At 60.0% G+C, this 230,686-nt stretch carries 185 protein-coding genes and 1 pseudogene (2 of these 186 only partly in view); 128 read left to right on the forward strand and 58 right to left on the reverse strand.

Going from position 1 to position 230,686, the window contains the following annotated elements; all coding sequences use genetic code 11:
• Both ACSEXS_RS02180 and ACSEXS_RS02185 read left to right on the forward strand, forming a co-directional pair.
• Positions 1-1,572, forward strand: the 3' portion of a protein-coding gene (locus tag ACSEXS_RS02180; RefSeq protein ID WP_438431544.1) for a class I adenylate-forming enzyme family protein. Its footprint begins 201 nt before the window's first position; the window shows 1,572 of its 1,773 coding nt (coding positions 202-1,773); its start codon lies beyond the left edge, outside the window; it ends in the stop codon at positions 1,570-1,572.
• The gene (locus ACSEXS_RS02185; protein ID WP_438431545.1) at positions 1,565-2,704 is read left to right on the forward strand and encodes an acyltransferase family protein; all 1,140 of its coding nucleotides are present in this window, start codon (positions 1,565-1,567) and stop codon (positions 2,702-2,704) included. The genes ACSEXS_RS02180 and ACSEXS_RS02185 overlap by 8 nt, the downstream gene beginning before the upstream one ends.
• 93 nt (positions 2,705-2,797) lie before the next feature.
• Here ACSEXS_RS02185 and ACSEXS_RS02190 read toward each other — a convergent pair whose 3' ends face one another.
• Positions 2,798-3,301 carry a DUF5412 family protein gene (locus ACSEXS_RS02190; RefSeq protein ID WP_438431546.1) on the reverse strand — a complete coding sequence of 168 codons (504 nt, stop codon included), beginning with the start codon at positions 3,299-3,301 and terminating at the stop codon, positions 2,798-2,800.
• Positions 3,302-3,371: 70 nt separating this feature from the next.
• The gene (locus ACSEXS_RS02195) at positions 3,372-4,289 is read right to left on the reverse strand and encodes a LysR family transcriptional regulator (RefSeq protein WP_438431547.1); all 918 of its coding nucleotides are present in this window, start codon (positions 4,287-4,289) and stop codon (positions 3,372-3,374) included.
• A gap of 147 nt (positions 4,290-4,436) precedes the next feature.
• On the opposite strand from ACSEXS_RS02195, the gene ACSEXS_RS02200 reads away from it, so the two are divergent.
• The 13 genes from ACSEXS_RS02200 to ACSEXS_RS02260 all read left to right on the forward strand — a co-directional run bounded on the left by ACSEXS_RS02200 (position 4,437) and on the right by ACSEXS_RS02260 (position 17,546).
• Complete coding sequence (locus tag ACSEXS_RS02200) at positions 4,437-6,206, forward strand: ABC transporter ATP-binding protein (RefSeq protein WP_438431548.1); 1,770 nt, start codon at positions 4,437-4,439, stop codon at positions 6,204-6,206.
• The gene (locus ACSEXS_RS02205; protein WP_438431549.1) at positions 6,203-7,948 is read left to right on the forward strand and encodes an ABC transporter ATP-binding protein; all 1,746 of its coding nucleotides are present in this window, start codon (positions 6,203-6,205) and stop codon (positions 7,946-7,948) included. Before ACSEXS_RS02200 ends, ACSEXS_RS02205 begins: the two co-directional genes overlap by 4 nt.
• 83 nt (positions 7,949-8,031) lie before the next feature.
• The gene (locus ACSEXS_RS02210) at positions 8,032-8,487 is read left to right on the forward strand and encodes a hypothetical protein (RefSeq protein ID WP_438431550.1); all 456 of its coding nucleotides are present in this window, start codon (positions 8,032-8,034) and stop codon (positions 8,485-8,487) included.
• Positions 8,488-8,591: 104 nt separating this feature from the next.
• The gene (locus ACSEXS_RS02215; RefSeq protein WP_438431551.1) at positions 8,592-9,230 is read left to right on the forward strand and encodes a nitroreductase family protein; all 639 of its coding nucleotides are present in this window, start codon (positions 8,592-8,594) and stop codon (positions 9,228-9,230) included.
• 99 nt (positions 9,231-9,329) lie between these two features.
• A complete protein-coding gene (locus tag ACSEXS_RS02220) occupies positions 9,330-10,949 on the forward strand; it encodes a carboxylesterase/lipase family protein (protein WP_438431552.1) in 1,620 nt (539 codons plus the stop codon).
• A gap of 217 nt (positions 10,950-11,166) precedes the next feature.
• Positions 11,167-11,481: an autorepressor SdpR family transcription factor gene (locus ACSEXS_RS02225; protein ID WP_438431553.1), complete on the forward strand. Its 315-nt coding sequence runs from the start codon at positions 11,167-11,169 to the stop codon at positions 11,479-11,481.
• Complete coding sequence (locus ACSEXS_RS02230; protein WP_438431554.1) at positions 11,456-12,229, forward strand: SdpI family protein; 774 nt, start codon at positions 11,456-11,458, stop codon at positions 12,227-12,229. Before ACSEXS_RS02225 ends, ACSEXS_RS02230 begins: the two co-directional genes overlap by 26 nt.
• A 105-nt stretch (positions 12,230-12,334) precedes the next feature.
• Positions 12,335-13,690: a dipeptidase gene (locus ACSEXS_RS02235; protein ID WP_438431555.1), complete on the forward strand. Its 1,356-nt coding sequence runs from the start codon at positions 12,335-12,337 to the stop codon at positions 13,688-13,690.
• Positions 13,691-13,918: 228 nt separating this feature from the next.
• Complete coding sequence (locus ACSEXS_RS02240) at positions 13,919-14,887, forward strand: ABC transporter ATP-binding protein (RefSeq protein WP_438431556.1); 969 nt, start codon at positions 13,919-13,921, stop codon at positions 14,885-14,887.
• Positions 14,880-15,623 carry an ABC transporter permease gene (locus ACSEXS_RS02245; protein ID WP_438431557.1) on the forward strand — a complete coding sequence of 248 codons (744 nt, stop codon included), beginning with the start codon at positions 14,880-14,882 and terminating at the stop codon, positions 15,621-15,623. The genes ACSEXS_RS02240 and ACSEXS_RS02245 overlap by 8 nt, the downstream gene beginning before the upstream one ends.
• A 35-nt stretch (positions 15,624-15,658) precedes the next feature.
• Complete coding sequence (locus ACSEXS_RS02250) at positions 15,659-16,063, forward strand: GntR family transcriptional regulator (RefSeq protein WP_438431558.1); 405 nt, start codon at positions 15,659-15,661, stop codon at positions 16,061-16,063.
• Positions 16,060-16,758, forward strand: coding sequence for an ABC transporter ATP-binding protein (locus ACSEXS_RS02255; RefSeq protein ID WP_438431559.1), 699 nt, complete (start codon positions 16,060-16,062; stop codon positions 16,756-16,758). The genes ACSEXS_RS02250 and ACSEXS_RS02255 overlap by 4 nt, the downstream gene beginning before the upstream one ends.
• Positions 16,755-17,546: a hypothetical protein gene (locus ACSEXS_RS02260; protein WP_438431560.1), complete on the forward strand. Its 792-nt coding sequence runs from the start codon at positions 16,755-16,757 to the stop codon at positions 17,544-17,546. The genes ACSEXS_RS02255 and ACSEXS_RS02260 overlap by 4 nt, the downstream gene beginning before the upstream one ends.
• Before the next feature lie 106 nt (positions 17,547-17,652).
• Here ACSEXS_RS02260 and ACSEXS_RS02265 read toward each other — a convergent pair whose 3' ends face one another.
• Both ACSEXS_RS02265 and ACSEXS_RS02270 read right to left on the reverse strand, forming a co-directional pair.
• The gene (locus tag ACSEXS_RS02265) at positions 17,653-18,252 is read right to left on the reverse strand and encodes a GNAT family N-acetyltransferase (RefSeq protein ID WP_438431561.1); all 600 of its coding nucleotides are present in this window, start codon (positions 18,250-18,252) and stop codon (positions 17,653-17,655) included.
• Positions 18,253-18,309: 57 nt separating this feature from the next.
• Entirely contained in the window at positions 18,310-19,077 is a 768-nt protein-coding gene (locus ACSEXS_RS02270; RefSeq protein WP_438431562.1) for a hypothetical protein, read from the reverse strand.
• 197 nt (positions 19,078-19,274) lie between these two features.
• On the opposite strand from ACSEXS_RS02270, the gene ACSEXS_RS02275 reads away from it, so the two are divergent.
• The gene (locus ACSEXS_RS02275; protein WP_438431563.1) at positions 19,275-21,056 is read left to right on the forward strand and encodes an MptA/MptB family glycosyltransferase; all 1,782 of its coding nucleotides are present in this window, start codon (positions 19,275-19,277) and stop codon (positions 21,054-21,056) included.
• A gap of 142 nt (positions 21,057-21,198) precedes the next feature.
• Here ACSEXS_RS02275 and ACSEXS_RS02280 read toward each other — a convergent pair whose 3' ends face one another.
• Together ACSEXS_RS02280 and ACSEXS_RS02285 are read right to left on the reverse strand one after the other, a co-directional pair.
• Positions 21,199-21,804: a pentapeptide repeat-containing protein gene (locus tag ACSEXS_RS02280; RefSeq protein ID WP_438431564.1), complete on the reverse strand. Its 606-nt coding sequence runs from the start codon at positions 21,802-21,804 to the stop codon at positions 21,199-21,201.
• Positions 21,805-21,823: 19 nt separating this feature from the next.
• Positions 21,824-22,039, reverse strand: a complete 216-nt coding sequence (locus tag ACSEXS_RS02285) for a hypothetical protein (protein ID WP_438431565.1) — start codon at positions 22,037-22,039, stop codon at positions 21,824-21,826.
• A 52-nt stretch (positions 22,040-22,091) separates the two neighbouring features.
• Here ACSEXS_RS02285 and ACSEXS_RS02290 point away from each other — a divergent pair, with 52 nt between their 5' ends.
• On the forward strand, positions 22,092-22,748 hold the full coding sequence (locus tag ACSEXS_RS02290) for a 2'-5' RNA ligase family protein (RefSeq protein WP_438431566.1): 657 nt from the start codon (positions 22,092-22,094) through the stop codon (positions 22,746-22,748).
• A 21-nt stretch (positions 22,749-22,769) separates the two neighbouring features.
• On the opposite strand, the gene ACSEXS_RS02295 is transcribed toward ACSEXS_RS02290, so the two are convergent.
• From ACSEXS_RS02295 to ACSEXS_RS02310, 4 genes are all read right to left on the reverse strand, one after another.
• Positions 22,770-24,056: an MFS transporter gene (locus tag ACSEXS_RS02295; RefSeq protein WP_438431567.1), complete on the reverse strand. Its 1,287-nt coding sequence runs from the start codon at positions 24,054-24,056 to the stop codon at positions 22,770-22,772.
• Between the two features lie 28 nt (positions 24,057-24,084).
• Entirely contained in the window at positions 24,085-25,143 is a 1,059-nt protein-coding gene (gene hemH / locus ACSEXS_RS02300; protein ID WP_438431568.1) for a ferrochelatase, read from the reverse strand.
• A gap of 241 nt (positions 25,144-25,384) precedes the next feature.
• Positions 25,385-25,771, reverse strand: a complete 387-nt coding sequence (locus ACSEXS_RS02305; RefSeq protein ID WP_438431569.1) for a GIY-YIG nuclease family protein — start codon at positions 25,769-25,771, stop codon at positions 25,385-25,387.
• A gap of 3 nt (positions 25,772-25,774) precedes the next feature.
• Positions 25,775-26,254, reverse strand: a complete 480-nt coding sequence (locus tag ACSEXS_RS02310; protein ID WP_438431570.1) for a DUF6530 family protein — start codon at positions 26,252-26,254, stop codon at positions 25,775-25,777.
• Between the two features lie 280 nt (positions 26,255-26,534).
• Between ACSEXS_RS02310 and ACSEXS_RS02315 the strand changes: the two genes are divergently transcribed.
• The 3 genes from ACSEXS_RS02315 (at position 26,535) to ACSEXS_RS02325 (ending at position 31,509) form a co-directional block, all read left to right on the forward strand.
• A complete protein-coding gene (locus tag ACSEXS_RS02315; protein WP_438431571.1) occupies positions 26,535-27,146 on the forward strand; it encodes a hypothetical protein in 612 nt (203 codons plus the stop codon).
• Positions 27,147-27,531: 385 nt separating this feature from the next.
• Complete coding sequence (gene ileS, locus ACSEXS_RS02320) at positions 27,532-30,621, forward strand: isoleucine--tRNA ligase (RefSeq protein WP_438431572.1); 3,090 nt, start codon at positions 27,532-27,534, stop codon at positions 30,619-30,621.
• A gap of 246 nt (positions 30,622-30,867) precedes the next feature.
• The gene (locus ACSEXS_RS02325; RefSeq protein ID WP_438431573.1) at positions 30,868-31,509 is read left to right on the forward strand and encodes a DedA family protein; all 642 of its coding nucleotides are present in this window, start codon (positions 30,868-30,870) and stop codon (positions 31,507-31,509) included.
• Positions 31,510-31,590: 81 nt separating this feature from the next.
• On the opposite strand, the gene ACSEXS_RS02330 is transcribed toward ACSEXS_RS02325, so the two are convergent.
• Positions 31,591-32,325, reverse strand: coding sequence for a GNAT family N-acetyltransferase (locus ACSEXS_RS02330; protein WP_438431574.1), 735 nt, complete (start codon positions 32,323-32,325; stop codon positions 31,591-31,593).
• A gap of 375 nt (positions 32,326-32,700) precedes the next feature.
• On the opposite strand from ACSEXS_RS02330, the gene ACSEXS_RS02335 reads away from it, so the two are divergent.
• From ACSEXS_RS02335 to ACSEXS_RS02345, 3 genes are all read left to right on the forward strand, one after another.
• Positions 32,701-32,970 (forward strand): CD3324 family protein, encoded by a 270-nt coding sequence (locus tag ACSEXS_RS02335; protein ID WP_438431575.1) that lies wholly within the window; start codon positions 32,701-32,703, stop codon positions 32,968-32,970.
• Positions 32,971-33,111: 141 nt separating this feature from the next.
• Positions 33,112-34,026, forward strand: coding sequence for a GNAT family N-acetyltransferase (locus ACSEXS_RS02340; RefSeq protein ID WP_438431576.1), 915 nt, complete (start codon positions 33,112-33,114; stop codon positions 34,024-34,026).
• Positions 34,010-34,732 carry a TrmH family RNA methyltransferase gene (locus tag ACSEXS_RS02345; protein WP_438431577.1) on the forward strand — a complete coding sequence of 241 codons (723 nt, stop codon included), beginning with the start codon at positions 34,010-34,012 and terminating at the stop codon, positions 34,730-34,732. The genes ACSEXS_RS02340 and ACSEXS_RS02345 overlap by 17 nt, the downstream gene beginning before the upstream one ends.
• Positions 34,733-34,893: 161 nt before the next feature.
• Here the strand turns inward: ACSEXS_RS02345 and ACSEXS_RS02350 are convergent, their stop codons facing one another.
• The 8 genes from ACSEXS_RS02350 to ACSEXS_RS02385 form a co-directional block, all read right to left on the reverse strand.
• Entirely contained in the window at positions 34,894-36,147 is a 1,254-nt protein-coding gene (locus ACSEXS_RS02350) for a hypothetical protein (protein ID WP_438431578.1), read from the reverse strand.
• A complete protein-coding gene (locus ACSEXS_RS02355; RefSeq protein WP_438431579.1) occupies positions 36,144-37,055 on the reverse strand; it encodes an ABC transporter ATP-binding protein in 912 nt (303 codons plus the stop codon). The genes ACSEXS_RS02350 and ACSEXS_RS02355 overlap by 4 nt, the downstream gene beginning before the upstream one ends.
• Positions 37,056-37,069: 14 nt before the next feature.
• The gene (locus ACSEXS_RS02360) at positions 37,070-37,873 is read right to left on the reverse strand and encodes a hypothetical protein (protein ID WP_438431580.1); all 804 of its coding nucleotides are present in this window, start codon (positions 37,871-37,873) and stop codon (positions 37,070-37,072) included.
• On the reverse strand, positions 37,809-38,405 hold the full coding sequence (locus tag ACSEXS_RS02365) for an RNA polymerase sigma factor (protein WP_438431581.1): 597 nt from the start codon (positions 38,403-38,405) through the stop codon (positions 37,809-37,811). The genes ACSEXS_RS02360 and ACSEXS_RS02365 overlap by 65 nt, the downstream gene beginning before the upstream one ends.
• A gap of 174 nt (positions 38,406-38,579) precedes the next feature.
• Entirely contained in the window at positions 38,580-38,771 is a 192-nt protein-coding gene (locus ACSEXS_RS02370) for a hypothetical protein (RefSeq protein WP_438431582.1), read from the reverse strand.
• Between the two features lie 55 nt (positions 38,772-38,826).
• The gene (locus ACSEXS_RS02375; protein WP_438431583.1) at positions 38,827-40,032 is read right to left on the reverse strand and encodes a hypothetical protein; all 1,206 of its coding nucleotides are present in this window, start codon (positions 40,030-40,032) and stop codon (positions 38,827-38,829) included.
• 1 nt (position 40,033) lies between these two features.
• Positions 40,034-40,498 (reverse strand): RNA polymerase sigma factor, encoded by a 465-nt coding sequence (locus ACSEXS_RS02380; protein WP_438431584.1) that lies wholly within the window; start codon positions 40,496-40,498, stop codon positions 40,034-40,036.
• 284 nt (positions 40,499-40,782) lie between these two features.
• A complete protein-coding gene (locus ACSEXS_RS02385) occupies positions 40,783-41,700 on the reverse strand; it encodes a serine hydrolase domain-containing protein (protein ID WP_438431585.1) in 918 nt (305 codons plus the stop codon).
• Positions 41,701-42,343: 643 nt separating this feature from the next.
• Here ACSEXS_RS02385 and ACSEXS_RS02390 point away from each other — a divergent pair.
• From ACSEXS_RS02390 to wsfD, 8 genes are all read left to right on the forward strand, one after another.
• Complete coding sequence (locus ACSEXS_RS02390) at positions 42,344-43,297, forward strand: ABC transporter permease (protein WP_438431586.1); 954 nt, start codon at positions 42,344-42,346, stop codon at positions 43,295-43,297.
• Between the two features lie 21 nt (positions 43,298-43,318).
• On the forward strand, positions 43,319-44,218 hold the full coding sequence (locus ACSEXS_RS02395) for a carbohydrate ABC transporter permease (protein WP_438431587.1): 900 nt from the start codon (positions 43,319-43,321) through the stop codon (positions 44,216-44,218).
• 69 nt (positions 44,219-44,287) lie between these two features.
• Positions 44,288-45,883, forward strand: a complete 1,596-nt coding sequence (locus tag ACSEXS_RS02400; protein ID WP_438431588.1) for a type 2 periplasmic-binding domain-containing protein — start codon at positions 44,288-44,290, stop codon at positions 45,881-45,883.
• Positions 45,884-46,033: 150 nt separating this feature from the next.
• On the forward strand, positions 46,034-48,214 hold the full coding sequence (locus ACSEXS_RS02405) for a glycoside hydrolase family 3 N-terminal domain-containing protein (protein WP_438431589.1): 2,181 nt from the start codon (positions 46,034-46,036) through the stop codon (positions 48,212-48,214).
• 99 nt (positions 48,215-48,313) lie between these two features.
• Positions 48,314-51,766, forward strand: a complete 3,453-nt coding sequence (locus ACSEXS_RS02410) for a GH36-type glycosyl hydrolase domain-containing protein (protein WP_438431590.1) — start codon at positions 48,314-48,316, stop codon at positions 51,764-51,766.
• Positions 51,767-51,828: 62 nt separating this feature from the next.
• The gene (locus ACSEXS_RS02415; RefSeq protein WP_438431591.1) at positions 51,829-52,791 is read left to right on the forward strand and encodes a LacI family DNA-binding transcriptional regulator; all 963 of its coding nucleotides are present in this window, start codon (positions 51,829-51,831) and stop codon (positions 52,789-52,791) included.
• Positions 52,792-52,921: 130 nt separating this feature from the next.
• The gene (locus tag ACSEXS_RS02420) at positions 52,922-53,710 is read left to right on the forward strand and encodes an endonuclease/exonuclease/phosphatase family protein (RefSeq protein ID WP_438431592.1); all 789 of its coding nucleotides are present in this window, start codon (positions 52,922-52,924) and stop codon (positions 53,708-53,710) included.
• A 269-nt stretch (positions 53,711-53,979) separates the two neighbouring features.
• Positions 53,980-56,052 carry a glycan biosynthesis hexose transferase WsfD gene (gene wsfD, locus ACSEXS_RS02425; protein ID WP_438431593.1) on the forward strand — a complete coding sequence of 691 codons (2,073 nt, stop codon included), beginning with the start codon at positions 53,980-53,982 and terminating at the stop codon, positions 56,050-56,052.
• 137 nt (positions 56,053-56,189) lie between these two features.
• Here the strand turns inward: wsfD and ACSEXS_RS02430 are convergent, their stop codons facing one another.
• Entirely contained in the window at positions 56,190-56,402 is a 213-nt protein-coding gene (locus ACSEXS_RS02430) for a hypothetical protein (protein ID WP_438431594.1), read from the reverse strand.
• A gap of 185 nt (positions 56,403-56,587) precedes the next feature.
• On the opposite strand from ACSEXS_RS02430, the gene ACSEXS_RS02435 reads away from it, so the two are divergent.
• Positions 56,588-56,857 (forward strand): helix-turn-helix domain-containing protein, encoded by a 270-nt coding sequence (locus ACSEXS_RS02435; RefSeq protein WP_438431595.1) that lies wholly within the window; start codon positions 56,588-56,590, stop codon positions 56,855-56,857.
• Between the two features lie 221 nt (positions 56,858-57,078).
• On the opposite strand, the gene ACSEXS_RS02440 is transcribed toward ACSEXS_RS02435, so the two are convergent.
• Positions 57,079-57,609 carry a dihydrofolate reductase family protein gene (locus ACSEXS_RS02440; protein ID WP_438431596.1) on the reverse strand — a complete coding sequence of 177 codons (531 nt, stop codon included), beginning with the start codon at positions 57,607-57,609 and terminating at the stop codon, positions 57,079-57,081.
• Between the two features lie 314 nt (positions 57,610-57,923).
• Here ACSEXS_RS02440 and ACSEXS_RS02445 point away from each other — a divergent pair, with 314 nt between their 5' ends.
• The 18 genes from ACSEXS_RS02445 to ACSEXS_RS02530 all read left to right on the forward strand — a co-directional run bounded on the left by ACSEXS_RS02445 (position 57,924) and on the right by ACSEXS_RS02530 (position 73,078).
• Positions 57,924-58,802, forward strand: a complete 879-nt coding sequence (locus tag ACSEXS_RS02445) for a MerR family transcriptional regulator (protein ID WP_438431597.1) — start codon at positions 57,924-57,926, stop codon at positions 58,800-58,802.
• 50 nt (positions 58,803-58,852) lie between these two features.
• Positions 58,853-59,407: a GNAT family N-acetyltransferase gene (locus tag ACSEXS_RS02450; protein ID WP_438431598.1), complete on the forward strand. Its 555-nt coding sequence runs from the start codon at positions 58,853-58,855 to the stop codon at positions 59,405-59,407.
• A gap of 292 nt (positions 59,408-59,699) precedes the next feature.
• Positions 59,700-61,319 carry a glycoside hydrolase family 5 protein gene (locus ACSEXS_RS02455; RefSeq protein ID WP_438431599.1) on the forward strand — a complete coding sequence of 540 codons (1,620 nt, stop codon included), beginning with the start codon at positions 59,700-59,702 and terminating at the stop codon, positions 61,317-61,319.
• Positions 61,320-61,559: 240 nt separating this feature from the next.
• Positions 61,560-62,075: a hypothetical protein gene (locus tag ACSEXS_RS02460; protein ID WP_438431600.1), complete on the forward strand. Its 516-nt coding sequence runs from the start codon at positions 61,560-61,562 to the stop codon at positions 62,073-62,075.
• A gap of 57 nt (positions 62,076-62,132) precedes the next feature.
• The gene (locus ACSEXS_RS02465; RefSeq protein WP_438431601.1) at positions 62,133-62,255 is read left to right on the forward strand and encodes a hypothetical protein; all 123 of its coding nucleotides are present in this window, start codon (positions 62,133-62,135) and stop codon (positions 62,253-62,255) included.
• Positions 62,256-62,305: 50 nt separating this feature from the next.
• Complete coding sequence (locus tag ACSEXS_RS02470; protein WP_438431602.1) at positions 62,306-63,217, forward strand: phosphotransferase family protein; 912 nt, start codon at positions 62,306-62,308, stop codon at positions 63,215-63,217.
• Positions 63,218-63,255: 38 nt separating this feature from the next.
• Positions 63,256-63,729, forward strand: coding sequence for a GNAT family N-acetyltransferase (locus ACSEXS_RS02475; RefSeq protein WP_438431603.1), 474 nt, complete (start codon positions 63,256-63,258; stop codon positions 63,727-63,729).
• Between the two features lie 34 nt (positions 63,730-63,763).
• A complete protein-coding gene (locus ACSEXS_RS02480; protein ID WP_438431604.1) occupies positions 63,764-64,597 on the forward strand; it encodes an alpha/beta hydrolase in 834 nt (277 codons plus the stop codon).
• A 149-nt stretch (positions 64,598-64,746) separates the two neighbouring features.
• The gene (locus tag ACSEXS_RS02485; protein WP_438431605.1) at positions 64,747-65,211 is read left to right on the forward strand and encodes a hypothetical protein; all 465 of its coding nucleotides are present in this window, start codon (positions 64,747-64,749) and stop codon (positions 65,209-65,211) included.
• Between the two features lie 112 nt (positions 65,212-65,323).
• Positions 65,324-66,061: a hypothetical protein gene (locus ACSEXS_RS02490; RefSeq protein WP_438431606.1), complete on the forward strand. Its 738-nt coding sequence runs from the start codon at positions 65,324-65,326 to the stop codon at positions 66,059-66,061.
• A 16-nt stretch (positions 66,062-66,077) separates the two neighbouring features.
• Positions 66,078-66,572: a hypothetical protein gene (locus ACSEXS_RS02495; protein WP_438431607.1), complete on the forward strand. Its 495-nt coding sequence runs from the start codon at positions 66,078-66,080 to the stop codon at positions 66,570-66,572.
• A 30-nt stretch (positions 66,573-66,602) separates the two neighbouring features.
• Positions 66,603-67,199 (forward strand): GNAT family N-acetyltransferase, encoded by a 597-nt coding sequence (locus tag ACSEXS_RS02500; RefSeq protein ID WP_438431608.1) that lies wholly within the window; start codon positions 66,603-66,605, stop codon positions 67,197-67,199.
• Complete coding sequence (locus ACSEXS_RS02505; RefSeq protein ID WP_438431609.1) at positions 67,160-67,879, forward strand: peptidase MA family metallohydrolase; 720 nt, start codon at positions 67,160-67,162, stop codon at positions 67,877-67,879. The genes ACSEXS_RS02500 and ACSEXS_RS02505 overlap by 40 nt, the downstream gene beginning before the upstream one ends.
• Positions 67,880-68,122: 243 nt before the next feature.
• Positions 68,123-68,779, forward strand: coding sequence for a FusB/FusC family EF-G-binding protein (locus tag ACSEXS_RS02510; protein WP_438431610.1), 657 nt, complete (start codon positions 68,123-68,125; stop codon positions 68,777-68,779).
• Positions 68,780-69,202: 423 nt separating this feature from the next.
• Positions 69,203-69,463 (forward strand): hypothetical protein, encoded by a 261-nt coding sequence (locus tag ACSEXS_RS02515; protein ID WP_438431611.1) that lies wholly within the window; start codon positions 69,203-69,205, stop codon positions 69,461-69,463.
• Positions 69,464-69,487: 24 nt separating this feature from the next.
• Complete coding sequence (locus ACSEXS_RS02520; protein ID WP_438431612.1) at positions 69,488-70,285, forward strand: hypothetical protein; 798 nt, start codon at positions 69,488-69,490, stop codon at positions 70,283-70,285.
• 121 nt (positions 70,286-70,406) lie between these two features.
• Positions 70,407-72,101 carry a M3 family oligoendopeptidase gene (locus ACSEXS_RS02525; RefSeq protein ID WP_438431613.1) on the forward strand — a complete coding sequence of 565 codons (1,695 nt, stop codon included), beginning with the start codon at positions 70,407-70,409 and terminating at the stop codon, positions 72,099-72,101.
• A gap of 50 nt (positions 72,102-72,151) precedes the next feature.
• A complete protein-coding gene (locus ACSEXS_RS02530) occupies positions 72,152-73,078 on the forward strand; it encodes a serine hydrolase domain-containing protein (protein WP_438431614.1) in 927 nt (308 codons plus the stop codon).
• Between the two features lie 141 nt (positions 73,079-73,219).
• Here the strand turns inward: ACSEXS_RS02530 and ACSEXS_RS02535 are convergent, their stop codons facing one another.
• Together ACSEXS_RS02535 and ACSEXS_RS02540 are read right to left on the reverse strand one after the other, a co-directional pair.
• Complete coding sequence (locus tag ACSEXS_RS02535) at positions 73,220-73,696, reverse strand: VOC family protein (RefSeq protein WP_438431615.1); 477 nt, start codon at positions 73,694-73,696, stop codon at positions 73,220-73,222.
• A 111-nt stretch (positions 73,697-73,807) separates the two neighbouring features.
• Entirely contained in the window at positions 73,808-74,152 is a 345-nt protein-coding gene (locus ACSEXS_RS02540) for a VOC family protein (protein WP_438431616.1), read from the reverse strand.
• Positions 74,153-74,449: 297 nt separating this feature from the next.
• Here ACSEXS_RS02540 and ACSEXS_RS02545 point away from each other — a divergent pair, with 297 nt between their 5' ends.
• The 6 genes from ACSEXS_RS02545 (at position 74,450) to ACSEXS_RS02570 (ending at position 81,862) form a co-directional block, all read left to right on the forward strand.
• Positions 74,450-75,148: a response regulator transcription factor gene (locus ACSEXS_RS02545; RefSeq protein ID WP_438431617.1), complete on the forward strand. Its 699-nt coding sequence runs from the start codon at positions 74,450-74,452 to the stop codon at positions 75,146-75,148.
• Positions 75,149-75,151: 3 nt separating this feature from the next.
• Entirely contained in the window at positions 75,152-76,162 is a 1,011-nt protein-coding gene (locus ACSEXS_RS02550; RefSeq protein ID WP_438431618.1) for a sensor histidine kinase, read from the forward strand.
• Between the two features lie 80 nt (positions 76,163-76,242).
• Positions 76,243-76,926 (forward strand): ABC transporter ATP-binding protein, encoded by a 684-nt coding sequence (locus tag ACSEXS_RS02555; protein ID WP_438431619.1) that lies wholly within the window; start codon positions 76,243-76,245, stop codon positions 76,924-76,926.
• Positions 76,923-79,592: an ABC transporter permease gene (locus tag ACSEXS_RS02560; RefSeq protein ID WP_438431620.1), complete on the forward strand. Its 2,670-nt coding sequence runs from the start codon at positions 76,923-76,925 to the stop codon at positions 79,590-79,592. The genes ACSEXS_RS02555 and ACSEXS_RS02560 overlap by 4 nt, the downstream gene beginning before the upstream one ends.
• A 194-nt stretch (positions 79,593-79,786) precedes the next feature.
• Complete coding sequence (gene pfkB / locus ACSEXS_RS02565; protein WP_438431621.1) at positions 79,787-80,725, forward strand: 1-phosphofructokinase; 939 nt, start codon at positions 79,787-79,789, stop codon at positions 80,723-80,725.
• 114 nt (positions 80,726-80,839) lie between these two features.
• A complete protein-coding gene (locus ACSEXS_RS02570; protein WP_438431622.1) occupies positions 80,840-81,862 on the forward strand; it encodes a DUF7309 domain-containing protein in 1,023 nt (340 codons plus the stop codon).
• A 258-nt stretch (positions 81,863-82,120) separates the two neighbouring features.
• Here the strand turns inward: ACSEXS_RS02570 and ACSEXS_RS02575 are convergent, their stop codons facing one another.
• The 4 genes from ACSEXS_RS02575 to ACSEXS_RS02590 all read right to left on the reverse strand — a co-directional run bounded on the left by ACSEXS_RS02575 (position 82,121) and on the right by ACSEXS_RS02590 (position 87,681).
• Positions 82,121-83,101: a galactose ABC transporter substrate-binding protein gene (locus tag ACSEXS_RS02575; RefSeq protein WP_438433063.1), complete on the reverse strand. Its 981-nt coding sequence runs from the start codon at positions 83,099-83,101 to the stop codon at positions 82,121-82,123.
• A gap of 94 nt (positions 83,102-83,195) precedes the next feature.
• Positions 83,196-84,260, reverse strand: coding sequence for a substrate-binding domain-containing protein (locus tag ACSEXS_RS02580; protein ID WP_438431623.1), 1,065 nt, complete (start codon positions 84,258-84,260; stop codon positions 83,196-83,198).
• Positions 84,257-86,044 carry a cache domain-containing sensor histidine kinase gene (locus ACSEXS_RS02585; RefSeq protein ID WP_438431624.1) on the reverse strand — a complete coding sequence of 596 codons (1,788 nt, stop codon included), beginning with the start codon at positions 86,042-86,044 and terminating at the stop codon, positions 84,257-84,259. The genes ACSEXS_RS02580 and ACSEXS_RS02585 overlap by 4 nt, the downstream gene beginning before the upstream one ends.
• Complete coding sequence (locus tag ACSEXS_RS02590) at positions 86,041-87,681, reverse strand: response regulator (protein ID WP_438431625.1); 1,641 nt, start codon at positions 87,679-87,681, stop codon at positions 86,041-86,043. The genes ACSEXS_RS02585 and ACSEXS_RS02590 overlap by 4 nt, the downstream gene beginning before the upstream one ends.
• A gap of 242 nt (positions 87,682-87,923) precedes the next feature.
• On the opposite strand from ACSEXS_RS02590, the pseudogene ACSEXS_RS02595 reads away from it, so the two are divergent.
• The 3 genes and pseudogenes from ACSEXS_RS02595 to pepF form a co-directional block, all read left to right on the forward strand.
• Positions 87,924-88,262: pseudogene (locus ACSEXS_RS02595) on the forward strand (serine dehydratase beta chain); the annotation flags it as partial.
• Between the two features lie 714 nt (positions 88,263-88,976).
• On the forward strand, positions 88,977-89,858 hold the full coding sequence (gene sdaAA / locus ACSEXS_RS02600) for an L-serine ammonia-lyase, iron-sulfur-dependent, subunit alpha (protein WP_438431626.1): 882 nt from the start codon (positions 88,977-88,979) through the stop codon (positions 89,856-89,858).
• Between the two features lie 103 nt (positions 89,859-89,961).
• On the forward strand, positions 89,962-91,764 hold the full coding sequence (gene pepF / locus ACSEXS_RS02605; RefSeq protein ID WP_438431627.1) for an oligoendopeptidase F: 1,803 nt from the start codon (positions 89,962-89,964) through the stop codon (positions 91,762-91,764).
• 15 nt (positions 91,765-91,779) lie between these two features.
• On the opposite strand, the gene ACSEXS_RS02610 is transcribed toward pepF, so the two are convergent.
• From ACSEXS_RS02610 to ACSEXS_RS02625, 4 genes are all read right to left on the reverse strand, one after another.
• A complete protein-coding gene (locus ACSEXS_RS02610; RefSeq protein WP_438431628.1) occupies positions 91,780-92,058 on the reverse strand; it encodes a hypothetical protein in 279 nt (92 codons plus the stop codon).
• Positions 92,059-92,164: 106 nt separating this feature from the next.
• Positions 92,165-93,562 carry a sugar phosphate nucleotidyltransferase gene (locus tag ACSEXS_RS02615; RefSeq protein ID WP_438431629.1) on the reverse strand — a complete coding sequence of 466 codons (1,398 nt, stop codon included), beginning with the start codon at positions 93,560-93,562 and terminating at the stop codon, positions 92,165-92,167.
• A gap of 181 nt (positions 93,563-93,743) precedes the next feature.
• The gene (locus ACSEXS_RS02620) at positions 93,744-94,871 is read right to left on the reverse strand and encodes a glycosyltransferase (RefSeq protein WP_438431630.1); all 1,128 of its coding nucleotides are present in this window, start codon (positions 94,869-94,871) and stop codon (positions 93,744-93,746) included.
• A complete protein-coding gene (locus ACSEXS_RS02625) occupies positions 94,868-95,677 on the reverse strand; it encodes a DUF6492 family protein (RefSeq protein WP_438431631.1) in 810 nt (269 codons plus the stop codon). The genes ACSEXS_RS02620 and ACSEXS_RS02625 overlap by 4 nt, the downstream gene beginning before the upstream one ends.
• A gap of 274 nt (positions 95,678-95,951) precedes the next feature.
• On the opposite strand from ACSEXS_RS02625, the gene ACSEXS_RS02630 reads away from it, so the two are divergent.
• Positions 95,952-96,647: an MBL fold metallo-hydrolase gene (locus ACSEXS_RS02630; RefSeq protein WP_438431632.1), complete on the forward strand. Its 696-nt coding sequence runs from the start codon at positions 95,952-95,954 to the stop codon at positions 96,645-96,647.
• Between the two features lie 192 nt (positions 96,648-96,839).
• Here the strand turns inward: ACSEXS_RS02630 and ACSEXS_RS02635 are convergent, their stop codons facing one another.
• The gene (locus tag ACSEXS_RS02635) at positions 96,840-98,006 is read right to left on the reverse strand and encodes a 5-methyltetrahydropteroyltriglutamate--homocysteine S-methyltransferase (RefSeq protein ID WP_438431633.1); all 1,167 of its coding nucleotides are present in this window, start codon (positions 98,004-98,006) and stop codon (positions 96,840-96,842) included.
• 104 nt (positions 98,007-98,110) lie between these two features.
• Positions 98,111-99,031 (reverse strand): LysR family transcriptional regulator, encoded by a 921-nt coding sequence (locus tag ACSEXS_RS02640; protein ID WP_438431634.1) that lies wholly within the window; start codon positions 99,029-99,031, stop codon positions 98,111-98,113.
• Positions 99,032-99,187: 156 nt separating this feature from the next.
• Between ACSEXS_RS02640 and ACSEXS_RS02645 the strand changes: the two genes are divergently transcribed.
• Both ACSEXS_RS02645 and ACSEXS_RS02650 read left to right on the forward strand, forming a co-directional pair.
• Positions 99,188-101,254 (forward strand): glycoside hydrolase family 31 protein, encoded by a 2,067-nt coding sequence (locus ACSEXS_RS02645; protein WP_438431635.1) that lies wholly within the window; start codon positions 99,188-99,190, stop codon positions 101,252-101,254.
• Between the two features lie 24 nt (positions 101,255-101,278).
• Positions 101,279-103,687: a hypothetical protein gene (locus ACSEXS_RS02650; protein WP_438431636.1), complete on the forward strand. Its 2,409-nt coding sequence runs from the start codon at positions 101,279-101,281 to the stop codon at positions 103,685-103,687.
• 273 nt (positions 103,688-103,960) lie between these two features.
• Here the strand turns inward: ACSEXS_RS02650 and ACSEXS_RS02655 are convergent, their stop codons facing one another.
• The 5 genes from ACSEXS_RS02655 to qoxA form a co-directional block, all read right to left on the reverse strand.
• Positions 103,961-104,299, reverse strand: a complete 339-nt coding sequence (locus ACSEXS_RS02655) for a DUF3243 domain-containing protein (RefSeq protein WP_438431637.1) — start codon at positions 104,297-104,299, stop codon at positions 103,961-103,963.
• Positions 104,300-104,691: 392 nt separating this feature from the next.
• A complete protein-coding gene (gene qoxD, locus ACSEXS_RS02660) occupies positions 104,692-104,979 on the reverse strand; it encodes a cytochrome aa3 quinol oxidase subunit IV (RefSeq protein ID WP_438431638.1) in 288 nt (95 codons plus the stop codon).
• Between the two features lies 1 nt (position 104,980).
• A complete protein-coding gene (gene qoxC / locus ACSEXS_RS02665; RefSeq protein WP_438431639.1) occupies positions 104,981-105,577 on the reverse strand; it encodes a cytochrome aa3 quinol oxidase subunit III in 597 nt (198 codons plus the stop codon).
• Positions 105,574-107,520, reverse strand: coding sequence for a cytochrome aa3 quinol oxidase subunit I (gene qoxB / locus ACSEXS_RS02670; protein WP_438431640.1), 1,947 nt, complete (start codon positions 107,518-107,520; stop codon positions 105,574-105,576). The genes qoxC and qoxB overlap by 4 nt, the downstream gene beginning before the upstream one ends.
• Positions 107,521-107,549: 29 nt before the next feature.
• Complete coding sequence (gene qoxA, locus ACSEXS_RS02675; RefSeq protein WP_438431641.1) at positions 107,550-108,530, reverse strand: cytochrome aa3 quinol oxidase subunit II; 981 nt, start codon at positions 108,528-108,530, stop codon at positions 107,550-107,552.
• Positions 108,531-109,005: 475 nt separating this feature from the next.
• On the opposite strand from qoxA, the gene ACSEXS_RS02680 reads away from it, so the two are divergent.
• From ACSEXS_RS02680 to ACSEXS_RS02735, 12 genes are all read left to right on the forward strand, one after another.
• Complete coding sequence (locus tag ACSEXS_RS02680; protein ID WP_438431642.1) at positions 109,006-110,016, forward strand: substrate-binding domain-containing protein; 1,011 nt, start codon at positions 109,006-109,008, stop codon at positions 110,014-110,016.
• 282 nt (positions 110,017-110,298) lie between these two features.
• Positions 110,299-111,318: a glycoside hydrolase family 130 protein gene (locus tag ACSEXS_RS02685; RefSeq protein ID WP_438431643.1), complete on the forward strand. Its 1,020-nt coding sequence runs from the start codon at positions 110,299-110,301 to the stop codon at positions 111,316-111,318.
• An 82-nt stretch (positions 111,319-111,400) separates the two neighbouring features.
• Positions 111,401-112,615, forward strand: a complete 1,215-nt coding sequence (locus tag ACSEXS_RS02690) for a glycoside hydrolase family 130 protein (RefSeq protein ID WP_438431644.1) — start codon at positions 111,401-111,403, stop codon at positions 112,613-112,615.
• 126 nt (positions 112,616-112,741) lie between these two features.
• Positions 112,742-113,737 (forward strand): class I SAM-dependent methyltransferase, encoded by a 996-nt coding sequence (locus tag ACSEXS_RS02695; RefSeq protein WP_438431645.1) that lies wholly within the window; start codon positions 112,742-112,744, stop codon positions 113,735-113,737.
• A 121-nt stretch (positions 113,738-113,858) separates the two neighbouring features.
• Positions 113,859-116,267: a glycoside hydrolase family 95 protein gene (locus ACSEXS_RS02700; protein ID WP_438433064.1), complete on the forward strand. Its 2,409-nt coding sequence runs from the start codon at positions 113,859-113,861 to the stop codon at positions 116,265-116,267.
• Between the two features lie 218 nt (positions 116,268-116,485).
• Positions 116,486-118,282: a sensor histidine kinase gene (locus ACSEXS_RS02705; RefSeq protein ID WP_438431646.1), complete on the forward strand. Its 1,797-nt coding sequence runs from the start codon at positions 116,486-116,488 to the stop codon at positions 118,280-118,282.
• 6 nt (positions 118,283-118,288) lie between these two features.
• Positions 118,289-119,884 (forward strand): response regulator, encoded by a 1,596-nt coding sequence (locus ACSEXS_RS02710; RefSeq protein WP_438431647.1) that lies wholly within the window; start codon positions 118,289-118,291, stop codon positions 119,882-119,884.
• A 156-nt stretch (positions 119,885-120,040) separates the two neighbouring features.
• Entirely contained in the window at positions 120,041-121,003 is a 963-nt protein-coding gene (locus ACSEXS_RS02715; RefSeq protein ID WP_438431648.1) for an ABC transporter permease, read from the forward strand.
• A 13-nt stretch (positions 121,004-121,016) separates the two neighbouring features.
• Positions 121,017-121,913 (forward strand): carbohydrate ABC transporter permease, encoded by an 897-nt coding sequence (locus ACSEXS_RS02720; RefSeq protein WP_438431649.1) that lies wholly within the window; start codon positions 121,017-121,019, stop codon positions 121,911-121,913.
• A gap of 127 nt (positions 121,914-122,040) precedes the next feature.
• On the forward strand, positions 122,041-123,756 hold the full coding sequence (locus tag ACSEXS_RS02725) for an ABC transporter substrate-binding protein (RefSeq protein ID WP_438431650.1): 1,716 nt from the start codon (positions 122,041-122,043) through the stop codon (positions 123,754-123,756).
• Between the two features lie 115 nt (positions 123,757-123,871).
• Positions 123,872-125,902, forward strand: coding sequence for a beta-galactosidase (locus tag ACSEXS_RS02730; protein WP_438431651.1), 2,031 nt, complete (start codon positions 123,872-123,874; stop codon positions 125,900-125,902).
• 123 nt (positions 125,903-126,025) lie between these two features.
• Positions 126,026-127,276 carry an MFS transporter gene (locus ACSEXS_RS02735; protein WP_438431652.1) on the forward strand — a complete coding sequence of 417 codons (1,251 nt, stop codon included), beginning with the start codon at positions 126,026-126,028 and terminating at the stop codon, positions 127,274-127,276.
• Here the strand turns inward: ACSEXS_RS02735 and ACSEXS_RS02740 are convergent.
• Positions 127,273-128,112: an SDR family oxidoreductase gene (locus ACSEXS_RS02740; protein WP_438433065.1), complete on the reverse strand. Its 840-nt coding sequence runs from the start codon at positions 128,110-128,112 to the stop codon at positions 127,273-127,275. The two genes, ACSEXS_RS02735 and ACSEXS_RS02740, sit on opposite strands and share 4 nt — an antisense overlap.
• A gap of 392 nt (positions 128,113-128,504) precedes the next feature.
• Here ACSEXS_RS02740 and abc-f point away from each other — a divergent pair, with 392 nt between their 5' ends.
• The 6 genes from abc-f (at position 128,505) to ACSEXS_RS02770 (ending at position 136,169) form a co-directional block, all read left to right on the forward strand.
• Complete coding sequence (abc-f, locus tag ACSEXS_RS02745; protein ID WP_438431653.1) at positions 128,505-130,469, forward strand: ribosomal protection-like ABC-F family protein; 1,965 nt, start codon at positions 128,505-128,507, stop codon at positions 130,467-130,469.
• A gap of 114 nt (positions 130,470-130,583) precedes the next feature.
• Positions 130,584-131,492: an ATP-grasp domain-containing protein gene (locus tag ACSEXS_RS02750; protein ID WP_438431654.1), complete on the forward strand. Its 909-nt coding sequence runs from the start codon at positions 130,584-130,586 to the stop codon at positions 131,490-131,492.
• Positions 131,485-132,366 carry an ATP-grasp domain-containing protein gene (locus ACSEXS_RS02755; protein WP_438431655.1) on the forward strand — a complete coding sequence of 294 codons (882 nt, stop codon included), beginning with the start codon at positions 131,485-131,487 and terminating at the stop codon, positions 132,364-132,366. Before ACSEXS_RS02750 ends, ACSEXS_RS02755 begins: the two co-directional genes overlap by 8 nt.
• Before the next feature lie 45 nt (positions 132,367-132,411).
• Positions 132,412-133,116, forward strand: a complete 705-nt coding sequence (locus ACSEXS_RS02760) for an ABC transporter ATP-binding protein (protein ID WP_438431656.1) — start codon at positions 132,412-132,414, stop codon at positions 133,114-133,116.
• On the forward strand, positions 133,113-134,696 hold the full coding sequence (locus tag ACSEXS_RS02765; RefSeq protein WP_438431657.1) for a putative ABC exporter domain-containing protein: 1,584 nt from the start codon (positions 133,113-133,115) through the stop codon (positions 134,694-134,696). The genes ACSEXS_RS02760 and ACSEXS_RS02765 overlap by 4 nt, the downstream gene beginning before the upstream one ends.
• Positions 134,697-134,867: 171 nt before the next feature.
• Positions 134,868-136,169 (forward strand): MFS transporter, encoded by a 1,302-nt coding sequence (locus ACSEXS_RS02770; protein ID WP_438431658.1) that lies wholly within the window; start codon positions 134,868-134,870, stop codon positions 136,167-136,169.
• Between the two features lie 81 nt (positions 136,170-136,250).
• Here ACSEXS_RS02770 and ACSEXS_RS02775 read toward each other — a convergent pair whose 3' ends face one another.
• A complete protein-coding gene (locus tag ACSEXS_RS02775; RefSeq protein WP_438431659.1) occupies positions 136,251-136,841 on the reverse strand; it encodes a TetR/AcrR family transcriptional regulator in 591 nt (196 codons plus the stop codon).
• A 169-nt stretch (positions 136,842-137,010) separates the two neighbouring features.
• On the opposite strand from ACSEXS_RS02775, the gene ACSEXS_RS02780 reads away from it, so the two are divergent.
• The 4 genes from ACSEXS_RS02780 to trhA all read left to right on the forward strand — a co-directional run bounded on the left by ACSEXS_RS02780 (position 137,011) and on the right by trhA (position 139,408).
• A complete protein-coding gene (locus tag ACSEXS_RS02780) occupies positions 137,011-137,664 on the forward strand; it encodes a nitroreductase family protein (protein WP_438431660.1) in 654 nt (217 codons plus the stop codon).
• Between the two features lie 227 nt (positions 137,665-137,891).
• Positions 137,892-138,158, forward strand: coding sequence for a hypothetical protein (locus ACSEXS_RS02785; protein WP_438431661.1), 267 nt, complete (start codon positions 137,892-137,894; stop codon positions 138,156-138,158).
• A 52-nt stretch (positions 138,159-138,210) separates the two neighbouring features.
• Entirely contained in the window at positions 138,211-138,741 is a 531-nt protein-coding gene (locus tag ACSEXS_RS02790) for a DinB family protein (protein WP_438431662.1), read from the forward strand.
• Between the two features lie 22 nt (positions 138,742-138,763).
• Entirely contained in the window at positions 138,764-139,408 is a 645-nt protein-coding gene (gene trhA / locus ACSEXS_RS02795; RefSeq protein WP_438431663.1) for a PAQR family membrane homeostasis protein TrhA, read from the forward strand.
• 127 nt (positions 139,409-139,535) lie between these two features.
• On the opposite strand, the gene ACSEXS_RS02800 is transcribed toward trhA, so the two are convergent.
• The 8 genes from ACSEXS_RS02800 to ACSEXS_RS02835 form a co-directional block, all read right to left on the reverse strand.
• Positions 139,536-142,559, reverse strand: a complete 3,024-nt coding sequence (locus ACSEXS_RS02800; protein ID WP_438431664.1) for a VWA domain-containing protein — start codon at positions 142,557-142,559, stop codon at positions 139,536-139,538.
• The gene (locus ACSEXS_RS02805; RefSeq protein ID WP_438431665.1) at positions 142,543-144,567 is read right to left on the reverse strand and encodes a vWA domain-containing protein; all 2,025 of its coding nucleotides are present in this window, start codon (positions 144,565-144,567) and stop codon (positions 142,543-142,545) included. The genes ACSEXS_RS02800 and ACSEXS_RS02805 overlap by 17 nt, the downstream gene beginning before the upstream one ends.
• A 25-nt stretch (positions 144,568-144,592) precedes the next feature.
• Positions 144,593-145,678, reverse strand: a complete 1,086-nt coding sequence (locus ACSEXS_RS02810) for a DUF58 domain-containing protein (RefSeq protein WP_438431666.1) — start codon at positions 145,676-145,678, stop codon at positions 144,593-144,595.
• A complete protein-coding gene (locus tag ACSEXS_RS02815) occupies positions 145,675-146,664 on the reverse strand; it encodes an AAA family ATPase (protein WP_438431667.1) in 990 nt (329 codons plus the stop codon). The genes ACSEXS_RS02810 and ACSEXS_RS02815 overlap by 4 nt, the downstream gene beginning before the upstream one ends.
• A 12-nt stretch (positions 146,665-146,676) precedes the next feature.
• Complete coding sequence (locus tag ACSEXS_RS02820) at positions 146,677-148,515, reverse strand: DUF8809 domain-containing protein (RefSeq protein ID WP_438431668.1); 1,839 nt, start codon at positions 148,513-148,515, stop codon at positions 146,677-146,679.
• 70 nt (positions 148,516-148,585) lie between these two features.
• Positions 148,586-149,491, reverse strand: a complete 906-nt coding sequence (locus ACSEXS_RS02825; RefSeq protein WP_438431669.1) for an ABC transporter permease — start codon at positions 149,489-149,491, stop codon at positions 148,586-148,588.
• Positions 149,488-150,417, reverse strand: a complete 930-nt coding sequence (locus ACSEXS_RS02830; RefSeq protein WP_438431670.1) for an ABC transporter ATP-binding protein — start codon at positions 150,415-150,417, stop codon at positions 149,488-149,490. Before ACSEXS_RS02830 ends, ACSEXS_RS02825 begins: the two co-directional genes overlap by 4 nt.
• On the reverse strand, positions 150,414-152,786 hold the full coding sequence (locus ACSEXS_RS02835) for a DUF8725 domain-containing protein (protein WP_438431671.1): 2,373 nt from the start codon (positions 152,784-152,786) through the stop codon (positions 150,414-150,416). The genes ACSEXS_RS02830 and ACSEXS_RS02835 overlap by 4 nt, the downstream gene beginning before the upstream one ends.
• 214 nt (positions 152,787-153,000) lie before the next feature.
• Here ACSEXS_RS02835 and fumC point away from each other — a divergent pair, with 214 nt between their 5' ends.
• Positions 153,001-154,389: a class II fumarate hydratase gene (fumC, locus tag ACSEXS_RS02840; RefSeq protein ID WP_438431672.1), complete on the forward strand. Its 1,389-nt coding sequence runs from the start codon at positions 153,001-153,003 to the stop codon at positions 154,387-154,389.
• A gap of 21 nt (positions 154,390-154,410) precedes the next feature.
• Here fumC and ACSEXS_RS02845 read toward each other — a convergent pair whose 3' ends face one another.
• Positions 154,411-154,722 (reverse strand): AzlD domain-containing protein, encoded by a 312-nt coding sequence (locus ACSEXS_RS02845; RefSeq protein WP_438431673.1) that lies wholly within the window; start codon positions 154,720-154,722, stop codon positions 154,411-154,413.
• A complete protein-coding gene (locus ACSEXS_RS02850) occupies positions 154,719-155,480 on the reverse strand; it encodes an AzlC family ABC transporter permease (protein WP_438431674.1) in 762 nt (253 codons plus the stop codon). The genes ACSEXS_RS02845 and ACSEXS_RS02850 overlap by 4 nt, the downstream gene beginning before the upstream one ends.
• 196 nt (positions 155,481-155,676) lie before the next feature.
• Between ACSEXS_RS02850 and ACSEXS_RS02855 the strand changes: the two genes are divergently transcribed.
• The 5 genes from ACSEXS_RS02855 (at position 155,677) to ACSEXS_RS02875 (ending at position 158,572) form a co-directional block, all read left to right on the forward strand.
• A complete protein-coding gene (locus tag ACSEXS_RS02855) occupies positions 155,677-155,868 on the forward strand; it encodes a hypothetical protein (RefSeq protein ID WP_438431675.1) in 192 nt (63 codons plus the stop codon).
• 142 nt (positions 155,869-156,010) lie between these two features.
• A complete protein-coding gene (gene yyaC / locus ACSEXS_RS02860; protein WP_438431676.1) occupies positions 156,011-156,556 on the forward strand; it encodes a spore protease YyaC in 546 nt (181 codons plus the stop codon).
• Between the two features lie 100 nt (positions 156,557-156,656).
• The gene (locus tag ACSEXS_RS02865; protein ID WP_438431677.1) at positions 156,657-156,956 is read left to right on the forward strand and encodes a hypothetical protein; all 300 of its coding nucleotides are present in this window, start codon (positions 156,657-156,659) and stop codon (positions 156,954-156,956) included.
• Positions 156,957-157,193: 237 nt separating this feature from the next.
• Positions 157,194-157,361, forward strand: a complete 168-nt coding sequence (locus ACSEXS_RS02870) for a hypothetical protein (RefSeq protein WP_438431678.1) — start codon at positions 157,194-157,196, stop codon at positions 157,359-157,361.
• Between the two features lie 290 nt (positions 157,362-157,651).
• On the forward strand, positions 157,652-158,572 hold the full coding sequence (locus tag ACSEXS_RS02875; protein ID WP_438431679.1) for a prenyltransferase: 921 nt from the start codon (positions 157,652-157,654) through the stop codon (positions 158,570-158,572).
• 102 nt (positions 158,573-158,674) lie between these two features.
• Here the strand turns inward: ACSEXS_RS02875 and ACSEXS_RS02880 are convergent, their stop codons facing one another.
• From ACSEXS_RS02880 to ACSEXS_RS02895, 4 genes are all read right to left on the reverse strand, one after another.
• Positions 158,675-160,498 carry an LPXTG cell wall anchor domain-containing protein gene (locus ACSEXS_RS02880; protein WP_438431680.1) on the reverse strand — a complete coding sequence of 608 codons (1,824 nt, stop codon included), beginning with the start codon at positions 160,496-160,498 and terminating at the stop codon, positions 158,675-158,677.
• Positions 160,499-160,977: 479 nt separating this feature from the next.
• Positions 160,978-161,400: a DUF4183 domain-containing protein gene (locus ACSEXS_RS02885; protein ID WP_438431681.1), complete on the reverse strand. Its 423-nt coding sequence runs from the start codon at positions 161,398-161,400 to the stop codon at positions 160,978-160,980.
• Positions 161,401-161,505: 105 nt separating this feature from the next.
• A complete protein-coding gene (locus ACSEXS_RS02890; protein WP_438431682.1) occupies positions 161,506-161,847 on the reverse strand; it encodes a DUF4183 domain-containing protein in 342 nt (113 codons plus the stop codon).
• Positions 161,848-162,227: 380 nt separating this feature from the next.
• Positions 162,228-163,769 carry an NAD(P)H-hydrate dehydratase gene (locus ACSEXS_RS02895; protein ID WP_438431683.1) on the reverse strand — a complete coding sequence of 514 codons (1,542 nt, stop codon included), beginning with the start codon at positions 163,767-163,769 and terminating at the stop codon, positions 162,228-162,230.
• 219 nt (positions 163,770-163,988) lie between these two features.
• On the opposite strand from ACSEXS_RS02895, the gene map reads away from it, so the two are divergent.
• A complete protein-coding gene (gene map / locus ACSEXS_RS02900; RefSeq protein WP_438431684.1) occupies positions 163,989-164,747 on the forward strand; it encodes a type I methionyl aminopeptidase in 759 nt (252 codons plus the stop codon).
• 86 nt (positions 164,748-164,833) lie between these two features.
• On the opposite strand, the gene ACSEXS_RS02905 is transcribed toward map, so the two are convergent.
• Positions 164,834-165,145: a dehydrogenase gene (locus tag ACSEXS_RS02905; protein WP_438431685.1), complete on the reverse strand. Its 312-nt coding sequence runs from the start codon at positions 165,143-165,145 to the stop codon at positions 164,834-164,836.
• Positions 165,146-165,387: 242 nt separating this feature from the next.
• Positions 165,388-165,855 carry a cupredoxin domain-containing protein gene (locus ACSEXS_RS02910; protein ID WP_438431686.1) on the reverse strand — a complete coding sequence of 156 codons (468 nt, stop codon included), beginning with the start codon at positions 165,853-165,855 and terminating at the stop codon, positions 165,388-165,390.
• A gap of 194 nt (positions 165,856-166,049) precedes the next feature.
• Here ACSEXS_RS02910 and ACSEXS_RS02915 point away from each other — a divergent pair, with 194 nt between their 5' ends.
• The 7 genes from ACSEXS_RS02915 to ACSEXS_RS02945 all read left to right on the forward strand — a co-directional run bounded on the left by ACSEXS_RS02915 (position 166,050) and on the right by ACSEXS_RS02945 (position 171,975).
• Complete coding sequence (locus ACSEXS_RS02915) at positions 166,050-167,012, forward strand: aldolase catalytic domain-containing protein (RefSeq protein ID WP_438431687.1); 963 nt, start codon at positions 166,050-166,052, stop codon at positions 167,010-167,012.
• Between the two features lie 296 nt (positions 167,013-167,308).
• The gene (gene uptA, locus ACSEXS_RS02920) at positions 167,309-167,923 is read left to right on the forward strand and encodes an undecaprenyl phosphate transporter UptA (RefSeq protein WP_438431688.1); all 615 of its coding nucleotides are present in this window, start codon (positions 167,309-167,311) and stop codon (positions 167,921-167,923) included.
• Between the two features lie 18 nt (positions 167,924-167,941).
• Positions 167,942-168,508, forward strand: a complete 567-nt coding sequence (locus tag ACSEXS_RS02925; protein WP_438431689.1) for a thioredoxin family protein — start codon at positions 167,942-167,944, stop codon at positions 168,506-168,508.
• A gap of 25 nt (positions 168,509-168,533) precedes the next feature.
• Positions 168,534-169,160: an MBL fold metallo-hydrolase gene (locus tag ACSEXS_RS02930; protein WP_438431690.1), complete on the forward strand. Its 627-nt coding sequence runs from the start codon at positions 168,534-168,536 to the stop codon at positions 169,158-169,160.
• Between the two features lie 102 nt (positions 169,161-169,262).
• A complete protein-coding gene (locus tag ACSEXS_RS02935) occupies positions 169,263-169,643 on the forward strand; it encodes an ATPase (protein ID WP_438431691.1) in 381 nt (126 codons plus the stop codon).
• 237 nt (positions 169,644-169,880) lie between these two features.
• Complete coding sequence (locus ACSEXS_RS02940) at positions 169,881-170,396, forward strand: sigma-70 family RNA polymerase sigma factor (RefSeq protein WP_438431692.1); 516 nt, start codon at positions 169,881-169,883, stop codon at positions 170,394-170,396.
• The gene (locus ACSEXS_RS02945) at positions 170,389-171,975 is read left to right on the forward strand and encodes a DUF4179 domain-containing protein (RefSeq protein ID WP_438431693.1); all 1,587 of its coding nucleotides are present in this window, start codon (positions 170,389-170,391) and stop codon (positions 171,973-171,975) included. The genes ACSEXS_RS02940 and ACSEXS_RS02945 overlap by 8 nt, the downstream gene beginning before the upstream one ends.
• A 41-nt stretch (positions 171,976-172,016) precedes the next feature.
• Here ACSEXS_RS02945 and ACSEXS_RS02950 read toward each other — a convergent pair whose 3' ends face one another.
• Together ACSEXS_RS02950 and ACSEXS_RS02955 are read right to left on the reverse strand one after the other, a co-directional pair.
• A complete protein-coding gene (locus tag ACSEXS_RS02950) occupies positions 172,017-172,253 on the reverse strand; it encodes a hypothetical protein (protein WP_438431694.1) in 237 nt (78 codons plus the stop codon).
• Between the two features lie 151 nt (positions 172,254-172,404).
• A complete protein-coding gene (locus ACSEXS_RS02955) occupies positions 172,405-173,337 on the reverse strand; it encodes an aldo/keto reductase (protein ID WP_438433066.1) in 933 nt (310 codons plus the stop codon).
• A 279-nt stretch (positions 173,338-173,616) separates the two neighbouring features.
• Here ACSEXS_RS02955 and ACSEXS_RS02960 point away from each other — a divergent pair, with 279 nt between their 5' ends.
• From ACSEXS_RS02960 to ACSEXS_RS03105, 30 genes are all read left to right on the forward strand, one after another.
• Positions 173,617-175,893: a hypothetical protein gene (locus tag ACSEXS_RS02960; protein ID WP_438431695.1), complete on the forward strand. Its 2,277-nt coding sequence runs from the start codon at positions 173,617-173,619 to the stop codon at positions 175,891-175,893.
• Entirely contained in the window at positions 175,886-176,755 is an 870-nt protein-coding gene (locus ACSEXS_RS02965; RefSeq protein WP_438431696.1) for a carbohydrate ABC transporter permease, read from the forward strand. Before ACSEXS_RS02960 ends, ACSEXS_RS02965 begins: the two co-directional genes overlap by 8 nt.
• Before the next feature lie 9 nt (positions 176,756-176,764).
• On the forward strand, positions 176,765-177,637 hold the full coding sequence (locus ACSEXS_RS02970; RefSeq protein ID WP_438431697.1) for a carbohydrate ABC transporter permease: 873 nt from the start codon (positions 176,765-176,767) through the stop codon (positions 177,635-177,637).
• On the forward strand, positions 177,634-178,080 hold the full coding sequence (locus ACSEXS_RS02975) for a hypothetical protein (RefSeq protein ID WP_438431698.1): 447 nt from the start codon (positions 177,634-177,636) through the stop codon (positions 178,078-178,080). The genes ACSEXS_RS02970 and ACSEXS_RS02975 overlap by 4 nt, the downstream gene beginning before the upstream one ends.
• 109 nt (positions 178,081-178,189) lie before the next feature.
• Complete coding sequence (locus ACSEXS_RS02980; protein WP_438431699.1) at positions 178,190-178,462, forward strand: DUF1294 domain-containing protein; 273 nt, start codon at positions 178,190-178,192, stop codon at positions 178,460-178,462.
• Positions 178,463-178,509: 47 nt separating this feature from the next.
• Positions 178,510-178,704 carry a hypothetical protein gene (locus ACSEXS_RS02985; protein ID WP_438431700.1) on the forward strand — a complete coding sequence of 65 codons (195 nt, stop codon included), beginning with the start codon at positions 178,510-178,512 and terminating at the stop codon, positions 178,702-178,704.
• A 466-nt stretch (positions 178,705-179,170) separates the two neighbouring features.
• On the forward strand, positions 179,171-180,202 hold the full coding sequence (gene pheS / locus ACSEXS_RS02990; protein WP_438431701.1) for a phenylalanine--tRNA ligase subunit alpha: 1,032 nt from the start codon (positions 179,171-179,173) through the stop codon (positions 180,200-180,202).
• 93 nt (positions 180,203-180,295) lie between these two features.
• A complete protein-coding gene (pheT, locus tag ACSEXS_RS02995; RefSeq protein ID WP_438431702.1) occupies positions 180,296-182,734 on the forward strand; it encodes a phenylalanine--tRNA ligase subunit beta in 2,439 nt (812 codons plus the stop codon).
• 60 nt (positions 182,735-182,794) lie between these two features.
• On the forward strand, positions 182,795-185,698 hold the full coding sequence (gene zapA / locus ACSEXS_RS03000) for a cell division protein ZapA (RefSeq protein WP_438431703.1): 2,904 nt from the start codon (positions 182,795-182,797) through the stop codon (positions 185,696-185,698).
• A gap of 6 nt (positions 185,699-185,704) precedes the next feature.
• Positions 185,705-186,259, forward strand: a complete 555-nt coding sequence (locus ACSEXS_RS03005; protein ID WP_438431704.1) for a CvpA family protein — start codon at positions 185,705-185,707, stop codon at positions 186,257-186,259.
• A complete protein-coding gene (gene rpiA, locus ACSEXS_RS03010) occupies positions 186,249-186,923 on the forward strand; it encodes a ribose-5-phosphate isomerase RpiA (RefSeq protein ID WP_438431705.1) in 675 nt (224 codons plus the stop codon). Before ACSEXS_RS03005 ends, rpiA begins: the two co-directional genes overlap by 11 nt.
• A gap of 1,028 nt (positions 186,924-187,951) precedes the next feature.
• Positions 187,952-188,614, forward strand: a complete 663-nt coding sequence (locus tag ACSEXS_RS03015) for a 4'-phosphopantetheinyl transferase family protein (protein WP_438433067.1) — start codon at positions 187,952-187,954, stop codon at positions 188,612-188,614.
• A gap of 19 nt (positions 188,615-188,633) precedes the next feature.
• Positions 188,634-189,209 carry a nitroreductase family protein gene (locus ACSEXS_RS03020; RefSeq protein ID WP_438431706.1) on the forward strand — a complete coding sequence of 192 codons (576 nt, stop codon included), beginning with the start codon at positions 188,634-188,636 and terminating at the stop codon, positions 189,207-189,209.
• A gap of 47 nt (positions 189,210-189,256) precedes the next feature.
• Positions 189,257-189,544, forward strand: coding sequence for an acyl carrier protein (locus ACSEXS_RS03025; RefSeq protein ID WP_438431707.1), 288 nt, complete (start codon positions 189,257-189,259; stop codon positions 189,542-189,544).
• Positions 189,544-190,776, forward strand: coding sequence for a beta-ketoacyl-[acyl-carrier-protein] synthase family protein (locus ACSEXS_RS03030; protein ID WP_438431708.1), 1,233 nt, complete (start codon positions 189,544-189,546; stop codon positions 190,774-190,776). The genes ACSEXS_RS03025 and ACSEXS_RS03030 overlap by 1 nt, the downstream gene beginning before the upstream one ends.
• Positions 190,769-191,194: a 3-hydroxyacyl-ACP dehydratase FabZ gene (gene fabZ / locus ACSEXS_RS03035; protein WP_438431709.1), complete on the forward strand. Its 426-nt coding sequence runs from the start codon at positions 190,769-190,771 to the stop codon at positions 191,192-191,194. Before ACSEXS_RS03030 ends, fabZ begins: the two co-directional genes overlap by 8 nt.
• A gap of 25 nt (positions 191,195-191,219) precedes the next feature.
• Positions 191,220-192,392 carry a beta-ketoacyl-[acyl-carrier-protein] synthase family protein gene (locus tag ACSEXS_RS03040; protein WP_438431710.1) on the forward strand — a complete coding sequence of 391 codons (1,173 nt, stop codon included), beginning with the start codon at positions 191,220-191,222 and terminating at the stop codon, positions 192,390-192,392.
• Between the two features lie 4 nt (positions 192,393-192,396).
• On the forward strand, positions 192,397-193,137 hold the full coding sequence (gene fabG / locus ACSEXS_RS03045) for a 3-oxoacyl-[acyl-carrier-protein] reductase (RefSeq protein WP_438431711.1): 741 nt from the start codon (positions 192,397-192,399) through the stop codon (positions 193,135-193,137).
• A gap of 1 nt (position 193,138) precedes the next feature.
• On the forward strand, positions 193,139-193,423 hold the full coding sequence (locus ACSEXS_RS03050; protein WP_438431712.1) for an acyl carrier protein: 285 nt from the start codon (positions 193,139-193,141) through the stop codon (positions 193,421-193,423).
• A gap of 38 nt (positions 193,424-193,461) precedes the next feature.
• Positions 193,462-195,246 (forward strand): ABC transporter ATP-binding protein, encoded by a 1,785-nt coding sequence (locus ACSEXS_RS03055; protein WP_438431713.1) that lies wholly within the window; start codon positions 193,462-193,464, stop codon positions 195,244-195,246.
• 2 nt (positions 195,247-195,248) lie between these two features.
• Positions 195,249-197,039, forward strand: coding sequence for an ABC transporter ATP-binding protein (locus ACSEXS_RS03060; protein ID WP_438431714.1), 1,791 nt, complete (start codon positions 195,249-195,251; stop codon positions 197,037-197,039).
• Between the two features lie 112 nt (positions 197,040-197,151).
• Positions 197,152-198,693 (forward strand): radical SAM protein, encoded by a 1,542-nt coding sequence (locus ACSEXS_RS03065; RefSeq protein WP_438431715.1) that lies wholly within the window; start codon positions 197,152-197,154, stop codon positions 198,691-198,693.
• Between the two features lie 18 nt (positions 198,694-198,711).
• A complete protein-coding gene (locus ACSEXS_RS03070; RefSeq protein WP_438431716.1) occupies positions 198,712-200,703 on the forward strand; it encodes a carbamoyltransferase family protein in 1,992 nt (663 codons plus the stop codon).
• A 119-nt stretch (positions 200,704-200,822) separates the two neighbouring features.
• The gene (locus ACSEXS_RS03075; RefSeq protein ID WP_438431717.1) at positions 200,823-202,784 is read left to right on the forward strand and encodes a carbamoyltransferase family protein; all 1,962 of its coding nucleotides are present in this window, start codon (positions 200,823-200,825) and stop codon (positions 202,782-202,784) included.
• A 15-nt stretch (positions 202,785-202,799) separates the two neighbouring features.
• Complete coding sequence (locus tag ACSEXS_RS03080) at positions 202,800-203,504, forward strand: thioesterase II family protein (protein WP_438431718.1); 705 nt, start codon at positions 202,800-202,802, stop codon at positions 203,502-203,504.
• Positions 203,505-203,528: 24 nt separating this feature from the next.
• Positions 203,529-206,117, forward strand: a complete 2,589-nt coding sequence (locus ACSEXS_RS03085) for a non-ribosomal peptide synthetase (protein ID WP_438431719.1) — start codon at positions 203,529-203,531, stop codon at positions 206,115-206,117.
• Positions 206,118-206,126: 9 nt separating this feature from the next.
• Positions 206,127-213,815, forward strand: coding sequence for an SDR family NAD(P)-dependent oxidoreductase (locus tag ACSEXS_RS03090; protein ID WP_438431720.1), 7,689 nt, complete (start codon positions 206,127-206,129; stop codon positions 213,813-213,815).
• Positions 213,816-213,827: 12 nt separating this feature from the next.
• A complete protein-coding gene (locus tag ACSEXS_RS03095) occupies positions 213,828-217,835 on the forward strand; it encodes an SDR family NAD(P)-dependent oxidoreductase (protein ID WP_438431721.1) in 4,008 nt (1,335 codons plus the stop codon).
• A 14-nt stretch (positions 217,836-217,849) separates the two neighbouring features.
• Entirely contained in the window at positions 217,850-225,691 is a 7,842-nt protein-coding gene (locus ACSEXS_RS03100; protein WP_438431722.1) for an SDR family NAD(P)-dependent oxidoreductase, read from the forward strand.
• A 41-nt stretch (positions 225,692-225,732) separates the two neighbouring features.
• On the forward strand, positions 225,733-230,686 hold the 5' portion of the coding sequence (locus ACSEXS_RS03105; RefSeq protein ID WP_438431723.1) for an SDR family NAD(P)-dependent oxidoreductase. The gene runs 239 nt beyond the window's last position; only the first 4,954 of its 5,193 coding nucleotides appear in the window; the start codon lies at positions 225,733-225,735; its stop codon lies off the right edge, out of view.

Below are 230,686 nucleotides of genomic sequence, written 5' to 3' on the forward strand. Positions count from 1 at the left end.
ATTGCGATTTTGATGCAGGGCAGGCTGGAGCTGATTGTGACGCTGTTCGCCGCCATGTCGCTCGGAGCTGTCGCCGTGCCGGTAAACGCGTATTCCAAGAAGGATGAATTCGCCGCATGCCTGCGCGACGCGCGGCCAAAAGCGCTGGTGCTCGGCTCCGAAGGGCATCATCTGCAGTACCCGGCTTTAATGAAGGAAATCCTGAGCGACGCGGGTGCGGAAGGACGGGAATCCGGCTGGCTGCCGGACTATGTCTTCGTAACCGACAAGCCGGAGGCGATAGAGCCCCCCTTCCTTCCTTACGCCAGTCTTGCTCTGCTCGGCGCTTCGACGAGCGACCGTACGTTCGTGGAGGCCTGCCAGCAGGTGGAAATCCAAGATCCCGCTGTCCTGCTGTACACCTCGGCTACGCTGGGGCAGCCGAAGGGCGTCCTGCGCACGCTTGCCTCGTTTCTGCCGAAGGGCAGCGGACTCAAGCAGCCGTCAAGCGGCAAGGAGGCGCTTCTCCGCCTCGCGGACCGGATTGCCCGCCGGTTCTCGCTGATGAACCTGCTTCCGCTCTATCATCTCGGCGGCTTCGCCGTGCTGATTACCAACCTGAAATCCGTCAACGTCCGGGTCGTCCTGCTGACCCGCTTCAACCCCGTTCACGCGCTGCAGGCGGTCGAGCGGGAACGCTGCCGCATTCTGACCGGAACGCCGTTCATGATCCAGCACATGCTGGCGGCGAACCGGGAGCACCGGCGGGACCTGTCGAGTCTGCTCGGCGTTGCCTTCACCTCCGCTGCGGTCAACAATCGGATTCTGCAGCGGGTGATGAACGAGCTCGACCTGCTGTTCTTCCTGGTGAGCTACGGGTCGTCGGAAGCGGGCTCGGTGGCGAACGGCACCTGCTTCCTGGAGCGCAGGAACAGCCAGGTCTTGCGGCTCCTGTACCGACTGCTGGAAGGGAGCGGGCTGCTCAGCGGAACCGTCCGCCGCTCCGACTTCGAGAATACCGCTTACAGCTTGGCGGGCAAGATCGACAAGGGAGTACGAGTCAAGGTGGCCGATCCGGATTCCGGCGAGGAGCTTCCGCAAGGGCAGCAAGGAGAGATCCTGATCAAGAGCCATCGGGTCATGCGGTATACCCGGGAGCATCCCGGACGGGCCTGTTATACCCGAGAAGGCTGGTTTCGTTCCGGCGACCTGGGCTATTTCGATGAGCGAGGCTATCTGACCATCACCGGCCGGATGAACCGGCTGATCTCGCGCGGCGGGGAAAAAATCTCGCCGGCGGAAATCGAGCATGCGCTGCTCGCCCATCCCGGCGTGGAAGAGGCGATGGTGCTGGGCATCCCGGACGACCTGTACGGGGAGCAGATCTGCGCCTGCGTCGTCGCCCGTCCGGGAGCGGAACTGTCCCCGGAGAAGCTCGGCCTGGACTTGGAACGCCGGCTGTCCGCCTTTAAGCTGCCGCGCTATTATGTGTTCCTGCCGCAGCTCCCGCTGTCGGCCACGGGCAAGAATTCGGTGGCCGAGATCCGGGAGCTGGCGCTCGGCGACATCGGGGGGCTCAGGAAGAATGCGTAACTATTACCCCGGCATTACCGTCTTCAAGCTGGCCGGCGCGCTTGCCGTGCTGCTGGCGCATGTGCTGTTCTTCCGCTATGCGTCCGCCCTGCCGACCGAGTGGAGCGGCCTGCAATTCTTGTTCCTCCTGCTGAGGGTGATCGTGCCCTGTTTCTATATGGTGTCGGGCTTTCTCACCTATCAAGGCTGGACGCATGCGTCCGACTCCGGCGCCTACGTAAGGCGCTACCTTAAGCGGATCGGTCTCGTCTACGGCTTCTTCGTGCTCTTGTTCATCGGGCAGCATACGGTCCCCGATCTGCTGCGCCAGGGCGTCAGCCCGGGAAATGCGCTCCTGCAAGCGAAAATCCTGTTCATGGCCGTGTTCCTGAACGGGCCGTTCCTGCAGCTCTGGTTCATTCCGCCGCTTCTCGCTGCGGTGGCCGCCGTTTACGCGTTTGCCCGAAAGGAGAGGCTGAAGCAGGCGGTATGGCTCGCGGCGGCGGGCTTCGCGCTGTGTCAATTCGTCACCGGAACGCTCCGCCCCCTTTGGGGAGAAGGGATGGGAGCGGGCTTATTGAACGCCGACCAGCGGGAGTACGCGGAGCTGTTCCTCACCCGCTACCTGGGCTTCGGCTTCATCTTCGTACTCGCCGGCGTGCTGGTCGCCCGGCACGAGGCCGCCTTCCGCGCTGTTCGGCTGCGGACGCTCGCGCTGCCGGCCCTCGCGGTTAGCGCCGTGGAGCTGGCGCTCCTGCTTAGGTACGAGCAGTGGACGCTCGATTACAAGCTCGCCTTCAGCCTGCTGCCGAACACGGTGCTGCTGTTCTATGGCGTGCTCCGGATTCGAAGCGTCAAGATCAGAGCCCATCACCGGACGATCAACCGCTTCAGCATCGTCACCTTCTGCGGGCATATTCCGTTCATGCAGCTCAATCTGCTGCTGTTCGGCTGGCGGGAGGCGTCGATGGGCAGGGCGCAGGATCTGATCTATCTGGGCTTGACCTTCCTCGAATGCGCGGCGGTGACCGCTCTATTCGGACTGGGCAAGCGCGGGGAGAAGTCCGCATCCGACCGCTTTGCTCCGGTTCCCGATGCGGGGCTGCGGCTTGCGGCGGAGAGCGGGCTTCCGACCGAACGGGTGAGCGGCTGAGAAGGAGGCGGTTCGCTTCGGCGCGTCCAACAGGCATGACCCAAACCTAAAACGGCCGCTCGTCCAGACGAGCGGCCGTTTTTGCCGTGGCTTTCAAGGGTTCTGGTCGGGAAGCACGGTCGATTCGCCGGATTTTCGATAATCGAAGGTTTCACCTTTGGCCAAATTCAAGGTCACCCTGCCGATCCTCACCCGGCTCTCGTCCATCCATTCGACCTTGGGGCTGTAGTCCTTGGCATTGTAATAGACGGTCTTTCGCTTGCCGGACTTGTTGTCGACCAGCACGGCTTTCGCTTTATCGTACCAATAACCGGTATAGTGATACGTTCGAATCGTCAACGACCGATCGGGAGAGCGGTAGGCATGGTTCAGGATTCCGGCGGGGAGGTTGACCAGCGTGAGAGCGTAGCTCAACACGAAGCAGGCCGATACCAGCAGCGGGACAAAGGACACGAGGGCGAGCAGGACCGGGAATCTCCGGTCATTTCGTTTCTTGCGCTTCACAATCTGTGCGAGCAGGAAGGGGAGACAGATTAAGCCGAGCAGCGCCAAGGCATAGGAGAACAGCAAGCCAATGGCAAACCGGCTCTCGTTCATACGGCTCTCTTCCTTTCATCCAAAATATTAATCAATTCCCATATTAGGGTACTATTTGAGCAGAAAATGGTCAATCGATTTTGTCGGCTTCCTCCTGCTCCTTGAAGGAAGCGCTCGGCGGCAGCTTGCCGAAGCTTTCCAGGAACCGGGCGGCGGGGGCGGACAGGTACTTGTCCTTCATCCAGATGGCGGCGATCCGCGTCTTCAGAACGTCGCTCGATATCTCCCGGACCAAGAGGCCGCCGCTTCCGGCGATCCGGATCGCCGACTCCGGCACCAGCCCGATGCCGAGCCCGGCCTTGGCCCACTGGAGCGTGGTGCGGGCGTCGTCGTTCAGGCAGAACACCTCCGGCTCGAAGCCGGCGAGACCGCAGGCCTCGCGGATCAACGACTCGAAGCGGCGGTAGAGAATGAGCGGCCGACCGGCGAGCGAGCCGACCGGCAGCGGCGAGACGTCGTCCGGCCCGGCGAGCCCCGGGGCCATGACGGCGACCATCGGTTCGGAATCCACGTACAAGCACTCCAAGGAAGCGGTCGGGAAGGGCGTCCGCACGATCCCGACCTCGACGATCCCTTTGCGCAGCATGTCGAGCACGGCAAAGGTGTTTCCTTCGTGCAGCTCGAATTTCACCCCCGCATAAGCCTGGTGAAAATCGGAAAGCCTCTCTTCAAGAAGGGCCGCGCCTGAAGACGAGACGGTCCCGATCGTCAGCGTCCCGGTCAATCCTTTGGCGTAATCCTCAATCTCCCGGATAGCGGAATCGGTAAGGCTGATGATCTGCCGCGCACGGTCGCGGAGCAGCTCTCCGGCTCCGGTCAGCCGGATGCTTCGCGCTCCCCGCTCCACCAGCTTGACGCCAAGCTCCTCCTCGAGGAGGCGCAATTGCTGGCTGAGCGGAGGCTGGGCCATCCGGAGCCGCTTGGCGGCCGCCGTGATCTGCCCCACCTCGGCGATGGCGAGGAAATAAGTCAATTGCCGAATGTCCATTTCCGGGCACCTGCTTCTGCTTGAAATTCCATATGAAATCGATATGGGACGGATATCGAACCGATAGTTTTCATATGCGAGGGAATATGCCATAATCATAACCGATAGAAGGAGAACGTCAACACTACAGCCGAGGTGTGAACGCAATTGCGCGAGTTAACGGGATATTTGAAGCCTTTTCGCAAGGAATGCATCATCGGGCCGCTCTTCAAGCTGCTGGAAGCGATTCTGGAGCTGCTCCTGCCGACGGTGGTCGCCCTCATCATCAACAACGGAGTGGCCCGCCACGATTCGAGCTATGTGCTCCGAATGGGCGGGGTCATGCTGCTCATGGCGCTCTGCGGCTATTTGAGCGCCCTTGTCTGCCAATATTACGCCGCGAGGGCTTCGCAGGGCTTCGGGACGCTGCTGCGCAACGCCCTGTTTCGCCGCATCTCTTCTTATTCCTACGCCGAGCTTGACCGCTTCGGCACGTCCACGCTGACCAACCGGCTCACGAACGATGTCAATCAGCTGCAATTCGCCGTGGCGATGCTGATCCGGCTCGTCATTCGGGCCCCGTTCATCTGCATCGGGGCGATCGTCATGGCGATGATCCTCGATCTGCCGCTTTCGCTCGTGGTTCTGGCGACGGCTCCGGTGTTCGCCGTGCTGCTGTATTGGGTCATCCGCCGCACGTCGCCTCTGTACCGCAGCTACCAGCGCAAGCTGGACGGACTGGCCGTCGTGCTGAGCGAGAACCTGACGGGCGTTCGCGTCATCCGCGCCTTTGCCAAAGCGCGCCGGGAGAAGGCCCGGTTCCGCGACACCTCCGACGACCTGACCGCCACCGCCATTCGGGTCGGACGGCTGTCTGCGCTGATGAATCCCTTCACCACGCTGGTCGTCAACGCGGGCATCATCGCCATTCTCTGGGTCGGCGGCGGCCGGATCGACAGCGGCAAGCTGTCCCAGGGCGAAATCATCGCCTTCATCAATTACGTCACGCAGATTCTGCTGGCGCTGATCGTCGTGTCGAACCTGGTGATCATCTTCACCAAGGCGTTCTCGTCCTCGGCGCGGGTCAGCGAAGTGCTGGCGGCAGAGCCGTCGGTGCAGGACGGTGCAGTGGTCGCCGGGGCCGCCAACCCCGAGTCCGCGGGCGTTGGCCGCGGACCGGCCGATGCGTCGACGCCCGCCATCGAATTCTCCGGCGTGTCGTTCGGCTACAGCGCCACCGGCGACACCGCCTTGTCCGACGTAACCGTGTCGATCGGCCGGGGCGAGACGGTCGGCCTGATCGGCGGAACCGGCTCCGGTAAATCGACGTTCGTTCACCTCATCCCCCGCTTCTACGATGCGACGGCGGGCGAGGTGAGGGTGAACGGCATTCCGGTTGGCGATTATCCGCTCCTGGAGCTGCGCCGCAAGATCGGTTTGGTTCCGCAGAAGGCTGTGCTGTTCACCGGAACGATTGCGGACAACATCCGCTGGGGCAAGGAGGACGCGCCGGACGAGGAAGTGGTTCGGGCCGCCCGGATCGCCCAGGCGGACGACTTCATCCGCCGGCTGCCGAAGGGCTACGATACGCCGGTGTCCCGCGGCGGGCTGAATCTGTCCGGCGGGCAGAAGCAGCGCCTCACGATCGCCCGCGCCGTCGTGGCCCGGCCGGAGATTCTGATCCTGGACGATTCGTCGAGCGCGCTCGACTTCGCCACGGACGCCGCGCTGCGGCGGGCGATCCGCGAGACGAGCGGGGGCGCGACGGTGCTTCTCGTCTCCCAGCGGGTGAGCTCGATCCAGCATGCGGATAAGATTCTGGTGTTCGAGGAAGGCCGCCTGGCCGGAATCGGCACACACGACGAGCTGATGCAGACGAACGAGGTTTACCGCGAGATCGCGTTATCGCAGCTCGACAAGGAGGAGGCCGCCCGATGAACTCTTCGACAAGCTGGGATGTATGGAAACGGCTGGTGGTCTACGCCGAGAACAACCGGCGTCTCGCCTGGGGCTCGGTGGCGGCGGCCCTGATCAGCGTCGCCGCGAGCGTGGCGGGTCCGCTCCTGATCGGCCGGGCGATTGACCGGATGCTCGGACCGGGCTCGGTGGATTTTCGCTCGATCGGCGGGATTCTGCTGGCGCTGGCTGTGGTGTATGCGATAGGCAGCTTTTTCGCCTGGCTGCTGACCTACTTGACGAATAAAATCTCCTACCAGACGGTCAACCGCATGCGCGACGACCTGTTCGACCGGCTGAACCGGCTGCCTCTGCGATTTCACGACAATACCCCGCACGGGGACACGATCAGCCGGTTCGTCAATGACATGGATGCGGTCTCGGACGGGATGCTTCAGGGCTTCTCTACGTTTCTAACCGGGATCTTCACGATCCTCGGCGCCATCGGCTTCATGCTGTACATCAGCCCGCTGATGACCCTCGTCGTGCTGGTGTCGGCTCCCGTCTCCTATTACGTCGCCCGGTTCATCACCACCCGCTCCCAGAAGCTGTTCCGCGAGCAGGCGAAATTCCTCGGGAGCCTGAACGGCTACGCCGAGGAAATCATCGGCGGGCAGCGGATCGTGCAGGCGTTTCATTACGAGGTGCATACCCGGGGAGAGTTCGAGCGCCGCAACGAGGAGCTGAAGCAGGTCGGGATTAAATCGCAGTTTTACGGATCGCTTGCGAACCCGACCACCCGGATCGTCAACAACTTTACTTTTTCCATCGTCGCCGTTATCGGCAGCCTGGACATCATCTACGGCGGGATTTCCGTCGGAGACCTGTCCAGCTTCCTGATCTATTCCAATCTGTTCGCGAAGCCGTTCAACGAGGTGACCGGCGTACTGACGCAAATTCAGGCGGCCACCGCTTCGCTTCAACGGATCTTTGCCGTGCTGGACCAGGAGCCGGAAATCCCGGATGCGCCGGACGCCCGCGTGCTTCCGGCGGTTCAGAGCACGATCGTCTTTGACCGGGTGAGCTTCCGCTATACCCCCGACCGGCCGCTTATCTCCGATTTTTCCCTGGAGGTTCCGCCGGGGACGCGGGTGGCGATCGTCGGCCAGACCGGGGCGGGCAAGACTACGCTGGTGAACCTGCTGATGCGGTTCTACGACGTGGACAGCGGCAGCATCCGGGTGGACGGCACCGATATCCGTCACCTGACGCGGGACAGCCTGAGGAACAGCTTCGGCATGGTCCTCCAGGACACCTGGCTGTTCGGCGGCAGCATCCGCGACAACATCGCCTACGGCAAGCCGGACGCCACACTCGAAGAGGTGAAGGCGGCGGCCAAGGCGGCCCATGCGCACGGCTTCATCATGCGGCTGCCGGAAGGGTACGACACCCTGCTGTCGGCGTCCGGCGACAATCTCTCCCAAGGGCAAAAGCAGCTGCTGACCATCGCCCGCGTCATGCTGGCCGATCCGCCCATGCTCATTCTGGACGAAGCGACCAGCAGCATCGACACCCGCACCGAGCAGCGCATTCAGCAGGCCTTCCTCAAGCTGATGGAAGGACGGACCAGCTTCGTCATCGCCCACCGGCTGTCGACGATTCGCGAGTCCGACCTGATCCTGTTCATGCGGGACGGCAACATCGTCGAGAAGGGGACGCACGAGGAGCTGCTGGCGCTGAAGGGCGGCTATGCGGCGCTCTATAACAGCCAGTTCGCCGTCTGACGGCGGCTTCCCGAAACCGCTGCGCCGGACCCGACGTAGTATGGAGCAAGGAACGCGCTGGATGCGAAGGAGGAGAACGCGGCATGGACTTTCTGAAAAAAGCCGGACACTACGCCGGCAAAATGACCGGACTCGTGATCGGCGGCAGCGTCCGGGTGGTCGGCGAGCTTGCCGGAAGCCCGTTTATCAAGGAGATCGGCGACAGCGTCGAGCAAGTCACGGTCAAGACCGGGGATACGCTCGGCAGGGCGGCGAGCGGTGTTTGGGACACCGGAGCGGGTCTGATCGCGGATGATGCCGCCAAGCGGGACGCGGGGCTGGCCGAGCTCGGCGGAGCCGCCCGCAGCGTCGCCCGGGGAACGGTTCAGGGGGCGGAATACGTCTACCGCAACGGCAAGGACGCGGTGAACGGTCTCCGGGAAAAGGACGGCGAGCAGGTAAAGGGCGCGGCCAAGAATTTGGTCAAGGCCGCGGCCATCGGCGTGCTGGCCGTAGGCGTAATCGACCTGGCGGACGGCCCGGACGGGATTGAGGGGTAACTTTTTAAAAGGTAACGCTTACCCCTGCATATTATTTGTAAGCGACTTATGCTCCGTGTATAATGATTCCCAAACTAATCTATAAGGTTTGGGAGGCCATGCGCATGAATATCGTATCGACCGAAGCCAAGTTCATGGACGTGATCCGGGAACGTCATTCCGTTCGCTATTATGATCCTTCCTTCAAGATTTCCGAGGAGGAGCTGAGGCAGATGCTGGAGGAGGCGACGCTCGCTCCCTCCTCGTCGAACCTGCAGCCCTGGCGCTTTCTCGTGATTACCGATCCGACCGACAAGGAACGGCTGAAGCCGATCGCCTACGGCCAGCAGCAGGTGGCGGACGCGTCCGCCGTCATCGCCGTATTCGGCGACCTGGATTCGTGGCAGCAGACGGAGAAGATCTACGACCGCAACGTCGAGATCGGCGCGATGGACGAAGCGACCCGGAACCGGATGGTTCCCCGCAACATCGAGACGTACAAGAACCTTCCGCCCGAGGTGGCCCGCGGCATCGTGCTCGTGGACGGCGGACTGGTGGCGATGCAGCTTATGCTCGTGGCGAAGGCTCACGGCTACGATACGGTTCCCATGGGCGGCTACGACGCGGCCCAATTCAAGGAAGCATTCAATGTGCCGGACCGGTATGTCCAAGTGATGCTCATCGCGGTGGGCAAGGCAGCCCGGGAAGCACATAAAACATCAAGGCTGACCGTGGATGAGATCACGGCCTGGAACCGGTTCTGAGCCGGCGATTCGTCGTCGTCGGCGGAGAACGGGATGCGCGAGTCGCGCTTTCCGGCGACCGGCAGCTGCGGAAGGCCGAGGACGACGGAGGCGCTGACCATGATTGTGATTAGCCATGCAGGCAAATGGAGAGGGGCCGCGGACGGCCCTTTTCTGCGTTTTCAAGGCATTCCCTACGCGCTCCCTCCCGTGGGGGAGCGCCGGTTTCTGCCGCCCGAGCCGTTTCCGCCTCTGACGGAGGTCTGGGACGCCGCGCAACCGGGGGCGATCGCTCCCCAAGCTTCGACGGAGGAAGCGAGTGCGATGGGACTTCGGCAGGACGAGAACTGCCTGACCTTGAACATCACGGCGCCCAAGGGCGGCAAGGGACTGCCGGTTCTGGTGTTTGTGCACGGCGGCGGTTTTGTGTCGGGCTCCGGCATTCAGAGCGGAGACGGCGCCGCCTTCGCCGAGAAGGGCATCGTCTACGTGTCGGTCAATTACCGGCTCGGCAGCCTGGGCTTCCTCTACTTGGGCGAGCTGTTGGGCGGCAAGTACGCCCAATCGGGCAACGCCGGGTTATTGGATGCGGCGCTTGCGCTGCGGTGGGTTCGGGCGAATATTGAGGCCTTCGGCGGCGACCCCGAGCGGGTGACGGTGATGGGGCATTCCGCCGGAGCCAAGCTGGTCTCCGGCCTGCTGGCCACGCCGGGCGCGGACGGGCTCTGCCGCCAGGCGGCGCTGCAGAGCGGGGCGGCCCAGTCGGTGCGCTCGCTGGCGACGGCAGCGGCCATCGCCCGGGAGCTGCTGGACCGGCTCGGCCTGCGGCCCGACCAGGCCGGCGAACTGCTGCGGCTGCCCGCCGAGCGCTTGATCGAGGCCCAGGGCCGGCTGTTCGACGGCCGGAACACGCTCCACGCCTTCGGGCCGGTGGTGGATGGCATCACCCTGCCGCAGCCGGCGCTGGACGCGATCGCGGCGGGCTCCGCCGCCGGAATCCGCGTGCTGATCGGCACCTGCCGCAACGAGTCGATCTTCTACGCGAGCGAGGAGAATCCCTGGAGCCCGACCCTGCGGGCGGCGCTGTTCGGCCGTCAGGCGGAAGCGGTGGGCCGGGCGTATGAACGGGAGCAAGCGGTGGCGGGCCATGAGCGGCAGAGGGCGGCAGAGGGCGCGCGGCAGGCGGCGGCAGCGAACTGCGGGCGGCAGACGGCGGCAGCGAACTGTAGGCGGCAGGCGGAGGAAGCAGAGGGCGAGCGGCAGGAGGTCGGAAGGGCGTCCGGCAGCTTCGGGTTCGACCCCGTTGCGGGCAAGGTGCTGACGGAGTATCTCTACGGCATCGCCTCTTACCGGCTGGCGTCCGCTCTGGCTTCGGCTCCGTCGGCGTCGCCGGTGTACCGGTACCGGTTCGACTGCGACCGGGACGAAGCCCGCGCCTCGCACGGCGCCGAGATGGCGTACGTCTGGAAGACGGATGCGGAGCGCGCCGCCGATCCTCATACCCGCGGGCTGTCGCGGTTGATGAACGAGGCGTGGGTCGGCTTTATCCGGCAAGGCGTTCCCGCAGCCCAGGGACTGCCCGAATGGCCTCCGTTTGCTCCCCAAGACGCCGAGGGAGAGGGGAAGGGCGAGATCATGGTGTTCGACCGGGACGGCCGGGTGGAGCGAGAGACTCCGCCGCGGATCGAAGAGGGCTTCGGCCCTCAAGTTCTGGTGCTAGGAGCGGAGGATGGAGAGTAAGGGGTAGTTTGGCGGAGCGGAGCCATTCGGCGTCGAGAGGCGCCCGCCCCTTGAGCTCCGCGCGAATGGATAGCCTTCATCGATTCGAGTGGGACCGACGCGGAGCAAGCGCCGGTATTTGGGTTGGCTGATCTTGACAATCGAACGGCATCCTCGTATGGTTTATTTAGAAAATAATCGAATTGATAAAATTCGAAATGAAGGGGGCAGCCGTGGAATGAGCCTCAAGCTGACCTTTAAGGCTCTATCCGACGAGTATCGCAGGGAAATGCTCGAAATGCTGCGGGCGGGTAAAATGACGGCGGGAGAAATCTCCGCCCGGTTCGCCATGACCCAGGCTACGGTATCGCATCACCTGGCGATTCTGAAGGAGGCGGAGCTGGTCCGCACCGAACGGCAGGGGAAATACATCGTGTACGAGCTCAACACCAGCGTCTTCGAGGAAATCATGAAGTGGCTGGCCGCCTTCGGCAGACCCTCCGGCCTGGAGAAGGGAGAGACTCGAGATGAACTCGACCGGAAAAGGGGGTAGCCGCCACCGTGAGGCCCATCCCCACGGCAGCGGCCCGTCGGCCGGCGCTCTTTGGCGGGAGCGCCAAACCCGCTGGGCGCGCCGGGATCGCGGAAATCGCGCGATCTCCCGGCTCATCTGGCTCGCGGCGGCGCTGCCGCTCCTTGCGCTCGCGCTCGTCTATCCGCATCTGCCGGAGAGGGTGCCCGTGCACTACGACGCCGCTTGGCGGGCGGACCGCTATGCGGACAAGACGCTCGCCGCGCTGCTGCCGTTCGGCTTCATCGGTTTCCTCGGACCGCTGCTCATGAAGCCGATCGCGTATGTCTCCCTCCGCGCTCAAGCGTCCAAGGGAAACGGGAGTCCCGCCCTGGTCCGGTTTATGAATGCCTCGGCGCTGCTCGTGACGCTGATCTTTGCCGCGCTGGGCGTCTTCTCCTTGACCTCTATGCTAAGTAAGCCGCTCTGGAGCGGCATCTCCCTGCCGCGCGTCCTGCTGTTCCTGCTCGGCGCCACTCTGCTCTATACCGGCAATTTCCTGCCGAAGCTGAAGCGGGGCGTCGTGTCGGGCTTCCGAACGCCGCGCACGCTGCGAAGCGACGAGGCTTGGGCGCGTGCCCAGCGGCTCGCCGGCCGGATCTGGACCGCGGGCGGCCTTGCTGTGGCGGTCTGTGCCTTTTTGCCGGGGAGGCTGGTCTATCTGGCTGCGCCCGTTATGCTCGCGATGATCGCGCTGCCGCTCGCGTTAAGCCGAAGGATGACGGACTGAGCGGCTGCCGCTGCCCCCTTTGACCGGAAATCCCGCTTTCGCTCGTATTAACCGGGCGGCTTGTAGTAAAATAAAGGAATCCCACATCTTTTCAGGAGGAACCGCATGGACTATCAAACGTATTTTGAACAGCACCGCGAGCAGCACCTGAACGAGCTTCAGGAATGGCTGCGCATCCCCAGCATCTCCGCCCTGTCCGTACATAAACCCGATATGCAAAAGGCCGCCGAATGGCTGGCCGCGAAGCTCACCGCCGCCGGCATGGAGCATGTCGAGATTCATCAGACCGCCGGGCATCCGATCCTGTACGCCGATCATCTTCACGCGCCGGGCAAGCCGACCATCCTGATCTACGGCCATTACGACGTGCAGCCGGTGGACCCGCTGAATCTGTGGCAATCCCCGCCGTTCGAGCCGGAAATCCGCGACAACAAGCTGTACGCCCGCGGCGCGACCGACGACAAGGGACAGCTGTTCCTGCATGTGAAGGCGGTCGAAGCGATCCTGAAGCAGGAGGGCAAGCTGCCGGTCAACGTCAAGTTCTGCATCGAAGGCGAAGAGGAGATCACTAGCCCGAGCCTCTATGGCTTCCTCGACGAGAATGCCGATAAGCTCGCGGCGGACGCCGTGCTCATCTCCGACACCGAGCTGCTCGGTCCGGATAAACCGGCGATCTGCACGGGCCTGCGCGGTCTCTGCTCTTTGGACGTGGACGTGGCGACGGCGAACACGGACCTGCACTCCGGCACCTTCGGCGGCGGCGTCCCGAACGCCCTGCACGCGCTCGTCGAGCTGCTGGCTTCGCTGCACACCGCGGATGGCCGCGTGAATGTTGCGGGCTTCTACGACGGCGCGCCGGACCTGACGCCGGAGATCCGCAAGGAACTGGCGCGCAAGGAGTTCGACGAAGAAGCGCTGAAGAAGGAGCTCGAGCTCGACGACCTGTTCGGCGAAGCGGGCTATTCGTACGTGGAGCGCACGGGCGCCCGTCCGACGCTGGAGCTGAACGGCGTCTGGGGCGGCTTCCAGGGCGAAGGCACCAAGACGGTCATTCCCCGCGAAGCTCACGCCAAGATCACCTGCCGCCTCGTCGACCGGCAGGACCCGCAGGACATCCTGAACAAGCTCGAGCGCCATATCGCGGAGCATAAGCCCGTCGGCGCCAAGGTGACGGTCACCCAGCGGGAGAAGGGCAACCCCTTCACCATCGACCCTTCCCTGCCGATCCTGCAGAAGGCGGCCGACGCCTTCGAGCACGTGTACGGCAAGCGCCCGGTGTTTACCAAGGACGGCGGCTCCATCCCCATCGTGGAGAACATGGCCCGCGTCCTGGAGGTGCCGGTCGTGCTGATGGGCTTCGGACTGCCGGATGAGAATCTGCATGCGCCCAACGAGCACTTCCACCTGGAGAATTTCGACAAAGGGCTGCTGACGCTGGTCCGCTTTCTGGACTCGCTGTAAGCCGTCCGGTCGGAGCCGGAACAGCTCCATCCAGACTGCACGGACCTCTCGGTTCCTTCGGGAGCCTCCTTCGCCAAGCCCGACGGGCTTGGCTTTTTTGCGTCCATTCCGAGTTGGGAGGAAATTCAAGAAAAGGGCTTGCGTTTTCGATGTTATAGTGTATTATTTAACTATGACACTGATACAAACGATGAAGACGGAACAAGAAACTAAAGGAGGCATTAGCCCATGGAGAATAGCGCAGCAAGGGAACGCGGAGCGGCCCCCGTCCTTCGCTTGAACGGAGTGACGAAGAGCATCGGCGGCAAGCGGATCGTGGACGGCTTGACGTTCGAGATCGGGTCGGGAGAGGTGGTTGGCCTGCTCGGCCCGAACGGGGCGGGGAAGACGACGACCATCCGGATGATCGTCGGCCTGATCGCCATGACCGAGGGAGATGTCTTCGTCGGCGGGCACAGCATCCGGCAAGCGCGAGCCGAAGCGATGAAGCAGGTTGGCGGGATTATCGAGAATCCCGAGTTCTATCCTTACCTGAGCGGCTATGACAACATGCGCCAGTATCGGCGGATGACGCCGGAGGTAAGCGACGAGCGGATTCTCGAGGTGATCCGGCTCGTCGGTTTGACCGACGCGCTGGGCAAGAAGGTGAAGACCTATTCGCTCGGAATGAGGCAGCGGCTCGGCATCGCTCAGGCCCTCCTGCACCGGCCGAGGCTGCTCATCCTCGATGAGCCGACCAACGGCCTCGATCCGGCCGGCATCCGCGAGATGCGCGAGTACCTGAAGAAGATCGCCGGCGAAGAAGGCATCTCGGTGCTGGTCTCGAGCCACCTCTTGTCCGAGATCGAGCAGATGTGCAACCGGGTGGTGGTGATTCAGGAAGGCAAGCTGGTGACGATCCGGGGGCTCGGCGAAACGGCTGCCGAAGCGGGCGATACGGAGAAAGAGCGGGTGACGGTGGCCCTGAAGGTGGGAGACGGGCAAGAAGCGAAGGCCCGGGGATTGATTGAATCGATGCGCGGGATTGAAGTGCTGGACGCGTCGGACCGGCTCGTGCTGCGGCTGGCCGAGAAGGAAGTGCCGGAGCTCGTGAGCCGGCTGGCTGCGGAGCAAATTCGCATTCACCGGATCGAGGAGCAGAGGACCACGCTCGAAGACGAATTCCTGAAATGGACGGGAGGAAACCGCATTGCGTAACTTCGGATTGCTCGTATGGAACGAATGCTTGAAGGTCTACAAGAAGCCGGGGGCGTTCGTCTCCTATCTGCTGATTCTGCTCTTGGCCGTGGGAAGTGCGCTGATTATTCACAACGTCGCTCCGGAGCTATTCTCCTCGGCATCGGCCTTTACCGAGGGCATGCTCGATAAGACAGGCACCGGCAAGTTGCTGCTGATTCTGGCCATTTCCAACACCGCGCGCATTGTCACGCAGGAATTCCGCCTCGGCACGGTGAAGTTTCTCTTGATCCGGCCGCACGGCCGGGCCGCCATCCTGGCGTCGAAGCTGGCTGTGGTCCTGCTGTACTCGGTCAGCGTTACCGCGGCGGCCACTCTGCTGTTCTACGCGGCGGGAAGCGTCGCCTTCGGTACCTCCGGCGGGGAAGGCTGGCTGCATCTGCTGCAATTCGCCTTTTACCAATGGGTGTACATGACCATCTTCGTCCTGTTCGCCTTCTTCCTCGGGACGGTATCCCGCTCCAGCGGAGCGGCCATCGGCGCAGGGATCTTCGCCGCGATGCTGAGCGAGCTCGTCATCCCGAAGCCGTTCTTTAAATATGTGCTGTTTCCGAATGCCGATCTGTCCGTGTACGCCGCCGGACATCCGCCGCTTGCGGGAATGTCGCTCGGGTTCTCGGCGGCCGTGCTGATCGTTTATGCCGCACTCTTCGTGCTGATTGCCTTTCTCTCCTTTTGCAAGAGAGACGTGGTTTAAGATGAAGGGGCGGATGGAAAGGGGGCTTGCGAACCGTGCCCATCGAATTTGACAACAACCTGCCGATCTATCTGCAGATCATGACGCACCTCAAGCGGCAGATCGTAACCGGCCTGCTGCAGCCGGGCGATAAAGTGCCCGCCGTGCGGGAGCTGGCGGCGGAGCTGACGATCAATCCCAATACGGTCCAACGGGCCCTCTCGGAATTGGAGCGCGAGGGTACGGTGGAGAGCCGGCGCGGTCTGGGCCGGTATGTGACCAGCGAGGAAGGGAAGATTATGGCGATCAAGAAGGAAATGGCCGGAGAGCTGCTGGAGCGCTTCATCGGCGGTATGCGGGAGCTGGGGTTTCAGGGCAGCGATATCGCTGCCATCGTAGCGGATGCGGTCCGAACGGATGCCCGGACCGAGACCTTGACGAAAGGGGAGGCGAAGGCATGAGCTTCGTTCTCGAGCTGGAGCATGTCGCCAAGCGCTACCGCAACGGGCGGGGGCTGAACGAAGCCACCCTGCGGCTTGGTCCCGGTAAAATCGTCGGCCTGCTCGGTCCCAACGGCAGCGGCAAGACGACGCTGATGAAGCTGATCGCCGGTCTCAGCCATCCGCAGTCGGGAACGGTGCGGGTGCAGGGAATCCCGGTGGGCCTTGAGACGAAGCGGCTGGTGTCCTTCATGCCCGATCAGCCGCTCACCGAATCCTGGATGAAGGTGAGCGATGCCATCGCGTTCTATGCCGACTTCTATCCGGATTTCGACCGCCGCAAAGCGGAGGAGCTGCTCGCCTTCATGAAGCTCGCGTCCGGCGACCGGATCGCGTCGCTGTCCAAGGGCATGAGCGAGCGCCTGCAGCTTACGCTCGCGCTCTCCCGCAGCGTTCCGCTCTATCTGCTCGACGAGCCGATCGGCGGAGTGGACCCGGTGGCCCGCGGCAAGATTCTCGACGCGATTGTGGAGCAGTACAGCGAGAACAGCACCTTGGTCGTGTCAACCCATCTGGTGCGGGACATCGAACGGATTTTTGACGAAGTGATTTTTCTCAAGGAAGGCCGAACCCTCCTGCATCAGGAAGTCGAGGAGCTGCGAATCCAGACCGGGAAAAGCATCGACGACTATTTCAAGGAGGTATTCGCGGAATGATCAAGCTGCTGAAATACGACGTAAAACGAACCGCAGGGGCGCTGCTGGCTGCGCTTGCGGTCCTCGTGATCGTAGAGATCTGCGCCTCCTTCATCTGGTCGTTCCAGCCTCCGGTCGATCCGGCGGATACGTCTTCGCTCAAGACTGCAGGCGTTATTCCCCTGATCGTCAGCCTGACGGCTTACGGCGCAGCTTGCGTCTATGTTTATGTGCAGAGCATCAAGAGCTTTGTCATCAATCTGCGATCGGTGTCCCGCCGTCTCCTGCCCTTGAAGCCGCTCGCTTTCGTGCTATCGCCGATTCTTTACTGCACGGCCGGGTTTGCGGTTATCGGCCTGCTTGCACTGATGCACATAGCCATTATACGGGCTCTGCCCCAGAACCCGCTCCACTCGCTGCTCATACCCTTCCGCTTGCAGGATGGAATCGCGACCTGGCTAATCGGAGTGTGGACGACCCTCGTCATGCTCCTGGGGATTTTCCTGCTGATCGCTCTGTTGATGAGCTTTCGCTTCCGTGGCCGGGTATTCGTCGGGATCGTGCTGTTCACCCTCTTTGAAAATACGATTTCCATGCTCGAGGCGAAGTGGTTTCCCGAGGTTCGATCGGAATTTTCTTCTTTTCTGAATATTAAGCTGTACGAAAGCGACAATACCGGCCGGCTGGCCGTTCCGACGGCAATCCCGTTCGGCGAGTGGGCATCGGGCCAGTTCTTGTTCGAGCTTGCGGTCGCAGCAGCGGTGCTCGTTGCGACGGTGTGGGTGATCAAGCACAAGCTGGAGAGCTAGGAGAGGCGGACCGATAGAAACAGGAGACCGGCGGGCGGTCTCCGAATGCCGACAATGGCTTCTTGATTCGCTCAGGATCAAGAAGCTGTTTGCTTTTTCAGGGGAATCAACCACCACATTCCGGACCGGTTTGGCCTCCGCTCTTCGCCACGACGTTGCGGTTATACTTGCGGAATATAGAGGAGGACGCGCCGCTTTCGCCGTTGTCCGCATCAAGACCGCCTTTCTGTCCTTCCATGAGCGTGAATCCGCTTTTTTGCGCGGTTCGGAAGGAGGCCGGATTATCACTGGCAACCTCAGCCGTAATGAATTCCAGCGACAACGCTTCAAGGAAATAATCCGACGCTGCCGTCCCCGCTTCCGCTGCGTATCCCTGACCGGTGTATTGGCTTTTCAAATACCAGCCCATATGCCATTCATCGGAATGCGGGACGGGATGAAGGCTTATGACACCGATGACGTCTGCGGAATCCTGCAAGCAGATGCCAGACAAATGGCCGCGTTCGGGATACCGGTCGTCGATGATCCGGCCTTTGCGTTTCACGCTTTGAAAGAAGGCAATCATGTTTGTAATAAACTCAATGGTTTCATCCCCTTGAAAAAAGGGATGTTTCCTGACCTGCTCGTCGTTTTTAATCTCGAACAGCGCCTCTGCATCCTGCTCCACGAGGTCGCGCAGACGCAGTCTCTGTGTTGCCAAGTCCATCTCATCACCTCAAGTTGAGCATCCGATTCGTGAAAATGATAGCATACTCACCTTCTCCTAGGGATAGACGCGCTTGATCTCGGTTCGCCCGAGGGTCCATTCGGTTCCGCGCTCTTCGGCAAAATCGGCTTTCACCGCCTGCGAGTTGGGATCGTAATAGACGGCTGCTGCTCCCATGGCGGCATTCAAATCGGTTGTCTCGGCGGCTCCGTCCTGCCCGAACACATAAAGCGAGGATAGCGGCGCCGGCGTGCCCATGGTGGCCAGCACGGCATAATCGCCGTTCGGAAGCGGCAGCTCAACGGTACCGGCCTCCAGGGTATACACCCTTCGGGCCGCGGGGTCCACATAATAGACGATCGGCGCGCCGGCGCCAAGCACACCGGATAGTTTGACGACCGGGCTCTTTGCCAACGTCGCCGATTCAACCCCGTAGAGGGAACCGTCGAGAAAAGGAGGATACCCGATCGGACCGAGCCGGTAATACGCTTCTCCCTCCCGGACCGAAGCATAGTAGATGTCGGCCGACGCTTCCGTGGAATACAGCTCGACGGTTACGCCGCCGATGGAACGGGAGACGAGAACGGTGCGTCCGGACTCCTCCTCCCCGGCCGTGAGCGGCGCGGCGATTTGGACGGATTGGAAGCGGAGCGGGAAGGAGTCCGGTTGCTCAGCCTTTGGCGGGTGATCCGAGACTTGGGCAGCGGGAGAAGCCGCTGCCAGAGGTGAGGGAGCTGTAGCGTCCTTGGGCGAAGCGCACCCGGGCAGGCTTAAGGTCCCGGCGGCGAGAGCCAGGACGCATAGGAGGGAGGACAGGCGTGTCAATGGCGCACCCGCTTTCGAGATAAGATTCTCCGCCGTGAGGGGGATACTCAATAGACGAGAATGCACGGAGAATCGTTGCGGGAGGGATGGGCCAGAGACTGAACCCGGTTTAAGGGTTAAGGTTTAAGGTAGGCTTAAGCTTCGCCGTGCATACTGGGAGGAACGACAGCCGACGCGGCTGGGGGAGGCGGTTCCTAATGAAACGGCGAAACGGCAGAGCGCTGCGGGCCAGTCTGATTGTCATCTTGATCGTCGCGATGGGCACAGCGCTCTATTCGCTTTGGTCCTTCCACGGCAGCGCCGGCTATTCGAATGCCAAGACCGTCGGCTCGGGCTCCTTCACACCGGGCGGCGGGTACATGGGCGGTCAGCGCGGGAGCGGCGGAATCCGCGGCGAGACCGGAGGCGTCCGCGGCGGAGACGACGGAGCCCGCATGCCGGGAATGCGCGGCCAAGGCAGCGGCGGCTTTATGGGCGGAGACCGTGGCGGCAACAGCGGCAGCGGCGGTTTCGGAGGAGCGGATCGAGGCTTCGGCGGCGGAATCGGCCGCGGCTTTGGCGGAGCTGGCCGAAGCTTTGGCGGATCTGGAGCGGGCGGCTCGGAAGAAACCCCGCTCATCCTGTATGCCGCCGGTTATGCGGTGCTGTTCGGCGCGGGCGCCGTACTTCTGCGGAAACGGGGAAGCCTGCAACTCCCGCGACGCGACCGGCTGCTGCTTGCCGGAACCGTGTTCGGTACGGGCTTCCTGCTGCGGGTTGCCGTTGCACCGTGGACGGCCGGACACTATGACCTCACGCTGTTCCGCAATTGGGCCCTCGCAGCGGCGCAGGGGCTGCAGAACGTCTACACGCAGGCGAATGCGGATTACCCGCCCTTCTACCTGTATCTCCTGTACCTGATCGGCAAGGCGATGTCGGCCTTTAGCCTGAGCGGCTATTCGGCGCTGCTGCTCAAGCTGCCTTCGATCGCCGCCGACGTTCTTACCGCAACGCTCCTCTACCGATTTGCCGCCAAGCGGTTCTCCGACGGAACGAGCCTGCTCGTCGCCGCCTTCTATGTGCTGAACCCGGCGGTGTTCCTCAATTCCACGGTCTGGGGGCAGGTGGATTCCTTCTTCACGCTGCTCATCGTGCTCGCCCTAACCGCCGTCGCCGACAAGAAGCCGGTCTGGGCGGCGGCGGCATTCGCCGTGGCGGTGATGATGAAGCCGCAGGGGATCATCTTCCTGCCGGTGCTGTTCTTCGAGCTGGTGCGCCGGCGGAGCCTGAAGACCTGTCTGGCGGCGGCCGTTGCGGGACTCGGATCGGCGGCTCTGATCGCGTTGCCGTTTGCCGTCCATCGCGATCCGCTGTGGATCGTCGATCTGTTCCGCGGCACCGTTGGGGAATACCCTTACGCCTCGGTCAACGCCTATAATTTCTTCAGCCTGATCGGCGCGAACTATACGAACAGCTCCGAGGTCGGATTCCTGCTCAGCTACCACACTTGGGGCTTGGCGTTCATCTCCGTCACCACCTTGTTCTCTTGGGCCGTCTACCTGCGGGGCCGCAGTCCGGCCTTTGCCATGCTCGCCGGGCTGATCCAGATCGCCGGCGTCTTCACCTTCTCCACCAGCATGCATGAGCGCTACCTGTTCCCGGCGGTGGCGCTCGCGCTCGCCGCATACATCGAGTTGCGCGACAAGCGGCTGCTTGCGTTCGCCGCCGCTTTTACCGGGACGGTCTACGTCAATACGCACGAGATCCTGTTCTCGCGGTCGGCGGGGATGAACGGCGCGACGGCCAGCTTCTCCTCGCTGGCGATCGCCCTGTTGAACGTGATTCTCTGCTTCCTTCTGGCCAAGGTTGCCTGGGAGCTGTCGGGCCGGGCGCGTTCGCAGCCTTCGGCCGGGGCCGGGCATGAGCAGGCGCCGCTGGCTCTCTCCGATGCGGGCAGTCCCTTGTCTGCCGCCCATCCGCCCGCTTCCCTGCCGGAGTGACTCCGGCAGGCAACTGCCTCCGGTAGGGAACCGGCTGGCCGATGTCTCGGCTTCCTCACACAGCAAAGCCCCCTTTCCTTCCCATTTCGGGAAGAGGAGAGGGGGCTTTGCTTTATCGTGCAGTAGCGACGCTTGAATTCCGTTACTCTACCTTTGCGCCGAACGCGCGCAGGAAGGAGACTGCCTGCGCGATATCCATGCGCGCGCCCTTGACGAGCATCGACGGGAAATCGACGCCGTCCAGCTTGGCTCCGCGCAGGTCGGCTCCGGCGAGCTTGGCCTTCGCCAGGATGGCACGGGTCAGATCGGCCTCGCGCAGATCGGCCTTCTCCAAGCTGCATTCCCGGAGATCGGCCTCGCAGAGGCGAATGCCGCGCAGGTTCTGGCGGGACAGGTTGGCATGGCGCAGGTTGGTATACGACCAGTCTCCGCCGATCACGGTAAAGCCGTCCAACTGGCTTTCCGTCAGGTCGGAGCCGGTCAGCTTGCATTCCTCGAACCGGGAAGCGAACAGGTTGGTTCCCTGCATCCGGCAGTTCGTGAACGCGGTGTTCCGGTGCACCGAGCCGTTCAGGAGGGCGCCGGTCAAGTCGCATTCCGCGAACCGGCAGCTTTCCGTGAGAATCTCCTCCATGCGGGCTCCCCGGAACCGGCAGCGCAGGAAGACGCACTGCTTCCACGTCGTGTCCCGAAGCTCCTCGCCGGAAAAATCCCGGTCTGTCCATTCTTCGTCTATGTGTATACTCATGGGCGGTTCCTCCTCGGGATCAGCGCTTCCGTAAGGCAAAAAACTCGCATTCCGACCGCGGGTAATACGCTACGTCGCCCACGCCGGCCTGAATGACGGCGAGCTCGGAGGTGAAGCGGACGAGAACGCCGCCTCCTTCGACCAGATGATCGTCGCGGAACACGCGGACGAGGAGCTGTTTATCCTCCGCCTCGGCAAAGTCGGCGTCGGTGATAAGCTTGCGGGCAGCGGCCATGATAGCGGCCTCCTCTTTTAATAGATTGACGGTCTTTGGATAAGAGCACAGCATGAAAAAAGCTTGTTATCCTGTATGGATAAGACATAATGAGCGTAACAGAGCCAAGGTGTTAGGGTTGGGCTGCAGCGGTATCGACATCGCCAAGCGCAACCAGGCTATACGAAGTTATATCAGCAATAAAGAAGGAAGGGAGATCAAAATGGAAGAACCGCGCATTTACCTGATCGCACAATTTGATAAGAGTACCAATCAAAAGCTGGCCGATATTTACGATGTGCTTGCTCAAACCGGATTGATTGGCGAACAAACGCAGGGCATTCCTTATCATTTCACGTTGGGAAGCTTTGCTCTTGAATGCAGAGATCAAGTTTTAGAACGTGTGCAATCCGTTTCTCTCCATTCAAAGGCTTTTGATATCCATCTCAATCATATCGGCTTGTTCGGGCTGAAGGTTCTATTTATTGCACCTTCCATGAATATGGAACTGCTCCATCTTTATAAGGATTTAGTCCCAAGCGAGCCGATAAGCGGTTATCACCATTGGGTTGCCCACGCTACCATTCTCATCGATGACCCTGAGAGAATGAGGACCGCTATCCCCATTGTGGCTCAGTCTTTTTCACCTTTCGCTGCAAGAATTGAAAGTATCGGGGTATATGAGTTCTTTCCGGAAAAGTTTATTGCGGAGTACCCATTAGTCCCTTGACTGATTATAGCTACTCTTTAATTAATTCCCGTCGCTGCCCGCTGCCAATTGGCCGGAGGAAGACTGCAGCCGGGAATGGACCGCGTAGAACGAGGCGGACAACCCGGCGGTGACCACGGCGAGCCAGGCGACCGGCGAGAGCCCGCCGGCGTCAAACAGCGTGCCCATGACAAATGGCCCGAACACCCGTCCGACGGAACCGATCCCGCCGGTGAGGCCGATGTAGAACGGGGCGTGGCGGCCCCCGCTTTCCGCGAGGTAGGCGGGAACGGCCGGGGCGATCAGCATCTCGCCGATGGTGGCGAATACCATCCCGGCGATCATGCCGGGGTAGCTTGGCCAGACCAGGATGCAGGCGTAGCCGGCCAGGTAGAACAGGCTGCTGGCCGTCATCTGGGCGGTGACGGTGCGGGCAACAAACCGGCGGAGCAGGACGGTGACGGGTTGGGCGGCAAAGATCAGGATGCCGTTCAGGGTCCAGAGGAAGCCGTAGGCTTTTTTCTCCATGCCGCTTGCGATGATGGACGGCGAGACGCCGGCATTCCAGATCGAATTGCCGACCTGCAGGAGCAGACCGCCCAGCGCCAGGAACAGGTACAGCCGGATGTTGCCGAGCAGCGCCCAAGTCCCGCCGGTTTTCTTCAAGGAGCGGCCGCTGGAAGCGGAAGCCGAATCCTCGGCCGAATCGCGATCGCCCGTTCGGTCCTTCCAGCCGGCGCGCGAGCCCCGTTCCAAGCCTGCTTCGTCTACCTTGTGCAGGTAAACCAGGAAGAAGGCGGCGAACAGAAGGTTCGTTGCGCCGTTGGCGATGAAGCTGAGGTTGTAGGAGATATCGGCCAGGAATCCGCTGCCCGCCGTGCCGACCGCGACGCCGATGTTATTGGCCACATAGATCACGTTGAACAGCTCGGCCCGGCGTTCGGCGAACCGGAAGCCGACAAATGCCTGGATGGCGGGCATGGAGACGGCATTGAAGAGGCCGACGAGCCCCATGGCGACGAGGAAAAGCGGCCAGGATTCCCGAACGACGGGAAGCAGGAAGAGGCTGGCTGCGTTCAGCACAAGCGATCCGACGATCAGGCGCTTGACGCCGACCTTGTGATAGAAGGAACCGCCGATCAGCTGGCCGACGATTCCGCCGACGGATTGAATGAGAATGACGAGACCGGCGTCCGCCATGCTGCGGCCCAGCTCGTCAAAGACGAACATGCTGACGAGCGGCCACATCAGGGAACTGCCGATCGCGCTGATCAGGCTCGCGGCAAGGAACACGTTCACTTCCCGCGGATAAGCTTTGAGAGGATTCATATCGGACTCCTAAGGGTGAGTGGATCGGTTAGCTGCGCAGGATGCGGGTGAGCGCAAGAGGATGGTCGTCCGGTTCCTCCCATCCGAGCGAATGGGCGCGAACCAGCTCCGCCAGAAAGTCCAGCCAGTCCGGATGGTCGTTCAGGCAGGGACAGAGTACGAATCCGGCAGAGTCGCCGCCATGCCCGGCGTATTCCCCGCGGGCTTCGATCCCTAATTCGTGCAGGGTTTCCAGGCAGTCCGTCACCAGACCGGGCGAGAAGACCAACGGCCGGCGGATGCCCTCGCCGGCAAGCCGTTCCAGCACCTCGGTGACGGAAGGGCCGAGCCAGGTCTCCGGGCCGAAGCGGGATTGGTACGCCAGCGTCCATTCCTCCGGCTCCCAGCCCATCTCGGAAGCGAGCAGGCGGGAGGTCTCCTCGCATTCCCCGGGGTAGGGATCGCCGGTCATGGCATACCGGGCCGGAATGCCGTGGTAGGTCAGCACGTAGTGATCCGGCTTCTGCGGCAGCCGGTCCAGCATCTCACTGAGCAAGCCGCACATGGCCCGAATGTAGCCGTATCGGTTGTGGTAGCTGCCGATCAGCCGCAGCTCCGGCACGAAGCGCTTGGGTGCCGGGCCGTTCGCGCGGCTGCGGCCGAGGGCGGCAAAGCAGGCCTTATCGTACATGACCGCCGTCGTCGTCGAGGAATACTGCGGAAACAGCGGCAGCACGACGATCCGGCGGATGCCCGCTTCCTCCAGACGCTGGATGGCGGAAGCGATGCCCGGCTCGCTGTAGGCGAGGCCGAGCTCCACCCGGAAGCCTTCGCCGAGCCGTTCCTGGAGACCGTCTCGCTGCTTCGCGGAAATCCGCATCAGCGGCGAACCTTGCTCCGTCCAAATTTCCCGGTAGAGCGCCGCCGACCGCTTGGGACGTACGCGAAGGATGATGCCGTGGAGCAGGAGCTTCCAGAGATAGGCCGGATAATCGATAATTCTCCGATCCGACAAAAACTTGGCCAGATAAGGCCGAACTGCCCGGGCCTCCGGGGCTTCCGGCGTGCCGATCTGGGCCAGCACCACGCCGATCTGTTGGGATTCCATCCGTTCATCACCGTTCCTTGAACGATAAAAACAATGGCTCTATCGTACCTTTTGCCCGCAGGGGTGTCAATGAAGGAACGCGCACGGGCTCGGCTGGGAACCTTGTCCTTTTTGGGTTGCAAAAAATCCCCTCCAGTGTAAACGGGGCTGGGGCGCTTCGTATCCGTGCCTTTCGCGCTGTCTACCTAAAGGGGATTCTCGTGATTTGCTATCAAATTACTTATTATAGACGCTCCGCCCGTCACTTTGGCCGCTTATGGTACCCGGCATCTCCATACGGCTGCAGCTTCTCGATCCACAGCTCCAGCAGCGCCTCGACCTCGTCCTTGTACTGCGCCTGCTCGGCCGCATCTCCCGGCTGCTCCTCCCGGGGCTTGATCTCGTCCAGCTCTTCATAGACGAAGCTTTCTCCGCCCAGACGGGTCCAATCGGCCCGCAGCTCGGCGAAGGCGGGGGTGTTCATCTGTAGCATGAAGGCGAAGCGGTTGCGCGCCCCGTCCAGGTCCATCGCGGAGCGAAGGAGGAGCTTGCCGTTCTCCGCGTTGCGGATCTGATAGACGCCCATGCGCCGGAACGACGATTTGTACGCATCGGCCCGTTCCTTCTTTTGCTGTTTGTCGAGCGACATGCCTCAATACCCCATTTCCTTTAAAATGCGAGCCAACGTCTGCAGCCGTTCGCCGATCAGCTCGTCGTCCTGGCTCAGGACTTGCCGGAACAACTGAATGTCTTCGTCGATCCGGTCGTTGGCAGTGCAGACGGCGATTGTCATCGCGTCGCCCTGGAGTCCGATCCGGTCGATCTCCGGCTTCTCGGGATCGTAGAGCTCTTCGTGCCGGTAAGCTTCGCGGAAATGCTCCAGGCTGCGGGCCACCAGAATGGCCAGATCGATGACGCGGTGCAGCGGCAGCTCTTCGGATTGGCGCGACCATTTTTCCCCGGTATACCGCCAGACCTTGGCGGAGATATCGAGCTTGCCCCGTTCGTTCCATTGGGCCAGGCCGAGCGAGAGCCCTTTGGCGTCGCTGTGGCCGGCGTTGCGGCCGTCCACCTGCTCGTAATTCTCGGAGACGATGACCGGCTTGTGCTTCAAGGTAGTGGGAATGGACATGGTCCAACCTTCTTTCGTTTATTATTTTAGTAAATTAGTAATTTAGTAGATAAGTAATGGCAAGCTCAGTATAGAGGATGGCGAACCTTCGGTCAACCCATCAAACAAATGGGATAACCGTTTATCTCCTTGTCGTGCAACGAATGGATAATCTTGCAGCGTCCCTCTTTGCAGGATGATTTTATTCGCTATAATGGAAAAAGGTGGATCGTATGGCGGGCCGTCCTGCCGTGCTTGCTCGATCGCCTCTTGAATCGGTTATTAAAAGGAGAACGCTTTTATGGAGGAATATGTCCTCAAACCGGATGGCTTAAAACAGATTTACAAAACGCTGCTCCCGATTTCCCTGTTGACCGTCTGTCTTCCCGCTTTTCTTATGGCCAGCTTTGGACTGTCCTTCCCGGTTCACGAAATGAAGCTCTTCATGTGGGGACTCGCCGGACTTGTCCTGGTCTTCGGACTGCTGCGCGAGGGGAGGAAGCTGTACAAGATCCGGCGGGACTGGCTGAGCTTTCGCATTGAATTCAGCGACACCGGTATCCGTAAAACCCAGCGGGGGCAACCGGAGGTTCAGGTGACCGCGGCGGAGCTGAGCCGGGTCGTCAAGGCATCCGGGGGCGTCTTGCTGCAGGGCGCGGACCCGCAGACATCGATTTTCGTGCCGGACAGTCTGGGCCGTTATGACGAGTTGCTGGTTGGGCTGTCCCGACTGCGTCCGGTGGAGGAAAGCCCGGTCACGTCCGTATCCGTTTCGCCGCAGTATGCGCTTCTCCAGCACCGCCCGCGCAAATCGTTCGCCATGCAGCTGCTGAAGGGAATCGGGCTGTTTTTCGGCGGCATCCTGCTATTTTTTCTGTTGGTCATCGGCCTCCTTTACTTCCTCTCCAGTTGACTTTTTGCCGCCGATGATGTAAAAAGATAGGAAGACCATATCCGCCGAAACTTCATGGACGGGAATCCCGTCGCCGGTCCCTTGCATCCCCAGAGAGTTGGCCCTCGCGCTGAAAGCCAACGTTCAAGCCCGGTCGATGATCCTCCCCGAGAAGGCGAGCCGAACTTCAGTAAGCTGGCCCGGTCCCCCGCCGTTATTCGGGGCGCGCATGCTGGTGCGCGGACAAGGAGCCGTTTCACGCCCGCTTCAAGCGGGACGGACGGAAGCAGGGTGGTAACGCGGGAACAATCCCGTCCCTTTCGAGGGGCGGGTTTTTTGCATTTTCCGGCGGAGCCGGGGAGCAGGACGGATAAGGACAGTCGAGGACAGGAAAGGAAGGAACCCCATGCAAAAGGTGGACGTCAAAGAAAAGGCGCGGGCGCGTGAGCTGCGCGTGCTGGACAAATGGCGCGAGGAGAACACGTTTGCGGCTTCCATGCAGAACCGGGAGGGCAAGCCGAATTTCGTCTTTTATGAAGGGCCGCCGACGGCGAACGGCAAGCCGCACATCGGGCACGTGCTGGGCCGGGTCATCAAGGACTTCGTCGGCCGCTACAAGACGATGGAGGGCTACCGGGTCGTCCGCAAAGCGGGCTGGGATACCCACGGCCTGCCGGTCGAGCTCGGTGTGCAGAAGGAGCTAGGCATCTCCCACAAGTCGGAGATCGAGGAATACGGCGTCGAAGCCTTCATCAAGAAATGCAAGGGCAGCGTGTTCGAATACGAGAAGCAGTGGCGCGATCTGACGGAGGCCATCGGCTATTGGACGGACATGGATCACCCGTATATCACGCTGGACAACAATTACATTGAATCGGTTTGGCACTTGCTGTCCGATATCCACGGCAAAGGCCTGCTGACCAAGGGCCACCGCGTCAGCCCCTATTGCCCGTCCTGTCAGACGACGCTGAGCTCGCACGAAGTGGCGCAGGGCTATGAGGATGTCAAGGACCTGAGCGCCACTGTCAAGTTCAAGAGCAAGAACGAGGACGCCTACTTCCTCGCCTGGACGACGACGCCCTGGACGCTGCCGGCGAACGTGGCCCTGGCCGTCAACAAGGACATGGACTACATCAAGGCTCGTCAAGACGGCGAAGTGTACATCCTGGCCAAGAACCTGGCCGATAAGGTGCTGAAGGAAGGCTACGAGGTGCTGTCCGAGCACAAGGGCGCGGAATTCGTCGGCACGCCGTATACGCCGCCGTTCGATTACGTCACGGTGAGCAAAGGGCATATCGTCGTCGACGCCGATTACGTCAGCGATACGAGCGGCACCGGTATCGTCCACACGGCACCGGCGCACGGCGAGGACGACTACAAGACGACGCAGCAGCACGGCATCGACTTCGTCAACGTGGTCGATTTGGCAGGCAAGTACACCGACAAGGTGACGGCCTTCGCCGGCCGGTTCGTCAAGGACTGCGACGTCGACATCGTCAAGAACCTGTCCGAGCGCGGCCTCCTGTTCAGCAAGGAGCGCTACGAGCACAGCTATCCGTTCTGCTGGCGCTGCAAATCGCCGCTCTTGTATTACGCGATGGAGAGCTGGTTCATTCGCACGACGGCAGTTCAGGAGCAGCTGATCGCCAACAACAAGGAGATCGCCTGGTACCCGCCGCATCTGCGCGACGGCCGCTTCGGTAAATTCCTGGAAGAGCTGGTCGACTGGAACATCAGCCGCAACCGCTATTGGGGTACGCCGCTCAACGTTTGGGTCTGCCGCGACTGCGGAGCCGAGTATTCCCCGAGCAGCCGACAGGAGCTGCAGGACAAGGCGATCGACCCGATCGCCGGCGAGCTGGAGCTGCACAAGCCGTACGTCGATGCGGTGAAGGTCCGCTGCTCCTGCGGCGGCGTCATGGAGCGGACGCCGGAAGTCATCGACGTCTGGTTCGATTCCGGCTCCATGCCGTTCGCCCAGTACCACTATCCGTTCGGCGACCGCAAGCAATTCGAGGAGCAGTTCCCCGCCGACCTGATCTGCGAGGGCATCGACCAGACGCGCGGCTGGTTCTTCAGCCTGCTCGCCGTCTCCACCCTGACCACGGGCAAGGCTCCGTACAAGGCGGTCATCTCGACCGGCCATGTGCTCGACGAGAACGGACAGAAGATGTCCAAGAGCAAGGGCAACGTCATCGACCCGTGGGAGATCATCGAGGAGTTCGGCACCGACGCCTTCCGCTGGGCGCTTCTGTCCGACAGCGCCCCTTGGAACAGCAAGCGGTTCTCCAAGCAGATCGTCGCCGAAGCCAAGTCGAAGGTCGTGGACACGATCCACAACACCCACGCCTTCTTGGCGCTCTATGCGAACATCGACGGGTACAACCCGGCGGGTCACGCTCGCGTGGAGCTGACGAATCCGCTCGACCGCTGGATTCTGTCCCGGCTAAACACGACGCTAGCGCAGGTGAAGAAGGGACTCGACGGGTACGATTTCCTGAACCCGGCGCGCTCCATCGAGACCTTCGTCGACGAGCTCAGCAACTGGTACATCCGCCGTTCGCGCGACCGCTTCTGGGGCGGCGAATGGACGACCGACAAGGTGGCGGCCTATCAGACGCTGACCGAGGTGCTGAAGACGCTGGCGCTCATGATCGCCCCGTACATGCCGCTGATCGCCGAGGACCTGTACGCCAACCTCGGCGGCGAAGGCAGCGTGCACCTTGCCGATTATCCGGCCGTGAACGAATCGGCCATCGACCGCGAGCTGGAGAACGACATGGAAGCGGCCCGCCAGATCGTGGAGCTTGCCCGCAACATCCGCAACGAGACCGGCCTGAAGACGCGCCAGCCGCTGTCCGAGCTGATCCTGTCGCTCGACCTTGGCCGGGAATTCCACATCGACCGGTTCGCGGATATCATCCGCGACGAGGTGAACGTGAAGGAAATCCGCGTCGTGGAGGGAGACGGCGGCTTCGTCGACTTCACGATGAAGCTGAACCTGAAGGTCGCCGGCAAGAAGTACGGCAAGCTGGTCGGACCGATCCAGCAGCACCTGAAGGAGCTGTCCGCCGAGGCGGCGAAGCGGATCGTCGACGACGGCTTCCTCGATCTCACGCTTGACGGCGGGGAGCAGCACATCACCCTCGATGAGCTGCTCGTCGAGAAGCAGGCGAAGGCCGGCTTCGCCAGCGCCAGCGGCTACGGCATGACGGTCGCCCTGAACACCGAGCTGACCGAGGCGCTGGTGCAGGAGGGCCTCGTGCGCGAGGTGGTCCGCGCCGTACAGGATTACCGCAAGAAGCTGGAGCTGCCGATCGAGAAGCGGATCAAGCTGGTATTGGACGCCGACGCCGAGCTGCAGGCGGCGCTGGTCCGATTCGACAACGTGCTGCGCGACAACGTGCTGCTGGCGGACTTCCGTTATGCCGCCGAGCCGGATATGGAGCGCGCTTCGCTCGGCGACAAAACCGTCGGCATGAAGGTGGAAGACTAAGGGTTCGGTCCGCCACTTGGTGGACCAATACGAAGAACCGCAAGCTCCCGTTCCGGCGACGGAGGGGCGTTTGCGGTTCTTTTTTCGTGCGAGGAAAGCAGACGGAGGAGTCCCCTTGTTTTTTCTCCATTATCCTCCAGAAGTACGGCCTCTTCAATCGATTTCCCTTTCACCGGATGAATTTCGTGGAACCGATCAACCCGGACAGGCGTACTCCTTCGTAGATCCCAACAAAAGGAGGCGCATATGGAAAAGTGGATTACGGGTTTTATGGAGGAGTTCGGCTACCTCGGCATCCTGCTGATGCTGGCGCTGGAGAATCTGTTTCCTCCCATTCCGTCGGAGCTCATTCTTCCGTTCGGAGGCTTCATGACGACCACCTCGGAGCTGACGCTGACCGGTGTGGTGCTGGCGTCGACGATCGGTTCGCTGATCGGAGCGGTCCTGCTGTACGCGCTGGGGCGGCTGCTCGGCGTGGAACGGCTGGAGGCGCTGGTCGACCGCTACGGACGCTTTGTGCGCATCTCGAAAAAGGACATTCGCCGCGCGGACGCCTGGTTTGACCGGTACGGCGCTTGGACGGTGCTGTTCTGCCGGATGATCCCGCTCGTCCGCAGCCTCATCTCGATCCCGGCGGGCATGTCCGGGATGAATTTCGGGCTGTTCCTGCTCTGCACGACGGTCGGCACCCTGGGCTGGAACGTGCTGCTCGTCTCGGCCGGAGCCGCTCTCGGGGCATCCTGGGACCGGGTGGGCGAATACATGGAGGTTTATTCGAGCGCCGTCTATCTGCTGCTTGCCGCCGGAGCCGCCGCGCTGCTCTTCTTCTATATCCGCAAACGGCGGAAATCGGCCGCGCTAGAGACCAATTCCGACTCCCGTCCTTGACGTGACGAGGCTTTATCGCAAAACAGGCCGGAAGCGATCCTAATCGGATTGCCTCTTGGCCTGTTTGCCGTTCAGGGAGGTTCAGTAGAGCCAGTGGACGCATTCGTCGGACAGCTCGAAGCCGAGCTTGCGCTGCAGGGAAAGCGACGCCGCGTTGTCCGGAGCCACCTGGGCGAACGGCGTGAAGCCGCGCGCCAGGCAGCGGTTGATCATGCGAATCTCCAAGGCCTCGGCGATGCCCTGCCGACGAAACTCCGGCAGCACCTCCAGCATGCCGATGGTTCCCTCGGCGTGCATCCCGATGAAACCGGCCAGCCGGCCGTCCTCGGCGAACGCGCCGAGTATGGCGCCGGAACGCAACCGCTCACTCAGGTAATCGCGGTCGGCGGAATGCGTATAGTGCCGGTGGACGAAGTCGAGCTGCGATTCGCCCAGCGCTTGAAGCCGGAAGGGGACGGTCGGTTCGGGCAGCGGAACGCCACGCCGGTAGGCCGCTTGACGAACCGTTTCGACGGTGGCAAGCGATAATCGCTCCCGGGCTTCCGGAAGGTAGAAATCCTGATGAGCGACGACAAGCGTTGCCCCGGAGAGGGAGGAGAGCATACGGCCGGCTTCCTCCCGATCCGCGGTGCTGAGCATATAGGCTTGGCAGACGGGGTGAAACAGCAGCACCCCGAGCCCGGATGCCCGCAATAGCTTCGCCTCTCCCCGGCGAATGGCCTCCATCATATCCATGTGCAATAGAGGATTGCGGGAGAGGTAGTCGAGCGCCATCCAACGGAGCGCATCCGACGGTTCGGTAATGGGGTTCGGCATGGGAATCTCTCCGTTCGGGAAAGAATGACTATAACTTCCTTTTCCGTTGTCCGCAAGCAGACTTAGAACCCATAATAAAGGGGTCCCGCCGCGGATTCAAGGATAAACTCCGGTTGAACACCGTTAGGCGCGATTATCCCGTATCCGGGCCGGACCTCAAGCAAAGTGCGAACTCCGCCCAAAGGTGGTGATGTTCCGATGGCCGTTCATTTTGGTCACGTACTCAACAAGCTCCATGCAAAGTCCGCTGAATAAGCGCCGACGATGCTTTGCATGGAGCTAAGGTGTCACCTTCATCGTCGGGTTCGGCAACCGCTTTGACCGGCGGACTTTGCATCCTTAATGATCATCATTCCATTAAGGAGCGGGTCCGGTATGAGCAAATTCAGCAAAGCAGGCGAAGTCCTTCCGCCGCATCTCGTGGCGGAGGTCCAGAAGTACATGGACGGAGGCCTTCTCTATATCCCCGAAGCATCCGGCGGCCGCAGGCCGTGGGGGGCCAAATCGGGCGCGCGGCAGGAGCTGCGGCTGCGCAACGAGCGGATGCGCCGGGATTTCGGTTCCGGGACCGCCACCATCGGCGAGCTGTCGGACCGATACGGCCTGGCGTTCGATTCGGTCAAGAAGATCGTCTATACCCAGTAAAGCCAGTAAAACCGGTTTAACCGGTAAAACCAGTAAAGCCGCCCCTCGGGGCGGCTTTTTGCTAAACCGTTCTCGGTAGATACGCCGGGCGGCCGCCCCTTTACAATGAAACCGGAAGCCATGGTAAAGGAGAGAACGGCAATGACTGTCCAATGGATTGCTTATCCGGATGAAGCCGGATTTACGGAAGCGCATTTGAACGTGCACAAGTTCCTGGTACGCTTGAACCAGCCGTTCCGGCGAAGCGAGTGTTTCATGTGGGAGCGCTGGGAGTGGATGTTCTCCCTGCCCTATCTCGATACAGGCCATTTAAATCGGATCAGCACCTGGCAGGAGGACGGCCGGATCGTCGCGCTGGCGACGTATGAAGAAGGTCTGGGCCGGGCCTGGTTCTGCCTCGACCCTGCCTATTCGCACTTGAAGCCGGAGCTGATTCGTTATGCGGTCCGCAACCTGAAGAATGACTCCGGCGAATTGCGGATTCTCCTTCGGGACGACGACGGGGAGTTCCAGGCTTGCGCCGCCCGGCAGGGGTTCGTGCCCACGCAGGAACGCGATCATAAAGCGGTGATCCCCGCCGACGAGGCTCTGCTGCACTACACGCTGCCGGAGGGATTCCGCATCGTCAGCTTGGACGAGGACTACGATTTGGCGAAATACAACCGCGTGCTGTGGCGGGGATTCAACCACCCGGGGGAAGCTCCGGAAACGGAACAGGCCATGGAGGACCGACGCCTCAGCCTGTCCGGTCCCCACGTCGATCTCAGCCTGAAAGTAGCCGTGGCCGCGCCGGACGGCGAATTCGTCTCCTTCTGCGGCATGTGGCATTTGCCCGGCAGCGATTATGCGCTGGTCGAGCCGGTCGCGACCGATCCCGCCTACCGGCGGATGGGGCTTGGCCGCGCGGCCGTGCTGGAGGGCGTCCGTCGTACCGCCGCGAGGGGAGCGAAGCAGGCGTTCGTCGGGTCGGACCAGCTGTTCTACTACGGCATCGGCTTCCGCCCCTCCCTGACGGAAACCTGGTGGGAGCTGAAGGACAATGGCCGGACCGTATAAGCGCGACGATTCCGTCTCCTACACCCTCGGAGCCTTCGCCACCCTGGAACTCCTGCAGGCGCGGCCGGAAGCGGTCCGCCGAGTCTATCTGCACTCGCGCTTCGACGACAAGGCCGGCATCGGAGAGCGATGCCGGCGCTTGGGAATTCCGACGGTCCGGGCCGATAAGCCGTTCGCCCGGTTAAGCCCCAGGGAAAACTGCTATGTGATCGGCGAGTTTGCCAAATACGGGCAGGAATTGGAGCGCGACCGGCCCCATCTGGTGCTGGTGAATCCGTCCGATCAGGGCAACCTGGGCACGATCGCCCGGATTGCCGCCGGCTTCGGCATCGCCAGTCTGGGCATCGTCACACCCGCCGCCGACCTGTTTCACCCGAAGACGGTCCGGGCCTCCATGGGAGCGGTGTTTCGCATCCGCTGCGAGCTCTTCTCCTCCTTCGAGCAATATCGGGCTAAATATGCCCGCCACCGGCTGTATCCGTTCCTGCTGAATGCGGACCGGATGCTGACCTGCGAGACCTGTCCGCAGGAGGAGCTGTTCACCCTCGTCTTCGGCAGCGAAGCGGCGGGCCTGGAGGAAGACTATTACTCCCAGGTGGGCACGGGGTTCCGGATTCCGCAGTCCGAGCTCGTCGACTCGCTGAACCTGGCCGTGGCCGCGGGAATCGGAGCCTACGTGTTTGCCCGCAAGAACGGGTTGATCTGACGGATGACCGGGCACCCCAAGGAGCATCCGGCCTGGACCCTTCCGGCTTGGAATGGAATGGGCGGGAGGTACGCGACGGCGGCACGGAGGGCCTGACGCCGGATAAAACGGCCTGCTGTCCGAGCTAGACGACCTACGCCGGATGAAACGGCCTGACCGAGCTAGACGACCTGACGGCGGCGAAACGCCCGGTAAGCCAGCGGAAGCGTCACGCAGACGACCGCGAGCGAGGTGAACCCGAGCATGAGATGCTGGGGGACCACGCCCCAAGGCAGATGATAGAGCTCGTAGTGCGTGATCGACCCCAGGGCATTGGAATGGTTGCCGGGCAAGAGGGCGATCAGGTGGTTCACGAGCCGGCTGTCCTTGCTGTAGGGAATCAGCATCGAACCGAACAGTAGCACCGTGCTGCCGATGATGACCGGAAACGGCGAGCTCATCCGGGCCGACAAGAACAGCGTGACGCCCGCCATCATCAGGGTGAGCAGCCAGCCGATCAGCTCGAGACGGAGCCAGGCGCCCCAAGCGGTGAAGGCGAAGGGAGCGGTCAGATACCGAGTGCTCACGGCTTGCAAGGAGAGGTTTCCTCCCTCCGCTCCGTAGATCGCAAACGTCAGCAGCAGTTGGAGAAGGGCCGCGAGGAGGAACAAGCCGGTGGCGAGCAGCAGGCTGGCCCTCAGCTTCGCCCCGATCACGCGGCTGCGGCCGTACTTGGTCGACAGCAGGATCGCATCCGCCCCGCTCTGGTATTCGCCGGAGAAGACCGGGGCCACGCAGATGCTGATCAGGAACGCGGACAGGAGCAGCAGGGCTTCGGAGTTCTCCAGTAGATACTCCCAGCCTTTGCTGAAGCCCACTCGAAAGGGAACGCGAATCTCCGCGTTCTTTTTCTCATAATACGCCTTGTCCTTCTCCGAATAATTGCCGTAGGTGTAGTCCATGTTCAGGTAGGCGTGGATCTTTTGCATCCGCTTCTCATAAAAGGCGTAGGCTTCCTTCGGCTGTATTCCGTCCAGCACGAAGTAATCGTAATCGCCGCCCGAATACGCGACACGCATCAGGCCGAACACGGGATCGAAGGGCTGTATCCATTTTTGGTAGGCTTTATCGGTGAAGAAGGTGCCGTCGGCCGAATGGACGAGGTTGCGCTTGTCGGCTCGTACGGACTGATACCGCTCCAGCGCCGAGGCGATCGCGTCTGTCGTGAGCTCGCCCGACCAGGCGCGCGCATCCCGGCGGTCCAGCGCGATCGCAGCGAATCGTTTGACCTCCGTCCCGTTCTCGTCGGTCCGGCTCTCGAACAGCACCGGTACGAACGACACCAGCGTGATGATTACCATGAGCGCGGCCATGGCGGCCAGCGCCGTCTTGCGGCCGATGAGCTTGCGCAGCTCGAAGCGGGTGAGCGTGTTCATCGGGCGTTCGCCTCCTTCGGTTCCGGGCCGTCCTCGGCCTCCGCGGCCTCTTCCTGAAAATGATACAGATAGACATCCTCCAGCGTCGGAGCGACGGAAACGGCGTTGATCGCCGGGGAACCGCCCGCGATCAGGCGCAGCTCGATCCGGCCTTCGTCATGCCGGAACTGGCTGACGATGTGCCGCTCCGACAGCGCTCCCGCCTCGGCCGGATCGGCGGTGCAGCTCCAGACCGCGCCTTCCAGGCTGCGGGTTAGCTCATGGGCGGTGCCGGACATCAGGATGCGGCCTTTCTTCATCAGCAGAATGCAGTCGGCCACCGCTTCCACATCGGAGACGATGTGGGTGGACAGCAGCACGATCTTGTCTTTCGCCAGATCGGCGATCATGTTGCGGAACCGAACCCGCTCCTTGGGGTCGAGTCCGGCGGTCGGCTCGTCCAGCACGAGGAGATGCGGGTCGTTCAGCAGGGCCTGGGCGATGCCGAGCCGCTGCAGCATACCGCCGGAGAAGGTGCGAACCTTCTTGCGCGCGGCCTCGGCGAGGGCAACCTGCTCCAGCAGCGTGCGGCTTCTCCGCTTGGCGAAGGACGGCGGCAGGCCCTTAAGCGCGGCGACATAACGGAGAAACTCCTCCGCCGTAAAATCGGGGTAATAGCCGAAGCGCTGCGGCAGATAGCCGAGCTTGTTCCGGTAGGCCTCGCCGAGCTCGGCGATGGACCGGCCGTCCAGGCGGATCTGCCCGGCGGTCGGGTTCAAGATGCCGCAGACCATGCGCATGAGCGTGGTCTTGCCGGCGCCGTTGGCCCCGAGCAGGCCGTAGACGCCATGGGTCAAGCGGACGGTTACACCGTCTACGGCAGCCTGTCGGCCGAACCGCTTGGTGAGTTGATCGAGGGTGAGTTCCAAGTAGCTGTTCCCCTTTACAGGTTGATTTCTCTTGCACGGCAGGACCGCAAGAGCCGGTTGATCTGCCGGGCCAGCGCCGCGAGCGACAGGCCGAGGACGAGCAGCCAGACCGGAGCCGCGGCGGCTCCGTAGAACCGGGCCAGCAGATGGCCGGGCTCCGGGCTGGACACGGCGGCGGCGGCTTGAAACGCCGCGAAGCAGGCCAGGTACAGTTGGGCCGATAGGCCGCGGTCCAGGCTTCGCGAGCGGTTCTGCAGCCACAGCGCGCCGGACGAGGCGAGCGTGAAGGGAGTGAACAGGTAGAGCAGCATCCGGGCGAATTCCTGCCCCCCGGACGCGCTGAACAATCCGGCCAGGAGCGCGAGCCCGAAGGCGTCCACCGCCCCGAGCAGGCTGAAGCGGGCGAGCAGCAGGCGATCGAGCGAATAATACGTGCTCGCCTCCAGCTCCATCATCCCGCAGGCCGACGATTGAGCGAGCGTACGGAGCCCAGCCAGCACCAGGAGCGGCGCGGCGGCCGAGAGCAGCGCGATGAGCTGCAGCCGGTCGGACGCGATGGATTCCGGCAGCCGCTGCATCAGGGCTCCCGCGAATACCAGAATCAGGGCATGCAGCGCCCAGGTCCGCCTGCCGACAAACCGGAGCTGGGCGAGATAGAACTGCCGGAAGGTGGAGCGGGGCTGTCCGCCGCGCCGAAGCCGATCGGCGAGCAGCTCCTGTGAGCGGGAGAGGGTCTCGGCGATGCGCCCGGGATCAGCTCCGGGTACAGGATGAGGCTGAAGAATGCGTTCTAGGCGGTTCCGTTGCCGGTTTCTCATCGCGGGCCTCCTTGTCCAACTGTTTCTTCAATGCGGCAAGCCCGCGGCTTGTCCGGTATTGCACCGTATACACGCTGCTTCCCGTGACGGCGGCGATCTCGCGGAACTTGAGACCGCAGGCGAAGCGCAGGGCGAGCACCTCCTGCTGCTCCGGAGGCAGCAGGTGCAGGAGGCGGTTCATCTCCTCCGCGAGCTGCCTCTGTTCGGCCGTCTCTTCCGCGGAGGCGGCGATGCCCCAAGCGCTCTCCTCGATCGGCTCCGCCGACACGGGCGGCTTGTCCCGGAAATAGTCGCTGCACAGCCGGCGGGCGACGGTATAGAGGTAGGCGCGGCATTTGCCCGCATGCACGTAGGTGTCGATGGACCGGACGAACCGGTAAAAGGTTTCCTGCGTCAGGTCCTGCGACGCCTCGGCACAGCGGGTTTTCCAATAGCAATAGCGGCGAATCGGTTCGTAATGGCGCTCGATCAGGGGAGTGAGGTACTGGCGTTCTCCCTGTTGGATGCGTTCGAGCAGTTCGGCGTCGTCCACCGGCTCCCCTCCCTTCATGGGGTATAACCGGATTATGGCGGCTTTTGGGAGAGGAAAATGTGACAATCTGGCAAACTCGATAAAAGGGATGGCGGAGTGCTCCGCTGTTAACAAAAAAAAGCCGTTCCCGGCGGGGGGCGGCTTCTTTCGCTTCGTATGCGGTTTGGGTTGCGGCTAGAGAAACGAGCGGAGCTGCCGGCAGAGCCGGTTCAGCCCGGCGGCGAATCCGGCGCTTTCGCGGCGGGGAACGGCAGGCCGGGGGCTGGGTGCCGACTGTTTCAAGCCCTTGCGCAGCCGATGAACTTCGGCTTCCCGTTCAAGGTCCTGTCTTCGCTGGCGCGCCACTTCTTCGGAGAAAGGGATCATCGGGCCTCAAGCCTCCTTTTTAAGTAGAAAGGGATTCGGATTCGTCGCCGGCTCGTTACAGGGTCAGCACGCCGATGTTGTTCAGATACCCGTCGCCGGCCGAATCGCTGGGCACTTGAACATAGCCTTGCTGTGTTCGGATATAGGGCTGCAGCCAGCCCTTGAAGCGGGCGTTCGGAACCGTCACGCTGCCGAAGCTGTCGAGGCCGCTCACCTTCGCGGCCAGGGTCTCGGACTGGACGTCCTCGGCGAAGGTGAGGCTTCCTTCGACCACCACCTGTACGGGGGCGGGCAGGGCGTTCAGCTCCGCCTCGCTCAGGGTTTCCTGATCTTCGATATAGAGGTAGCTATGCGGGTAGGTCAGCACTTCGGCCTCAAGCGAAGGGCACAGCTCATAGACCAGGTCCTCCAGCTCCTCGGAGCAGACCACGTACGAGTTGGAATCGATCCGCTCGAAGGCGGCGGCGAGCGCTTCCCGGGTGACATCGGCGTCCAGCAGGATGGGGCTGCGGGTATAGACCTTCGCTTTGCGGAACCGGCGGAGCGAACGCTGGTTCAGCTTCAGCAGCCGGTCGAGCTGCTGGAAGCCGTCCGGGATGATCTCGACCCGGCAGCCGGCGAGCGAGTCGCTCTTCCGGTAGAAGAAGGCGGACTGCCCTTCCCGCAGCCGGGCGGTACCGGCTACGGTCAGCTCCTTCAGCATCCGGTCGGCCAGCGTTAAGTCCAAGTCCTCGGGCAAGATAAACGTTCCGGCGACGATCAAGGAAGTCGGTTCCTCCAGGCTGTTCAGATAGGCGTTGCTCAGGACAAAGGTGCCCGCCTCCGTACGCGGCGGCGCTCCGTCATAGAGCACGAGCTTGTTGGCCTCCACAACGGATTCGACGGCTCCGTGCAGGTGCTTCGGCACGTAGGCGATCCCGACCGTCTGAACGGCGAGCCGAGTGCGTTGCAGCTGCTCGGCCGTTACCGAGCGGTGAATCAGCACCGTGCCGGTAACAGCGTAGTGCGCCGGCTCCCCCGACGTTTCCAGCTGCTCCAGGAATTTCTCGGTAATCTCGAATTGCCCTGTAATCAGACGGTAGCCCTGGGGCAATTCGATGCTCTTACCCACGTTGCTGATGTTCATTCGGGCCAGCAGCTTCGTGCTCTCGGGGGTTGAAATCAGAAGTCCGACATTCGCAATGCTCTCGATATCGCTGATGCTCTCCTCTGTGGCATGCAGCAGATTCAGCACGCCGATGTTGCCGATTTTTCGTCCCATGTCAGTTCGCCTCCATGATTTTTCGCAATTGCCGGATCGCTTGCTGCAGCTTGTAGCGCACAGTGGCCGCCGGCAGGCCGAGCTGCGCGCCGATCTCCTGGCTGGACAAGTCCAGCCAATACCGCTTGAACACGATGTCGCTCAGCTCCCGGGGGAGCCGGGCAAGCAGGTCGGCGGTTTCCACCGGGTCCTGCACCGGAGCGATCAGGGGACCCTCGGGCTCCTGCTCCTCCCAGGCCGTCAGGCGGTGGTCCTTGCGGCGCTCGTCGATCAGGCGATTTTTCATCACCCGATAGAACCAGGCCTTCTGCTTATAATCGGGCCAGTCCGCCAGCTCGGGGAAGCCAAGCGCCTTGACCAGCGCTTCCTGCACCAGATCGTGGGCTTCCTGCTCATGCCGTGCCAGGCTCCGGGCGAACCGCCGCAGGTCGGCTTGCAGATGGGAGAACCAGGGATCGTTGGCCATGTGGGGCGTCGCTCCTTTCACCGGCGGAATGGCGTGTCGTCTAGATAACGTGCGGGGACGGCAAAGTGATGGACTGTTTCAAAAAAAATTTCTGCTCTTCTAATTCGTTCCCGAGAATTGGCGTTTCTCCTGCCGGGAGAGCCTATCGAATCCGCAAAAAAACGGCTGCGGGGCGCAGGCCGACCCGCCTCGTGGCGGGTTCGGTTCCCTGCGTCTCGCGGCTGCCTCGCCTCTCTTGGCAGGTTCGGTTCTGCGGCGGCGGCCGCCCGGTAGGGGAAGTACGATTATAGAACAGGCAGCAGCTCGTCCCAGACTGCATCCAGGATATCCTGCAACCGGTCCTCATCGCTCGCGATGGCCACGACGGCCTGGTGCTCGGGCAGCACGAGGCAGAACTGGCCGTGGGCGCCGTCGGCGCGGTAAGCTCCGTGACGGCACAGCCAGAATTGGCAGCCGTAGCCTACGCCCCAATCTCCTTCGCCGCCGTTGTCGATATGGCGGCGGCTGACGAAATCGATCCAATCGGCGGGGACGAGCTGTTCTCCGTTCCAGCGGCCCTTCTGCAAGAGCAGCTGCCCGAAGCGGGAGAGCTCCTCCGCCGAGAGGTATAGGCCGGTGCAGCCCAGCGTGATGCCTTGGGGAGACGCGTCCCAGCGGACGCTTTCGATGCCGAGCGGCTCGAACAGCCGGGGCGCGAGATAGTCGCGGACCGTCTCGCCGACCGCCGCCTGGAAGAGCGCGGAGATCATATAGGTGTCTCCGCTGCTGTACGTGAATTGCTCGCCGGGCCTTCGGTCGAGCGGCAGCGAGAGATAATGCTCCGCCCAATCCCGGCCGGCGGCGCTGAGCGCCTCCCGCTCGTCCTCCCAGAGCGGGGGATGGTCATGACCGCTCGCCATGCGGAGCAGGTCGTACAGACAGAGATCCCCCGGGAAATACGCAGCGCCGCCGCTGGGGCGCTTAGCCGTTTGCCGGGGAAAGTATTCCCTCAGCCGCGTGGCGAGCGTCAGCTTGGCATCGGCGATCGCCAGACCGACGGCAAGGCTGGTGAAGGACTTGCTGACGGAGTGCAGTAGCCGGCGTTCGTCGCGGGTTCGATCCCACTGGCCGAACGGCTCGCCTTCCTTGAGCACCCGGACGGAATGCACGTGGAGATTTTTGTCGGTGAACCGTTTCACAAGACCGGAAATCGGGTTATTCATGATGGAGCCCCCTTGAATGAGGAATTTTGTCAAAAAGTATGGAGCTGTCTTCTTGGTTTGGCTAACGGTTCCTTCATCATATCGGAAACGAATTTGGATGTAAATCGCCCGAAATCGCCGAAATTCGGCCGAATATCGGATAATCTGCGATGAACGAAAACCATGTCCTACCAGCCCAAAAACTTTGTTGCGAGGGGGAGTTGACAGAGAGCGGGAGGAGGTTTATCATAAAAATCGAAACGTTTCGAGGTAATCGCTTACAAACGTTAAAAACGGCAACATTTGCCTTAGTTAAGCGGTTACCAACAGATGAAACGATTCGATTTTTCTTTCATTGATAACTCCCATGCAAAGGGCAAGGCCGGGCGCAGCGGACAGACGCACCTTAGAAGCGTCACCCTTATCCCGGTTGATCGGATGGCGAAAGAGAGGGGCGGTTCATGGCTTATGAATTCGAAGGAACGGCGAGCTCCGTTCCGGGTATCTCCTGCGGCAACCGCATGGTTCCGGGAAAGCGGCGGGGTCCGGCAAGCCGGATGCCTGATCGAAACGGCATTCCCGGGAAAACTGATAGAACCGGGTTGATGCCGGTTCCTTGGATCTGTTCAGCAGCAACGCATTCCAATAAGCGAGGTGAAGCCCTTTGAAACCCGCAGTTGCCGGACCCGGCAAACCGGAAAGAACCTGGGTCAAACGCTTAGGCGCGGAAATCTGGAAGAACCGGATGGTGTACACGCTTCTGATCCCCGGCATCGTCTGGCTGTTCCTGTTCGCCTACATGCCGATGGGCGGCCTGTCCTTGGCGTTCAAGCATTATAACGCCAGGCTGGGGATCTGGAAGAGCCACTGGATCGGACTGGAGAATTTTCGGTACGTCTTCCGCGATCCCAACTTTACGGCAGCCGTTTGGCGCACGCTCTATATCAACATTATCAAGCTGGTGATCCAGTTCCCGTTTCCGATTCTCGTCGCTCTTCTGCTCAATGAGCTGAGAATGCGGCGGATGAGCAAGATTTTTCAGACAGTGCTAACCTTCCCGCAGTTCCTGTCCTGGATCATCGTCTCCGGGATCGTCATCAACGTGCTGTCGTATGACGGGCTCGTGAACAGCGCGCTGTCCCTGCTTGGTCTGCCGACGATCAACTTCCTCGGTTCGGCCAGCACGTTCGTCCCGATGCTGCTCCTGACGGATATCTGGAAATCGACCGGCTGGGGCGCGATCATCTACCTGGCCGCCATCTCGGGTATCGATCAGGACCAGTACGAATCCTCCCAGATCGACGGAGCGACGCGGATGCAGCAGATGTTCCGCATCACGCTGCCCAACATTCTGCCGACGATCGTCGTGATGTTCATCCTGAACGTAGGCGGGCTGATGTCCTCCGGCTTCGACCAAATCTTCAACCTGGCGAACGCCGCTACGAAGAATGTGTCCGAGGTGCTCGACGTTTACATCTACCGGATCACCTTCCAATCGTCCACGGACTTTTCGTTCTCCACCGCCGTCAGCTTGTTCCGTTCTTTGGTGAACATGGCACTACTGCTGCTCGCGGACCGGGGCGCCAAGCTCATGGGCGGAGACGGATTGTTCAAGTAAGACAGAGAGGAGAGGTACCCGATGAGCAAAACCCGCAAATCAACCCATCTCGGGATGGGCAAGATGACGCTGATGGACTATGTGATTTTCGTCATCATGCTGATCGCCGCGCTCTTGATCCTCATTCCTTTCTGGAATGTCATCATGATCTCCTTCGCTACCCAGAAGGAATACGCGGACAACCCGCTCTTAATGTTCCCGAAAAACCCGACGCTAACTTCCTATAAAGCCTTGTTCGCGGACGGCACGATTCTCACCGGTTACTGGAACACGATCAAGCTGCTGCTCGCCGGTCTGCCGCTCAGCTTGTTCCTGACCACGAGCATGGCATACGGCCTGAGCCGTCCCGCTTTTCCGGGCAAACGCATCATCTTCTTCCTGGTGCTGTTCACCATGATCTTCAACGGCGGGATCGTGCCGCTGTACCTGGTCATGAAGTCGCTGCACCTGACCGGCACGCTCTGGGCCGTCATCTTCTCCGGCAGCTTCAGCGCATTTAACATGATCCTGATGATGAACTACTTCTACAGCCTGCCGGAATCCTTGATGGAATCGGCCCGTCTCGACGGAGCCGGCGAATGGAGAATTCTGTTCCAGGTCGTGCTGCCGCTGGCCGCTCCGATTCTCGCGACCATCGCCCTGTTCTACGGGGTGGGCTTCTGGAACAGCTGGTACGACGCGATGATCTTCCTGCGCCGGGCCGATCAGCTTCCGTTGCAGAACGTGCTGCGGGCGATCATCGTCGAATCGACCACCAACGCCTCCAACGCGTCGTCCGTCGATCAGATCGGCAAGAATTCGTTCTCGATGGGCATGAAGATGGCCGCCGTCTTCGTGACAATGGTGCCGATCATGTGCTTCTTCCCGCTTCTGCAGAAGCATTTTGCCAAAGGGGTATTGACAGGGGCTATCAAGACCTGATCCATACATGCTTCACGCTTCAAGGTTCACGCATTAGGTTCAACCATTATGAATCATGGGGGAAAGAACATGAAGAGATCGTGGAAAACGGCTAAAACGGTGCTCGCCGTCGGCATGAGCGCGGCTCTGCTTCTCACGGCTTGCGGCAAAGGCGGCTCGTCGGCCGACGGCAACGCGAAGGACGAAAACGGCAACTACAAGGAACAGTTGACCATCTCCGCCGCCAACCTGATCAATCTCAAGGAAGGCCAATTGGACAACGAGTTCCACAAGTACTGGATGGATAAATTCAACATCAAATGGGATTACAGCTACATCGATTGGGATTCCTGGGCGGAAAAGCTTCGTCTGTGGATCAACTCCGGCGACCTTCCGGACGTGGCGGTTTGGAACTACGTCCACGGCGACGCGATGAACTATATCGACCAAGGCTTGCTGTACAAGTTCCCGGATGACTGGAAGACCCGCTGGCCGAACGTGGCCGCCGCTTACAAGCTCACCGGCCTCGGCGACAAGCTCGAAGAGCTGACCGGCGGCACCTATGTCCTGCCGCGCCCGGTTTACTACGAGAACAAGCCGGCGGACCCGCTGCTCAACCAGATCGGCGTCATCGCCATCCGCAAGGACTGGGCGGAGAAGGTCGGCTTCCAGCTGAAGGACGTCTACACCACGAGCGAAGTCAACGACTACGCACGTCTGATTAAAGAGAAGGACCCGGGCAAGGCGGGCAGCAAGCTGGTTCCGATCGCCTACAACTCGGGCGACGCCCTGACCAACTTTGTCATGGCAAACAGCGAGCACTCCCGCGTGGAATCGGCCTTCTATAAAGGCGAAGACGGCAAGTTCCACTGGGGACCGGCCGATCCCGAGACGCTGACGGGCCTCAAGGTCATGCAGCAGGCGTTCAAGGAAAAGCTGCTTGATCCGGAGTTCTACACCTGGAAGAGCAGCGAAGGCACCGACAAGTTCCGCGTAAACGGCGTTGCCGGCGTCATGAGCCTCGGCGGCCTGGCATCCTATCGCCAAGACCTCAATACCAACATGAAGAAGAACCTCGGCGTCGACAGCGACGCGCTCGTGCATACGGCGCTCGTAACGGGCGACGACGGCAAATACCGCAACCTGGAGCAGGCGAACTTCTGGTCCGCCCTCATCTTCAACCCGAAGATCAGCAAGGCCAAGTTCGAACGCATCATGGACCTGATTGACTACTCAGTCAGCAAGGAAGGCCAGCTCGTCCTGAACATGGGCTTCGAAGGCAAGGACTGGAAGTATGACGAGAACAAGCAGCTGGTCAGCACGCTGCCGGAAGGAAAGAGCCTGGAAGACAAGTACCCGAGCCGTTTCGAAGGCCTGTACCTCTTGGGCGACGACTTCAGCGTCATCAACCCGGCGATCAAGAAGGAATACCGCGACCGCGCCGTCGAGCTCTACAAGGAAAAAGCCAAGCTGAGCACCGAGGGCGGCAAGATGGCGACCTATGATTGGGACGTTCAGTTGTACGACTCCAAGGCCAAGAACCAGGCCGGCTTCGATTACGCCACCGAATACACCAACCTGATCCTCCAACCGGGCGATCTGGAAGCCAACTGGAAGAAGTGGGTGCAAAGCAAGATGTCGATCGTACAGCCGGTGCTGGACGAACTGAACAACCCGAAGAAATAACTACAGAGAAGCGGTGATCCGGCCGGAGGCGATACGCTCGCCTTCGTGCCGGAGTCGGAACCCGGCCTGCCCACGGATCGTCCGCACGCAGCCGGGTTCTTACCCTAGAACGCCGCAACAGGCTTAACGGATAGGTGGGATGGAACCCAAATGGACGAACAACGATTGCTGGCATTGGTAGACCGGATGACGCCGGAGGAGAAGATCGCTCAATTGCAGCAACTGATTGGAGCCTTCTATGAAGGATTCCACGACGTGGAGCTCCTTACGGGGCCGATGGAGGAACTGGGCATTTCCCAGGAGGTGGTTCGGGCGAGCGGTTCGGCCCTCAACCTCAGCGGGGCCGAGACCATCACCCGCGTTCAGCAGGCTTACCTGGAAAACAATCGCCTCGGCATTCCGCTCTTGTTCATGGCGGACGTGGTCCACGGCTTTAAAACGATATTTCCGATCCCGCTCGCAATGGGCTGCTCCTGGAACCTGGAGCTGGCCGAGGAGAGCGCTCGGGTGGCTGCCCGTGAATCCGCCGTGTCCGGCCTGCACGTGACCTTCGCGCCGATGGTCGATCTGGTGCGCGACCCCCGCTGGGGCCGGGTGATGGAATCGACCGGGGAAGACCCGTATCTGAACGCCTTGTTCGCGCGGGCGATGGTTCGCGGCTATCAAGGCTCCGATCTCAAGGGAGATACCGAGCGGCTGGCGGCCTGCGTCAAGCATTTCGCCGCCTACGGCGCTCCCGAAGGCGGACGGGAATACAACACCGTCGACATGTCCGAGCGCAACCTTCGCGAATACTACCTGCCCGCCTACCGTGCGGCGGTGGACGAAGGCGCCGCGCTGGTCATGGCTTCCTTCAATACGGTCGACGGCATTCCCGCGAGCGGCAACGAGAAGCTGATGCGCGGCTTGCTGCGCGGAGAATGGGGCTTCGACGGAGTCCTCATCTCCGATTGGGCCTCGGTCCGCGAGCTGGTAGCGCACGGCGCCGCCGAGGATGACCGCGAGGCGGCGCTCCGCGCCATCCGCGCCGGTCTCGACATTGAGATGATGACGCCCTGCTACGTGCATCATCTGCCGGAGCTGATCGAGCAGGGGGCCGTCGACCCCAAGTGGATCGACGAGGCCGTCCTGCGCATCCTGAAGCTCAAAGACAAGCTCGGTTTGTTCGAGAAGCCGCTGCGCGGGGCCGATCCGGCCCGGGAGAAAGAGCTGCTCCTGTCGCCGGAGCACCGCCGGGCGGCGTATGAGCTGGCCGTGGAATCCTGCGTCCTGCTGAAGAACGAGGGCGGCGTCCTGCCGCTCGCGCCGGAAGCGAAGGTCGCGCTCATCGGCCCTTACGCCGAGAGCGACGACATCCTCGGCTGGTGGTCCTGCAACGGCGAGCGCAAGGATGCGCAGCCGCTCGGCGCCGCGCTGGCCGAACGCCTCGGCGCAGGCCGCTTGACCGCCGTCCCCTGCGGGCTCGACCGCGTGACGGCGGCGGAGCTCGACGCGGCGCTGGCCGCTGCCCGGAGCGCCGATACGGTGGTGCTCGCGCTCGGCGAAGCGTCCGAGATGAGCGGCGAAGGCGCGGCGCGCACCGACATTCGCTTGCCCGCAGCGCAGCTTGAGCTGGTCCGGCGCGTGAAGGAGCTTGGCAAGCCAATGGCTGCCGTGCTGTTCAACGGCCGTCCGCTCGATCTATCCGGGCTCTACGAGGAGGCGGACGCGGTGCTGGAGGCTTGGTTCCCGGGAACCGAGGGCGGAGCGGCGGTGGCCGATCTGCTCGTCGGCCGCCGTAACCCCTCCGGCCGGCTGACCATGTCCTTCCCGCGTGCGGTCGGGCAGATTCCCGTGCATTACAACCAATTCTCCACCGGCCGGCCCTTTCAGCCGGGCCGGGAGGGCGATCGGTATGTCTCGAAGTACCTCGACTGCCCGAACGATCCGCTCCTGCCCTTCGGCTTCGGTCTCTCCTACACGGATTTCCGCTACGGGGAACCGGTGCTCGGCAGCGACCGGATCAGCCGGGACGAACCGCTTCGCGTGAGCGTCGAGGTCGCCAACACCGGCCGCCGCGCCGGCGTGGAGACCGTTCAGCTCTATATCCGCGATGTGGCCGGGGAAGTCGTCCGGCCTTTGCGCGAGCTGAAGGCGTATGTCCGGCTTGCGCTGGAGCCTGGAGAGACCGGCAAGGCGGAATTTCTGTTGACGGAAGAACAACTGCGCTATCATCATTCCGATCTGTCGTTTGCGAGCGATCCGGGAGCGTTCCGCCTCTATGTCGGCGGTAACAGCCGCGACACCCGGGAGGCGGCGTTCACTCTCGTCGGCCAGGCATCGGCGTTCTGAAACTTCATTCATAGAAGCAGCTCAAGCTGCCCATAAGCCCTCTCTTCCGCCACTCGCGCGGAAGAGAGCCGGCTTGCGGATAGGAGGCGGGACATACTCATGACCATCACAACCCCATCGAACAAAATTCGCATCCAAGCCGGGTCGCTGGCCTTTTCCTTCTGGAACAGCGGCGATCTGTTCCTCGCCGAGAGCGGGCGGACGATGCTCAACCAATTCATGGCAAGCCCGATCGACGGCTCGCTGAACAACCTGTATCTGCGCGTGCACGGCGGGGAAGGCATCGCGTATTACCCGCTCATCGGCATCCGCTCGAACAGCCGTTTTTCCTACGGCGCCGATTACGCCGTCTGGGAAGGGGAAGCGGCCGGCATCGGCTACCGCGTGCTGTTCGCCCCGACGGAGCAGGACGTCTGGTTCTGGGAGGTCACCGTCCAGGGAAGCGGCAAGCGCATCGACGTGGTCTACGGCCAGGATGTGGGCCTCGCCGACGGCGGCGCGGTTCGCAGCAATGAAGCCTACCTGTCGCAGTACATCGACCACACGGTATTCGAAGACGCGGACCAGGGCTTCGTGGTCTGCTCGCGCCAGAACCAGCCGCAGGGCGGAGCCTTTCCGTATCTGCAGCAGGGCTCGCTGACCCGCGCGGCCGGGTACTCCACCGACGGCTTCCAGTTCTTCGGCTTGTCCTACAAGGAAACCGACGTGCCGGAGAGCCTCCTGCACGAGAAGCTTGCAAACGAAATCTATCAATATGAATTTGCCTACACGGCCCTTCAATCGGAGATGGCCGAGCTCGACGGCAAAGCCCGGTTCGTCTTCTACGGACTCGTTCGTCCCGATCACCCCGAAGCGATCGCGGAGCTGGAATTCCGCGAACTGGTCGAAGAGGCTTACCGCAGCTTCCAGGCCCGGTTCGCCGACCTTCCCGTTCTCCTTGGCGCAGCTAAGCCCGCGCCGAAGGCGGCGATCCGCCCGGCCATCGGCAAGCCGGTGCGCACGCGGGACGTTACCGCCGAACAGCTGGGCGAGTGGTTCCCGGCCGAAGCGCGGCGCCAGGAGGAATACCTGGACGGCGAGCTGGCCGCCTTTTTCACCGACACCTACGAGCATGTCGTGCTAAAGCGCAAGGAGCTGGCGGTCGAACGTCCGCACGGGCACATCCTGATGAGCGGCGACAATCTCGAGCTGGGCGCTCCCGTGGTGACGACCACCTCGTACATGTACGGGGTGTTCAACTCGCAGCTCGTCACGGGCAACACCAACTTCAACAAGATGATCAGCGTGGCCCGCGGAGCGCTGAACCAGATCAAGACGTCGGGCCAGCGCATTTATATTGAACAAAATGGTGAATTTTCCCTACTGACGATGCCTTCTCTCTGGGAAATCGGTTTCAACTACGTCCGTTGGTACTATATAATGGAAGAAGACACGCTGGTGATCACCAATTACACGGCGGCGCATGAGCCTGAAGTCAGACTGCAGGTTCGCTCCCTCGGCGGAAAGGCCTACCGCTGTCTGGTAACTCATCAAGTGACCATGGACGTGAACGAATACGAATACCCGGTGCATCTGTCCCGGGAAGGCGACGAGTGGGTATTCCGCGCCGATTCGGCCTCGCTCAGCCGCACCCAGTACCCGGAGCTGTGCTACTCGCTGCGGGTGGACGGCGCCGAAGCCAGCGTCTCCGATGAACGGGAGCTGGCCGACGGCGTGGCGGCGGGCGACGCTTCGCTCGTCGTGCTGAAGCTGGACGCCGGTCCGGAGTGGACGCTGTCGATCCGCGGCATGCTGGACGGCTCCCGGAACCGGTCCGCCTCGGCCCCGGCGCGCGGCATGCAGGACGGCTCCCGGAACCGGTCCGCCTCGGCCCCGGCGCGCGGCATGCAGGACGAAATCGAAGACTATCGCGCGTTCCTTGGCGGCTTGATGAACGGCTTCCGGCTGTCGCAGGAATCCGTCGGAAGCGGTGGAGATGCGGCGGGAGCAGCCGATCCGCTGTTCAAGGTCAACGCCCTCGCCTGGTGGTACACGCATAACATGCTGGTGCATTATTCCGTACCGCACGGCCTGGAGCAGTTCGGCGGCGCGGCCTGGGGCACGCGGGACGTGTGCCAGGGGCCGGTCGAGTATTTCCTCGCCACCCAGAAGTACGCGCAGGTGCGCGACATTCTGAAGACCCTGTTCTCGCATCAATACGAGGACGACGGCAACTGGCCGCAGTGGTTCATGTTCGACCGCTACCATGCAATCCAGCAGACCGAGAGCCACGGCGACATCATCGTCTGGCCGCTCAAGGTGCTGGCCGACTATATCGCGGTCACCGGCGACCGGAGCATCCTGAACGAGCAGGTGCCGTATACGGTCAAGGAAGGCTTCGGGTTCAGCGAGAGCACTGCTACGATTCTGGAGCATGCCCGCAAGGAGCTCGGCTACATCCGCGAGCATTTCCTGCACGGCACGCACCTGTCCTCTTACGGCGACGGCGATTGGGACGATACCCTTCAGCCGGCGAACGCCCAATTGAAGCAGTACATGGTCAGCAGCTGGACCGTCGCGCTCACGTATCAAGCGGTGACGGAGCTGTCCCGGGTACTGGCCGATACCGAGGATGCCCTCTCGGCGGAGCTCGCCGCCATGGCGGAAGCGATCCGCGAGGATTACCGCCGCTACATGCTGGCGACGGGCGTCATTCCGGGCTTCCTGTACATGGAGGACCCGGAGCATGTGAAGCTGATGCTGCATCCGACCGACACGGAGACGGGCATTCAGTACCGGCTCCTGCCGATGACCCGCAGCATCATCGCCGAGCTGGTGGACGCCGAGCAGGCGGCCGTCAATTACCAACTCGTGCAGGAGAAATTCCGCTGCCCCGACGGCGTGCGGCTAATGAACCGTCCCGCACAGTATGCGGGCGGGGTGAGCACGCACTTCAAGCGCGCCGAGCAGGCCGCCAATTTCGGCCGCGAGGTGGGGCTGCAGTACGTACACGCGCACATCCGCTACGTCGAGGCCATGGCCAAGCTGGGGAACGCCGAGGATGTCTGGACGGGCCTCGCGGCGATCAATCCGGTCGGCATCCGCGATGTGGTGAAGAACGCCGAGCCGCGCCAGAGCAACGCCTACTTCAGCAGCTCGGACGGCAAATTCAACACACGCTACGAGGCGCAGGAGCGCTTCGACGAGCTGCGGACCGGCGGAGTGCCGGTCAAGGGCGGCTGGCGGATCTACTCCAGCGGCCCGGGAATCTACATGAACCAGTTGATCTCGGCCGCGCTCGGCATCCGTCAGCTGGAAGGCGACCTGGTCCTCGATCCGGTGCTTCCCTCCGAGCTCGCCGGGATGACCTTCCGTTACGCGTTTGCCGGCAAGGAAGCGGAATTCCGCTACGTCAGCCTCGGCGGTCCGGTGCGCAAGGTGGTCATCAACGGCAAGGAGGCCGAGGGCGTCCGGCTGGACAACCCTTATCGAACCGGGGGATTGCGCATTTCGCGCAACGTGTTCGAAGAGCTTGCGGGGCAAGGAAGAGCCGTCATCGAGCTGCACGCGTAAGCGTGCGGCCGGGGCGGCGGGCTTCCCTTTGCTTTAGCCCAGAATAGTAGGAGAGAAGTGCAGTGGTAAGTATAAAAGACATCGCCAAACAAGCGGGTGTCTCGATCTCGACGGTGTCCTATGCGCTCAACGGCAGCGACAAGGTGACGGACGAGACGAGCGCGCGTATTCTGCAGATCGCCAAGGAACTTAACTATGTGCCCAACGCGTCGGCGAGAAACCTGAAGAAGCGGGAGACGAAGATTCTCGGCGTATTTCTGACGGACTTCCGCGGCGATGTCTATGGCGATCTGTTGCACGGCATGAAAGAAATCAGCAATGCGCTCGGCTACGACCTCGTCGTATGCAGCGGCAAGCAGTCCCACAAAATGCTGCCGGAGCGGATGATCGACGGGGCCGTGGTGCTGGACCAAGCGTTCGAGAGCGAGGAGCTGCTGCAGTACGCCGACTTCGGTCACAAGATCGTGGTGCTCGACCGCGAGCTGGACCATCCCAACATCAATCAGGTGCTGCTCGACAACAAGGCGGGAGCGACGCTCGCGATCGATTACCTCCGCGATAAGGGCCATCGCAAGATCCACGTCGTCACCGGGCCGGAAGGCTCGTACGACTCGACCCAGCGCATGAAGGGCGTCCGCCTCACGGCGGAGCACGCCGGGGTAGAGATCATCGAGATTCCCGGCGACTTCCTGAAGAGCGGCGGCGTCCAGGCGGCGGAGCGGCTGATGCGGGAATACCGCGAGCCGGTGGCGGTCTTCTGCCTGAACGACGAAATGGCCATCGGCTTCTATAATCGGCTGAGCGACAGCCAGTTCCGCATCGGCGAGCATTTCCACCTGATCGGCTTCGATAACATCGAAGTCTCGGGGTACCTGCAGCCGCGGCTTGCGACCATCGAATACTCCAAGCGGAGATGGGGCGAGCTCGCCTCTCAGCAGCTCGTCAAGCTGATCACCGGCGAAGAGGTGGAGAACGAGCGGGTCTACGTCAAGCTGATCGAAGGCCATTCCGTAGGAAGGGCGTAGGTTGCGGGTATAGCGGTAAAAGCAGGGGGAGCGTTGGCACCTGCGAACAAAGTCGGGAGACTCGCAGGAAGCCAGCAAACCGCAGCCGCGGCGCGAGCCGCGAATCAACCACAAGCGGAGATGACAGAACATGACGGCAATTAAGGCAATGACCTTCAACCTTCGGGTGATGGTGGAATCGGACGGCAAGAACGCCTGGACGAACCGGATCGTCGCCGCCGGACAGGCGGTGCTGGACAAGCGGCCGGACGTCCTCTCGACGCAGGAAGGCCGTTACGGAATGCTGGAGGAGCTGCATGCGCAGTTGTCCGGCTACGCCTGGCTCGGCGAAGGGCGCCGGGGCGGCCGGGAGGACGAGCACTGCGCGGTATTCTATGATACCGCCCGCTGGCAGCCGGTGGAGTCCGGAAATTTCGGCCTCTCGGAGCAGCCGGAGACGCTCGGCGTCTTAAGCTGGAACACGGATTACCCGCGCATGTGCACCTGGGTGCGGCTTCGGTCGCTCACAGGCGAAGGAGAGCTGGCGGTGTTCAACACGCACCTCGACCACATCAGCGAGGAGGCCCAGGTGAAGGGCATGGCGCTCATTCGCGAGCGGATGGAAGAGCTGAAGCGCAGCCATCCCGGCCTGCCGCTCGTGCTGACCGGCGACTTCAACGTCGAGCCCGATCACGCTGTCATCCGCGGCTTGGAGGAAGCAGGCTATGTCAATGTGTACTCCGCTCTTCCGGTGGGCGCCCCCGACCGGACGCCGGGCATGACCTTCCACGATTTCCAGGGCGGAGAAGCCGGGCAGCCGATCGATTACCTCTTTTTCTCGCCGGATGTCCGGGTGGAATCCGTCTCGGTGGACCGCGGGCAGTATGATGGGCGCTACCCGTCCGATCACTATCCGGTCTGCGCATGGATCGAGCTATAATCATTCGTAATCCCCGGGCCGTTTCCGAGTGGCGTTGTGCCGCTTGGAGACGGCCTTTTTCTGCGCTTGGGGCCGAGCTTAGGGACGTGCTTGCATTCCCCCATTGGCAGGAACTGCAACCTCTGCGGCGTTTCATCAGTCTATTAGGGAGACCGGTCCGACGTTTGGCCCAGTCCCCAGCCGTTAAGGGGCATGCTTGTGCCAAGGCCGGGGCACCCTTCTAGGGATGGCCGCCGGGGTCTGATTTTCATAGGGGTAGGTGCCGCAAGTTGTTTAAATCCAACAAGATCAAGCTCGTCGGCTTGTTCCTCCTCATCGCGATGGCTCTGGCCTTGCTGATTTATGTGCCGAGAACTCTGGGAGTGGCCGATAATTCCGATTTTAACCGGACGATGAAGGCCTTCGGGCTGTCCTCGGCCAGCGGCATCAAGTTTTGGAGCGCCGATACCCAGTATAAGCTGTCCGATCCGGGAACCGCCGTCCAGTATTTCAAACGAATCTTTTGGCCTGCCCATAATCCCGCCCACTATTACTCGACGCAGTTTATCTTCGTCAAGCTCGCGCTGTTCTTGAACGCGGCGTTCGCTTCGTTCACGCATCGCGACCCAGGGGAGTTTAACCTGGCCTTCCAGACGGTTCAATACATTCTACTCTACGCCGCTGCGTTCTTCCTCTTTTTCAAGGAAAAGTGGAAAACCCACCGGTTCGCCGACCTGGCCGGAAAGGCGCTGCTCGCTTTTTTTTTCCTGGATAGCGGCTATTTGGTGTATTTCAATTCGTTTTACGGCGAATCGACGACCCTGATCTTTCTATTGATCGCCTTCGTCCTGCTGCTCTATCTGGAAAAGGGCAAAACGAGCCTGTTCGTCTACTTGGGCGCACTCTTGTCGCTGTTTCTCTTCTCCGGCTCCAAGTCGGCCAACTTCCCGTCCGCGCTCTTGCTGGCCGTCCCGGTGCTGTATCAGGCGATGCGAAAAGAAGACCGGAGGAAGAAGATCGCGATCGGCGTCTCGGTTGCCGTCATGCTGGTCGCTTCGTACGGCTATGTGAAGAATTCGCCCGACTGGATGAAAAAGGTCACCACCTTCCAATCCGTCTTCTTCGGCGTGCTGTACGAGCATCCGGCGCCGGAACAGGCCGTGCAGGAGCTGGGGCTGCCGCCGGAGCTGGCCAAGCTGGAAACCGTCAACGCCTACGCGCCCCGGGCGCTGAATCCTTACAATCTCTATGAACCTCCGTTCGAGTCCCTGTTCTTCGACCATACCGGCAAGCTCGAGGTGTTCACCTATTACTTGATCCATCCCGAGCAATTCGCCAAAAAGCTGGACGAAAGCGCCGAAGCGGCTCTGCCCCTGCGGCCTACGTATTTGGCCAATCTCCAGTTGCCCGAGGACCAGGCGGATTTGCGGTTCGACTTTCGGCTGAATCTTTGGGAGCGCCTGCGCAAGCAGATCTCCGGGTTTGCGTCCGTCTTCGTGGGCATGGTCTTCCTGCTGTATACGGCAAGCTGGATCTCGCTTCTTCGGATTAAGGCGGACCCGTATCGCCTCCTGCTGAGACTTGCGCTGCTCGGCGCGGCGGCCGGACAGTTCATCGTTCCCTTGGTGAGCAACGGCCATGCCGACCTGCAAAAGCACATGTTTCTCTTTAATGTGCATTTCGATCTCCTGATCTTCCTGCTGTTCTTCGATCACCTGGGCGTGAAAAGCAAGACGTTCCGCAGGGTCGGCATCGCCTCCACTGCTGTTCTGGTCGGGCTGTGCTTCTATCCGAGCCGGCCGGAGACCGTCACCTTGGGCCGCATGGACGGCAAACCGATTAAGTGGTACGTGCTGGAGAGAGAAGGCGACTGGACCAAGGTCATCGCCAAAAAAGCCCTGTACCGCAGCGCCTACGACGAACGCTCCAACGATTACACCGAAGCGAGCATTCAAGCCGGACTGGACGCCAAGGTGGATGTCTGGTTCACCGCAGACGAGCGGAAGCTCATTCGGCAGGCGGAGTATCCGGCGCTGTGCAACGAAGTCAATTGGCAGCAGGCCGAGGAGGGGGACCGGCCGCATTACTGGTTCTCGCCGATCAAGTACGTCTCCCAGGACAGCGAGCGGGCGTACCGGAAGAGCTATTCGGCTTCACTGACGCTGCCGTCCGTCGATGATGCGGAGCGCCTGTTCCGCAAGTCCAAGACCGCATCCGTCCTGCCGGGCGGCTATTGGCTGTCTACGCCTTATTACGGCAGCACCGACAAGGCGCGCGTCGTATCTCCCGATTATCAGGTCTATCACCGCAAGGTGGACACGGTGTTGGGGGTTCGGCCGGTTATGTGGGTGAGGGGAAAGTAGGCGAAAAGAATTTAAGAACACTACGAATATGTTTAAGTTAACGGATAAACGAGGATAACAGAAAGAACCGGTCTGTTCCTGCACATTCAGTGCGGAAGTGGGCCGGTTTTTTTGGAACGGGAAATTGTTGAACCTCTTTAATTTTGAGTATCGAATGGCTGTTCCTTCTGAAGCTTCCGGGCTTGCAAACTCTTTTCCAGGCGTAAATGAAGCAACTCGGTACGATAGTCCAGTTCGATCTCATGAATAGAAGTGAGGATGGCCTCGCCTACCTCTCGATCATCCAAATGGGTGTAGCAGAAATTCAAAACGGCCCATTTGCATTCCTCGCAATGATGGATTTTCTTCAAAAGCGTGTCCTCTTCTTCGACCAAGCTTTCGTATTCGATTCAGCCATGCCCGCCACCTCGATTTTAAAGGCTTTATCTATAAATAAATGTTGTCTATAGCCTACGTTTTAACTGAATTCTGTTTTGTTGGCAATAGCCTACGGAAAAGAGGGGACACTAACTTTATGATTATGGGTAGATAAGCGATGGGAGTTTTTCATGTGTTGCCAAAAGATAAGCGAATTGAACTGTTGGCATTGGGACAAGCACTTCGTGCTATCCGGAAGGACCGGCAGCTTACACAAGAACGGTTATCCGAGATAAGCAGGGTAGACCGGTCGTATATCAGCGAGGTTGAAAATGGAGAGAAATCGCCAAGTTTTTTGGTAATTCTGTCTCTGACTCGCGCTTTGGGCATTAGCCCCGTTACCCTAATGGAGCAATTTGAACAGCAACTCAAGGGGTTTAAATTGTAGGCTATATTTAATTCTAATGTTTGTTGATATTATCCAGAAGAAAACCGCCTCGGTGAGATGGCGGTTTATTTAGCTAGCGTTCTTCGTAAGGTCAACCGTCAATTAACCATGTAATTTCGCATAACTGAACAAATTTTAAAGAAAAAGGGGTCCTCTGACTGCCGCTGCAGCCGGAGACCCCCTATTCAAGTGCCTTTTAGGGCGCTGGTTCAAGTTCACAACTAAGCTGGAACGTAGGTCAACCTGATCACGTGCTCGCCAATGCGATCGCTTGCCACGAGGCGCAACGGCGGCCGCGGACCGGCGAAGAACGGCTTACCGTGACCCAGCACGACTGGATGAAGATAGAGCCGATATTCATCCACTAGGCCGAGCTCCGTTAGAGTATGCGCCAACTCCGGCCCGGCAACTTCAATCTCTCCTTCATGCTGTGCCTTCAGTTCATGTATCGCTGCTGCCAAGTCCCCCTCGATCAGAGAAGCATTCGGACCGACGGACTTTAACGTCCTGGACACCACCCACTTCGGCTTGCTTTGCCACGCGGCTGCGTATTCCCGTTGCGACGAATCCCATTCCAAAAGATCTTCGTCCCAATAACGCATGCTCTCGTACATGCGGCGCCCGTATATGCAGCCCGCCAAGCTGCGCATGTCGTCGATGAAATGACGGAAGAGCACGGAGTCAGGCATAGATTCAGTGAAGTCAACGAACCCATCCAGAGACTGGTTCAATGCGAAAACGATCTTTCCCATACGGCTAACCTCCTTGGTTTTCTTGCCCATTCCTCATCAAGATTACACGTTGCATATGAAGCCTCTTCTATGTCTACATTTTATCATCCATCTGACAGCATGTCCGGTTTCTTGTGCATCCGAGGCATTGACTTTTCTGATGAAGAAATACTCCTTGTACAAAGAAAAGACCTACTATCGAAGACCGGAGTCTTGACGTTGAACGCGCTAAGTGAGGTCTGTTTTTGGTTTCAGGCGTTCAACTCCCCCTCACAACAACACCCCTTGACCGCGCCCCAACGGAACCCTTTATGATGAAGCCAGAGGTGAGATACATGCGGTATTCGATCGGCCAGTTTGCGGGCCTTCACCAAGTTTCCAAGAAGACGCTCCGCTACTACAAGGACATCGGCCTGTTGGCTCCGGCGGGCATCGATCCCGCGAACGGGTACGCCTATTACGAGGACGAGCAAAGCGAGCGGATGCGGCGGCTGCAGTACCTGCGCAGGCTTCGGTTCTCGCTGGAGGAGGTTCGCACGCTGCTGAACGCCAAGCCGGAAGCCTGGGCGGACCCGATAGGGCTGCAATTGGCGGCCGTTCGCTCGGAGAAAAGGCTTCTCGAAGGCATCGAGCAGGAACTGCTCGCCTTGCAGGGACGGATCGGCGGCGGGGAGGAGCCGTTCAAACCGGCGCGGCCGTCGGCAGAGTATGCCGCGGATCTGTTCGAGCTTCGGGAACCGCGGTTCATCGTCGGCCGGGCGGTGCGGGTTCCCTACAACCGCTACGAGGAGAAGCAGCGCTTGATCGACGAGCTGATCGGGCGGTTCTTCGGCGACGGCGAGCCGAGCCTGATCCCCAACCGGAGAGTGCCGGCCGTCGGCTTCGGGTTGGTCTGCGAATGCGAGGAGGACATGAGCCTGGGGACGTACCTGATCGGGGTGCAGGTGACGAGCCTGGATGAGATTCCGGACGGCATGCGCAGCTTCACCCTTCCCGCCGGGCGGTACGCACGGACCGTGTTCCAGGCAAGCGACCGGGAGACGCTGACCTCGTCTGCCTTGGAAGGGGCGTATGACTTTTTGCATAACCAATGGCTGCCGCAAGCGGGGCATCCCCTGACGGAGCGGCTGACGGCGGAGGTCTATGCGGACGATCGGATGGAAGACCCGTTTCATCCCGAGATGGAGCTCTGGCAGTTGCTCCGACGCGATTAACGGCAGGAGGTTCTCTATTTCAGTTGGACGAGAGGAAGCAGGCTTACAGGATGAGCATAACGGATAAGTTCGAGAGCGAGCGGCTGCGGTACCGGCCTTTTCAGCCGGAGGATCTGGAGCCGTATGTGAGTATGTGCAACGAGGCGACCCGCCGCAGATGGTTCTACTTTCAGGAACCGGCGTGCTTAACTGCGGAATTCTGGGCGAAGGAAATCGAGCACGGCCGGGAGGTCTGGTCCCGCAAAATCAATCTGCTGAAGGACGAATGCAGCCTGGCGGTCGTTCGCAAGGATACGGGCGAATTCATCGGCTTGGTCAGCCTGTCGAAATTTCACGGGCCGGAGGAAGAGCTGGAGAACGTGGAAATCGGCTACCACATCGGGGAAGCTTACCAAAGCAAGGGCTACGGGACGGAAGCGGCCCGAGCGGCCGTGGAGTGGGGCTTGGCCCAACTGCGGGAAATTGGAGCGGAACCGAAGATCGCCGGCCGAGCCGAACACGAGAATTGGCCTTCCCGCCGGGTGATGGAAAAAGCCGGGTTTGTGTTCTCCCGAGGCGAAACGTATGTGAGTCTCTACGAGTTCGTCGACGGTACGGAAGATTGAACTTAACAGTTGCACCGCCCGGTTGGAGTGGCCTTCCGATCGCGGCTGAACCCGGATTGCCCGAATGAATTTCATAGGGGAAATCCGGCATCAAGGCAAATGCATCGTTTCTTCGCAGCCTTCCACTTCTGTAGCGTTTTTGTTCCTTCTACATAGCAGGCTTTCTCCAAATAGTCTTGGTGTGCCGCCGACAACGAAACCCCTTTCGTTATCGGCGGTTTTTAGTATAATGGGACTAATCGGCCATGCATTTTCCAGAACGCCGAATCGGGAACAGAAAAGGGGACAACTCATGTTCGAACAGACAGCCCGTTCGCGGGTAAACGGATTTCTGCGGGCGGAAGGCCGAACCGTGGTCAACGGCAACGGCGAAGAGATCATCTTGACCGGCTGGGGGCTCGGCAACTGGCTGCTGCCCGAAGGCTACATGTGGCTGACCCACCACGGTCGCTTCGACCGGCCCCACCGGATCGAAGCTGTCATCCGCGAGCTGGCCGGGGCCGACTACGCGGAGCGGTTCTGGACCAGCTTCCGCGAGCGCTACATCACCCGCGAGGACATCCGGCTTATGGCGGAGCTCGGCTACAACTCCGTACGGATTCCGTTCGGCTGGCGCGTGCTGATGGAAGAAGGCCCGGGGCTGCACTGGAAGGAAGAGGGCTTCGCCCTCCTCGACCGCTGCCTGGACTGGTGCGAGGAATTCGGGCTGTACGCCTTCCTCGATCTGCATGGAGCGCCGGGCGGGCAGACCGGCGCGAATATCGACGACTGCGTTGATGACGTTCCTCGGCTCTATACCGACGAGGATAGCTGGACGAAGGCCATCGGGCTATGGAAGGAGCTGGCCCGGCGCTACCGCGACCGCTGGATCGTCGGCGGCTACGACCTCTTGAACGAACCGGTTCGGCCAGGGCTGATGCCGGACTATCATCCGCATTATTACGTCCAGCGGCTGGTGGAGTTCTACGAGGAAGTGATCCCGGCCATCCGCGCCATCGACTCGCGGCATATGCTGTCCGTGGAGGGTCACCACTGGGCCACCGATCCGGCGATCTTCTTCAAACGCTATGACGACAACATGGTGGTTCATTTCCACCGCTATGCCTGCATGCCCGGGATCGAGGCATATCGGACGTATCTGGAGGTGTCGGAGCGGCTGAACCAACCGCTCTGGCTGGGGGAAACCGGCGAGAACCGAACGGAGTGGTTCGCCGCCATGTACCCGCTCGCGGTGTCGCTCGGGATCGGCTTCAACCTGTGGCCTTGGAAAAAGATGCAGTGCGACAACTCGCCCCTGTCCATCCTCAAGCCGGACGGCTGGGACGAGCTGCTGGCTTATGCCGCCGGAGGGCCGCATCCCGGCTTCGAACGGGCGAGGAAGAGCCTGGACTCGTTCCTGGACCTGCTGGCGGCGGAGCGCTGCACCACCAATCCGGCGGTCACCGCCGCCGTCTTCCGGCGTCCGGGCTGCCGGGTGCGGGGAACCGACTTCGATCAGCTTCCGGGCAAGGGCGTCTCCTTTAGCGGCCGCCGGCCGGAGGGCAACCTGTACGGCTTCCGCTGTGACACGGGCATGGGCATCGTGCCGCTGTCGGCCGAGCCCTGGAGGAAGGAATTTTTCTTCGACAGCGGCTGGGATCGGCTTGTGCTGGAGCTGACGGAAGGCGAATTCGCCGCCTATACCTTCACGTCCGTGGGGGAAGGCAGCTCGCTGACCGTGGACCTCGAATGTCCGGCAGGAGCGGCCTTGACGCTTCATCAGGAGGAGCGCGAGCTTCTGCGCACCTCGCTCCCTGTGGGCGAAGCTCCGATCGTTTCGGTGAAGGCGGAGCTGGTCGCTGCCGCCGAGACCGTGATCCGGCTATCCGTGAGGAGCGGGCGAATCCGGCTTCACGCCATCTCCCTGCATTAAGGCAAGCGAGTGCTCGCGCTGAACCCGAGCGATTCTATCTAGCAAAGCTGCATGTCCAGCGGCCTTTCGGCAGTCACCGCCGGGGGGCCGTTTTGCTCTCTGCGCCTTGTCACGGGGGATGGACAAACCGGAAACTTCTGGATTTTTGCCCCGTAATAGAGTAGAGTTTTCCGCCGGGTAAGCAAACTCGATCGGAACGGGGAATCGCATCCAAAACATAATGAACGAGGAGTGGATTTAATGAAAAAGCAATGGGCAGCCGCCCTGATCGCCGTCGCCGTCCTGAGCGGATGCGCCGGCAATGCCGACAAAGAGAAGGGAGGGAGTGCCGCCGGGCAAGAGAGCTCGAGCCCCCCGGTGTCGGCAAGTCCGTCTTCCGGCGATCCCGAGCCGGTCCGTTCGGACGCTCCGTCGCCCGCTTCCCCGGCTGCCGAGACTTCTACCGCCCCCATCGCGGCGGAAAAGGGCCCGTCTTCCTATGAAATCACGCTTCCGGCTTCCTTGTTCGACGAGGAGACTACCCTTGAGAACGTGAGTGCCAAAGCCAAGCAGGACGGCATTTCGCAGGTCGTCAAGAACAAGGACGGCTCTTATACCTACAAGATGTCCAAATCCGTCTATGGTAAGATGGTGAAAGACACGAAGCAAGGAATACTGGACTTCGTGGCCGAAGTGAAATCCGGTAAGGACTTTCCGTCGATTAAGGACGTGACGCCGAACAAAGCTCTGACGGAGTTTGATGTTCTGGTGGATTAGGCGGCTTACGAGAACAGCCTGGACGGCTTCGCTCTCTACGGCCTTGGGATGGCCTCCATGATGTACCAAGCGTACGATAAACCGGGCCAAGCGCTCAAAGCTACCATCCGCCTCGAAGATCAAGCAACCGGAAAGGTAATCGACACGACTGTCTACCCGGATGCGCTGAAACAGAAATAATCTTTCGCCGCACGGCTTTCGGATTGGACAAAAGGGATGAGGGGATCAACATGCAATCGTTTCGCGGGATTCCGGGCTCCGAGCAGTGGCTTCGGGTAGAGAAAATCGACAAGGGCTGGTCCAGCGACGAGAAGTACAAGATCGTCTGCGAGACGGGGGAGATCTATGCGCTTCGGCTGTCCGGCGCGGACAAGGCGGAGGACAAGCGAACCGAGTTCGAGCGGCTGCGGAAGCTGAGCGGGCTTTCCTTTCCGGTTTCTCGCGCGCTCGAATTCGGCACGACGGCCGACGAGGCGCAGGTGTACCAGCTATTGACCTGGGTGGAAGGCGACCCGCTGGAGGAACGGCTGGACGCGTTCTCGCCGGATGCGCAGTATGTACTTGGCTGGGAAGCGGGGGAGGCTCTGCGGCAAATTCATGACCTGGACCCGGCGGCCCGTCAAGCGGGATGGGAGCGGCGAATGACGGACAAAATCCTCGCCCGGACCCGCGCGTACGAGACGTGCGAGCACCGCGTGGAGGGGGACGGCATAGCCATGGCGTACGTGCAGGAGCAGGCGGGCCTTTTGCAGGATGTCCGGCAGGTGTTGCAGCACGGAGACTATCACATCGGCAACCTGCTTCTGACTCCGGAAGGGAGAATCGGCGTTATCGACTTCAACCGGTCCGATATCGGCGATTATGTCGAGGAGTTCTACAAGGTCCAGGCGTTCGACCGGGAGCGCAGCATTCCGTTTGCCAGGGGGAAGATCGACGGCTATTTCGGCTCGGCTCCGATCCCGGAGGAGTTCTGGCGGCGGCTCTCGCTCTATGTGGCGTATACGTCGCTGTTCTCCATCGTCTGGGCGATCCCGTTCGGACAAGTGGACGTCGAGGGCATGCAGGAACGGTGCCGGATGGCGCTCGACGACTATGAAGGGTTTCGGAGGTTCATCCCGAAATGGTATGAAGGCAAAGGTTGACGGTTATCCAAGGATTCCACTCGAAAGGAAGCGGGAAGATGGTCCGGTTGGAGCCCATGACGGAAGAGGAATATGACGGGTATCTGCGTTATTCGATTGAGGAATACGCCAAGGAAAAGGTCCGCGCCGGAACGTGGAAGGAAGAAGAGGCGCTTCGCCTGTCCGAGGAGAGCTTCCACAGTCTGCTGCCGGACGGGCTTGCCACGCCGAAGGCGCTGCTTTACCGGATCGTGGACGGGGAGAGCGGCGTGAAGGTCGGCCATTATTGGCTGCATGAGATGGACAGCCCGGCGGGAAAAACGTTATATATCTATGATTTTCTCATCGAAACTCCCTTCCAGGGACAGGGCTACGGCAAGGCGGCGATGGCGGCTTTGGATGTCAAAGCGAAGGAACTCGGAGCGGCACAGCTCTCGCTGCACGTCTTCGGCCACAATAACCGGGCCTTCCGGCTGTATGAGAAGAGCGGCTTTCATGTCACGGATTACATGATGAGCAAGCCGCTGGCTTGAGCGGAGGAACAGGATAGTTGAACGGGGGATGTGGATGAATCGGAAGGAAAACACGGAGACGGTGCGGATCGGGGAAATCGCGCTGACCAAAGCTTGGGCAGGCCCGATCCCGGTCCTCTATCGGGAACCGGAGTCCGTCCCGGCGAAGGCGGAGCGCAAGCTGGCGATCTTCTTGACCGGGCTCGGCGGAACGAAGGAAAAGCAAGCGGAGTTCTTGAAGGACATCGCCGAGCGGGGCTACGTCGCGTTGGCCTTCGACAACGCGGGGCACGGCGAGCGGGGAACCGAGGCCCGGGACGACCTGGTTAGCCGGGTGTTCGGCAACATGCGCCGGGAGGGCTGGAAGGTGCTCGGCCAGACCGTGCTCGACACCTCGGCGGTGATCGATTGGGCGGTGACCGCCCTCGGCGTCTCCGAGCAGGTGCGGATGGGCGGTATCTCGATGGGCGGCGACATCACCATCGCGGCGGCGGGCGTCGATAGGCGAATTGTCCGCGCAGCGCCGATCATCACGACGCCCGATTGGCTCCGCCCGGGCATGCGCGAGATTTCGTCGGAAGCGCCGGTGATGGACCCGGGCGCCCCGGACGAGGAAGCGCAAGCCTTCTACGATCGGTTCAATCCCATCACCCATCTGGACCGATACGTGGACGGTCCGCCCATGCGGCTGACGCTGGGAGCGGAAGACCGGCACATCCCGCCGGAGAACGCGGAGCGGTTCAAGCGAGAGCTGGGCCGGCTCTCCGGGGAATCCGCCGACCGGATCGAGCTCGTCTATGTGCCCGCGCCTCAAGCGGATCACGCCGATGTGATTCGGCGCAAAGCGGAATGGTGGCCGTCTCTGCTCGACTGGTGGCTGAACGATTGATGATGGAGGCGGGCTTGCTGTTTTGAAGAGGAAGGAGGGAATGCCGGATGGCAGGACCCCTTCCTTTTTTTGTTATCGGGGCGACGGAAACATGCTAAGATGAAGAAGAATGCGTCATACGGCGATTTCTATGGAGGGGAACTGGGGAAATGACGACCAAGGGGTATGCAATTCGCTGGCCTCGTATGATGCCGATCCAACTGGGAGGCCAGATTCTGATCGTGCTGTTGATGCTGGGGAGCGTCCTATCGGGGTTGGTATCGTCTTCCCGTTGGCTTCTTCTATTCCAATGGTTTGTCATCGCCTTCATGCTCGGACTTACCGGGGTTCAAGGATTTCGGCTGTTGAGAATATCAAACCCGGAGTTGGAGCTTTCCGAACAAGGCCTGACCATCCGCGGCCGGGACATTCCGATCGACCAGATCGACCGAATCCTCCTGGACGGATACTTCCTGTCGAGCATCGGCATCAAGCTTCGCGGCCGGAGGATGATTCCGGCAGGGCTGCATTTTCGGTTCGCCGGTGAAGAGGACAGGAGTACGAATGAATTGAAGCAGTGGGCGCGTGCGCATGAAATCCCAATCTCGCCGGGGAGAGTCGTCAGATGGCTTTAACTCCGAGGAAGTCGGATGCAAGGGAAGTCGGGTTCGGCGAATCTCGGGGAATACACGACCCATGGTTATGAATGGCTAGGCGACGATTCATCGACAAATGAGAGGACCGACTATGAAAAGCAAGCCAAAATCAAGAGATTGTCTCTATCTCTGCCGCTGCCAAGAGGAAATGGATGGCTTTTACTCTTACGGAATCGAGTTTCACGAGTTTATAGCCTGTGTTCACAGCAGGCCGGAGAACCTGATCTTATTGAAGCACCAGTTTGGCGATGCCCAATGGAATCGGCATACCCGATTGGATTATGTTACGAAGCAGGAACTACCCGAGCTGCTGGAAGATAACGTATATGGGTATGGGGACTTTTGCTGGGTGGATATACGCCGGGAAGAGGACTTGGACCAATTGAACGACTCTCAAGTCGCGCAGCTGCTCTTTTTCGGCCATCTGGCCAAGCCGCTGAATGGCATTCCCATGGAGAGGTTCGCTTACTATGCCCATGACGACGGTTGGTTCAATAAGCTCTATGTAGCCCGGGTTGAGGATTACGCCGGGATGCTGGCGCGATGCATTCCCTTCAAGCTTCGCAACCTGTACAAAAGGGACTGCGCGGATTTGCCGGTGAATCTGGCCGATGCGTTGGTGCAAACTGCCGCTGACGGATGGGTGATCGATTTTGCCAAAGCCCGGTTGAGCCGCACACAAATTCAATTGCCTCTGACTACCATCGGATTCTACACGGATATGGATCAGATGTTCGAGCGAAAGGGACAGATTAAAGAGTCCGATCGCTGGTTGGTTTATTCCCAGCGGAGGTGGCAGCTTTCGACGGAAGAGCCGAGACGAACTTAAACATAGGAGGAATCGGATGAAAATTTCCCTCACGGAAGAAGAGCTTCAATCTGCGGAAGCGAGCTGGCTTTGCGTGAAGCCCTTTTTGCTCCAGGTCAGAGGCAAGTCCCAATCTGTCAAAAACGAGATGTACCGGTCTTTGTCCCCGGGGCAAAAAGCGTTGTTCCTGTTCTACTCTTATCACAACCATACGGATACCCTCGAGGGCTTCTTCTGGTTCACCGGCTACCATGTGCTGGAGCTGAAAGCCTGGGACGGGATCAGGACGGGGCTGCGGTTCCTGGGCGAATCGGCGCTGGCGGATGATCTGGATGAACTGGAACACTGGATCAAGCGCCTTCCGCGAAAATCGGACGAGCCAGGAGTCGCGGATTTAAAAGCATTGGCGGACGAGCGCGTCCGGTTGGAAGCCGAGGAACGGTACCGGCGGTATCAAGAGCTGGCGGCAAGCGCGATCAAACGGATGAACGAGTGGGTGCGGGAGCATCGGCAGGAATGGATAGGGCCATGAAGGTTATTCTCGCGGTTAGGAGGACTTTTTTTGAACATTCGCTTGAACGACGAACTGACGCTGCGCCGTTTGGAGACAGAGGACGCTGGCCTGCTGGAAGCTTGGCTGTCCGATCCCCGCGTGCTGGAGTATTACGAAGGGCGGGACCGTCCGCATGACCGGGAGTTGGTTTGGAAGCATTTTTATGAGGATCGGGAAGGAATCGCCTCCTGCATGATTCGGTATCAAGAGAAGGACATCGGCTTCCTTCAATATTACCTCCTGGATGAAGCGGGCAAAGAGGAGTACGGCTGCGCGGACGAGCCGGGCCGGATCTATGGTATGGACCAGTTTATCGGGGAACCTGCGTTTTGGAACCGGGGAATCGGCTCCGCACTGGTAGCTGCGACGGCCGATTATCTGATCGGGCATGAACGGGCGGATGGCGTCGTCCTGGACCCGCAAGCCTGGAACACACGGGCAATCCGGGCTTACGAGAAGGCGGGGTTCGTCAAAAAATCCCTGCTCCTGCGTCATGAATGGCACGAAGGCGAATGGCGGGACTGCTGGATCATGATTCGAAAAGCCGGTGGAGAAGGAGGAACGGTATGCGGGTTGGACGAAAGGGAGGGCTCCACTTCCGGTTGAAAGGCGACAAGCCTTCCCGGGAGAGCCGCTCGATCCGGTTGTATGCGGCGCCAGGGGAGCCCCCTGACCTCCTGGATTCGGTGATGCAAAGGCTGGAGGACGATTGCGCCCGCATCTCGGCTAATCTTCAGACACCACCGGGTGCCCCCATCACGGTGATTCTGTATTCCAGTGTCGCCGAGTATCACCTCCAAGCGCTGGGTTCATTGAATTACCCGGATTGGGTAGTGGGGCACGGCAATCGTCGCGGCGTTTATATGGTATCTCCCGGCTGCATGGACTGCGTTCATCCGCCTGAACACCTGTTGGTGACCCTAACCCATGAATTGACTCATGTACTGGTTCATCGGTCAACCAAGCGTCCGCGACAGTTTCCGCTTTGGCTTCATGAGGGGATTGCCACCTATGAAGCCGGGCAATTTACAAAAGAGTCGCTATCCGTTTCGATGGAGGACATTCCGAGCTTGAAGGACCTGGCCCAAGACTCCGTGGCGTTTGGCAATCAAGGAGGCTATGCGTGGTCTTTTCTGATCGTGGACTATATCATTCGCACCTACGGCTACGCTCGGCTGGCCCGTCTCATCGAGCGGCCGGACCATTTTGAGTCCATCTATGGAATCGGATTAGGACAATTCGAAGCGGATTGGAAGGCCTCACTGGCTCCCGCCGTGCCAAAATGATTATACCGGAGATTGGATTTGCGGCCGTGCGAATCAAGGGGCTATAATGGAGGGGAAAGGTGGTTGGTACACATGGCAAATCATTTTGCCGGAACACAAAGCGGCTCATGCAAAGCCTGACCGCAGGGCGATCCTTTGCATGGGCGGATCGTTGAACGTACGATCGCCCCTTGGAAGAAGCGGTCGCTTCTGCCATGGCTTTGCGCCTGATGAATGAACCATTCATATAAGGAGCTGAGAACCATGGTTGAACCCTTCATCCGCAATCACGATTTTAATGCCCTCTCCAAGCAGGTAACCGCTTTGCAGCGGGCCGCCAGCACGGTATCCGACCCGAGAATCGTCGAATCGGTTCGTCAGAGCGCGCTAGCTTGGGTCCAGGAGACCTTTGCCGATGCGACGGAACCGCAGAGAGATATCTTAAACGGCTTTGCCTCGCTCACCCAATCCGAGGAATTCCAGCACTATCTGCAAACGCTCGACCGGTACCGGATCGCGCACTTGGACGTCTCGGAGAAGCGTATCGCCAAGCTGTATCCGAAAATCAAAAAATTAAAAGTCCCGGACCTCGCTGCCATCGATCTGCGGAAGCTGACGTATTTGGGCTGGACGGACATCGCCGCCGGGCGGATGTTCCTGGTCTACCCGCTGAACGGAGAGCCTGCGGGCGTCGAAGGCCGGTTTACCCCGGCGAAGAAAGGCGTCTGCTTCATCTGCAACCGCGTGGAGGACGTCGCGCTGTTCACAACGGTCGCCAAATCGCGGCCGGCGAATGCCTCGCTGGATTATTACAAGGCGATCGGCCAGTACATGTGCTTGGACAGCGAAACCTGCAACCGCAACATCACGGACGTGACGGCGTTGGAGAAATTCTTGACCGAAGCCTTGAAGAAGGATTAAACGTCCTTCCTTGAACCGGCCGAGTCCAAACAAACCTGAAACAAGCCCGAAAGAAATCCCTTAGGGGAGGCCTTTCGGGCTTTTTTGCTGAAAAAAATAGTTTTTTACATTCTAGTTCAGCGACTGGGGCCTCGTTTAATTTACGTCAATGGGATCTGTCTGCTCATATCATTTGATTCTATAGACCTATTTTTCCGGAAGTGCTAAGATATGGGTAAATCATTTTAGAACAAACCTTTGAAAAACAGCAGCAAAGAAAGGGGCATTCCCGGGGGAAGAATGCTAATACGGCATCGACCTGAAGGCTCTTCCTGGAGTCCGATAGAGAGACACCAAAGCTCGAAAGAAGCTGCTTTCGTGAAGAGCTCTTTCGGGTTTTTCTTCGAACGAACCCCGTTTGGCGGATACGAAGGAGGCATGCCCATGAATCCCGATTTGAAGCCGTATGAGTTGGATTACCGCGACCCGCGGAGAAATCGCATCGCGGCTGTCTTGAAGGGGGCTTCCGGCCTTGCTTTTGCTGCGGGCTGGCTGCACCCGCTTTTCCTGAAGGGAGAGAGCTTGTACGGATTCTACTGGGGAGTATGGATGGGATTTGCCGCGCTTGCGTTAGTCCTGTTGGGAATGGCCGAGATCATTCGCCTCCTCAACGACATTCGGAACGGGCGCAGGCCGGAAATCTAGAAACGAATGGAGAGGAGCAATCCCATGGGACTGGATGCGTATGTCGCTTGCAATTGCGTAAAGGAAGGCAAGGCGAAGAAGCCGCCCTTCGACGAGAGCTTGCTGGTGTGGAAGCAGGGGTTTCCCTACTTGGATGAATCCGCTCCGGATGGCTGGTGTTCCTTGCTCTATGACCCCTGGAGAGAAACGGCCTGCGAGCATCCCGATTTCTATTACTTCAGCGACCGGGTGTACAATGCGAGCGGACACCTCTTCTATAACGGAATCATGGACCGGCTCGGAAAGGGAACGTTTCCTCACTTGGATGCCGTATGGAGGTCCTCCTTCACCCCGGATCAGGCCGAGGCGGCCATGCAGGACCTGGAGCGCTTGGAATCGCGGCTCGGAGAGGTGGAAGGCGTGTTCCTGGTCGACCCGGCGACGGGAAAGGAATATCGGGATGCTCTGACCGGCAACCAGAATTGGTTCTTTTCCGCCGGTGCGGAGTACACCTACATCCTGAACGAACAGGGCTTCAATATCCTCGGCCCGGAAGGCGAGGTTTGGTTTCGTTCCCTGGCATTCAGCCAGGAGATCATTCGAACCATGGTGGATGGCAAGGAATCCGTCACCGCTGTGTTTCGCGACAAGGCTACCGGACAAGAGCAAGCAGGGGGGTCTACCTTTAATTGGAAGACCTGGGGCGTGGACGAATTGGAGTATCCCGCCTTCCTCGAGGTTGTCGTTCGCCCGCTATGTCTAGATGATGTGTACACCTTGATAGTATTGAGGAAACTGCTAGAGGCCGTCATCGATACCGGGAACCCCATCGTGTGGGCGTAAGGTTGCTTGCTTGATTTGTTTGGTCGGCGCGCTCCATTATCAAGGATTCTCTACCATGTCAAAATACCTGCCATACCATTATAATAAGAGTATCGCATAGAGAAGGGAAGTCGATCTGTCCATGAAATTTTCCGAATACCGGTACGAGCGGCCCGACGCCGAGGCGTTCATACAGGCGATGGTTCGCTTGCTGGAGGAATTGAAGAACGCCGGCTCCCCCGAGGAGAGCAAGCAGGCGGTCATCGCGATCAACCGGCTGCGCAGCGAATTCGACACGATGCAGACGCTGGTAAGCATTCGCCATTCCATAGACACCCGTGACGAGTTCTATGAAGCCGAGCAGGCGTTCATGGACGAGACCGGCCCGGTGTTGGAGGAATACATAACGGAGTATTACCGGGCCTTGGTTCAATCGCCTTACCGCAGCGAGCTGGAACAGGAATGGGGAACACAGTTGTTCCGCATCGCCGAAATCTCGCTGAAGACCTTCCATCCCTCAATCATCGAGGACCTGCAGGCCGAGAACAAGCGGACGACGGAATATTCGAAGCTGATTGCGTCGGCCCAGATCGAGTTCGACGGACAGACGCTGAATCTCTCCCAGCTCGTTCCCTTCGAGGAAGCGCTGGACCGCGACGTGCGCAAGCGCGCGTCGGACGCCCGCTACGCCTTCATGGCGGAGCATGGGGCGGAGCTCGATCGAATCTTCGACGAGCTGGTGCAGATTCGGACCCGGATCGCCGGGAAGCTGGGCTACCCGAGCTTCGTCGAGCTAGGGTACGACCGGATGATGCGGACGGACTACAACGCCGGCATGGTCGAGCGGTTCCGCCGCCAGGTGCTGGAGCGGATCGTTCCCGCCGCCGAGAAGCTGTGGAAGCGGCAGGCCGAGCGGATCGGCTTGGACGGACTGAAGCTGTACGACGAGCCGGTCAGCTTCCGAACGGGCAATGCCGCTCCTAAGGGCGACCCGGACTGGATCGTCGCCGGAGCGGAACGGATGTACCGGGAGATGTCGCCCGAGACGAACGAATTCTTCACGTTCATGCGGGAGCGCGAGCTGATGGACCTGGTCAGCAAGCCCGGTAAGCGGGGCGGCGGCTATTGCACGTTCATCAGCGGCTACGAGTCGCCGTTTATTTTCTCCAACTTCAATGGGACCTCGAAGGATATCGACGTGATGACGCATGAAGTAGGCCATGCCTTCCAGGTCTACCAGAGCCGGGCCATTCCGATTCCGGAGTACGAGTTCCCGACCTACGAAGCCTGCGAGATTCACTCGATGAGCATGGAGTTCCTGGCTTGGCCGTGGATGGAGCAATTCTTCGGAGAAGAAGCGGACAAATATCGCTTCGCCCATCTGGAGAGCAGCCTGGAGTTCATCCCCTACGGCGTGGCCGTGGACGAATTCCAGCATTACGTCTATCGTCATCCGGAAGCGACTCCGGCGGAACGCAACCGAGCTTGGCGCGATATCGAGCAGAAATACCTGCCGCAGCGCGACTATGACGGCAACGCCTACCTGGAGCAGGGCGGCTTTTGGCAGAAGCAGGCGCATATCTACCGTACGCCGTTCTACTATATCGATTACACCCTCGCGCAGATCTGCGCCTTCCAGTTCTGGAAGCGGGCCGGGGAAGACCGGGCCAAAGCCTGGAGCGATTACCTGACCCTCTGCAAGGCGGGCGGGAGCCGGTCGTTCCTGGGCCTCGTCGAGCTCGCCGGGCTGATCTCGCCCTTCGAGGACGGCTGCGTCGATTCGGTAATCGGAGAGATCGAGGGCTGGCTGAACGGGATTGACGACAAGGCGCTGTAAACCCGTAGGAGGAAAGGCGCGGCTCGGAGGCGAGCCGAAGAGGTGAAACGATGAAGACTCTTTTGGATGATCTGGTTGCGTCCGTCCGGCGGCAACAGCTGCAGGTTCGGAACGTCGTGGTCCGGCAGGGCGGGGATGTGATCGGCAAGCACGATTTCGAGGAGGAGCAGCCCGCGCTCTTGTACTCCGTGAGCAAGACGTTCACGTCTATGGCGGTTGGTATAGCCATTGGAGAAGGGGCTTTTCGATTGGACAGCCGCTTGACTGAATTCTTTCCGGAGGCGGCGCAGCTTGCCGCTCGGGATGAACACGTGGCCGCCCTCACGGTTCATGATTTGCTGTGCATGGGCTCGGGCCATGCGGAATGCCCGGTGACAAAGGCGGATTGGTCGGAAGGCCGGAGTTGGGATATCGAGCGTCTGTTCTTCGGCGAACCGTTCGTCTATGCGCCCGGAACCCGGTTTACGTATGACAATTCGGCCACCTACCTGCTTTCCAAGCTCATCGGCCTGACCACGGGCGTTCCCCTTGACGAATACCTGGACCCCCGGGTGTTCCGGAAGCTGGGGATACCGAAGCCGAGGTGGGATACTTGTCCCAAAGGCGTTCCCCAGGGCTTCTCCGGGCTGCATCTGACGGCGGAGCACTTGTCCCGCTTCGGGCAGCTGATCCTGGATCAAGGCAGGTGGAAGGGAGAAGCGCTGATTCCGTCGGGGTACATCGAGCAAGCGACGTCCGTACGGATCGCGACGTCCGATTTCGACCCGCCCTTTGCCACGGACGATCACCATCAAGGGTATGGGTATCAGGTGTGGATGAACGCGTATCCCGGCTCCTGCCGGATGGACGGCCTATACGGGCAATACGTCGTCCTGCTTCCCGACCGGAACGCGGTAGTGACCTTTGTATCCGCCGAGCCGCACCGGATGACGGCCGTTCTTGAGCTGACCTGGACCACCTTGCTGGACAAGCTTTAACCGAGCGATGCTGCGAAAACCCGGTTCCGTAACCGGGTTTTTGTTTTGCCATTCAACGGCGGACTATTCCAAATTTCCCCGCTCCTGCAAACACGGGATCCAATGCTCGATCCTAATGAAATAAAAAACGGCTTTTCCAACTCAATTATGTAACTGTATTGTTTTTTCTACGAATTCCTTGGGCATGGCGGTTTTTCTAACCACTTCATCTAAAGAAAATCCTTGGTGATAGAGACGGCTTACTACATTTTCCATTGCTTCACCAAGAGTCACAACATGATTATCTGGATCGTAGAATGTAATTCCCCGCTGTCCCCACGGTGCCTCTTGAATTTCATGCAGAAATTCTACCTTTAGTTGTTTGAGGTCACTATAAATTTCATCCAACTCTTCCGTCTCAAAACTCAAGATCACGCTATTTGACCCATATAGTATGTTACTGACACCTTTATTTAAGTGAACTTTATCATAGTGTGAACTTAAATGAATAGCTAAGCCCCCTTCAAAAGATATATTTACTCCGAAGTCAATCAATACCTTTTGCTTTAAGATTCTTTCATAAAAGTCCCTTGAACGCTCAAGATCCTCAACCAGAATTATGGGCCCTATGAATTTCACTACTTCAGCTCCCCAATAAATAGAATAGCGCTTTCATTTATCGAACGTTTGCCTCTTTATACTGCTAGTATTGGGAACTCAACTAGCTTATGCTCATTTAGTTCATCTGTGTTATCCCGCAAACCCCAATTCGTTCCCATCCAAATCTCTAATTGTAAATTTGCGTGTTCCCCACGGGGTATCAAACAAGGGTTCAACCACTTCAACCTTGCCTTTGAGAGATTCCCAAAGTTCATCAACTTTCTCTACATCAAAGTTAAATCGGCCGTACGAGCGTTCCCCCTTAACCTCCATGATTGCAAACTTTGCCCCTTCTTCTAATTTGAAATCGTAATAGGTAGGATTGGCATGCGGCCATCCACCATCGTTTTCAAAACCAAGTACCTCTTCATACCATTTCAAGGCCTTACTTATATCCGAAACATTGACTCTTACATGATTAAGACGGGTTTTCACTATTGTTCACCTCTATAAAAGATTGCTGCATAGCCAGCACCCGGCTCCTGCATTGTTGAAAACTTTCAAAAAAACAGAACGTACATTCCTATTATTAACATGGGTGTACGTTCCTTTGCAACTTTTATTTTGGAAAAAAGCAGAAACATAGAAACGAAACCAATTCCTCTATCACCGCCGCGCTAAGCTGCCGTCACCACGTTGTTCCAAAGCACGCCAATTTCCCCCTCCCCCAAAACACGGGTATAATGGGAACGACATAACCCATTCTTATAAGACGGGGTGAATATCATTCCCATGAAGCTGCTGCTTGTGGAAGACGACCAAACCATTGCGGCCGGGCTGGAGTATTCGCTCAGCCAGGAGGGCCATGCGGTGACCGTATGCCCGCTGCTCCGCTCCGCCCGGGAGGCGCTGGCCGCCGCCGAAGGCAAGGAGCCGCCCTTCGATCTGATCCTGCTCGACCTTACGCTTCCCGATGGCAGCGGTTACGAGCTGTGCCGCGAGGTGAAGGCCCGTTTTGACATACCTGTCATCTTCCTTACGGCTTACGACGATGAGGTGAACGTTGTGATGGGCCTCGATATGGGCGCGGACGATTACATCACCAAGCCGTTCCGGCTGCGCGAGCTGCTGTCGCGGATCAATTCGGTCATGCGGCGGTACAGCAAGAACGGCGCCGGTCCGGCCAAGAGCGTGCTTCAGCTCGGACCGGTCCGCATCCATACCCTGGAGGCCAAGGTGTACAAGCAGGACCAGGAAATCCTGCTGACCCCCCTGGAATACCGGCTGCTGTTGACCTTCGCCGCGCACACCGGACAAGTGCTGACGCGCGCCCAATTGCTCGAGGGCATCTGGGACCTCGCCGGGGATTTCGTCAACGACAATACGCTGACGGTCTACATCAAGCGGCTGCGCGAGAAGCTGGAGGAGGACCCGGGGAATCCGGTCCTCATTCAGACCGTGCGCGGCCTCGGCTACCGGGCGGGGGAGTGACCGATGGACCGCAACCTCGAACTCGTGCTGCTGCCGCTCGTGTCCCTGCTCCTAACCGGAGGAGCCGCCGCCATAGGCTTCTATGGGATCGGCCCGGAGAGCGGCTGCCTCGCGCTCGCGCTCGGTCTGCTGCTGACGGGCTGCTCTCTGGTATTCTCGCTGAGGCGGTATGCCTCGATCCGCCGGCTGTCCTTCGACCTGCGCGCCATCCGCGCCGGCAATTATAAGCTGGAAATCCGCGATTCCCGCGAGGGAGAGCTCAGCATCCTGAAGAGCGAAATCTACAAGATGACGCTCATGCTCTCCGAGCAGGCCGAGCTTCTCCGCAAGGACAAGCGCTACCTGGCCGACGCGCTGTCCGACATCTCCCATCAGTTAAAGACGCCGCTGACCTCCATGCTCGTCATGACCGAGCTGCTCGGCAAGCCGAACCTCGCCGAGGACAAGAAGCGCGATTTCCTGCGCAGCATCCGCTCGCAGTTGGAGCGCATCGAATGGCTGGTCACCTCGCTGCTGAAGCTGTCCAAGATCGACGCCGGGGCCGTCGTCTTCCGTAGCGAACGCATCCCCATCCGGCGGCTGTTGGAGAAGGCCGTCGAGCCCCTGCTCATCCCGATGGAGCTGAAGGAGCAGGAGCTCCGAATCGAAGGAGACCCGCCGGAGGCCACGGTGGCCGCCGATCCGAACTGGACGACGGAGGCGCTGGTCAATCTGGTCAAGAATGCGGTCGAGCACGCCCCCTGCGGCGGCCAAATCCGGTTGGCGTATACCGAGAACCCGCTCTATGCGGAGATTCGCGTGGCCGACAACGGCGAAGGCATCGATCCCGAGGATCTGCCGCACGTGTTTGAACGCTTCTACCGGGGGAAGACGGCCAAGAGCGACAGCGTCGGCATCGGGCTGGCGATGGCCCGTTCCATCCTGGTCAATCAGCAGGCGGAGCTGACGGTCCGCAGCGATCCGGGAAGGGGAACGGAGTTCTCGGCACGCTTTTACAAGCGGGAAACTGACTAAATTGTCACTTAAGCCGTCACCGAAAAGTCACCTGCAGCCGGTAAAGTAAGGGTATCCCATTAGCAGGAGGGCTTTGATCCATGGAAATTTTGCGCATTGAACACTTATCCAAAATATACGGCAGCGGCGATACCGCCGTGAAGGCGCTGGACGACGTCTCGTTCTCGGTTGAAAAAGGGCAGTTCGTCGCCATCATCGGTCCGTCGGGATCGGGCAAATCGACATTGCTCCATCTGCTCGGCGGAGTCGACCGACCCTCGTCCGGCAAGCTGTTTGTCGATCAGACCGATATCTACAACCTGAACGAAGACAAGCTGGCGATCTTCCGCCGTCGGCAGATCGGCCTCATCTACCAATTCTACAACCTGATTCCCGTGCTGAACGTGGAAGAGAACATCACGCTTCCGCTCCTGCTCGACCATCAGAAGGTGGTGCCGGATTTCCTGAACGAAATCGTCACCAGCCTGAGCCTGCAGGACCGGCTGGGACATCTGCCCAATCAGCTGTCGGGCGGCCAGCAGCAGCGCGTCTCCATCGGCCGGGCGCTCATCAACAACCCGGCGATCGTCCTGGCCGACGAACCGACCGGCAACCTGGACAGCAAGAACAGCGAAGAGATCATGACGCTCTTGCGGCTGTTTAACAAGAAGTACAACCAGACCTTGATCGTCATTACCCACGACGAGCGCATCGCCTTGCAAGCCGACCGGATCATCACGATCGCCGACGGCCGGATCGCGAAGGACGAGGTGATCCGCCGATGAACGTTCTCAATCGGCTGACGGTCCGCCAGCTCAAGCTGAACCGGCGGCGGACGCTGATCACCCTGCTCGGAGTCATCATCTCGGTCGCGATGATCACGGCCGTCGCCTCCCTCGGCACGTCTTTCGTGGACTTCCTTCAGCGCGGAACGAAGGCCGAATCGGGCAATTGGCATGTGCTGTACAAGGCCGTTTCGCCTGAACAGGCCAAGGGCATCCAGGCGGACAAGCATACGGACATCGCCTCGTTCAGCCAGGATATCGGGTACGCCAAGCTGGCGGGCTCGCAGAACGTAGACCGTCCGTATCTGTTCCTGCGCGGCTACGACCGCAACGGCTATGAGAATTTTCCAATCAAGCTGAAGGAAGGGCGGCTGCCGGCTACTCCGGAGGAATTGGTCATCTCCGAGGCCATTGAACCGAGCTCGGGCGTCAAATTCTCCATTGGCGACAAGCTGACGCTTGAGGTCGGTGACCGCATCCTGGAGCAGGCTACCGGGGAGCTGCCTGCGGGAAGCCGGCTTACTCAGAACACACCGCTGCAATGGAATGAGAAATCGGAGCCTAACGAGACCTTCAAGCCGATCTCGTCCCGGTCCTACACGGTGGTCGGGGTGATCGAGCGGCCGCCCTGGGAACCGGCCAATTCGCCCGGTTACACGGCCATGTCTTACCTGGACATCGCCAAGCTCAAGCCCGGGGAGACGGTCAACGCCTCCGTTGCCGTGAAGAAGGTGACCAAGTCGATCTTTACTCATGCGGAGAACCTGAGCAAGGAGCTTGGCATCACGGAAAAAATCCAGTATAACACCGATCTGCTTCGGTATTACGGCGTCATGAAGGAAGACAACCTGAGGAAGACGCTCTATTCGATCCTCGGAATCATTATGGTGATCATTCTGGTCGGGTCGGTTTCCTTGATCTACAACGCCTTTGCCATCTCGGTCTCGGAGCGCTCCCGGCAGCTCGGCATGCTGTCCAGCGTCGGGGCCACGCGTAAGCAGAAGAAGCGATCGGTGTTCTTCGAAGGCGGAGTCATCGGGCTGATCAGCATTCCGATCGGGCTTGCTGCGGGACTTGCCGGGATGGGCATCACCCTCCGGCTGCTCCAGCCGCTGATTCGGGCAGGCATGGGTGTACCGGTCGACTTGGAGCTGGTCGTCTCACCGCTTACCCTGCTGCTGGCGGCGGCGATCTCGATCGTCACCATCCTTATCTCGACCTACAACCCGGCTCGCCGCGCTTCGCGCATCTCGGCGATGGATGCGATTCGCCAGTCGCAGGACGTCCGCTTGACGGGCAAGGCGGTAAAGACATCTCGTCTTACCCGCAAGGTATTCGGCTTCGAAGCAGAGATCGCGCTGAAGAACCTCAAGCGCAACAAGCGCCGTTACCGGGCGACCGTCTTCTCGCTGATCGTCAGCCTCGTGCTGTTCCTGACAGTGTCGACGTTTACCTTCTACCTGCACAAGTCGGTCGAGATCAGCCAGAGCAATTACAATTTCGACATCCAGATCCACCGGGCGAATGAAAATGCGTACGGCGGTCTCTATACGGAGGGACTGAAGCCGGAAGAGACGCTCGGACTGTTCAACCAGATCGCCGCCATGGACAAAGTAAAGGAGAGCGCGGTGACGTACCGGTTGGATGCCGGGACGCTGGTTGCTCCGGGCCAAGCAACGGAGCGGGCGAAGCAGGACCTGGCCAATTCGGGTGAAACGGCCCCAACGGGCAAATTTCCTTATTATGTCCAGATCATCAGCCTGAACGACGAGGCGTTCCGCCGCTATGCCAACGAGGTCGGGGTGAACCCGGAGGCGCTCATGAACGCGAAATCCCCGTCGGCCATCGTAGTCGATACCGCGACATACCGGCAGCAGAAGGACGGCAAATTCGTCAAGGTGAAGACCATCCAGCTGAAGGAAGGGGACACGCTGCCGCTGACCGTGGAAGTGGGAGATCCGCTCAAGAAGGAACCGGTCGGCACGCTGACCGCGGTTCGCTTAACCGACAAGCTTCCGCTCGGCGTTACCCAGTATGAGGAACCGCGCACCGTGTTTGCCGTACTGCCGCTGTCCGCTTTTAAGGCGATGGAGAAGGCCGCTTATGGTCCTGACTCCGTTCAACCCACCCTGTCCCTGAAAAGCGACGATCCGATCGGACTGCAGACGGACATCGAGAAATGGAAGAGCGCCGAATCGCGGACCGACATCTACACTTGGAATGTCTACAAGAGCCGCCAGTCGGACCGGCAGATGATGCAGATCATCAACGTCTTCGCCTACGGCTTCGTCAGCCTGATCACGGCGATCAGCACGGCCAATATCTTCAACACGATCTCGACCAGCATCGCTCTGCGCAAGCGCGAATTCGCCATGCTGCGCTCGGTCGGCATGACGCCGAAGAGCTTCAACAAGATGATTCGCTTCGAGAGCCTCTTCTATGGAATCAAGACGTTGCTCTATGGCTTGCCGATCAGCTTCGTCGTCATGCTGCTCTTGTTCAAGTCGCTGTCGGGCACCTTCAGCTTCGTCTTCAGCATTCCCTGGACCAGCGTGCTGATCGGAATCGGCGCCGTATTCGTGATCGTAGGCGCGTCCATGCTGTATTCGGGCTCCAAGGTTCGCAAGGAGAACATTCTCGACGGCCTGCGCACCGAAAATATATAAGCGCCAGGACGGCTTCTCCTCTTCGCACTCCCCGTGTTCGGTATCGACGAACGCGGGGAGTTTTGTTGTGCGGACTTCTCTCCGGCGAGGTGCCTCCATCGACGGGAACGTTCAGGATCGTTTATAATCGGTTTGTCATTTGGTCCGGAAAGAATCTTCGTTTACGTCTTCAAGAGAGGCAAGGGGGAAGAGGCATGAGGCAAATCTTGACCGTTACGCTGAGCCCGGCGCTCGACAAAACCGTCGGCGTCGACGGCTTCGAGATAGGCGGTACCAACCGGATTCGCTCCATCCGGCTGGATGCGGGCGGCAAAGGAATCAATGTCGCCAAGGCGCTGAAGAGCTTTGACGTGAAAATCTGTGCTTTCGGACTCCAGGCAGGGCGTACGGGAGAAATTATTAGGCAAAGGCTGGATGCCCTCGGCCTCGCTCATCGCTTCCTGGAAGCGGAGGGGGAGACCCGGACCAACCTGAAGCTCGTCGATGAGCGCAGCGGGGTGACCACCGAGCTGAACGAGCCGGGCTTTCAAGTGGCGCCGGACTTATTGGCGAGGCTGGTGGACGAATACCGTGCGGCGCTGGAGGATGCCGCCGTGGTGGTGCTGGCGGGCAGTCTGCCTCCGGGGGCGCCGGAGGATGTATACCGGACGCTGATCGGCATAGCCCGGGAAAAGGCCGTACCGGTCATTCTCGATGCGGATGGTCCCGCTCTCGTGCACGGGGTGAACGCCCGGCCTTATGCGCTCAAGCCCAATCTGGCCGAGCTGGAACGGCTCACCGGCAAGTCGCTTCGGACGGACGGGGAGATTCTGGACGCGGCCCGGGCGCTCGTCCGAGAGGGCATCCGGCTGGTGCTGGTGTCCATGGGCGAAGACGGCTCGCTGCTTGTTGGACCGGATCGGGCCTTTCGGGCCCGGCCTTTTCCCATTCAGCCGCAAAGCACGGTGGGGGCAGGGGACTCGATGGTGGCCGCTCTGGCTTACGGCCTGATGAAGCAGCTTCCGCCGGAGGACATCGCGCGCATGACCTCGGCCGCGGGTACAATAACGGCGACCAAGCCGGGCACCGAGGTCTGCACGCTGGATGAAATCCTGGAGAAATTGCCGCTCATCGAGGTTACGCCCCTGCTCTAAGCGGGTCTCCTTCGCTCCGCGCGTCCTCGCGGGGAGCGGCCGCAAACTGGACATTGCCCGCTGTGCATGAGACAATCAGGCTATTCCCTATGAAGAACAGGAGTTGCCGATTGCATGCAACCGACAAGAGAGCAATGGATCGCTTTATACGAAGCGGCGTCCGCCTTCAAGGACCAGGCCAGCTGGGAATGGCTGACCAACGGGCATATCTTCGGGATCGAGAATCCCGTTGACGGCGGACTGGGTTATATCAGCATTCTCGGAAACGGCGGCGAGGCCTTCGGCCTGTCCGTCTATCTCGGCACGGAAGGAATTCGCGTGCTGATGGATATGCTGAACGGCGAGGTCGAAGAAGACCCGCTGTTCACTCAGCACTGCCTGCTGATGGCGTTGAACGACCGGGAGGACTTGTACCCGGAGGAGCGCAAGAAGATCAAGGAGCTCGGCCTTACGTTCCGCGGCAAGAAAGCCTGGCCGGCATTCCTCTACTATGAGCCGGGCTTCGTTCCGAGCCCCGAGCTGTCCGGCGCACAGGCCGAATTCCTGACCTTGGCTCTGCGGCAGACCATGGCACTCGCCGGTGAGTTCCGGAATAAGCCGGATGAGCTGTTCCATGACGATCCCACGAAGATTCTGGTCCGCTGTCCTTCGGACGAGGGACAGGCTTGGACGAACGAGTGGCGCTCGCTGCCGGAGCTTCCCGAGGAAGAGTCGAACGAGCAGGTGGCCATCCGGGTAGACGAGCTCCGGCTCGCCCGGATGAAGAAGACGATCACGAGCCGCGAAGCCGTCTGGGAGATCGACTGTTCCTATGTGCCGATTCCCCTGATGGAGGGCGAACGCGGGGTGTTCCCGAAGCTGATGATGCTCGTCGATCAGACGAGCGGGCAGATCCTCAAAGCGGCGCTCAGCAACCGCCGGGAGATCGTTCAGGAAACGGTGGACAGCCTGCTTGCGGTCATGGAGAGCTTAACCGTCATCCCTTCGCGGATCGAGGCGTTGACGGAAGAGGCTTTCCGCTACGTTGGCCCGCTTCTGCAGTATTTCGAGATCGAAGCTTACCTGACGACCGAGCTTCCCGCGCTCGAAGAGGCCAAGGACAGCATGATGGCGGGCCTCATCGCCAACCGGAAATAATCGGACGCCCCACGTTCGGGCAAAAAGGTTCCCCGCGTCGAGAAGACGGCGGGGAACCTTTTTCTATGGGAGCCTCGGGCGTCGTTCCTGGACCAGTACGGCCATACGGCAAGCCGCAAAACCGGGGGCCGCAACCTTTGCCGCGTATGCCGGACCCGGTTCAAACCGGGTGCCGGATGCAGGCCGACCCGAATTGGGCCAAATTGCCAGGCGTCCGCCGCCGATTTAGCGGCACCCGGCGGTCGATCCCGCTCCGGCTTACTCGACTTCGTCCAGGTTGTCGCTGGTGATTTTCTTGTAGGAGATCCAGATGTACTTGCCGTCCGTGATGTCGTAGCCGGTGTTGGCCTTGGTGGGAAGCTGGCCCTGGGCAAGCACATGCGCCAGGTTGAAGGTGGCGATGCCCTGGTTGACGGCGTCGTTCAGTACCGTCCCGAGCAGCGTTCCCGCCTTCAAGGCGCTGCGCGCGGGTGGCGCGGCATCCACGCCGACGACGGGCATGTACTTGCCCTTCTTGAAGTACCCCGCCGCCTTCAGCGCGTCGATTGCGCCGAGCGCCATGTCGTCGTTGTTGGCCAGCACCGCCTCGATCCGGTCGCCGCTCTTCGCCAGAAACTCCGCCATCTTGTCCTGGGCCTTCAAGCGCTCCCAAAGCGCCGTGTCCTGGGCGACCTTTTCCACCCGGATGCCCGCGTCCTCGATCGCCTGAATGGCGTATTTGGTTCGCAGCTGCGCATCCTGGTGCCCCGGCTCGCCCTGAAGCATGACATATTGCAGCACGCCGTCCTGGTTCTTGTCCGCCTCGGGATGGGCCTTCCAATAGTCGGCGATCAATTGGCCCTCCATCATGCCGGATTCCTCCGCCTTGGCGCCGACATAGTAGACCTTATCCCACTTCTTCATGTCGTCCGGCAGCGGCTCCCGGTTCATGAAGACCACCGGAATGTCGGCGGCCTTCGCCTTGTCGATCAGCATGCCCGCCATGGTCCGGTCCACCGGATTGATGGCGAGGGCGTCTACCTTGCTCTCGATAAAATGGTCGATGTTGTCGTTCTGGGTGGCCTGGGAATTCTCGCTGTCGACGATGTCGACGTTGGCTTTGTTCTTGGCCGCCTTGACGATGGCGTCGCGCTCCCAGATCATGAACGTGTCGCTCGCCTTGTAGATCGCGACGCCGATGGTGCTGCGGCTCGCATCGGCGGCCGGCTTCTTCGCCGCGCACCCCGCGCCCAGCGTCATCAGGAGGGCCGCTGCCGCGATTCCCGCTATGGGCTGTTTCATCCTCAATCCCCCGCTTTCCGCATCAGACCTTGCCATCCGCGCCTTCCGGCCTCTATTGAACGAAAGGGAAGAGCCGCTTCTGGTTTTCCTTCCAGAACATATTCTCCAAATCGATCACATACGTCCCGGTGTCCACCTTGGCGGGAATCTTCTTGCCGCTCAGCGCTTCCCGGGCGTACTTCACGCCGAGGTACCCCATGGTGAACGGATTCTGGATCACAGTCGCCTGAATCACCCCGGCCTGCAGAAGCTCCAGCTCCTCCGGGGTGTTGTCGAAGGTGACGATCTTAACACGGCCCTCCAGCTTCTGCCGCTCGATCTCCGAGGCGACGCCGGTGGAGGCGATGGCGTTCAGTGCCAGAATCCCGTCAAACTGCCCGTACAGCTCCATCACCCGGCGGGTCAGCTTCTCCGCGCCCGCCGACGAATCGGTCTCCTCGAAGCTCTTCTCGACGACCTGAACGCTGGGAATTCGGCCCAGCACGTCGAGGATGCCGCGCTTGCGCTCCATCGCGTTGCGGTCCTCGCGGGAAAAGCGGATGATGGCAATCCGCGCTTCCTTGCCGGTGAGCTCGAGCATTTTTCGGGCGGCTTTTTGCCCGGCCTCGAACTGGTTGGTGCCGATCACGCTCTGCACCTGGTCGCTGTCCAGCTCCGAGTCGATGGTCAGGACGGAGCGGCCGTCATGGACGGCTTGCTCCGCCTGCTCCTTCCATTCCTCGTAGCCGATCGGAGCCAGCACCAAGGCCTGCGGCGGTGCCGTACCCTGCAGGACCTCCTGCAGGAGCGCCTGCTGATCGGCGGCGGTGCTGACCTCCTCTTTTTTGGCGGGCGCCAGCACCTGCAGCTCGACGCCGAATTCCTTGGCGGCGGCCTCCGCCCCCATCTGCACCGTGCTCCAATAGACCCCCTGCTGCGATTTGGCGATCAAGGCGATCCGCGGGGGCGCTTCCTCCCGCTTCCAGAAGGAAAAGCCGGTGCAGGCGGTGAGCGGAAGCGCCAGGGCGAAGAGAGCAAGGAGGAGGCGGGCGGAAGCGAAGGCGGGAAGGAGGCGCCGGGGAATGAAGGACGGGAAGAGCCGCTTTAAGGCGCGCCGAAGCGTTGCATTCCGAATCATTCGGGGTTCTCCTCCTTTACGAGCGGCATTCGCAGAGTCACGGTCGTGCCGATCTCCCGTTCGCTTTCGATCTCCAAGCCGTACGCTTTTCCGTAGGCGAGTTGGATGCGTTCCGCGACGTTGCGGATGCCGACGCCGGAGCCGGTCGCGCTTTCCGCCGTGCTGGCCCGCACCTCGGCGAGCCGCTGCTCGTCCATGCCGACGCCGTTGTCGCTCACGCGCAGCACAAGGTCCCCTTTCTCGGCCCCGGCGGTGATGAGAATCCGGCCTTCCTCGGTGAGGTATTCGATGCCGTGGTGGATGGCATTTTCCGCAATCGGCTGAAGCACCAGCTTCAAGGTGAGCGCGTCCTCGATGCCTTCCTCCGCGCGGATGTCGAACACGAATTTTCCCCGGAAGCGAAGCTGCTGGATGATCAGGTAATGCCGGACATGCTCCAGCTCGTCGCTCAGCGGGATGACCGCCTTTCCCTTGCTCAGGCTGATGCGGAAGAACTTCGACAGCGAGGTGATCGTGGTGACGACCTCGTCGTTGCGGCCGCTCCCGGCCATCCGCACCACGGAATTGAGCGTGTTGTACAGGAAGTGCGGGTTAATCTGCGCCTGCAGCACCTCCAGCTCGTTCTTCCGCCGGGTCTCCTGATCGCGGGCGTTCTGGGCCAGCAGCTCGCGGATGCGGCCGAGCATGGTGCCGAACCGGCCGGACAGCTGCTCCACCTCGTAGGCGCCGTCGACATGGACGTTCTGGTTGAGGTCGCCCTTTTCCACCAGCCGCATCGACTTCTCGAGCCGCTTCATCGGCTTGGTAATCTTGGCGGACAGGTAGGCCGAGATGGCGAGTATGAGGGCGACGAACAGCAGGAACAGGGCGAGGATATAGCCGCTGAGCTCCCGCCTTGCGGTGAACACCTCGTTCAGGTAGGACACGCCGACCACCTTCCAGCCGGTGTCGCGGACGGGAGAGATGGTGATGAGCCGCTTATGTCCGTCGAGGGTATCGGTATAGCGGCCGTAGGAATAGTTGATCGCCTGCTCGATGTTCTCGCTCTTGAGCCCGAGGTAGAGCAATTGCTGCTGCGGGTGGTAGACGACGTTGCCGACGGCGTCGAGCAGGTAGACATACCCTTTGCGGCCGAGTGCGATGTTCCGGCACAGCTCGTCGATGCGGCTGAAATTGGTGTCGATCAGCAGGACGCCTTTGACCTCTTTGCCGTTTTGGCTGAAGGTAAAGCCCTTGCTCATGGAGACGACCCAGGGGTACTGGCCCTTGAACAGATTCTGAATATGCGGCGGCGTCAGGGTGAGGTGGTCGGGATGCTCCAGGGCGAGGCCGAACCAGCTCTGATCGGTCAGCTCGGTGTTCTTGCGCAGCGACGTGTAGGGAAGGGAAGTGACCAGCTCGCCGTCCTTGGTGAACAGCGCGAGCGAGACGATATCCCGCCGGGTGCCGATGATGGTGTTCAGCTTCTCGGTGAGTCCGGCATCGGCGATCGACGGAGAAGCGGCCATTTCCTTCTCGGCGGCCCCGAAGATTTCCTCCAAGGCCTCCAGGTATTGACCGAGGTTGTTGGTGATCTGATCGACGATCTGCTGGGTGCTGAGGTAGGCATTCTTCTCCGCCGTATCGGAAAATTTATTGGTCAACACCACCCCCACAAAAACGACGAAGGTGAGGGTGATAATCGTCAGGCTGGCGGTAAAGATAAACGGGATGCTCCGAAACCGGGAATGCTCGGTCCAGGCGGCGAGCCGCCTGCGAAGCGGCAGGGGGAGCCGCGCTCTCATACGCCGTCTCCGCCCGCCCGGCTGCGGTATTCCTTAGGAGACAGGCTGAACAGCTTCTTGAAGCAGAAGCTGAAGTAATTCGGGTCGGAGTAGCCCACCTGCTCGGAGATTTCAAAAGCGCGCAGGTCGGTCGTGCGAAGCAGCCGCGCCGCTTCCTCCATCCGAAGCTGGAGCAGGAAGGCGACGAAGGTGCTCTTGGTCTCCTTCTTGAAGATGGCGCTGAAATAGCCGGCGCTGATATGCAGATGCTCGCACAGGCGGGCGATCGAGATGCCGGGATCGCGGAAGTGCTCGCGCGTATACCGGATCGCCTCCTGCACCAGGTTCTTATGGGCGCTTAACCGGTCATTCGCAATGCTGCTGCGCAGACGAACGCACAGCGCCGTCACCCACTGCTTGGCCTCGTCGATCGAGGCGAAGGTGCGGATTTTCGCGTAGGGCAGGATCAGCTCCGCCGTCGTTTCCTCGTCCGGGGAAGCCCCGGCGTCCTTGGCCGCCTTCATGATCGCCGTCAGCAGCTCCAGGTGGAAGATTTGCAGCTCCGCATACGAGGCGCTCTCCGGGAAGCCGCTGAACACCTGCTCCACGGCCGACTCGATCTCGTCCGGCGTGCCGACCTTCAGGCTGCGGGTGAGCGCGCTTTCCTTCCATTCGTCGAAGCGCAGCGGCTCTCCCTCGCGCTTCTCCATATCGCCGATCCAGAGGACGCGGCCGGCGCCGTGAATGAGCCGATAGTCGAGCGCGAGCACGGCGTCGTCATAAGAGTATTTCAGGTCGGCGGGCTCGGACGTCTCCGTGCCGACGCCGATCGTCAGCGTGAGCTTGAGAAATTTGGCGACGCTCTGCCGGATTTCCTCCAGCGCATCCATCGCCTCCTGCAGCTCGGCGGGTTGATCGGGTTCGCCCAGGGCGGTGATGATCGCCACCTTCCCGTTGTGGAGGAAGACGGTGCCGAGGCCGCGGCGTCCGGCAATCTCCTCGGCGATGTTGTAGACGGCAAACTGCTTCAGCTCGGGATCGCCGGAATCGCGCAGCGAGTGCGGGGCATCCTCCGCGGCGGCAGCCGGAACCTCCACATGCAGCACGGAGGCGACGAAGGACCGGCCGGACAGAGCGATTCCGTATTGCCGCGCTTGGTCGGCGACATCGGCGGGGCGCAGCCTGCGGGTGACGAGCGAGACGAGGAAGCTCTCCCGAAGCACGGGCAGGCTGCGCCGGTAATGCTCGCGAAGCAGGAACTCATTCTTGCGGGCGGCGATTTCCTCGTCGAGCCGCAGCTTTACCTTTGACAACGCTTGCAAGAGATCGGCGGCGGAAAACGGCTTGAGCACGTATTCATCGATGTGCAGGCGGATCGCCTTCTGGGCGTAATCGAATTCGTCGAAGCCGGTCAGAATGACGATCCGGGTGAGCGGGTGGCGGCTTCGCAGCCATTCGGCGAGCTGCAGCCCGTCCATAAAAGGCATGCGGATGTCCGTCACGACGATATCGGGAACGGTCCGTTCCGCCAGCTCCATCGCTTCGCGGCCGTTCTCGGCGCAGCCGACGACACGGAAGCCCGCCGCCTCCCAGTCGATCTCCTTCAGCAAATCTTCCCGCACATGTTCTTCGTCATCGACGAGCATGAGGTTGACCATTGGCAGAACCCAACTTCCTTCCCAAAAGAAACTGCCCTCCGGCCGCTTTTCCGCACGCGGAAGGCTGCCTGTGCCGGGGATGAAATCCTTTACTAACTATACCAGACGGGGGCTGCCCCCGCACCCGATTTTGTCTCAGAGCATTCCGTAAATCCGCCGCTGTTATCCGTCCCCTTCCCATGCTACAATAAATCGAATGCACCGATCGAAACGATTATTCTTCAGGAAAGAGAGGGCCACCCATGCGATTCAAGGACGTGTTCTCGATCATCGGACCGGCCATGGTCGGGCCTTCCAGCTCCCACACGGCGGGAGCGGCCCGGATCGGCCGGGCGGCCCGCCAGTTGTACGGCCGAGACCGGCTGCCGGCGCGGGCTGAGATCGTGCTCTACGGCTCCTTCGCCGATACGTATAAGGGGCATGGCACCGACATGGCGATCGTCGGCGGCCTGCTCGATTTCGCCACCGACGACGCCCGCCTGCCCCGCTCCCTGGAGCTCGCCCGGGAGGGTGGCATGGAGGTGGCCTTCATCCCCGGCAAGGGGCTGCATCCGCACCCCAACACGGCGAAGATTGTGCTCTACCCGCCGCACGCGGAAGGAGGGCCCGCAGCGGTCGGAGCTTCCGCAGCGGCGGACCGGGAGCCTGCGCTCCGGCTGGAAGCGGCGGGCGGTCAAGCCGGAGTCGGAGGGAACTCGGCCGGCGGCATTGCCGGCGGCGCTGCTGCGGAGACAACGGCCGGCGGTATCGACCAGCGGACTGGCGGCAGCGGCGATCGGCCGTCGGGGGCTGCGCCGGTCCCGGATTCGACCGCGGCGGCGGGAAGCGGAGCAGAGCCGCCGGAGCCGATCGGCGCGGAGCGCAACGGCCTGCACCGGCCTGCGGCGGAACCGGCGCTCGTGATGACCGGGACGTCCATCGGCGGCGGGAATATCGAGATTGTCGGCGTGAACGGCTTCAACGTGCGGTTCTCCGGGGTCTACCCGGCGCTCGTCGTGACCCACACCGACAGCCCGGGCGTGATCGCCGACATCACCCAGATCTTGAAGCGGGAATGGGTCAATATCGGCTACATGTCGGTGGACCGCAAGAGCCGCGCAGGCGACGCCATGATGGTGCTGGAGCTGGACTCGCCCATTCCGGTGGCGCTCGTCGAGGAGCTGACCGGCTTCCCGTCCATCCGGGAAATCCGGACGGTCGAGCTGACCTGACGCCCGGAGCGAGCCGAGGCAAGAAGAAGTTTGCCCTTTTTCGGAGGGCGGCAAGCGGATAGAAGCAGGAGGAAGGGAACAGACGTGAGGTTTCGGACATTGAAAGAACTGGCGGAGCTGTGCCGCAAGGAAGGCTCCGCCATCGGAGATATGATGCTGAAGGAGCAGTGCCAGGAATCGGGCCGGGACGCCGCAGGCGAGTTCGCCCAGATGGGCGCGTATTATCAAATCATGAAGGAAGCGGTGCGCAAGGGGCTGACCGAGGACACCACTTCCCGCAGCGGCTTGACCGGCCGCGATGCCCAGCGGGTTACCGCTTCGGCCAAGGCCACAGAGACCTGCTTGGGCGAAGGCGCATCCAAGGCGATGGCCTACGCGCTCGCCGTGTCGGAGGTCAACGCCTCGATGGGGCGGATTATCGCCACGCCGACGGCGGGCTCCTGCGGGATCATTCCCGGCGTCTTCGTCAGCTGCCAGGAACGGTTCGGCTTAAGCGACGAGACGATGACGCGCGGGCTGTTCGCCGCCGGGGCCATCGGCTACGTGATCGCGAACAATTCGTTTATCTCGGGCGCCGAGGGCGGCTGCCAGGCGGAGGTCGGCTCGGCCATCGCCATGGCGGCCGGCGCGCTCGTCGAGCTCCGGGGCGGCACGCCGGAGCAGGCGGTTCATGCCGTGGGGCTGGCGCTGAAGAATACGCTCGGCCTGATCTGCGATCCGGTCGGCGGCCTGGTGGAGATTCCCTGCATCGTGCGCAACGGCTTCGGCGCGGTCACGGCTCTCGCCGCGGCGGATATGGCGCTCGCCGGCGTGCGCAGCGTGATCCCCTCCGACGAAGTGGTCGAGGTGATGCTGGAGGTCGGTTCGGCCATGCCCGAGAAGCACCGGGAGACGGCCAAGGGCGGGCTCGCGCAGACCCCGACCGGCCGCAAGATCATGAAGGAGCTTGCCGAAGACGGCGAGTGACGCAAAGAACCCGCATGCGAGGCTGCCCGTCCCGAAGGAGGACATGCGGCCTCTTTTTTGAAAGGCTGGATACCGGATACCCGACAGAAGGAGGAGAAGGACCGTGAAGAAACGCCTGAACCGCTCCGAGGTGCCCGCGCGGGAAACCTGGAACCTGGAAGTGCTCTTTGCCGATTGGGAGGAATGGGACCGCGAGCTGGAGGCGCTGAAGGACAGCCTCGTCACCGTCACCAAATTCCGCGGAAAACTGGCGGAGGGGGCGGAGCAGCTGCTCGGCGGCCTGGAGGCCCAGGAGGCCTACCTCACCCGGCTGCAGCAAGCCGCGGTCTATCCGCGGCTCAAGCTGGCCGAGGACGGAACGAATCCGCTCTACCAGGCCAAGTCCGCCGCCATGGGCGACTGGAGCGCCGAAGCCGCGGCCGCACTGTCCTTCGTCCGCTCCGAGATTCTTGCCATTCCCGAGGAACGGCTTGAACGCTGGATGGAGGAGAACCCGAGCCTGGCAACCTTCCGCAAGAGCTTGAGCGATATCCTGCAGACCAAGCCGCACCGGCTGTCCGCCGAAACGGAGGAAGCTCTTGCCGGACTCGGCGAGGTGCTGGGAGCTCCGTATACCATCTACCTGCGCAGCAAGCTGTCGGACATGAGCTTTGCGCCGGCCGAGGATGCCGAGGGCCAGCTGCATCCGGTCTCGTTCGCCGCCTTCGAGACGGAATACGAGCTGTCCCAGGACCCCGTGCTGCGCCGGTCCGCTTACGATTCCTTTTCGGCGACGCTGCGGAATTACCGGCATACCTTTGCGGCGGTCTACGCCACGGAGGTCAAGAGACAGGTGGTGCTCGCCCGCATGCGCGGCTACGAATCGGTGACGCATCTGCTGCTTCAGCCGCAGCAGGCGACGCCGTCCATGTATCGGGCGATCCTCGATACCGTCTTCTCGGAGCTCGCTCCCCATATGCGCCGCTATGCCCGGATCAAGCAGCGGACGCTCGGGCTGAAGCGCTTCGCCTATTCCGACCTGAAAGCGCCGCTCGACCCCGAGTTCAGCCCGCCCATCACCTTCCGCGAGGCGGAGAAGACGGTGCGAGAGGCGCTCTCTGTGATGGGCGGAGAATACGCCGCGATTATCGACGAGATGCTGGACCGGCGGCGGATCGATTACGCCGATAACGTCGGCAAGTCGACAGGAGCGTTCTGCTCCAGCACCTACGGGCTGCCGTCGTTTATCCTCATGACCTGGTCGGGCAGTATGCGCAGCGCCTTCACCTTGGCCCACGAACTGGGCCATGCCGGGCATCTGACGCTGGCCGCCGCGTATCAGCGACCGTCGAACTGCCGCCCGACGATGTACTTCATCGAAGCGCCCTCGACGATGAATGAGCTCCTGCTCGCCGAGCATCTCAAACAGCAGTCGGCCGACCCCCGCTTCAGGCGGTTCGTTATCCAGCAGCAGTTGAACACGTACTATCACAACTTCGTGACTCACCTGCTGGAAGGCGAATTCCAGCGGCGGGTCTACGCCGCCGCGGAGGCGGGCGAAGCGCTGACGGCCAACCGACTGTCCGACCTTATGGGCCGCGTGCTGGCCGAGTTCTGGGGAGACGCCGTTGACCTGGACGAAGACGCCGGCCTCACCTGGATGCGCCAGCCCCATTATTACCGGGGACTGTACCCGTATACCTACGCGGCCGGGCTCACCGCCTCCACGGCGGTCGCGGAGATGATCCGCACCGAAGGCCAGCCGGCCGTCGACCGCTGGCTGGAGGTGCTGAAATCCGGCGGCTCGCTTCCGCCGCTCGAGCTCATGAAGCGGGCGGGCGTCGACATGGAGGACGCCGCCCCGATCCGCGCGGCGGTGGCGTATGTCGGCCGGCTGGTGGAAGAGCTGGAGGAGCTGTTCGGCTGAACGCAGCGGCGGCCGTCAATGGAACAGCCAGCGGAACAGCGCGAACAGCGCCATCGCCGCGAGGGCTGTCGTGAAGAAATAGCCGAACAGCCGAACCGGCATCGGCATGGCGGCGTAATCGGCCTTTCGCGGCGGGCCGCCTGCGGTGATCCGCTGAAGCTCTGCCAATTGAGGATCGGAATAGCCGACCGTTTCCTGGGCGTGGAGTTGCAGGTTCTCTGGGGCTTGAACCGCTTCGGTCGATTCGCACGATTCGGACGATTCGGGCTGAGCGGAATGGTGGGGGACTTCCATGCCAAACACCTCCGGAATTGTTGTATATTCCTAAAACACTTTGCAGCATCGAAGGTTGCAACCGCCAAAAAACCGCCCCTGCCATCGGCATGGGGCGGTTCGCGTTTCACGGCCATTCCGTCGCAATCCGCCGGGTGCCGCTGCTCTCGGCGGCCGGTCCGCGATGAACCTCCAGAGCGGTCAAGGCGGTGAAGGCCCGGATGGCATGGGCGGTTCCCGCCGGAACGGGCACCTTGTCGCCGGGGTTTAAGAGGTGAACGCTCCCGCCGACCAGCGCTTCGCCGCGTCCCGAGAGCACGAGCAGCCACTCCTCGCGGCGGTCGTGCGCATGAACGGCCATAGCGCAGCCGGCTTTCATCTCCACCTTGTAAATCGCGGTCTGCATCGCAGAACCATCGGGAGCGGCCGGCTCATCTCCGCCGGTTTCCTCGATCTTCGCCGTCAAGTCCAGCATGCGCCGCGTGCCCCAATGCGTCTCCTCGAACCGGATTTCCCGGTCCGAGCCAGGCAGGGCCGCTTTGATTCGACTGGCTTCCTCCTTCGCCGCGACGAGAATCCCGTCGGCGCTTGCGGCGACGATGGCGTTCGACAAGCCGATCACATGAATCGGGTACGGCAGCTCATTGACCAGATGAGTGTTGCGGCTGTCCGGGGATACTTGTCCGGGACCGACGGCGGCAGAATCCAGGTGAGCCGACAGGGCGGCCCAGCTCCCCAAGTCCTCCCAGGTCCCCTGATAGGGGAGCACCACCGCCGACCGCGTCCGTTCCGCCACCTCTTCGTCGAAGCTCGCTTCCGGCAGCTCCGGATAACGGGCAAGCAGCGATTCGTAGCCGGTCGGCAGTCCTCGCTCGCGCAACCGGTCGAGCATGAAGCCGACCTTGAACAGGAATACGCCGCAATTCCATAACGCCCCTTGGGCGATCATTTCGCGGGCGGCCGCCTCCGACGGCTTCTCGGCAAAGCGGGCGATGGCCCGTGCATTCGCAATCGGAGCGCCCGCCGCGTCGGCCTCGGGGATAATGTAGCCATACTGCGTCGACGGATAAGCCGGTTGGGTGCCGATGAGCGCGAGCTGGACGCCGGTCCCGTCCAAGACCGCCGCAGCCCGTCCCGCCAGCCGGAAGAACTCCGTATCCACGCAGGAATCTACGGGCAGTACGCACAGCGTCTCGCCTTCGTCCGCACCGAGCTGCGAATGGATATAGCTTGCGGCCAGCGCCGCCGCGGTGAAGGTCCCCCGCTTGTGCGGCTCGCTCAGGATCTTAACCGCGTCGCCTACGTGAGCCCGGGTGATCTCCACTTGACTCTCGTGGGTCAGGATCAGCGTATCCTTCCACAAGCCGGCTTCGCCCAATTGACGGCACACCCGCTGAATCATCGACTCGCGGAGCGGGCTGGACGGGTCCGGCGCCAGCAGCTTCAAATACGCCTTCGACCGAATCTCGTTGGACAGCGGCCATAGCCGCTTGCCCGAGCCTCCCGACAGCAACACCACACGCACCGCAAACCGCCCCCTTGTGAACTTAACGATCAACTGAAATAGGGTATGAATGCGGGAAGCCGATGGCGAGGGCAGGTCCGGGCAATGGCCGGGAGGCTAAGGCAAAATCCGCAGCTGCGGTCTTACCCGGGTGTTCCGGTCCGGTTCCGCAGGTGGCCCCTTTCCGGGCGACCATGCGCGGTCAAGACCGTTTCGGCCCGGCGACCACCTGCTCGATCGCCCGTTTGAGCGTATTACCGGCATGGGGCCAGGAGAGGCGGAGCATATCCTGGCGCCCCTGCTTTCCCTTGGCCCGGCAGAGCGTCGGGTTGGAGAAGGCAGCCCTCATCTGCTTGCGGAGGCTGGCGATGTCCGGCTCCGCCCAGAGCTGCCCCGGTTGATCGAACAGGCCGCGGAACCGGCGGGCCAGGGCGTGCTTGCTCTTCATCGAGACGCCGGGGGGAGCCAGCTTGTAATCCACGAGGAAGGCGTTCCCGGCATGAAGAAAATCCATCTGTCCGCCCCAGCGGGTGGCGATCACCGGCGTACCGCTGGCCAGCGCCTCCAGGAACGGCAGGCCGACCCCTTCACCGCGCGTCGGCAATACGAAGGCGTCGGCGCGGCCGTACAACCCCTTCAGCTCCTGCTCCTTCACCTGCCGGGCGATGACGGTCACGGGGGCGGTTTTGACGCCGCCCAGTCCGAGCGAGGCTTTGTAAGCCTCCACCTTTTGTTGGATCGTCGCCTCGGTGTCGCCGGAAAACCCGCTCGTCTTGATCACCAGAAGCACCGGTTCGTCGGCCTTGAATTCCTGCCAATAGGCGCGGAGCAGGCCCTCGGGGTTCTTGCGGTGCTGGAAAGTGAAGACCGAGAGGAAGACGAACCGCTTCTCGCCGTTCAAGAGGCTCGACGGGGAAGAACCCGGGCGAAACCGGGCAGCATTGACCCCGTGCGGCACCAGGTGAATGGGGACGGTCACGCCGCTGTCGCGCAGCGCCTGCTTGTTTTGCCGGGAGGGAACGAACACCGCGTCGAAGCGGTTCATCCGGGGCACCCAGGAGCGGGGAAAGCGGGTGGTTTCCCAGACGGTATTCAAGATGAGGCGGTCATACCGCTTGCGGTCGAGTCCGAAGTTTATCGCATGCGGAGGGAAGTGATGAACCAGCACCCGCAGCTCCCCGGCGGGGCGGGCGGCACCCGGCCTCCCGCTTGTCTCCGTCTCCACGGCAGCCCCTTGGCCGCGCAGCGCCTTCAGGTATTCCCGGCTGGCGTTGCCGAGTCCCGTCCGCCTGCCGATCGGTCCGCGCCAGAAGACCCGGTACGGCTTCATGCCCGCGTCTTCCTTGGGATCAGGTAGCTGCCCCGCTTGTGAAACGAGACCGACCGGTAGCGGCCGGACAACTCCTTCCACTGGGCCGCCGTCAGGCGGGACGGATAGCCGGACAGCGTCTTGTTCTGCACGGATCGGCGGACAATCTTCCCCGACGTGCGGGCATGCACGAAGTGGCCGTAGGATTCGAATTCGGAGAAGCCGAACATTTTGGTCCGGTTGACCCGCGCCAGAATCGCTTGGTGCCAGACGAGTCCGGTATGGGCGGTAATGGCCTTCTTCAGCTCGGCGAGCCGGGTTTTGGAGAATAGCATGTAATGGGCGACGAATGAGCCGGACGCGGCGGGCGGCTTGCCGAGGAGGCGGCGGTAGGCGTTGCGGTATTCCGGCTGGGTCCAGCTCCGGCTGTACATGACCGGCTTGCCCCCCTCCATAAAAGCGTGGGGGCGAAGCAGAACCGTATCGGCGTCGATCACGAGGTAATGCTCCGAGCCGGATATCCGGTCGCCGGCCAGCTTGAGCAGCTGCTGATACAGCCAACCGGAGCGCTCGAAGCGGGCCGAGCGGTAGCGGATGTCTTTTTTGCCGAAGGGGAGCAGGGTGCTTTCGGGCACGAACCGGCAGCCCTTGGCTTTGCAGAGCGCACGGATGCGGTCGCTTGCGGGCGAGACGATATGAATCCGGCGAATCGGATGAAGCACCTGCTTGCGCAGCGAATCGATGACATAGGGAAGCGTGGGCAGATCCTTCTCGATGGCGGGGATAATCACGTCGATGGCGGGAAGGCTGCTTAAGGCAGCGGGCATAGAGGATCACTCCAATCGGACGCTCGTTTGGATCAGGATATGACCGGACACGGCAAAAGGAATGGGCCGGGGAAGCAGAGGGCTTCCCAGAACGCGAGGCGCGGAGCAGCGGTTCGATAGGTTCTTATGCTTTTGTTATAGTCATTCTCTACCCTCGCGGCTGATCGGGGTTATGGTAAGCTGTGGGAGGAAAGCGGGGGGGATTGTCCAGACCTTCACAAACCGCATGAAGTAGAGGAGTTTATACCAAGCCGAAACGAAAGGATGAACACGCATGCTGACCTGCCATCTCTTGACCCTGGAACCTGCCGGGGGCGGACCTGCCCAGGCAATCCATCCGGTCCTCGTCGAAGACGGACCGAATCTCGTGCTGGTGGATGCGGGATATCCGGGCGACCTGGAGCGGATTGAACAAGCTTTGTCGGCTATGGGGCGAAGCGGCGATCAGTTGACCCGGCTCGTCCTAACGCATCAGGATTACGATCACATGGGGGCAGCCGCCGCCTTCAAGCGGAAATATCCGCGGCTGGAGGTGCTCGCGGGCGAGACGGAGGCGCCTTACCTCACGGGGGAACGGCCCAATGTCCGGCTCGTTCAAGCGCTGGAGCTGCAAGACAGCTTGCCGGCTTCCGAGCGCGAAGCGGGAGCGGCGTTCATCGAGCGCTTGAGCGCTTTGGAGCCCGTCGCCGTGGACCGGACGCTTCGGGACGGCGAAGCCCTCTCGCCGGACAGCGGAATCGAGGTCATGTACACGCCCGGACACACGCCGGGGCACATTTCCCTCTACCTGCGGGCGCGGCGGACGATTCTGACAGGCGACGCTGCGGTGCTCGAGAATGGGGAGCTTGCCGTAGCGAACCCCCGGTTCACCCTCGATCCGGAGCAAGCCCGGCTGTCCCTCGCCAAGCTGCTCGCCTGCGACGCCGATACCTTCATCTGCTACCATGGCGGAGTGTACCACCGGGTATAGCCGACGGCCGCTACTACTTTTGAATCCAACCCAAAAACAGGAGGCTGACCGCCGTCAGCCTCCTGTTGCCGTTTCCGGCGTTCCTGGCGTTACCAGTGGTTCCGCCGTTCCCAGCGTTCCTGGCGTTACCAGTGGTTCCGCCGTTTCCAGCGTTCCGGTCGTTTCCGCTGTTGCCCGCGTTCCCGGAAAACCCTATTCGCCCCAGACTTCCTCCGCAATTTCCTTCACCAGCTCAAGCTTCCTCCATTGCTCGTCCTCGGTCAGGATGTTGCCCTCCTCGGTGGAGGCGAACCCGCATTGCGGGCTCAGGCACAGCCGGTCGGAGGAAAGATAGCGCTCCGCTTCCCGAATCCGCGCGATGATCGCATTCTTGTCCTCCAGCTCGCCCGTCTTGGAGGAGATGAGGCCGAGCACGACACGCTTGCCGTCCGACACCCGGGCGAGCGGCTCGAAGCCGCCGGCGCGGTCCGTGTCATACTCCAGGTAATAGGCCGACACGTTCTCGCCCCCGAGCAGCGTCTCGGCCACGGGCTCGTATCCGCCGGACGTCGCCCAGGTCGAGTGGTAATTGCCGCGGCAGACGTGGGTGGTGACGGTGAGATCGTCCGGAAGGCCGGCGATCGCCTCGTTGTTCAGGCGCAGGTACAGCGCCTGCAGCCCGGCGGGATCGTACCCAACGCCTGCCATCGCCGACCAGAAGGACGGGTCGCACAGCATGCCCCAGGTGCAGTCGTCGAGCTGGAGGTTCCGGCAGCCTTCCTCGTAAAAAGCGAGGATGGCGGCGCGGTAGGCGGCCGCGATGTCCCGGTACAGCTCCTCCCGGTCCGGATAGATCCGCTCGACCTCCAGCGCGTTGACGCCGCGGACGAGCTCGGCCAGAAGCTGGGCCGGAGCCGGAATCGTCTGCCGGGCGATGACCTCCTCGCCCGCCGTCTCCTTCAAGAACCGGTAGTGGGCGATGAAGGGATGGCCGGTATACCGGATTTTGCCGGTCAGCCGCGCGGAGTCCGCCCGGGTCTCTTCCCCGTGGAACAGGTATCCTTGTTCCATCATCACGTGCTCGATGCCGTCGAAGCCCCAGAAAAAGTCCAGGTGCCAGTAGCTGCGGCGGAATTCGCCGTCGGTGACGGCTTTTAAACCGAGCTCCTTCTGCTTGGCGACCAGCCGGCGAATCTCCTCGTCTTCAACTTGCGTGAGCTCCGCTTGCGTCAGCCGACCGGCGGCGAACTGCTCCCTGGCTTTCTTCAGCGCTTCGGGCCGCAGGTAGCTGCCGACGACGTCGAATCGGAAAGGCGGTTTGGCGGAAGCGGCGGCGCTGCTTGCGCACGAATGCGAATGGGAATGCGAATGAATGCTCATGGTTGATCCTCCTTGGTCTGTCTTTAGGTAGGATCAGTATAGCGTGAGTGTTGTCCTATAGCGTAACACTTATCTTCTATGCCAAGATATAGGAAAAATCTATATCACAGCGGAGCAAAGCCGTATTCCCGAATGACGGCCTTTAACTCCTCCACATAGAGCGCCGCCTGCCGGCTCAGCCGGGCCTGATGATGGGCGATCCATCCGACCTCCATCTCGTCGTCGGCTACGAGCGGGACGGAGACGATCTGGTCGCCGTTCAGGTCGGCGCTGACAATGCCCGTGGAGATCGTATAGCCGTTCAGTCCGATGAGCAGGTTGAACAGCGTCGCCCGGTCGCTGACGTGGATGCTCTTTTTGCGGTATACGGTGCTTAGGATTTCCTCGGAGTAAAAGAACGAGTTGTACTCGCCCTGCTCGAAGGACAGATAAGGGTAATCCTCCAAGTCCTCCAGCGTGACGGAAGCCTTCTCCGCCAGCGGATTGGCCGTGGAGATGAAAATATGGGGGCGGGCCGTGAACAGCGGGTGAAAGTCCAGGTGCTGCTCGCGGAGAAGCTTCTCGATCACCTTGCGGTTGAACGGGTTCATGTACAGCACGCCGATCTCGCTGCGCAGGTTCTTGACGTCCTCGAGAATCTCGTGGGTGCGCGTCTCGCGAAGGGTAAACTCGTATTCATCCGCGCCGCTTCGCCGGATGAGGTTGACAAACGCATTGACGGCAAAGGCGTAATGCTGCGTCGAGATGGAGCAGAGCTGGCGGGACGGCTTTTTGTTCAAGTAGCGCTGCTCCAAGAGCGACGCCTGCTCCACCACCTGGCGGGCATAGCCCAGGAACTCCGCTCCGTCGGAGGACAGCGCAATGCCCTTCGGCGTTCGCGTAAACAGCTCGAGTCCGATTTCCTTCTCCAGCTCCTTCATGGCGCTGGACAGGCTCGGCTGGGAAACGAAGAGCCGCTTGGCCGCCTCGTTGATCGAACCGCAGGACACGACCTCGATGAAATACTTCAGTTGCTGCAGCTTCATGGCGGACTCCTCCGTTTCACGGGCTTTTGCTGCAAGAGGGAGAAGATTGTGTTAGGTTTCGGCAATTTCCTTACAGAATCGACGGAAGAGAAACAATATAATACAAGCAGATAGCTTCCATTATACCGAAGACGATGGGGAAAGAGGAGGAGCACGATGAAATTTACGAGTTCGGGCAACCGGCTGATCGGGCAATTCGGGGTCGAGACGATCTGGATCGAGCCTTGGGGAGCCAACTCCCTGCGCGTGCGCATGACCAAGGAAGCCCAGATGGACGCGAATGATTGGGCACTGACGGATAAGCCCGAGGAGAGGAAAGCGGAGATTACGATTCAGGAGATTGATCTGATCGAGCCGTGGATTCCCGAAGCCGAACGGGAGCAGGCCGTGCGCAAGAGCCAGATCGCTTCGATCAAGAACGGCGACATCGTCGCCTCGTTCAATGCCGAAGGCTGGCTGTCGTTCACGAACGGCGACGGGAAGCTGCTGACGGAGGAATACTGGCGCGACCGCAACCGGATCGACCGCTACTGCGCGCCGCTGAGAGTCGAAGGGCGGGAGATGAAACCGCTTACCGGAACGAGCGATTACCGGCTAACGCTGCGCTTCGAGGCGTTCGCGGACGAGCAGATTTTCGGAATGGGCCAATACCAGGAAGGCATCCTGGACAAGAAGGGCTCCGTTCTGGAGCTGGCGCACCGCAACTCCCAGACGAGCGTGCCGTTCATGCTGTCGAGCCGCGGCTACGGCCTGCTCTGGAACAACCCGGCGATCGGGACGGTGACCTTCGGCACGAACCGGACGGAATGGGTGGCCGAGAGCACCAAGAAGCTCGATTATTTCATCACCGCCGGCGATACCCCGGCCCAGATTGAGGAGCAGTACGCGAATGCGGTCGGCAAGGCGCCGATGATGCCCGAATACGGCCTCGGCTTTTGGCAGTGCAAGCTGCGCTACCGCACCCAGGAAGAAGTGCTGAATGTGGCGCGCGAGTACAAGCGCCGCGGCGTTCCGCTCGATGTGATCGTCATCGACTTCTTCCACTGGACGAAGCAGGGCGACTTCAAGTTCGAGCCGCGGGATTGGCCGGACCCCGAAGCGATGATCCGGGAGCTGAAAGAGCTCGGCGTCGAAGTGATGGTCTCCGTCTGGCCGACGATCGACAGCCGCTCCGAGAATTACGGCCCGATGGCCGAGCAGGGGTACCTGGTCAACGCCGACCGCGGGATGAACATCAACATGAACTGGATGGGCGAGACGGTCTTCTTCGATGCCACGCATCCGGGAGCCCGCGAGTACGTCTGGCAGGCCTGCAAGCGGAATTATTACGACAAGGGCGTGCGGCTCTTCTGGCTGGATGAAGCCGAACCGGAATACGGCCCCTACGACTTCGACAACTATCGGTATTACCAGGGGCCTGCCCTGCAGGTGACCAATGTCTACCCGCGCGATTACGCCCGCGGCTATTACGACGGCATGACGGCGGAAGGCCAGGAGGGAGTCCTTAACCTGGTACGCGCCGCTTGGGCGGGCAGCCAGCGCTTCGGCGCCCTGATCTGGTCCGGCGACGTCTCCTCCACCTTCCGGGCAATGCGCGAGCAGCTTCAGGCCGGACTCAACATGGGCCTCGCCGGCATCCCGTGGTGGACGACCGACATCGGCGGCTTCCTCGGCGGCCATGTCCACGACCCGAGCTTCCAGGAACTCCTCTTGCGCTGGTTCGCCTTCGGGGTGTTCACGCCCGTGCTGCGCCTCCACGGCGAGCGCGTGCCGCACATTCAGCCGGAGCAGGCGGTCATCGACGGCATCACCCAGATGTTCACCGGCAGCGACAACGAGATCTGGAGCTACGGCGAGGACAACTACGAGGTAATGAAGGCTTTCATTCTCATGCGCGAACGGCTGCGCCCCTATGTGCGCGCCTGCATGGCAGAAGCGCACGAGAAGGGCACGCCGGTCATGCGGACGATGTTTTACGAATTCCCGCAGGACCCGGCTTGCTGGAAGGCCGACTCCCAGTACATGTTCGGCCCCGACATCCTTGTCGCGCCGATCTTCGAGCTCGGTGAGCGCAGCCGCGAGGTCTACCTGCCCGCGGGACAAAGCTGGTGCAACGCCAAGACGAATGAAGTGCTGGAAGGCGGCCGGACCGTGACCGTCGAAGCGCCGGTCGATTCGATTCCCTTGTTCGTGAGAGCGGACAAAGACCTGCCGATCTATTGAGACGGCGTACATCTGGAGGTTGGCATGGCTGCTGAACGCATTCCCTATACGTATCATTCCCTCTCGGTGCCGGGAGGCGGCTTCGTGACCGGCTTCCTGTTCCATCCGAAGACACCGAACATCCTGTACTGCCGGACCGATATCGGCGGCACCTACCGGTATGACTTCGATGAAGAGCGCTGGGTGTCGCTGATCGACCACGCGACCGATCCGGGGGCTTGGGAGACCTATCCCCTTTCGATCGCGCTCGATCCGAATCAACCCGATTGGCTCTATGCCATGGTCGGACTGCACCCGGACCACAAGATCGCCTTCTCCGAGAATCGGGGAGAGACGTGGAGCTACTTCGATCCGCCCGTCGTGGGCGAAGACGGCCGCACCGCCACCATGCACGGCAACGCGCCGGGCCGCTCGACGGGCGAACGGCTCGTCGTAGACCCGTACGATTCCGAAATCCTCTACATGGGCACGATGGAGGACGGCCTGTGGAAGACGACGGACCGCTGCCGAACCTGGCAGCGGCTCACCGTGGCCGCGCCCGGCAAACCGAACGAGACGAACATCTCGTTCGTCGAGCTCGATCCGGCAAGCGGCGGACCGGGCCGTCCGGCGGCGCGGCTCGTCGTCGGCACGAACGGCCAGCAGGGATCGCCCGGCGGCGACGTGCGCGGCCCGAGCGTGTACCTGAGCCTCGACGGCGGAGCAAGCTTCGCGCCGATTCCCGGCGAGCCGGAGCCGGTCATCGGCGGGACGAAGGACTACCCCGGCTACGTCGGCCAGCGGGCCGCCTTCGCCGGTCCGTACCTGTTCGTGTCTTACGCCGCCTACAACATCGGTTGGTCCGGCTGGCACACGTACGGCTGCGATACCGGCAAATGCTACGACGGCGCGCTGTTCCGCTATGAGCTGGACGGCGAAGGCCGCGTCGTCGAAGCGTTGGACCTCACTCCGCCGAACGTGATCGAGCCCGGCTTCCGCGACCCGGAAGCACCGGGACGGCGGCTCGGCTACGGGATCAGCGGCATCGGCGTCGATCCGCAGGCGCCGGGCACGCTGATCTGCTCGACGATTACGGCCGCGCCGGATACGATCTACCGGTCGACCGATTACGGTCGCACCTGGACGCCGATCCTGTCGGGCCTCGCCATCGGCCGCATCGACTGGAACACGGCGTACCAGCAGCCGAAGTACAATGGCAACGGCTCGCTCATCCACTGGATGTCCGATCTGAAGATCAACCCGTTCAACCGCGACATGGCCGTGTTCAACACCGGAGCGGGCATCTTCGTCAGCCGCAACCTGACGGCGGCCGACCGGGGAGAGCCCGTTGAATGGGCCAACTTCAACGAGGGCGTCGAAGAGACCGTTCACCTCAACGTCTACTCGCCCCCGGCTGGCGACGTGAAGGCGATCGATATCATCGGCGATTACGGCGGCATCGTCTTCACCGACCTCGACCGGCCCGTCGAGAACTCCTTCGCGAACGGGCAGGGCGACCGCTGGATCACGGCGATGAACGCCGATTACCCGGACGCCGACCCGAATCTGCTCGTCACCACGCCGCGCGGCAACTGGACCGGCCGCACCAAGGGCGGGCTGATCCTGTCCCGCGACCAGGGGCGGACCTGGACCCTGCTGCCGAATCCGGAAGGACTTAGCCCGGCGGTAGATGAATGGCTGAAGGAGCTGGCGCGGCCGAACGTCACCTCCGGCTGGACGGCGATCTCCGCCGACGGCCGGACGATCCTGTGGGTGCTCGGCCTGCCGGTCTACGCGTCCCGGGCGGTGTACACTCGCGACGAGGGCAAGACCTGGGCGCGCTCGATCCTGTACGGCGCGGACGGCGAACGCCTGCCGGAGGACGTTCTGCCCGCGCTGCCGTTCAAGGTCATGGCGGACCGCGTGAACCCGGACGTGTTCTACGGGTTCAGCGATCACGCCGAGGGCCGGGGCTTCTACGCCAGTGTCGACGGCGGCGCGACCTTCCACGCGGCCCCGGCGCCGGAAGGCTTCCCGCGGGTCGACCTCGCCGGCATCGACAGCGAGCAGCACTACGAGATCCGCGTCGAATCGGGCGCGGAAGGCGTGATCTGGCTCGCGATGCAGGCGGGCGGGCTCTGGCGGCTCGTCTATGACCGCGAGCGGAATGCCTTCGACGGCGCGCGCGTCTCCCGGCCGGGCGACTTCATCAAGCGCATCGGCCTCGGCAAGCCGCTTGAGGGCAGCCCGTTCATGACGCTGTTCACCAGCGGCACGATCGGCGGCGAGTACGGCTTCTACCGCTCTCACGACGGCGGGGCGACCTGGCTGCGCATCAACGACGACCGCCACCAGTACGGCGACATCCGCTCCATCGCCGGCGACCCGCGTGTGTTCGGCCGCGTCTACGTGGCGACGGGTACCCGGGGGCTTGTGTACGGGGAGCCGGTCTGACGGCTATTACCGAACACCGCTGACGCCAGCCGCATTTCGTTGTTCCCGCCGCTTAAGCGGAACCGAGCCAAAGGTTAATTCATCTGCCCATACCAAAACAGCCTCTTTCGCCCGCTTGTTGTCAAGGGAGCGAAAGAGGCTGTTGCCGTTAACCGGGAGCGTGGGTTGCAACACCGTGGCCTTTCTTGCCCAAGGCTGTAGACAGAAGGCAAAGGCCAGAATGCAGAAGGCTGCTAGCTCCGCTTGCCCATGGGTGGAGCACCGTCAGCGTGGTTACTTCTCCTGCGCCAGGCGTACCAGCATATGCGCGAGGGCGTGGCGCTCGTCCTTCTCGCCGACCTTCCAGAGCTGGTGCAGGAGCCGCTCCTCGCTGTTGCGCGGGGCTTCCTTGGCCGCCAAGTAATCGGCTACTTTCTCCGCCGCGAGAGCGAGCTGCTCTTCGCCGAGCCCGATCCCCTCGCCCAGCTTGATGCGCTTGGCCAGGTACGATTTGAAGCCTTCGAAATCGCTCAGAATTTCATCCTTGCGGTCCTCGCCGATCCGGTCCACGACGTTGTCGATCTTTTGCACGTTCAGCTCTCCGTCTTTGGAGATGGCATGGTTTTGTTCCATTGGGCTGAAACCTCCTTGGGAAGGGATGCGGATGGGAATTCCCCACTATTTTAACCCTGCGGCTCCGGGTTGAACCAAATTCGCCCAGCCGTCCGGCCGTATGCCGCTGCGCGCTCAGCCCGTCGCTATGCCTTCCGCAACTCCGGGGTGCGCCCAACCTGTCGCTATGTCTTCCGCAACTCCGGGGTGCGCCTAACCCGTCGCTATGTCTTCCGCAACTCCGGGGTGCGCGCCCAACCCGTCGCTATGTCCTCCATGGAGCTGCCTGCCGAAGTTACCCGTCCCACAGCCGTCCCCCGTCCTCGCATAAAAAACAGCCTCTTCGCCCACCCGCTGCCGGGAGTTCGAAGAGGCTGTTGCCGTTACTCTTTTTCCTACGATGCGAACTGCGCTTAATACCAGCCCCAGATGAAGATGTACAGGGTACCGAAGATGGTCACGAGTCCGACGAACAGCGCGTACGCGATGTTGATGTACAGCGTCGTCTTCGATTTGTCCTCGCCGATGTGCATGAACAGGAACAGCTGCAGCGAGGCTTGGAGCAATGCGGTCACCAGCAGAATCGTCATCTGCGCGGCGAAGGACAGGTCGAACGCGAGCACCGACAGGGCGGCCGCCGTCAGCACAAGCGACGAAAGGAAGCCGACGACATGACGGACCGGGAACAGTTGTTTCAACATGTCACATCATTCCTTTCAGGTAGACGAAGCTGAAGATGAAGATCCAGACCACGTCGAGAAAGTGCCAGTACAGGGAGAAGATGAACGACTTGTTGGCCGTCGCCGGCGTGAAGCCCTCGCGGGCGATCTGAATCAGGATGGCCGAGCCCCAGAGGAGGCCGAAGGTCACGTGCGCGCCGTGCGTCCCCAAGAGGACGAACAGGCTGGACAGGAACGCGCTGGTGGGCAGCGTTGCTCCCTCGTGAACGTACGTCACGAATTCGGTGATTTCCACGCCGAGGAACACGAGGCCGAGCGCCAGGGTGATGCCGATGAACACCATCGCCGGCTTCTTGAAGTTGTGCCGCATGGCATGGACGGCGAGCCCGATTGTGAAGCTGCTGGTCAGCAGCACGAAGGTTTCGATCAGGACCGGCCCGATCTCGAACAGTTCTTCTCCGCTCGGACCGTTCGCGTACCGGTTCACCAGAACGAAGAAGACGGTGAAGAGCGTCGAGAAGAGCGCGATTTCCGCTCCGAGGAAGATCCAGAAGCCGAGAATCTTGTTGCGGTTCTCCTCGGTGGAGTATTCAAGCGGACGGGAAGTATCTACTTTCATACCGATTCACCCCGCAGTTTCTTTTCGGTTTTGCGGATTTCGTCGACCGGGATATGGAAGCCGTGATCGCGGTCGAACGACATCGTGGCCATGATAACCAGAACCGCCAGGAAGGCGATGATGGCGGGCGTCCACCAGCTGAAGACGAGGAAGAAGCCCAGGAAGAAGAATGCGACGCCGAGGACGAACGGTTTGCCGGTGTTATTCGGCAGATGGATCGGCTCAAGCTTTCCTTCGAAGATCGGCATCTTCTTGTCGATCTTGGAGAACCAGTAGGCATCCCGGGTCTTGACCTTCGGGATTTCGGCGAAGTTGTAGGCCGGTACCGGGCTGGGCGTTGCCCATTCGAGCGTCCGGCCGTCCCACGGGTCGCCGTTGGTGTCGCGCGGAGCGTAGCGGAAGCTCCAGTATACGTTGTAGACGAGCACGACGAAGCCGGCCGCGAGGCCGAGGGCCCCGACGAAGGACAACAGGTTCAGCGGGCCAAATCCGGTTTCCGCCGAATAGGTGTACATGCGGCGGGTCATTCCCTTCAGACCCAGCAGGAACAGCGGGAAGAAGGTGATGTTGAAGCAGACGGCGATCAGCCAGAAGGCGATCTTGCCAAGCTTCTCGTTCAGCCGGAAGCCGAATACCTTCGGGAACCAGTAATGGAACCCGGCGATGACCGCGAAGACGGCGCCCGGGATCAGCACGTAGTGGAAGTGCGCGACCAGGAACATCGTGTTGTGGTAATGGTAGTCGGCGCTGGCCATGGCCAGCATGACGCCGGTGACGCCGCCGATCGTGAAGATCGGGATAAAAGCCATCGAGTACAGCATCGGCGTCGTGAAGCTGATTTTCCCTTTTCGCAGGGTGAACAGCCAGTTGAAGATCTTGACGCCGGTCGGGACGGCGATCGCCATCGTCGTGATGGAGAAGAAGCCGTTGACCATCGCGCCTTGGCCCATCGTGTAGAAATGGTGAGCCCAGACGAGGAAGGACAGGAGTGAGATGGCGACCATACTGACGACCATCGATTTGTACCCGTACAGGTTCTTCTTGGCGAAGGTCGAGATGATGTCGCTGTAGATCCCGAAGGCCGGCAGGATGACGATGTAGACCTCGGGATGGCCCCAGACCCAGAACAGGTTGGCCCACAGCATATCCATACCTCCGTTGGCCATGGTGAAGAACTGGCCGCCGAACAGCCGGTCGAAGGTCATAAGGATCAGCGCGATCGTCAGCACCGGGAAGGCGAAGGTGATGATGACGCTGGTGATCAGGGTCGACCAAGTGAACATCGGCAGGCGCATCAGCTTGAGGCCGGGAGCGCGCATCCGCAGGATGGTCACGAGGAAGTTGATGCCCGTCATCAGCGTCCCGATCCCGGAGATCTGCAGGGCGATGGCATAATAGTTGTTGCCGACCGTCGGGCTGAACTCCTTGCTCGCGAGCGGGAAGTAGGCGGACCAGCCGGCGTCCGGCGAACCGCCGATGACGAACGACAGGTTGAGCAGCATGGCGCCGAAGAAGAACAGCCAGAAGCTGATCGCATTCAGCCGCGGGAAGGCGACATCGCGCGCGCCGATCTGCAGCGGCACCACCACGTTCATGAGCCCGAAGATGAAGGGCATGGCCATGAAGAGAATCATGATGAGGCCGTGGGTGGTAAACACTTCGTTATAATGCTGCGCGTCGAGGAATTTCATGTCCGGCGCGGCCGTCTGGGCGCGCATCATGATGGCGTCGACGCCGCCGCGGAACAGCATGAGCAGGGCGCTGATGATGTACATCACCCCGATGCGTTTGTGGTCGACCGTAGTCAGCCACTCCCGCCACAGGTAGCCCCATTTCTTGAAATAGGTGAGTCCTGCTACGATCCCGATGGAGGCGAGTGCGATGGCAACCATCGCCCCGTAGATCATCGGTTCGCCGGTAACGAAAAATTCGTCCCATTTCATAAGGGTATGTTCTCTCCTTTCGGGTCGACTTACGGATTAACGGAAGCGGAAGGCGAGACCGATTCCGGTGTCGGCGTCGGGCTGACGTCGGGACTTGCATCGAATTCGGCGCGGTCCGAGGGGGCCGGAGACGGATGCTCCTGCATGCCGTCCATGCCTTCGCCGGAGCCGTGCATGCCGCTCATGTCCTCGGGTGCGGGACGGAAGGTCAGGTGAGTCGTGGAATAGCTGAGACGGCCGACATGGGCGGTCTTGAGCAATTCGGAGAACTTCGTTTCCGTGAGCTCCGGCTCGTTCGCCTTCACCTTCTTCGCCCATTCGTCGAAGTCCTTCTGGCTCATCGCCAGCGCTTCGAATTCCATGTGGGCGAAGCCTTCGCCGCTGAAGTTCGAGTTCTTGCCCATGTACGAGCCCGGAATCTCGGCGACCAGGTTCAATTTGTTGATCATGTCGCTCATGGCGTACTTCTGACCGGCCAGTTGGGGAACCCAGAAGCTCGTGATCGGACCGAAGGAATACAGGCGAAACTCGATGGGGCGGTGGACCGGGATGTTGACGTAGTTGACCGTCTCAATGCCTTCCTCCGGATAACTGAAATGCCATTTCCAGTTCGAAGAAGCGGCATAAATCACCAAGGGCTTCTGATTCTCATAGCCCTCCGGCATCTTCTCGACCGCGCTGGTTGTGCGCAACGTAACGACGGAGAGAATGATGACGATGACGATCGGAATCGCCGTCCAGATGGTTTCCAGCCACTTGTTCCCTTCTTCGTAGGGGGGGATGTAGTCGGGAGCCGACTTCTTCGCCCGGTACTTCGACAGCATGATGATGTAGAGGATGTACACGACAACCAGAACGCCAAGCATCATCAAGATGGAGAAAATGATCGTGTCCGACAATGTCCTCGCTTGCGGCCCTTTGGGGTTCAGGACGACGAACGAGTCGCCGCAGCCCGTCAGCAGGGTGGCAAGTGCGATAAACATCACGAACAATGGCCCTCTCTTTTTCATATGGGAGCCCCTTTCTCTAGTGATAAAATCCAGCTTCCTGCGAATGATTCGCTATGCTTATAGTAATAAAACCGTTCCTTGAACTCAAACTCCATATGGTAACTTAATTCCCAGTTAAAAACAAAAATATGAATATATTATTACAAAAAACTGGTTAAGCGGTTTCATCAACGGCATTATTGTGATTAAAGTCACTGAAAAGACGCGGTTTGTCTAGAGTTCACTGTTTGTTCACATTTAATTGGATTTATATAAAAGTTCTTCATTTCGTAACAATTAAGGCCCTACCAAGTGACGAATTTAACTCGGTTTGCCTTCATTCTCAACAAAGGGAAAGCTCGATATCAAGAAAGGGAAAGCTCGATATCAAGAAAGGGAAAGCTCGATGGACTTGCGTTTTCGCATTGACACCCGCCCGCCGGAATCGTAAGATGAACGAGAGTTATCGATTAGGTTACAATTCAGGGAGGCAGAAATGAAAGCGAATGTGACCATGCGGGACATCGCGGAGAGGCTGGGCATAAGCAGCGTGACCGTCTCCAAGGCTCTGGGCGACCGGGAAGGCGTCAGCGAGGAACTCAAAGAGAAGATCAAGCAAGTGGCGGCGGAGATGGGCTACCGCATGAACATGGCCGCCAAATCGATGCGCGAAGGGTATACCTACAATATCGGCGTGGTGGTATCCGAGAGGTTTACGCGCATGACCAACTCCTTTTACCTGAGATTCTACGAGCAGATTTCCAAGGTGCTGGAGGAGTACAAGTATTCGGCCATCCTCCACATTCTTACGGGTGAGGACGAGAGTTCCTTTACGCTGCCGCGCATCTACCTGGAGGGAAGGGTCGACGGCCTCATCGTGCTCGGCCAGCTCGAGCGGGACTACGTTACGGCCTTGGCGGAGAGCGGGGCTCCGCTTGTCTTCCTTGACTTCTACAGCGAGCAGTCCGGAATGGACTGCGTCATTACCGATAATTTTTACGGCATGTACGAAATGACCAACTATCTGATCGGGAACGGTCATCGCGACCTGGCCTTCGTAGGCCATTTATATGCGACGAGCAGCATTCAAGACCGGTTTCTCGGTTTCTATAAATCGCTGTTGGAGCACCGGATTCCGCTCGGAGCGGACCGGATCATTCGGGACCGCAGCGAAGAGGGCCAGCTCGTCGAGACCTTTGAGCTGCCCGAGCCTATGCCGACCGCTTTCGTCTGCAACTGTGATCAGGTGGCGTACAACCTCATCTCCTTCCTGAACAAAAAGGGCATCTGCGTGCCGGAGGATTGCTCGGTGACGGGGTTCGACAACGACCTGTTCGCGACGCTTTGCGATCCGCCCCTCACCACGGTGGAGGTCAATATGCCGGAAATGGCCCGGGCGGCCGCCCTCAGCATCATCCGCCGGCAAAGCCGGGAATCGGTGGAGGGCCGCATTCTCGTCAAGGGAAAGCTGCTGCTCCGCGACTCCGTGCGGCGGATGGACCGCTGACCCTTCGTTAGCGGTTTTTTATGTTTGTTTTTCATCTGCGGCGAGCATTCGCCCGGCAGAATTGCTTTTTTACCCGCGCCGGAAACCGGCGCGGTGTTTTTTTTGTTAGGGTATATTGACCCGTAAACGCTAACAGGATAAAATGTAAGTGTTACTTAATCGATAACCTAAACGCTCTGTTCAACCCGGTGGACGAAGCCCGGCCGGACGGTTACATGGATGGATGCCGAATTGGTTAAGCTAGCCAAAGGATTGGCATTACTTGAGGAGGTAAGAGGACGAATGGCAGAAGTGAAGATCATTGGAGAAGCTTTGCCGAATATGCCGTGGCAGGAACGCCCGGCGGGAAGTGATTCCGTCATTTGGCGGCACAGCAATAATCCTATTATCGACTGGAACCCGACCCCGAAGAGCGCCCGCATTTACAACAGCGCCGTTCTTCCCTATGAAGGCGGATTTATCGGCGTATTCCGCGCCGACCATAAGAACGGCCGTCCGCAGATTCACGTCGGCCGCAGCCAGGACGGCTTGTCCTGGGATATCGACGATGAAGAAGTACACTGGGTGGATGAAGAAGGCAAGCCTTACCAGCCCAGCTATGCGTACGATCCGCGCCTCGTCAAGATCGAAGATACGTACTACATCGTCTGGTGCACCGATTTCGGCGGCGCTTCCCTCGGCCTTGGCCGTACGGAGGATTTCAAGACGTTCGTCCGCATGGAAAATCCGTTCATTCCGTTCAACCGCAACGGGGTTCTGTTCCCGCGCAAGGTGAACGACAAATACCTGCTGCTCAGCCGTCCGAGCGACTCGGGCCACACGCCGTTCGGCGATATCTTCCTGAGCGAAAGCCCGGACCTGGTGCACTGGGGACGGCACCGCAAGGTCATGTCCCGCGGCGGCAACGGCTGGTGGCAAGGCGTCAAGATCGGCGCCGGCCCGACCCCGATCGAGACCACCGAAGGCTGGCTGCTGATCTATCACGGCGTTTCCACCACCTGCAACGGCTTCGTCTACAGCATGAGCGCCGCCATTCTCGATAAGGACGAACCGTCGAAGGTGCTGTACCGCTCCGGCGATTACCTCCTGACTCCGGAACAGCCGTATGAAACCACCGGCTTCGTTCCGAACGTCGCCTTCCCCTGCGCGACGCTGCACGATGCCGAAACCGGCCGCATTGCCATCTACTACGGTGCCGCCGATACGTATGTAGCGGTTGCCTATACCGAGCTGGAAAGCCTGGTCAACTGGATCAAGGAACACAACGATCTGGTAGCCGGAGACGCCGAAAGCACCCGCTAAAAAAGGGAAGCGCGGGTTCGCGGGGCCATGGCCGCCGCGGACCCGCGCTTGTGCCGTAATTGAACGAAGGAGAGGATCCACAATGAGCAACCAAACCGCATTCTGGCAGCGGCTTCGCCGCTTGGCCGCCTCCTACGAGGAACTCGTCACCCGGCCGAACGCTCCGGAGGAGCTCGGCAACGGCATCTACGACCGGTATCAGTACCCGGTTCTCACCGCCGAGCACACCCCGCTGTACTGGCGCTACGACCTGAACCCGGAGACCAATCCGCATCTAATGGAGCGCAACGGCGTGAACGCCGCGTTCAACCCGGGCGCCATCGAGCTGAACGGCCGCGTCTATCTGGTGGCCCGCGTCGAAGGGAACGACCGCAAGTCCTTCTTCGCCATCGCCGAGAGCGAGAACGGCGTGGATAACTTCCGCTTCTGGGATTATCCGATTCTCCTGCCGGAAACCGACGTTCCGGACACGAACATCTACGACATGCGCCTCGTGAAGCACGAGGACGGCTGGATTTACGGCCTGTTCTGCACCGAGCGCAAGGACCCGAACGCTCCCTTCGGCGACACCTCCAGCGCTTACGCCCAGTGCGGCATCGTCCGCACCAAGGACCTGAAGAGCTGGGAGCGCCTCCCGGACCTGAAGACGCCGTCGCCGCAGCAGCGCAACGTCGTCCTGCATCCGGAATTCGTGGACGGCAAGTACGCCTTCTACACCCGTCCGCAGGACGGCTTTATCGAAGCCGGCTCGGGCGGCGGGATCGGCTGGGGCTTGTCCGACAGCATGAGCCCGGCCGTCATCGATCATGAATCGATCGTCGACGAGAAGGTCTACCATACGATCAAGGAAGTCAAGAACGGCCAGGGCCCGGCCCCGATCAAGACCGACAAGGGCTGGCTGCACATCGCGCACGGCGTGCGCAATACGGCGGCGGGCTTGCGCTACGTCATCTATTCGTTCATGACGGCGCTCGACGAGCCGAACCGCGTCATCCATTCCCCGGGCGGCTTCCTGATTGCTCCGCAGGGCATCGAGCGGATCGGCGACGTGTCCAATGTCGTGTTCACGAACGGCTTGGTCGTTCGGGACAACGGCGAGGTGCTGATCTATTACGCCTCCTCCGACACGCGCTGCCACGTCGCCAAGACGACGGTCGACCGTTTGGTCGATTACGTGATCAACACGCCGGAGGACGGTCTGCGCTCCTACGCCAGCGTGGAGACCCGCAGCAAGCTGATTCAGGCCAACCTGGAGCTCCTGCAGAAGCCGGAGTATTCGTTTTTGATTAAAGAATAACAGCCAAGCTTTTTCTCTGCGCCCGTATTCAACGGGCGCAGTTTTTTTATGGAATCGATTATGATAGGATGAGATCCGATTGTTCGATCGTCCGTTGCCAGGACGGTTAAGGAGGGGGCTTGCCTCATGCTGAATGCTGCGAGCGTGTATGGCGTATTGGAGAACCAGTTCGAGCTCAACCGGAACCGAAGTCTGTTCTTCCGCAAGGCCGACGGCGGCCCTGTGCTTGAACTGAGCCGGCAGACGCTTCGAATGCTGACGGAGCAAACGGACGAAGTCGCAGCCTATTTGAATGACGGCTTAGCGACGGGAGCCTATACAAGGCTGGTGCAGCATGTCGCGGCGAAAACGCTGGCCCGCTTCATGGAAGCCGACCAATTTTTGTCGTTCGCCCCGGACGACCGGGTTCGGCTTGTCGGCTTGTACGACCTTTTTCTCATGCAGCTTCATCGGGCGTTATCCCGGCCGGACCTCAGGGAGGAGGCTTCGCTGCGCCGTTTGGCTGCCGAGCATTACGTCCGCTTGAGTCGATTCCTGATCGAGTCGAACGGGGAGGAGGCCGTGCGGACCTTTGCGGCTTCCCCGAAGCTTACCGCCGTACCGTGCGCGGAATACTCCTCCCGGTTTCAATTCGAGATGATGGACTTGGAGGCGGCAGACCTGATCGAACCGATATTGGACCTGGGCTGCGGCCAACACGCGAATCTGGTCCATGCGCTGCGCTCCCAAGGGATGGAGGCTTACGGGATGGACCGCTCTGCCGACGACGCTCCTTATCTGCTCCGGGGCGAGTGGTTGGAGGCGGCGTTTCCTCTCAACAGGTGGGGGACGATCCTCTCGCATATGGCCTTTTCCAATCATGCGGTTCACCATTTTCTCCGAAGCGACGGCAAGCATGAAGCGTACGTGCGCAAGTATATGGAAATCTTGCGTTCCTTGAAGGTTGGAGGGAAGTTCATTTATACGCCGGGCATTCCGTTCCTGGAGGAGTTGGTGCGGCAAAATCCGGCTTTTGCCATCCAGATTCAAAGGTCATCCTCGATGGCGGAGCGGCTGAAGGAAGCCGAGGGCAAGGATGGCTTGGGGCGGATGTATACCGCATGCATCCGGCGGATGATCTAAAAAGCGTTTCCCATGGCAACGGGGCGGCTCCCATGTTAGGATAGGCATTGAACAAAGTTGGGGCCCCGGAACGAACCAGGAGAGGCCGGCGATGCCTGAAGGAGGCAACGAATTGAAAGAAATGGATATCGATAACTCGGAAAGGCTGGAGCTGTGGTACGGCCGGCCTGCGGGGATATGGGAAGAAGCGCTGCCGGTGGGGAACGGTCGGCTCGGCGCAATGATTTTCGGCGGAGCTCGCCGGGAACGGATTCAATTGAACGAAGATACCCTCTGGAGCGGCTTTCCCCGCGATACCAACAATTACGAAGCCCTGCGGCATCTCGGCAAAGCCCGGGAGCTCCTTCGCGAAGGCCGTTTTGCCGAAGCGGAGAAGCTCGTCGAAGAGCGCATGCTCGCCGTCAACTGCCAGGCGTACCAGCCGGCGGGCGATCTGCTGCTCGAGCATGCGGGGGCGGACGGCGACGTTTTGCCCGTAGCGCCGGACGCGACCGACGAGCCGGACGCGGCATCCGGTGCGGGCTACCGCCGGTCGCTGGACCTCGATGCGGCGTTGGCTGTAACCCGCTACCGGATCGGCGAAGACGCTTTCGAGCGCGAGGTGTTCGCGAGCGCGGTCGATCAGGTGATCGTCGTCACCGTGCGCTCGCTCGGGAAGAGCCCCGTCGTGCTTAAGGCGCGGCTCGATGCCAAGCTGGGGCATATCCTGCGGCCGGGGGCCGGCGGAGAGCTCTTCCTCGACGGAGCGTGTCCGAGCCACATCGCGGACAACTATCGGGGCGACCACCCGCAGCCCGTGCTCCGCGAAGAGAACCGCGGCATCCGGTTCCGTTGTGCGCTTACCGTCGCGGAAGGCCGGGCCGAGCTCGCGGGCGGAGACGAACCGTGCCTACTCGCGCGGGGAGACCGCGAGGTGACGCTGCTCCTCGCGATCGAGACGAGCTTCGCCGGCTTCGACCGGATGCCGTCCGCCGGCTTCGAAATTCCGGCCGCGCGCTGCGCGGACCGGCTGAGCGCGGCGTTGGCTTATTCGCCCGCCGAGCTTAAGGATCGCCATCTGGCCGAGCATCGGCGCTTGTTCCGCCGGGTCAGCCTCACGCTCGGCCAGGAGAGCCAAGCGTCCCGCGAAGCGACGGACAAGCGCCTCGAAGCCTACCGGCAGGGCGCTGCCGATCCCGCGCTCGAAGCGCTGTATTTTCAATACGGGCGCTACTTGCTGATCGCCTGCTCCCGGCCGGGAACGCAGGCGGCGAATCTCCAGGGCATCTGGAACGAGCACATCCAGCCGCCGTGGAATTCCGACTATACCGTCAACATCAACACCCAGATGAACTATTGGCCGGCGGAACCGGCCAACCTCGGCGAATGCCATCTGCCGCTCTTCGACATGCTGGAGGAGCTCAGCGTGACCGGAGGGCGCACCGCCCGCATTCATTACGGCTGCCGAGGCTGGACGGCGCATCACAACGTCGACCTCTGGCGCATGTCTTCTCCCACCGACGGCTCCCCGAGCTGGGCCTTCTGGCCGATGGGCGGCGCTTGGCTATCGCTTCACCTGTGGGAGCACTACGCGTTTTCGATGGACCGCGAGTTCTTGCGGAGCCGCGCTTATCCGTTGATGAAGGGAGCAGCGCTGTTCTGCCTCGACTACCTCGAAGAGCAACCGGACGGAACGCTCGTCACCAACCCGTCGACCAGCCCGGAGAACAAGTTCCTCACGGAGGATGGCGAGCCGTGCAGCGTGTCGATGGCCTCGACGATGGACATGTCGATTATCCGAGAGCTGTTCGCCTGCACACAGGAGGCGGCCTCGCTGCTGGGTATGGACGAGGAGTTCGCCGACGAGCTGCGGCGGGCGGCGGAGCGGCTCGTCCCGTTCCGGGTGGACGACCGCGGCCGCCTCGCGGAATGGTTCCGCGATTTCGCGGAGAGCGAGCCGGGGCACCGCCACGTCTCGCATCTGTTCAGCCTGTATCCCGGCCGGCAGATCAACCGGCGCGACTGCCCCGAGCTGGCGCAAGCGGCGTCGAAATCCCTGGAGGAACGGCTTGCGAACGGCGGAGGCCACACCGGCTGGAGCTGCGCCTGGCTGATTAACCTGTACGCCCGGCTGCGGGAGGGAGAAGCGGCTCACCGCTACATCCGGACGCTGCTGGCCCGCTCTTCCTACCCGAACCTGTTCGACGCCCATCCTCCGTTCCAGATCGACGGCAACTTCGGCGGAACGTCGGGCATCGCCGAATGCCTGCTGCAAAGCCATCTCGGTGAGCTGGACCTTCTGCCGGCCCTGCCGCCGGAGTGGCCGGACGGTGAAGTTCGCGGGCTGCGGGCGCGGGGCGGCTTCGACGTCTCTCTCGCCTGGGAAGCGGGAGAGCTCGCGGAAGCCGATATTGTCTCTCTGGTCGGCGAGACCTGCCGCTTGACCGACCCCGGCGCCTGGATCGTGACCGGTCCGGACGGGTCCGCGCCTTGTCCGCCGGAGGGCTTCGCCACGGCCGTAGGCGGCAAGTACCGTGTGACCCCGGCCTGACGCGTTCTATCTCTTTTATCGATGTATCCTGACACGTCTTCCTTGGAACATCCGGCCGCTTCCTCCTACGTCCCGCCCGACTCTTCCGGCGCAATGGGGGAGGAGGCTCTTTTCTGGAAAAGGAATCCGACGGGTGAAGGCGATGCCAAGCTGGTATATACTGAATGCATCCGCTGCTTGCCTTTACCGGCAAGCGGTTACAAGAGATGGGAGAGGCCATGTATCGAAAGCTGCAAGGATTCTTTTTGAAGACCAACAACATCCGGCTGAAATACAAGCTCATTCTGTTCTTCATTCCGGTGGTGTTCGTCCCGGTCATGTTCGTCGGCAGCTACCTCACAGCGGAGTTTCGCCATACGGTGCTGGATCATGCGACGACGCAGACCTCCAACAATGTCGACCGGATCAAGTCGCGGGCCTATGAAATCTTGAAAATTCCCATCGACGTCTCCGGGCGGCTGATGGTGGACACGCGCCTCAGCAAGCTGGTCAACACGAATTATTCCAATCGCTACGACATTGTCCAAGCGTATTGGGAGTATCCGGACTTTTCCAACTACGCCAATCTGTTCAAGGAGATTACCACGATCCGACTCTACGTGGACAATCCTACCATTCTCGACAACTGGGAGTTCATCGTCCCCGACGAAGAGACGCTTCAAGCGCCGTGGTACCAGAAGGCGATGGCCAAGCCGTCCAGTCGGATCGACTGGGACTACATGAAAGAGGCCCAGATTCCCGGCTCACCGCCTGCCTTCCATTTGATCCGTAAGGTCTCCTTCGACAACGAGCGGATTGGCGTGTTTGCCGTTTCGATCAGCCAGGACGAGATGAATCTGATCGTCAGCCAGGAGCCGTTCGACTCGCTTTTGCTCGATTCGAAGGGAACGATCGTGGCAGCGAAGAACACCTCCTGGGTCGGCAAGAACATCAAGGAAATGGATTTTGCCAACGACTTGACCGGACGCACCAAGGGGACCTACGAATTCGATTTCGAGGGCAAGCCGTCGAAGATCATCATCGACGATCTGCTTCCCTCTGACAGCGACAACGGGCTGAAGATCATTTCGGTCTTCTCCATTGAGAGCATCATTCACGAAGCCAATAAGGTCAATCAACTGGGCACCACCATCATTCTGGTCAGCCTGGTGTTGGCGACGCTGCTCATCTACCTGTTCTCCTCGCTCCTGTCGAACCGTCTGCTCAACCTGAACAAATCGCTGAACAAGGTGGCTTTGGGCGATTTCAACACCAAGCTGGCCATTGACGGCCGCGACGAGATTGGGCAGCTCGCCCGCCAGTTCAACTACATGGTGGCGAATATCGCAAGGCTCATGGATGAAGTGACGGAGTCGAACGAACAGCGCAACCAGCTTATGCTGCACCAGAAGGAAATTAAGCTGAAAATGCTCGCCAGTCAAATCAATCCCCACTTCTTGTTCAACGCCCTGGAATCGATTCGCATGCGGCTGCACATGAGCGGCGAAACGGAGGTGGCGACCATCGTCCGCTTGCTCGGCAAGCTGATCCGCAAGAATCTGGAGATCGGAGCCAAGGATATTCCGCTGGAGGACGAATTCGAGATTATTCGCTGCTACCTGGAGATTCAGCGCTTCCGGTACGGGAACGAGCGCTTGAGTTATCGGCTGGAGCTGGAGACGGAAGGCCGCGAGCTGCGGATTCCGCCGCTGATTATCCAGCCGCTCGTCGAGAATGCCGTCATTCATGGGCTGGAACAGGTGGAAAAGGGCGGAGAGCTGACGATTCGCGCATACGTGCAGGAGAAGCGGCTGTTCGTCGAGGTGGCGGACAACGGCCTCGGCATGCTGCCGGAACGGCTGGAGGAGATCCGCCGGGCGATCGGCGAGACGGAGGACCGGCAGGAGCATCGCATCGGCCTTCGAAACGTAAACCAGCGGTTGGTTCTGACCTACGGGGAGACGAGCGGATTGATTATCGAGAGCGAGCCGGGCGAAGGAACCCGGATTTCCTTCTCGCTGCCGATAGGAGGATGAACACATATGTATAAAGTCATGATTGTGGACGACGAACCGGCGATCCGTTCGGGCCTCGCCTCACTCATCGATTGGAACACACTGGGGTTTGAGGTAACGGGAACGGCGGCCAACGGCCGGGAGGCTTTGGAGCGCTACCGGGAAGCCGCGGTCGATCTCATGGTGGTGGATATTCGTATGCCGGGCATGGACGGGCTGCAGCTTATTCAGGAGATCCGCCGCCAGGGCGGCTCCTGCCATTTCCTCATCCTGAGCGGCTATTCCGATTTCAACTACGCCAAGGAGGCGATCGGGCTCGGGGTCGACGGTTACATTCTGAAGCCCGTCGACGAGGAGGAGATGGCGGAGGAGCTGAGGCGGATCGGCTCGGCGATGATGCGGGAGATGGAGCTGGAGAAGCGCAGGCGGATCAGCGAGGAGATCTACCGCGAGCGGGTGCTGCAGGCTATCGTCGGCGGAGACGGCGAGCTTGACCCCTCCCTGAACCTGGATGCGCTGTTCGGGCGGACCGACACGGGCTACCAGGTGGTGCTGATCGCAGCGGACCTCCCGAAGGGGGAAGCGGTTCTCCGGCAGACGGCTGTCCGTCTGGCGGTGGACGGGGTCTTGCGCAGCCGTTCGGCGGGCTTCAGCTTCTTCGCGGACGGCTACCTGGGGATTCTGCTGCGGGAGGCGCTGCCGAACGGCCGGGCGCTGACCGACTTCTACCGCCAGCTTCACGCGGCGCTGGAGCCCGGCGGCATCCGCTTCTTCGCTTCGGCAGGAGGGCCCGCGTCCGACCCGGAGGGCATCCGCGCTTCGTTCCGGGAGGCGGTCCGCGTCGTGCAGAGCCGCTTCCTGCTGGAGGGCGAGACCATACACCTCTATCGGGAGGAAGAGCTCGGGCCGGCCTCCGGGGAAGAGACGCCGCTCTCGGAGGCGGTACTCCGGCAGATGGCGGACAAGCTGCTGTTCGCGCTGGAGCTGGGACAGGCCGACCGGGTGCAGGAGACCGTTCGGGAATCGGGTGACCGGATCCGCGCCTCGCGGAGAACGGCGTCCGGGATCAAGACCGATCTGGCGCATGTGCTGACGCTCACGCTGAACAAGCTGGCCACGCAGCAGCCCGGCTATGCCTCCTCCGTCAAGGAACGGATCGGAGCGATCCCCGACCTGCTCGCCAGTCCAACCTATCGAGAGCTGGTAAAGGAAGCGGCCCGGCAGCTTGCCGGACTCGCGTCCGAGATCGGGAATGCCAGCAGCGCGCCGGTCATCAAGCAGATCACCAGCTTCATCGAGCAGCATTACGGCGAGAATCTGAAGCTGGAGACGCTGGCCGAGCTGTACAATTACAACAGCGGCTACCTGGGGAAGCTGTTCCGGAGCGAGACCGGGGAGAGCTTCAACACGTACCTGGACCGGGTGCGAATCCGCCATGCCATCGAGCTGCTCGGCAGCGGGCTCAAGGTTCATCAGGTCGCCCGGCTCGTCGGCTATGCGAACGTGGATTATTTCCACAGTAAATTCAAAAAATATGTGGGCGAATCGCCCTCTACGTACAAGGGAAAGGAAGGACGGACGCATCCGGAGGGCTCCGTCCGCAGCGAGGATGATCGGGTTTAAGAAACCGCCCAAACGGGCGGTTTTTTACATGCCCTTTTGAAAGCGGATGCTGAAAGCGCTTATTTTGATATGATTTTGCCTTCAATTTTGCAGGTTTTTTCGCCCGCTTCGATTCGATAAGATTAATCCATGAAGAAGAGAGAAGGGGGATACCCGATGAAACCGCTACCAGCAAGCGGCTCCCTGCCATTGGATGGGAACCAGAAGCGCTTTTCCTTCTGGAGGAGAATGGTTCAACAGCGTTATTTGTACTTCATGTCAATTCCGTTCGTCATCTGGCTGTTCATCTTCAGCTACGTGCCGATCTGGGGATGGCTGATGGCCTTCCAGAAGTACAAGCCCGGTAAATCGATCATGAATCAGAAGTGGGTGGGGTTGGATAATTTCCGCCAGTTGTTTTCCGACGACACCTTCTACCTGGTGCTTCGCAATACGCTCGCGATGAGCGCCATGGGCCTGATCGTGGGCTTTACCGTTCCGGTTATCTTCGCGCTTCTGATGAATGAATTGCGCGGCCAGCTGTTCAAGCGGACGGTCCAGACGATCTCGTACCTGCCTCACTTCGTTTCGTGGGTCGTCGTGGCCGGCATCGTCACCAAGATGCTTTCCATCGACGGCGGCGCGGTCAATGACCTCTTGATGAGCCTCGGCCTCATTCACGATCCGATTCAATTCATGGCGAAGCCGCATTGGTTCTGGGGAATCGTCACGGTATCCGACATGTGGAAGGAAACCGGCTGGAACTCGATCATCTTCCTGGCGGCCATGACCGGCATCGATCAAGAGATTTACGAGGCGGCCACCGTCGACGGAGCCGGACGGCTCAAGCGCATGTGGCACATCACGCTGCCCGGCATTCGGCCGACCATCATGGTTATGCTCATTCTCTCCATCGGCAACCTGATCAGCATCGGCTTCGAAAAGCAGTTCCTGCTGCAGAACCCGCTCGTCACGGATTACTCCCGCGTCCTCGATCTCTATGCGCTCGATTACGGGATCGGCATGACCCGCTATTCCTTCGGTACCGCCATCGGGATCTTCAATTCGGTCGTCGGCGTCATCCTGGTGCTGACAGCGAACGGCATCTACAAGAAGGTTACCAAGGAAAGCGTCATCTAAGGGGGGATTCTCGATGCAAGCGAAGATCGGCAGAAGCCGCAATGAACATCTATTCGACATCATCCTGTACATCGTGATGATCCTGGTCTGTGTCGTCACCCTGTACCCGTTCCTGAACGTACTCGCCATATCGCTCAACGATTCCACCGATACGGTGCGCGGCGGCATTCACATCTGGCCCCGGAAGTTCACCCTGGCCAATTACGATACCATCCTGCGGTACCCGACCTTGATGATCGGCTTCCGCAACTCGGTCATCCGCACCGTGCTCGGTTCGGCGATCGGCGTCCTGAGCGCCGCCATGGTCGCCTATGTGCTTAGCCGGACGGACTTCCAGGCCCGGCGGTTGTTCTCTACGATGTTCGCGCTCACCATGTACTTCTCCGGCGGCATGATCCCGGGCTACATGCTGATCCGCAACCTTCACCTGATCGGCTCCTTCTGGGTCTACATCATCCCGGGCATCCTGAGCGTCTGGAACATGTTCATCATCCGCTCCTTCATCAACGGCCTGCCGTATGCGCTGCAGGAATCGGCCAAGATCGACGGAGCCAACGACTTCAAGATCTTCTACCGGATCGTCCTGCCGCTGTGCATGCCGGTGCTCGCCACCGTGGCGCTGTTCGTGGCCGTCGGCCATTGGAACGCTTGGTTTGACGCTTACCTGTACAATAGCACCAAGGAGCAGAACACCACGCTGCAATACGAGCTGATGAAGATTCTGCAGAGCACCACCCAGTCGAGCGACGCGGCCCATAATCCGAACGCGGCGCAGGCGCTTACGAAGGTTTCTCCGGAATCGATCAAGATGGCGATCACCATCGTTTGTACCGTTCCGATTCTGGTGGTGTATCCCTTCCTGCAAAAGTATTTTGTAAAAGGCATGACCCTCGGCGCCGTGAAGAGCTGATCGAAGGAACGGCGCCCATCGGCGGAAGCCGTACAACAAATTCGGATTTTCGCCGCCAGTTCGATATCTCCGGGGAAACCTGTGTGATATAGAGATTACCGATACCCAAAAGGGAGGCACACGTTACATGAAAGGAACAGCAGCGAAGCTTACCAGCGTTTTGCTCGTCGGATCACTGGCTCTCACCGCTTGCAGCAGCAAATCGGGCAACGAAGCATCTTCTTCTCCCAATGCATCCGGCGCAGCGTCGCCGGCGGCCAGCGCGTCCGCGGAACCGGTGAAGCAGATCAATGCCACGGTGTACAGCGCAGACCCCAACGCTTCTTGGAACAACATGCAGGACCGCGTCGGCAAAGTGATTACCGAGAAGACCGGCGTCTCGCTGAAGATGGATTTCCCGCTTAACAGCTCCTCCACCGACCAGAAGATCGCCCTCATGATCTCGGGCGGCGAATACCCGGATATGATCCTCCCGAAAGGCGACGCGGGCAAACTGGTTGACGCCGGCGCCCTGCTCGACCTTCGTCCGCTGATCGAAAAGTACGGTCCCAACATCAAGAAGGTATACGGCGACTACCTGAACCGCTTGAAATGGAGCGCCGACGACGATGCCATTTACATCCTGCCGAGCGCCGGAGTTGGCCAGAAAAACTTCGATTCGAGCGGCGGCTTCGAGCTTCAGCACCGCGTGCTGAAAGAGCTCGGCTATCCCCAGATGAAGACGGTTCAGGACTATGAGAACGCCATCAAGACCTATATCGCCAAGCATCCGACCACGGACGGCAAGCCGACCATCGGCATGTCGCTGAACGCCGGCGAATGGCAGATCCTGATCTCCACCACGAACCCGGCTTTCTATACGACGGGCGGTTCGGACAACGGCGAATTCTGGATCGACGACAACACCCACCAAGCGACATACCACTACCTGCGTCCGGAAGAGAAGGAATACTTCCGCTGGCTGAACCACATGAATGACATCGGCCTCCTGGACAAGGAAAGCTTTGTGCAGAAGTACGACCAGTATAAGGCCAAGGTCGCCACGGGCCGCGTGCTCGGAATCATCGACCAGACGTGGGATTACCAGGACGCCGAGAAGGCTTTGAAGTCCGAAGGCAAGTATGACCAAACCTACGCCCACTTCCCGATCACGATGAGCGAAGACATCAAGGCGAAAGATTATCAGGATACCGGGTATGTCGGCGGCTACGGCATCGGTATCACGGTTGCCGGCAAGGATAAGGCCGAGCAGCTGATCAAGTTCCTCGATTACCTCGCCTCCGATGAAGGACAGATTCTTCGCAACTGGGGCGTAGAAGGCACCGACTATAAGAACGAGAACGGCAAGCGCGTGATTCCCGATGACATCCAGACCCGTCGTGTCAACGACAATGCCGCTTATACCAAGGAAAGCGGCGTCGGCAACTATTGGGGGATTGCTCCGCAGTACGGCGACGGCGTCAACGACCCGACGGGCCAGCCGTACACGCTTAACTTCAAGGATCAAATCATCAACAACTACACCACGGCCGATAAGGAAACGCTGAAGGCTTACAATGCTACCACGTACATCGACCTGTGGCCGAAGCCGGAAGAATTCCCGGTCAAGGCATGGGGTGCGGCTTGGAACATCCCGGTGGAAACCGGTTCTGACCTGCAGATCCTGCAGAAGAAATGCGACGACATCATGAAGAAGCGCGTGCCGCAGGCGATCCTCGCCAAACCGGGCGACTTCGACAAGGTCTGGGACGAATTCATGAACGACCTGAACAAGGCCGGCGTGGAGAAGATGAACAAGCTGTACACCGATTTGGTTAAATCCCGAGTCGAGCTCTGGAAATAAGCAAGCAACCGAACACCGGTACAAGGAAGCCCGCAAACCCGGGCTTCCTTGTTTGCCGTTGGCGGGATATGATGAAAGCGCACAACAAACCGCATGCGGAAGAGGAGAGAAATCCATGATCAGCGACAAGCTGCCGAAGATCTGGTATGGCGGAGACTACAATCCCGAGCAATGGGATGAAGCGACGATGGAGGAAGACCTGCGGATGTTTAAGCTTGCCGGAATCGATGTGGCCACGGTCAACGTTTTTTCCTGGGCGAAGCTGCAGCCGGACGAAGACACGTACCGGTTTGAAGGGCTGGAGGCCATATTGGACCGGCTGCACCGGGAAGGCATCCGGGTGTGCCTCGCGACGAGCACCGGGGCCCATCCGGCCTGGATGGCGAAGCGATACCCCGATATCACCCGTGTCGATTACAACGGCATGAAACGCAAATTCGGCGGACGGCACAATTCGTGCCCGACGAGCCCGACCTACCGCACTTACGCCGAGCGGCTGGCAAGCAAGCTGGCGGAGCGCTTCAAGGACCATCCGGCGCTTGCCGCCTGGCATATTTCGAACGAGTACGGCGGCTACTGCTATTGCGACAACTGCGCCGAGGCATTCCGCGTCTGGTTGCGGAAGCGGTACGGGTCGCTGGACGCGCTCAACCGGGCGTGGTACACCGCCTTCTGGGGACATACCTTGTACAATTGGGACGAGATTGTTCCGCCGAACGGGCTGAGCGAGGAATGGGGCGGTTATCGGACCAACTTCCAGAGCATTTCCCTCGACTACCGGAGGTTCCAGTCCGAGGCTCTGCTCGATTGCTACCGGCTCGAATACGACGCGATCAAGCGGCACACGCCCGAGGTGGCGATCACGACGAATCTGATGGGGACCTACCCGGAGCTGGACTATTTCGCCTGGGCCAAGCACATGGACGTCGTCTCCTGGGACAGCTACCCGTCCCTGGATACGCCGGTCAGCTTGACGGCCATGACCCACGACCTCATGCGGGGGCTGAAGGGCGGCCAGCCGTTCATGCTCATGGAGCAGACGCCGAGCCAGCAGAACTGGCAGCCCTACAATTCTCTGAAGCGCCCCGGCGTCATGCGCCTTTGGAGCTACCAGGCCATCGCTCACGGAGCGGACACGGTGATGTTCTTCCAGCTCCGCCGGTCGATCGGAGCCTGTGAGAAGTACCACGGGGCGGTGATCGAGCATGTCGGGCACGAGCACACGCGCGTGTTCCGCGAATGCGCCGAGCTCGGAGCGGAGCTGGCCAAGCTTGAGGACAAGCTGCTCGACTCGCGGATAAGCGCCAAGGCGGCCATCCTCTACGACTGGGAGAACCGCTGGGCGGTCGAGCTGTCCAGCGGCCCGTCGGTGGCGCTGAAGTACGTCGACGAGGTTCATAAGTATTACGACGCTTTGTACAAGCAGAACATCCCGGTTGACCTGATTCCGGTCGACGCCGATTTGGAGAACTACGACCTGATTGTCGCGCCGGTCCTGTACATGGTCAAGCCGGGCATGGCGGACAAGATCGACGCCTTCGTCAAGCGCGGCGGCACTTTCCTCACCACCTTCTTCAGCGGCATCGTCGGCGAGACCGATCTGGTGACGACCGGCGGCTATCCCGGCGAGCTGCGCCCGATCATGGGCATCTGGGCGGAGGAGATCGACGCCCTGTTCCCCGATGCGAGCAACCGGATTGTCATGAAGGAGCCCTTCGGCCAACTGGCCGGAGCCTATTCCTGCGGTCTGCTGTGCGACCTGATCCATTCGGAGGGCGCGGAGGTGCTGGCCGAATACGGCAGCGACTTCTACAAGGGCATGCCGGTGATCACCCGCAACCGCCGCGGAGCGGGCGAGGCCTGGTATGTGGCCTCCAGTCCCGAGCCGGCTTTCCTGGAGGGATTGCTCGGTGGAATCTGCCGGTCGAAGGGCATGGAGCCGCTGATTGCGCCCTCAGAGGGAATCGAAGTGACCGAACGGCGGAAGGGAGACAAGACCTATACCTTCCTCCTCAATCACAATGCGGAGGCCGGCGAGGTGAAGCTGCCGGAAAGGCTCGCCGGAGCGACGGACCTCTTGACCGGACGCAGGTTCGACGGCGTCGCCGCCATTCCCGGCAGAGGCGTGCTTATCCTGGAAAAGTAGCCCGATGTCCATTTCCCGGGAAATTCGACAGGCTCTGTTCAACCGCTCTCCAGGTGAGGTAAAATGGCGGAATGCGGCGTTTTTTTACAAGGCTCGCCGTAAGTGACATCTCGGAGGATTGCCATGAAATCGACCCTGATCGGCGGGCTTAAGGGGAATGCCCGAGGCTGCCTGAAATACGAGCCCTTCTTTTTGATTCCTTACAGCATGTACAGCACCTATGCCACGCTCTATATGCATCAGCTCGGGCTGAAGGAGACCGGAATCGGCCTGATCGCTTCGCTCGGCCTGTTCGTCAGCTTGTTCGCCTCGCTCTTCAGCGGTTATCTGACCGACCGGATGGGCCGCAAGCGGGCGCTGCTGGTCTTCGATCTGGTGAGCTGGACTGCGGCGACGCTGATCTGGGCGGTGGCCCAGAATGTCTGGTTCTTTGTCGCCGCCGCCCTGGTCAACGGCTTCGCCAAGATCCCCAACACCGCGTTTTACTGCCTGCTGGTGGAGGACACCCCCCCGGAGGAGCGAAGCCGGGTGTTCACGCTGCTCCAGCTCATCAGCGTCGTCGGCGGCTTGTTCGCTCCGCTCGGCGGCCTCATCGTCAGCCAGTTTACGCTGATTCCCGGTGTCCGGGCGATGTATGTGCTGGCCTGTCTGATGATGACCTATCAGTTTCTCGGCCGCAACCGCGAGACGCACGAGACGGAGATCGGCTACCGCAAAATGGCGGAAATCAAAGAACGGCGCGCCGCGAAGAGCGGGATCTCGGGTTACTTGTCCGATATCCGTCCGCTGTTCCGCAACCGGCCGCTCCTGCTCTTGTTCGGGGTATACATCCTGTTTCATTTTCAGTCGACGTTGAATTCAACCTTCTTGTCGCTGTATCTGGTGGACCAACTGAAGATTAACGAGGGCGTGCTCTCCCTCTTCCCGGCCATGTCGTCCGTGGTGATGCTGCTGTCCCTGCGGTTCCTGCTGCCTCGCATCGGTCCGCAGGCCGTTCACCGGGCGATGCGCTGGGGCTTCGGCTTCTCGCTCGTCTCCGTAATCGTACTGCTGCTTGCACCGGCCAGCGGCTACGGCTTGATCGCCGTCAGCACGGCGGTCGGGGCCATCGGCACCATCTTAAGCGGCCCCTACCTGGAGACCGCGGTAGCCAACGCCCTCGACGACAACAACCGGGCGAACCTGTTTGCGATTCTCACGGTGCTGATCCTGCTGTTCACCTCGCCCGCCGGGATGATCGGCGGCTGGACGTACCGGATTAACCCGGCTATCCCGTTCATGCTGGTGGCCGCTTCCTTCGCGCTCGCTACGTTGCTCTTGACGCTGCACCGCATCGCCGCGAAGCGCGCGGAGCGGGCGTCCGTCGGGGCCTAGAGGCCAACCTGCTGCTCGCTCCATTCCCAGAGCCGGGCCGCGAGCTTGCGGTCGCTCGCACGCTTCGACACCGGCGATTCCAGCTTGCGGTAGAAGTATTCGCCGCTGACCCCGGCGATCTCGTCGCAGGTGGCCAGGTACAGGGCCGTTTCCGCCCCCTGCGCCGGCGTGAGGAAGAACGGCCGCAGCAGGGCAAGCACCCGCTTGCCGAAGCCGGTTCGCCGGTCGATGCCGATGTTCGTGCCCACCGCTCCGGGGTGCAAGGCGTTTACCGTGACGCCGGTGCCAGCGAGCCGCCGGGCCAGCTCTTTGGTAAACAGGATGTTCGCCAGCTTGGATTGGGCATACCCGCGGACGACGTTAAAGCCCCGGGTGAGGAAGGGATTGTCGAAGTCGATTCGCCCGATCTTGTGGGCACCGGAGGAGACGTTGACGATGCGGGCGGCGGGCGCCTTCTTCATGGAATCCAGCAGGAGCCGGGTGAGGAGGAAATGGCCGAGGTGATTGATGCCGAGCATGGATTCGAAACCGTCCTTGGTGGTTTCCCGGCTTAAGGTAACCACGCCGGCGTTGTTGATCAAGAGGTCGACGACGGGATGGGCGGCCGTGAGGGTGTCGACGAAGAAGCGGACACTGGCCAGGTCGCCGAGGTCGCAGAGGAACAGCTCGATGGCGTTCGATCCGCTTTGCCGGACGGCTTCCTCCAGCGCTTTCTGCCCCCGCTCCCGGGAGCGGCAGGCCATGATGACCCGGGCTCCCCGCCTGGCGAGCTCGACGGTGGTGGCGAAGCCCATCCCCGAGTTGGCTCCGGTTACGACCGCAACTTTATCGTGCAGATCCATGGTGAGCGCCTCCGTTTCCTGCGGTACTTGTTTTTTATCCATTCGGGATCGGCGGCGCAAATCCTGCCGCAGCCGCAAACATTCCCTTGCGCGGCGGCGGGTGGGTTTGTTACACTGGAAAACAAAGATACACGGGAGGTGAAGCGGAGATGAATCTCGAGCGCGCAAATGATGCCGTAAGCCGGCTGCCGATGGCAATGGCCGGCATCGTTCATGCCGATCGGACATACGGGAGAGGTCTGTCCATTTTTGCTCTTACGTATTGCCCATTCGAGAAGAATCTCCTGCTGTAGCCGCATCGGATGCGATGAAGGGCCGCGGGGTTTTTCCCGCGGTCCTTTTTCTTTTGCCGGCGTCCGGCTGGAGGATCCCAAGGAGGATTATCCATGATCGTCGCAAGCTTAAACGAAGTGACTGTCTATAACGGAGCGCAAGAAATTTTCCGCCAAGTCGGCCTGGAGCTGCACGAAGGGGACCGCGTCGGTTTGGTGGGTCCGAACGGCAGCGGCAAATCCACGCTGCTGCGGCTTCTGGCCGGAACCGAAGCCCCCCACGAGGGGAGTATCGCCCTGCGCAAGGGGCTGCGGGTCTCGTACCTGGCGCAGAACCAAGCGGAATGGGCGGGGGATGCGGCGACCCTCTATGACCGGCTGGCCTTCGGCCTGGCCGAGATGCGCGAGCTCGGCGGCAAGCTCGCCGAGGCGGAGGCCCGGATGGCCGATCCGGCTTGGACGGAAGATGCCGATCGGCTCGCCAAGCTGCTCGACCGCTACGCCGAGTGGCAGGAAGCCTTCGAACGCGGCGGCGGCTACGGCATGGACGCCCGCATTCGCCAAGTGGCCGCCGGGCTCGGCTTCGCCGAAGACCGGTTCGGCGCTCCTTACGCCGGCCTGTCCGGAGGAGAGAAGACGAAAGCCGGGCTCGCCGCCGCCCTGATTGAACGGCCGGAGCTCCTGCTGCTCGACGAGCCGACCAACCACCTCGATCTGGCCGGTGTGGAATGGCTGGAGAGCTACCTGTCGGAGTATCCCGGCACCTGCCTGATCGTCTCGCATGACCGCTATTTCCTCGACCGGGTCGTAACCCGGATCGTCGAGCTGGAAGACGGCTCGGCCTCGCTGTACCCGACCTCCTACTCCGGCTATGTCCGGGAGAAGGAGGAGCGGCTGCTGCGGGAATTTGCCGAGTATCAGGAGCAGCAAAAGCAGATCCGCAAGATGAAGGAATCGATCCGCCAGCTCCAGGAATGGGGCGGCCTCGGCGGCGATAAGCGCTTTTTCACCCGCGCCGCCTCGCTGCAGAAGGCGCTCGACCGGATGGAGAAGCGCAAGCGGCCGGTGCTGGAGCGCCGCACAGCGTCGTTTGACCTCGCGATCGGCGAGCGCTCGGGACGGAAGGCGCTGGTGCTGGAGGACGTGCGCAAGCGCTTCGGCGAGCGGGAGGTGCTGCGGGGCGCCGCCGGCGAGCTGGAGTTCGGCGAGACCATCGCCATCGTCGGCGAGAACGGCTCCGGCAAGACCACGCTGTTCAAGCTGGTGCTGGGCGAGCTGCAGCCGGACGGCGGACGGCTTGCGCTCGGCGCGCAGGCGAAGGTCGGCTACCTGGCCCAGGAAGCGGTTCCGCCGGACCGCAAGGAAACCGTGCTCGACTGCTTCCGCAAGGAAGCGGGGCTGGAGGAGGGCGAAGCCCGCGGCCGATTGGCCCGCTACCTGTTCTGCGGCCAAGAGGTGTTCAAGCCGGTGGCCGCGCTCTCCGGCGGGGAATGGACTCGGCTGAGGCTCGCCCTGCTCGTCGAGCGCAAGCCGAACCTGCTCCTGCTGGACGAACCGACGAACCACCTGGACATCGCTTCGCGCGAAGCGTTGGAGGAAACGCTGGAGGACTACCCGGGCAGCGTGCTCCTGATCTCCCATGACCGCTACTTGATCAACAAGCTGGCGGGCAAAATCTGGGAGCTGAAGGACGGCAGGCTGACGCTCTACTACGGCAGCTATGAAGAATACCGGGCGAAGGCCGGCCGCTCCCCGGCGCTCCCGGGCGATCCGGAAGCCCGCGGCGGCAAGAAGGCGGCAGACGGCGGGAAGGAGCAACCGCCGAACCGGTCCTCCTCGCCGCCGAAGTCCGCTCCGGCCTCCGCCGCCCGGCGCGCCGAGGAACTGGAGGCGGAGATCGCCAGCCGGGAAGAACGGCTGGCCCGGCTCGAGGCCGAGCTCGCCGATCCGGATCTTGCTGCGGACGGAGACCGATTGAGCGGGCTTTGGGAGGAGCAGGAGGCGCTCCGGCTGCGGCTGGAACAGACCTACGAGGAATGGCTGGCGCTTACGTCCAAGGAAGAACCGCCTCGCCCCTAAGGCCCGGTTAAAAAAGATTTATTCCCATCGGCAAATGGCCTATACTGAGGCTATTGCCGGGCCGCCCGATTAGGACCGGGCGGCCTTTTTTATCGGAAAAGGGGGCTGCATACCGTGAAGCAGACAAGCTGCGCGATCGTCCACAACGGCAACCTCGGCAGCGAGAAGTTCCTCGTCCAGGTCCGCTGGCTGGAGAAGGCCGCCGCCGAGCTGGGCTTCCGCGTTCGCGTCATCGGCAACCAGGAGCTGATTCCGGCCTTCGAGGGGGGAAGGTCAACCTTGAAGGGCCGGTATGCCGGGTACGAGCCCGACTTCTTTTTCTTCTGGGACAAGGATGTGCGGCTCGCCCGCCATCTGGAGCGGATGGGCTTCCGCCTCTACAACCGCGCGTCCGCCATCGAGACCTGCGACGACAAGATCCGCACCTTCGAAGCGCTGGCGGGCAGCGGACTGCGGCTGCCGAAGACGCTGATCGCGCCGCTGATCTTCGAAGCCTGCGGCATCGCCGATTACCGGCCGTATGATGCCGTTATCGAAGAGCTCGGGCTGCCGCTCGTGGTCAAGGAGGCCTTCGGCTCCTTCGGCGAGCAGGTGTATTTGGTGCACAACCGCGAGGAGCTGCTCGCCCTGGAAGAGAAGCTCAAGCACCGGCCGCATCTATTCCAGGAATTCGTCGCCGCAAGCCGCGGGCGGGACATGCGCATCAACGTAATCGGGTCGGAGGCGGCGGCCAGCATGCGACGGGAGGCGTCCGGCGATTTCCGCGCCAACGTGACGGCCGGGGGCCGCATGTTCCCCTATGACCCGACCGAGCGGGAGCGGGAGGTCGCCGTCGCCTGCGCCCAGTTCGTCGGGGCGGATTTTGCCGGGGTCGACCTGCTTTTTGGCGAGGACGGGGAGCCTTATGTGTGCGAGGTCAATTCCAACGCCCACTTCAAGAACATCTACGACTGCACCGGCGTCGATCTGGCTGTCCGCATGCTGAGCTACATTCGCGAGGAAAGGGCGGAAACCCATGCTTAACGGCTGGCTGCTGTACCATGAAACGGATGCGGAGCGCAACCGTACCTATATCGACTGGTTTATTCAGGAAGCGGAGGGACTCGGCATCGGTCTGGAGTTTGTCGGCAAGCGGGAGCTGACCGCCGGCGTTCGCGGCGGCCGCTTGCACCTCGACCGCCGGGGAGCTGCCGCCAAGCTGCCCGACTTCTGCGTCATGCGCGACCGCGACGAGCTCTTCACGCTGCAGCTGGAGGCGCTCGGCGTCCGCGTGTTCAACGATTCCTCCGTCTCGCGGATCGCCAACGACAAGGCGCGCACCTGCCAATACCTGGCGCGGCACGGAATCCCGATGCCGGACACGCTGTTCCTGAACAGTGCCGATTACTGCGAAGAGGCGTACCGGGAGCTGGCGTATCCGCGTGTGCTGAAGGCGGCGGGCGGAAGAAGCGGCAGCGAGGTCTACCTCGTCGACTCGGTCGAAGCGTTGACCGAACGCCTGCGGACGTATCCGGCCGGCAGCCGCTTCATCCTGCAGGAGTTGGTCACGCCCGGCCGGGATGTCCGCGCCTTCCTGGTCGGGCGGAAGGTAGTGGGAGCGGTGCTGCGCGAGTCGGATACGGATTTCCGGGCCAATCATTCGCTTGGCGGCAGGTCCTCGCTCTATCGGCTGACGAAGGAGGAATCGGAGCTGGTCGGCCGGATCGCCGGGCTGTTCGACTTCGGCATGGCGGGCGTAGATTTGATCTACGGTGCCGATGGGCGGCCGCTCCTGAACGAAATCGAGGATGTGGCGGGCAGCCGCACGCTGTCGCTTCATTCCGATATCAACATCGTCCGCCTGTACCTGGAGCACATTTGCGGCGAGATGGAGCAGCAAAGTTGCGGCGAGAGTTAAAGGGCAAGTCGATGCGGTCATTCCATTAGCTTAGGGGGAATTGAGATGCTTCAGGTGAGAGGATTGACGAAATCCTATGACAGGACGCCCGCGGTCAAGGGCGTCAGCTTCGAGGTGAGAGACGGCGAGCTTGCCGTCCTGCTCGGGCCGAACGGAGCGGGCAAGAGCACGACGATCAAGTGCATCATCGGTTTGCTGAATCACGAGGGGGAGGTGCGGGTGGATGGCCATTCCGGCAAGAGCCTGGAGGCCAAACGGATTTTCGGCTACGTCCCGGAGACGCCGGCTCTCTACGATATGCTGACGGTCGGGGAGCATCTGGAATTCATCGCCCACGCGTACGGACTCTCCGACTGGCAGGCGTACGGGAACGAGCTGCTGGAGAGGCTCGATCTGGCCGACAAGAGAGACAAGCTCGGCAAGGAGCTGTCCAAGGGCATGCAGCAAAAGGTGAGCATCTGCTGCGGGCTTCTGCCGCGACCGAAGGTCGTCTTCTTCGACGAGCCGATGATCGGCCTCGATCCGAAAGCGATTAAGGAGCTGAAGGGGTTGTTCGTCGAGCTGAGGGATGCGGGCGCGAGCCTGCTGATCAGCACGCACATCATCGACAGCGTCGAGGGCCTCTGGGACCGGGCGCTCATCATGAAGGACGGCGAGGTACTTTACTCCGGAACGCAGCGGGAATTCCGGGAAGGGGAAGAGAAGCTGGAGGATATCTTCTTCCGGCTGACGGAAGGCGGACGCCCATGAGACCTCTCTTGTTCATCCTCCGCAAAAGCCTGCTCAACACCCTGAAGGAGCTGAAGCGCAAGCCCGGCGCCCTGATCCTGTACCTCTTCATCGCTCTGTTCATGCTGCTGTTCATCGTGTTGGCCTTCATTCCCCAAACAGCCACGAATCCGGCCCTGAAGTCCGCCGATCCGGCCGTCTACGGGATGATCGTAAGCGGAGTCATCCTGTTCATCGTCTATTCCTCCATCTCCAAAAGCATCAAATCGGGGAACAGCTTCTTCCGTATGGCCGACGTCAACCTGGCCTTTACGGCGCCGCTGTCGCCGAAGAAAATCCTGCTGTACGGCTTCCTTAAACAGATCTGGCTATCCTTCGTCGGCGTTTTCATGCTGATCTGGCAAATCCCCAACCTGCGCAACCATTACCGGATCGACGGCTGGGGCGTGATCGTCCTGCTCTTCGGGTTTGTGCTTCTCCTGTTCCTGCTGCAGCTCGTCGGGGTGCTGATCTACTCCTGGACCTCGCGGACAAAGCGGGCGCGCGTGCAGGCTACCCGGGTCTGGAACGGGCTGATGGCGGTGTTCGCCGCCGTGCTGCTCGTTGAGCTGGCCCAGAAGAAGGACCTGGGCGATGCCCTTCGGGCCGTCTTGCATTCGCGCGGCTTCGAGTACATTCCGCTGATCGGCTGGTTCAAGACGCTGTACATGGCGCCGATCATCGGCGTGACGCCGCGCTTCTACCTGGCCGCCGGACTCCTGCTCGCGGCTACCGTGCTCCTGATGGTGCTCTTCTATCGGCAGAAATCCGATTATTATGAGGACGTGCTGGCCAACACGGAGCAAAAGGAAGCCCTATATGCCGCCAAGCGGGAAGGAAGGCAGGCCCGGACCGGCGGAACCTCGGCGCTCATCAAGAACCGCAAGGTGAAGCAGGGACGATACCGGAGCGGAGCCGCGGCCATTTTCAGCCGGCAGATGCTGGAGTACCGGAAGAAGGGCTTCTTCCTGATCGACCGATCCACGCTGATTCTCGCCGTCTTCGGCTTTGCCGCGCAATATTTTGTGCCTGACCAGGACCTTACCGTGCTGTTGCTCTTCTCCATCTACTACCTGTTCATCCTGTCGTTCCAGGGAAGCTGGATGCGCGAGCTGGAGCGCCCCTACATCTATCTGTTTCCGGCAAGCTCGGCCGCCAAGCTGTTCTATTCCACCTTGGCCGACCTGATCAAGGGACTGCTCGACGGCGCGGTTCTCTTCGCCGTAGCGGCGGTCGTGATGGGCGGCAGCCCGTTCGTCGCCCTGCTTTGCGCTGTGGCCTTTACGACCTACAGCGCGGCGTTTACCTACTCCGACGTGCTGTTCCGTCGGGTGTTCGGTCCCGTGCACGGCAAGGTGGCGCAACTGTTCCTGCGCATGTTCCTGCTGCTCGTGCTGATCGGTCCCGGCGTCGTGCTGGGCTTTATCGCCCGCTACCTGACGGGAGACGGTACGGCGGGGGACGCCGCCTTTGTCGGGGGCGTCATGCTGTACAACCTGCTGCTGGTCAGCGGAATCTTCGTCGGGGCGAAGGGGATTTTCGACCGGCTGGAGATGAAGTAAGGGGATCACCCGGAGGAGGGTACCGAATCGTGAAACGATGCATTGGCAATGCTCCGTGCAGGGTCTAAGCCGGACGAACCGGCACGGAGCGCAACAGCCGCTAATTCGTCCGCTGGGCTTTGCACTTTAATTTCTTGAGCAATCAATAAATTAAAGAGGAGCAAAGTCAACATGCAATCGTTCAAAGCTACCGCAAAAGACCTTCGGCCGTTCCTGCTGCTCTGGAGCACTCAGCTCTTATCGACCCTGGGCAGTTCCATGACGAGCTTTGCCTTGGTGATCTGGTCTTACCAGCAATACGGGTCCGCCTTAACCACGTCGTTGTTGTCGATCTGCTCTTACGCGCCGTATGTGCTGCTCAGCCTCTTCGCCGGCGCCTGGAGCGATAAATGGAATAAAAAATCGATTATGCTGATCGGCGACAGCCTTGCCGCCCTTTGTACCGTTGCGGTGCTTGGTCTGCTGGCGGAAGGCCGCCTTGCCGTCTGGCATCTGTATGTGATCAACGCGGTGAACGGGCTGATGAGCACGGTGCAGCAACCGGCCTCCGAGGTCGTCGTCAGCCTGCTGGTGCCCAAGCGCCATTACCAGCGGGTCAGCGGAATGCGCTCGTTGGCCAATTCGGCCGTTACCCTTCTGACGCCCGTGACCGCGTCCGCTTTGCTGGCGTTTACCGGGATTCACGTCGTTCTCGCCGTGGACTTGATCACCTTCGCCCTGGCGGCTTCCACCCTGCTCGTCGGCATTGCCATTCCTTCTGCCGCAGGAGCCGAAGCTCCGAAGGAATCCCTGCTCCGCTCGGCCCGAAGCGGCTTGCACTACCTCCGGGCCAACCGGGGGATTCTCGACCTGATCTTATTCCTGGCGATCATCAATTTTACCGCTTCGATCTTCAACGCCGCTTTGCCTGCGATGGTGCTTTCCCGAGCGGGCGGAGGCCAGACGGCACTGGGGTGGGTCAACACCTGCACCGGGCTCGCGACCCTGCTGGGAAGCATCCTCGTATCGGTCGCCCCGCCGCCGCGGAGCCGGGTCCGCGTCATTCTGAATGCCTTGCTGCTGTCCATGAGCACGGAGAATTTTATCCTCGCTTTCGGCAGAAGCGCGCCCGTCTGGTGCGTGGGAGCCATTCTCGGGTGGATCGCCATTCCCTTCATGAGCGCCAACATGGACGTTCTGTTCCGCTCCCGCATTCCGCTGGAGCTCCAGGGACGGGTGTACGCGGCACGTAACACTCTGCAGTTTTTTACCATCCCGCTCGGCTATCTGTGCGGAGGCTTGCTGGTGGACCGGGTCTTCGAGCCGTTTATGGCCAAGCAAGCCCCGGGGAGCCTGTGGGTTCTCCTCTTCGGAACGGGAAAAGGCTCGGGAGCCGCTTTGCTGTTCCTGGCGATTGGTTTCTTCGGCATGCTGTCTTGCCTGCCTTTCCGCCGGGATCCGCATATCCGGAGGCTGGAGGAGCGGCGCGATTGAAGCGCCCGAAGATCGAACAGGCTGCCCGAGGGGCAGCCTGTTTTGATGTTCAGCCGTGGAAGCCGGACACCCCTTCCTTCGTTAAGTCTGCGGCATTCGTTCTCCGATTCCGTGCATGACGAGCGGCAGGCTCTGCTCGACGAACGCGTCCAGCGAGGTCCGACGGCCTTCTTGGTTCCAGGCATAGGCAGCCCCGTACAGGCCCCAGCTGAGCAGGATCGAAGCGGTGTGCAGCAAGGCGGCATCCTCCGCAGGGGCGGTCCTTTCGTTGGTCATGAAAGAATAGAACGCGGACCGCGTGATTTCCTTGATCTGATGTTCGAAGCTGAACCCGAGCGCGTTATAGCTTTTTGGGCAGAGGTCGCTCAGCTCCCGATGGAACTCGCAGAGAGCCAGAAAGACGCTGCGGATCGACGCCTCGTCCAATCGCTCGCGGCCGCTTATTCGGCGGGCCAGAACGGCTCGATAGGTATCGGTTATCTTCGATTCGAGGATTTCGAATTTGTCCGTAAAATGCGCGTAGAACGTGGCCCGGTTGAGCGTCGCCCGCTCCGTAATGTCTTTGACCGTGATCGAATCGAAGGCTTTCTCCCGGATCAGCGAAGTGAGAGCATCCTGCAGGAGCCGGCGGGTCCGAATGACGCGCGGATCGGCTTCGTTTTTGATGGCCATGGTGAGAAAACCTCCCAAAATAACCGACAAATCAGGAAGCGTGTTGGCTAAGCGATAGATCCGCCTTCTTTGCCGGTTGCGACTGTTTCCCGGTCAGTATACCATAAACGCAACATCCGTTTGATTCCCAACGCTTGTTGGTTAAAAAAAGATCCGAGGAGGCTTTACCATGCCCGAAACGAACCAGGCTTTGCGGGAGGAAGAGCGACTTAGCGATGTCATCCGGGAACGCAGGTCCGTGCGAATGTACGACCCCGAGGTCCAGATTCCGCGGGAGACCTTGACCGAGCTCTTGCAGTTGGCCGTCCGCGCTCCTTCGGCCGCCAATCTGCAGCCGTGGCGCTTTCTTGTTCTCGATACGCCCGAAATGAAGCTAAAGCTGTACCCCATCGCCTATTCTCAGCGGCAGGTCATCGAAGCGTCGGCCGTGATCGCCGTTCTCGGCGATTTGGACAGCGTGCGAATGGCAGAGCGAATCTACGGGCAGACGGAGGCGGCCGGATACATGTCGGCGGATATAGCCCGCTCTTTCGTCGACCGGTATACGGCGCTCTATGCCGGCATGACGCCGCAAGCCATCCGCGATATCGCGGTCGGGGACTGCGGACTCGCAGCCATGCAGCTCATGCTCGCCGCCCGCGCCCTGGGATACGATACCGTCCCGATGGGGGGCTTCGACAAGGAAGCCTTTGCGGAAGCCTTCGGCCTCTCCGACCGGTACGTTTCCGTCATGCTGATTGCGATCGGGAAAGCGAAGGAGCCCGGTCATCCCACGGTTCGGCTGCCGATCGAGGAGGTAGCGTTCTTCGGCGACCTGCCTTAAACGCTCGAATGACGGTTTGCCGCATCTTCGATCCATTGGCAAATGCACGACTGACGGGTTAGCGCGACCCTTGCGCATGCCCGTCTTTTTGCCGTTTCGACGGGGAAAACGAACCGGAAGGCGCCGGAGCCAAACGGCCAGGTTCGCGGTACGCCGGGGCGTGACCGAAATGAAATGGTTTGGTACAATGGAGAAACTGGAAGCAGCGGTCTGAAAGGAGGGATAACATGCAACTGAAGGTGCAAGGGGCGAGCATGGCCCACAGCGAGGAGAACGGTTACCTCGGCAACGTGGTGTTTGCCGTCGAAGGACACGGCGAGCCGTACGAGGTGACGCTGCAGAGCGATACCGGAGACGACTGGAATTACAGCCTGCACTTCTTGGACACGCCGGGAACGGAGGAAGAGATTCTCGCGGTGGAGGAGTGGCTGGAGGCAGACGACGACGCCTTCGACGAGCTGCTGTACGCGGCGGAGCAAGCGTTGGAGGAATAGCGCCGTATCTGGTCAAAGGTGAAAACGAACCGATACTTGGGAGGGGAATGGGATGTTGGCTCGACCGCTTGACGAAGAGATTGGAGGCCATTTTGGCCATTACATCCGGCAGGTGCCGGACGGGGACGTGCTCGCCATACTGGAGGAGCAGGGCGCCGAGGCGCTGAGCTTGTTCCGCTCTCTGCCGGAGGAGCAGGGGGATTACCGCTATGCTCCGGGAAAATGGTCGCTCAAGGAGCTGATCCTGCACATGAGCGATACCGAGCGGATCATGACGGGCCGTCTGCTGCGCATCGCGCGGGGCGATGCGACGCCGCAGCCCGGCTTCGAGCAGGACGACTATGTGGCAGCGGCGCAAGCAGACAAACTGACGCTTGCCTATCTGATCGAAGATTACGCCGCGCTGCGCCGCTCGACGCTGCTGCTCCTGAGAGGCATTCCTGAGGAAGCCTGGACCCGCATGGGCGTTGCCAGCGGAGTGAACATGAGCGCCCGGGCCTTCGCCTATGTCGTGGCGGGCCATGAACGCCATCACCTGAACGTCATCCGCGACCGCTACCTTGGGACCGAATCGGCATATTGACCAACGAGGAGTGTGACGAACCATGGCCAACACCCATGTGTATACCCGCCGAGAAGAAGTGGCCAACTCGATCACGCACGGCATCGGAGCCGGTCTCAGCGTGGCCGCTCTTGTCCTGTTGGTGGTATTCGCCGCTCTGCGCGGCACCGCTTGGCATGTCGTCAGCTTTGCCATTTTTGGCGCTACGATGTTGCTGCTCTATACCTCCTCGACGCTGGTTCACGCGTTCCGGGAAGGGAAGGCCAAGGATCTGTTTGAAATCTTCGACCATTCGTCCATCTATCTGTTCATCGCCGGTACCTATACGCCGCTCATGTTGACCGTGGTTCGCGGAACGCTCGGCTGGACGCTGTTCGGGGTCGTCTGGGGCATCGCCCTGGCCGGTGTGGTGTTCAAGATGTTCTTCGTCAAGCGGTTCCTGTTCACCTCCACCCTGATCTACATCCTGATGGGCTGGGTCATTGTGGTGGCCTGGAAGCCGCTGGTGGCGAATATGCCGCATACGGGCGTGGTGCTGCTGGTGATCGGCGGCATTCTGTACACCGTCGGCACGGTGTTCTACGTCTGGCGGTCTTTTCCGTATCACCATGCCGTCTGGCACTTGTTCGTGCTTGGCGGCTCGGTGCTGCACTTCTTCTCCATCCTGTACGCGCTGCCGCCGGCTTGAAGCGGGCAGCGAATCCCTGTCGGCGGTCGTTTCAACCGGCCAACAAGCGAAAATCCCCCTTTCCCATTCAACGGGAAAGGGGGATTTTTAGGCTGCCATCGCTGCCGAGCCGATGGCATGGAGGCGGTCAGCGCCTGCGCTGCTTGGCGGCCAGCAGGCGGTTGAACGTCTCGTTCGCGGCGGGGCTCGCCGCCTCGCCCGGCGGTGGTTCGGACCCCGCGGACGGCGCGGGACGAACCGGCGCGGCGGCGGGTGCCTGGGGCCGCTGCGGTTCGGCCGGGGAAGCCGTCCGGGCCGGGCGTGCATCCGGGCGAGGGACCGCGGCGGGTGCCGGAGGAGTACGCGTCGATCGCTCCGGGCGATCGGTCGGCGGCGGGATGGGCCGAGCCTGATCTTGCGCGCTCGCCTCCCGCTCGGCGGCGGTGCTGCTAACGGGCGAGCCGGACGGCGCATTGCCCGACCGGTCCGCGCCGTAGAAGGCGCGGGCGCGCTCCTGCCGGCCGCGCAGCCGCGACAGGGCGGCCGGCGGCTCGGCTGCGGCGTCGGGGCCGAGGCGAGCGCCGCCGAGCCGCCGCGGGTGAAGCCGGGCGAGCGCAGCGGCGATCCGCTGCCAGGGCAGGGCCAGCCGCCGCGAGGCGATGTCGAGCGGCCAGAGCAGGAGCGCCGCGATTAACAGCGGCAGGCTGAGGCCGATCTGCCGCTCGCCGGGGCGGACCGGTCCGGCGAAGACCTCCTCGGGGCGGTCGAGCCGGAGCAGCTTGCCGCCGGTCGACTCGGCCAGCTGCTTCAGCCGGTCCATGGCGTCGCCTTCGTCGATGCGGTATTCCGGCGAGTACGGCACCACGAAGCCGGTGGACGCGGCTCCGGCGGATGCGCCGGAGGAGTCCTGCAAGTCGACGCGCGTCAGGTAGGTGCCGGGCGCGAGCTCTCCCAGCTCGGCGCGGTACTGGCCGGGAGCCGCGGGCAGAGCGTCTGCCGTGCGCTCGGCCAGATCGTCGCCGCTCACGATCACCTTGGCTTGGGCGGCGGTGTCGGAAGTCCGGCTGTCAAGCGACAGCACCGTCTCCGCTCCGGAGGTATCCGCCGTCACCTCCACCGGCGAGGCGTGGAATTGCGGGAAGGTCCATTTGACGATCTGGCTGAAGGTATCGGCGAATTTCGTCCACCCGGTCCAATCCGGCGCCCATTTGCCGGTCACGTCGCTCGTCCAGGCCACCGTTCGTCCCGAGCCGTATTGCCAACGGGCGAGCAGCGGGTCCGGCTCCGGACTGAGGAGGCCGACCTCGGCCAGCTCCTTCGGGGTGGTGGCGACATACGCGTTCACCTGCGGAACGCCGCTGCGAAACAGCTTGTCCCAATCGGCGGCTTGGCCGATGGCCGGAACGAACGGCTTGTCCACGATATACGTCCGCGACAGCAGCACCGTCTCCCGGCTGAAGATGGCCGGTATCGTGCTCTGGTCGTCGGTGAAGTAGTAGCGGCCGTTCGCGAGCCCGGCGAGCCGCTCCAGGAGTTGCTGGTCGGAGTCCGTTCCGACGGCCACGGTGGACATCGTGATGCCCTTGGCGGTCATCTCCCGGGTCAGGCTCTCATAGCTGCCGCCTCCGGCCGATTGGCCGTCGGTCAGCAGGATGATGTGCTTGCGCGCCGCCTTCACCTCGGACAGCTGACGGTAGGCCTCCTGCACCGCCGGGAAGATGTCCGTCCCGCCTTCCGCCTGGATCGAGCCGATCCGGTTCACCATGTCGTCCTTGTCGGTGAGCGGCGTCGGTTCCGCCACCCACCAGAGCGAGGAATCGAAGGCGAGCACGCCGACGGTATCCTTTGCCCTCAGCAGCTCAACGGTCCGCATTGCCGCTTCCTTGGCCAGGTCCAGCTTGCCGCCGCTCATGCTGCCGGAGCGGTCGATGACGAGCGCCATGGCCAGCGGCGGAATTTCCCGCTTGCCGGTCAGCTCCATCTTGACGGGCAGCGCCTGCTCGATGGGGGTCTTGAAATACCCGCCCATGCCGTAGCTTTGATCGCCGCCGGTCATGACGAGCCCCATCCCGTAGTCGCGGACGGCCTGCTCGATGAGCCGCATGACCTTCTCCGGCAACCGGGTGGCCGGAACGTTGTTCAGAATGAGGCTGTCGAAGGCGGCGTAATCGGCCAGCTCCAGCGGAAGCTGCTCCGGCGGGACGACCGAATAGCCGATCAGCCCCGATTTGAGCACATTCGCCAGGTTGGCGGAGCTTCCGGGCTCGCCTTCGGCGATGAGCACCTGCGGCGGGCCGTTCACGCGGCTGAAGGCATAGCCGGCATTGTTGGCGCTCACCTCGTCGCCCGCCATGTAGAGCTCCGCCCGGTAGCGGTGCAGCCCGGTACTGGCGGCAAGCGCCTCCAGGGCGAGCCGATTCTCGCCCTTTTCCAGAGCGACCGCCGAGCGGGCAATCTCCCGGTTGTCCTCGAACACCCGAAGCTCGCCCTCGGCGGCGACGGTGCTGGTGACGGCCACCTCCAGCGTATACTTCTCCGCCTGATACAGGGAGGCCGGCAGCTTGACGCTGTCCACCGCCGCGTCCGGTCGGGAGGCGGCCGCCGAAGCGACGGGGAGAATGTCCAGCACGATGCCGCGGTCCTTCAGCAGCCGCGCTTGCCGCGCCAAATCGCCGGCATTTTCCCGGCCGTCCGTGACGAGCACGACCCGGGAGTCGGAGCGGGTAGGCAGGAGTCCGCTCGCAAGCTGCAAGCCGCTGCCCGGATTGGAGAACATCCGGTTGACCTGAGCGGCGAAGCCCCAGCCGGCAAGCGGCTCGGCCGACAGGCTGCGCTCCACGGCGGAATCGAGCCCGGCGGCGATGACGCCCACCTGATCCCGCTTGCCTTTGGCCTCGGCCGAGCGCCTCAGCCAATCCTCGACGCCCTTGCCGGAGGGCATGCTCTCCGAACGGTCGGCGACGTAGAACACCGCCCGCTCATGGACGGGCAGAACCGCTTGCAGCCCGGCCGCCGAGAGGATCAGCGAGGCGAGCAGCGTCAGGCGAAGCGCGAGGAAGAGCCGCCTCGGCCCTCTGCCCCGGCGCGCGGGAGACCGCCAGGTGAGCACGGCGAAGCCGATTAGGGGCAACAGGAGCAGCAGCGCCCAGGGAAAATCAAAGCGAATGCCCACGCCGGTACACCCCCCATTCCAGGAAAATCATCAGCGCTGCGGCGAGCGCCAGCCAGCGGAGCAGCGGCAGCCGGTCGCGGCCGTCGTTTGCACGGCTGGCCGCATCGCCGTCCGTTCCGTTGGGCGGTTGTGCGCCCGGTTCCGGATTGGTGGCGGACAAGGTCAGGCCGCTGCGGTTGTCGAGGCGGCTCTCCGCCGGATCGGCGGCGACCTCGAGCAGACTGGCCCGCACCGTTCCGTCGCCCGCCGTCTCTTCGAACCGGTACAAGCCGGGAATCGGCGGTACGGTTTGCAGGCTTGCGACGGTCCCCGCCTCCGTCTCCGCCGGATAGCTGCCCGGCGCTCCGGCGGCGGTGCCCGCAGTGCGTTCCACGGCGACCCAGCGGGCCGAGGCGGTGTTGGCGGACAGAGGCAGCTCCACGCGCGTCCCCGCCGTTTCCCGGCCGAGGGCGCGAACGGCGGTCTCGCCCAGCCAATCGGCGGCGTTTTGCACCAGGATGGGAAATTCGGTCCGAAGCGGCAGATCGGAATCGTGCAGGCTGAAGGCAAAGGCGAGCCGCCGCTGCCCCTGCTCCGTTCCGCCGATGACGAGCGGAACGCCTCCTTCGGAGATCAGCGCCTTCCCCCAGACGGGAAGCGCGGCGGATTGGGCGGCGGAGATATGCGTGTCCGCGAAGCTGATGTGCGCCGTGACGGGATGTGCGGCGACGACCGGCTCTCCGCCCGGCAGGGAGACGGAAGAAGCGTCCGTGCCGGAGCCGATCGACCAGACCGGCTTCGTAGCGAGGAGCCCGGCCCATTCCTTGGAATCCGCCTTCGGCTGAAAGCCGTCCAGCACGATGAAATCGACGGCTTCCTTCAATTGCGGCGGCGCTTCGCTCGGCGCGGCCTTCGTCACCGCCGTTCCGGTGAGCTGGAGCGCCTTTTCCAGGAACAGATTGCCGTCCGTAATCAGCAGCGCCCGTTTGCCGCCGCTGTCGGCCGGGAAGGCGTAGGCGCTGTCGTCGAGCGGATAGGGATCGTCTCCATCCACGAGCAGCCGGTAGTAGTCGGCGGCAGGCAGTCCGTCGAAGGAAACGCCGGCCTGTCCGCCCGCTTCGAGCGTCATTTGGCGCGAATCGGCCGGAGTCTGTCCGGCATAGACCGTCAGCGTAAAGCGGCGGGGGGCGTCGGATGTGTTGCGAATCGTCCCGGCGGCATGGAACGCCTCGGCGTTCCCGTCGCCGGACGGCGCGGTCTCTCGGCCCGAACCGGACGGAGAAGCTTCCCGGCTCACGCCGAACTGAACGACGGACAGGTTGCCCGCCGCTCCTGCCGCCGTTCCCGCCGCCGTTCCCGCTTGCCGGACCCGCACCGGAACGGCATACGGAATGCCGTCCGTTTCCTCCGGCCACTGGCCGTCGGTATATACGACGATTTCGCCGTCGGGCTTGTCGGCGGTCAGCGCCGCGGCCAGCGACATCGCTTCCTTGTAGCCGATTTTGCCGTAGGAGGGGGCGATGTCCCCGATGGCCTTGCGGATTGCGGACCGATCCTGTTCGCCGGTGAGCAGAAGCTGCGGTTCTTCGCCCATGGCGATCAGGGTGATGCGGCTGCGCCCCGGTTTTGCCCAGTCGGCGAGGGCGAGCCGTTTGGCTTCCTCCAGACGGGAGGCAGGAGCGGCCGAGCCGGACGATCCGTCGGGGCCGGCCGCTGCGTCGGCCGCCGCCGTCATGCTGGCGGAGCGGTCGATCACGATCACCGTCTCGCTCTTCGCTCCTCGCGCGTAGACGAACGGCTGCATGGCCGCGAGCACGAGCAGGGCGGCGGCCAGGAGCTGGAGCAGCAGGAGCAGGTTATTCCTCAGCCGCTGCCAGGGCCGGTTGGCCTCCGCTTCGCGGAGCACCCGGTTCCACAGCAGGTGGCTGGAGACGAGCGTGTCGGTATATCGCCGCTTCAACAGATACAGGATCAGGATGGCGGGCAGAATCAGCCCGAAGCCCAACCCGGCGAGCGATGCAAAATGCATGCGTCCATTCTCCTTTCGGCCGGAATCAGCGGACCAAGCCGCCGGAGCGAAACAGCCGGTTGATCGTCTCCATCGCAGGGACGTCGGTTACGGCGCAGATGTAGCCCATCCCGCGCTCGCGGCAGAACGAGGCGAGGCCGTCGGTATAGGTCCGCACCGCTTCCCGATAGGCTCCGAGCACCTTGGGGCTCAACGCCACTTCCTTGCCGGTGCCGGATTCGCTGTCGACAAGTCGCAGGTCGCCGAACAGCTCGGGGGCCAATTCTTCGGGTGACAATACCTGCACGGCGATGACCTCCTGCCGGGCCGCCTGCAGGTAGGCGAGCGCTTCCTCGACCCCCGATTCATAGAGAAAATCGGAGAACACCCACGCCATGCCGGGCTGCTTCGGAACGGCGAGCGGCGTCATCAGCGCGGCGGCGATATCGCCGGCCGCTTCCGGGCGCGTCTCCTCCAGAAAGGCGAACAGCCGGGAGGCGGAGCCTTTGCCCCGAAGCTGCGGCAGCTCCCGGCTGACGCGCTCGCCGAAGAAGCGGACCCCGGCGCGGTCGTATCCGGCGAGCGCCATATACCCGACCGCGGCGGCCAACCGGCGGGCGTGAAGGAATTTGTTCCCGCTCCGGGGGACGGCCGGCGAAGCCGAAGGCGGCCCGGCCGGCGAATCCCGCATCGGAAGCGGCGCGTCCGGATTCGGAGCGGCCGTCCCGCTTGACGCCGCCTGAGCTTCTCCGCCTGGTCCGGAAGCGGGGGCGGCTCCGGCGCTGCCGGCTGTTCCACTGCCGCCGAAGCCGCTGCTGTCGCCGCCGAAATCCATCGAGCGCGAACAATCGAGATACAGGTGGACCTGCAGCTCGCGCTCATCGAGAAATTGCTTGATGAACGGCTTGCCGGTCCGCCCGAAGACGTTCCAGTCCAACTGGCGGGTGTCGTCGCCTGGCGCGTAGAGCCGGTAATCGGCGAATTCCAGCGAGGAGCCGGCCTGGCGCGACCGGCGGCGGCCCTGCATGGCGCCGCGCACGCGCGATTTGGAGACGAGCGCGAGCCGCTCCAGGCGCAGCAGGTCCTGCGGATCGGGGAACAGCAGCGTGCCCGGTACGTTGGCCTGGTTCATCGGGAGCCGTCCGCCGCCGCCAGCATATCGCCGATGAGGGCGTCCGTCGAGATGCCGGAGGCTTGGCCCTCGAAATTGAGCAGAATCCGATGGCGCAGCGCCGGAAAGGCGACCTGGCGGATATCGCCTGCCGAGACGTGCAGCCGCCCTTCGCTGAGTGCGCGGATCTTGCCGACCGTGATCAGCGACTGCAAGCCGCGCGGCCCGGAGCCGAACGCGGCATAGCGGCGGACGGAAGCCGGAGCTCCGGCTTCCGCGGGGTGGGAGAGCATGAGCAGCCGAACGGCGTAATCCAGCACCTCGTCGGCGACGAGAATGTCCTTGGCCCCTTCGCGGATTTCCTCCAGCACGGCGGCGTCCGCCGCTTTTTCCGCTTGGGGGACCGCGCTTGAGGTCGTGCGCCGGACGATCTCCTTCAGCTCGTCGGGCGTGGGATACGTCACGTTGATCTTGAGCTGGAACCGGTCCAATTGGGCCTCCGGCAGCGGGTAGGTTCCTTCGCTTTCCAGCGGATTCTGCGTTGCCAGCACGAAGAACGGGCGGGGAAGCCGATGCGTTTCCGAGCCGATGGTCACCGTTTTTTCCTGCATGGCTTCGAGCAGGGCGCTTTGGGTCTTGGGCGTGGCGCGGTTGATCTCATCGGCCAGCACCAGGTTGCCGAAGATCGGCCCACGCTGAAATTGATAGGAGGTTTCACCGCGCGCGCCGAACTGAATCACGTTCGTGCCGGTGATGTCGGCGGGCATCAGGTCGGGCGTAAACTGAATCCGCGAGAATTCCAGGCTGAGGGCGTCGGCCACGGTGCGCACGAGCATCGTCTTGCCAAGTCCCGGTATGCCTTCGAGAAGGGCGTGGCCGCCGGTAAAAATGCACCAGAGCAGCTGCTCCACCACCTCGGTCTGGCCGACGATCACCTTGCCGATCTGCGTCCGTACCTCCGCGAGGGCCGCCTGCCAACGCTCCACTTGTTCCTTCGATTCGATCAAGTCGTCCACCTCTTATTCCGGATTGATCCCGGTAAAATAATCGCGCACCAGATTCTGCAGGTTCTGCGGCAGGGGATTGCGCTCGAGCGAGCTTCTGGCCGCGGTTTCGTAATCGCGGTAAACCTCTTGATAAGGCCGGGTGGTTCCGTCGATCGCCGGGGCCGGTCCTCCTTGCTGGACCGAGCCTTGGCCCGGCGAAGCGGGGCCGCCGTCCTTCTGGACGTTGCCGGAGCCCTGCAGCGAGCGGGGGGTGCTGACGAGGTTGCGGCTGCCCGCGCCGAATCCGGCACCGGATCCCCCGGCACCCGATCCGCTGCCGCCGCTGCCCGACCCGGTTCCCCGGCCGCTCCCTGAACCGGCTCCGCTGCCGCCGCCGGTGCCTCCTTGCCCGGAGCCGCTTGCTCCCGACCCCGGGCCGGTTCCTTGGCCGCTGCCGCCGCCTGCGGCTCCTCCGGGCGCGGGGCTGCCGGCCCCGGGGGCGTCGCCTCCGGCGGAGGAATCGCCGCCCGGCTCCGGCTCGCCTGCGGCCATCGCCTGAGCGTCGCCGCCGGGCGCCCAACCGCCGGATGCGGGCTTACCGGTTCCCGCGGCAAGCCGACCGGCCGCGGCGGCGCCGACCTCGGCGAGCGCCTTGCCTTCCTGCGCAGCCAGGGCGGCGAGGCCGCTGTCCAGCTTGCCTTCGGCCAGCGCCTGCTGCAGCGCCTGGTCCATGGCGGTCAGCGCGGCCTGCATGGCCGCCGTGTCCGCCTTGGCTCCGCTGTCCGCCGCCTGCTTCATCCGCTCGGCGGCTTCTTTCATGGCTTGCTGGACCTGCTCGCCGGCTTTGCCTGCGGGCGTCTTCGCAGCCAGCTTCTCCAATTGCTCGGCGAGCGCCTTCTTCTGCTCGTTGCTCATCTTCGCGACCGACTCGCGGAGTGCGCCGCCCGCCTTCGCAAGCTGCTCCTGCGAGCGCTTGGCCAGGCTTTCGCCGAGCGCCTTCAAGTCGGGCGTCTTCTTCAGCTCCTCGGCGAACCGGCGTGCGGCGGCTTCCTTGCCGCGCGCCTCGTCGAGCTGCTTCTGCATCTCGCCGAGCGCCTTTTCCATCTTGTCCAGCGCGGCTTGCGGGTCCTTGGTCTGCCGGAGGTCCTTCTGCAGCTCGGCCAGCGCATCGGCGATCGGCTTCTTCGCCGCCGCCGGGAGCTCGGCCTCGCGCACCCGCTCGGCCGCCTGCTCGATCTTGTCACGGCTTTCCTGAGCCAGCCTCTGCCGCTCTTGCCGTTCGGCGATGACGGAATCCTGCGGGTTCGGCAGCAGGAGCAAGACGGCGGTCAGCGCCAGCAGCGCGCCAGCAGCCGCCAGGCGCCGGCGCTCCACCGGCAGAGGCACCGCCGCGCTCAGCCGCTCCCGGGCCGCTGCGATGGCAGCGAGCCCTTCCTGCCGCTGCAGGCGGGCGACCGGCTGCTCGCTGTCGGCGTAGTCCAGGGCGGTAGCGGCCGGATTGCCGCCGCTCAGCCGGTCCGCCGCAGCGGCGGCTTGCGAGAGCCGCACCGGACGCAACAAGCCCCAGGCGAGCCCGGCCAGCAGGCCGGCGGCGAGCCCAATCAGCGCCGCAGGCCGGTAGTAGGCGAGCGGCCAAATGCGCGCCGGCACGGCGATGCCGCTGGCCGCTCCGCCTCCGGCGAGTAGGCCGACGAGCGTATAGCGCGCGGCGCGGACCCCGCGAAGGCGGCGGCGGATGGGGGAGAGCGCCGCGCTCAGCGACCCGGCTCCGCCGGTGTTCCGCCGCTCGGCTTCCGTTTGGGCCCGGCCCCGCCTTCCGATTCGGTTAAACGGCAAGCGGCTGCTTCGCGGGCGTCCGGTCTGCTTTTCCATAGCCGTTCCCTCCTAATCTATCGGTTCGATATCCTTGCGATTCATTGCCCTGCCGGTTCATCCAGCCCGGTCAGCGCCGGCGCTTGCCCATGGACGGGCGAATGAAGCGGATGCTGAGCAAGATGGCGGCGATCGCCAGAATGGTCATGGCGATCCCGTAAAGCTGCCACATTTCGATCGGGGCGACGGAAGCGCCGGAGGAACCCGGCTTGCGGAAGAGGCTGTCCGAGAAGCCGTCTTGGAACAGGCTAATCAAAGCGGCTACGGGGTTCAGTCCGAGCACGTAGCCCGCCCAGCTATGGCCGGTGGTGGCGATGCCCCCGGATGCGTAATAGGAACGCTCCATCAACTGCCGGAAGAACAAATAGAGAATGCCGGTGCCGCCGAACAGGAACAGGCTGGTCCCATACGTGACGATGACCGACGTAACGGTCCGTTTGATAATCGTCGAGAAGAGCACCCCGAACGAGCCGAGCGCTGCCATGGTAAAGACATAGAATAGGAAAACCTTTCCGAGCTGGCTCGGGGAAATGCCGCCGTACAGAAAGACGATGCCATAGATGGGCAGGGTGGAGAGGACGAGCAGCAGCATGAAGCTGAGCGAGGAAGCCAGCTTGCTGAGAACGATCGCCGTCGAGCTCTGCTCCGTGGTGAGCAGCATGTTCAGCGTCTGCTTCTCCCGCTCGCCGCTGATGACGCCTGCCGTGAGTCCAGGTGTCATGAAGCCGATCAGCCCGAGCTGGACGACGCTCAGCACATAGAACAATTCCCGGCTCTGAGAAGGGTTGAAGCTGACGGCGGCGGTTCCGTTGATTCCCCGGGTGATGTACAGGAACGCGAGGGCGATTCCGCCGAACGCGACGAGGTAGAACAGCAGGGCGAGAGGCGAGCGCAGCGTGCGCATGCGCAGCCGGAATTCCTTGCCCAGCACGGGGTTAACCATGCGTCTCTTGGACGCGGCCGATTTCGTTGTCATTCGGCGGGCCCTCCTCTCGTGATTTCCAGGAAGACGTCTTCCAGATTGGTCTGCGCTTCGTTGAAGGCGATGACGCCAAAGCCCCGTACGGCCATTTCCTTCAGCAGCTCGGCCTGCTCGGCGTCCTGTCCGCTGAATTGGACATGCAGCCCGTCTTCCCCGGCAAAGACGGACGCGACATGGGGCTGGTCCCGCAGGAAGCCGGCCGCCTCCTCGACCGGACCCAGCAAGCGGATATGCAGCACCCGCTTGACCCGCAGCCGGTCCTGAATCTCCTGCACCTTGCCTTGGGCCACCATGCGGCCGTTCTCGATGACGCCGATCTCGTCGACCATCTCCGCCAGCTCGGGCAGGATGTGCGAGGAGATGAGGATGGTTTTGCCCATCGATTTCAGTTCCTTCAGAATCTCCCGCATCTCGATGCGGGCCCGCGGATCGAGGCCGGAGGCCGGCTCGTCCAGAATGAGCAGATCGGGCTCATGCACCAGGCAGCGGGCGAGGCAGAGGCGCTGCTTCATGCCGCGGGAGAGCGAGTCGACATAGAAGTCCTTCTTGTCCGACAGGTTCACGAGCTCCAGGAGCTGCGGGATCAGCTTGTCCCGCTCCTGCCGGGGAATGCCGTAGCTGGCTCCGTAAAAATGCAGGTATTCCGTGGTCTTAAACTGATCGTATACCCCGAAAAAGTCCGGCATGTAGCCGATTCGGCGGCGGATTTCCTTGGGGTGCTCGGTCACCTCCAGCCCGTCGACCTTGGCGGAGCCGGAGGTCGGGGCGAGCAGGGTGGCGAGGATGGACATGGTCGTCGATTTGCCGGCGCCGTTCGGTCCGACGAAGCCGAAGACGGAGCCCTTGTTTACCTTCATGTTGAGCTCCCGCAAGGCGTGGAAGGAGCCGTAGGATTTGGTCAGTCCTTGAATGTCGATCACGGCGACACCGTCCCTTCCAGAGAGAGTTGCGGCAGCCAGTAGGGCATCTGTGCGGTGGAGGTCGCTTTCAACCGCAAGATCCGGCCGTTATCCAGGTAGTCGCCAACGCTGTCCTGCAGAACGAACTGTCCGCCCTGATACGTCACCGGCACCCACTTGCCGGTCTTGTTGTTCTTCAGTTCCACCTGAACGCCGCCTTTGGAAATGCCCTCTTCAAGAGTAAGCTTCTGATAGGAAGCGGTTCCTCCGACGAGCGGCAGACGGTATTCCACTTCGATGGAGCCTGCCGTGATCTCCAGGTAGTCGCCATTGTTGAACAGCACGGAGTTCCCGCTTCCGGTCACCTGCGGCTTGACGGCGCCGAAGGGAACCGAGATCCGGTTGCCCGATATGGCTTGAACCGGAACTTCCTGCGAGTACAGGTTCAGGCGATCGAAGCGGGAGGCTCCTTTGGCCTGGAAATCGGCTTTCTGGTCCTTGCTCCAGCCGATCACCCGAACCGCGCTGTATTTGCCTGCCGCGCTCAATTGAGTGAAGTAATGGGAGGCGAGGTTTTGCTCGCGTTCGAACGGGTAGCTCCGGCTGCCGTTGGAGTTGGGGAACATGCGGAAGCCGATGTCGCCGTTGTTCATGCTGCTCGAATAGCTGCCCGTATAGCTCTTGCTCTCCCCCTCGGCCAGATCGCCAACGGAGATCAGGCTGCCGTTCCAGACGACATAGACATCCGTCAAGGCTTGCCCGGTCTCGTTGGTAATCTCACCCGATAGCTTGTTACCCTCGAAGGTCGCGGTGGCGCGGAACTTACCGAGCGACTCCTCCCTGAGGTTCTCCCAATGCGTCTTGCGGACGGACCAATAGGAGATTCCCCGCCATTCCACCTTCAAGCTGTCCGGTTGGCTGTACAGGTAAGCGGAGGATTCGCCGGACAGCGCGGTGCTGATGTTGCCCATGTTCTGGGAGGTGTCGAACGGCATGGCCGAGGCGGAAGCCGGGAGGCCGATGCTGTATTTGCCGCCGTTCGGAACGAAGACGGCCGCGTCGGATATGCGCTTGCCGCCTCCGGAGCCGTCGAGCTCGAAGCGGTTCAGCTCATGCACCAGCACGGACGATTTGTCCGCCGCGCCGACGACATAAATGACACCCGTGGCGAGGATCGCCGTGAGCGGAATGATGCCCCAGGCCCATTCCCTTCGGTCGAGCTTCTTCAGCACGAAGTAAAGGATCGGAGCGACCAGGAGGGCGTAGCCGGCGAACAGCAGGGCGAGCAGTCCGAGCTTCGGCGCTTTGATCGACGGAAACAGATTGAGCGCGTTGTCGATCTGCCAGATGTTATTGGCGAAGGCCATCTGGCCGCTCCCCTGGTTCGTCTGCTTGAACGGAAAGAAGGCCTGCCACAGGGAGGCGTTGCCGTTCCAGCCGTTCAAGGACGGGTCCGCCAGATCGTACGCCCAGTAATAAACCTTGCCGAGTCCGGCCTGCTTGACGGCGATCAGCGGGATGTCCCCTTCGGACAGCAGGACTTCCGCTCCTTGCAGGGTGCCGGTGGATAGGGTTACCGGCGCCGACGGCTTCAGCTCCTTGCCTGCAAATGCGGCCAGCGCGGGCAAGCTGTCCCGCTGTGCGGTTCCTTCCGGACGAAGCGGAGCCAGCGCGGGGAAGGCCTGAACCGTCTTGGCGTATTGCGCGCCTCCGGCCAGGATCAGCATCCCGCCGCTCTTCACCCAGCTCTCGATGGCGGCCGTCTGCTCGGGCCGGAGCGCATCGCTCGATATGTCGTTCAGCACCAGCGCATCAAGCCCGGAGAGCAGACCTGCCTCGTCGGGCAAGTCGTCGGGAGTAAGCGGTACGCTGGTCAAATCTGGATTGCGGATGCCGGACAGGAAGCTAAGCGTATCCGGGTCGCGGCTCACGCCGCCGATCAGGCTGTAGCTTGTCACCCGGAGGGACACGGCGGTCTTGCCGTCAAGGGCAACCGCTTTTCCTTTGCTTACGCCGCCCTCGATAAATGTCACTTCGTTGTTCTTCACGGTGTAGCTCAGTGCGGGCAGCGACAGCCACACGGTTTTGGAGCTGCCCTCGGGCAGCTCCAGGTGGCGGACATAGGAAACATCCTTGCCTCCGGCGGGACTGACGGCCGTCAGGACCAGGTCGCCCTCCAGGGTTTTGCCCGGATTGGTCAGGCTGATGCGGACAGGTACGTTGCTTCCCTCCCGCGCCTGTCCTTCATATCCGGCTTCGATGCCGATTTTCACCTTCTCGCCCTCGGCATGCACGGTGCCGGAGGGCAGAGGGAGGGGGGAGGCTGCGAGCCCGATGGCGAGGGCCACAGCGAACAGGCGGACGGCGAGCGTCCAGGGTTTCGTGCGCAAGCGGCAAACTCCTCTCTTTTTCGTCTGTCTCTACCTAAATAACGGAAAGAAAGCGGGAAAGTTGCGAGATTCGGGAAGTCCGGTCGCTTCTCTCCTGTATTGGACGAAGCCGGACCTGGCGTCCCCTGCGTTTCGTTGGCAATGAACCGGGACTTTTTATAGAATAGGAAGGGATAGGGACCATAACCCAACACGGGAGCAAGGAGGAGTTACGGTGGAGTACCGGATGGAGAAGGACACCATGGGCGAAATTAAGGTGCCTGCGGATCGGCTATGGGGGGCCCAGACCCAGCGCAGCAGCGAGAATTTCCGCATCGGCACGGAGCGCATGCCCCTGGAGGTGATCCGCGCGTTTGCCCTCTTGAAAAAAGCCGCGGCTGCGGTCAACGCGCGCCTCGGCAAGCTGCCGCAGGAAAAGGCGGAAGCGATCGGGCAGGCGGCGGATGAGATCGCGGACGGCCGCTGGGACGATGAATTTCCGCTGGTCGTTTGGCAGACCGGCAGCGGCACGCAATCGAACATGAACGTCAACGAAGTGATCGCCCGCCGGGCCGGACAAGTGCTGTGCGAGCGGGGAAGCGAGCTGACGGTGCATCCCAACGACGACGTGAACCGCTCGCAGAGCTCCAACGACACCTTCCCGACCGCTATGCATGTCGCCGGCGTGCTGGCGGTGGAGGAACGGCTGCTGCCCGCTTTGGAAACGCTTCAATCCACGCTCGCGGCCAAGGAAGCGGAATTCGCCGACATCGTCAAAATCGGCCGAACGCACCTGCAGGACGCTACCCCGCTTACGCTCGGCCAGGAATTCAGCGGCTGGCGGACGATGCTGGAGAAGACCGGCCGCATGCTGAGGTTGAGCCTGGACGGCATGCGCGAGCTTGCCATCGGCGGCACCGCGGTCGGCACCGGTCTGAACGCCCACCCGCGCTTCGGCGAGGAGACGGCGGCCGAGCTAAGCGCTCTGACCGGAACGGAATTCCGCTCCTCGGCCAATAAATTCCACGCGCTCACAAGCCACGATGAAACGGTATTTGTCCACGGTGCGATGAAGGCGCTCGCCGCCGACCTGATGAAGATCGCCAACGACATCCGCTGGCTCGCAAGCGGGCCCCGCTGCGGCCTCGGCGAGCTGCGGATTCCCGAGAACGAGCCGGGCAGCTCGATCATGCCGGGCAAGGTCAATCCCACCCAGTCGGAGGCGCTGACGATGGTCGCCGTGCAGGTGATGGGCAACGACGCCGCCATCGGCTTCGCGGCGAGCCAAGGCAACTTTGAGCTGAATGTGTTCAAGCCGGTCATCCTGTACAATTTCCTGCAATCGGTTCGCCTGCTGGCCGACGCGATGCTGTCCTTCAACGAGCATTGCGCCGTCGGCATCGAGCCGGACCGCGAGGTGATTCAGCGGTACCTGGAGGAATCGCTCATGCTGGTGACGGCGCTGAACCCGCATATCGGCTATGAGAATGCCGCGAAGATCGCCAAGCTGGCGCACAAGGAACGGCTGTCGCTGAAGGAAGCCGCCGTTCGCTCCGGGCTATTGACCGCCGAGCAATTCGACCAAGCGGTGCGCCCCGAGGAGATGATTCACCCGAAGGAGTAACCGAGTAACCGCGCGGGCCGTTTACAGGAGCCAGCCTGCCAGCGCGGCGGCCGCGATCCCGCCCAGCACGACGGCGATGATCGGCAGCCGGAGGAGCGACAGGAGGAGCGCCGCCGCCGCTCCTGCCGCGCCGGTGCGCAGGTCGCCGGTCGAGTCCAGGATGGCGGGAAAGGTCAGCGCCGCCAGCACCGCGTAAGGAAGCTGATCGAGGAAACGGCGCAATCGGCCGTCGACCCGAAGCTTGTCGGCGAGGACAAAGGGCAGCAGACGGGGCAGGTAAGTCACCGAGGCCATGCCCGCTGCCGCCAGAAGTCCGTTCATCAGATCCGTCAAGCGGGTTCCTCCTCTCCGAGCCAAGCCCCGGCCCCGGCGGCCAGCACGGTGGAGAGAATGACCCTCCAGCTTCCCGGAAGCGGTGCGAAGAGCGGCAAATAGGTGAACAGGCATTGGAACATCGCCGCCAGCCCGGCAACCCGGAGGGCCGGCCGGGATTTGCGAAGGCCGGGGACGAGGAGGGCCAGGAACATCACGTAGAGGGAGATGCCCATGCTGTTCTTGATCAGCTCGGGCAGCCCCGACGAGAGCAGGAGACCCGCCCACGTTCCCGCGTTCCAAGCGGCATAGGCGATCAGGTTCAATCCGAGCAGGTAAGGCGCGCCGAGCGGACGAACCGATTCCCGCATGCTGGCTACGGCGAAGGTTTCATCCGTGACGCCGAATGCGATTGACGCTTTTATCCGTCCCGACAGGGACGGATTTATTTTTTGGGCCAGGGAAGAGGACATGAGAAAGTGGCGGAAATTGAGAATGAACGCGGTGAGCACGATGGCTGCCGGAGCCGCGCCCGCAGCCAGCATGTTCACCCCGACAAATTGGGAAGCCCCCGCGTAGACGAAGAGCGAGAGGGTTATGGCGATCCACGGCGACAATCCCGCCGATTCCGCCAGCATGCCGAACGTCACCGCAATCGGCAAGTAGCCGACCGCGATGGGAATGCCGGCCTTGACCCCCTCCCGCCACGACTCTCCTTGATCCCTCGAAACAGCGGCGAGCCGGCTCACCGCTTGCCCGCCATCCTTGTCTGGTTCCATGAGCGGCTCCTTTTTCCGATCGCGTTCGGACATTATCCCTAATCCTATCAAACCTCCTCGTCCCTTGTCTGCGGAAGGGACGATCATTTTTTTATATACGGGTGATTGGCTGTTTAAGCGGCTTGTGCGAAGGGTATAGAATAGAAAGCCGCCATCCCTCTTTGGGCCTATTCGGTCTGCCGGAGGACGGGCTCAATTGACGGAAAACAGGATCGGAGGGAGAGCCTTGTACCAGCTCAGCTACAAAGGCAAAGCGTTCGGAGAAGCGATGGACGAGGAGCGCGCGCTGGCGATGGCGCTGTATCTCAAGCCCTGCTTTCTGAATCTGGAGGTCATCCGGATGGAGGAAGCGGAGGCGTTGGAGTCCTCGGACGAACAAGCGTCTTAAGGGTCAGGAGCCGTGTCGGAGACCATTCTTCCACAGTGGCGGAACGCTCCCGTTTCCGCTACAATTGCAGCAGCATCTCTGGCCCTTGTTCGCCGGAACGCCGGCGGACGAAGGGTTCTTTTGTTACCTAGGAGGATGGGGCATGGCGGGAATCGTTACGGGAGAAGGACTGCATCGCGAGCTTGGCTCCGCGGCGGAAGCGCTGAGCGGGGAAGGGCCGGTCTATTGCGTATGCGTGGGCACCGACCGCTCGACGGGAGATGCCTTCGGCCCTCTTGTCGGCAGCTTGCTGGAGCAAGCTGGCTATCCCTATGTGATCGGAACGCTGGAGCGTCCATGCGATTCCGATACGCTGATTGAACGGTTGAAGGAGCTGCCGCCGGAGGCGCGGGTGCTGGCGGTGGACAGCGCGGTCGGCGCATCGGTCGGGTATTACCAACTATCCCGCGGACCGCTCTCGCCGGGCCGGTCGATGGGCAAGCCGCTGCCGAAGGTGGGACAGGCCTCGCTGTTCGGCATCGTCTGCCCCAACCGGGCCAATCCCTACTCGGCTCTGCAGACGGCCTCGCTGCATCGGGTGCTCGGCATGGCGGGCGAGGCCGCCCGGGCCATCCTGCAAGCCTTCGGCACCGGAGAACGGACCCAATCTCCCTTGCATACGATAACAGACAGGAACTGTCAAGAATAGACCCGAACCGGCTGCGCTGTTCGAGCGACTTTGCGGAAGGGCTTCGATACAATGGAGAGGCTTTGTTTTGCATAACGGAAGACGAAAAGGAGTGAACGTCATGACGATGGTCAACCATTACAATAAGACGAACGAGGATCGGGAGATTTACTGCTGCTTGCGCAACAAAGTGGTGAAGGCGGATGCCGACCATCTGGCTCAGTACTGCAACGGCTGCAAAATGTTCAGCGCCGTTCATCCCGACGGCGGGGTGGAGTGCGTATGGGAGGACATTCGAACCGACCGCAGCCGCGTGGTCGTGGCCGATCCCTATAGCGAGTGGATGGAGAACCAGCGCCGGGACGTAACGCCCGGCCTATCGGCGGAGCTGTCCGGTCCGGACGCCGCTCTTGCCGGATGAGCATTCGGCGATCTGGGTCAGAGACGACCGCTCGGAACCGGTGATCAGGCCGGCCGGGCGGTTTTTGTATGCCGTATGCCGGATGAGAAGCAGGAGGAGACCTCTTTTCTGAGTCAAAGGGAAGGAAAGACGAACGTCCTAGTTGTCAAGCCCTATTTGTGGATATATTTTCATTTTCCCGTTTCGCCGATGGTTAAGCGGGTTAATGGATCTTACCGACAATCGGAAGAATTATCCATGGAAAAGGAGTTGACCAGCATGTCGATCGAACGTTTTATCCTTCGTAAGCTCAGCCGATGCAAACAAAAGGAACTGCGGGCGAATCTTCTTCAGTTGCTCGTCATCCGTATCCAGAAGGCCCAGGAACAGGCCAGCCTCGAAATCCAAAGACAACGGGCGATTTGACTGCAGGTTGTGTCGCGAGTCGCTTTTTCCGGTTCAGGCTCTCCTAGGGAGCCTGTTTTATTTTTTTGGGGCGGATAAGCTTGGGCCGATTGAATAGCGGAAGTGAACCTGCCAAGGATTGCCCTGGACAACGGTCGAGGGGGACGTCTATACTTATTCTCTGTATGTCATTATTCTTACAACTTGCGCTGTTAACCGGATGCGGATGGACATGGCTTGGTCGAGGATAAAGCAATTTGTACGTTTCCTTCCTATCTTGTGTTAACAGCCTACCCAGTCGGAGGCGGACAATGAACGGCTTCAAAGATTTCATGAAAGCATCCCGGTTTCCGTTTATTTCGGTCATGGTTCTGCCGGTGGTTCTGGGAGCGCTCGGAGCATTTGCTTGGAACGGGGTTTGGCATTGGGGGCGGCTGCTCGTTACCGTCATCGGAGCGGCTGCGATGCATCTGTTCTCGAATATGATCAACGACCTATGGGATTACCGCAATGAAACGGATACGGCCGCAGCCGAGACCGAAGGTGCCATTCAGACCCACTCGCAGTACCTGACCCTGGGCATCTGGTCGGAAAAGAAATATGCCGCCTGGACCTGGACGATGTTCGCCCTGTCGCTTGCGAGCGGAATCCTCCTCGCGGTCTTGAGCGGGTACCCGGTGCTGCTGTACGGAGGGTTCGGCGCTCTGATCGCCTACTATTACGTCGCACCTCCGATCCGTTTCGGTTACCGGGGCAAAGGATACAGCGAATTCGCCATCGTTGTGGCGTTCGGAGTCCTGCCGGTCGTCGGCAGCTATTACGTGCAGACATCTTCCTTCCGCTGGGACGCGGTGCTGCTCTCGCTGCCGATCGGGCTGCTGACAACGCTGATTCTGTTTAATCACCATTTCCTGCATTGGCGGGCCGACCTCAAGGCGGGTAAAATGACGCTGGTCGTGGTGTTTGGCGAACGCAAGGCGATCCGCTTCTCCCTTCTGCTTGCGGTTCTGTCTTACGTCACGCTGATCGCGGCGGTAGCCGCGGGATCGCTGCCCTGGTACGCTCTCCTCGCGCTCGTGACCGGCCTGCCGCTGGTGAAGCTGTACCGGGGGTTGAAGGACGAGAATCCTTCGGAGGCCTACTTGCCGCTCATGGGCGGAGCGCTTAAAGCCAGCGTCAGCTGCGGACTGGTGATGGGCGCAGCTCTTCTCATTCAAGGCTTCTGGGGTTGATCGAACAGCGACCCCCGAGATCGAAACAAGCAAAGACGGCATGGATTCGCGGTTAAGGCGAATCCATGCCGTCTTCTTCTTTGAGATCAAACGCGCTTATGCTTATTTGGACCGGTTCCGGCTGAGCCGCAGGGTGGTCAAACCGGCGCCGATCAAGAGCAGACCGGCTGCATAATAGCCGAGCGGCAGCGTTTCGCCCGTCTGCGGCAGGGTGGCGGTTCCACCGGCGGTTCCCGTACCGCCGACCGAGGTGCCGCCGTCGCCGCCGCTGCCTCCGCCGAGAGGAATCGGCTCGGGACTCAGCTCGATCAGGCCGCTATCCGAAGGCGACGGAGATGCAATCGGCGAAGCCGTGTCCGGAGAAGGCGAGACCGTAGCGGTCTCCGCTGCGCTTCCCGGCGTAGTGGTAGCCGTAGCCGTCGGCGTGGTCGTCGGTGTAGCGGTCGGCGTGGCCGTCGGTGTAGCGGTCGGCGTAGCGGTCGGCGTGGCCGTCGGTGTAGCGGTCGGCGTGGCCGTCGGCGTAGCGGTCGGCGTGGCCGTTGGCGTAGCGGTTGGCGTGGCCGTCGGCGTAGCCGTTGGTGTAGCGGTCGGCGTAGCCGTTGGCGTTGCCGTCGGCGTAGCCGTTGGTGTAGCGGTCGGCGTAGCCGTTGGCGTAGCGGTCGGCGTTGCCGTCGGCGTAGCGGTTGGCGTTGCCGTCGGCGTAGCGGTTGGCGTGGCCGTCGGTGTAGCGGTCGGCGTAGCGGTTGGCGTCGGCGTCGGCGTCGATGCAGGCGGAATCGCCAGCGTCGTTATCTTTTCACAGGGCAGCAGGGTGACGATCAATTTGTCTTGGTCGCCCACTTTGGTGGTTTCCAGGGTCAGCTTGCCACCCGCCGGGATGACAACCTTCTTGGCCCCTTGCTTGGTTCCTTCAATCTGCCAGTTGAAATAAGCGGGGACATCCAGTTTGCTCGTCACGGTCCAGACATGCTTGGCGCTGCCCGGAACGACCGAGAGCTCGAGCGGCAGGGCATTGCCCCGGCATTTGTCCCAGATTTGCAGCAGCGACAAGATAATCAAGTTGCCGTGTCCTTCCGTTCCCGGGTAAGTCAGAACTCCCCCGGCATACAAATCGGTCTGGTACGGACCGACATCCGGCAGGTCGATCTCCAGATCGTATACGCCGGGCGAGAACGTGCGAGTAATGGAATCGTGGAGAATCTGGGCTTCATAAGGCTGTCCGTGTTCCTCCACCTTGGTTCCGAGCGGATAGCGGTAGCTGCTGAAGCTGACTGTGGCATCTCCGTAGACGACGACCAGATGGAGACGGGCCTTGCCGGTCACGGGATCTTCCGTGATCGTGGTGCGGCCCTTGTCGATGTGATTGGCCCCGTAATCGTTCGGATTCCCGCTCATTTCACGGGAGGGCGCCGCCACGGTGAAGAGCTTTTGCTGGCCATCTACCTGGAACGCGATGGAGAGGGTCCGATCGCTCTTGAATTTGCCGGCCAGCTTGAAGGAAAAGTCGATGGTATTGCCGGTAACGCTGGCGCTCAAAGCGGGGCTGAGGCCCGTGCTCCAAGCCGCCGGGTCGACCGGAAGGCTCAACTGGTCAGCGGGCAGCGAGCCCGTCGAGCCGAGGAACGGCAGGGTCTCGCCAAAGGCGAGCTGCAGAACGGAGCCGCTGAACGCGGACGGAGCCACCGGCAGCCTCAGGGAATACTTGAAGACGGTGTTCTGGCCGTCGTCCGTTCGCTCGTACCCTTTGAAGTCGAGATAAGTGCTGTCCAGGACGGAAGTGTACGTAGCATCGGCAACGCTGACCCCCTCGGTCGATTCGCCGGTTGGTAAACCTGCCGCCATCGCTTGAAAGACGGGAGCTAGGCTGAAGACAAGGAGGGTGCAGAGAAGCAGTCTGGCGAGCCGGTTTTGCTGAGCTTTTTTCATGCCTTCACCTCATTAGAATAGAATTGAAGTTCCCTCAAGACCAACGGCGGACGAGATCGATCACTCCAATTGTTCGTTATAAAGAACAATGGGGATCGAGATAAATTTCGAAGGATATGTATTCCTCCGATTGAGGCAACATGACACCCTTTCGGAAAAGATGACCAACGTCCTAAAAAAGGGAGTCTATTCGCAAATCGCTCTGATTCAATCGCCCCTTTCCTAAGCGCATCGCCATGATTTCACGGATGTCCGGATCGATTTCGGACCATCCCCGGCATCCCCCTAACTATCTCACAAAGACGGATGCTCAGCAAGAAAAAGTTCTCTATATAGAACATCACTTTTCTTTACCCCATCTGCGCCGAATTAAACGCCGACCGGAGAACAAATGCCGGAAATTTCATAAAAGAAAACGGAACCGCGGGCGAAAGGCCGGCGGCTCCGCTTCCGATTGCCCGCACGGCGCGGACGGAGGATCAGGTTACCGTGGTTGTCGTTACCGTGAGCGACGGGGTGGATGTGGATACGGAGGATGTTCCGTCGTAATTGTGAACCTCGACCACAACCGGCGTTCCTTCCGCAATGGCAGCGGAAGCAATGGACAGTCCGGAGGCGGTCCAAGAGGTAAGGCTCGATTCCTGCAGCACGCCGTTGATGTATACATTGACATAACCGCCGGCGGAAGGAAGAGGCAGGGAACCGGTGGGGACCGGGTTGCCGGCGTCATCGACAAAGCTGGTGTCGGGAACCGTGGTCGTTCCGCCGGTGATCATGGCGGCCGTCACGATCGCGACGAACCGGGTGACGGCGTCGCTGACAGTCGTCGTGGTTACCGTACTCACGGTTCCGCTGACCGTACTGCTTGCCGCAACGTATAGCTTGATGAGAGAAGGGGGCATTGGCTTCACCTCCACACGTTTTATTAAAACGTATGTCCGGCGAGCCGCACCCGACACGTTGAATGTCCCGGCCACCCTAGAACTGGACGTTCCCCCATCAAGAGATCATCCGAAGATACGGACAACTTGCAGCACAATCGGGGTGCCCTGCGGCGGCAGATCCTCGGTTAACAGCCGCAGCCGTCCTTTGGAGACGGAGTAATGATCGGGCGGCTGGAGAACGGCATTGACGAACAGATTGAGGTAGGTTGCCGTTCTCGGATTGGGAATCCGGCGGATGCCGTGGCCGGCTGCATCCTTGTCTCGGTAAACTCGGCTCTTCCCGTCGGAGTAGACGACGAAGACGCTGGCTTTCCCCCGCAGCAGCCGAGGGGGTCTTGGCCTCGGGCAATGGGGCTTCGCCGGCTTGTGAGGAGGCTTCGGGCAGGGCCCCTTCGGCGGCTTCATCGGCTTAACCGGCTTAACCGGTTTCGCAGGTTTCCGGGGTCTGCACGGAGGCTTGTGCGGTTTACAAGGAGGCTTTCGCGGATTTCTCCCGGGACACGGCCGTTTAGGAGGCCTGCCGGGTTTTGCCGGTTTGCGGGGTCCGCACAGCGGAACAGGCCGGCGCAGATTGCCGGATTTATCCGATCCGTCGGGCCTGCCCGGTCTTCTCGGTCGGGTCGCTATCCGCCGCTTGGGAGGGCGGGCGGATGGAGTTGAATGGCTCGCAATTTGGGCCTTGCCCATGCCGCGCCGTCGGCTCGCCGTGTTCATGTCCCTCCTCCCCCTTTCGTGCTTCTTCCCCATTATATGTGGGAAGGGAAGGGGGCGGTGTCGGTCCGGGCTTACAAATATTCAATCAAATCGCCGGCGAGCAGGGTTTGACCTCCCCGCGCAGCGCGGGCCAGGTCCCCGGCGCGGCCGTGCCGCCAAACGCCGAAGCAGGCCGCCTGCAGGCTGGACAAGCCTTGGGCCAGCAGGCTCGCGATCACGCCTGTCAGGGCGTCTCCCGTGCCGCCCGTCGACATGCCGGGATTGCCGGTGGTGTTCAGGTAGACCTCGCCATCCGGGGCGGCGACCACCGTCCGGGAGCCCTTCAGCACCAGCGTGACCCGGTGCTTGGCTGCATAGTCGCGGGCAATGCCGATCCGGTCGGCCTGCACCTCCGAGGTCGGGCGCTTGACGAGGCGGCCCATCTCCCCGGGATGCGGGGTCAGGATGGTGGGGAACTGCCGCTCGGGCCATTCGTCGAAGTCCGCCGCGTCGGCGAGCATGCCGAGCGCATCGGCATCCAGCACGAGCGGGCATTGGGCCCCTTCCCAGATGGCGCGCAGCCACTGGGAATCGTCGGCGTAGCGTCCGAGGCCCGGTCCCATCGCGAAGGCGTCCTTGTCCTCGGTCAGCCGGAGCAGCGTTTCGGCGGAGACGTGCGTCCAGTCGCCGTCTCCGGCATCGGGTACACCTACCAGCATCGCTTCCGGCAGGCGGCCGAGCAGATGCCGCGTCAGGCTCGCCGGCAGGGCCCAGGTGGCGAGGCCGCAGCCGGTGCGCAGCGCGGCCCGGGTGGAGAGCAGGCCGGCGCCGCTCATGCGCTGCGTGCCTGCGGCCACCAGCACGTGGCCGTAGGTGCCCTTATGCGAGTCCTCCCGCCGCGGACGCGCCGCGTCGATGCCGAGCGCGCCGGAGAGCGTTTCCGGCGAGATCAGCCGGGCGAGCGGCGCGAGCTCCGCGAGCGCTTCCTCCGGGATGCCGATGGGCCGGACGAAGACGCGTCCGGCGTATTCGGCGCCCGGATGAAGCACGAGGCCCTGCTTTTGCCAAGCGAAGGCGACGGTGACGTCCGCGCGGATGCACGGCTCGTGCACCGCGCCGGTGTCCGCGTTCAGGCCGCTCGGCAGATCCGCGGCGATGATCGGCAGGCCGGAATCGTTGGCGGCCCGGATCAGCTCGGCGACGGCGTCCCGGGGAGCGCCGGCCGCGCCGGTTCCGAGCAGCGCATCGACGATGCCGTCGTAGCGGCCGAAGCGGACGTTGTCCGCACCCGGCAGGAACGCGATGCCGAGCCGAGCCGCGATATCGCGCTCCAGCGCGGCGTCGCCCGCGAGCTCTTCGGGCGGGCAAGCGAACAGCACCTCCGCATCCAAGCCCAGCGAGCGGAGGTGGCGGGCGGCGACCAGCCCATCGCCGCCGTTGTTTCCCTTGCCGGCGAGGATGAGCCAGCGCCGGTTCAGCTTGCGGCCTGGGGCTTCCAAACCGTCCGCGAAGGTCTTGACCTCCTCGGCGAGCGCCTTGCCGGCGTTCTCCATCAGGCAAACGGCAGGAATGCCGATCCGGTCGATGGCAAACCGGTCGGCCCGTTTCATTTGATCCGAAGTCAGTGCATACAAAGGGACTTCCCCCTCAAGAATAAGTGTGTGAAGCCGTCGATGTTTTGAAAGGCTTGCCTTCCCTTGCATTTCCGCGTGCGACAGCGCTAGAATCAGTATAGCGAAAAAGCGGCGACATGACGAATGCTACCGCGCCTTGCGCCAACATATAATGAAACCGATCTTTGACGACCAGCGCTGCCTGAAGGAGGCGGCGCGCAGGCTAGAGGAGGAGCAGCTTTGATCAAGATGAAAACAACCGAGGAGATCGCCCTGATGAAGCAGGCGGGCATCATCCTGGCGGACTGCCACAAGGAAATCGCCAAACGGATCGCCCCGGGCGTCACCACCTGGGAGATCGACCAATTCGTCGAGGAATTCCTTAAGGAGCGGGGAGCCACTCCGGAGCAGAAGGGATACAACGGGTACGAGTATGCGACCTGCGCCTCGGTGAACGATGTCGTCTGCCACGGGTTCCCCAAGAAGGTGCCGCTCAAGAACGGCGACATCGTCACCATCGACATGGTGGTGAACCTGAACGGCTGGCTGGCGGACTCCGCTTGGTCGTATGCGGTGGGAGAAGTCAGTCCCAAGGCCGACGACCTGCTGAAGGTGACCCGCGAATCCATGTATGTCGGGATTGAACAAGCTGTGGTGGGCAACCGCATCGGCGACATCTCCCACGCGATCCAAGTCTTTGCGGAATCGCGGGGGTATTCGGTCGTTCGCCAGTTTATCGGCCACGGAATCGGCAAGGAGATGCATGAGGCTCCGGAGGTGCCGCATTACGGACCGGCCGGCCGCGGACCCCGCCTCAAGGAAGGCATGGTGATCACCGTCGAGCCGATGTTGAACGTCGGTCATTGGGAAGCGTACGTAGAGGAAGACGGCTGGACCGCCCGGACGGTGGACCACAGCTTGTCCGCCCAGTACGAGCACACCATCGCCATCACCAAGGATGGACCGGTGATCCTCACCGATCAGGGAGAACCGCGCTAACGCGCTGCCCCGTTCTCCCGCTTGCCCAACTGAAAAAGGACGCGACCGGATAGCCGGCACGCGTCCTTTTTCGTTCCGGCTTCGGCTTACCCGCCGAAAGCCGCGCGGAACGCTTGGGCGACCTGTTTGGCATCTTGTTCCCAGAGCTCGGCGATTTCCGCCGCCGCATGCTCCTCGAACCAGTCGCAGAGCAGCCGCTTGTTGCTGCCGTTCTGGACGATGTACGGCAGGTCCAGCATCACCCGCTTCACGTACAGCTCCTCGGCCTCTTTCATCCGCTCCGCCGGAATATACCGGTCGAGCCGCTTGGCGGTCCGATACAGCTCCCGGGAGCAGGCCCTCCGGATGCCTCGTGCATTCGGTAGCGGCGTCTCGTGCTTGCCCGTATTCGGTTTCATCGCGCACTCCCCTCGCACGGAGGAGGCCGCTTGAAGGTAGCGCCCGCATGCGGCCCGCGCTTCCCATCGCGGACAAAGCGCGGTTATTCCGATCCCGCTTCCTTTTAGCAGCCTCCGCCTAAAACCGGCATATGCCGTTAATCATCCTATGCGGGCCGAAGGAGGCGGGCTACCGGAACGGGCGAGGGGGGAGTTCGCTTCGGCCGATTTACTTGCAATCGGCGCTGGATGGGTTCCTCCCGTTAGTCTACAGTCAGGTAAGCGATCATCGGACCGTGATGGGCGGCGTCGGGATGATCCATGCAGATCAGCCGGTAGGTGCCTTCCTTCTCCGGAGTGAAGGTGACTGAGGCGGTCATGCCCTTCTTGACGATTCCTTTGATGTCTCCGCCGTCTTTCCCGGCAATGCCTTCGATGACAAACGAATGGCTCGCTCCGTTGATGCCACGGATGCGCAGGGTGACGGGTTCTCCCTTCTCCAGCGTGAGCGAGCCCGGATGCCAGATGTAGGCTTCCAATTCCTTGCCGTCCTGGGTCGAGCTGAATTCGCCCGCCACCATCTCGACGATTCGGGCCGGCGCGGCCGGGGCCGAGGCTGTCCAAGTCCGCCCGTTGCCGTAGTAATAGCCTCCCGCGGCCAGTCCCAGGCAGAGCACCGCCAGGATCGCGGCAAGCGCCCCTTTGCGGATGCGAATGGTTCGAAACATCATTCAATCCCTCCTTTTGCCTAGGGGGTTCGAACCGGATGCCCTCGACCGAGACTTTTCTTCCGGTGCGCGAGCGTGTCCCTTCCCCTTCCCCAGATGTTTATGTAAGGGCTCGTCCGGGCATTCCAATGCGGTTTGACAGACGGCCGAAGCCTGTGTTATAACTTGCAAAAACAATGCGGGAAGGGGACTCACCCATGAATCGAAGCGCAGCCAAAATACTGGATTGCACCATCCGGGACGGAGGTCTCGTCAACAACTGGGACTTCAGCGCGGACTTCGTTAAGGCCCTGTACAAGGGCTTGAGCGAGGCCGGGGTCGAGTATATGGAAATCGGGTACAAGAACTCGGCCAAATTGCTGAAGGGAGCGGAGGCCGGACCGTGGCGCTATCTGGATGAGGCGTTTCTGCGCGAAGTGATTCCCCACAAGTCCGCCACCAAGCTGTCCGCCTTGGTCGATATCGGCAGGGTCGACGAGAACGACATCCTGCCGCGAGAGGAATCCGTGCTCGACCTGATCCGCGTAGCCTGCTATGTCCGCGACGTGGGCAAAGGACTGGAGCTGGTGAATACCTTTCACGACAAAGGCTACGAGACGTCGATCAACATCATGGCGCTTTCCCATGTGCTTGAGCACGAGCTTGAGGAGGCGCTGGCCAAAATCGCCGAAAGCCCGGTGGACATCGTCTATGTCGTAGACTCCTACGGCAGCATGGACCCGCGGGACTACGGCCTGATGGTGGACAAATTCCGCGAGCTATTGCCGAACAAGCAGCTCGGCATTCACGCGCACAATAACCTGCAGCTCGCTTTCGCGAATACGATCACGGGGATCGACCACGGGGCCGTTTTCGCCGACGCTTCCGTATTCGGCATGGGCCGCGCCGCCGGCAACTGCAACACGGAGCTATTGATCAGTCATCTGGGCAGCACGCGCTACGAGCTCAGGCCGGTGCTCCAGGTAATCGAGGAGCATATGATCGACATCCGGCGCAAGTGGGAGTGGGGCTACAACATCCCTTACATGGTCTCGGGCGTGTTTGACGAGCATCCGCGCATGGCGATGGCGCTCCGCGCAAGCGAGAACCGGGACCGCTACCTCGAATTTTACGATACGTTGACCAACCCGGAAGCGATTGTCGCCAAAAAAGGCGACTGACGGGCGCTCGGCGCCTGAAGCAATCGGGATGGAAGCGGCATGCTGCGCGGCTTTCCCGTTCCCGTGGGAGACCCGTTTTTTCGCGGAGGCGCGCTCCCGAAGCCTGCCGCGAGCCGCCGGGTCCGGTGTTCCGTCGCCGGTCCCTTTTATCCGCGGAAAGCGCAACGGAAGACCCACGTTCCCCTTGTTTATTTTTAGGAGACATTAAGGTTTCATAATTCCCCCCGGGTTATGATAGAATGGTAGAAACCAATGTCGGGACAAGAGGGAACGACTATCCGGAAGGCAGGTTGACAATGGGCCACTTTGTTACGCAAATTTTGGACTTTTTGACCGGACTGGGTTATTGGGGCATCATGCTCGGTCTCATGATCGAGATCATCCCGAGCGAGATCGTGCTCGCATATGCCGGGTTCCTGGTCGCGCAGGGCGAAATCAACTACTTCGAAGCGATTCTCTTCGGCACCATCGGCTGCTTGATCGCCCAGATTTTTATCTACTGGATCGGCCTGTACGGCGGTCGCCCGGTCGTCGAGAAGTGGGGCAAGTATATTCATCTGAAGAAAAAGCATATCGATATGGCGGAGGGCTGGTTCCAGAAGTACGGCGGCGGCGTCATCTTCGCGGCGCGGTTTATCCCCGTCGTCCGGCAGGCCATTTCCATTCCGGCCGGCCTCGCCAAGATGCCGCTGTGGAAATTCTCGGTGCTGACCACTCTCGCCAGCGTCATCTGGAGCGCTCTGTTCGTCTGGCTGGGCGAACGGCTGTACAGCCTCGGCAAGAGCTGGACGGACATTCACGAGCTGTCCAAGCAATATACCGTGCCGTTTATCGTCGCGGCCGTCGGCCTCATGGCTCTTTATTTCCTCATCAAGGTATTGCTCAACAACCGCAAGAAAACCAAGGCCTGATTAAGGAGGAACCGCGATATGGCGAAAAATGTAGCCGGCTCCATCGGCGCCGGGCTGAAGCCCGCCGTCTTCATCGACGGGATGCAGAAGAACCGGGAGGCGTTCCTCGATTACTACACCTCCTTCGAGTGGCCGAGCGAGGACGACCGGCTGTTCTTCGAATCGCTCCGAAACCGCGATGACCTGCGCTGCCTGATTCTCGCCGCCGAATGGTGCGGCGATGTTGTCCGCAACGTCCCCGTCGTATTTCGCACGCTGGAGAATAGCGGCATCCCGTTGGAAGTGCTCGTGATCGAGCAGCACCCCGAGGTGATGGACCAGTTCCTTACCATGGGCGGCCGGGCGATCCCGATCGTCCTCTTCGCCGACACCGGCGGCTATGTGCTCGGGCAGTGGGGACCGCGTCCGGCTCATGTCCAGGAAGCGATGACGGCCTTCAAGACGGCCAATCCCGACCGGGAAGCGCCGGACTATCAGGAGAAGCTGCAGGCGACCCGGGAAGAGATGGGCCGTCGCTACGGCGACGGCACCGCATATCAGGCCGTCATCGTGAAGGAGCTGCGCTCGCTGCTCTCTTCGTTCTAAACTATCCGAAACGGAGCTTGTACGCATGACCCTACAGATTGAAACGCTGGTGCTCGGTCCGCTCCAGACCAACGCTTATCTGGTGAAGGATCCGGAGACGAACCGGGCGGTTGTCATCGACCCCGGCATGAAGCCGGGAGCTTTGCTTAAGCGGATAGAGTCGCTTGACGTAGATGCCATCCTGCTCACCCACGCCCATTTCGACCACATGGCCGGAGTGGACGAGGTGAGGGACGCCAAGCAGTGCCCCGTCTACCTGCATGGGCTCGAATCGGAGTGGATGACCGATCCGAAGAAGAACGGCTCGGCCCGCTGGCCGGGCGTCGGCGGTCCGATCACGGCCCGGCCCGCCGAATACGAGCTGGCCGACGGCCAGACGCTGAAGCTGCTGGGTGGCGAATTTCGCGTGCTGCACACGCCCGGACATTCGCCCGGCAGCGTCGGCTTCCTCTGGCAGGACAAGCTGTTCGGCGGCGATACGCTGTTCCGGCTCGGTGTCGGTCGCACCGACCTCTACGGCGGCAGCGACCGCGAGCTGCACGATTCGCTGCACGGCAAGCTGTTCAAGCTGGCGGACGACGTTCAGGTGCTTCCCGGCCATGGGCCGCGGACGACCATCGGGTATGAACGGGCCAACAATCCGTATGCTTAAGCGGAGCCAAAGGACAGCGCTGAAACAAATCGGTTCGTCCTTCGTATAAAGAAAAAAAGCGATAAGTCGCATCCGCAGGGGATGTCAAAGGGGGAAGACAGGATGCTGCGACTGGGTCAGAAGGTTTATTTCGTGGGAGATTCGCTGGAGCAAGGACTGCCCGTGGAGGATTACGGGTACGTCATCGCCTATGACCGCAACGCCGATAACATATTCGATTACGTCGTTCGGATTCCCAAGCTGAACCGGCATGTGCTGGTTCCCGCTGCGGATATCGAACGCGAGGAAGTACTGCTGGAGCAGGAAGCCGACCGCGTCGAGCGCGAGGCGCTGATCGACTTCGCCCTTGCGACGCGCAACGAGGAGCTGTTCTACCGCCTCATGAACGGCGAGCCGGAGGCCGCTCCGGCCGAGGAGCCGGCGAAGGAAATCACCAGCCGCGATGAATTCATCAAGCAGATCAACCTGAAAGCCTGGATCTGAAACAGGGTCCGGACAGGTGCAAGAAAGGCAGCCTTCTCTTCCCGGGAAGGGCTGCCTTTTTTTTGTGAGGGCCGACCGTTGCAGCCGACCGGTTGGGTCGATTGGATCGATTTAACCGGCTTGCTCGGATGGGAGTTGGGTCTTTTCAAAATCTATCCGCAAAAAAAGTCCGCTCCGGAAAAACCGATTCGCTCCCACCGCAGTCTAATGGGAAAGAAGAAGCACAGGAGGACGAACGTGAGCATAACGCAATGGGCTGCCGAGGCCCGCAAGGGAGATGACGAAGCGTTCGCGAAGCTGGCCGGCTCCTGCCAGGAACGGCTCTACCGGATCGCGTACGCTTACCTGAAAAATGAAGCGGATGCGCTGGAGGCCGTCCAGGAGACCGTGTGCCGAGCGTATACGAAAATTCGCAAGCTCAAGCAGCCCGAGTATTTCCTAACCTGGATCACGCGAATTCTGTTGAATTATTGCGCCGACGAGGCAAAGCGGCGTTCGCGTTCGTTCCGCCCGCTGGCCGAATACGACGCGGGCGTCTGGGATGCAACAGCCGACCCGGACCTGGCGGCGGCCATCGAAGGGTTGGATGAGAAGTATCGGCGGATCGTGGTGCTGATGTATTTCGAGGGCTTTACGCTGACGGAGATCGCCCGGATTCTCGAGCTGCCGGACGGAACGGTCAAAACACGGCTGCACAAGGCGCTCGGCGAGCTGCGCCGCCATTTGGGGGAAGGGGAGTGGAACCATGCCTGAGGAGAAGGGCCGACGGTGGACGGCTGGCGGAGAAGAACGGAGCGGGGCAGAGAAGGACGGCAGCGGCACGAGTAGCCGGCAAGAGCTGAATCTCACCGAGCAGGAGGACGACAGTGCGAGCGGCGGTGAAGAGCGGGTCCGAGCGGAAAAGGTGCTCGCCAGCGCCGGAGGCGTGGAGGATACGTTAATCCTGGCGGAATCGGACCAGGACGCCAGGGGCAGCGGACAGGGCGAGCTTGGCGTAGATACACCAGCTAATCCGCTCTCCGAACTGCGCAAGGAGTATGGCGCGATCGCCATCCCCGCCGGGCTGGACGGAGCGGTTGCCACTGGTCTAGCGCGGGCCAAGCGCAGGCGGCGTTCCCGTCGGCGCTCGCGGGCGGCGGCCTGGACAGCGGCGGCGGTGTTGCTGCTCTTCATCGGCAGCGTTCGCGTATCGCCGGTCTTCGCCTCTTACCTGGAGAAGATTCCGGGGATGGAGGGGTTCGTCCAATTCTTCTCCCAGGACAAAGGGCTTCAGCTCGCCGTGGACAACGACCTTCTGCAGAAGGTGGACAAAGCCGACAGCCACGACGGCCTGACCTTCCGGGTGGACGGGGTCGTCGCCGACGAAGCGCGGATCGTGGTTTTCTATACGCTGAAGGCGGAACCAGGCAAAGCGATTCCAGACTCACAAACGTTTAATCTGCAGATGTATGATGAATCCGGTTCGCGCATCCGGGAAGGTTATGTCTTCTCCAGCGGGTCCTCGGCTACGGAGGAGAGCGAGCAGACCGGAAAACTGGAGATTGAATTTGACGAAGCAACGAAGGCTCGTCCTGTGCGATTGGATATCACGTTTTCTCGGCAAAACGAGGGGATTGCTTTCGGCCCTGGATTTACGGTTTCCTTCCCATTGGATACCGAGAAATTCGCCGGCCTAAAGCGGGAGATCGCCGTTAATAAAGCTTTTGAATCGGCGGGGCAGAAGTTTGTGGTCGAGGAAGCGGTATTCTACCCAACGAGAATGAAGCTGACGATCCGGTTCGATCCTGCCAATCCGCTTCATATCTTTGGATTAACCGGACTGAAGCTGAAGGATGAAGAAGGACGGACATGGACGACTTCAACGGCCAGCCTGGGTACCGATCGGCAGACTTATTTTTTCGAGAGCACTTACTATACCCGCCCGCATCGGCTGACGCTGGAAGGAACCGGAGTGAACGCCCTTTCCGAAGCCGAACGGCCGATCAAGCTGGATTTGGCGGGCAACCGACTCATCAGCGGGCCATCCAACCTGCTGTCCGCGGATTCGGTGCTGGACGGCGCCAAACGCCGGATTACTCTTCGGGTCCGCGTGTCGCCGGGGGACAACAGCGGAGTGAGCATCGAAAAGGCGACGGACGGGGCGGGACGGGTGTTCGAAACGCACTTAATGGAAACTCATTCGAGCACCGACAGCAACGACCGTGACAGGGAGTTGACTTTCGTATTCGAGAACGGGGCGGAGATGAAGGATACGCTGACGATGATTCCGAGCTGGTTCCCCGCTTTGCTGGAGTCCCCATTCTCGGTGGAGTTCGAGACTCCTTTCAAGTAAGCGGGCCACAGGCAGAACGCGGCTCAACTTGCCCAATGGGATTACAGCCGCGTCGCCGGTTCCAGACCGGTAGGCTCCCCCTGCATCTCCTCCAGCGCCTCCCGCAGAGCGTCGGGATCAATGTTCGGTACGTCGAACAGATGGCGGGCCGCCTCCAGATAGGCAAGGACATCGCCGGAATCGGCCTGCAACAAGTAGGCAGCCAGCATGGTCTTCAGTTCCTCCTCGGTAAACGCATACTGATCGAGATAGGCAATGATTCGGTTTAGCGAACTCAAGGAAACCGCACTTCCTTTCCCGGAGAATGGGCACGATCGTCTCGCATTACCGCTACTTACCCGTCCCTCACGATTATCGACTCACCTTTTACACGCCAAAAGAGGCGGACCTTCTCCCGAACGGAGAAGCCCGCCTCTTTTTTCAACGTTGCTACTCCTGCGGCTCGTCCTTCCACGCCTGCAGGTGATTGTCGCTCAGCAGTTCGACCGCGACGGCGTTCGCCTCGACCTGCGCCGTATCCTTGCAGCCGGGAATCACGGCGCTCACCGCATCATGCTTCAGGCACCAGGCGAGCGCCCAGGCTGCCATTGAGGTGCCTTCCGGCACTTCGTTGCGCCGGATTTCCTCCACCAGCCGCAGCTTGGCGTCGGTCGCTTCCCGGTCGTGCCGGTGCCGGACGTCGTCGGACCCGAACACGGCGCCTGGCTTATACTTGCCACTCAGGTAGCCGCTCGCCAGCGGCACCCGCGCCAGTACGCCGAGGTCTTGCTCGCGGCAGGACGGGAAGACTTCGGCTTCCGGACCGCGTTCCAGCCGATTGTACACGACCTGGATCGCTTCCGCTCCGACGCGCGTCGCGGCGGAGGTTTGATGAATATTCGTATTCGCGCCGATGGAGATGCCGAGGTGGCGGATTTTGCCCGCTTCCACCTGTTTGGACAGCGCGGTCCAGAGATCGTCGCGGTCGAACGAGGCATCCGGCCCGGAGTGGAATTGATACAGGTCGATATAGTCCGTGCCGAGGGCGCGCAGCGAGCCCTCCAGTTGGCGGATGACGTCATCCGGATCGTAGACGTCGGTCCGGGAGAAGGGACCATGGAAGTGATGGCCGAACTTGGTCGCCACCACCCAGTCCTCGCGGCGGTCGTGCTTGAGGAATCCGCCGATCCGCTCCTCCGACAGATGATCGCCGTAGCACTCCGCCGTGTCGATCAGGTTGATGCCGAGCTCCTTGGCTCGGCCGAGAATGCGGTCGGCGTCTTCCTGGCCGAACTGCTTGCCCCACTCACCGCCGAACTGCCAGGTGCCTACGCCGACGACGGACACCTTCAGGCCGGTCTTGCCCAGCCTGCGATATTTCATTGCCATGGGTTGCTCCTCCTTGGAATGCAGAGTAGTGGACAGGCTGACTTGCTCCTGTAAGTTTACCTCATGAAGACAAGAGGATCAAAACGGCCCAAGACAAAAGCTCGGCCGCCGCCGGATTAGAGATTAAAGATTCCGCTCGAATAAGGAAGAATTTTGTTCCGTTAACAATATTATTGATAGAAAATGGATGGATGTGGTATTGTGTGCTTGCATTAGGGGTTGTGGAAACTCTTTTCATGGTATTTGGAGGTTTTAAGTGAAGGAGGTTTAGCTTTGCGCTACACCATTCGCGTCACAAAGCTGGTTCTTTTCTGCTTAATGCTAACCCTTTTGCTTGTTGGCTGCCGCTCAGAAGACAACCCAGATACTCTCGGGAATCTTTATGAAGAGAAGGAAATCCCGGTAGACTCTTTCGTCCATTCGCTCTATAGTGTAAAACCGGATAAAGCCGTCAGCGGACGTTTTCTTCTTGCGCTTTATAACGAGGAAGTTAGGACTTTCCAGTTAGCTTATGCGGATGCCTCGTTCGCCAAGTTGGACTATGTGGAGAATGATCTTCATTCCATAACCGATTATCGCAATGTGTTGGAGCAACCGAAAGCAGAGTACGGAGTAGGCGACCACCCGATCTTCGACACAGATCCACAAGGTTCGATCTATCTGCTTGAATATCGGATCGAGCGGGGAGATCAACCGTTGATGAATAGCAGATTCGTGTTCATTTACGATAAGACCGGACATTTTAAAGACAGAATGCCCGTCAAGGGAACCTCCGCGCTGCAAAATTTTACCCCCTTCAAGCTGGAAGTTAGCAAGGATAAGATGATTCTGGTCGGAAACAACGGCATCCAGATTCTCGATCTTGGAGGAAGTCTCTTGTCGGAGGTGAGACTTGGGTCTACGAAAGCGCTGAATGCGCACCGGGGCGAAGAGCTAACCCTGCCGAGCGGGACCATTGTCGATGCGGTCTGGATGGATAACGGAACATTGGCCGTTCTGCAGCAGTCGAGCGGGGGGGGCGCGACGCTTTCCGCTTACCGCTTGGATTTGAAGCAGACGAGTTGGAGCACTTCGCTTCCCGAAGGATTCTTCATCCGCGGCGTCTTCTATGACTCCGCTGCTCGCATCCTTTATGCAGGCTCACCCGATCGCATTCTTTCCCATGATACAAGCGGCGGATTTGTAGAAGAGACGATCCGGTTTGACTCTTACCAATCCGGCTCCTATACGGCTGCCTTTCTGCAAGGAGACGAAACGCTGGAACTTGGACCCTTCTTCTTAACCGGGAATAAGGAGTGGAAGGCGTTCTTTCGGACAACCCAAGCGCCACGGCTGATCTCGAAAGGGTATTCTTATCGCCAACTGACCGGAAAAGAACGCACGCAAAGACTGGCTGCGATCGAGAGCGAGGAGAAGGAGAAAAAAGTCCTGCAAGTCCTCGTACCCTTTCCGGACAATGCCATAAAACAGAAGGTTGCCGCTTACGAGAAGCAGCATCGGGATATCAAGGTGGAGCTGTCTTATTTCCGGGAATCCGACCAGGACTTCAATACGGAAGATTATAAGCAATTTATCAGCCTTCAATTGTTCACCGGGAAGAGGAAGTGGGACCTCATGGCCACTCAGTTTCTTCCCTATAAGAATTATCTGGACAAGGATTTGTTCGCCGATGTGGTAGAGGCAGCTCCTTCTCTATGGGAGAGGGAAAAGCAAGCCTTCCTCCCCAATATCGTCAAGGCAATCACTCGTGGTGGCAAGGTTTCGATCATTCCCTCCCGCATCTCTATGATTACGGTCATGGCTGATCGAACTGCTGCAGAATCTCTTTCTCCAACGAATTACAAATGGGCGGACTTAGCAAGGTTGGGTCAAGAATTCAAGACCAGGAACCCGGCTGTTAAGCTGTGGTATATGAATGCCAAACGAAAGGACTCTTTTGTTAATCGATATCAGATGACGATTGATGGATTTTCACAAGACATGCTGGACACCCGGGAAAAGGAAAACCAGACGGCCCTGATTTCCCAATTTCTTGATGTCATCAAAACGACAGGCAGAGAAGGCGACTATGCCGATCCACCCCAGGATAAACCGTTATTTATTGTCGATTATTTCTTTATGCAGGATTTCCTGATCAATTTGGATCTTTATACGGATGGCAAAGTCTTGCTGGGAGAGCCCGCTATGGAACGATCGGGAAGACACTCCTTTTTGATTCAGGAAGGGTATGCCGTCAACAAAACCAGTGATCGGCAGCAAGAAGCGTTTGAGCTGGCTTTTTTCCTGTCGCGGTATGGGGAGCAGAACAATATCATTCGTCAGGATACCTATGAGAATTTGCTCAAGATGGAGGGGATGACCCCCGAGAAGGAAGCCGCGATCATGGAGGTGCGCAACATAACGGGAAGTCTGGATACATTAAACTACCTTGACCATAGGGTAACGGACGCCATTCTCTATACGGCGGAGCAGTATGATTCCGGGATGATCGACAAAGACGCAGCCATCCAGACCATTCAAGAGAAGCTCTGGTTGTACCTCCATGAATAAGAAACGGCTGCGACTTCAGCGAAGAACTCTCCCCTGGCTTCTGATTCTTCCTCATCTCGGGGGAGTTGTTCTCTTTTATGTGTATCCGTTTCTATGGAGTCTTCAATACAGCTTCCGAAGCCGAAACGGGCTTAGCCTCGATGTCTATCGAGACCTTGTTCAGAACGATGCTTTCCGCTTGGCAATGCGAAATACGGCTCTCTTCACCGGACTTGCCGTCCCGCTCCTTTTATTGGTATCGTTTGCCGTCGCGATGGCTCTTCATCTTGTGTTGAAGGGGAGCCGATTGATCCTGCATCTGGTTATCCTCTATTATGCCGTGCCGTCGATTTCCATCGCCTATACTTGGACCCTCCTGTTCGCCAACTCCGGACTTTTCAACCGAGGTGCTGCCTTCGTTATGGGAGTTGCCCCCCTAAACTGGCTGGACGGCAGTTGGCTGTTTGTTCCGCTAGTCAGCTTCTTCTTGGTCAAGTACAGTGCTTACCCCATCTTAATTCTCTTTGCCGGGTTAGGCGCCATTCCCGGGGAGCTTTACGAGGAAGCCGAGATGGGAGGAGCAACATTTTGGCAGAAGACGCGCTATTTGACGCTGCCGCTCCTTGCCCCTGAACTCGGTTTTGCGGCAGTTCTGGGCTTTTACTTCTCTTTGCGAGTCTACAAGGATGCTTATGCGATGTTTGGCGCCTATCCGCCGAAATCGGTTTATCTGCTGCAACACTTTATGAATAACAACTTTATCAGCCTTCACCTGGAGCGGTTAACGGCAGCCTCCAGTCTGACCGCTGTCTTTGTTGCCATTGTCATTCTCTTCTTTTTCCAACGAAACCGCTCCGCTTATTTTCCACAAACCGAAAAATGAGGACAAGTCATGATCATCAAACCATGGAGAGTTCGCTTGCGATGGCTTCAAGTTGTTCCGACGCTGCTCCTTGCCGTTCTATTGAGCGGGCCTTTGTTTTTTTTATTCCACTATGCCATCGCTGAGCCGGAGCGTGTGGAGCGGATAGTAGCATCGCTGAAAACCGTCGCCGCCGAACAGTCCTTGTTCACTTGGCAGATCGACCTACGGGAATTTGCTCGGATCGGGACGCAAAGCAACATCTTTGCCACAGGATTCCTAAATTCCCTGTTGTACAGCCTGGCAAGCGCGGGTGGACAACTGTTGTTCGCCTTTCCGGCGGCATTATTTCTGGCCCTCTTCCCGGGAAAAGCCAAGCGAATTCTGCTCCCGCTTTATTTAATCCTCATGCTGCTTCCCTTCCAGGCTACCGTCGTTCCGACTTATCTGACCTTGGATGAGTTGAACTTGCTCGATCATGCCTTCGGGATCATTCTACCGCAATGGTTTCTGCCCTTTTCCGTGGTTATGCTCTATCTGTTCCTGATTCAAATCCCTGCGGACAGTTTGGAAGCGGCGAAGGTGGACGGAGCGAGCTTCTTTCACGTCGTGCGGCATATGGTTATCCCCCTGACTCGCAATGGGGTTGGCTCCATTCTCCTCTTACAGTTGATAGACTCGTGGAACATGCTGGAGCAGCCGCTGTTCTTTCTGGAATCCCAATCCCGCATGCCGCTAGCGATCCTGATCCGGCAATCGCTGGAGCAAGCGCCCAGTGAATCTTTTGGTCCTTCGCTGCTCTTCCTGCTTCCAGCTCTGGCTGTCTACGTGCTCTTTTATCCTTCTATCGTCACGGGAATGCAGAGTCTTTTCCAGGATGGGAGAAAGAAGGGGATGACATGATGGGAGGACCGGTTTCTTGGAAGCGACGATTAGGGCTGTCTGCGGTCTTGATCGTCCTGTTGTCTTTCTCCGTTCAGATGGTTCGCATCACCGCCTATTCCGGAAAGGGGACAGAGGTTTTCGTCACCAGAGTCCCTCTCGCTTCCTTGGAGAATTCCATTCAAGTCCGGATCGTTCCCAAGGAGGCCGTCTTTAAGCGGGAAGAGCACTGGTACGTTTATGAAGTAGAGCAGAAAACCAACTATTGGCTGAGAGGAACGTATGCCCTTCAAAAAGAGGTTACTCTTTTGGAGGAGGGAACGGCGGACTATACGATTTCGATTATGGGCAAGAACGGAGACCCGTTGCAAAACGAGTTGGAAGCCAGGGACTGGAGGGTGGTGTTGAATCCGAGTAAGCTGAAGGGGAAAATGGAACAGAAAGTGCGGGTTGCCAATCCGTAATCCTGTAGGAATAGGGAGCGTCCGAAGTTTACAGGGTTGACGCAAGGCGCCTCCTGTTTCACAATGAAAAGAATCAGCCTCATGGCGAGAAAACAGGAGGCCTGCCGCAATGTTTGTTCTGATCGGTTATTTGGTGATCGTCAATCTTTTTGGTTTTGCCCTCATGGGCAACGACAAAGCGCGCGCCAAGCGGCGGAAGCGCCGCATTCCCGAGCGAAGGCTGTTCCTGACGGCTTTTTTCGGCGGGGCGCTTGGCGTCTTGCTCGGCATGAACCGATTCCGGCATAAAACTTTACATCCTTCGTTCAAGTACGGTATACCGCTGTTGCTCGTTCTGAACGCGGCCGTTGCTGCTTTTCTGTTTCGCATTGTCGGCGGTTAGGCTGCCTGGCTCCGGCATTAAACCTTGTTCGATAGGATGTGTTAGGTATGAGTGTGGACAAGCAGCGTTGGCGGAAGCCGGAAGACGAGGAAGCCGAACAGGTGCAACGGTTTCGCTTTGAACGGGATGAATGGGAGGAGCCGAGCGGGGAACGGAGAATGCGGATCGTCCGGATCGCCATATGGGCCTTGACGTTCGTCGCTGCAATCGCCGCCGCTATCTGGATCAAGCAGATCGGGTAACGGCAAAAATGGGCTCCGCCCGCGCCGCCTGAGCCTTGCAATCCGCGGCCGGCTTGCCTATAATGAAACGTAATAGACGGACGGGTCACGCGATCGGCGTACCGTTCGGCACGAAATGCTGGGATGGAGAAGAGTACGCAGTACGCCGCAACAGGGAGAAGACGCCGGAGATTGAGAGCGTCTTTCGCGGGAACGGCTGCCGAAGTTCGCTCCGGAGCAGTCGCTTGAACGCCCATTCGGGCCAGTAGAGCGGACCGGCCACGAGCCGTTATCCTCGTGAGAGCAAGTTCGACTGACGCGACCGGAACCCCGGCCTGCGGGCGGCGGCTTGGAATAAGGGTGGTACCACGACGTCTTCGTCCCTTCGGGGGATGAACGGCGTCTTTTTATTTTCGCCGGATGCCTTCCGCAGGCGAAAGCGCGTTAAGGAAAAAAGCGAACGAACAGCAAAGGGGCGAAAGGGATCATGAAAGAGCGTTTGATGGAACTGAAGCAGGCGGCCCTCCGGGAGCTGGAGGCGGCGAGAGGCAGCCAGATGCTGAGCGACCTGCGGGTCAAGTATCTGGGCAAGAAAGGCCCGCTTACCGAGGTGCTGCGGGGGATGGGCGCTTTGAGCGCGGAGGAGCGTCCGGTCATCGGACAGGTGGCCAACGACGTGCGGCAGGCGATCGAAGAGAAGCTGAACGCCCTGCAGGCGGAGCTGGCGCGCCGCGAGAACGAAGAGAAGCTGAAGAGCGAGACGATCGACGTCACCCTGCCGGGGCGGCCGTCGCCCGCGGGCACCGTGCATCCGATCAGCCGGGTGGTGCAGGAGATCGAGGATATCTTCGTCGGCATGGGCTATACGGTCGAGGAAGGGCCGGAGGTCGAGCAGGATTATTACAATTTTGAAGCGTTGAACCTGCCGAAGAACCATCCCGCGCGAGATATGCAGGATACTTTCTACCTGACCGAGGAGTTACTGCTCCGTACGCACACATCCCCGGTCCAGGTGAGGACGATGGAGCGGCGCAAGGGCGAGGTGCCGGTCAAGATCATCTGCCCGGGTAAGGTTTACCGGCGCGACGAGGATGACGCCAGCCATTCCCACCAGTTCACCCAGATTGAAGGCCTGGTGATCGACAAGGGCATCCGCATGAGCGACCTCAAGGGCACGCTTCTGCAGTTCGCCCGCGAGATGTTCGGCCCGGACGTGCAGATTCGGCTGCGTCCCAGCTTCTTCCCGTTCACGGAACCGAGCGCCGAGGTGGATATCTCCTGTATGTGCGGCGGCAAGGGCTGCCGGACCTGCAAAGGAACCGGCTGGATCGAAATCCTCGGTTCCGGCATGGTACACCCGAACGTGCTGCGCATGGGCGGCTACGATCCGGAGGTCTACAGCGGCTTCGCCTTCGGGATGGGACCGGAGCGGATCGCCATGCTGAAATACGGAATTAACGACATCCGCAATTTCTATACCGGGGACCTTCGCTTCCTGAAGCAGTTCGACCGGATTTGACCGGCTTCTATCCACGGCAGACCGGATAGGCTAGGCACACATGATGGGAACGAAGAGTATAAGGACGATAACGAAAAGGGACGTGACGAATCCATGAAGGCATCCTATAGATGGCTGTCCGAGTATGTGGACATGACCGGCTGCACCGCCGATGAGCTTGCGGAGAAGCTGACCCGCAGCGGCGTAGAGGTCGATGAGGTGGAGAAGCTTAACAAAGGCGTGGAGGGAGTCGTAGTCGGCTATGTGGCCGAGAAAGTCAAGCATCCCGATGCCGACAAGCTGAACGTTTGTACCGTGGACGTCGGCGGCGAAGCTCCTCTGCAGATTGTCTGCGGAGCGAAGAACGTAGCGGCCGGGCAAAAGGTGCCGGTGGCGATGATCGGCGCCAAGCTGCCGGATGGGCTGACGATCAAGCGGGCGAAGCTGCGCGGCGTGGAATCCCAGGGAATGATCTGCTCCGCCAAGGAGCTCGGCCTGAACGACAAGTTCCTGCCGAAGGAAATTCAGGAGGGCATTCTCGTACTGCCGGAAGGCACGCCGGTCGGCGCCAGCGTCCTCGAAGTATTGAACATCGACGACGAGGTGCTGGAGCTCGACCTCACGCCGAACCGCTCCGATTGCCTGAGCATGATCGGCACCGCTTACGAGGTGGCCGCCATTCTCAGCCGCGGAGTGAAGCTGCCCGATCCGCGCGAAGGCCTCGTCGAGGAGGAGCCGACCGCGGCATCGCTCCTGGAGGTATCGATCAGCGCGCCGGAAGCCTGCGACCGTTACCTCGCCCGCGTGATCGACGGCGTCAAGATCGGGCCGTCCCCGCTGTGGATGCAGAACCGCTTAATGGCGGCGGGTGTGCGCCCGATCAATAACGTGGTGGACATCACCAACTATGTTATGCTGGAGTATGGTCAGCCGCTGCACGCCTTCGATGCCGGGAAGCTCGCAGGCGGCCGGATCGACGTCCGCTTCGCCGCGCCCGGCGAGAAGCTCGTCACGCTCGACGGAGCGGAACGCGAGTTGACTCCGTCGATGCTGCTTGTCACCGACGCCGAGAAGCCGATTGCCATCGCCGGCGTCATGGGCGGCGAGAATTCCGAAGTGACGGCGGATACGGTCCGCATCGTGCTCGAATCCGCCAAATTCTCCGGCTCGTCGGTGCGCCGCACCTCGCGGCAGCTCGGCCTTCGCTCGGAAGCGAGCTTGCGTTTCGAGAAGGAAGTCAACCCCGAAGCGGTTGCGGATGCGCTTGACCGCGCGGCGGCCCTGATGTGCCGTTATGCCGGAGGCCGGGCCAAAACGGGAATCGCCGAAGCGGCAGCCCGTGCGGCTCAGCCGGTCTCTATCCACTTGACGCTCGACAAGGTCAACGGCTATCTCGGAACCTCGCTTACGGAAGAGGAGGTTCGCCATGTGCTGGACCGCCTGCATGTTGCCTATGAAGTCGACGGTGAAGCATTCCGCGTGACCGCTCCGGGCCGCCGCGGCGACATCACCCAGGCGGTCGACCTGATCGAAGAAATCGCCCGCCTGCACGGGTATGACAATATCCCGACGACGCTCATGAACGGGGTCACCACGCCGGGATCGCTTTCCCCGGCCCAGAAGATTCGCCGCTCTGTGCGGCAGCTGCTCGCGGCGAGCGGCTTGAACGAAGCGATCACCTATTCGTTCACGCAGCCGTCTGCCCGCGACCGCTTTCCCGGGGCTTATCCCGAATCGAAGCTGATCCCGCTCGCCATGCCGATGAGCGAGGAACGCAGCGTGCTGCGCACGAGCCTGATCCCGGGGCTTATCGCCGTCGCCGAATACAACGGCAATCGCTCGCAAACGGATGTCGCCCTGTTCGAGATCGGCAAGGTCTTCCTGACGGACGAAGCCGAGCTTACCCGGCAGCCGGTCGAGAAGCAGCTGCTTTCCGCGATCCTCATCGGCAACCGCACCGCCCCGCATTGGCAGGTGAAGCCGGGCAAGGTGGATTTCTACGACCTGAAGGGCATTCTGGAGAAAATCACGGCGGCGATCGGCATTGAAAGCGTCGTGTACCGCGCCTCTTCTCCGCAAGGCTGGCACCCCGGCCGCACGGCGGATGTTCTGGCGGTGAAAGAAGGAGAAGAAGTTCTCCTGGGACGCATCGGCCAGCTTCATCCCGAGCTCACCGGAGACCTGCCGGGCGAAGCGTATTTGATGGAACTGGAGCTCGACACCCTGATCGGGCTGGCCGGTCCGACGGTCACTTATCAAACCCTGGCCCGCTTCCCGGCGGTTACCCGCGACCTGGCACTCGTGGTCGGAAGCGAAGTTCCCGTCGGCGAGCTTCTGGCGACGGCGCGCGCTGCGGCCGGACCGCTGCTGGAAGCGAGCGGCGTATTCGATATCTACACGGGCGAACGGCTGGGAGCGGACCGCAAGAGCGTCGCGCTGTCCTTGGTCTACCGTCACCCGGAAAGAACATTGACGGATGAAGAAGTCAGCCTTGCCCAAAGCAACGTGCTGGCCGCGCTGGAACAAAGTTTTGCCGCGGAACTGCGGAAATAAAGGCAGGAACCGGGACCGTTCTGCGCGAATAGGTAAACGAACGCGAGAGGAGGTCTTTCCATGGCAGGTGAAGAGAAGACACGGCTTACCGTTGACATATACGGAACGACATACAAATTGAAGGGCAGCTCCAGTCCGGGTTACATGAAACGGGTGGCCGCCCAGGTCAATGAGCAGATGCATCACATCGCCGGCTCCAACGAGCGGTACGACACGACCAAGATCGCGGTGCTTGCCGCCGTGAACATGGCGGATGAACTGACAAAGGTGCGGGATCGGCTCGACGAACTCGCCGCCGATTGGGAACGGCTTGCGGCAAGCGAGCAGAGCCTGCGGGCGGCCGCGGAGGAAGCCGAGAAGCTGCGCGAGACGACTGCGGCCCAAGAGACCGAGCTCGTCGAGTTCCGCAAGCAAGAGGCCGCATGGCGGTCTGAGCGTGAGACGCTCGCATCCGAGCGCGATGCCTCCCGCTCCGCACAGGACGAAGCGGCGCGGCGCAGCGAGGAGTTGGCCGCGCGGCTTGGCGAGCTGGAGGAACGGCTTGCTGCGGGACAGCAGGCGCTGGAGGAAGCGGAGCTCGCCCTTGCGCTCGCCCGCGAAGAGCATGAGGGCGAGACATCCCGCTTCACCGAAGAGAGCGCCAAGTTGACCCGCCGAGTCGAAGAATTGACGGGCGAGCTGGCGAAGGCCTCGGAGCGCATCAAGGAATACGAGAATGTGCGCCATTCCCTCATGCAGGAGCGCAAGTCGCTTCAGGATAAAGCCTCCGCTCAAGGAACGGAGCTCGCCGGCCTGCGCCGGGAGCTGGAACAGGCGGCGGCCCGGTTGACTGCGCTGGAAAGCGCGGAGAAGCGCGCCCGCGAGCAGCTGGAAGCGGCGCGGGCGAACCACGCCAAAGCGGTTCAAGAGAGGGAAGCCGCCCATGCGGCGGAACTAACTAAGCTGAAAGAGTCGCACGCCGGCGAGCTCGCCGGGTTGAAGACGGCCCACGACGCGGAGATTGCCGCTTATCTGGAAGAGAGCGAGAAGGAAGCCGCCGAGAAGGAGCGGCTCCATGCAGCCGAGCTCACTCGGCTGCAGGAGACCCGCTCGGCGGAGATCCTTGAGCTGCAAGTCGCCCATGCCGCGGAACTCGAACGGCTGAAGGACGAAACGGAGCGCGAACGCAAGAGTCTGCTGGAGGAGCATGAGCGGGAGCGATCCGAGCTGAGCGCCTTGCTGCGGGAAGCGGAGGAAGAGCTCTCCGCGCAAGCAGAGCGCCTCGCTGCGGAGTACCGCAGCGAACAGGAAGAAGCGGCAGCCCGGCATGCCGAGGAATTGGAACACAAGGACGTGTTCCTCTCCGAGGAGCTGGATCGGCTGCGCTCCGAGCAGGCTGCTGCTCTGGCCGAGCAGGAGCGTACGCAGCAGGCCGAACTCGAGCGCGCGGCGGCGGAAGCCGGCGAGCTGCGCGAGCGGCTGGCCGAGCAGGAGCGTGCGCAGCAGGCGGAGCTTGAGCGCACGGCGGCGGAAGCCGGCGAGCTGCGCGAGCGGCTGGCCGAGCAGGAGCATGCGCAGCAGGCGGAGCTCAAGCGCGCAGTGGCGGAAGCCGGCGAGCTGCGCGAGCGGCTGGCTGAGCAAGAGCGTGCGCAGCAGGCAGAGCTTGAGCGCACGGCGGCGGAAGCTGGCGAGCTGCGCGAGCGGCTGGCCGAGCAAGAGCGTGCGCAGCAGGCGGAGCTTGAGCGCGCGACGGCGGAAGCCGGCGAGCTGCGCGAGCGACTGGCCGAGCAGGAGCATGCGCAGCAGGCCGAACTCGAGCGCGCGGCGGCGGAAGCCGGCGAGCTGCGTGAGCGACTGGCGGCGGCCGAGGACGCCTTTGTCCGTGGGCGTGAGGATGCCGACGCCGAACAGCGTCGCTTGGCAGGCGCCCTGGAGGAGGCAAGGAACGAATTCCGCGGCAAGGAAGCGGAATTTGCCGCCTGGAAGCAGAGCAAGGAAGAGGAGACCGACGCTTTGTTCCGCGACTTGGAAGCGGACTTGACCCGTCAACTCGCCGCAAAGGATGCCGAGTTGACCGAGCTTCGGCAGCAGCTCGCGCGTCAGCAAGCCGAAGCTGCCGACCAACTCGCAGGCAAGCAGGCCGAGGCGTCCCGCGAATTGTCGCAGCTGGACGAAGAGCTGACTGCGCTTAAGACCGAGCGCGAGGCGCTGCTCACGACGCTTCAAGCCCGCGAGGAAGCTGCGGCCGCCTTGGCCGAACAGACTCGCACAGCCGAAGACCGGCTGGCCGAGCTGGAGCGGCTGCACGCGGGTGAACGCACCGGCGCAGCGGAGCTGCGAGCCGAGCTTGACGAGCTGCGGACCCAAACAGAACAAGCGCGGACCGAACAAGAACGCAAGGCTCAAGAGCTGCGCGACACATTCGACCGCGAGCGGGTGAGCTGGAGCGAGGAGAAGGACCAGCTTGAGTACGCCCTCTTGGGGCTTCGCCGCGAATTGAATTTGGCGGCGGAGCGCGACAAGCGGGCCGCGGCGCTCGAAAGCCGCGTGTCCGAGCAGGAAGACGAACTGGCTCAGCTTCGGAGACAGGCGGAAGTCGAATCGGCCGAGCTCACCGACCTGCGGTGTCGAGCCGATGGACAAGCAGCCGAGCTTGCCGAGCTGCGCACTCTGGCGGATGGCAGAGCCGCCGAACTGAACGAGGCGGCGAACCGCGCAGCCGAGCTGGAAGAGCTGGCCGCCGAGCGGGCCTCGCAGTTGGCCGAGCTGCAGCAGCTCGCCGACGGCCTGAGCGAGGAACGGGAGCGACTCGCGGAGGCTTTGCGGAACGAGCGGGACAAACACGCCCGCCAAGGCGAGTCTGACGCCGAGCTCGCCGTCCAATATGAAGCGCTGCAGCATGAGTATGAGTTATTGAAGAAAGAATACAACGAGTGGATAGAGCTCGTCATGGAAGAAACTTCGGAAGAAGCGAGCCGCAAGTAGCGCCTCATGAATGCCATTGATGTTGCGATCGGCGCGGTGCTCTTGCTGGCTTTTGTCCTTGGCTGGCGGCGCGGACTGGTGACCCAACTGGTCTCGCTTGCCAGCTTCATCATTGCCGGGTATGCTGCGTATCGGCTTACTCCCGTCTTTTTGCCACATCTGGAACGTTGGTTGCCTCCGGACATCCTATCGGGAATCGGCCATTACGAGACGAAGCTCGGCCGATTCGATTGGGAACAGCCGCTGCTGAAGGCGATGGCGTTCATTCTCATTCTGCTCGCAGTGAAGCTTGCGCTCACCCTCTTGGGGTATTTGCTGAACGCCATCGCACGGGTGCCCGGTTTGAATGGACTGAACCGACTGGCGGGCGGAGCGCTGGCCTTGCTGGAAGCAATGGTTCTGGTCAGCTTATTGGTTTACGCGCTCTCGGCGGTGCCGGGCGACGGATTCCGCCGGACCATGGCGCAATCTCGAGCGGTGGAGTTGATCATGGACCAAGTTCCCGATGTGCTCCAAGACTTCGACAGCCGCTTGAACGGAGGGAAGGAAGATGGACCGTAAGCGATTGGCGGCCGAGAAAGCCGTCGGCTATGTTCGGGATGGAATGATGGTCGGCCTCGGTACGGGGTCCACGGCGTATTGGGCAATCCGCGAGCTGGGACGCCGGGTGAAGGAAGGCTTGTCCATCCGGGCGATCGCCACCTCGAAACAGTCGGAAGCGCATGCCCGCCGGCTGGGGATTCCAATCGTCTCCTTCTCGGACTTTGAGAGTATTGACATCACCATCGACGGAGCCGATGAGATCGATGATCGGCTGCAGGTGATCAAGGGCGGCGGGGGAGCCCTCCTGCGGGAAAAAATCGTCGCCAGCGCCTCGAACGAGCTGATCATTATCGTCGACGACGAAAAGCCCGTAAACCAGTTAGGCGCGTTTCCTCTGCCGGTCGAGGTCGTCCCCTTCGGAAGCGAGCTGACCCTTCGGCGTCTGCAGGCGCTTGGCTGCAGGCCGGTACTGCGGCAGCAGGAGGACGCACCGTTTATGACGGACAACGGCAATTACACGGTGGATTGTCATTTTGGTCAAATCGGGAATCCGGTGGAGCTGCACGCAGAGATCAATGCCATTGTCGGCGTCGTGGACAACGGCCTGTTCCTCAATATGGCGAGCCGCGTCATCATCGGCCGAGCGGACGGCACCGTAACCGAGCGGCTCAGGCAGGCATAAGCGAAATAGAGCGAATCAAGGACGGCTAGGGCTGAAATTGATTCGCTTTTCGCGTTGGTGCGAATGTGAAGCTCCCATGAAAAGCCCGGACCTTTCGCACCTCAGATTTTATCGAAACAGATCGAAAAATCTTTTTTGTATCGTTTGTCAAGGATCAACCCTTATCAGAATCAGATGAGTTTTCTTCAAAAACGACCGTACCGATATCTGTACGGGATAAGTGATGTGATTTTTCGCAGTCGCACCTCGTATGAGGTGCGTGGATTGAAACGGTCGGACACCTACCAACAAAAGCTCTGGATAAAGCCGCATCTCTTCCATAAGGTGGTTCGTAAGACGTCCGCAAGGACGTCTTTTTTGCGTGGGGGCGTGCCCCGAGGCACGAATCTTCTAGCCGGTGAAAGTCCGGCCGCGGGAGGGGCCAAGCCCCGAGGCACGCATCTTCTAGCCGGTGAAAGTCCGGTCGCGGGAGGGGCTAAGCCCCCGTGCAGCTGGGATGCCTGCGTACGGCGAAATCCGTGCGTAGAAGCGTATCGACGAAAGTACCGGTCGGAGACAGGGCGAGCGACATGCCAGGCCGAAACATGAAGTGAATCCTGCCGTGTCGTCAAAAAGGCCTCGTAAGAGGGACAGGAGGAAGCCGAACCTTGCTACATGGGGTGAGGGCGGAAGCTGCTTGGAACTTGGAGTGGCAGCGAAGAATCCTTCGGCGTAGAGGGATCGGCATGGCATGAAAGAGGATGCAGTGAACGGGGAGACCCTGGAACTGACCCCATAAAGTGAGACAAATTCGCCCTCCATCGGGGTAGGCCGCGTTGAAGTTGGCGTTGTCCAATTATACATATTGCTATTCACATTTACAGATCATAATTGAAAGAAAAGAGGCGAAATGATAAAATTCGTTAATAACTTACACTTTATTCCTTGGATAATTTGCCCATACTTTACACCGGTTAAGAAGTCGCGAGGGCCATCAGATGGTCATTTATATGACGAAAATATGCAACCGGCTGGATGATAGCCTCTTAATGCTGCTGCTAGAGAGAATCGAGCAATCTAGAAGACTCAGGGTTCTGCAGCAAGCGCAGCGAAAAGGCACCTATGAAACGCTGCTATCCGATGTCCTGCTCCGAACGCTCCTCGTGGAGCAGCTTAACCTGTCGAATCATGCTATTCAGATTACCAGGACCCCGTTTGGAAAACCAATGCTAGCTGGATACCCGGGGGTCCATTTCAATCTTTCACACACTAGGAAATGGGTGGTCTGCGGCCTGCACAGCGAACCGGTCGGGGTTGATGTGGAGAGGATCAAGAGCGGACGGGTGGGGGCCGCCGAGCTTCTATGCGGTGTTGAGGAGCTCGAGAGGCTTCATCTCCTGAGGGACTGGGAACAGGACCTGTATCTGTGCAGGCTGTGGTCCTTAAAGGAGAGTTATGTGAAAGCGCTTGGATTGGGTTTGCGGAAGATTCCCCTGAAGTCTATTCGCATTCACGCTCAGAGCTCCAGTATGGATTCCTTGACCTATGGAACCATGTACTTTCACACACGCCGTATTGATCCGGACCACATCTTGTCGTATTGCTCCCCGCATCCGATGGGCAAACCAGCTGCACTTATCTATCGGGACTCCTATGCCATGATGCAGCAATTCGCAGCCTGCAGTAGTCCCCTAGGGCCAAAAAGTGAATGAATCCGAGGAGATGATGGACATGATGGCGGTTTCCACAGCGATTCGAGACCGAAGAAGTATCAGGATTTTTCGTAAAGATCCTGTCTCCAAACAGGCATTAGAGGAGATCATCGACGCCGGAATTCTGGCCCCCTCCGCCCATAACAGGCAGCCGTGGAGGTTCGTGGTGCTCCAGGAGGAGAGCAAGCCGGCATTCGAGGCACTGCTCACCGATGTGATGAAGACCTATGCGGCCATGGGGAAGCAGACAGGAACCCTGAAGCGATCCATCGGCTGTATTCGAAGGGCAAGCGCAGCCATTCTCGTGTTCAACCCGTATGGATACGAGGAGACGGAGTCTGAACCGTTCACACGGCTTGAATATGTGTCGGATATTCAATCCCTTGGGGCGTGCATTCAGAATATGCTGCTGGCTGCCCATGCTCTGGGGCTCGGGTCCCTATGGATTGGCGATGTGCTGTACGGCCAGCAGGAAATTGCCGCATGGGCCAACATCAGCGGTGAATTGATCGCTTGCATCTGCTTCGGTTATCCAGACGAGGAGCCTCTCGCAAGGCCGCGCTTGGAAAGACAGGAAGTAGCGTTCTTTAAGTGAGATTGTGATTGTTATCACATTTAAAACAAGTAAGGGAGATGTCGATGATGTCCACGATTCAAAACGAAGACTTGGCTTTGGAGCAAAAGATTAAGCATATGATTATTGAGAGGCTGGGCTTGGACATTACGCCTGAGGATATTGATCCCAGCGCACCGATCTTTGGTACGGATAAGGAAGGTAAGGGCCTCGACCTAGACTCCGTGGATGCCCTGGAGCTTGTTGTCGGCATTAGGGAAGTTTTCGGAATCAAGCACCAAAGCGATGATCTCTCCGTTCTGGAGAATGTTCAGTCGATTGCTGCCTTTATTCGCGGCCATAACGGACAGGCATGATGATATTTCAGGATAACAATCGGGCAGTCGTAACCGGAATTGGCGTTATTGCCGCAAACGGATTATCCAGAGAACCATTTTACCAGTCGATCATAGGTGGAGCGAGCGGGCTCCGTGAATCGGAGATGCTGCGAAGGCTTGAGACAAGAAGCATCATTGCCGGTGAGGTCCCCATGGATTTCGAGGAAATGGAGGAGCCTAGTGACAACGAGAAGATCACGACAATGGCCTATCTTGCGTTGAGCGAGGCATTCGAAGACAGCGGTGTCTGCAGAGAGGAGATCGAGTCCCTGCACATGCGAGCCGGGCTTTCCTTCTCGACCTCCCTGGCAGGCAATCAGAAGACCCTGCGCTACATGAAGAACAAGCGGGAACAGAAGCAGAATGATCCCCGGTGGCTGGTTGAGAAGAACTCGAGCACATCTCGAATTGCCCATTATGCGGGAGTCCGTGGTCCTGTCTACACTACCATGTCCGCTTGTGCGGCGGGAACCGCCGGAGCTGGGCTCGCCATGGAGCAGATTCGCAACGGTACAGCAGATGTCGTGGTGGTTGTGGGTGCGGATCCTCTGACGGAATTTTCCCCTGCGGGGTTTCACAGCCTTAAATCCATGAGTATTACCGGCTGTCGTCCTTTCGACAAGGACAGGGATGGGATGTCCCTCGGGGAAGGCGCAGCTGCCTTCATCGTGGAATCGCTGCGGCGGGCAAGGGATAGAGGGGCACACATCTACGGTGAGCTCTGCGGGTATGGGCTCGGCAATGACGCTTATCATATGACCAGTCCTGACCCCAACGGAACAGGCGCTTATCGGACGATGAAGATGGCGTTGGAGGATGCCCGGGTATCCCTTGAGGAGCTGGATTATATCAATGCCCACGGCACAGCCACGGAGCTCAACGACGTGATGGAAACCAATGCCTTGACCAAGCTGTATGGAGATAGTCCCAAGAAATCCGAGGTTATGATCTCCTCGACGAAATCCATGACCGGGCATTGTCTGGGGGCTGCAGGAAGTGTGGAGCTGGCTGTCGTGCTTCTGGCCCTGGACCGGGGCATGGTTCCTGGGACGGCGAAGCTTGAGGAACCGGCGGAGGACTTCCAATGCTTCCGTCTGATTAAGGAATCCGTAGCAGCGAACATCGATTACGCCATGTCTAATTCCTTTGCGTTTGCGGGCAATACCTCCAGCATCGTCGTTGGGAAGGTAGAGGAGGAGAACAATGGATAGTAAGAGCATCATGGGGTATTTCCCCCAGCGCTTTCCTTTCCTGATGGTAGATCGGGTGTTGGAAATCCGCTATATGGAGAGCTCCAAAGGGGCAAAGAATGTAAGTATGAATGAACCGTGGGTTGTCGGCCACTTCCCGGATGAGCCTCTTTTCCCCGGTGCGATGATCGTGGAAACCATGGGCCAAATAGGAGGGCTTATCTTCTGCGACCCGGAGAGCGACATCCGGCAACGCAAGGGCTATCTCTGCGGTGCGGACAAGCTGAAATTCATCCGCAAGGTAGTTCCCGGGGATGTACTGGTCGTTGAGGCGCAGCTTGTCGAGAGCATTGCCCACATGGCCCGTGTGAAATGTGTGGCAAAGGTATCCGACCAGGTGGTTGCTTCCGGACTGCTGTCCTACGCGTTTGCCCAATAAACGGATGAGGTGGAAGTGCAAAACGATGAAAATGTATATCACAGGGTTAGGCATCATCTCCCGGGTAGGAAACAACAAGGAGGATTTCTGGGCGGGGATTAATAACCCCGAGGCCAGCCGTAAAAGCGCCTACGCTTGTCCCGTGGAGCTCCCCAAGACCATCCCGAATAATGTGGCACGACGCATGGACCGGTTTTCCCGAATGACGCTTATTGCTTCCATGATGGCGATGGAGGACAGCTCCTTGCAGGAGAGGGGCTTTGACCCCTTCCGGGTAGGAACCGTCATGAACTCTGGCTACGGCCCCATTGACTCCATCCATATTTTTTGGAACAAGCTCTTATCCGATGGTGTGGAGGTGGTCAGTCCGACGGTGTTTGCGAGCACGGTCAATAATTCGGGTGTCGGCCATACGTGCATTCAACTCAACCTGAAAGGAGCCAGCACCGTCTTCATGGGAAGCGATGCTGTTGGATATTCGGGGGTTTTAATCGAAGGCGGCAAGGCGGATGCCATTCTCTGCGGAGGGGTAGAGGAGTACTGCCAGGAATTGAACGATTGCTACAGTGAACTGCATGTCGTAGACCCGGATCCTGATTGCTTGTGCCGTCCCTTGGACCGGACAAGGAACGGATTGCGGTTAACCGAGGGCTCGGCGGTACTCATACTGGAGAACGAAAGCATAGTGGAGCAGAATCCGGACCTGATCTATTGTCAGGTTGCCGCCTCTGCAAGCGCTATGTCGTACACATACCCCGGCATAGAGGAGGCATCTCTTGATCCAAGCCAATTTGTAAGCGTTATGCGGTCGGCAATTGAACTCGCTGGAATAGGAACCAGCGACATCGCAGGAATCCTTATGGCTGCCGGCGGGGGCAGACAGGCGGATCTGATCGAGGCGAAGGCCATTAAGGAAGTGTTCGGTGACTTGGCGGCCGGGATTCCGGTTACCTCCATCAAAGGTGCAATCGGCGAGAACTTCGGTGCATCGATGAACCTTAACATTGCGGCAGGGGCCCTTACGATTCGGCACGGAATGATGCCAATGACGGTTGGCTGCACCGAACCTGATCCAGTGCTTGGACTAGATATTGTTCACACGGAACCCCGCAAGGGCGATTACCGTTACATCCTGGTCAACGGCTACGACATTTCCGGCTGTATATTCAGCACCGTACTTGCCTCAGCGGGGAGATGATGATTTGAGATTCGAGGGCAAGGTCGTATGCGTTACAGGCGGGGCAAGGGGTATCGGCAAAGCGATCGTTACCCTGTTCGCCAAGGAAGGCGCAACAGTGGTATTCACGTATCACGACAGCAAAGACACAGCCCTGCAGCTTGAAGCGGAATTATGCAGGGCAGGGATGCGTGCCCAGGCCTGCCATATGGATGTCACGGATACGCCGAATGTGAAGATTGTTATTGATTCGGTGACGGACACCTACGGACGTTTGGATGTTCTGGTGAATAACGCTGGGGTGACCCAAGACGGCTTTTTGATGTTTATGGGTGAGGATTCATGGGACCATGTGGTTGATACGAATTTGAAGGGCGCTTACGCCAATAGCAAGGCAGTACTGCCTGTGATGCTGGGCCAGAAGGCGGGGGTTATCATTAATGTTTCCTCCATTGCCGGGTTCATGGGTACCGCCGGCCAAACCAACTATTGTGCTTCCAAGGCAGGGCTCATCGGATTTACCAAAGCCTTGTCCAAAGAAGTTGCGGCCAAAAACATTCGCGTCAATGCAGTGGCCCCCGGATATATTCAAACGGAAATGCTGAATAAAGTGCCGGAGCCGATTCGAAACAAATTTAAGGCAATTATCCCGTGCAGCCGAATCGGACAGCCCGAGGAAGTGGCACGGGTCATACTCTTTCTGGCCTCGGAGGATGCGAGCTACATCCACGGCCAAACCATTATCGTCGATGGAGGGATTGTATAACATGACGGAAACAAATTTAGTGCCCGTTACGCAGGAACGGTTGATGACGGTCGTCGAGCGGGTCATTGAGTACCCGGCGGTTAATGGGGAAGGTGATCTTCTAACCGCCAATTTAGTGGATTTGAACATCAATTCTATCACCTTTATCAAGCTGGTTATCGAGATGGAGAAGGAATTTGATATTGAGTTTGAAGATGATGATCTTGATATCAGCAGATTCCCGACATTCCAGGGAATTGCCCAATTCGTGGCAGAAAAGCTAGCTTCGTCCAGAAGACAGCTGTAAGGAAAGAACGCAACATTTCATTAGGGGGGAAGGCGTACTTGGGGCAATCACATTCTCAATCTTCATGGTCATCATTCACCAGATTAATGCCCTATCTGAAGCCGTATTGGTTTTGGGTAGTTCTTAAGCTCATCGGAACCATCATAAATGCGCTTAATGATATTTTGCTCGTCTACTTCATTCAGCAACTGGTCAACTCCTCGCTGTCCAAAGACCGGTCTGAGCTGATGCAATCCATTTATTTAATGTTGGCGGTTGTAGGAATCGGAATAATTGTCAACTTTGTGGAGGCCTATTCCGCCGGGCGTTTCTCAGCCGGAGCCGTTCGTGACATGAAGGGGCAAATAAGCAACCACCTCAGCAATCTTCCCGTGGCCACACTGGACCGCTACCATTCAGGTGACCTGATCTCAAGGATGACGAATGGGATGAACGGGATGGAATCGTTCTACAAGCATGATTTTACAGGGATCATCTTTCATCTGCTGCGGCTTGGCGTAAGCTTTGCGGCAATGCTTTATTTCAATTGGAGCCTTCTGCTGTTCTGTATGGTCCTCATTCCTGTCACGGTTGTCTTGTCCAATGTCGTCGGCAAGCCTTTGGAAGGATATGCGGCCAAGCTCCAACAATCCCTGGCCCAGACCAATGCCACCGTTGCAGACAGCTTGGGCGGCATTCCTATGGTGAAGGCTTACAACCTGGCTCAAGTCTTGTTTGGCCGGTACAGCGGCAACGTCAAGGCAGCCCTGCAAGATGCGCTGGCTATCGAAAAAAGTAGAGCGATTATGTCGATGGTAAGCGTTATCATCAATACGGCCCCGTTTCTGCTGTGCTTTCTGTATGGGGGGTATCTGGTTATTGAGGGGGACTTCACGGCTGGAGGCCTCATTGCTTTCGCCCAGCTGTTGAATTACTTCGTCCAGAGTGCCGGCCTCGCTCCAAATCTGTTCGGCAACTATAAGGTTACGATGGGTACTGCGCGTCAGTTATTCGAAATTCTCGATGAGACCGCAGAACGGACGGACGGCAGCGGTTTTTCGGAGGACCAAACGGTACCTGCGATCGACATCAAGGATCTGTCCTTTTCCTACGATGGTGCGAATCAAGTGCTGCACGGGCTGACCATGGGGGTTGCCCCCGGTACGGTGACGGCAATCGTTGGACCAAGCGGCGGCGGCAAATCGTCGATCGTTAAGCTGTTATGCGGGTTCTACGCGTACCAAGACGGTTCAATCCGGCTTTATGGCAAGGACCTGTCGGAATGGAGTCTGCCTGCAGCCCGCTCGATGATGGCTGTGGTGTCTCAGGATACCTACCTGTTTCCCGGAAGCATCAAGGAGAATTTGCTCTATGGGAATCCAGACGCCACGATGAAGGATGTCATCGAAGCGGCCCAAATCGCCAACATTCATGACTTTATAACCGAACTGCAGGATGGATATGACACGTTGGTGGGGGAACGGGGGGCGCAATTATCCGGCGGGCAGAAACAGAGGGTGTCCATCGCAAGGGCCATTCTGAAAAACTCGCCGATCATTCTCTTGGATGAACCGACCTCAGCCCTGGATACGGAATCCGAAGCCCTCGTTCAAGAGGCCCTTGAACGCATCATGCAGGGGAAAACCGTACTCGTCATTGCCCACCGTCTGTCCACTATTCAGATGGCAGACCAAGTGCTTGTGCTGAACCAGGGGCGAATCGTGGAGAAGGGGACGCACCAGGAATTGCTGGAGGCCCGCAGCTTCTACCAACGGCTATACCTCGGTCAATTCATAGGTGAAGACTCTACCCTGACATTGCCAAGAGAAGAGGGGGCATCCTAACTTTGCGACAGAACAGCAAGGAAATTCGAAGCCTTCTGCGTTTTATTATGCCTAGGAAGCATGCGTATTTCGGTGGTTTGATCGGCGCAAGTCTCGTGGATGCCAGCATTCCGACGATCATGGCCGTGGTTTTGAAGCTTGTGCTGGATGCTGCGGTCAGCCTGGATATGGATACCGTATGGATGGTGTCCTTGGCCTTGGCTGGGGTTATTGCTGCGTTTGCCGTTCTCAGTCCCTTGTTTAATTATTGGTTCGGAAGTGCAGTCAAGCGGATCATGGCAGATATTAGGCTTACGGTGTTTGGGCATATGCTGCGGATCCCCCTTTCGTATTTTGAGAACACGCATAGCGGAGACAGCATGGCCAGGCTGACCAACGACATGGCTACGGTCGAGAACGCGTACACATCCAGCGTCCGATCCATCCTGTCTCTTGTGTTTACAGGCCTGTATGCAGCGGTCATCATGTTCGTCATGGACTGGAGGTTTGCCTTAGCACTCATTCTGCTAGGCCTCCTATCCACCTACATCAATGCCAAGTTTGCCATACCTTTGCGGAAAATCAGCAATGACATACAGAAGAATGCCGGTCTGTCGACGGAGCGCTTGACGGACTTGCTTGCCGGATTCCAGGTCATGAAGATGTTTCAGTTGCGCGAAGCGATTACGGGCAAATACCGGGAAACCGCACAAAGGGGAGCCGACCTGACGGTAGCCCAATCGAAAACCTATGCTTATCTGAATAGTACGAATTTTCTGCTGATTTGGATTAACAACGGGGGCACCTTCATCGTTGGCACACTCATGCTGATTGAGGGGCAGACGAGCCTGGGCACATTATTCTCCATGGTGCTATTGCTGGAGCAGGTTACGAATCTATTTCGCAATCTGGGCAATCTATGGGCCAACCTTCAAGCCTCCCTGGCCGGTGCCGCTCGTGTTATCGAGATTCTGGATACACCTGTGGAGCTTGAGGACCCGCGAAACCAGCAAGAAAATCAAGGGAACCGACAGTCTGGGACAGGTATGGTAGACATTCAGGACGCAGTCTTTGGCTACAAGGAGAACCGAAGCGTGATTGAGGGGGTGAGCCTCCAGGTTGGCAAAGGTCAGCTGGCTGCCCTCGTCGGGCCAAGTGGAAGCGGCAAGAGTACCCTCATTAAGCTACTGTTAGGATTCTATCCCCTAACAAGCGGCCAGATTGTGCTTGATGGCCGGCCCATGGCCGACTATACCCTGCCGGAGCTTCGGGAGATGATTGCCTATGTGCCACAGGATGCGTATCTGTTCGAGGGCACCATACGAGAGAACATCCGCTATGGCCGCATGACGGCAACAGAGGAAGAAATTGTCCAAGCAGCCATTGCTGCCCATGCCCATGGGTTCATCATGGAGCAACCCGACCAATACGACACCATGGTTGGGGAAAGGGGCTTGCGGCTGTCAGGCGGACAAAAGCAGAGGATTGCCATTGCCCGGGCGCTCTTGAAGAACGCACCGATTCTGCTGCTTGACGAGGCAACCTCAGCTTTGGATTCCGAATCGGAAAAGGCGGTTCAGGACGCGCTGAACAATCTGATGCGGGGGAAAACAACCATTGCCATTGCCCATCGCATCTCCACCATTGAGCATGCGGATATCATCTACGTCATCGATTCCGGAGGGGTTGCGGAGCAGGGGAGGCACCATGACCTTTTGAGGGAAAATGGGGTTTATGCGCGTTTTTACCAAATGCAGCTTCATCAACCACGTGAGGATAACACGATACCCCCTCTTGCGGCAGGCGCCCAATAGGGGTCCAAGGAGCGGAACCATGGGAACAACGACAGATTGTTTATTTATCGGGCATAATTATGATTTATCCGAAAAGCTTGTTCGAACACGGATAAGAAATGGGAGAAATTCCATGGAGTTCCGGGATTTGGACGGAAATTTTATATGGTACAACGGCAAACGGTATACGCCCAGCGATATGTTCAACCATATCTTTTATGAAGAGATGCAGATGCAGGATGACATGGGCCCGATTTGTATGGCTGGTGTGTTCAATAGTGCCATTGCTTTCTTGGGGAGCTATTTAACCAAGAGGGGCTATAAAGTGGATTATATCAATTCCTTCAACACCCAGCAGCATGAGCTGATCGAGAAGCTGAAGGGAAACGTCCGATCCATTGCCATTCCTACTACCTTATATACGGAAGAGTACCCGATTGTCGAAATCATTCAATTCATCCGGAAGTACAATCGGGAGGCCAAAATTATCTTGGGAGGCCCTTATATTTATTCCGCTTTGCGTATTTTGCCTAAGCAGGACGTGTCGGACTTCTTGAAGCGGTTAGGTGCGGATTACTACGTGGTCAGTACCGAGGGGGAGGAGGCGCTGGGGCACCTCGTTGAGGCTATCAAAACCAATGCCAGCTGCCAGCACATCCATAACCTGTACTTTTTGTCCAATGAGGAGTATGTCTTCACCACGTATAAGCAGGAGGATAACCCGTTTGAGGAGGGTATCCTGAACCTTAGCTTTGCGGGGGATTCGGTAGTCAGCTCTGCTTATGTCCGTACCACCAAGTCTTGTCCCTTTGCTTGTTCCTTCTGCAGCCGGGACCAATACGCCGGTTCGTATCAAACGGCAAGCGTGGAAGTGATCGAGAGCATTCTGGACAACAATATGCAGTATGAATCGGTGAAGAGCGTAATCTTCGTCGATGATACGCTGAATGTGCCGCCGAACCGGTTCAAGGACATGCTTCGGATGATGATCCGGAAGAAATACCCGTTCAAGTGGCACTCCTACTTCCGATGCCAGTTCGCAGACCGGGAAATGGTGGAGCTGATGCGGGACAGCGGCTGTGAGGGGGTCTTCCTTGGAATCGAATCCGGGAGCCAAGCAATGCTCGACAATATGAACAAATCAGTAAAGATCGAGCAGTATTACCGGGCTATGCGGCTGATGAATGAGTACGGGATTACAACAACCGCCTCCTTTATTATAGGGTTTCCCGGGGAGACCTATGAGACCTTTCTGGAGACCAAACGATTCATTGAGGAATGCAAGCCGACGTTCTTCCGTGCATCTTCATGGGTGTGCGACCCCTTGTCTCCGATCAACAACAACCGGGACAAGTGGGGTTTGACCGGCATGTACACCCATTGGAAGCATAATACGATGGATTCGGCAACGGCAAGGGATCTGCAGGACGAGCTGTTCCTCGATATTGACCAATCCATTTGGACCAAGTTCGATGAGTTCGATAGCATGATTGCGTACCATATCATGGATCGGGGGTTGGACCTGGATCAGATGAAGCAGTTCCTTGGGTATTTTAACTTGGGCTTGAAGGAAAGATTGAGAGGGTCCGATCGAACAGAAATCAGCCCCCCGATTATGGAGAGCATGCGTCAGGCTTGCGTGTTAAGGGGGAAGGAAAACGAACTCTGCAGGTAATAGACGGAGGGTGAAGGTATGCTGATCTTAGGGATCAACGGCGGGTTGGATTTTCCCCACGAGGACATGCATGTGATGAGTTGGAATTTAATGGCGCATGATTCTGCAGCTGTGTTAATCCATAACGGCAAGGTCGTCGCAGCAATAGAAGAGGAACGAATCAATCGAATCAAGCACACGGGTAAAGGGCCGATTTATTCCATGCAATTTTGTCTGGATCAGTATGGCGTCACCCTCGCTGATGTAGATCGGATCGTCCTTTTTACAGCAGAGAATGAATCAAAGTACGAGGTTCTGTCGAAACGAAACATGTTCAACACCATTGAATATGCGGATGCCAGGGAATGGATGGCAAAACGGTTCCAGCAATTTTTTGGGGTGGAAATTCCGAGGGAGAAATTCGCCTTCGTCGATCATCATACCTGCCATGCGGCGAGCGCGTATTTCATGTCGGGCTTCGATAAGAGTCTGGTCCTGACCATCGACGGCGCCTCGCCGGAGGGTTTTGCGGGATATGTCATCAGCGCCGAGGGCAACTCGTTTCAAGTACTGGAGCGAATTTCAAATGATAACAGTCTGGGTACGTTCTATAACGTAACGATCAATATCTTAAGCTACTACCAGCATGATGAATACAAGGTCATGGGGTTAGCTCCTTACGGTAATCCATCCACCTACCGAAGAGTCATGCGGAAAGCATACCGATTGCTTCCGGATGGGAAATTTACGATCAATAAGCCTTGGCTGCTGTACGTGCTCATGGATTATGTGAAGCCAAGAAGAAAGGGAGAACCGATTACCCAGGAGCACAAGGACCTGGCGGCAGCCCTGCAGGAAGCGTTGGAAACCATTGTCCTGCATGTGCTGACCTACTATCGGGAGGCTACGGGACATACCCGGCTGTGCTTGGCCGGCGGGGTCGCCCATAACTGTTCGATGAACGGGAAGATCCTCTATTCCGGGTTGTTCGATGAGGTGTTCGTGCAGCCGGCGGCCCATGATGCAGGCAACTCCCTGGGCGGCGCGTTGTATGTATCCAAGCTGTTCAAACCCGAGCAGGAGACCGAGACGCTGCGGCATCTTTACTGGGGGACGGACATTGGGAACCAGGACCAAGTAGGGGATATCCTCTCCCGGTGGAGCGCCTTCGTGGATTATACGAGGGTGGACCATATCGAGGAGAAGACCGCCCGATTGATTGCAGATGGTGCTGTCATCGGATGGGTGCAGGGACGCTCGGAATTCGGACCGAGGGCACTGGGCAACCGCAGCATTTTGGCTGATCCAAGACCCGAGGAGAACAAACATATCATCAACGCCATGGTGAAGAAGCGAGAGGGCTACCGGCCCTTCGCCCCTTCCGTGTTGGAGGAGTATGCGGGGGAATACTATGAAATCCCGCCTAGTAAGGCCCCGCTGTCTTACATGAATTTTGTGCTTCGGACGAAGGAAGACAAACGTGCTGCGCTTGGCGCGGTGACCCATGTGGACGGAACCGCTCGTGTGCAAACCGTATCCCGGGAGACCAACGAGCGGTATTGGACGCTAATCGACGAGTTCCGCAAGCTGACGGGGATTCCGATTCTGCTCAACACCTCGTTTAACAACAATGCGGAGCCGATCGTGAATACAGAAGAGGATGCCATTGTAAGCTTCTTGACCACCCATATTGATTACCTGGTTATTGGCGATTATCTGGTTTCGAAGAAGGAAGTCGGCAGCGCAGAGCATATGCAGCTGGCTCCCAAAAGGCACATGACAGCCGAATTGAAGAAATCGATCGGCTGTACGGCAGACGGCAGCAAGCAGGTGACCCATATAGTGAGGCTTCATTTCGGGGAGAACTATACCGCTTCGATCTCGGAGGAGACCTTCAGACTGCTCGAAGCGTGCGACGCGCAGAAGACGGTTGAAACGCTTGTGCAGGAGCTTGGCCTAGCATGCGGAGCCAAGGTCATGGATGAGCTGCTTGAGCTGTGGTCCCAGCGGCTGATCGCCCTTCATCCATGAAGGGAAACTTGTCTGTCATTTGGGCACCTAGAGGTGACCAAGGATAACCAATTCAATGGGGGTTCAACCAAATGCTCTTACTTGGTATTAATGGAGGCTTAGAGGCTCCTGATCAAGATTTGTTTACGTACGGATATGGTGGAATTGCCCATGACGCGTCTGCGGTTCTGCTGCATGATGGCAAGGTCGTGGGCGCCATGGAAGAGGAACGGCTCAATCGCATCAAGCACACCGGCAAAGCTCCCTTTAAATCCATGGATTTTTGCATCCAGAGCTATGGCGTGTCCTACAGTGACGTGGACCGTTTCGTGCTCACCACCGGTGAATATGAAGCCAACGTAAAGATTCGGGAATATTTTTTCTACCATGGCCTTCCATATACGAACATTAAGGATTACATAATTGATACCGTTCGCCACTATCATGGGGTGACCATTGACAGAAGCAAAATTGTATTCGTGGATCATCACACGTGCCACGCGGCCAGCACTTATTACATGTCGGGCTTTGACCGCAGCCTGATCTTCACCATTGACGGAGCCTCCCCCGAAGGCTTTGCAGGATATGTCATTAGTGCCGACGGCACAACCTTCGATATTCTGGACCGGGTGAATAACGATAATAGCTTAGGCTCCTACTATCTCTACATCATTCGTCTGCTTGGCTACTTCCAGCATGACGAGTATAAGGTAATGGGACTGGCTCCTTATGGAGACCCCAAGCGCTTCAGGAAATACCTGAAGAAAACCTACCAGCTGCTTCCGGATGGGAAATTCCAGGTCAACTTTAACTGGTGCATGGCCTTATTCGACCTAATCACCCCACGGAAAAAGGGAGAGCCCTTCACCCAGGAGCACAAGGACCTGGCGGCCGCCCTGCAGGAGGCTCTGGAAGTGATGGTCATGCATGTGTTGACCCACTACCGGCAGGTTACCGGCCATACCAAGCTCTGCTTGTCCGGCGGGGTGGCGCATAACTGCTCGATGAATGGGAAGATCCTCTATTCCGGTCTATTCGATGAGGTGTTCGTGCAGCCGGCGGCACACGATGCAGGGAATTCCCTGGGCGGAGCCTTGTACATGTCGAAGCTGCTTCAGCCGGAGATAGAGACGGAGACTCTACGCCACCTATATTGGGGAACCAATATTGGCAATCAGGAGGAATTGGCCGGCATCCTGGCCAAGTGGGAGCCGTTCGTCAGCTATACGAAGGTTGACCGGATCGAGGAAACAGCCGCTCGCTTGATTGCAGAAGGTGCGGTCATTGGATGGGTTCAGGGCCGTTCGGAATTCGGGCCGAGGGCCTTGGGCAACCGCAGCATCCTGGCTGACCCTAGACCGGAGGAGAACAAGCACATCATCAACGCCATGGTGAAAAAAAGAGAGGGCTATCGGCCCTTCGCTCCTTCTGTGCTGGAGGAGTATGTTGGGGATTATTATGTCATTCCATCGAGCAAAGCGCCGCTGTCTTACATGAACTTTGTGCTTCAGACGAAGGAAGACAAACAGAGTGAACTGGGCGCGGTAACCCATGTGGACGGAACAGCCCGTGTGCAGACCGTATCCCGGGAAACTAACGAGCGGTATTGGACCCTTATCGACGAGTTCCGTAAGCTGACAGGAATTCCGATCCTGCTCAATACCTCCTTTAACAACAACGCGGAGCCGATCGTGGACTCCGAAGAGGATGCGATCGTCAGCTTCCTCACGACGAATATCCATTACTTGATCATCGGTGATTATCTCATATCGAAGAAGGAAGCTGGGCGCCCGGAGCATTTACAGCTGGTGCCTCGCATGCTGATAACCACGGAGCTGCGAAAATCCACCGAATGCAAGCTTGACGGCCAGAAGCGACAGGCCTATGTGGTTCGGCTGCATTTCGGGGACAAGTACGACGTGAAGGTTTCAGAGGAAACCTTCCGGCTGCTCGAGGCTTGCGACGGCGAGCGGTCCGTCGATGTTCTCCTGCGGGATTTGGGCATTGCGTGTGAAGAGAAGGTTATCGAAGAGCTTCTTGACCTATGGTCCAGAAGGCTGGTTGCATTCACCCCGTCCCCGGTATTCGCGGGCAAGGCATAAACAGAGGAGCCTTACATGAAGAAGCATAAGCTGTATTGCTTTCCTTATGCCGGAGCCTCCCCGATTTGCTATTACGGCTGGAACAAGTATTTGGACCGATCCATCGAAATGGTCCAAGTGGAACTTGCCGGACGGGGAAGGCGTCAAACCGAGCCGTTCTGCCAAACCGCTCAGGAAGCCGTGGAGGATCTATACAACCGGCTGTCGGATCAATGGAATGACGAGCCCTTCTCCTTCTTCGGACATAGCATGGGGAGCTTACTGGCCTTTGAATTAAGCCGTCTCTTGCAGAACCGAAAGGGATTAGAACCGGCGCATCTGTTCGTGTCAGGACGGTGGGCTCCCCACATTCACAGGGAACAACCGGATTATTACAACCTCTCGGACCATGAGCTGAAAGAGAAGATCATTGGACTAGGCGGCACGCCGGAGGAGCTCTTCCAAAGTGAGACGTTGACCAAAGTGTTTATTCCCATTCTGCGGGCTGACTTCGACATGATGCATCACTATACCTTCGAGGAGAGAGAGCCGCTGTCGTCACCCCTGTGGGTGATGACCGGCTCAGGCGACATCGAGGTCAATCAGAGGGATTTGGTGGAGTGGAGCCGGCACACAACGGGCGAGTTCGCCATGATCAAATTCAAGGGCGGACATTTCTACATAAAAGAAAGCGAGGAATCGCTAGTGGAGCGGATCAACAGAACCATCCTCCACTACTGATCCATCTGGGGGTGGACCATGTAGATGAGAAACCACTTGCTCGATATTATCGAAGCGAATCATGAGCTTACGGACAAAGGAATCACATTCATCCACGATGTAGATCAGGAGGAATTCCTTTCCTATCGGGAGTTGTACCAAGAGGCCCTTCGCTTGCTTCATGGTCTGCAGGCCCAGGGTATGATGCCTGGACAGGAATTGGTGTTCCAGGTGGAGGAGAATCGGCCGTTCCTTGAGCTGTTCTGGGCGTGCATCATCGGGAAGATCATCCCTGTGCCCCTAACCGTGGGAACCACGGAGGAAGCCAGACTCAAAGTCTACAAGGTCTGGGAGAAATTACTCAATCCTCGGTTAATCGGAACGGCAAAACCAATCGATGAATTACTGGCATACGGCGCGGCTGAAGAAGCCTTGGCGGATCGCGCCCAGGCGATGAGGAGCAGCTTGATTAACCTGGATGGTGTCTATGCTTCGGAGGGTACGGGGGTTGTTCACCGGCCGGAACCGGGAGACATCGCCTTTGTCCAGTTCTCCTCCGGATCCACAGGGGACCCCAAGGGGGTAATCCTGACCCATGAAAATTTGCTTTCCAATACAACAGCTAATAATGCGGACTACGATATTCAGACGGATGAAGCCGTCCTCAGCTGGATGCCCTTGACCCATGATATGGGGATGATTGCCTTCCACTTGTGCGCTTGTTTGTCCCAAACCAATCAATATTTGATGCTCCCGAAGCTGTTTATCCGAAAGCCGATTTTGTGGATGAGCAAGGCCCATGAGCATCGGATCAATGGCATGTACTGCCCGAACTTTGGCTACCGGTATTTTCTTTCCTTTTATCAGGAAGACCGGAATTACGGATGGGACTTGTCTAGGATCCGTTACATTGCCAATGGGGCGGAGCCTATTTCCATTGACCTCTGCAATCGGTTTGTGGAGCTTATGGGACGTTATCAATTAAGGAAGAGCGCCATGAAGCCGGTGTATGGGCTTGCTGAAGCAACCGTTGGGGTATGCAAGACGCGATGCCATGAGGAATACCGGCTGGTTACGCTGGATCGAAGGCACTTGCAGATTGGATCGCAGGTCCGGGAGATGGATGCCAGCGATCCCAACAGCATATCCTTGGCAGACGTAGGCTATCCCTTGGATGACTGCAGCGTCCGTATTGCGGATGAATATGGAAACGAGGTTCAGGATCGAATCGTAGGCTATATTCACGTCAAGGGAAAGAATGTAACCGAAGGGTATTACAATGACCCGGAAGCGACGCGACTGGTTAAGACAGCGGATGGATGGCTGGATACCGGCGACTTGGGCTTCACCAAGGAAGGTAGATTCGTCATTGTGGGACGGGCGAAGGACATCATCTTTGTCAATGGGCGGAACCTGTATCCCCATGATATTGAGCGGGTCGTAGAGAAATTAGGCGGGGAACAGCAATGGAGCACCGCGGCTTGCGGGGTGCGGAACAACGACAAGCAATCCGAGGACCTGATCATCTTTTTGACCTACAAGAAGAAGGACTTAGGCGCATTCTACGATATAGCGGAGCGGATCAAGAAGCATGTCCAACAGGTGATGGAGGTGCCTGTAGAAGCCGTCATCCCGATTGCCCAGCTACCGAAGACGACAAGCGGTAAGATTCAACACTACAAACTGGCTCAGATGGCGGAAGCCGGGGATTTTCAGGCGATCCTCCAACAGTTGAGGTCTATTGCGAGAGACAGGCAGCAGGCTCTTCAGGAGAAAAAACAACCGCTGCCTACGGCGGATCGTATGCTGTCCATTGTCCGGAGCATTCTGGGCAAAGATGACATAGGGATCCATGACAATTTCATTGATCAGGGGGGCAATTCTCTCCTGTTGGTGAAGGTGAGCGAGGAACTGGATCAATGGTTCGGCGGCAAGGTGTCTATTCCTGATCTCTTCGCCTATCCCACCGTTGCGAAGCTTGCTGCATTCGTGGAGCAAGGGGGAAGCTTCACCGTCCCTACCGTTGGTCTGCCGGAGGTATACTTCTCCAGGGGCAAGGCCGGGGCTGCGCCTGAGTTTGAGGCGAGCCTGCAGGGAGCTCTAAATGAAGGCATTCGCAGGCTGTCCCAGCTGGCGGAGGGAGACGCCTTCATCGTTCTCTTAGCGGTCTTCGCCCTCCTGCTGCAGGAGGTTTCCGGCGAGTCCCAGGTGAGCCTTCAGGCTTCAACAGACGATGTACACATCCGATCATTGACGATTGATTTTGGCTCCATTGCCCTATTCCAGGAGCTGTGTGAAGGGATCCAGGCTTGGCGCCGGGACCCTGCTCTGGGCCTGACCTATGCCTGCTCAGCCACAAAACGCCTTCGGACGGAGCCTGCGGGCCATCGGGTGATTCCGTATGTGTCTTATCGAAGGGCTTTCGAACGGACGAGCCAGGTGAGACCCGAGCCCTTCGATATCGGATTGGAGATCTATGACATGGATGAGAGCCTTCACTTAACCCTGGCCTATGACCGTATGAGGCTTCACGGGGGACACATGAAGGATCTGTTCATCCGGTATGTAGGCTTGCTGGAGCAGTTGATTGACTATTCCATGGGTTCAAAGAATACCACAGCAATCGAGGGATAAGAGGGCATAATGGAAGAAAATCTGTTTGGCATCAACCTTAACAAGCTGCAAGGGTCGACGGCTGGAACAACTCAGGTAACGGAAGTGTCCGATAACGATATTGCCATTATCGGCATGTACGTTCGGTTTCCGATGGCGGAAGACCGGGATGGGTTCTGGGAGAACATCCTAAACGGCGTCAGTTGTGTTAGCAGCCTTCCACCGAATCGCAGGCGAGATGTTGAGCGGTATTTGCAGTACAAGGGCCGCAAGAACGGGACAAGCGAGGAAATCGCGTTCTTGAAGGGGTCTTACCTGGAAAATATCGACCTGTTTGATTACGGCTTCTTTAACCTTTCCCCGATGGAAGCCAAGCTGATGAATCCGATGCAGCGGTTATTTTTGGAGGCGGCCTGGTCGGTTTTTGAAGATGCGGGATACAGCAGCCAGGATGTGACGGGAACTTCCGTTGGCGTATACCTGGGGCACATCAGTGATACAGAAGGGGGTCAATACCGGGAGATGATCCATGAGGTGGATGCCGAGCTGCTGCCGGCTTCACTCTCGGGCACCCTCTCCTCCATGATCCCAAGCCGAATCTCGTATGTCCTGAATCTGAAAGGCCCCAGTATGATTGTGGACACGGCATGCTCGTCCTCTCTCGTGGCCGTGGACCTGGCCGTCCGCGCGCTGCAAAGAGGAGATTGTGAGTTGGCCATGGCTGGCTCTGTCCGCATCAATCTGCTGCCCCTGGACCGGGACCATTACAAGGTAGGCATTGAATCCAGCGACGATGAAACAAGAACCTTCGATGCCCATGCCGATGGTTCAGGAATGGGGGAAGGGGTGGCGGCGATCCTGTTAAAGCCGCTTAGTCAAGCCCGGCGGGATGGAGACACCATTTACTCCGTTATCAAGGGCAGCTGGGCCAACCAGGATGGCGCTTCGGCGGGAATTACCGCCCCCAATCCGTTAGCCCAGGCGGAGGTTATGACGAAGGCCTGGAAGGACGCGGGAATCGATCCGGGCACCATCACCTATATTGAAGCCCATGGAACAGCAACCAAGCTGGGCGATCCGATCGAGATTGAAGGCATTCAACGTGCGCTGGAAAAGGCAACGGACCGGAAGCAGTTCTGTGCGATCGGCTCCGTGAAAAGCAACATGGGGCACCTCTACAGCTGTGCAGGGCTAGCCGGGCTGATCAAGGCCAGCTTGGCCTTGAAGCATCGCATCATCCCGCCCAGCCTGCATTTTCACCTTCCAAACCCGAAGATCCCCTTCGTCCATTCGCCCCTGTATGTGAATACCCATCCGGTGGAATGGACAACCGACGGGGGCCCCAGACGCTGCGGCGTCAGCTCCTTCGGGCTGTCAGGGACGAACTGCCACGTGGTGCTGGAAGAATCTGCAGGTTCGGACCAGAAGGAGCGGTTTCCGCGAAGCCTTCCGACCGAACGGTGGACAGGACCGTCTCTACTGGTCTTATCGGCGAAGAATGCCGCTACGCTCCATAAGCTTGTGGTTCGTTATCAGGACTGGATGGTCAAGAAGCCAGAGGTATCTCTCGCAGACCTATGCTATACAGCGGCTGTCGGCCGGGATCATTACGCCTGCCGATTAGCCATTCTCGCAAGGGATAAAGACGATTTACAGGGTAAGTTACAACTTCTTGCCCGCGCCGGGATCGAAGAGCAGAAGCATCCATGGCTGTGGATGGGCGAAGGGACAGGACGATCTGCTCCGAATGAACAAGGTCTCTCTCCTGCATCCATCGGGGAGCTGGTTGAACAATGGAGCCACGGGGGCCATGGGGATGCTTTGGAGTCCATCGCAGCTTCCTATGTGTTAGGGACGGAGGTCCCTTGGAAACGGATGTACAGAGGGTCAGGTGCACGAAGAGTCAGCCTTCCGACGTACCCCTTCGACCGCAAGCGGTGCTGGGTTGAGCCTCCCCAACATGGGAAGTTCCAGACTACGGTGGAGAGCCCGTTGTACTACGGCTTGGAATGGGTACGGGAGGAAGCCAAGGCGCCCAGCCATCCGGTGACAGGGGATACGGTTCTGATCTTCGGGGCTTGGGAGGAGCTGCAGCTCGCCCTTGTTCAGCAGGGCCGGAGTTGGATCAGCGTTCTTACGGGGGACGAGTACAAACGGCTGTCCCCGGATAGATTCATGATTCGGAATGAAGAGGAGGACTATGTGCGACTCCTTGGGGAACTACGGGACCTGCCAATTGAGGTTATGGTTCATGTGGCGGCCTATCGCGCAACCCCTCCGACGTCCCTGGAGTCCTTGGCGGAAGCTCAGGAAACCGGCGTGTTCAGTCTCTTCTATCTGTCCAAGGCTCTGATGAAGGCCAGACTCAACCGCCGGGTGGAGCTGCTGCTGATTGCAGACTGCGTGTCCCGTGTTACGGGGCGCGAGGCTTCTCTGAAGCCGGAGCAGGCTACCTTGTTCGGGCTGGGCAAGGTCATTCGAATGGAGGCCCGAGAGATCGCCTGCAGGGCATTCGATGTGGATGAGCATACGCCGATTGAAGCGGTTCTTGCAGAAATGAGCGAAGCGGGAACATCCTACGCAGCAGCGTTTCGTGACGGCTTTCGTTATGTGCAGTCCATGGTCGAGACGGATCCCGCATCCTTGAAGGAGCGGTACATTCCACTTCGCAAGGACGGAGTCTATGTCATTACGGGGGGATTGGGTAATCTGGGGCTTCGTATGGCCCAGCACTTGGGGGCCAAAGGCAGTGTCAAGCTCGCCTTGGTCAGCCGCACTCGCCTTCCCCATCGCGACGAGTGGAGCGAAGTGATTGCAGCCGGGACAGATCCAGTCCTGTGTAGCAAGCTGACGGCACTGCAGCAGATGGAAGCTGCAGGAGCTACAGTGGCGTGTGTATGCGCTGATGTCAGCTCCTTGACAGACATGCGGGGCGCCATGGAGCAGCTTCGCAGACAATACGGGCGAATCAACGGCGTCATCCATGCCGCCGGGGTCGTGGGCAAGGGCTTCCTCGTGACGAAGGACAAGCAGTTCTTCCATGAAGTGCTGAAGCCGAAGGTGATGGGAACGTGGGTCCTAAACCAGGTGACCGAGCAGGATGAGTTGGATTTCTTCGTCATGTTCTCCTCCGGCGTTGCGTTGTCGGGAGAGGTTGGCCAAGGGGACTATACGGCAGCGAATTCGTATTTGGATGCTTTTGCAGCCTACCGAAGCCGGCTAGGGAAACCAGCCTTATCCATCAATTGGGTCGTGTGGGAAGGCTTGCGGATGGCAGAGGGGAACAGCATAGCCATTGATGGGGTCTTCAAACCCCTGCCTCTTGGTAAAGCCCTGCATGCCTTTGACACGATCGTGAATAAAGAGGTGACCCAGCTCTTGGTTGGGGAGATCAATCCCCACCTTGCGGGCCACGCAATGGAATGGTTCGGGGGCGAGGCGTTATTCCATCTGCCGGAGAACATCAAGCAGCTGTGGAGCGGAACCCCTCGAACGCCAGTGGATGCAGAGGCTGAAGTCGCATTATCGGAGGCTGAACAGGCTGTAACGCTCAGCGGGAGCAGCACGGGGAGCTACTCGGATCTGGAATGGAAGCTGGGACGGTTGTACGAGGAGGTCCTCGGCTTCGAAGAATTCAATATTCATGACAGTTTCTTCGAGATTGGCGGCGATTCCGTCATGCTAAGCCGGCTCTATATGCTGTTAAGCAGAGAGTTCCCGGGCCAATTGGCCATTGCCGATTTGTTCGCCCATACTTCCATAGCCAAGCTTGCCGCTTATTTGTCGGAGACGATCGGGAAGCGGCAGAAGCAGGTGGAGCGCAAGGAGCGTGCCTGTGTTCATGCTTCGGACGGAAGCACTGAAGATATTGCGATTATCGGCATGGCCGCCCGATTCCCGGGGGCCCAGAATGTGGATGAGTATTGGCATAACCTGAAGCATGGGCTGGATTGCATCAAGCAAATCCCTGAAGACCGAAAAGCCAAGCTGGATGAATATTTGATGGCCATCGGGCAATGGCAGGATGGGAATACCCCGTATATGGAATGCGGGTATTTGGATGGCATCGAGGAATTCGATTACGCCTTCTTCCGCATGTCCCCCCGAGAGGCCGATTTGACCGACCCCTGCCAGCGGCTATTCATGCAAACCGTGTGGCATGCCTTGGAGGATGCGGGCTATGGCGGAAGCAGGCTTCGCAAGAGCAGAACAGGGACGTACGTCGGGTTTGCCAACATTATACGGGACTCTTATCAGAAAATGCTCAGCGACATGGATCCGGTGGTCCTGTCTCAAGCGGTGGTAGGGAATACCGCAGCCATGCTCCCCTCCAGGATTGCGTATCTGCATGACCTGCGGGGACCGACCATGGTGGTGGATACGGCCTGTTCCTCCGCTCTGGTCTCTGTCCATTTGGCGAGCAGGGCTATCCGCAGCGGAGAGTGTGAAATGGCTATTGCTGGTGGGGCAAAATTGTTCCTGGCTCCCCTGGACGTAGACCATTTCAAAATTGGCATCGAAGCCTCGGACGCAAGGACAAGGGCGTTCGATGCCCATTCAGACGGGTCCGGCATGGGTGAAGGCGTTGCTGCCATCGTACTGAAATCGCTGCGGAAGGCACAGGCCGACGGAGACCATATCTATGCGGTGATTAAAGGGAGCTCCATTAATCAGGACGGATCATCCATGGGGATTACGGCACCCAATCCGGAGGCTCAGACGGATGTCCTGCTCCAGGCTTGGGCGGACGGTGGCATTGACCCGGCATCCATCGCCTTCTTCGAGGCCCATGGTACGGGAACCCGACTGGGAGACCCGATCGAGCTGAACGGATTAAGCACCGCCATGAGAGCCTATACGGACAAGAAGCAATTTTGTGCCTTGGGCTCGGTGAAAACCAATGTAGGCCATATGAATGAGGGGGCAGGCTTGGCCTCTTTGATCAAGACCGTCCTGGTCCTGAAGAACCGGCAAATTCCGCCGACCCTTCATTTCAACCGGCCGAACCCGAAGATTGATTTTTGTAACTCTCCGGTATACATCAATACCGCCTTGCGGCAGTGGGAAGGCGACAAGCCCATGCGGGCTGCGGTCAGCAGCTTCGGCTTCAGCGGAACCAACTGCCACATGGTCATCGAAGAATACATTCCGGGCAGCCGGAATGATGCAGGGATGAGGGATTCCTCCCGCCAGCATGTTCTCACACTCTCGGCGGTCAGCAAGGAGTCGCTGCGTAGACTGGTGCACCGATATGGGGATTATTTCCAAAACCTTCCGAACTCGGAGCGGTTGGAGGATATCTGCTATACGGCCAATACAGGGCGGGGTCATTACAGCTACCGCATGGCGCTGCTTCTGACGGGAGAAGAGGATGCGAGAGGGAAGCTTGACCTGCTGCGGCATGTTGAAGCCTTCGAGGACGTCCACCTTTCCTGGTTCTATTACGGCTGCCATCAGGTAACAAGCAGCGATGCGGGATCAAGGAAGCCATACGCCATCACGGAGCAGAAGAAAAGAAAGGCGACCCAAGAGGCCGGGGAGACCGGACAGCTCCCGGTGATTTGTAGATTATACGTTCAAGGGGCAGAGGTGGATTGGTCCCGATTCTACGGAAATGACGTGCGCCGCCTGGCCTTGCCCTTGTATCCCTTCGAACGACATCGCTGTTGGATGCCGATCACGAAGAGGAAGAACCATCCCCCGGCATTGGAGGCGGCGCCTGAACCTGTCACCTATCAGGTCAGTTGGGTTCCGGCACCAATGAAACCGAGTCCGGTAGCGGAAGCATTACCCGCTTCCGATGGATGGACCCTATTATTCATGGATGACAGAGGCATGGCCCGTCAGATGGCCGAGACCTGGAGGAATCGGCAAAGCCAGGTAATAGAGGTTGTGATTACGGGTGAACCGTGCTCGCCAACTGTACCCTGTGGAGAAGCAGCGGGTCGATGGATCATGGAGGGTAGCGAAGATGATTACATGGGACTCATCCGCACTTTCCATAGCCGCCCCATCTCTCGCATCGTTCATCTGGCGACCATCACAAGCAAGGACGAGATCCAATCCCTGAACGAACTGAAGGATTCCCAGCATAAAGGCTTGTACAGCTTATTCTACCTAGCCAAAGCATTGGCGGCGCATCGGATAGAAAACGACATCGAGCTGATCTTGGTTTCGGATTCTGTCAACCGGGTGACCGGTAAGGAAGGGGTTACCAAGCCCCACCATGCTCCGTTATTCGGGTTTGGCAGGGCGCTTGCCAAGGAGCAACCGAATCTTCACTGCCGGTGCATCGATATGGATGGCAGGATGACTGCCGAGGAGCTGGCCCAGGTGCTGGAAAGCCCGGCGGACGCCAGAATGGAGGCGTACCGCTCCGGTTGCAGATTTGTAGAGATGCTGGAGGAGGCGGTCGTTGAGACAAGTGCGGAGAAGGAGCTGCCCATCCGGGATGGCGGCGTCTATCTCTTCACCGGCGGGCTCGGTGCCATCGGGCTTGCAGCAGCGAAGCATCTGGCAAACCGAGGCAAGGCCACACTGGTGCTGATTAGCCGGCGTTCCTTCCCGGCTCGGGATGCATGGGATGGCTTGCTGGAAGCTTCATCGGATGCCAGAGCCTGCAGCATCATTACGGACATCCGGGAAATTGAAGCCATGGGCTCGGTCGTGGTGCTCTACCGGGCAGATGTCACCCAGGCGCATGAGGTTGCAGACATGCTGTCCTTCATTCGCCATCGATACGGTTCCATACGCGGGATCATCCACGGCGCCGGCAGCGTCAGCGTGAGTGCCGCCGCCGAGCAGTCCGCTGCCGCCTTCGAGGAGGTCATTGGCCCCAAGATCTATGGGACGTGGCTTCTCGACGAAGGAACTGCGGAAGACAAGCCGGATTTCATATTAATGTTCTCCTCCATTGCATCGGTATTCGAGAGCCTGTATCAAAGTGATTATGTAGCGGCCAACGCTTACCTGGATGCCTACTCCGCTTACAAGGCATGCAAAGGAGAACGGGCGCTTACAATCAACTGGGCGACCTGGAAGGACAAAGGAATGGCGGCCAACAATAGCTTCCAGGTGGAAACCCTATTTAAAACGATCCAGTCCTCCAAGGCATTGGAGGTAATGGACCTTGCCTGGACGACCAACCGGTGGACCGTTATCGCAGGAGAATTGAATGTAGACAGCCGCATGATCCTCCTGCTGGAGAAATACGCCATTGCCCTCGCCACTGGAATCAAGCGCAAGCTGGAGGCAGCCAAGCAGCAGTTTGCCGCTGAGCGTACGGGACCGCAGCATCATACAACCAAGCTCACCCTGACCGGTAACGGGACGGAGGAGGCTTATACCGAGACCGAGCAACGGCTTGCGGAGGCTTGCCGAGAGGTCTTGGGCTATAACGAAATCGACATTCACATGAATTTCTTCGAAATGGGTGCGGATTCTCTGCTGCTGAAGCAAATTTATGCCCTTTTGGATAAGCAATTCCCGGGGGTCGTGGCCATCACGGATCTGTTCGAATACCCTTCGGTCGGCAAGCTCGCCCAACACATCAGCAGCTTGACCCAACAGACGCATACGGAACAACCGGCTATGAATAGCCATCGTAGACAGGCAGTAGCTGGCGCGAACCTGGAGCATGATTTGAATGACCTGTTCGACCGGATGGAACAAGGTAACTTATCCGTTGACCAAATCATCCGGAATCTTAACAGCATATAGTGAGGTAGTCCCATGGAGCTCGTTTATAAGTATCTGGTTGACAGCGTGAATCAGAAGAAGCTGGATCGGCAGACAGCCATTGAGGTTATCAAGCTTCTGAAGGCAGAGGAAGAGGCTGCCGTGCAGGACATTGCTATCATCGGCATGGCCGCCAGGCTTCCCTCGGCGCGGGATGTGCACGAGTATTGGGACAATATCAAGAATGGATTGGACTGTATTACGGCTTTTCCCCAATCCCGGGCGGATGACATCACAGCCTACCTTGCCTCTACCGGGGTCCCGCTGGAGGAGATCGCTTACAACCAGAGCGCTTATCTGGACGAGATCGACAAATTCGATTACCCGTTCTTCAACCTGTCCCCCAAGGAAGCCAGCTTGATGGACCCCTGCCAGCGGATGTTCCTGGAGGTGGCATGGCAGACCCTGGAGGATGCGGGCTATGGCGGCAAAAGACTGATGGGCAGCAGGACGGGGGTCTATGTCGGATATGCCAATAACCTGCGGGATATGTATGCCAGGCTGATCCTGGATACGGACCCCGAAGCCCTGTCGATCTCGATGATCGGCAATCTGACAGCCATTACACCGAGCCGAATTTCCTATCTGCTCGATTTGAAGGGGCCTAGCATGGTCATTGACACGGCTTGCTCCTCCGCGTTGGTATCCATTGATTTGGCCTGCCAGGCCATACGTAACGGGAGCTGTGATACAGCTATAGCTGGGGGCATCAACATCAATACCATACCGTTGGACAAGGAATTCCTCCGAATCGGCATCGAGTCCTCGGACGGCCGTACTCGGGCCTTCGATGATGCTTCGGATGGTTCAGGCATTGGGGAGGGTGTGGGTGCCGTTCTGCTCAAGCCCTTGAAGCAAGCGATCCAGGATGGAGACTACCTCTATGCGGTGGTGAAGGGAAGTGCTTCCAACCAAGACGGACGCGCCGCAGGGATCACTGCCCCCAACCCGCAAGCGCAAACCGATGTGTTAATACAGGCATGGAAGAATGCGGGGGTTGAGCCGGCTTCCCTATCCTACATCGAGACCCACGGCACCGGAACCAATCTGGGTGACCCCATCGAAGTGAGGGGCATACACAGTGCTTTCCGGAAATTCACGGAGAAGAAGCAGTTTTGTGCCATCAGCTCCGTGAAGTCCAACATTGGCCACCTCTGTGAGGCAGCGGGAATCGGAAGCTTGATGAAGGCCGTCATGGCGCTGCAGCATAAGGAGCTTCCACCCTCCATCTACTTCAATAAGCCGAATCGGGCCATCGCCTTCGAAGATTCACCAGTCTATATCAACACCAAAGCAAGGCCGTGGGAAACGGACGGACAAGCGCGAAGGTGCGGCGTAAGCGCCTTCGGCATTAGTGGAACCAACTGCCATGTGGTGTTGGAGGAAGCGCCGATGCCGCGTGCGGAGGAGTCCCATGCGGGAGAACCGGGCCTCCAGCTATTTACCTTGTCGGCGAAGGACCCCGAGGTCTATGCCAACTTGATTCAAGCGTATATTGAATACCTGGCCCAGCACCCTACGGTAAGCCTGGACCGGGTGTGCTACACCGCAAATACGGGCAGGGGGCACTATGAGTACCGGTTGGCCGCCCTTGCTTCCTCTGTGGATGAGCTTGCCGCTAAGCTGCGCCAAGCAGCATCCGGCACGGCCGATACGTTCGTTTATTCAGGCAGACACCGGGTAGTGGATGCTAAGAAGAGCAGCCGGGAGGAACACGACCTAACTGAAGCGGAGCGGGAGGAACGGACCAAGGAAGCCCACGAGAAGGCACGTGAGTACCGGGTTGGCAGCCTGGGGGATGAACCAGTACTTCGAGGTCTTGCAGCCTTGTATGTCGCAGGAGCCGATGTAGATTGGGAGCTGCTGGCTGGTGACGAGAAGCCGAAGAAGCTTCCCCTGCCGGTGTATCCCTTCAAGCGGGAACGGTGTTGGCTGGACCTTCCTTCTCCTGCAGCGATCGCCGTTGAACCGACCCTGAATCATTCGACCTATGAAATGGGGTGGGTTGAAGAAGCGCTAAGCGTGGCGGATCGGAATCGCTCGAAAGGGGCGGTCATGCTTCTCAAAGCTCCAGGCTCCCTGCCGATGGTGCAGGAATTGGCCGAGCTTTTAAGACAGGAGGGCAGGCGTGTCCTTGAGGTCGACTTGGCAGCCAGCTATGAACGAACCGGACCGGATGCCTACCGGATTCGCTGCTGTGAGCAGGATTTCGACAGATTGCTGGAAGAGCTGGCTGAGGAGTCCGTCAATCATGTGATTCATGCCACAACGCTCAGACAACACAAGGAAATCGAATCCTTGAAGGACCTGGAGGAGAGCCAGGAGACGGGGGTATACAGCCTGTTCTACCTAACCCGAAGCATGCTGAAGCATGAACGAACGCAGGAAACGATGCGCATTCATCTCCTAACCGCTCATGTCCATCCGATTCGGGAGCGGGAGGACCGGCTCCAACCCGAGAATGCCACCCTCATTGGATTGGGCAAGGTGGTGTACCAGGAGTACCCTCACCTCCAATGCAAGGCAATGGATCTGGATGACAGCACAGGGGCCAGGGATATCCTCCCGGAGCTGTTTACCAATGCCAAAACCTATCAATCCGCCTACCGGGATGGCAAGCGGTACGTCGAGGTGTTCCGGGAAGTGAACGTGGAGCAGGCGGAGCCTCGGGAGCTGGAATGGAAGCCATCAGGCGTGTATGTCATTACGGGCGGTATGGGTGGAATCGGTTTGGAGATGGCCAAATATATATCCGCCAGTACTCCAGTGACCCTCGCACTGATCAACCGCACGCCATTCCCCGATCGTGGAGATTGGAACACGTACCTGGATTCCGGTGACAACGAACGGATCCAAACAGCGATAACATGCCTATTGGAGATCGAATCCAAGGGTTCGAGGGTCGAGTGCATCCCTGCGGATGTATCGGACCTGCAGGAGATGGATGCGGTACTGCGGTCCTTGCGAGAAAGGTATGGACGGATTAATGGCGTGATTCATGGAGCAGGCATCGCTGGTGCGGGCTATGTGCTGACGAAGGATATCGCCGTATTCACCAACGTCATGAAACCCAAGGTGGAGGGCACCTGGATTCTGGACAGGCTGACAAGAGAGGATCCGTTGGACTTTTTCGTCATGCATTCCTCCGGTGTTTCGCTGATCGGGGAGGCCGGCCAGGGCGATTATGTGGCGGCCAACTCCTACATGGACGCGTATGCCTCGTATATGAACGGCCAAGGAAGGAACAGCTTGACGGTGAACTGGGTGTCGTGGAAGGATGCAGGCATGTCGGTACGGTACGGCATTAATGTGGATACCATCTTCAAAGCGATAACGGCCCAACAAGCGGTTACCGGACTTGAAGCGGTCATGAGGAAGAAGGTGTCGAGAGTCCTGATTGGAGAAATCAACGAAAGCAAGGAGTATTTGACTTTGTTTCCGGTACTCCCCTTCCGTCTCTCGGACCGCTTGAACGCTTTTATCCACATGAAGCTGGGTGCAGACTTGCTCGACGGAGAGAACCAAGTCATCTCCAACGGCAAGTACGATGCAGCCATGGTGGATAACGGGAAGCTGATTATTCTTCCCAAAGGGAAGGCCATGCAGTCCAAGCCGAGAACCGCTGCCAGTGAAATCCTGCTGAAAGGTCGGGACAACAACAGCTATACCGATACGGAGCAGCAGATCGCCCGGATCTTCAATGAAATTTTGGGTCATGACGAGATTGACATATATGCCAGCTTGTTCGAATTGGGAGGAGACTCGGTTCTGCTCATGCGCATTCACCGGATGGTGGATCGATTGTACCCCGGAAGGCTCAAAATTGCGGATTTGTTCGAGTTCCCATCCGTCCACACATTAGCGCTGCACTTGACGGAAGGCGCCGAGGGCAAGGAGCAGGCCAAGGTCAGTGTCGAGCAGGAGACGAGGGAGATCTTCACCAAGCTGGAGCAGGGCACCTTAAGTCTTGAAGATGCCATTCTTCATATCGAAGGGCTGTAAAGGGAGGCAGTATCTTGCAAACCGAAGGAATATTCAATTTTATCGTCAACCATACCTCACAGGGCAAGATTGACAAGGAAACGGCTATACGCATGATTGCGATGCTCAAGCAAGGCGGCGCTGCGTTGGAGCAGGATATCGCCATTATCGGGATGGCCGCCCGGTTTCCAGGAGCAGAGGATATTCATGAATATTGGGACAACATTCAGCACGGATTGGATATGGTGTCCCCCTTCCCTGACAGCCGACGCGAGGATTTAGAGCCGTATTTACGGCATATGGGCATGACGGACGAGCAAATTCGGTACGCGGAATATGCTTATCTGGACAATATCAACTGCTTTGACCCTGCCTTTTTCCGGATATCCCCCAAAGAAGCGAGCCTGATGGACCCTCATCAGCGCTTATTCCTTGAGGTGGCTTGGAAGGCCATTGAGGAGGCGGGCTACGGCGGGGAGAAACTAGCCGGAAGCAATACGGGGGTTTATTTGGGATATGCCCCGAGCCCCAGGGACTTGTACGCACGAATCGTTTATGATGTCGAGCCGGATCAGGTGCCCATCGCGTCGGTAGGGAACATGCCGGCCATTACCGCCAGCCGTATTTCCTATCTGCTGGACCTGAAGGGACCCTCCCTTGTGATTGATACGGCCTGCTCCTCTGCCTTGGTGGCCATAGATTTGGCTTGCCAATCCATTAAGCATGGCCATTGTGATATGGCGATTGCAGGTGGCATTAAGCTGAATATTGTTCCTATCGATATGGACAACATGCGGATCGGCATCGAATCCTCCGACTGGAGAACGAGGGCCTTCGACGATGCTTCGGATGGTTCGGGTATCGGGGAGGGCGCGGGAGCCGTGTTGCTGAAGCCTCTCTCCAAGGCGCTTCGGGACCGGGACCATATTTATGCGGTGATCAAGGGAAGCTCTGCCAATCATGACGGAACAACGGCGGGGATTACCGTCCCCAATCCTGCCTCTCAGACTGAGGTTATTGCCAAGGCTTGGGAAGAGGCACGAATCAACCCTGAAACCATTACCTACATGGAAGCGCATGGAACGGGAACGAGATTGGGAGACCCCATTGAGGTTCAGGGAATCGAAGGGGCATTCCGGCGGTACACGGACAAAAGGCAGTTTTGTGCCATCAGCTCCGTGAAATCGAATATGGGGCACATGTGTGAGGCGGCGGGGATTGCCAGCCTGATCAAGATGGCTATGGCACTCAAGCACAAGCAGCTTCCCCAAACCATCCATTTTAACAAACCGAATACAACGGTGGATTTCTGCGATTCCCCTATCTATGTGAATACGAAGCTTAGGGAATGGCAGCCTGAAGGCCATCCAAGAAGGGGCAGCATCAGCAGCTTTGGTATGAGCGGGACCAACTGCCACCTGGTTCTCGAGGAGGCTTTAGAGCCCGAAGGTGAGGAAGCCGAAGAGCGCCTCTCGTTGTTTACCCTATCTGCAAAGAGCTTGTCGGCTCTGGTTCGTATGATTGCAAAGTACCAGAGGTTTGTGCAGCATGCCGATGATGCCCTGCGCTTGGATGACCTATGCTACACCGCCAATACCGGCAGGGGGGCTTACAGCTACAGGCTGGCGGTTGTCGTGGAGAGCCTGGCGGATTTATCGGACAAGCTGAACCTGCTGTCAGAAATGAATATGGAGCAGTTGAACGTTCCATGGGCGTTCTATGCTTACCATAAAGTGGTTCGGAGCAATAAAGAAGAGCTGGCTCTAGGTGAGTTGACCGAGCAAGGCAAGCTCGCCCTCAAGGAGCAAGCCGATCTCAGGTGCAGGGATTGGTTTGCATCCGGGAAGAAGGACAAAGCTGTCCTCGATTCCCTCAGCGCACTCTATGTCAAAGGTGCGGATATTCGCTGGGAGGCACTGTACGAAGGGGAGAAGCGCCAAAGAATCAGTCTTCCCACCTACTCCTTCGACCCCATTCGCTGCTGGGTAGATCCCCCTCTTCCTGCCGATGGAATATCCGATCAGGAAGCTGCCGGAGACAAGAATCTGTTCTATGGCGTGACGTGGGTACAAGAAGAGCGGCCGGGAAAGGCAAATCCGCAGCAAGGGAAGGTTCTGGTGTTCTGCGGCAAGGAAGGGGACGAAGCCCTCGCAGCAAGCTTAGGGGGGGAAGGTACAGCTGTCATTACGGTTGCTCCTGGCCAACGATTCGAGAAGATCGGCCCTCATGCCTTCCTGCTCATGGATGAACCGGAACAATACTCGGCACTGCTTCGGGAGGTGGGGTTGGACGGCCTGGTTCGAATCATTCACATGCAAACCCTTCGCCAAGGGGACGTCACAAGCCTCGAAGAGCTGGAGGAGAGACAGCGTGCTGGCGTCTACAGCCTGCTGCACCTGTACCAAGCGCTCACGGAAGCCAAGCTTCAGCAGGAGCTGGAGCTCGTCATCCTGACGGATTATGCCTGCGAGGCGGATGGAAGCGAAGGCTTGCTGAAGCCGGAGAATGCGCCGCTCATCGGCTTGGGCAAGGTTCTGACCAAGGAACAAGCCCTGATCAAATGCCGAAGCATTGATTGGGATGAGCAAACCCCGGCGGAAGTTATCCGTGAGGAATTGAACAGCCGGACAACGGGCGCTCTCGTTGCCTATCGGAAGGGTCAACGATTCGTAGAGGCCTTCGGTCCGATTCCGGTGAAGCCTTCGTCTGATGCGGTCCTTCGGGAAGGCGGGGCATATGTCATCACCGGAGGAGCGGGCGGGATCGGCCTCGAGATCGCCAAGGCCTTGTCCGCTCAGGCACGTATTGTTGTTGCACTAATCAACCGCTCGTCGCTGCCGGACCGTTCGAGCTGGGAAACCATCGTAGAGGCAAACGAAAATCAGAAGACAATCAAGATAATCAAGAGCATTCAGGACATCGAAGCCTCCGGCTCCCGGGTGGAGTACTACAGCGCCGACATATCCAGCGAAGCTGACGTTCAGGCTGTGCTGGAGAATCTGCGGCTCCAATACAAGGAAATCCGCGGTGTCATTCATGCGGCGGGGGTTGCCATGGATGAGCTGCTGGTCCAGAAGCACGATGTCACCATGAAGAAGGTGCTTGCGCCGAAGGTGGCGGGCACGTGGCTTCTGGATAGGCTGACGGCCCAGGACCCGCTGGATTTCTTCGTTATGTTCTCCTCCGTTGCCACCATCTTCAGCGCGGTCACGCAAGGCGATTATGCAGCAGCCAATGCCTATATGGATGCTTTCGCCTCGTACCGGAATAAGCGGGGCAACCGTACCCTGACGGTGAACTGGACCACATGGAAGGAAACCGGCATGGCGGCAGAAACGGGTGCGGCGGTGGATACCATCTTCAGGACGCTGCCAACCTCTAGGGGGACCGAAGCCTTCATGCAGGCCTTGCGGTCCAAAACCGACCGTACGTTGATCGGTGAGATCAATGACAGCAAGATGGGACTCCTGCTGCTTGAACGCTCACAGGTCCGGCTGACGGAGGACTTGTCTCAGGTGATCGAACGGAAGAAAAGCCAACTGCCGCAGAAGAAGGCCTCTTCGCCATCCTCGCAGGCAAAGAACGGCACGGTCCAGTTGACCGGCCGAAGCGACGATGCCTACAACGAGATGGAGCGGAAGGTCGCGCTGGTGTGCAAGTCCGTGCTCGGCTTTCATGAGATTGACGTCTTCGATAATTTCTTCGAGCTGGGTGCGGACTCGATCCTGCTCATGCGAATTCACGCCGAGCTCGATCAGCAGCATCCTGGACTCATTACTGTGGCCGACATGTTCGAGTATTCCAACATATCCAAGCTGGCCCAATTCATGCTGCAGAAGACCGGGGCACAGGGATCCCCTGGTGCACAATCCCAATCGTTTGCAAGGGAAGCCGCCCGGGAGAAGGGGAACGAAGGTGACCCTACCGGTGAGATTGCGGTGATCGGGATGTCCTTCAGGTTCCCGATGGCTGACAACACGGATGAATTCTGGAGTGCCATGGTGAACAGCCAGGATATGGCCACTATAGTTCCGGAATCCAGACAAGAGGACATCAAGCGGTACATCAAGTTTAAGAAATTCCCGGTCAACGCCATAGAATTCGAAGAGGGCGCCTACCTGGAGGACATTGACAAATTCGACTACCGGTACTTCCGGCTGTCTCCTCGGGAGGCAAGTCTTACCGATCCCAATCATCGGCTGTTCCTGCAAACGGCATGGGAGGCGATGGAGGATGCGGGGTATGGCGGAGACGGCATGCTCGGCTCGCAAACGGGCATTTATTTGGGCTTCGCCTCCAACATGCTCTATTATCACCGGTTCATCAGCGAGATTGACCCGGATAGTGAGTCCATGGCCCTCGTTGGCAATACAGCCTCCGTTGCAGCCGGCAGAACCTCCTACCTGTTCGACCTGAAGGGCCCCAGCATGGTAGTCGATACCGCCTGCTCCGCCTCACTGGTCGCCGTGCATCTGGCCTGCAAGTCCATCCGGAATGGAGACTGCGAGATGGCGATTGCCGGAGGGGTCAAGGTCAATCTGCTCCCTGTTCATCGCAAAGGCTCACCTAGGGGAATCGGGATGGAATCCTCTGACGGCCGAACCCGGACCTTCGATCAATGGTCCGACGGTACGGGCTCCGGCGAAGGTGTAGCGGCTATCCTCTTGAAGCCGCTGAAGAAGGCCATTGCAGATCGAGACAATATCTATGCCGTCATCAAGGGCAGCGCATCCAACCAGGATGGAAGCTCAGCGGGCTTGACGGCTCCGAACCCGGCTGCCCAAGAGGAAGTCATTGTGAAGGCCTGGAAGGATGCGGGTATCGATCCAGAGACGATCACGTACATGGAGGCTCATGGAACAGGCACGCAATTGGGAGACCCTATCGAAATTCAGGGGATTGCCAATGCCTTCCGCAGGTTTACGGATAAAAAGCAGTTTTGCGCCATTGGATCGGCCAAGTCCAACCTCACCCATTTGGCTGAAGCAGCGGGGATCGCGGGGGTTATCAAGGCCATTCTGGCCCTGCGCAACAAACAGCTTCCGCCCAACCTTTATTTCCATCGCCCCAACCGAAAAATAGATTTCAGCCAGTCGCCGGTCTATGTCAACACCGTTTCCCGTAAATGGGAAACCGCCGGGTATCCCCGGAGATGCGGCGTCAGCGGCTTCGGCATGAGCGGAACCAACTGCCATGTGGTGTTGGAGGAATACGTAGGTGCAGAAGAGACCAAGCAAGCCGGTATAAGCGGCAGCCGTTTGGAATGGTTGGTGTTATCCGCCAAGACAGAAAGCGCGCTGCAGCGGCTTGTGAGGAAATACACGACGTTTATCCGGGTTACAAGCTCCTCTCTTCACAATATCTGCTACACGGCTGCAGCAGGAAGGGGCCACCACAGCTATCGGCTGGCCATCCTTGCAGAGAGCCTGGATGATGCAAGACGCAAGCTTGAGCACGTGGCACGGGTTGGTGTCGCAGCGGCACAGGAGCCGTGGTATGCATACGGGCACCACAAAATCGTACCGGCAAGCAAAGGCCAGCTGTCTCCCGGAGAAATGACAGAGAGATACCGCATACAGCTGGGAGAGGATGCAGCTCTCAAGGTTGAGTGTTGCAAGAACGGAACGGACGCCGATAGCGCAGGGCTGTCCGGCCTTGGCAGGCTTTATGCGCAAGGGGCCGATGTGGATTGGAAGGAGCTCTACCGCGGAGAGTCTGTCTATCGTGTCAGTCTGCCGACGTACGCCTTCGACTTGGAGCGATGCTGGATTGAGATCCCCGAATACGAGGATGCTCCGCTGGCCCTTCCTTCAGCCGGCCAATTCCATGGCGGCCGGTGGATGAGACAGCCCCTAGGAGCAGCAGCTCCAGGCAGAACCCGGGAAGGGGCAGTGGTTCTGTTCCACGATGAAGCCGGGATTGGAGAGCAGCTGGCGCATAAGCTGGCGCAACAAGGGACGGAGGTCATCCACGTCAAGTGGGGAGTTGGCTACAGCCGGACGGGCGAGAGGCAGTTCACGATCGGAGGCGAGGAAGAGGATTATGCAACCCTCCTTCGCGAGCTCAAGCCTGTGAAGCCTGCGCGAATGATCCACCTCTTCTCGATCATGGATGGAAGCCATGTGACGGACTACAGCCAATTGATTCAATCCCAGAAACGGGGAGTATACAGCCTGTTCTACTTATCCAAGGCTGCTGCGAAGATCGGGCTGAGCGGAGAGGTAGATCTGGTGCTGGTCTCCAAGCTCGTAGAGCAGGTTAGCGGAAAGGAAGCTGCGCTTATCCCCCATGGCGCCCCGCTCTTCGGTCTGGGGAAAGCCGTTAGGCTGGAGCAGTCCAACCTCAAGTGCAGATGCATCGATATGGACGAACCGACAGACGTGGAGCAGCTCTTCCAGGAGATCATAGCCGACCCCGGCATCTACCAGTCGGCGTACCGGGAAAACGAGCGGTATCTCGAAGAGTTCGGCGATTTCCCGGTACAGCAGGCAGAGGAAGAGCGGATCGAGCTCCATGAGGAAGGCGTCTATGTGATTACCGGCGGCTTGGGAGGCATGGGCATTGAGGTCTCCAAGTACCTGGCTTCCCGCAAGCGTGTAAACCTTGCTTTGTTGAGCCGCTCGGCTATGCCGCCTAGGGAAGAATGGGATCGGATTGTGCGGGATAACAGCAGGATGAACGCCAAGCTGATTCAGCGCATTCAGTCCGTCCAAGAGATCGAGCGCTTAGGTGCCCATGTGGTATGCCGCTCGGTTGATGTGTCCGAGCTGGAGGATATGAAGCGGGTGCTAGATGAGCTTCGAAGCCAATACGGAAGAATCAACGGCATTGTGCATGGAGCCGGGGTGGCCGGTGATGGATATTTGTATGTGAAGGAAGAAAAGCGGTTCAATGAGGTGGTTTTGCCGAAGGTTTACGGCACTTGGATATTGGATCACCTGACAGCCGCAGATCACCCGGACTTCTTTGTTCTGTTCTCTTCCGTCAGCTCCATCTTCGCTGCTGCCGGACAAGGGGATTATGCCGCTGCGAACGCATACCTGGACGCATACGCCCGTTATCGAAGGAACACAGGCAAGAAGACCCTGGTAATCAACTGGGTAGCTTGGCGGGATACGGGGATGGCAGTGGATTATGGAGTCAACGCAGACGGGACGTTCAAAGCCATCTCCACGAGCTTGGCCATGTCCTCCTTCGACTTGGTCTTCCATAAGGCCATAACCCGGGTCATGATCGGCGAGATCAACCCCGAGGCGGATACGCTGTGGGAGCTGAAGCAGCTTCCTGTATTGCTGGCACCGAATATCGACGCTGCTGTCCATTACTCCATCCGAAAGAAGGAAGCCAGGCAGCAGGCGTCTCAGAAGTTCCTCGAAGGCGAGATCAAGCTGAAGGGCAAGGCGGAAGGCTACACGGACCTGGAGGCCAAATTAGCCGCCATTTACTGCGAGGTTCTGGGATTCAGCGAAATAGACATCGAGGATAATTTCTTCGAGCTCGGCGGGGATTCCATCCTCTTGGGCAGGGTTCACCATTCGCTGGAGAAGCTCTTCCCCGGACAAGTCAGACTGATGGATTTGTTCGAGCATACGTCCATCAGCAAGCTTCATAGATTCCTGACAAGCGAAGGCGAGCCGGAGCATACCGGCACAGCGGACGCGGATGAGGACCGGAGAACCGAGGAATTGCTCCAGGCCATTGAGGCGGGGCAAACGTCTATCGGTGGCACGCCGGATCTTCCTCAAGAAGACCATGGAGAAGCCGGGCTCATGGAGGAAGATACCAGACATTTGCTCGAAGCGTTGGAACAAGGGAATCTCTCCATCGAGCAGGCCATCGAACGCATGAAGCGGGAAGGCTTGGATGAGGACAAGTAAGAGGGTTGCCTTCAGGACGAAGCGGTTGGAGGACGTGGGACATGGACCAATTATATACCTATATACTTAAGCAAAATGCAGAGGGAAAACTCAACAAGGAAATCGCCATTCAAATGATCAGTTTGCTTCGGCAGCAGGAAAAGACGCACAGCCACGAGGACATTGCGATTATTGGCATGGCCGCGCATTTTCCCGAGGCGGATACCGTCAGTGACTATTACGAGAACATCCTTGCCGGAGTCGGATCTGTGGGCGAGTTCCCTTCGGCCCGGCAGGCCGGTGTGAATGATTATGTAACAGCCCAGCTGGAGCGCATGGGGATGGAGCTGCGGTACCATCGGGGGTCGTATTTGGAGGATGTCGCCTCCTTTGATTATGGGTTCTTCCGGATGTCCCCCAATGAGGCGAGCGCGCTGGACCCCTCCCAGCGGTTATTTCTGCAGACGGTATGGGAAGCCATTGAGGATGCGGGATACGGGGGCAGGAAGCTGTCAGGAACGAAAACCGGCGTGTATGTCGGGTTTGCCAGCAATTCCAGCTATCACAACATGATCTTCGACATGGACCCGGACCTGGTCCCTATTGCATTGGCGGGCAATATCGCCGCCATGCTTCCGACCAGAATCTCCTACATGCTGGATTTGAAGGGGCCGACCCTGATTCTGGATACGGCATGTTCCTCGGCACTGGTTGCCGTTCACTTGGCATGCCAGGCCATTCGCAGTGGCGATTGTTCCATGGCCCTGGCGGGAGGCATCAAAATCCACTTGTTCCCGGCAGAAAATCCAGGCCTGCAGCTTGGGGTTGAAGCGGCGGATGGCATGACCCGATCCTTCGACGCGGATGCCGGCGGGGCCGGGTTGGGCGAAGGGGTAGCGGCAATGATGCTCAAGCCCCTCAGCAAAGCCCAGCGGGATGGGGACCCTATCTATGCAGTCATCAAGGGCAGTGCGGTGAATCAGGACGGAACCTCCATCGGCATCACCGCTCCCAACTCCACGGCACAGGCCGAGGTGATCATGAAGGCATGGGAGAATGCCAGGATCGAACCGGAGACCATCCGCTATGTGGAGGCCCATGGCACCGCAACGAAGCTTGGAGATCCCCTGGAGGTCGAGGGTCTTCAGAAGGCCTTCCGTAAATTCACGGATAAAAAACAGTTTTGTGCCCTAAGTACCGCCAAGACGAACGTTGGGCATTTATACGAATGTGCGGGCATGGCAGGGCTGATCAAAGCCGTGATGGCGTTAAACCATCAAACCATTCCGGCGTCTCTATCTTTTACTAGGCCGAACCGCAACATCGAGTTTTGTGAATCGCCCTTGTACCTCAACACCGTAGCCCGGCCTTGGGACAAGGAGCCGTTCCCGCGTAGGTGCGGGGTAAGCGGCTTCGGACTAAGTGGCACGAACTGCCATGTGGTCCTGGAGGAGTACATCCAGGAGACGAGTGAGCCCAGCCTGCCGGAGGAAGGTCCGCAGCTTCTTGCGCTGTCGGCCCGAAGCGAAGGCTCCCTTCGTGGGCTGCTCAGCAAATATCATCGGTTCCTCTGCAAAGCGAAGGACCTCCAAGCCGCCGACCTATGCTACACGGCAAATACCGGAAGAGGCCACTACAACCATCGGCTGCTTATTGTCTTCCAAGGCTTGAAGGAATTGAAGCAGAAGGTCAAATGGCTGCTGGAGCATCACATCGCGTCCAACGAGGAGCAGGGGATCTTTTACGGGGAGCATGTGGTGATCTCCGCCAACAGAACCCAGCTCTCCGCCAAGGAGATCAAGGATTCGGACAAAGCACAGCTCACCCAAGAGGCGGCCTGCCAGCTGCAGGCCTATCGGGCAAGCAACAAGGAGGATACAAGCTCCTTATGGAGAGCTTGTGCGCTTTATACCCAGGGCGCAGAGCTCAAATGGGAGGAGCTCTACCCGGACCGCAAGCCTCGGAAGATCCATGCACCGACCTATGCGTTTGACAAGAACAAATGCTGGATCCGGATACCGGAATCGAAGAGGAGCTTGGACCAAGAGAAGCCGGCTTTCTACTATAAGATGAAGTGGCGGCCGCAGGCGGCAGGAGAGGGACGCAGGCTGGATAAAGCGGGCGTTACGCTCTTGCTGAAAGACAACGGGGGGGTGGGCAGTGCCATTCAAGAAGCCTATCGCTGTCGGGGAGAAGAGGTCATTGAGGTTCAGCTAGGAAGAAATGACGATCCGAACAGCGGCAGCCTCTACTTTGTGGACGGTACACGGGAGAGCTACGATAAGCTGTTTGAAACGCTTAGCGGACAACGAATCAGCCGGATCATCCACCTGTTCAGCTTCAATGAAAGAGGGGAGACGGCGCAGTTTGTCCGGTTGGATGAACGGCTAAGAGCGGGTCTCTACAGCATGCTATACCTGGTACAGGCCATGGCTAAGGCAGGTATTCAGGATGAAGCGGAGCTGATCGCCGTGACAGAGTACGCCGCCTCCGTTACAGGCCAGGAGGTCCGGGTGATACCGGACAACGCTTCGCTCTATGGTATCGGGAAGGTGATCGGGAAGGAACATCCCAACCTTCAGTGCAGATTCATTGATGTGGATGAGGCGACCTCAATCCAGCATCTGCTCGAAGAGCTCGACGCCGGATATACCGCCTATGCCGTCGCATACCGCGAGAATGAACGCTACACGGAAGTATTCACTGAGCTTGACGTATCCCTTCCTGATGCTGGCGGCAGCTCGATCAAGGAGCAAGGAGTATACGTGATTACAGGCGGTACGGGCGGCATCGGCTTGGAGGTCGCCAAGTACTTCGCTGCGGCGCAGAACAAGGTCCATCTTGCTCTGCTCAACCGACGACCCGTCCCTGCGCGGGATGCCTGGCAGGACCTTCTGGATCGAGAACCCGCAGGCAAAACAGCCAAGACGATTCGAGCCCTGAAGGAGCTGGAGGCTGCAGGAGCGGTAGTCGAATGCCTCAGTGTGGATGTATCGAATCTGGAAGCCATGGGAGCCGTTCTGGCACAGCTTCGTTGCACCTACGGAGCGATTAACGGCATCGTCCATGCTGCGGGCGTGTCCAATGACGGGCCCATGGCGAACCGTAGCCCAGAGCTGACGAAAGCCATTCTTGCTCCCAAAATCCACGGTACGTGGGTGTTGGATTCCCTTACGCAGGAGGATGAACTGGATTTCATGATTCTGTTCTCCTCCGTCGCCACGTACTTCAGTGCATACGGTCAAGGGGAATATGCAGCAGCAAACGCCTACTTGGACGCCTATTCCGCTTACCGAAGCCGGAAGGGGAAGCGAACGACGACGATCAACTGGACGACCTGGAAGGAAACCGGTATGGCTGCCGACAGCGGACATGTGGTGGATACCATCTTCAAAACCCTCGCCACCCCAAAAGGCATCGAAGGCTTTCATACCCTGCTGTGTGCAGGAGAACCAAGCGCTCTGGTTGGGGAAATCAACTACGGCGGTGTCGGGTCCATGCTTTTGGAAAGGTCCGGAGTCCCTTGCTCGGATAGCATCATGCGCAAGCTGGTAAAGAAGGAAGGCAAGCCCCGCCGGTCCATCACAGACGAGGACCAGGGCAGCCGCAAGACCGACGTCGTCCTTCAGGGGCGGGAAGCGGGCGACTATACCGATATCGAGCGTTTGCTCGCTCAAGTGTGCATGAATGTGCTGGGCTTCAAGGAAGTGAACATTCAGGAGAGCTTCTTCGAGATGGGGGCCGATTCCCTGCTCCTGATGCGAATTCAGGGAGAGGTGGATCAGCATTATCCGGGAGCCGTGTCTGTGACGGACTTGTTTGAATATACGTCGATCCACCAATTGGCAGAGCTTCTGGAGGAGCGGGCCGCTGCTTACGGTCACCGCACGAAGTACCCGCCCCTTACCCGATTGGAGGAACAGGAAACCTACCCGGCCTCGTACAATCAGACCCGGATGTTCCTCGCCTATCGGAAAGACCCGCTCAGTACCAGCCTAAACCAGTACCGGGTTTCCCTAATGGAATTCCCGGTGGATGCGAGGCGGCTGGAGGATGCAATACGCCAAGCCATCGCGCGGCATGAGGTGCTTCGCACCTCCTTGCATGTTGTGGATGGTCAGATTGTCCAGCGGGTAAGCCCTGCCGTTGACTTCACCTTGGAGTATTACGAAACCGAGGGCAGATCTCCTGATTCCATCATCAACGGGTTCAAGCGGCCCTTCCAGCTCCATCAAGCCCCTCTGTTCCGTGCGGGATTGATCAAGCTGGAGGAGGAGAAGTTCCTGCTTCTGTATGATGCCCATCATGTGATTACAGATGGGGTTTCAACGGAGCTATTCATGAAGGACATGTCCCGGCTGTACCTACGGGAGCCATTGCCGGAGCTGCCGTTCCAATACAAGGATTACGCCGCCTGGCAGCACCAATGCATGGAGATGGATTTCATGAAGCAGCAGGCCTCTTATTGGCACGGGGTATACCAAGACGGTCCTCCGCTGCTTCAAATGCCAACCGATTACAGGAGACCGGAGGTCCTGGTGTTCGAAGGGCGGATGGCATCGTGCTACACGAGCAGAGAGTTAGCAGAACGCCTCAAGAAGCTTGCTTCCGGCACAGGCACAACCCTGTACATGGTGCTGCTGGCTGCCTACAACGTTCTCCTGCATAAATATTCAGCGCAGGAGGACCTGGTGGTGGGTTCGCCCATATCCGGACGCCCCATACCCGAGCTGGAGCACATCGCGGGTGCCTGCATCAATATGCTTGCTATGCGCGGCAAGCCGGCCAAGACGAAGGTGTTCTCAACCTTCTTGGAGGAAATGAAGGAGCATGTCCTGCAGGCCTTTGAGCATCAGGATTATCCCTTCGATGAGCTGATCAACCGGCTGGGCTTGCCAAGAGGCAGAAACCGGCATCCGCTGTTCGATACGCTGTTCATTCTTCAGAATGTGGTGGTCGACAACTCCTCCTCGGAGTTGTTCCACTCCCGGCCAAGCGGGCATGTGTATAACCTGG

The organism is Gorillibacterium terrae (assembly GCF_051594785.1).
Classification (GTDB): domain Bacteria; phylum Bacillota; class Bacilli; order Paenibacillales; family NBRC-103111; genus Gorillibacterium.

Excerpts from the sequence above, each read along its gene's own strand:
- ACSEXS_RS02185 (WP_438431545.1), top strand. The coding sequence starts at position 1,565 with ATGCGTAACTATTACCCCGGCATTACCGTCTTCAAGCTGGCCGGCGCG.
- ACSEXS_RS02190 (WP_438431546.1), bottom strand. The coding sequence starts at position 3,301 with ATGAACGAGAGCCGGTTTGCCATTGGCTTGCTGTTCTCCTATGCCTTG.
- ACSEXS_RS02195 (WP_438431547.1), bottom strand. The coding sequence starts at position 4,289 with ATGGACATTCGGCAATTGACTTATTTCCTCGCCATCGCCGAGGTGGGG.
- ACSEXS_RS02205 (WP_438431549.1), top strand. The coding sequence starts at position 6,203 with ATGAACTCTTCGACAAGCTGGGATGTATGGAAACGGCTGGTGGTCTAC.
- ACSEXS_RS02210 (WP_438431550.1), top strand. The coding sequence starts at position 8,032 with ATGGACTTTCTGAAAAAAGCCGGACACTACGCCGGCAAAATGACCGGA.
- ACSEXS_RS02215 (WP_438431551.1), top strand. The coding sequence starts at position 8,592 with ATGAATATCGTATCGACCGAAGCCAAGTTCATGGACGTGATCCGGGAA.
- ACSEXS_RS02220 (WP_438431552.1), top strand. The coding sequence starts at position 9,330 with ATGATTGTGATTAGCCATGCAGGCAAATGGAGAGGGGCCGCGGACGGC.
- ACSEXS_RS02225 (WP_438431553.1), top strand. The coding sequence starts at position 11,167 with ATGAGCCTCAAGCTGACCTTTAAGGCTCTATCCGACGAGTATCGCAGG.
- ACSEXS_RS02230 (WP_438431554.1), top strand. The coding sequence starts at position 11,456 with ATGAACTCGACCGGAAAAGGGGGTAGCCGCCACCGTGAGGCCCATCCC.
- ACSEXS_RS02235 (WP_438431555.1), top strand. The coding sequence starts at position 12,335 with ATGGACTATCAAACGTATTTTGAACAGCACCGCGAGCAGCACCTGAAC.
- ACSEXS_RS02240 (WP_438431556.1), top strand. The coding sequence starts at position 13,919 with ATGGAGAATAGCGCAGCAAGGGAACGCGGAGCGGCCCCCGTCCTTCGC.
- ACSEXS_RS02255 (WP_438431559.1), top strand. The coding sequence starts at position 16,060 with ATGAGCTTCGTTCTCGAGCTGGAGCATGTCGCCAAGCGCTACCGCAAC.
- ACSEXS_RS02260 (WP_438431560.1), top strand. The coding sequence starts at position 16,755 with ATGATCAAGCTGCTGAAATACGACGTAAAACGAACCGCAGGGGCGCTG.
- ACSEXS_RS02265 (WP_438431561.1), bottom strand. The coding sequence starts at position 18,252 with ATGGACTTGGCAACACAGAGACTGCGTCTGCGCGACCTCGTGGAGCAG.
- ACSEXS_RS02275 (WP_438431563.1), top strand. The coding sequence starts at position 19,275 with ATGAAACGGCGAAACGGCAGAGCGCTGCGGGCCAGTCTGATTGTCATC.
- ACSEXS_RS02280 (WP_438431564.1), bottom strand. The coding sequence starts at position 21,804 with ATGAGTATACACATAGACGAAGAATGGACAGACCGGGATTTTTCCGGC.
- ACSEXS_RS02285 (WP_438431565.1), bottom strand. The coding sequence starts at position 22,039 with ATGGCCGCTGCCCGCAAGCTTATCACCGACGCCGACTTTGCCGAGGCG.
- ACSEXS_RS02290 (WP_438431566.1), top strand. The coding sequence starts at position 22,092 with ATGAAAAAAGCTTGTTATCCTGTATGGATAAGACATAATGAGCGTAAC.
- ACSEXS_RS02295 (WP_438431567.1), bottom strand. The coding sequence starts at position 24,056 with ATGAATCCTCTCAAAGCTTATCCGCGGGAAGTGAACGTGTTCCTTGCC.
- hemH (WP_438431568.1), bottom strand. The coding sequence starts at position 25,143 with ATGGAATCCCAACAGATCGGCGTGGTGCTGGCCCAGATCGGCACGCCG.
- ACSEXS_RS02305 (WP_438431569.1), bottom strand. The coding sequence starts at position 25,771 with ATGTCGCTCGACAAACAGCAAAAGAAGGAACGGGCCGATGCGTACAAA.
- ACSEXS_RS02310 (WP_438431570.1), bottom strand. The coding sequence starts at position 26,254 with ATGTCCATTCCCACTACCTTGAAGCACAAGCCGGTCATCGTCTCCGAG.
- ACSEXS_RS02315 (WP_438431571.1), top strand. The coding sequence starts at position 26,535 with ATGGAGGAATATGTCCTCAAACCGGATGGCTTAAAACAGATTTACAAA.
- ileS (WP_438431572.1), top strand. The coding sequence starts at position 27,532 with ATGCAAAAGGTGGACGTCAAAGAAAAGGCGCGGGCGCGTGAGCTGCGC.
- ACSEXS_RS02325 (WP_438431573.1), top strand. The coding sequence starts at position 30,868 with ATGGAAAAGTGGATTACGGGTTTTATGGAGGAGTTCGGCTACCTCGGC.
- ACSEXS_RS02330 (WP_438431574.1), bottom strand. The coding sequence starts at position 32,325 with ATGCCGAACCCCATTACCGAACCGTCGGATGCGCTCCGTTGGATGGCG.
- ACSEXS_RS02335 (WP_438431575.1), top strand. The coding sequence starts at position 32,701 with ATGAGCAAATTCAGCAAAGCAGGCGAAGTCCTTCCGCCGCATCTCGTG.
- ACSEXS_RS02340 (WP_438431576.1), top strand. The coding sequence starts at position 33,112 with ATGACTGTCCAATGGATTGCTTATCCGGATGAAGCCGGATTTACGGAA.
- ACSEXS_RS02345 (WP_438431577.1), top strand. The coding sequence starts at position 34,010 with ATGGCCGGACCGTATAAGCGCGACGATTCCGTCTCCTACACCCTCGGA.
- ACSEXS_RS02350 (WP_438431578.1), bottom strand. The coding sequence starts at position 36,147 with ATGAACACGCTCACCCGCTTCGAGCTGCGCAAGCTCATCGGCCGCAAG.
- ACSEXS_RS02360 (WP_438431580.1), bottom strand. The coding sequence starts at position 37,873 with ATGAGAAACCGGCAACGGAACCGCCTAGAACGCATTCTTCAGCCTCAT.
- ACSEXS_RS02370 (WP_438431582.1), bottom strand. The coding sequence starts at position 38,771 with ATGATCCCTTTCTCCGAAGAAGTGGCGCGCCAGCGAAGACAGGACCTT.
- ACSEXS_RS02375 (WP_438431583.1), bottom strand. The coding sequence starts at position 40,032 with ATGGGACGAAAAATCGGCAACATCGGCGTGCTGAATCTGCTGCATGCC.
- ACSEXS_RS02380 (WP_438431584.1), bottom strand. The coding sequence starts at position 40,498 with ATGGCCAACGATCCCTGGTTCTCCCATCTGCAAGCCGACCTGCGGCGG.
- ACSEXS_RS02385 (WP_438431585.1), bottom strand. The coding sequence starts at position 41,700 with ATGAATAACCCGATTTCCGGTCTTGTGAAACGGTTCACCGACAAAAAT.
- ACSEXS_RS02395 (WP_438431587.1), top strand. The coding sequence starts at position 43,319 with ATGAGCAAAACCCGCAAATCAACCCATCTCGGGATGGGCAAGATGACG.
- ACSEXS_RS02400 (WP_438431588.1), top strand. The coding sequence starts at position 44,288 with ATGAAGAGATCGTGGAAAACGGCTAAAACGGTGCTCGCCGTCGGCATG.
- ACSEXS_RS02405 (WP_438431589.1), top strand. The coding sequence starts at position 46,034 with ATGGACGAACAACGATTGCTGGCATTGGTAGACCGGATGACGCCGGAG.
- ACSEXS_RS02410 (WP_438431590.1), top strand. The coding sequence starts at position 48,314 with ATGACCATCACAACCCCATCGAACAAAATTCGCATCCAAGCCGGGTCG.
- ACSEXS_RS02420 (WP_438431592.1), top strand. The coding sequence starts at position 52,922 with ATGACGGCAATTAAGGCAATGACCTTCAACCTTCGGGTGATGGTGGAA.
- ACSEXS_RS02435 (WP_438431595.1), top strand. The coding sequence starts at position 56,588 with ATGGGAGTTTTTCATGTGTTGCCAAAAGATAAGCGAATTGAACTGTTG.
- ACSEXS_RS02440 (WP_438431596.1), bottom strand. The coding sequence starts at position 57,609 with ATGGGAAAGATCGTTTTCGCATTGAACCAGTCTCTGGATGGGTTCGTT.
- ACSEXS_RS02445 (WP_438431597.1), top strand. The coding sequence starts at position 57,924 with ATGCGGTATTCGATCGGCCAGTTTGCGGGCCTTCACCAAGTTTCCAAG.
- ACSEXS_RS02450 (WP_438431598.1), top strand. The coding sequence starts at position 58,853 with ATGAGCATAACGGATAAGTTCGAGAGCGAGCGGCTGCGGTACCGGCCT.
- ACSEXS_RS02455 (WP_438431599.1), top strand. The coding sequence starts at position 59,700 with ATGTTCGAACAGACAGCCCGTTCGCGGGTAAACGGATTTCTGCGGGCG.
- ACSEXS_RS02460 (WP_438431600.1), top strand. The coding sequence starts at position 61,560 with ATGAAAAAGCAATGGGCAGCCGCCCTGATCGCCGTCGCCGTCCTGAGC.
- ACSEXS_RS02465 (WP_438431601.1), top strand. The coding sequence starts at position 62,133 with ATGATGTACCAAGCGTACGATAAACCGGGCCAAGCGCTCAAAGCTACC.
- ACSEXS_RS02470 (WP_438431602.1), top strand. The coding sequence starts at position 62,306 with ATGCAATCGTTTCGCGGGATTCCGGGCTCCGAGCAGTGGCTTCGGGTA.
- ACSEXS_RS02475 (WP_438431603.1), top strand. The coding sequence starts at position 63,256 with ATGGTCCGGTTGGAGCCCATGACGGAAGAGGAATATGACGGGTATCTG.
- ACSEXS_RS02480 (WP_438431604.1), top strand. The coding sequence starts at position 63,764 with ATGAATCGGAAGGAAAACACGGAGACGGTGCGGATCGGGGAAATCGCG.
- ACSEXS_RS02485 (WP_438431605.1), top strand. The coding sequence starts at position 64,747 with ATGACGACCAAGGGGTATGCAATTCGCTGGCCTCGTATGATGCCGATC.
- ACSEXS_RS02490 (WP_438431606.1), top strand. The coding sequence starts at position 65,324 with ATGAAAAGCAAGCCAAAATCAAGAGATTGTCTCTATCTCTGCCGCTGC.
- ACSEXS_RS02495 (WP_438431607.1), top strand. The coding sequence starts at position 66,078 with ATGAAAATTTCCCTCACGGAAGAAGAGCTTCAATCTGCGGAAGCGAGC.
- ACSEXS_RS02505 (WP_438431609.1), top strand. The coding sequence starts at position 67,160 with ATGCGGGTTGGACGAAAGGGAGGGCTCCACTTCCGGTTGAAAGGCGAC.
- ACSEXS_RS02510 (WP_438431610.1), top strand. The coding sequence starts at position 68,123 with ATGGTTGAACCCTTCATCCGCAATCACGATTTTAATGCCCTCTCCAAG.
- ACSEXS_RS02515 (WP_438431611.1), top strand. The coding sequence starts at position 69,203 with ATGAATCCCGATTTGAAGCCGTATGAGTTGGATTACCGCGACCCGCGG.
- ACSEXS_RS02520 (WP_438431612.1), top strand. The coding sequence starts at position 69,488 with ATGGGACTGGATGCGTATGTCGCTTGCAATTGCGTAAAGGAAGGCAAG.
- ACSEXS_RS02525 (WP_438431613.1), top strand. The coding sequence starts at position 70,407 with ATGAAATTTTCCGAATACCGGTACGAGCGGCCCGACGCCGAGGCGTTC.
- ACSEXS_RS02530 (WP_438431614.1), top strand. The coding sequence starts at position 72,152 with ATGAAGACTCTTTTGGATGATCTGGTTGCGTCCGTCCGGCGGCAACAG.
- ACSEXS_RS02545 (WP_438431617.1), top strand. The coding sequence starts at position 74,450 with ATGAAGCTGCTGCTTGTGGAAGACGACCAAACCATTGCGGCCGGGCTG.
- ACSEXS_RS02550 (WP_438431618.1), top strand. The coding sequence starts at position 75,152 with ATGGACCGCAACCTCGAACTCGTGCTGCTGCCGCTCGTGTCCCTGCTC.
- ACSEXS_RS02555 (WP_438431619.1), top strand. The coding sequence starts at position 76,243 with ATGGAAATTTTGCGCATTGAACACTTATCCAAAATATACGGCAGCGGC.
- ACSEXS_RS02560 (WP_438431620.1), top strand. The coding sequence starts at position 76,923 with ATGAACGTTCTCAATCGGCTGACGGTCCGCCAGCTCAAGCTGAACCGG.
- pfkB (WP_438431621.1), top strand. The coding sequence starts at position 79,787 with ATGAGGCAAATCTTGACCGTTACGCTGAGCCCGGCGCTCGACAAAACC.
- ACSEXS_RS02570 (WP_438431622.1), top strand. The coding sequence starts at position 80,840 with ATGCAACCGACAAGAGAGCAATGGATCGCTTTATACGAAGCGGCGTCC.
- ACSEXS_RS02575 (WP_438433063.1), bottom strand. The coding sequence starts at position 83,101 with ATGACGCTGGGCGCGGGGTGCGCGGCGAAGAAGCCGGCCGCCGATGCG.
- ACSEXS_RS02580 (WP_438431623.1), bottom strand. The coding sequence starts at position 84,260 with ATGATTCGGAATGCAACGCTTCGGCGCGCCTTAAAGCGGCTCTTCCCG.
- ACSEXS_RS02585 (WP_438431624.1), bottom strand. The coding sequence starts at position 86,044 with ATGAGAGCGCGGCTCCCCCTGCCGCTTCGCAGGCGGCTCGCCGCCTGG.
- ACSEXS_RS02590 (WP_438431625.1), bottom strand. The coding sequence starts at position 87,681 with ATGGTCAACCTCATGCTCGTCGATGACGAAGAACATGTGCGGGAAGAT.
- ACSEXS_RS02610 (WP_438431628.1), bottom strand. The coding sequence starts at position 92,058 with ATGGAAGTCCCCCACCATTCCGCTCAGCCCGAATCGTCCGAATCGTGC.
- ACSEXS_RS02620 (WP_438431630.1), bottom strand. The coding sequence starts at position 94,871 with ATGAAGCCGTACCGGGTCTTCTGGCGCGGACCGATCGGCAGGCGGACG.
- ACSEXS_RS02625 (WP_438431631.1), bottom strand. The coding sequence starts at position 95,677 with ATGCCCGCTGCCTTAAGCAGCCTTCCCGCCATCGACGTGATTATCCCC.
- ACSEXS_RS02630 (WP_438431632.1), top strand. The coding sequence starts at position 95,952 with ATGCTGACCTGCCATCTCTTGACCCTGGAACCTGCCGGGGGCGGACCT.
- ACSEXS_RS02635 (WP_438431633.1), bottom strand. The coding sequence starts at position 98,006 with ATGAGCATTCATTCGCATTCCCATTCGCATTCGTGCGCAAGCAGCGCC.
- ACSEXS_RS02640 (WP_438431634.1), bottom strand. The coding sequence starts at position 99,031 with ATGAAGCTGCAGCAACTGAAGTATTTCATCGAGGTCGTGTCCTGCGGT.
- ACSEXS_RS02645 (WP_438431635.1), top strand. The coding sequence starts at position 99,188 with ATGAAATTTACGAGTTCGGGCAACCGGCTGATCGGGCAATTCGGGGTC.
- ACSEXS_RS02650 (WP_438431636.1), top strand. The coding sequence starts at position 101,279 with ATGGCTGCTGAACGCATTCCCTATACGTATCATTCCCTCTCGGTGCCG.
- ACSEXS_RS02655 (WP_438431637.1), bottom strand. The coding sequence starts at position 104,299 with ATGGAACAAAACCATGCCATCTCCAAAGACGGAGAGCTGAACGTGCAA.
- qoxD (WP_438431638.1), bottom strand. The coding sequence starts at position 104,979 with ATGTTGAAACAACTGTTCCCGGTCCGTCATGTCGTCGGCTTCCTTTCG.
- qoxC (WP_438431639.1), bottom strand. The coding sequence starts at position 105,577 with ATGAAAGTAGATACTTCCCGTCCGCTTGAATACTCCACCGAGGAGAAC.
- qoxB (WP_438431640.1), bottom strand. The coding sequence starts at position 107,520 with ATGAAATGGGACGAATTTTTCGTTACCGGCGAACCGATGATCTACGGG.
- qoxA (WP_438431641.1), bottom strand. The coding sequence starts at position 108,530 with ATGAAAAAGAGAGGGCCATTGTTCGTGATGTTTATCGCACTTGCCACC.
- ACSEXS_RS02680 (WP_438431642.1), top strand. The coding sequence starts at position 109,006 with ATGAAAGCGAATGTGACCATGCGGGACATCGCGGAGAGGCTGGGCATA.
- ACSEXS_RS02685 (WP_438431643.1), top strand. The coding sequence starts at position 110,299 with ATGGCAGAAGTGAAGATCATTGGAGAAGCTTTGCCGAATATGCCGTGG.
- ACSEXS_RS02690 (WP_438431644.1), top strand. The coding sequence starts at position 111,401 with ATGAGCAACCAAACCGCATTCTGGCAGCGGCTTCGCCGCTTGGCCGCC.
- ACSEXS_RS02695 (WP_438431645.1), top strand. The coding sequence starts at position 112,742 with ATGCTGAATGCTGCGAGCGTGTATGGCGTATTGGAGAACCAGTTCGAG.
- ACSEXS_RS02700 (WP_438433064.1), top strand. The coding sequence starts at position 113,859 with ATGGATATCGATAACTCGGAAAGGCTGGAGCTGTGGTACGGCCGGCCT.
- ACSEXS_RS02705 (WP_438431646.1), top strand. The coding sequence starts at position 116,486 with ATGTATCGAAAGCTGCAAGGATTCTTTTTGAAGACCAACAACATCCGG.
- ACSEXS_RS02710 (WP_438431647.1), top strand. The coding sequence starts at position 118,289 with ATGTATAAAGTCATGATTGTGGACGACGAACCGGCGATCCGTTCGGGC.
- ACSEXS_RS02715 (WP_438431648.1), top strand. The coding sequence starts at position 120,041 with ATGAAACCGCTACCAGCAAGCGGCTCCCTGCCATTGGATGGGAACCAG.
- ACSEXS_RS02720 (WP_438431649.1), top strand. The coding sequence starts at position 121,017 with ATGCAAGCGAAGATCGGCAGAAGCCGCAATGAACATCTATTCGACATC.
- ACSEXS_RS02725 (WP_438431650.1), top strand. The coding sequence starts at position 122,041 with ATGAAAGGAACAGCAGCGAAGCTTACCAGCGTTTTGCTCGTCGGATCA.
- ACSEXS_RS02730 (WP_438431651.1), top strand. The coding sequence starts at position 123,872 with ATGATCAGCGACAAGCTGCCGAAGATCTGGTATGGCGGAGACTACAAT.
- ACSEXS_RS02735 (WP_438431652.1), top strand. The coding sequence starts at position 126,026 with ATGAAATCGACCCTGATCGGCGGGCTTAAGGGGAATGCCCGAGGCTGC.
- abc-f (WP_438431653.1), top strand. The coding sequence starts at position 128,505 with ATGATCGTCGCAAGCTTAAACGAAGTGACTGTCTATAACGGAGCGCAA.
- ACSEXS_RS02755 (WP_438431655.1), top strand. The coding sequence starts at position 131,485 with ATGCTTAACGGCTGGCTGCTGTACCATGAAACGGATGCGGAGCGCAAC.
- ACSEXS_RS02760 (WP_438431656.1), top strand. The coding sequence starts at position 132,412 with ATGCTTCAGGTGAGAGGATTGACGAAATCCTATGACAGGACGCCCGCG.
- ACSEXS_RS02765 (WP_438431657.1), top strand. The coding sequence starts at position 133,113 with ATGAGACCTCTCTTGTTCATCCTCCGCAAAAGCCTGCTCAACACCCTG.
- ACSEXS_RS02770 (WP_438431658.1), top strand. The coding sequence starts at position 134,868 with ATGCAATCGTTCAAAGCTACCGCAAAAGACCTTCGGCCGTTCCTGCTG.
- ACSEXS_RS02775 (WP_438431659.1), bottom strand. The coding sequence starts at position 136,841 with ATGGCCATCAAAAACGAAGCCGATCCGCGCGTCATTCGGACCCGCCGG.
- ACSEXS_RS02780 (WP_438431660.1), top strand. The coding sequence starts at position 137,011 with ATGCCCGAAACGAACCAGGCTTTGCGGGAGGAAGAGCGACTTAGCGAT.
- ACSEXS_RS02785 (WP_438431661.1), top strand. The coding sequence starts at position 137,892 with ATGCAACTGAAGGTGCAAGGGGCGAGCATGGCCCACAGCGAGGAGAAC.
- ACSEXS_RS02790 (WP_438431662.1), top strand. The coding sequence starts at position 138,211 with ATGTTGGCTCGACCGCTTGACGAAGAGATTGGAGGCCATTTTGGCCAT.
- trhA (WP_438431663.1), top strand. The coding sequence starts at position 138,764 with ATGGCCAACACCCATGTGTATACCCGCCGAGAAGAAGTGGCCAACTCG.
- ACSEXS_RS02805 (WP_438431665.1), bottom strand. The coding sequence starts at position 144,567 with ATGCATTTTGCATCGCTCGCCGGGTTGGGCTTCGGGCTGATTCTGCCC.
- ACSEXS_RS02810 (WP_438431666.1), bottom strand. The coding sequence starts at position 145,678 with ATGAACCAGGCCAACGTACCGGGCACGCTGCTGTTCCCCGATCCGCAG.
- ACSEXS_RS02820 (WP_438431668.1), bottom strand. The coding sequence starts at position 148,515 with ATGGAAAAGCAGACCGGACGCCCGCGAAGCAGCCGCTTGCCGTTTAAC.
- ACSEXS_RS02825 (WP_438431669.1), bottom strand. The coding sequence starts at position 149,491 with ATGACAACGAAATCGGCCGCGTCCAAGAGACGCATGGTTAACCCCGTG.
- ACSEXS_RS02850 (WP_438431674.1), bottom strand. The coding sequence starts at position 155,480 with ATGGAACCAGACAAGGATGGCGGGCAAGCGGTGAGCCGGCTCGCCGCT.
- yyaC (WP_438431676.1), top strand. The coding sequence starts at position 156,011 with ATGGCGGGAATCGTTACGGGAGAAGGACTGCATCGCGAGCTTGGCTCC.
- ACSEXS_RS02865 (WP_438431677.1), top strand. The coding sequence starts at position 156,657 with ATGACGATGGTCAACCATTACAATAAGACGAACGAGGATCGGGAGATT.
- ACSEXS_RS02870 (WP_438431678.1), top strand. The coding sequence starts at position 157,194 with ATGGAAAAGGAGTTGACCAGCATGTCGATCGAACGTTTTATCCTTCGT.
- ACSEXS_RS02875 (WP_438431679.1), top strand. The coding sequence starts at position 157,652 with ATGAACGGCTTCAAAGATTTCATGAAAGCATCCCGGTTTCCGTTTATT.
- ACSEXS_RS02880 (WP_438431680.1), bottom strand. The coding sequence starts at position 160,498 with ATGAAAAAAGCTCAGCAAAACCGGCTCGCCAGACTGCTTCTCTGCACC.
- ACSEXS_RS02885 (WP_438431681.1), bottom strand. The coding sequence starts at position 161,400 with ATGCCCCCTTCTCTCATCAAGCTATACGTTGCGGCAAGCAGTACGGTC.
- ACSEXS_RS02890 (WP_438431682.1), bottom strand. The coding sequence starts at position 161,847 with ATGAAGCCGCCGAAGGGGCCCTGCCCGAAGCCTCCTCACAAGCCGGCG.
- ACSEXS_RS02905 (WP_438431685.1), bottom strand. The coding sequence starts at position 165,145 with ATGAAACCGAATACGGGCAAGCACGAGACGCCGCTACCGAATGCACGA.
- ACSEXS_RS02910 (WP_438431686.1), bottom strand. The coding sequence starts at position 165,855 with ATGATGTTTCGAACCATTCGCATCCGCAAAGGGGCGCTTGCCGCGATC.
- ACSEXS_RS02915 (WP_438431687.1), top strand. The coding sequence starts at position 166,050 with ATGAATCGAAGCGCAGCCAAAATACTGGATTGCACCATCCGGGACGGA.
- uptA (WP_438431688.1), top strand. The coding sequence starts at position 167,309 with ATGGGCCACTTTGTTACGCAAATTTTGGACTTTTTGACCGGACTGGGT.
- ACSEXS_RS02925 (WP_438431689.1), top strand. The coding sequence starts at position 167,942 with ATGGCGAAAAATGTAGCCGGCTCCATCGGCGCCGGGCTGAAGCCCGCC.
- ACSEXS_RS02930 (WP_438431690.1), top strand. The coding sequence starts at position 168,534 with ATGACCCTACAGATTGAAACGCTGGTGCTCGGTCCGCTCCAGACCAAC.
- ACSEXS_RS02935 (WP_438431691.1), top strand. The coding sequence starts at position 169,263 with ATGCTGCGACTGGGTCAGAAGGTTTATTTCGTGGGAGATTCGCTGGAG.
- ACSEXS_RS02945 (WP_438431693.1), top strand. The coding sequence starts at position 170,389 with ATGCCTGAGGAGAAGGGCCGACGGTGGACGGCTGGCGGAGAAGAACGG.
- ACSEXS_RS02955 (WP_438433066.1), bottom strand. The coding sequence starts at position 173,337 with ATGAAATATCGCAGGCTGGGCAAGACCGGCCTGAAGGTGTCCGTCGTC.
- ACSEXS_RS02965 (WP_438431696.1), top strand. The coding sequence starts at position 175,886 with ATGAATAAGAAACGGCTGCGACTTCAGCGAAGAACTCTCCCCTGGCTT.
- ACSEXS_RS02970 (WP_438431697.1), top strand. The coding sequence starts at position 176,765 with ATGATCATCAAACCATGGAGAGTTCGCTTGCGATGGCTTCAAGTTGTT.
- ACSEXS_RS02975 (WP_438431698.1), top strand. The coding sequence starts at position 177,634 with ATGATGGGAGGACCGGTTTCTTGGAAGCGACGATTAGGGCTGTCTGCG.
- ACSEXS_RS02980 (WP_438431699.1), top strand. The coding sequence starts at position 178,190 with ATGTTTGTTCTGATCGGTTATTTGGTGATCGTCAATCTTTTTGGTTTT.
- ACSEXS_RS02985 (WP_438431700.1), top strand. The coding sequence starts at position 178,510 with ATGAGTGTGGACAAGCAGCGTTGGCGGAAGCCGGAAGACGAGGAAGCC.
- pheS (WP_438431701.1), top strand. The coding sequence starts at position 179,171 with ATGAAAGAGCGTTTGATGGAACTGAAGCAGGCGGCCCTCCGGGAGCTG.
- pheT (WP_438431702.1), top strand. The coding sequence starts at position 180,296 with ATGAAGGCATCCTATAGATGGCTGTCCGAGTATGTGGACATGACCGGC.
- zapA (WP_438431703.1), top strand. The coding sequence starts at position 182,795 with ATGGCAGGTGAAGAGAAGACACGGCTTACCGTTGACATATACGGAACG.
- ACSEXS_RS03005 (WP_438431704.1), top strand. The coding sequence starts at position 185,705 with ATGAATGCCATTGATGTTGCGATCGGCGCGGTGCTCTTGCTGGCTTTT.
- rpiA (WP_438431705.1), top strand. The coding sequence starts at position 186,249 with ATGGACCGTAAGCGATTGGCGGCCGAGAAAGCCGTCGGCTATGTTCGG.
- ACSEXS_RS03015 (WP_438433067.1), top strand. The coding sequence starts at position 187,952 with ATGCTGCTGCTAGAGAGAATCGAGCAATCTAGAAGACTCAGGGTTCTG.
- ACSEXS_RS03020 (WP_438431706.1), top strand. The coding sequence starts at position 188,634 with ATGATGGCGGTTTCCACAGCGATTCGAGACCGAAGAAGTATCAGGATT.
- ACSEXS_RS03025 (WP_438431707.1), top strand. The coding sequence starts at position 189,257 with ATGTCCACGATTCAAAACGAAGACTTGGCTTTGGAGCAAAAGATTAAG.
- ACSEXS_RS03030 (WP_438431708.1), top strand. The coding sequence starts at position 189,544 with ATGATATTTCAGGATAACAATCGGGCAGTCGTAACCGGAATTGGCGTT.
- fabZ (WP_438431709.1), top strand. The coding sequence starts at position 190,769 with ATGGATAGTAAGAGCATCATGGGGTATTTCCCCCAGCGCTTTCCTTTC.
- ACSEXS_RS03040 (WP_438431710.1), top strand. The coding sequence starts at position 191,220 with ATGAAAATGTATATCACAGGGTTAGGCATCATCTCCCGGGTAGGAAAC.
- ACSEXS_RS03050 (WP_438431712.1), top strand. The coding sequence starts at position 193,139 with ATGACGGAAACAAATTTAGTGCCCGTTACGCAGGAACGGTTGATGACG.
- ACSEXS_RS03065 (WP_438431715.1), top strand. The coding sequence starts at position 197,152 with ATGGAGTTCCGGGATTTGGACGGAAATTTTATATGGTACAACGGCAAA.
- ACSEXS_RS03070 (WP_438431716.1), top strand. The coding sequence starts at position 198,712 with ATGCTGATCTTAGGGATCAACGGCGGGTTGGATTTTCCCCACGAGGAC.
- ACSEXS_RS03080 (WP_438431718.1), top strand. The coding sequence starts at position 202,800 with ATGAAGAAGCATAAGCTGTATTGCTTTCCTTATGCCGGAGCCTCCCCG.
- ACSEXS_RS03085 (WP_438431719.1), top strand. The coding sequence starts at position 203,529 with ATGAGAAACCACTTGCTCGATATTATCGAAGCGAATCATGAGCTTACG.
- ACSEXS_RS03090 (WP_438431720.1), top strand. The coding sequence starts at position 206,127 with ATGGAAGAAAATCTGTTTGGCATCAACCTTAACAAGCTGCAAGGGTCG.
- ACSEXS_RS03095 (WP_438431721.1), top strand. The coding sequence starts at position 213,828 with ATGGAGCTCGTTTATAAGTATCTGGTTGACAGCGTGAATCAGAAGAAG.